The following is a 230686-nucleotide window of genomic DNA, read 5'->3' on the forward strand; positions in this document are numbered from 1 at the left end:
AAGCTGGGCTTTCGAGCCGGGGGACCGGCCCAGCCGCCTCGCCTGCGGACGATCGCGGCGCGGGACTTAGCCGCACTCACGCGGGAACTCACCGCAGCGAAGCGCCGGTTTACGCTCCCGACGGAGGCGCCGATGCTCAGCAGCAGCGTGTGTTAGGAAGCAGCGAAGTGGACCTTCGCCTTCCATTGCTCGGGCGTCATTAGGTAAGGCTCAAGTAGGCCGATCAATTTCGCGCTTGGCTTCGTTGTGGAGTAGAGCCCACTGATGCGCCAGGAATCGGTGGCCGTATATCCCATTGAGTCGGCAACCGCGACCGCCTCTCGCTGGGTCAGTGCGTAAGTCGCTAGGCATTCTGATGCCTGGATTCCCCAGACATACGCGTGGAGAAGGTTCGGGAACTTGTCGTACTTTCTATTAATCGAGAAGGAACGTGCGCTCACGGCCTTCATTTGGATGGGGACAGCCGTGAACGCTGTCACACCGTCTCCAGTGTCTACGTAAACGATGAGGTCGATTCCTCGATCGCGCAAAGGTGAGGCGACCTCGATGCCTGCCCGTAATAGTTCTGACGTGAGTTGACTACGTCCAACCAGTTCGATTGCCTGAGCGTCAATCACGTAGTTGCGAGAGTGAGGTGGTTTGCTTCCTAACTAGTTATTAACCAGCGACGTTATACTGCGAGATTGCGGCATTCACTGCAAGCCGCGGCTGCTAATTCTGCAATGCTTGGCGCCTCCCGCTGGATCAACTCGTTGAGGGTGCCGCACTTAGCGCTTGCTCATGTTGTCCTAGTCGTGCGCTCTGCTGCGAAATCCCTGCAGCCTATTGTCGCAACCCTGCTTCCGAGAAAGAAGCATGGCGCAGGGTGATCCCATCCCATCCCACCGCGAGCTCAATTCGGCTCGAGCAGTACCATGTGCCCGCATCTTCTTGCCGATGCTGTTGAGTAAAGCTGCGCCCAGCTTCATCAACAGCTTGACCGCCCGCTTCTCTGCCTCGTCAATCAGCGACTGCGGCGTTCGCGTACCGCCGCGCGGGTGGGGCCTTTCCGCGCAAGCTCTGGAGGGTGGGGCCGTTTGTGGGGCCGTTTCTCGCGGTAAATTGCGGCTCGAATGACGGGAAAGTCCGGCACCGACGCTCGGTTTCCCTCTAGAGTTCGGCAGTATGTCGTTAAAGGTTAGTGGTTGTTGCTGACTTCGGATCAGAAGGTTGGGGGTTCGAGCCCCTCCGGGCGCATTAGATAACGCATTGAACACGCGACGGTTGCCGGCCGTCGTTCTGCTCCTTCTCTTCGAGCGGGGGTCTCCCTGGCGGAAGCGGTACCTCTCCTCTCGTCAGAGGGTCCCGGATGCCTGCACTTATCGCGATGGTGCTGATTGCTAGTCGGGAGGACCGCCACTCCTGTTTGCCGTCCACACATAGCTGCCCGCGCCGCCCTGGCTAAACGTCCAGCGCATCGTACCGCCGACAACCAGCCCGGTATACCGCTGATCGCCTCCAGTGCGCCGGAAACTGATGGTCCCATTCACCATGCGAAGGTCGAGCATCGGCTCCCATCCAGTCTCGCGCAAATTGAATCGCCCTTCCTGCGCGCCGCTACGTTCTGCGATTTCCATGACGCCGGGCCATCCGTTGAAGGAGACGTTCCAAGTACCATTGATGCTCGCATTGGCCGACGAGGGGGCAGGTGGCGCGGTTGGGGGAATCGCCGGTGGGGTAGCGGGAGGAGATACCGCCCGGATCGGCACGGGTGGCGCGAAGGCGGTGATCACGGGTGCGGGCGCGTGTGCGACGTCTTTCGTGAACCTGTACGTATAGACGTACTCGGCGCGACGAATCCCCACCCCGTACGCCGCCGAGAAATACATGACGTCACCGGACGTTGCGGCGGGTGGTGTGTACGACTTGGTCGCCCCTTTGCTCCGCTCGCCAGCGTGCAGATCGAACGACGCCGCTGGTCCATACCAGACGTCGCTGCGCGATGGGACGTTGGCCCGCAACTCCGCGTTGCCGCCTACATAGAGCCCCCGCGGATCGTTGCTGCCCGCGTCTGAGGCGGTAATGCGAAACCCGATCTCCGTACCGGGGACCATCACGCGCGGCGGCGGCGTCCATTCGGCTTTCATGGCGATGATGACGGCGTAGACTTTGGGGTCGGGATGGCCGAACGTGCCCTGGCATTGGCCAGTCGAATCGCCGACTGCTTGTTCCAGTCACGTACCATATCGAGCGCCAGCTTCTCGAGCTTCGCTTCGTCGAGAATCTCGGCTGGAATCAGCTTGTTCTCCAGCACATCGGGGTTCGTGACGTCGGCGAGCTTGTGGGGACCAAACTCCATGAGCGCATTGAACTTCTGCACGTACTCGGCGAACCCGACGGCGATCCGATCGCGATAGCGCCGCGCCAGCTCCGGGTTCCTGGGCCTTGGCGACCAGAACAACGGATTCTCAGGGAGACTGCGCGCATCGCGCACCGCGATGCCGTCCGCGATGGACTTGTAGCGGGATATCAGGCTGGGACGTGCGGCACCGTACCTCTGTGATCGTCAGCAGCCAGAATCATGGAAACTCAATCGGGGTCACCCAAGTATGGCGCGTCTCCTCGCGCCACACAAATTCATGGCGCGTCCCATCTCCCCAAACTACCTTGTCAGCCCTGAGGACCTCCCATTCCAAGTGAGAACTCGTATGCGCCCTCTTCTTCGTTCTCTCCTCCTCTCACTCTCCATCATCGCCACCCCTGTCCTCGCCAGCGCGCAGATGGTCATCGCGGGACGCGTCACCGGTGACGGCGCCCGCGGACTCCCCGGCGCACAGATCCTCATCGAAGGCACCACACTCGGTACTGTCGCCGTCGAGAACGGCACCTACCGCCTGGTGATCGCTTCGCCAAGGCCCGGCATGGTGCTGCTCGTCCGCTCGCTCGGCTACAAGCCCGCGCGACAGACGCTCGCCCAGACAGCAGGGAGCATCAATCAGGATTTCCAGCTCACGCCCGACGTTCTCCGACTCAGCGAGGTGGTCGTGACCTCTTCCCGCGGCGAGACCGAGCGCAGCACGCTCGGAACGACGATCGCCACCGTGGGAGGCGACGAGATCTCGAAGACCAACGCGCTGCAGGTGGATGCCGCGCTCTCGGGCAAGGTGGCGGGCGCACTGGTGCAGCAGATGTCCGGACAACCGGGCGGTGGGACGAGCGTTCGCATTCGCGGTCTCTCGACGCTCAGCCGGAGCGCCGAGCCACTCTACATCGTGGACGGCGTGATCGTGGACAACGCCTCGACGCCGCTCATAGACCTGGGCGGCTACTCGTCCAACCGGCTGGCTGATCTCGATCCCAACGAGATCGATCACATCGAGATCGTGAAGGGCGCGGCCGCCGCGGCGCTCTACGGATCGCGCGCCAACGACGGCGTCGTCCAGATCTTCACCAAGCGTGGCCACCCTGGTGCGCTCCGCACATCATTCCGAACCACCTTCGAGAACGCCGGCCTCGAGCGACGCGTCGCGGTAAACCAGGCGCCGGTCAACGAAGCAGGCGTCGCGGTCACACGGCACGACTATCAGGACGATCTCTTCCGCACGGCGCCGAGGTTCTCCAACACGCTTTCACTTTCGGGGGGCGACGACCAGACCGCTTTCTTCCTCTCCGGCACGTCGGAGCAGCAGCAAGGGATCCTCAAGGGCACCGATTATCGCCGCCAGAACCTGCGCCTCAATCTGGACCGCACCCTCAACGACCGCCTCAAGGTCGCGGTCAGCACCGCCTACATAACGAGCAAGGCGAATGTCGCGCCAAACGGCGGACTGACGTTCAATCTCGGCCTGCTGACGAGCTTCCTGTTCATGCCCAACAGCTACAACCTCTACCCCGATCCGGTGACCGGCGCCTATCCCAACGGCTTCTCTCTCGCGAATCCGCTGGAGATGATCGCCAACTGGCACGCGCCACAAACCATCGACCGGTTCATCGGCGGACTCAACATTACGGCGTTTCCGATCGACCGGCTGACGATGTCGTATCGTCTCGGGTTCGACGGCTACACGGAGAACGCGCAGCTGTTCATTCCGCGTGGATCATCCGCGCCATCGGTGCCAACCGGTCTTTCCACGTCGGTGACCGATCGCGCCCGCCTCGTGAACTCGGACATCGATCTGAGCTACGTGATGAACCTGGGGTCGCTCAAGCTGACGCATGGCGCCGGAATGAACTGGCAGCGCCAGCAGGCGGACATCGTCACAGCGCGTGCGACTGATCTCGCGCTGCTCGCTCAGACCGTTCAGGGGAGCCAGCAGTTCGCCTCCGAGTTTCGTGACGACCGCCGCACCCTCGGATTCTACGGGCAGGAGCAGATCGGCGTCAGCGAGCGGCTGTTCCTCACCGGCTCGCTTCGCTCCGACGCGTCGTCGGCCTTCGGCTCCGACGTGCGACAGCAATGGTTCCCCAAGGTGGGAGCCGCGCTCAATCTTTCTGACTACGATTTCTGGAAGTCGTCCCTCTCGCGCCTGGCGAACACAGCGCGTCTCCGGGCTGCGTACGGCTATTCGGGTGGTCAGCCAGCGGGCAGCTTCGATCGCCTGTCGAATTACGTCTTCGAGCCCAACGGTACGCGCTCGGGGACGGTCAACAGCACGCAGCGGGGCAACCAGCAGCTGAAGCCCGAGCGCGCTCGCGAGCTCGAGCTCGGCACCGATCTCGAGGTACTGGGCGGCCGCGCCGGACTCGAGCTCACGTACTTCAACAAGAACGTGAGCGATCTCATCCTTCCCAAGAGCGTTGATCCTACCACCGGCTTCCTCCAGCAGCTCGCCAACGTCGGTGAGCTCGAGAACCACGGAATCGAAGCGCTCCTCCGCATGTTCATTCTCCGCGGCTCGACTCTGACCTGGAGCTCGACCGCCACCTACGCGACCAACAATCCCAAGGTGACGAAAGTCAGTGACGGCGGCGCGTTCTTCATTCCGGAGAGCTTCAACATCATTCGCGTCGCCGCCGGGGAAGCACCCGGTCACTTCTTCGGCACGACATACGTGCGCGATGCGCAGGGCAACATCCTCACCGCCGCCGGCGTTTCGATCAAGGACGCTTCCGGCAAGATCACCGGCATTCCGGCGATCGGGCCGCGGGTGGTCATCGGCAACCCGAACCCGAAGGCGTACTGGTCGCTCATCAACGACCTCGGCGTCGGCAAGTCGCTCTCGTTCCGCGCGCAGTTCGGCGGCGTGCAGGGCGGCCAGATATTCAATTTCGACCGCCGGCTCCTGGAGACGCCGGCTTTCGGAAGCGGCGCCGCATACGCCGACGAGCTGAACGGCGTAGTGCCGAAGGGATACTTCCAGGCGCGGCGCAGCATCTTCCAGGAGTACATCGAGAACGGAACCTGGGTAAAGCTGCGCGAGCTATCCGTCACCTATAGCCTTCCCGCCGGCCTGCTCGGTCGTCTGGGCTCGCGCGGTGCCGCGCTCACACTCGCAGGGCGCAATCTCAAGACCTGGACCGATTACACCGGCTGGGATCCGGAGACCAACGCTGGCGCACAACGGACTCTCGTTCGAGGCTTCAGCTTCGCGACCGTTCCCATCCCGCGCAGCGTAGCGCTCACCTTCACCACCAACTTCTAACCGGAGGGGACGCGAAATGAAATTCCATTCTCAGAATCGCCGCGTGACCCTCCGCCCGATTGCCGCGGCTCTCACCGCATTGTCGCTCGCCGCCTGCGAGCTCGACATCTCCAATCCGAACGCGGCAACCGAGCAGGGCGTTCTTATCTCGGTCGCCGGCCTCCGCGCTCTCGCCGTCGGAATGCAGGGACGGCTCGGCAACTCGATGGAGGAGAACATCTACGTTCCCGGCCTGATTTCCGGAGAGCTTGCCAATACGAGTGCCACGCAATCAACGCAGCGCGAATTCCAGAACTTTCCGACCGCCAGCGCCAATTCGGCGATCGAGGAGACGAACGTTGATCTGCTCGACATTTGGGCGAAGAACTACGGAGTCGTGAAGCCCGCCAACGACATCCTCGACAACATCGACAACCTCACGTTCGCTCCGGGAACGCGCGCCGGAATGGTCGGCCTTGCCAAGCTGTGCAAGGCAATGGCGTACGGATTCCTGATCGAAGCGTTCGAGAAGATATCGATAGACGGCGGCGCGACATTCGTCGATCGGCCCACCGCACTGACGGAGATCCTGTCGCTGCTGGCCAGCGCCAAGACCGATGTCACCGGGACGACGCTGACGACTGATTTCACCGGATCCATTCTCTCTCCCAACTTTGACCTCCTCAACACAATCCGCGCGATGCAGGCGCGTTATTCCCTGGCCGCAGGCAACTACGATGCGACCCTCGGCTTCGCCAACGAGGTTCCGGCCACGGCCAGCTCGGTCATCACGTTTGCCGGCGCCGACATCAATGCGCTCCGCGATCTGTTCCACGGCTCGAAATACTTCGGCGTCATCTCCACCTATAGAACGAACGCCGAGCCCGGCGACACGCGGGTGGACAAGTTCACCAGGACGACCGCGTTCGCGCCGCTCGGCGGAGCGTCGATGTTCGAGACGAACATCTACCTCACCGACGCGGATCCGATTCCCGTGTTCTCGCAGGACGAGCTGAGCCTCATTCGCGCCGAAGCGCTGGCAAGGCTCAACCGGCTGCCGGAGGCGATCGTGCAGATCAACGTCGTTCGCAACCGCGCGGGACTGCCGTCAAAGACCGCTGCCGGCCTTTCCACCCAGGCAGCGGTGCTCGAGGAGATCTTCACACAACGGACGTATTCGCTCTTCGCGATGGGACTGCGTTGGGCGGATGAGCGCCGTTTCGGGAAGATCGCGCTGGCAAAGGTGCGATATCTTCCTTATCCGTTCACAGTTCGCGCGACCAATCCCGGGACTCCGGCAAACCCCTAGCTCGCGCTTCACTCCTGATGCGGCGTACGCGGCACGCGGGATCCCGTCGCCGACCAACGCGGTCATCAGCCGGGCGGCGCGGGAAAAACACCGGGGTTGCTTATCACGGCGGCGTCCAGTGGGGCTGAGCGGTGAACAGCCCATCAACAAACCCGACCTTGTAGCCGAGGTACGCGCCGAAGGCGAGGCTCACGGCGCCGGACGCAACGCGAATGCCGCGCTGCAGGCCCACGAGCCTCGCTCCCACATAGATCGCGGGCGCGGCGATCGCCAGGGTTACCATGGCCATGCCGGCCATGGTTCCCAGCCCAAACACGCCGAGATAGAGCAGCGCCCACCGCGGGTCGTCAATGAGGGGGAGGATCAGCAGTGCTGCCGCGGCCGAGCCGGCCATGCCGTGTACGACGCCGACCAGAAACGGGCGGAGTTGCGGTACGGCGTCGGCAAGGGGGGCGTGACTTGTGAGATTGAGATAACCGAGGACCATCAGCATCAGCGCAACGCAGAACTCCATTGAGAGTCCGAGGCGCGGGGTGAACGCAAACTTGAAGAGAACTATCGCGCCCCCAACCACGAAGATCGTGAGGGTGTGTCCCAGCCCCCACATCACGCCGATCCGGCTCGAGCGCCAGGTCATTCGCTCACGGTTGACGATGGTGGTGACGGCCACGATGTGGTCCGCATCGGTGGCGTGGCGCATCCCGAGCAGAAGGCTGGCCACGAAGGCAATTGGGAGGCCGTGCATCGCTCAGTCCCCGCGAGCGAGAAGCGACGCGGCGACGGCCGCCTGGCCGAAGCTGATGGCGCCGTCGTTTGGCCCGAGCTGGCGCGGCACGAGCACGCACAGGCCGCGCGCCTCGAGGCGCCGGCGGACGCCGGAGAGGAGTCGCGCGTTCTGGAATGACCCTCCACCCAGCGCCACGATATCGATGCCGGCGCCGTCCGCCACGGCGACGGCGACCTCGGCAGCCGCACTTGCCACGCTCTCGTGGAAACGTGCCGCGAGCAAGCCAGCGTCAACGCCACGTTGGCGTTGCTCGCCGAGTGCGGCGAGCAGAGGAATGGGATCGAGCATGAGAGAGTCGCCGGTTTCGCGCACCGGAAACGTCAATGGTTCGGCCGGCTGCGCGCCGGCGAGTGATTCAAGTTCCATTGCCGCCTGTCCTTCGTAGCTGGCGCGCTGCCGGAGGCCGAGAATGGCGGATGCGGCATCGAAGAGCCGTCCCATCGATGACGCGAGCGGTGCGTTGAGCCGCCGCTCGATCTGGCGCCCGGCAGTGGCTCGGTGGTCGGGCTTGATGCCGCGGAACGCCAACTCGAACGCGTCGGCAACGCCGGGTTCCAATGACAAGTAGCCAAGCGCCACGCGCCACGGTTCGCGCGCCGCAAGGTCGCCGCCGGGGAGTGGCACATACCGCAAGTGCGCCGCGCGCCGGTATCCGTTGAGGTCGGCGACCAATGTCTCGGCGCCCCACACGTGTCCGTCGTCGCCGAGCCCCGTGCCGTCGAAAGCCAGCCCGACCACCGGCGTCGTGACCCCATGCTCGGCCGCCACCGCGGCGATGTGGGCGTGGTGATGCTGCACCGCGATGGTTCTCGACAGTCCGAGGTCCTCGGCCAGGCGGGTCGAGAAGTACCCGGGATGCAGGTCGCGCACGGCAACCTCCGGCGCGATGCGGAAGAGCTGCTCGTAGCGCGCGAGAGCGGCGCGGAAGTGCTCGAGACTCTCGATACTGTCGAGGTCGCCAATGTGAGGGCTCACATGGGCCGCGCTGCCGCGGACCAGCGTGAAGGTGTTCTTGAGGTGGGGCCCAACTGCCAGGAGCGGCCGGGGAGAAGGAACGGGAAGCCTCAGGGTGAGTGGCGCGTAGCCCCTGGCGCGGCGCAACAGCACCGGCACGCCGTCAACGACGCGGGCGACCGAGTCGTCAATGCGCGAGAGGATCTCCCGGTCGTGTAGCAGGAACAGGTCGGCGATGTCGCGCAGTCGGATTCGCGCCTCGGCGTTTCCGATGGCGATCGGCTCGTCGCTGAGGTTGCCGCTGGTCATCACGAGGGGCCGGCCGACGGCCTCGAGCAGCAGGTGGTGGAGCGGCGTGTACGCGATCATCACGCCCACGCGGTCGAGCTGGGGCGATACGGATGGCGCGAGGCGCGAGCGGGCAGCTCGCTCGAGGAGCACCACCGGGCGCTCCGGGCCGCCGAGGAGCCGGGCCTCCTGCGCGGAGACGGCGCCGAGGGCGCGGGCTTCGGCGATGGTCCGGACCATCACGGCGAAGGGTTTGGCATCGCGTTGCTTGCGTTCGCGGAGCCGGCGCACCGCGAAGTCGTCGGTTGCATCGCACGCGAGGTGGAATCCTCCAACGCCGCGAATCGCGATGATCCAGCCGATGCGCAACTGTGTGGCGGCGTCGCGGATGGCCGCGTCGCCCTCCAACAGTGCGATGCCGTCCGCACGAGCGAGCCACACGCGGGGCCCGCACTCGTGACAGGCCACGGTTTCCGCGTGATGGCGACGGTCGGCCGGCGTGCGATACTCGGTGTCACATTCGTCGCAACGCGGAAAGACCGCCATCGAGGTGCGTTCGCGGTCGTAGGGCAGCGAGCGGATGACCGTGTATCGCGGACCGCAATTCGTGCAGGTAATGAACGGGTGCCGAAAGCGGCGATCCGCGGTGTCGAACAGCTCCGCTTCACACTCCGCACATATCGCCAGATCCGGGGTGACCGGGCGGATGCCTTCCGCGTCGGCGCTCTCGACGATTCGGAAGTCGTGCGCGCCGGCCGGCTCCGCCGGGGCGAGCTCCAGGGAATTGATCCGCGCAACAGGCGGCGCCTCCGTTCGCAGCTCCTGCTGAAAGACGTCGAGCTCCTCCGATCCGCCCTCCACGTGAATCTCGACTGTTCCGGCGACGTTGCGCACCCAGCCGGCCAGCGCGTGGCGCGCGGCCAGGCGGTACACGAACGGGCGAAAGCCCACGCCCTGCACAACGCCCGTCACTCGCAGCAACCGCGCGGTGATCGTGGGCGCGGCCGTCATCCGGACGTGCTGACCGGGCGAGCGGAATCGCGCAGGAAGTCGAACCATTCGCCAAGCCCCTGTCCTGTCAGGGCCGACACGCGGAGTACTTCGAGCTCCGGGTTCACGGAAAGCGCGTTGGCGACGGCGCGATCCATGTCGAAGGGAACGTGCGGTAGCAGGTCGGTCTTGGTCATGACCACACGCCGCGCGTTCTCGAACATCTTCGGGTACTTGAGCGGCTTATCCTCGCCCTCGGTGACGGCGAACAGGACGATCATCTCCTTTTCGCCCAGGTCCCAGTTCGCCGGGCAGACGAGGTTGCCGACGTTCTCGATGAAGAGCAGCCGCGTCCGCTCGAGCTCGATCGCGTCGATGGCGGTGAGCACCTGCAGGGCGTCGAGGTGGCAGGCGCCACCGGTGACGACCGCGCTGACGAGGCGCGGGGTGTGCACGGCAAGCCGGTCGGCGTCGTTCTGCGTCTGCACGTCACCCGTGATGACGGCAATGTCCAGCTCCTCACCGAGGGCGCCGAGCGTGCGCTCGAGCAGCGTCGTCTTCCCCGCACCGGGCGACGAGACGAGGTTGATCGCCGTCACGCCATGTCCGGCGAGGCGCAAGCGCACCTCCGCCGCAATCTCGTTGTTGCGCGCCATCACACGCTCGCGAACTTCAATCGTCCGGACGGCCATCGTCGACCTCCAGGTATGCCACGCGCAGCACGTCGCCGGCGCAGCGGACGATGTGCGGCTTCGCTCCGGCGAAGGGCGGAGTGGCGAACACGGCTTCGAGGCAGAACTCGAGACTCGAGGGCTCGACGCCGGCGCTGTCGCCGACGTCGACGGCGACGGTCACGAGTTGCGGAGCCGCATCGCCCAGCTTCGCTTCGGCGATGCGGCCAATTTCCATCGCGAGGCTCATCTCATGCACGACGCCGCCGGCTCGCGCGGCTCGCAGCGATGCCCCCATTGCACCAGGCGGGCGATCACGACGCCGACCGCGGTCTCCACGGCGCGATCCACCGCCGGGCTGAGCTCGAGGCCCATTTGCACCGACTGGGGCTGCACGCCGATTGCGACCGTCTCCGCCGGAAGCTTGCCGCGCCACTCGGCGACCGCGAGGACGTCACGCAGGTCCACCTGATGCGGCGAAAGCTTTCGGGTGAGGTAGATCGGCAGCCGGTCGCGCTCGAGCACCACGACCTCACCGGGCGTGGCGCCGGCGGCGATGGCGTCAAGCAGCACCAGGCGTTCGGCGTCCTCGATGAGCGGGAGGAGGGACATTCCCCAGGTGCCACCGTCGGCCAGCTCGACGCCTTCCAGCGTCCACTCGTCGCGAAGGCGCGCGAGCGCCACGAGGCCGAAACCGTCATCGCCCATCAGCGGATTCCCAAGACCGATCACCGCGCTGCCGCTCATGCCTCCTTCTTCGGATTTGGGTGCTCGGGCGTCGGCCACTGATGCGCCGGCACCTGGTTGATGTCGTAGTCCTCGTAGGGCTCGTCGGTGGAGATGTAGCGGCCGCCGGTGATGATCGACGACACCCTGCCTACGCGCTCGACGTAGTCGGAGCGGATCGTGAAGTAGACGTGTATCACCACGTAGATGATGAAGGCCCAGGCGAGCACGTGATGAAGGAGCCGCACGCGCTGGAGCCCGCCGAGCAGCAGCGGCACCCATGCGAAGGCGCGGAAGATGATTCCGCCCGGATTCGATTGTCCGTACATGGTGCTCCCGGTCACGACCATCACAAGCGCCATGAAGTAGAGACCTGTGTACGCGTACTGCTGCAGGGGATCGTGCCCGACCAGGCTCGGCTGCTTGTCCGGACGGAAAGTCAGGTACGCGCCCGCCGTTCGCAACATGTTGTGGACGTTCTTCGGCGTCACGGGGAAGAGCGCCGGCAATCGCTCGAACTGGTTGCCGGCGAAGAGCCAGTAGACGCGCACGATGCCGGCCATGATGAGCACTGCCGCCGCCGTGAAGTGGATGAAGCGCACGCGGCCCATGAGGAAGTGGGCACTCGCCTCTCCCGAGGTCATGAAGTACGGGCGACCGATGTAGAACCCAGTAACGATCAGCACGACGACGCACGCTGCCGCGATCCAGTGGGTGGCACGAATCGGCGCGCTCCACAGATAAACCCAGGTGAAGTTGCCTCGCTCGCGGGAAAGGGGGCGCCCAAGGCCGAACAAATTGATGCGCCGCCGCCCCGTTGCTGCTCCTCCGGGGGCGGTCATTGCACCTTCACCTCCACGACCTCCCTGCCCTCGGCGTCGAGGACGTGGACGCCGCACGCCATGCACGGATCGAAGGAATGAATGGTCCGCAGGATCTCGAGCGGCCGTTCGGGGTCCACGAGCGGGTGGTTGTCCGCCAGCGACGCCTCATACGGACCGGCCTGTCCCTGCGCGTCACGCGGCGAGCAGTTCCATGTGGATGGCACGACGCATTGATAGCGCGCGATTTTACCGTCTGCGATTTGCACCCAGTGACCGAGTGCTCCGCGCGGTGCGTCGAGATAACCGTAGCCTTCGGCCTTCGCCGGCCACGACTTCGGCTCCCACTTCTCCTTCGTGAACGTGGCCGGGTCGCCGTCGCGAATGCGGCCGTTGAGCTCCGAGAGCCACTGTTCCATCTTGCGCGCGAGCAGAACCGTTTCAATGCCGCGCGCGGCGGTCCGTCCGAGTGTGGAGAAGAGAACCTCGGGACCGACCTTGAGCTTTCCGAGGGCCTCGAGGACGAGTTCGCGCACGTCGCGATGGCCGCTCGCGAACGCGACGAGCATCCGGGCAAGCGGCCCCACCTGCATCGCCCGCCCGTCGTACCGCGGCGACTTCATCCACGTGTACTTGGTCTCGTCCTGCAGGTATGTCCACGGCGGCTTGGGGCCGGTGTATTTCGGACTCGTTTCCCCTTCGTAGGGATGCAGCCCAACCGCGTCCCCCTTCTCATACTCGTACCAGGAGCTGTGGATGTACTCACGGATTTTCTGCGGGTCGTACTCGTGAACCCTGGTGAGATCCTTGTCGAGGATGATCCCGCGCGGAAAGTAGAGCGTGTCCAGGTCCCGCACGTCACCTTCGGGAAACTCCCCGCAGGCGAGGAAGTTGGGCGTGCCACCGCCAATCGCGCCCCATTCCTTGTAGAAGCCGGCGATGGCGACGAGGTCGGGCCAGTACACCTGCTCGACGAAGGCCCGCGCCCGCGTGATCATGCCGGTAAGGTCCGTGATGCGCTCGGCGTTGATGGTCGCCGGATGGTCCAGGTTGATCGCCGACGCCATGCCGCCCACCAGGAAGTTCGGATGCGGGTTCTTGCCGCCGAACACGGTGTGGAGGCGAATCACGTCGCGCTGCCAGTCGAGCGCCTCGAGGTAGTGCGACACCGCGAGCAGGTTGACCTCGGGTGGCAGCTTGTACGCTGGGTGGCCCCAGTAGCCGTTCGTGAAGATGCCGAGCTGGCCGGTGCCGACGAACTTCTTGAGGCGGACCTGCACGGCGCGCAGCTCCGCCTCTCCATTGTTGGGCCACGGCGACAGGGATTGCCCGATCTTCGCCGCGGCGGCAGGGTCGGCCGAGAGCGCGCTCACCACGTCCACCCAGTCGAGCGCGTGCAGGTGGTAGAAGTGGATGACGTGATCCTGGATGAACTGCATCCCGGTCACGAGGTTCCGGATGGTGTTCGCGTTCGCGGGGATCTTGATGTTCAGGGCGTCCTCCACGGCGCGGCAGCTCGCCACGGCGTGGACGGCGGTGCACACACCGCAAATCCGCTGGGTGAAGGCCCACGCGTCGCGCGGGTCGCGCCCCTGCATGATGATCTCGATACCGCGGAACTGCGTCGACGACGCCCACGCCTTGGCGATCTTCCCGTTCTCGGACTGCGCCTCGATGCGCAGGTGGCCCTCGATGCGGGTGATCGGATCAACGACAACCCTGGTTCTAGCCATCGTCATTCTCCGTTTCGGGTCCCGTCTCCGGCACCTGGTGGGTCGCCTTGCGGCGCCTGATCTGGGTGAACACAGTGGCGGCTGCGTGCGCCGCGACGCCGGCGGCCGCGCCAATGGCGAGCGCGGCGCCGATCGTGTCCACGCGCTGCTCGACCGGGAATCCACCCACATTCGGCAGCCGCCCGTAGAAGGGCGTCATCGTGTCCCAGAAGTTCGGCTCAGTGCAGCCGATGCAGGGATGGCCGGCGCCGATGGGCCAGTTCGTGCGTGTATTCCACTGGAAGATCGGGCACGGCGAGAACGTCGCCGGGCCTTTGCACCCCACGGAGTACAGGCACCATCCCTTGCGTGCGGAGTCGTCATCGAACGACTCGACGAATTGTCCGGCGTCGAAATGCGCGCGGCGCGAGCACTGGTCATGGATGCGCTCGCGGTAGGCGAAGAGGGGCCGCCCCTCGCGATCCACGGCCGGCAGGCGTCCGAACGTCAGGTAGTGCACGATGGTCGCGGTGATCACATCCCCGATGGGTGGACAGCCCGCGATGTTCACGATCGGCCGGTTCTTGATGATGTCACGCACGCCCACCGCGCCCGTGGGGTTGGGGCGCGCCGCCTGCACGCTCCCCCAGTGCGCGCACGCGCCGACGGCAAGGATCGCGGCGGCGCCCTCAGCCGCTTCCTTCACCAGATCCTCGGCGGTGCGCCCACCCACCACGGTGTAGATGCCGCCCTCCTTCGTGGGGATCGACCCGGTGACGACGAGGACGTACTTCCCCTTGTTGGCGGCCATCGCACTCTGCTTGGCCCGTTCGACTGCTGCACCCGCCCCTGCCATGAGCGTGTGATTGTAGTCGAGCGAGATGAGGTCGAGGAGAAGGTCGCCGATGGTCGGGTCGGCGGTGCGGAGCACGCTCTCGACACAGCCGGTGCACTCCTGCAACTGCAGCCAGATGACGCTCGGCCGCTTCACCGATTCGAGCGCCCTGGCGATGCGCGGGCCGGCGGCGATCCCGAGACCAAGTGCGACAGCGATCTCGCTGCAGAACTTCACAAAATCGCGGCGCGAGACACCGCGCGACTCGAAATGCTGGGCTAGGGTTTCACCTTCGGTCCAAGCGTACGCGGAGGGAGTCATCATCGGAACCTCGGGATGGCGTGAGTCATCCTACGACACGATGCGAGACGCGACTGTCAGGGAAAGGAGGAATGGCCGTACGGGTTATCCGCACACCGCGAATCGCCGTGAATCGCCGTGAATCGCCGTGAATCCGGAGTGGAATGTTCCCCTAGCAGATGCGGGGGAGCTGGTCCCCCGGCAGGAGGTCAACGATGCGTGTACCGCCGAGCGAGGTGCGCAGGGCCACCACCCCGGGGTGCCTGGTGATCACGCGGCCGATCTGGAGCGCCCCTGCGCCCAGTGGGTGCGAGCGCAGCGCCGCCAGCACACGCTCGGCGTCGCCGGCGGGGACGAAGGCGAGCAGGATGCCCTCGTTGGCTACATAAATGGGGTCGAGCCCGAGCACTTCGCACGCAGCGCGTACGTCGTCCGGCACGGGAAGCACGGTCTCGTCGATTTCGACACCGACCCCGGATGCTGCGGCGATCTCGTTCAGCGCGCTCGCCACGCCGCCGCGCGTTGGATCGCGCAGCACGTGCACGTCGACGCGCGCCATGCGCAGGCGCTCGACGAGGCCGACCAGGCAGGCACTGTCGCTGGTGATGGTCGTCTCGAACGCCAGCCCTTCACGCGTGGCCATGATCGCCATGCCATGGCGGCCGATGGCGCCGCTCACGATCACCACGTCGCCGGCCCGCGCGCGCTCCGGCGCCGGGCGGAATCGCGCGTCGGCCGCCCCGATGCCGGTGGTGTTGATGTAGAGACCATCGGCCTTTCCGCGCTCCACGACCTTCGTGTCACCGGCCACGACGGGCACGCCCGCCAGTCTCGCTGCATCCGCCATCGAGCGAACGATGCGGTCGAGGATGTCGAGAGGAAGCCCTTCCTCGAGCACGAAGCCAGCCGTCAGGCACACGGGCCGCGCCCCCATCATGGCGACGTCGTTCAGCGTGCCGTGAACGGCGAGCGACCCGATGTCGCCTCCCGGGAACTCCAGCGGACTCACGACGAACGTATCTGTCGAGACTACGACCTCGACTCCCGCGACATTCACCACCGCGCCGTCGCCGAGTTGCGCCAGAGCGTCGTTGGCGAGCGCTGGAAGGAAGCGCTGGCGAAGCAGCGCCGCGCTCATCTTCCCGCCGGAGCCGTGGCCCAGTTGCACGCGGTCGGAAGCATCGAGCGGCGCCGGGCAGGCGAGCGTGACCGAACCCACGGCCGTCACGACACCGCTCCTGCCGCCGCGGAGTCGCCGGACCCGCGGTACTTCGCGAGATGATAGTACGCCGCGCACGCACCCTCGGCGGATACCATGAGCGCACCAAGGGGGCGCTCGGGAGTGCAGCGGGTGCCGAACGCGGGGCATCGCGGCGGCTTGAGCTTTCCCGTGAGCACTTCGCCGGCGTGGCACTCGGCGGGTTCGTTCACGTGAACATCGCCCAGGCCGAACTTCAGCTCCGCGTCGAAGGCGGCGAACTCCGGCCGGAGCCGCAAGCCGCTCATCGGGATCTCGCCGATGCCGCGCCATTTCCGGTCGGCGAGCTCGAAGACTTCCTCCACGCGCATGCGGGCCGCCGGCGTTCCCTCACGCCGCACGGAGCGCACGTACTGGTTCTCCACGATGTGTCGGCCGGCCTCGAGCTGCTGCACCGCCATCAGCATCCCCTCGAGAATATCGAGCGGCTCGAACCCCGTGACGACGATCGGGACGCGATATCGCTTCGCGAGGGGCTCGTATTCCGTCCATCCCATCACCGCGCAGACGTGGCCGGCGGCGAGAAACCCCTGCACGCGGTTGTCCGGCGATTGCATGATCGCGCTGATCGCGGGCGGGACGGTGACGTGCGAGACGAGCACGGTGAAGTTCGGCACGCCAAGCTCGCGGGCCCGCCAGACGGCCATCGCGTTCGCGGGGGCCGTGGTCTCGAACCCGACGGCGAAGAAGACCACTTCGCGGTCCGGGTTGCGACGCGCGATCTCGAGCGCGTCGAGGGGCGAGTACACGACGCGCACGTTGCCGCCGCGCGCGCGAACCTGTTGCAGGTCGCAGTCGCTGCCCGGCACGCGCAGCATGTCACCGAACGACGTGAAGATCACTTCGGGACGCGCGGCAAGCATGAGCGCCTTGTCGATCTGCTCGAGCGGGGTCACGCACACCGGGCAACCGGGTCCGTGGATCATCTCGATCGCGCCCTCGAGCAGCTCGTCGAGCCCCTGCCGCACGATGGTATGCGTCTGGCCGCCGCACACTTCCATGAGCGTCCACGGGCGCGTGGCCGTGCGCTTGATTCGCTCGATCAGCGGGAGCGCGATCGTCGCGTCCCGGTACTCGGTGAGGTACTTCACGGTGCTCCGCCCGGTGCGGGCGCAGCGGATTGTCCGGCGAGCGCCGCATCGGCCACCTCGCCAATCCAGTCGAGCTCGTCGAGTCGGCTCATCTCACGGAGCACTTCGAAGGTGCGGCGCGCCTCGGATTCGTCGACCTTCGAGATCGCGAAGCCGACGTGCACGATCACGTAGTCCCCCACGGCGGCGTCGGCCTGCACGTACGACAGGCACACCTCGCGCCGGACGCCGCCGAAGTCCACCACGCCCATGGGGAATCCGCCGTCGTCACGAAGCTCGACAATCCTCCCGGGAATGCCCAGGCACATGGCGCGTCCTCCGCGTGATGATCATGCGAACCAGCTCGCGACGACCGATGTCCGGGCCCCGCGCCGACTGTCACGCACAACGATGGGAAGCGCCGCGAACGAATGCTTCCGGGATTTACCTGATTATCTGACGGGGATTTCCCGACACATGCCGCGATGATCCCCGGCGGCTCCACCGCGGGCCTGACCGTAGCGCTTAGCCTGCGGGTCGCGGGGCCGACGCCGCAACGAATATATAATTCTGTAAGATTCGTCAGGCGGGCTCGAACCCGGAGACACTCTTTGACTGACACCAGCCGCTCCGCGCTCGTTCGTCGCGGGCTCCTTCTCAACTATGCAACAATTGGCTACAACGTTGTCGAGGCGGTCGTGTCCGTCCTCGCAGGGTTCATCGCGGGCAGCGTCGCGCTTATCGCATTTGGCCTGGATAGCCTCGTCGAGGTGACGTCGAGCATCGCTGCTCAATGGCGATTGCGAGCCGATTTCGATTCGCAGCGGCGCGTTCGTGTGGAGCGAGCCGCACTGAGAACGATCGGAGCGAGCTTCCTGGTCCTCGCCGCATACGTCTTCGTCGGAAGCGTCATGGCATTGTACCAAAAGGACACCCCCGAGAAGAGTCCCATGGGAGTCGGGATTCTCACTCTTTCGGTCATCGTCATGCCCTGGCTTGCGAAACAGAGACGCCAGGTCGCCGTGCAGCTCGGTAGCAGGGCTCTCGAGGCGGATGCCAGGCAAACCTCATTGTGCGCGTACCTCTCCATGATCGCGCTCGCTGGCGTGGGGCTTACGGCGGTGTTCGGGTTGTGGTGGGCTGATTCGATCGCGGCGCTCGCAATGGTTCCAATCATCGCGATCGAGGGGTTGGAGGGAGTGCGCGGCGAGGATGCATGCGGAGATGACTGCAACTGATCGCGCGTCCGAAAGCGGGCGCGGGACGTGTCGCGAACACCAGGCCATCTCATCGAATCGCCGACTACGTCGGTGAATATGAGCATCCCGCGTATGGCATCCTGACGGTGTCGCAGGGGGACACCTCGCCCAAAGCCGTCGAATCCTTCCACCCTCGATCTCATGGACGGCACAGCCGGGGAAGGTCAAACGCCTTTCCGGGCAGCGGCCAGCATGAGGACCGCGAAAGCGCTGCTGGTCCCCGCAGGGGATGGCTGCCAACAGCTCGCGCCCTATCCTCTCTGCTTCGCTGTTGAAGCGGGGAATAATGCCGAGTTTCTCAGTGCGGATTCCGCTGCGGCGGCGGCGCGCCGCCCCGGGCCCTCTGGATCGCCGCAAGCGCGGCCTCCGCCTCGGCCATTCGCGGATCCAGCCGCAGCGCCGCACGGAACTCTGCTTCCGCCAAATCGAGCTGGCGGCGCTGCGCGAAGAACACGCCGAGCGCGATGCGATTGCCCGGCTGATCGGCGTTGTAGCGCTGGCTCGCGACGAACTCCGCGGCCGCGGCATCGAACGCGCGCCGCTGATCGGCGCTCTTCAGTGAATCGGTAATCGGCGCAAGCAGCCAGGCCGCGCCCTGGCGCACGGCGCGAGTGCTGTCGGCGAGCATCGGCACGCCGAGTGCAAGCCGCTGCGGGGCGCCGAAGCTCTCCGCGATCTGCAGCGCCGCGAGGCGAACGAGTGGCCGGCTGTCGTGCGCCCACACATTTGCCGCCTGGAGCGCGATTGAGCCCGGGCGCTCGGCGAGCCGGCCGAGTGCGGAGGCGCGCACGAACCATGGCTCGGTGGAGTCGTTGGCCACACGGGCGAGCGAGTCGGTCGCGCTCGAGTCGTCTCGATCGTCGGCCGCGAACGCGCCGGCGAAGCGCTGAAATCCCGGCAGCGGAGTCGGATACCAGACACGGATCTGCGCGGCGGCCCAGCGTGCGTCGCGATCCGTGTGGCACGCATTGCAGGCGTTCGGGACACCGATGGCCACCGTGAGATCCGGCCGCGGGATGCGGATGCTGTGATCATGACGCGGATCGACCTGCATGTACGTGGTCGCGGGCATGTGGCAGGACGTGCACGTCGCGCCGGGACCGACGGCGAGGTGATGATGGTGCGCGGTCGTGTCGTACTTCGCGGCGAGGTGGCACTGCGTGCAGACCTGATTGCCGGGGTTGCGCAATTTCGCTGTGTGCGGATCGTGACAATCAGAGCAGGTCACGCCGAATGCGTACATCTTGCTCTGCAGAAACGAGCCGTAGTTGAAGACCTCGCCCAGCTGCTGGCCGTCCGGATGGTACAGGCCGGAGAAGATGAGCGCCGGGATGTAGTAGTCGAGCAAGTGCGCGCCGGCCGTATAGCCATCGGCGATGTGCACGCGGCGGGCGTGACACTGGGCACACGTCTCGATCTCGTGATCGGTGCGACGCGACGCGCTGCGCCAGGGAATGCCCGACGTCGAATCGGTGGTCCAATGCGCGCCGCGACGCTCTGTGAGCCGCGCTTCGAGTCCATCGTCGTGCCAGACGATTGAGCGCAGCCAGGCGGGATAGCGCCCCCACGCCGCGTGCCGCGAGCCGGGACCATGACACGCTTCGCACGCCACGTTGACTTCGGCGAACGACGTGCGGAACTGATTGGTGCGCTCGTCGTAGCCTTTTCGGACAGCCGTCGAATGACAGTCGGCGCACATGTAATTCCAGTTGTATTGACGCCCCGTCCAGTGGAGCTCGTCCGGCGGTCCGGCGGCGCGACCAGGCGTAAGCGAGAACCAGCGTTGCCCGCCCTGGACGGCGGGGCGAGCGTCCCAGGCGACGGTGAGCGCCTGCACGCGTCCGCCGGTGAGCTCCACGAGGTACTGCTGGAGCGGATAGACGCCGAACGTCCAGCGGATCTCGTAATCATGCAGCGCGCCGTCTTCGCCGTCGGTGTTCACGAAGTAGCGATCGCCGCGGCGGAAGAACGTCGACGTGACGGCGCCGCTCGTGAAGCGCGTGCCGTCGAACCGGCCGAGCACCGCGCCCGGCTTGGCGTCCTGCATGGCGACGGCGTGCTGCGACGATTTCCAGGACGCGTACTCAGCGGCGTGGCACGAGGCGCACGCCGTGGCGCCGACGAACCCGGCGCGCGGCGCTCCAGCGGGCTGGGTTGCCTGTTGCCAATGCCGGCCGACGGCGAAGGCCGCAATCGCGATCGCGATCAGGACGACGCCGACTGCCGTGACGACCCGGAAGCGCATATTCGATGGCATCGCTGGCAAGTAACGGGAATCGGTATAATATGCAGGAGCGCGAGCTCACATGAACGTGCCTGTCATCACGCGGTTGGCCAGGCGCCGAGGCACATTCGGTTCACACCCCACACACCGGACCCCATGAATACCGCTTCGAAGGGCTTGCTCATCGGCGCACTGCTAGTGGCGGCGTGCGCGCCCCAGAAGCCTGGAACGCCGGGCCCGCGAATCGCGACACCACCGGAGGTCCGCGCGTTATGGGTCGTCCGCACCACGCTGGCCCATCCCGACAGCATCAGGTTGATGGTCGCGCGCGCTCACGAGAACGGATTCAACACGCTCATCGTGCAGGTGCGCGGTCGCGGAGATGCGTTCTACAATGCGCGCTGGGAACCGCGGGCCGAATCGATCGTCAAGCGCGCGAAGTTCGATCCCCTCGCGCTGACCATCAAGGAAGCTCATCGCCGTGGCATCGCCGTGCATGCCTGGTTGAACACGAATTTCCTTGCCAACATGGACAATCCGCCGACTGACCCGCGCCACATCTACAACATGCGGCCGGATCTTCTCGCGGTTCCGTACAAACTCGCGCGCGAGCTGTACTCTGTCGATCCGCGCGATTCGCTGTTCCGCGCGAAGATACTGGAGTACTCGAAGGGTGCGCGCGATCGCGTGGAAGGAGTTTACATGTCGCCGGCTGCGCCGGAAACGAAGGAGCACGTTTATTCGCTATGGATGGACGTTCTCGAGCATTACGACGTCGATGGGATCAACTTCGACTATGTTCGCTATCCTGCACCGGATTACGATTACTCGCGCATCTCGCTCTACCGATTCCGTCTGTGGCTGCTGCCGCAACTGAGGGACGACGAGCGCTCCCGATTTGCGGCGCTGGAATCTGACCCCCTCGTTTACGTGGACTCCTTTCCGTCGGGATACAACGACTTCCGCCGTGCGCAGGTCACCGAGCTCGTCGAGCGTATTTATTACGGCGTCAAGAAGCGCAATCCGAATGTGATCGTGTCCGCTGATGTATTCGCCAACGCGAAGGATGCATACGAGAATCGTTTTCAGGACTGGACGAGCTGGCTGCGCCGTGGTTTCCTGGACGTTGCCGCGCTGATGGCGTACTCACCCAACACGCAGATCTTTCGAGATCAGATCCGCGTCGCTGTGGAGGCCGGTGGGCGCGATCACGTATGGGCGGGCATTGCCGCTTATCGCCAGCCTGCCGACTCCGCAGTGGCGAAGATCCATGCTGCACGCGAGCTCGGAGCCAGGGGCATCGTGCTGTTCTCGTACAATTCAGCGGCCCGTAAGAGCGAGCTCAATCCTGACGCCGATTATCTGCAGCGTGTCATGAAGGCCGCCTTTCAGGAAGCGCAGATCACGGGGTTCCGCTGAACCTGCGCCCTCCCGCCGCTCACCCTTCACTTCGCCGGCGATAGTTCCGCCGCGAGCTGACTCACCAGCGACGCTTCCCTGCTCAGCGCGCTCGCGATCCGCGCAACCTCGCGGTCCACGTCACCCCACTGCCCCTGCTCGATCGCTTCGCGCACGGCGGGCATGGTCTTCACGCCGTATCCAGTATAGAAGCCGGGAGCGTAAAGAAGATGCCTGTACCAAGGCCTGCCCTTGAGACCGTCGTTGGATGTGAGTGCGCGCTCGGCCTGCACGAGCCGCTCGTTCACGGCCTTCAGCGACGCGGCACGTGCCGCACCTGATGCCTGCAAAGGAACCGAAGCCGCTGCTTTGTCGTATCGCGACGCCGCGCTGGCGAGTGAATCGAGCGCGTTGAGCAGAGGCGCGAAGTTGAATTGAGGCGGTGAACTGCGGCGCGCCGGCCCCACCATGGGCTCGCGCGGATCGCTCACCCGTGCATACACGCCAGCGTCAATCGAACGATTGTCGCCGGTGATCTGCTCGTTGCGCGTGTCACGCAGTCGCTGGAGCTCGGTCGCGTAGCCCCTGGCAGTCTCCGCCAGATTGGTGAACGAGAACGGCAGCAGATCCGCGTCAGCAAGGCGCATCACCGCCACACCGATCGTCTGCGCGAGCGCGCGGCCATACACGAACGACGTGTCACTGTAGTGCGTGTACCAGTAGAAGTCGTCGTAAATGGAATGATAGATCCCGCCCTCGTCCTCCCCACCGTAGCCGAGATTGAGCGCGGCGATTCCCAGGTGCTGGAGGAACGGCGAGTAATCGGAACCGGAGCCGAGCGCATCTATATGAAGATCGCCCTCCTTCCACGCATCCTTGCGCTCGTCGGCAGTGCCGGACCGAATCGCAGCGGCCTGACTCCGCTTCCACACACTGACGTGCGCCTCGGGATCGTCAATGTCCTTTTGCACGTCGTTGATGAACTTCTCCAGCGTGTGCGACCCGGCGACGTTGAGAAAGCCGCGGCCGTTGGTGTCACTATTGATGTACACCACGGCTTTCTTCGCCAGGTCATCAGCGTGAGTCTCGGCCCATTCGGTCGAGCCGAGGAGTCCGGGCTCTTCCCCATCCCACGCGGCGTAGACGATGGTGCGCTTCGGCTTCCATCCCTGCTTCACCAGCTCTCCGAGGGCGCGCGCCTCCTCCAGCTCGGCGACGAGCCCGGAGATCGGATCCTGGGCGCCATTCACCCAGGCGTCGTGATGATTGCCGCGGACGATCCACTGGTCGGCCTCGGTGGTGCCGGGCAGCTTGGCGATGACATTGTGGAGGGTGCGCATGTTCCAGTCGGACTTCACCTTGAGATGCACCATCGCCGGGCCGGGGCCGAAGCGGTATGTGAGCGGCAATCCGCCGCGCCATGCGGCGGGCACCACCGAGCCTTTCAGTGCAGCGAGCAGCGGCTGCGCATTTCCGTAGGAGATCGGCAGCGTCGGGATCTTCGTGATAGTCGGGACCTGGTCGAGCGGAAGCCGCTTCGCGTTTTTCGTCGCGCCGACGCCGGGCGTCATCGGATCGCCGGGATACGTGGGCATGTCGGCGACGGATCCGCGCTGCACACCCTGAGGCGGACGCATCGGACCATTGGGGAAGACATCTCCGCCCGCGTAGCCGTCGTTGGCCGGATCGGAGTAGATGATACAGCCGATCGCGCCATGCTCGGCCGCGACCTTCGGCTTGATGCCGCGCCATGAGCCGCCGTATTTCGCGATGACGATGGCGCCCTTCACCGATATGCCGCGGCGCTCGAGCTCGTCGTAGTCAGCCGGAACTCCGTAGTTGACGAAGACGAGCGGGCCGGTGACGTCGCCGTCGGCCGAGTAGGCCACGTATGGCGGGAGCTGCTCGTCCTTCTGGCCGGAGGTCGGGTCAACGTCTATGGCCGTCTCGTCGAGATTGGCGGTGAACTTCGTCGGCGCGACCATCTCGACAACGCGCTCTTTCGGCGTCGGGAAAAGCACGTCGAAGGTCTCGATCTCCGCCTGCCATCCGTAGGAACGGAACTGGTCGCGGATCCACTCCGCATTCTGCTTGCCGTACGCTGAGCCGACGTGATGCGGTCTGGCGGAGAGCAGCCGCATCGCCTCGCGCATCCGCGTCGGCTGCGGAATGGCCTTGAACTTCGCCTCCCACTCGAGCTGGGTCTTCGATGATTCCGGGGTGAAACCGCGAAGCACATCGTGGTCGGCGGGCAGTGGCGTGAGGGCGAGACCGCCTGCCGAGAGGAGCATGGTGAGGGCAACTGAGCGCATTAACGGAATCCGTGGGAAAGTGGGGGTGCCGATAGTCTACAGTCCTATACCGCGTCCGACAGAGAAGTGAAATTGAAGTCCCGCACCTTGATCGGCGGAACTACCACCGCGCCACCGGCTTCGGTACCGGCGAGACGGACCACCTGACCGATCGCCTCGAGGTTGTTGAGCATGAACAGCGGCGAATCGTTGAAGCGGAAGTTCTTGATCGCCCTGGAGATCTTCCCGTTCTCGATCAGGAACGTGCCGTCGCGCGTGAGTCCCGTGTAGAGAATCGTACGGGGATCCACTTCGCGAAGGTACCAGAGCCGCGTGACGAGGATGCCGCGCTGGGTGGACTTGATCATGTCGTCCAGCGACGTGGTGCCGCCGGTCATGATGAATGACGTCGGCGCGCCGGTCGCCTGCTTGCCCATCTTCTTCGCCCAGAAGCGCGAGTAGTACAGCTCCTTCAGCACGCCCTTGTCCACGAACACCTGCCTGCCGATCGGCAACCCGTCTCCGTCCCATGGCTGGGAGAGGACCATCGGATCGAACGGATCGGCAATTATGCTGATGCGCGGATCCACGATCTTTTCGCCGATCCTGTTGCCGCCGCCCTGCTTGCTGAACGGGCTCCGTCCCTCGTCCGCCGAGCGGGCGTCGGCGTAAGAACCGATGAGCTGCACCAGGTCACCGACGGCCTGCGGCTCGAGGATCGCCGTGTAACGGCCGGGCTCGATGGCGACCGGATTCCTCGAAAGGCGCGCCTTCTCGATCGCACGCGCGCTCACCGCGTTGACGTCGAGCTGCTTCCAGTCGGGCGCCTCCGCGCCTGCCCAGCCGGAGCCGGTACCATCGGTGGTGCGGACGGTCAGTGTGTAGTTCGCGTTGGTGCTCTTGTGGTACGCGAACAGCTTGCTGCTGTTGCCCAGCGCGCTGGTGCTCGTGTTCACCACCAGGTAGCCGGCGGCGGTGAGATCACCGGCTTTGCGCGCCGGCTCGAGCGCGGTCAATGCCGCCTGCGCGAGACTGGCCGCATCGAGAGACTCGGTGGACGCGAAATCCGCGTTCACCGTCCTGATGTTCTGCGGCCCGAGATTCGGCATCGCCTCGGGATCGTCTGGCGAAAGTCTTGCCAGCGCCTCGGACTGCTTCACCGCCGCCCGCAGCGCCTCGTCGGTCAGATTGTTCGTGACGACTGTTGCGCGCTTGGGCCCGAACGAGCTGGTAACGGCGACGTTGGCGTCGGCGATGCTGCCCGCGGTCGAGACCTGATTCGCGGCGAAGCGGATGTTGTTGGTGATACCGCTGGACACGTTCACACTGATCGAATCGGCGGACGACATCTTCACGACCCGCTCGATCAGCGCCTGCGACTCCTCGCGCGACAGGATGTCTCCCTCGGCCGCAACGATCGGGATCAATCGCTTCGGGGCTCTCATGCCTTCCTTCCGGTGTTGATGACGTTGATGTTGCGGAATCGCGCTGGCGGCGAGCCATGGCTGACGGCGTTGATCTGCGGCGGCTGTCCCTTGCCGTCGAAGAAGCTGCCGCCGAGCTGATAGCTCTTCTTTCCGCCGATCATGTCCATCGAGTTCCAGAAGTCGGGCGTGCGCATCTGGTACGCGACGTCCTTGAGCATGCCGACGATCTTGCCGCCCTTGATCTCGTGGAACACCTGTCCGCCGAACTGAGCGTTGTAGCGCTGCTGATCGATCGAGAACGATCCGTCTCCGATGATTGCGATGCCGCGGTCGGTCGCCGCGATCAGATCCTCGAAGCTCTGCTCCTTCTCGCCCGGGAGAAGCGAGACGTTCGGCATGCGCTGGAACTGGATGCTCGACCATGAATCGCCGTACGAGCATCCGTGTGAGCGCGTCGGCTCGCCCTTGGAGTCATACCACCACTTGAGCCAGTTCGCCTGCTCGCGGGTGGTCTGGTAGTCGTTGAATACTCCCTTCCTGACGATGAGGAAATCGTCCGGCCTCACTCCTTCGTCATCGTACCCGATCGTTGCGAGGCCGCCTTCCTGCGAGCGATCGCCCTGGATGTTCATGAACTCCGGGCCGTACCTGAGCTTGCCGAGCACCTTGTCAGGCGGCGCCAGGAAGCTCGTGCCCGCGTAGTTGGCTTCGTAGCCGTTGGCGCGGTCGAGCTCGGTGGGATGTCCGATTGACTCATGAATCGTGAGCCAGAGGTGCGACGGGTGCAGCACGAGGTCGTAGCGGCCGACGTCCACCGGCTTCGCCTTGAGCTTCTGCGACGCTTCCTCTCCCCACTTTGCCGCGTTGCCGACGAGATCCTCCGAGAGGATGTACTCGTATCCCCTGCCCATCGGGGCCGATACCGAGCCGCGGTTCTGGAAGTCGGACTGGTCCGGCGCGATCGCGGTGATCTGCATCGGAGCCCAGCTCTGGATGATCGTCTGCGTGATCACCGAGCCGTTGGTGTCGGCATAGTTGCGCTCGTTCTTCCGGAAGAACAGTCCGCTGAAGACGAACTTCACGTTCGTCGCCTTCATCGCGGCGGCGTTCGCCTTGAGAAGGAGATCGGCCTTCTGCTCGATGGGAATGGTCCACGGGTCAATCGTGTACGCGTTCTTCCACGAGACGTCCCTGAACGCCGGCGCCGGCGCGAGCTCGACGGCCTTGTCGCGTCCGATGCGCGTGGCCTTCGCCACGGCAACCGCTTTCTTCGCGGCGTTGGCGACGCCGTCCTTCGTCATAGTGCGCGTGGCGGCGAAGCCCCATGTGCCATCCACGAGAGCGCGAACGCCTGCACCCATCGATTCCGTATCCACGACGTTGGTGATCTGCTGCTCGCGCGTCTGGACGAAGTTCTGGAGATAGCGTCCGATTCTGACGTCAGCGTAGCTTGCGCCGGCCAGCTTCGCGGCGTTGAGCGCGTCCATCATCAGGTCGCGTGTCGCCGCATCCAGCACCGGCGTGTCGGGCGCTCTCGGAGCAAGCGGCACGAGGCCGTGCGCTTTTCTGAACGCCGCTTCGGCGGCGATGGCGCCTGCCACGAGCGTTCCCTGTTTCAGGAAGTCCCTGCGGTTTGTCATGACTGGGATAAGTTGGTGGGTCCCTGACGTGCTGATCGGATCTCAAGATGCACGATGTGACAGTGCTTCGTGAGTGCGGAAGGTGTAAGAAAGTTGTCTGGCGCGAGGGATCCGTTACAGACGGTTGACACGCCCCGCCACGGGCGGATTCACTCGGCCGCCGAGCGTGCCCGTGATGTGCTTCATCACCAGATCAACCGCCCGGGGCGCCTGATCGCCAGCTACACACGCCACTTTTGCTTCGGGAACGATGTAGCCGTCGCCACCCTCGCACGCCGGATAGACGTTGAACGAAAGCTTCACGGTGTCGTTCGGTCCGATAACCTTGCCGTCAGTCTTCGCGATGTCGCCAACGATACGCGAGCCCGAGGGACGCTTCGGATCCCACGAGTACCTGAGGCCCGACACCTGGAGATATCCTCCCTTCCCGACGACTCCCGCGGAAACGCCGCGCTCGAGCAGCACCCGCAGTCGCGCGCCGGTGATCGGGAATGTCAGGATCCGCGTTTCATCTGAAAACAGAAAGATGGATTCGATCTGATAGTTGGTGATCGGTCCGGCCGGAATCACGTCGTCAATCCGCATCGTTCCGGAATTCATGATTGCCGCGTCGGCGCCCGTTCCGAGGCGAATCGCGTCGGTGACCACGTCGCCGAGCGGCGATTCCTGCACGCGGTTGGCGGCGTCGCGGCCGTCGAGCGCGAACGTGCTTGTCGCAATCACGCGCTCCTGTCCGAGCCGCTTCACCAGGCTGTCCTGCCATGACGTCACTACCGCCTGCGTCTCGGGATCCATCGGCAGGTCGCGGTCAATCCTTATCAGGCGATCGCCCTGCACCCAGCCGCTCCGTCCGTGCGCCAGTGTGACGAGCTGGGCCGAGCGCGAGTTTGCGTCGGCCTTGAGCAGCCGTTTGCCGCGGACGATGATGCGATGCCACTCGTGCTCGTGTCCGCCGAGTATGAGATCGAGATCCGGTTCGCGCTCGAGCAGCGCGCTGTCGGCCTCGAGCGTCTGGTGCGTGAGCCCGTAGACGATCTGCGCTCCGGCAACCTTCAGCGCCGCGATCGCCGCATGCGCGGCGCTGTCGGCGTTCGAGCACTTCACGTATCGGCGGTAATCGCTGACCAGCGTCACGCCGAACACGCCCACTTTCACTCCGCTGATCGTGCTCGTGTCCCATCGCGAAACACCGGGGAACGGCTCACCGTTGGCCTGCATGCAGTTTGCCGACGTCCATTTGAAACGCGATGCGGCAACGCGCGCAACGAGCGTATCGCGATCCAGCTCGAACTCGTGATTGCCGAACGTGACGAGATCCACCTTCGCGGCATTGAGCTCATGCAGCATCTGCTCGCCGCGATACCACTTGCTCAAGAGGCTCGGCGACATGAAGTCGCCGGCGAGAACGAACGTCACCGGCCCCGTGCGGGCGAGAGAATCGCGGAGCCAGGCGACACGCGACAGTCCGGCCGAACCGTCGCGGAGGGTGTCTCCGAAATACACGTCGTTGATGAGGAGGAAGCGAAGCGGCGGCGTTGTCGCAGCCATTTCCGGAGCCGGAGGCGCGCCCGGAGGCGCGCCCGGAGCCGGCTGATTGACGGGAGCGCAGGCGGCGAGAAGAATTACCGGGACGAGAACGAGCGTGCGTCGAATCATGTGAGTGATTGTTTGTGGGGGTTGAGCGATCCTACCAGTTGCCCTGCTTCTTCATGTCGAGGCGGAGGGGATGCTTGCTCTGACCCTCGGCCACGATGTAGGGGATGTTCATCCGGTCACCGGAGATCGTGCCGACGATGGGCGGCACTTTCCGCCGCTGCTTCGTGGGCTCCGGCTGAAAGGTGATCTGGGTGCCCTTGACGGTGAACTTCCCCTTGTAGGTCTCGTTCAGCAGAGGACCGGGTCTCACCGCCGCTCTCGGTTTCACATGCTGGCGGTAATACTTGAACGAGGCGATGAAGCGGCCGTCGGGACGGAGGGTGATGAGCGCACGCTCGAGCTTGAACCAGTGCTCCCACCCGTCCTGGGAAGGAACGCGCTCGATGCGCGGCAACGGGTGCGCGTTGAGGAGCGTCCCGACGAAGAGTCCCGTGGGTGCGGCGCCAATGGCACTCGCGGCAGTCGGTGCAGCGAGCGCAACGAGGAACAGGAACGAGCGAAGGAGCATCATGATCAAGATAAGGCAGGTAACCGTTACCCGCTGCCCGCTGCCCGTTGCCCGCTGCCCGTTACCCGGGTAGCGGGTAGCGGATCTCCATCAGCTCCCGATCAGCGGATTGTTGTTCCTCTCTGCAGCCGGGAGCGGCAGACACACCTGATTCCCGTACGTCCCGCCGAAGTGATATGCCGTTCCCGCCGCCGGTGCCAGCGTGATGTTGTAGCGGATGACATCCCCGAGGTGATGGCTCTCGGCGAAGAGCTCACGCCGGCGCTGATCAATCAGCTCCGCCAGATACTGTGCCTGTGTCGTGCCGGCAAAAGACGTCTGGCCTCCGCGGGCGCGGGATGCGTTGAGGATCGGTAGCGCAGCGGCGAGGCTGTTCGCTCTGATCTCCGCCTCGGCGATGATGAGCTGCGCTTCCTCATAAGTGGCCAGCGGGAGCGGAGTCGCAGAACTCGCGTACTTGGTTTGATAGAAATGAACGATGCCGGTGGCGCTGGTGAGCGTCGTCGCCGTCACAGGCACGCGCGGATCGCCAAGGTTCCGGTAGAATGTCCCTACGGAGAAGTTGCGGTTGACGGCACTGTTCTCCATCGTGATGCGATTCTGCCGCCGCGTAGCGGCATCGGAAGCGCTGATGACTCGCAGATATCCGGAAGGCACCTGCTGGGCGTCCGCCCTGGCCCCGGCGTAGTCTCCCAGATTCAGCTTCGCCCGCGCGCGGCCAAGGTAGGCCATGTTGCGGATGCTCGCATTGTTCGAGGCCGCTGCGTTCGTAATGGCCTCGCCGAATCTCGCCACCGCCAGCTTGAAGACACTGTCACGCTGGATCTCGCCTCCATAGGTGAGAGTCTTGTCGATGTTGACGCTGGAGATCGCCATCGTGCAGAAGCCCTCTCCGAGCAGCACGTACGCGTAGCCCGCGTAAGCCGCGGCGATGGCCATGAGGTTCGTTCGGTCCGGCCTGCCAGCGCCGGCCGCGACCTCCGCGTCGCTCCAGGTCTTCAAAAGAGCGAGAAGGTTCTCGTTCGACTGACGCGCAGTCTGGAGGGGCGTGTAGACTCCCGTGCCAGTGCAGCTGTTCACGGCGTAGTCGGTATCGTCCTTCGTGGTGTTGCGGCGATCGTACGGCGTGCGGGATGCGGTCTGCTGCTCATAGATGAACTCCTCGCCGATGAGACCGCCCTGCCCCGTGTAGGAATTGAACGCGCATTCAAGGTCCCCGACGGCGCCATCGGAGAGAAGCTGGGCGTTGGCCGACACCTCCAGTTCCGCCGCCGGGATTCTGCTGGCCGGCTCGACCTGGAGTGGATTGTCGAAAACGTCGCACGCGGAGAGGAAGCCGGCGGCGCAGAACACAGCCGTCGCCAGCGTCCAGCGTGCCTTTCGGTTCAGTGAAGCCATGATTGTCGAGCTCCGAGTCGAAGGTTTGTAAGGCACGCGTTACCAGTCGAGGTTGATTCCGAACACCCACTGCGCGAGCTGCGGGTTCGTTGTCTGCTCGAACTGTCCGAAGCCTCCGCCGCGCGTACCGCCGAGGAAGAACGCCTCGGGCTCGAGGCCCGGGTAATCAGTCCACGTCTTGAGATTGCGGCCCGCGACGCTGATGACCGCGCGGTTGAATCGCACGAACCTGTTGCTGATCACCGGCAGCTGGTACGATAAACTCACCTCACGCAGCTTGGTGTAGCTGGAGTTGTTGATGTAGTAGTCCACCAGCGTGCCGTTGGACTGGAGGCCGGCGATCTTCTTCGGATCGAACTCGAGCGGATAGAAGTTCTCGCGGCAGCGGACGAAGATCGCGCAGCGCGATCGCATGTTGCCGTCCACTTTCATGAACCCGCCCTTGAAGTCCACCAGGCCGTAGAGGCGCAGGCTGCGGAAGAATGTCAGCGTGCTGCTCACCGATCCTTCTCTCGTCGGGAGCGAATGGCCGAGGTATACTTCGGGTGCGTCATCGCTCGTTCCGTAGCGCAGGTCGGGGCCGGCGCACACCATGGTGCCGCCCTTCGAGTCGTCGCAGATCGTCTGGCCGATGTCGTGCTGGCCGGTCGGCAGGAGCACCGAACTGATGACCTTCTGCTCGAAGTAAGCGCCGATCGGATAACCCACCTGATGGCGGATGAACGACCCGCCGACGACGAAATCGGGCGTTCCGGTCTGGCGCCGCAGCGCCAGAATGGACTCCGGCGTGCCCAGACTCTCCACCTCGCTGTCGTTGGTCGCGTAGCCGAAGGTCATGTTCCACTTGAATCGGTCGAACTGCACCGGCGTGGCGCGCACCATCAACTCGCCTCCCCAGTTGCGGATGGAGCCAGCGTTGAAGGGCTGGGTGTTCGGCAATCCGAGAGACGGGGCGATCTGCCGGTCGAGAATCGCGTCGGTCGTGTTCTTACGATACCACGTGAACTCGACGCCGAGGCGGTCGCTCAGCGCACCGAGGTCGAATCCGACCTCCAGCTCCTTGCTGCGCTCCGGTCCGAGATCGGCGTTGCCGAGGAACTGCGGAGTAACCGTTGCGACGTCGTTCGGTCCGCTGGCGCTCGCGTAGGTCTGAAGCGCCGAGTAGGTGATCGGTTGCTTGCCCGACTCTCCGTACGCGGTTCGCAGCTTCAGCGCGTTGATCCCGCCAAACTTCCAGAAGGGCTCTTCGCTGATCACCCAGCTTGCGCTGTACTTGGGATAATACACGCGGTCGAAGTTCTGTCCGAACGCGCTGTTGTCATCGGCCCTGACGGCGCCGGTGAGGAAGAGCCGGTCCCGCCACCCGAACTGTTCCTGGATATAGAATCCGAGTGTCGCGTCCTCCTCCACGTCGCCCGACGTCGTCCTGTTGGTCGTCGTGGCAGACAGGGCGGTGAGTCCGACCGTCGGGAAGATGTCACCCGACGATGCCTGGAACGCGGTGGTGGTGCGATAGTACTGGGCGCCGAACGACGTCGTTGACTTGAGCTCCGGCCGAAGGTTCACGTTGCCCGAGGCTGAGTAATCGACCGTGTAGTAGTTGATCTGACGGTTGTTGATCGAGCGGCCGCCGAGCGCGCCCGTTCCGAAGATCACGATGCTCAGTGAATCCTGAGTTCGCGGCGCGAGGAAGTTGTCGCTCTCATTAATGCGGTCGGTGCCGGCGCTGAGGCGATGAGTCAGCCAGCTGGTGAGCGAATGATTGAGCTGAACGCCACTCGTGAATCGATTGAGCCCCTGCCAGAACTGCACGAGGGTGTCGTACATGTACGGCAGCCCGGAGTTGAACCCGCGGCGCGGATTCTCGGCTCCGTTGGCGAGCGGCACGGCGTTCGCCGCGTTCGCCCAGATCGTGCCAAGGGTGCGTCCGCCGCAGCCGGCTTCGCACGGGAGATGTGTCTCTCCGTTCACGTAGCCGAGGTTCACGTTCATCGTGAAGCGGGAAGTCGGCACGACGGAGAGGTTGACCCTGCCGCTATATCGTTCCACCGTGCTCGTGGGCTCGATTCCCTTGCTGTCCTCGGCTCCGACGCCGGCGAAGTAGGTGAAGATGTTGGAGCCGCCGCTGGCGCTGAGGTCGTACTCGCGGATCGCGCCGTTCGTGAAGACAGGCGTGCCGCGCTCGTTTTCACGGTCGATGATGTCGATTGACAGCGTGTCCCGCACTCCAGCGGGAGCGCCCGGGCGCTGCGCCGTGTTGTAGTTCACCGGCCAGCGTCCTTCGGGATCCTGCAGATAGTTGGTGCCCAGGCGGGTGGCGAGACTCCAGCGCGGCGCACCCGTCGTTCCCTTCTTGGTGATGATCTGGATCACGCCGTTCGACGCCTCGGTGCCATACAGAGTGGCCGCGGCCGGTCCCTTGATCACCTCGATTGATTCGATGTCATCCGGATTGATGTCGTTGATGCGGGAGATCGAGGAGGATCCGAAGGACTGGTTCGTCGGCCCGCTCGAGGGAGCGTTCGACACGCGCACGCCGTCCACGTAGATGAGCGGCTCGTTGGAGAGCGACACGCTGGACGCGCCGCGGATGCGGATGCGCGCTCCGGCGCCGACGTTCCCTGTAGCGCTGTTGACGAAGACTCCCGGGGCGCGGCCGTTCAGGAGATTCTGGATGTTGTTGATCGGCGCGATCTCTTTCGTTTCGCGTGCGTTGATGATCGTCACGGCGTTGCCGATCTCGCGCTTGGCCTGCCCGCCGCTCGTTCCTGTCACGACGACCACGTCGAGGGCGACGGACTGCTCCGTCATGTCGATCCGGAGGTTGTTATCGCCGACGCGCACCGTGCGGGTATCCGGACGATAGCCGATGCGGCGCACCTCGACCGTCGCCTGGTTGCCGGAGGCACCGACGATCCGGAATCGTCCGCTGGCGTCGGTTGTCACGCCGAGATTCGACCCTTGGATGCGGACCTGTGCCCCGGCGAGCGGCTGGCCACCCGCGCCGAGGACGATGCCACCGACGACACCCTCCTGCTGCGCTTCGGCTGTCGGCGCTGCGATGACAGCCATGACGGCGAGAGAGAGAGTAGCGAGGGATAGTGCCCGAGGGAGGATTCGGGTAAATCCGTAACGGAACAATACGCGCTTCATTGTCACCCCACGTTGGTGGATTATCTGGCCCGGCTCCGGCGGAGGGAAGCAGCGGGTGGACAGGCTTCGCGGCCTATACTAGGGCGGCGATTGATTCTGAGCAAGGCGCGCTTCGGGGCGCGCTTCGGGGCGCCTCCTACCAGTCACCTGGCGGAATTATCGCGTCGGCTCCTTATGGTCCGGCTTGTTTGTGGCGAAAATGGTGGCACAGTGAGATTCAACCGAGTTCTCTTGATCGTGAATCCGGCGTCGCGCCGCGGCGGACGGGTCCTGGCGAAGGCCGAAGGGGCATTCGCGAAGGCCGGTGTGACCGCGGACGTGGTGATGACCGAAGCGCCGGGCCATGCCGCTCAGCTCGCTGCGCGTCTCGGGAGCTCGTACGACGCAGTATTCACACTCGGCGGCGACGGCACGGCGATCGAGGTGATCGGCGCGCTCGCTCATGCGGGGCCGCCGGTGGGGATTCTTCCCGGTGGAACCGGCAATGTCGTCGCGCGAACGCTGGGGACGCCGGCCAGCATCGGTCGCGCGGTGGCGAGTCTTCTCGATGGTGACGAGGCGCGAATAGATCTCGGTCTGTTGAGCACCGGGCAGCGCTTCGCCATCGGGATGGGAGTGGGCCTGGACGCGACGATGATCGCCCACGCGCCGGGTGCGTTGAAGCGCCGGATCGGATTTTTCGCGTACGTCGTGGGTGCGCTCAGGGCGTTCATACGGCTGGAGAAGTTCACCGTCCGGCTGACCGTGGATGGCGAGACGATGGAGATGCGGGCGTCCGCCGTGCTGATCGTGAATTTCGGCGCCGTGATGAACGACCTGCTGGCATTCGGTGATGGGATACAGCGGGACGACGGGTTGTTGGACGCGTGCGTCTATTCGCCGGGCAACGTCGTGGATGCAATGCGGATCCTGTGGAGGATGATGCGGAAGGATTTCAGGCCGGATCCGTGCGTGTACTATGGATCTGGCGCGAGTTTTCGGATCGAGACCGTCCCTCCGCGGCTCGGTCAGGCGGACGGGGAGCTGATCGGGAATTCGCCGTTTTCGGTGACCGTCGAGCCCCTTGCGGCGCGGGTGTTGGTGCCGAAGCGGTAGGCGGTTATGTTAAGCGTGGCGAGCATGTTAACGGCTCGCCATTGCTATCAATCGGGGCGTAGCGTAGCCCGGTAGCGCGCCTGCTTCGGGAGCAGGAGGTCGCTGGTTCAAATCCAGTCGCCCCGACTTATTAAGAAGCCGTTGGAAGTCAACTCAACAATCCCCCGCGAAGATAACGGAGCTGCGGCTACTTCATCGGCAGCATCACGTGTGCATACGGCGTCTCCGCCCACATGACATATGCTCCTTTTGAAGTTGGCTTCACCGGAAGTCCAGCAAGGCTACTCCGGTGCGGGTAGGCGATCATGATGTTGGCGAACACGTGATGCCAGTCGTTGTCCGGCTTCGGACCCTTTGCCGACGGTGTCGTGTTGCTCACCCACTGGTCGCCGGTCAGCATGTACGAGACTCCCATTGCCTTCAGCGCGGGCTGCTTACGCGCCCTCATGGCGGCCAGGAACTCGGCGAAATTCGCGTCCATACACATTGCGTTGTTCAGGACGTACTTGGACTTCGGGCTGTTCGGCATGCACGTCCAGCCGTTTGTTCCCTGCCGCAGAAGCGTCATTTTTCCGCTCGCGTCGGCCCGATCGATGATCGTTGCGTCCTTCGCAATCGATGCGGGAGCGGCAGCCATGGCGCTCGCAATCTTGGCAGCGTTTGTTGATTGAGCTCGCAGTGCGGAGGGACAAAGCGCCGCCAGCAATGTCGTTGCCAACGGAATGGAAAGGGCGTTGCGAACCATCGACACCTCCTTCGCGAATGGGCGGTAAAGTGAGAGCCGTATGCGCGTGGCAGCATCACGCGCTAAGAACGTCGCATCAATGCAGAGCGCGCGCTAGGAGGCGCTGTATGTCCATTCCGGAAGTCTGACTTCTGACGCTCACTTCGGGGTGCCCCGCCGCGCCCGCGGTGGCGAACCCGGACGAGGGACACGACCTGCATCAGCCGCAGCATATCCGGCTCCGGGACACCCAAATTGACCTGCTTCGGGAGCAGGAGGTCGCTGGTTCAAATCCAGTCGCCCCGACTATTGAGCTCAAGGCCCTGTCGCTATTTACGCGGTGGGGCCCTTTGCTGGCTGCAGCCCGTTTCCTCGTTCTTTACCCGTGTTGCGCGGGTTGCATCCGAACGCGGTATTACGGCCCACCTTGTGGCGGCCGGCGTTGGCGCGGCGGCTCGATCGTCATCGCGTCCGCCTGCACGGCTCCCGGCCTGACCTCGGTGTGCCGGACTCGGCCGCCGAGAAGTCCGGTGTAAATCATCGCCCCGCTGACCACCGCCGTTCCCACGAGCATCACTAGCGTCGCGCTGCCGGGTACCGGCCTCCGTCGCCAGCGCACGAGCGAACCAAGCGCGATGCCCGCGATCATCGAGATAGGGAACCGAGGGCCGCCCAGTTACGTGGCGCGTCGTCAACGCTCCGGAGAATCCACCAGCTGAGCACTACCATAAGGAGGAGCGCGGCTACGCCGTACCCCTGGCCGACCTGCACGGGCATGTGCAGGCGACGAACCGTCAGCGTCGTCACCGCCGCCCAGATCACCGGCCCGGAGATCGCGGAAAACCGGCCGACCATGCCGTACAGCCCATAGAACTCGCCAACGCGATCAGGAGGCGTGAGCCGGAGCATGAGTGGCCGGTCAGCGCTCCATACGCCACCAAGCGCGACGCCCGCCATCGCGGCAACCACCCAGAGTGTCGCGAGCGGCAGGCCGAGGAGCCCCATCGCGCTCGCAAGGCTGAACGTCACGATCCACAGATACAGCACGATGTCGAGCGTCCGCTTCGGTCCGATGCGGTCCACGATCCATCCCCATACGAATCCGCCGATGACTGCGAACGTGATCGCCGACATCATGATGAGCTGCGCGGTTTGTTCCGCTGCGTCCTTCGCCTGTCCGGCGTTGATCGCGACGTTCACGGCGTAGAGCGTCATGACGGAGATGACGGTGTTGATGGCGTCGGTGTAAAAGACGCGTCCCACGAGAAATCGCACGAGGCCGGGATAGCGCTCCCCTTCGCGCAGTGTGCGGATTGTCTGCTTCGTGCTCGATGCGATGATGCCGAGATCGAACACCTTGCCCGGATTCGGGTTGCCGCGTTCGCGCACGAACACGAAACACGGGATCGAGAACACGAGAAAGGCGAGCGCGATCAGCGTGAACAGCAGCGCTTTGTCGCTCGTTCCGAGCGTGAGTCCAATGCCGACGGCGATGTAGGAGCCAAGGTACCCGATGCCGACGCCAATCCCGCCGATCCGGCCGCGGTTCGCTTCCGTCGTGACTTCGACGAGCAGCGAATCATAGAACTGCAGGCCGGCCTGATACGCCGCATTCGCGATCACGAACGCGATGACGGTACCCGCGTAACCGGCGCGGCCAAGTAGCAGCGTGAACCCGACGCAAAGCACCGTGCTTACAATGAGAAAGGGCATCCGGCGGCGCGCCCGGTCGCTCATCGCGCCCAGCAGCGGGGATAAGATGAAAATGATCCCCATCGAAAACGCGGTGATCAGCGCGTAGACCGAATCCGCGCGCTCGGGCCCGACCTGGTCGCGGATCCAGAGCGAGAAGAAGAGGGACACGACCCCCATGGAGAAGATCGTGTTCGCGAGGTCGTAGAGCACCCACGATGCGATGGCGCGAAATGGTGCCGGACGTTCGAGCCCCGCGGGATGAGTCGCTTGCGTCGCACCCGCGGCGGCGCCGGCCGCGGGGACGGGACCAGCCGGCGAATTCATGCGCGCAACCATACGGACGGCCACCCACGCGCACAAGGACGAGGGGCTTAGTGGCTAATCGGCAGACGGCGCGCGCACGGAATCAACTCGACAGCGGATGTCTTTATTGCAAATGCTCAGGGTCGCTACATCGGCCACGTGTGTCACTACCGCGAGTGTCATCCGCGGCCGCTCTGCCGAGCACGACACTGCGGGGCGCTGACCCCGCGGTCGGGGGAATGGCGCCCCCGTATTGGGGAGGACGTCAGTGTTTGCCGAGCACAGTGAGGGACCCGCGCATGCCGAGCGCCTCATGTGGATCGCACACGAGCTCGTACGTCCCCTCGGTGAACCGCGAGTCTACCACGATGGTGTATGTCTGCCCCTTCGTGGTGAGATAGGGGCTGATGGCGGCGGCGCCGAGTTTCGCACCTTTCGGCTGCTTCTTGAAATGCACGTTGTGCATCGTCGCGGAGGCTTGTACGAACCGTAGCGTGTCGCCGCGGTGGGCCGTGAAATTCGCCGGCTCGAACGCGAACGGCATGGCGCCCGGTCGTTCGACAAACCTGACCACGATGACATGCGGCACCGGTGCGCCGGGTGCGACATTCTGCGCGCCGACCGGCAGCGCGAGGGCGAGGCCACTGGCGAGGCAGGCGCTGATTACGAAATGGATGCGAGAGATAGGTTCCTCCTCGAAACGCTTGATCGGCGAGACGCCTGATCGGTTGAAGGGAACGGACTTGGTCTCCCCCATGTGGAATGGAAGGTATGTCATGCCCACCACCTGTTCAATAGGCGTCGTCCTGAAGTTCGGTGCGGGAATCCACCACGGCAGGCGTTCCCCCGGTCCGGCAAACCTCTCGCGACGAATCTCCTGCTGCGCGCGCGCGGGTCACCTCCAGCGGTGCTGCTCCGCCGACCGCGGTTCCACCGGGAGGCCGTACTCCAGTGTCAGGTCGACGCGCACGGCGCCGTTGGCGGCAACTGAGACCACCTGATCCTGCGTCCGCAGTCGCCGATGCCAGGTGCGGAGGTGATAGGTACCGGGCGCCACGCCATCAAGCTTGAACCGGCCCTCGTCGTCCGTGACGGCGCGATACGGCGACGCCACCACGACGACATAGCCCACCATCTCCGGATGCACGTGACAGAAGATCACGTAGGCGCCTTCATCATCGAAGGTGAAGCTGCGCCGCTCACCCTGAGGGTACGTGCCGAGGTCGAAGCCGCCGCCGTGCCTGCTGGGGTGAAAGACGTTGTGCATCACGGGATCGCTGTTCGGGAAGGACACGGTCGACCCCGGGCTCACGGCGATGACGCGCGGCACGAACCGCAGGCCGCGTTGATCGATCTGGGCGCTTAGCGGTGCGATAGCCGGCACTCGGGCCGACGCGGCGCGAATCAGATAGACGACGACCCCACCCATTCCTGCGGCTGGAGCGGTGACCGTTCCGGAAACCATGCCGTCCTGCGCGGCCAGACGCGCGTGCGGGAGAAAGAGTGCGCCCGCGAGGACGACGCTCGCCATCAGGCGACTATTCATCAGACTCCTCCTTCGCGACCGCACCGTTGAGCTCCGCCAGCCACCGATGAAGCGTTCGCCGGCTGACGCCGGCCGCCACCGCCGCCCGTGACACGTTGCCGCCATTGACCTCGAGGAGCCGTCCCACGTAGGCGGCGCGGAAGTCGCGCAGTGCCTTGTCCTGGGCCTCCGAGTAAGAGAGCGGCCAGCTCGCGGGCTCGCCCTCGCGCAGCTTGACCCGTGGTTGGAGCGCGTCGTCGAGATCCTCCGGCGTGATCCGCCCATCGTTGTCCAACACGACGAGACGCTGCGCGGTGTTTCGCAGCTCTCGGACGTTGCCGGGCCACGGGTGCCGCTCGAGGATGGTCCACACCTCTGCCGTCACCTCGGGCGGCCAGCGGTGCGCGGTGCAGGCGAACTCCTCGAGGAAAGCGGTCATCAGGATACGCACGTCGCCGTGCCGCGCGCGCAAGGGTGGCAGGCTAAAATGGACGACGTTGAGCCGGTAGTACAGATCTTCCCGGAAACGGCCGGCGGCCACCGTCGCCTCGAGATCGTGATTTGTCGCTGCCACCACGCGGATGTCGAGGTTGATGAGCCGGGAGTCGCCGAGCCGGCGTATCTGTCGCTGCTCGAGCGCGCGCAGCAGCTTCGCCTGGAGACTGGTCCCGAGCTCGGCGATCTCGTCGAAAAAGACCGTACCGCCATTCGCCTTGGCGAGCAGTCCATCGGTGCGCTGAACGGCGCCCGTGAACGCGCCGCGCTCGTGGCCGAACAGCTCCGACTCCAGGAGCCCTTCCGGCATCGCCGCGCAGTCGACGGTGACGAACGGCTTGGCTTGGCGGAGCGAATGCGCGTGCATGAAGAGCGCCATGAGCTCCTTGCCGGTGCCGCTCTCGCCGGTGATGAGCACGTTCGCGTCTGTGGGCGCGACTTTCGCCGCCTGCTCGAGGAGCCGCTGCATGACCGCGCTCGAGCCGAGTATGCCGTCGCCGCCCTGGGCGAGCTCCACCTGCTGCCGCAGCGTGCGGTTCTCCACCGTCAGTCTGCGATAGCGCGCGGCGCGCTCGACGGCGACGAGAAGCTGGTCGGCGGTGAACGGCTTGGTGATGTAGTCAAACGCTCCCTCGCGGACCGCGGCCACTGCCGAGGGGACCGTGGCGAACGCCGTCATCAGGATCACGGGGCGCGTGCGGTCGTCGGCCACACCGGCCGCCAGGATGGTCAGCCCGTCGGCGCCGGGCATGCGCAGGTCGGTGATGATGACGTCCGGATCGACCTCCGTCGCCACCTGGCGGAAGCGCAGCGGCTCGGCGAGGGTCGTGCACCTGTAGCCCTCCCGGCTCAGGAGACGCTCGCAGTTCTCGAGCATCGCCTGTTCGTCGTCGATTACAAGTACGCGAGCTCGTTCCACGTTGCACCCATGGGTTGGAGGGGGATGGTGACGACGAACCGGCAGCCGCCGTCGGGCGGTGTGTCGACGGCGATGACGCCACCGTGGCGATCGACGATGCTGCGGCACACGGTGAGACCGAGGCCAGTGCCGTGCCCAGGTCCTTTCGTCGTGAAGAAGGGATCGAAGACGCGCTCGCGGAGCTCGGGAGCCAATCCGTGACCGGTATCTCGCACCTCAATCTCCACCGCTTCCCCGTCGGCGCTGCACCGGGTGGAGAGCGTCACGGTTCCGTCTGGCGGCGTAGCATCTGCCGCGTTGAGCAGCAGATTGACGATGACCGTTTCGATGGCCTTCTCGTACCCGATGACGTCGGGTACGCCGGGCTCGACATGGAGCTGCAGATGCAAACGGCGCATGGCCATTGTTCGGTTGAGGAGCGCCACGGTGCTTTCGGCAAGCGCGCCGAGCGCGACCGGCCCCGCTTCTCCGCGGTCGTCGCGCGCGAAGCGGAGCAGGCTCGTCGTCAGCTCTCGCAGCCGCGCCACGTGTTGCTGTAGCACGTCGAGGTCCGTAGCCAGCGGTGTGTCGCTCCACTTGTCCCGTACGTCGCGCTGCATGCACTCGATGCGGTTGCCGATGATGGCCAACGGGTTGTTGATCTCGTGCGCCAGCCCAGCCGCCATGACGCTGATGGCCGCCAGACGCTCGGAACGCCGCATCTGATCCTCGAGGCGGGACTGCAACCGGTTGTCGCGGACGATGAGGGAAGAGCCGAGCGCGCCACCGTCCACGCCGGCGATGAGCGTGGCCGTGAGACTGATCTGAATGGGCGTGCCGTCCTTGGCGAGCACTTCGGTGAGGAAGTTCACCACCGCGTGCTCCCGCTCCAGCTCGCGTCGCATCACCGCCTGCTCACGGCGGGCCCGCTCGCCGCTGGGACGGAGCACCGCGTTGATCTCCCGGCTGATGGCCTCCGACCCAGAGTAGCCGAGGAGCCGCTCGGCGCCGTCGTTCCAGATGGTGACGACGCCGGAGGGGTCGAGCCCAATGATGCCGTCGGCGGAATGCTTGAGAATGTCGGCCAACTCGGCATGGGTGTGCTCGAGCAGGCGCGTTCGCTCGGCGATGAGCGCTTCTCGCTGGGCGCGATGCCGCGCGACCTGCTCAGCCACCCGCGCGAAGTCATTCGCGAGATCCTCGAACTCGTCGTTCGTCTCGACGTTCGGCTGCCGCACCGGCTCGCCGCGGGCGAGCTGCCATGCGGCGTCGCGGATCCGGAAGATCGGTTTGGTGAACTCGTTCGCCGCGAGCATGGCGAGGCCGAGCACGAGCAGCGCCACCAAGCCGGCGGCGAGGAAAACAAGCAATACGAACGAGCGCGCTGGCGCCGCGACCGTGGCGATGGGCACCACGCGATAGAGCGAGAGTCTGGCCCCGGAGGGCGTGCCCAGCGAGAGAGGACGGAAACTGACCAGCTCCCGGTCGGGCGTCATCAACGTGCCCGCGCGCCCCGAGATGATGGCCGACGCGACGTCGTCCGGAAAGTCGCTGCGCACACTCAGCCGATCGTGCGCGGCCAGGAGGGTCGCCCAGTCGCGTTTGCGCAACGAGTGATAGAGAAAGTGTCCGTCGCCGTCGACGAGTCCGGTGATGCCGCCGAATCCCGCCGACGCATGATCGAGGTGCGAAAAGAGCGCCGAAGCGTACGCCTCGCCGACCACTGCGCCGCGGAATTCGCCGTTCGGCGCGTGCACGGGGAACAGGAGGGCTACGGCCGGCATCGGCTTCCGAAGCCCGGGTTCTTCGGGACCCGCCACCTCGATGGCGAAGAGCAGCCGCGTGTGCGGCCGCAGTGAGCTGGCGCGCCAGGCGTAGTACTCGCCCCCGTCCATCTCCTCGGCGTCCAGCGACGGACCCGACGCGCGAACGAGCAACCGGTAGCGGCCGTCGGCGTCGATGAGCTTCACCTGGTACAGCGTCGGCTCGGAGGCAAGGAGCGTCTTTACGACACGTTCGGCGTCCAGGCGCTCGCGCGGGGGGATGGCGCCGTCGTGGAGCAACGGCCCGAGCACGACGTTGGCGATGAGGTTCATGTGACCTTCCGCCGAGCTGAGAGAGAGCGCGGTCTCGGTCTCTGCCATCTCGAGGTCGTGCTCGAGCGTATTGCGCGCCGTGGCCTCGATCTGAAACACCGTCTCGCGAGCGCCGATGAACGACACGACGGCCAGCGGTCCAAGCGCCACGAGCGCGAATGCGATCGCGAGCTTGACGCGGATGCTCAACCGCGGAAACAGCTTGTTGACGTTGATCATCAACGGCCGTCGGTTGCAGCGGGGCGCGGTGCACACAGCATTTTAGGCACCAGCTCGGAAGGGGTTACTCGTCGGTACGTGGCGCGGTGGCGATTGGAAAGCCGGGAACACTGACATGATATCGGGTGAAGTGCCCTTCCGCGAGGACGGCGCATCACGCAGCGCGACGCGCCAGTCGTGACGCGGCAATCGTGATGGGCTGATCGCGACGCGGCGACGGTGCGCCACGCCCTGTCACAGTGCGTCACGAATTGTCCCAACGGCGAACGCAGCGCGGGCTTGACTGGGGACGCACGCTCAAGGTGCAACGCATTGTCCGGCCAGCGCTTACGCCATTGTGCGCCCGCCTGCCGGCTGACCTCGCACCGTGGCGCGGCACGTGCCTGTGTAGCGCTCAGCGGGGCCGCGCGTTCGCGTGACACCGCGGATCATCGTGGCTAACGGGGACGGAGGGGGGCGGGTGCCGGCACGACAGAACTCTGACGGAGGCGATCACATACCGATAACGATGCAGCGACGTGATTTCTTACGGGCCGGCTTGGTGGCGGCGGGCGGCGTGGTGGCTGGTGTGGGGGCCACGAGCTCGCTGAGGGCGGCCGATGTTGTGGACGGCGCGAAGGCGCCGGCGACGTTGACGCTCACCGCGGATGGAGAGTTGGTGGTGTCGTCGGCGCTGAGCGACGCTGGCACCAGGCCAACTTCCGACGAGGTGCGCCAAGGCGTGCCCGGACGCCGCTGGATGATGGTCATCGATCTCGCGGCATGCGACGGCTGCGGCAAGTGCACCAAGGCGTGCGCCAGGAGCCACTTCGTGCCGCCGGACCGGGAGTTCATGCGGGTGTTCTCGATGGAAGACCCATCGACCGCGGCGCCATACTGGTTCCCGCGGCCGTGCTTTCACTGCGACAACGCGCCCTGCACGCGCGTGTGTCCGGTTGGGGCCACGTTCAAGCGCCAGGACGGGATCGTGTTGATCGACAACGAGCGTTGCATCGGTTGCCGGTTCTGCATGGCCGCCTGCCCGTATTCGGTGCGCGCGTTCAACTGGAGCCGCCCCGACAATCCGCCGGCGGCCGTGGCGCGCGGTTACTCGCCGGAATGGGGGTATCCGCGGCGCGTCGGCACGGCCGAGAAGTGCGACTTCTGCGCCGACATGGCGCGCGAGGGCAAGCTCCCACATTGCGCCGCCCAGTGCCCCATGGATGCAATCTGGTTCGGCGATGAGAACGAGGACGCGGTGACGAACGGAAAGGGCGAGACGGTGAGGCTCTCCGCGCTGCTCCGCGATCGCGCGGCCTTCAGGTACATGGAGGAGCTCGGGACGAAGCCTCGCGTCCACTACCTGCCGGCGCACAACCGGCGCTACCCGGCGCCAGGTGAACCCGGCGCCAACACCGGTCACCAAACGAGAGGAGCCGAGCAGCCATGAACGCAATGCCCCTTTCCGATTTTCAGATTGAAACCGTCCCCTCGCTCGCACGTCCGGCGCGGCGCACGGTGACCGACGTCGAGCGGGATCTGCTGGCGACGCTCGATCCTTTGGGTGGCCGCGGCCGCCTCTGGATCGCGAGTCTGTTGGCCGTATGCGGCATCGCCTTCATCGCATGGATCCAACAGCTCCGCTACGGGCTGACCGTGACCTCGATGCGCAACTACGTGTCGTGGGGCGTGTACATGACGAACTTCGTGTTCTTCATCGGTATCAGCCACGCGGGCACGCTGATCTCGGCCATCCTGCGCGTTACGGACGCCGGTTGGCGGCGGCCCATCACGCGCATGGCCGAGGCGATCACCGTCATCGCGCTCCTCATCGGCGCGAGCAGCGTTGTGATCGACATGGGACGCCCCGACCGTCTTCTGAATCTGCTCATCCACGGCCGGCTACAGTCGCCGATCCTTTGGGACCTGGTGTCGGTCACGACGTACCTGACTGGGAGCTTCCTCTATCTGTACGTGGCGATGATTCCGGACATGCCGATGCTGGCAGAGCACGCTCGCGAGCGTGGTCGCTCTCCGAAGCTCGTGCGCCTGTACGAATTGCTGTCGCTCGGATTCAGGGAAACGCCTGCCCACCGGCGCCTTCTCGCGCGCGCCCTCGGCGCGATGGCCGTGATCATCATCCCGGTGGCTGTGTCGGTACACACCGTCGTGTCGTGGGTGTTCGGCATGACGCTGCGGCCAGGCTGGCACAGCACCATCTTCGGTCCCTACTTCGTGGTCGGGGCGATTTTCTCCGGCACGGCGGGGATCATCACGGCGATGATGATCTTCCGCCGCGCGTACCATCTCGAGCGCTATCTCCTGCCGGAGCATTTCCACAAGCTGGCGAAGATCCTGCTCGTCCTCTCGCTGCTCTACGCCTATTTCACGCTGAGTGAATACCTCACGGCGTGGTATGGCGGGCTCGAGTCAGATGCGCGGCTGCTCGATCTGCTCGCCGGCGGTACCGCCTTCGGCCGATCGTTCTGGCTCTGGGCAGCATTCGGCCTGTTCGTTCCGATCGGACTGCTGCTCTTCCCCAGCCGCCGTTCGCTGGGAGCGATCATGACCGCCTCGGTGCTCATCAACATTGGCATGTGGTGGAAGCGGTTTCTGATCGTCGTGCCGACGCTGGAGACGCCGTTCATCCCGGCGCAGGCGGCGGGGATCGCGCCGCGCTACTTCCCGAGTCTCGTGGAATGTCTGATCACGGCGGGAGCGTTCGCCGGCTTCCTGCTGCTCTTTACGCTGTTCTCGCGCCTGTTCCCGATCCTCTCGATCTGGGAGACCGTCGAGGATGCCGAGGAGGTGAAGCAGGCCACGGTTAGGACCGGCCACGCGCTCGCGGGAGCGGGACACGCACACGCACGCATGAGTCCGGCGACGCTCGGGATCGCATTGCTGCTCGCCGCCGGCGCTGCCGCGGCGGCACCCTGGTCGGCGGCGCACGCACAGACCGCGCAAGGCAAGGCGGTCATCGAATTGACGCGCACAACCGAGGGTGAAGAGGAGATGCTCGTGGCGAAGGTCACCGCCAACGGACTGCCGGTGAAAGGCGCCACGGTCGCCTTCTCGGTGAGGCGCACGTTTGGCTTGATGACACTCGGCGAGGATCAGACGCTGGACGACGGCACGGCGGCCGTGGCATTTCCCACAGCATTGCCGGGTGACGCCAAGGGCGAGCTGACGTTCCGTGTCGCGCTGCGATCGCCGCCGGAGCTGGACAGCTCGGCGGCTGACGTGAAGCTTGCCGGCGCGCCGGCCCGACCCTGGCCGTCCGTTCCGCCGCGCGCGCTCTGGTCGTCGCGCGTCCCATTGGCGATCCCGGCCACGTTCGCCTTCCTTGTGCTCTGCGTTTGGAGCACGTACGCGTTCGTCGTCAGACAACTGGCCGCGTTGCGCAAGCTGAAACAGGAGAGTTGAAAATGTCCCTGAAGCACAGAGTCGCTAATTCCGTCGTGCGTGCCCTCGCCATTTCCGCCGCACTCGCCCTGATATCGTTGATGGCTTCCACGCCGGCCCAGGCGCAGGGGTCAGGGAACGCGAAACCGTGGGTCGCGCCACAGCGCGCGAGCCAACGGGCGAACCCGCTCCCGCCGACGGCCGACGCCTTGAAACGCGGCCGCAATCTGTTCCACCGCGACTGCGAGCAGTGTCACGGGAAGGCCGGCCACGGCGACGGACCGCTGGCAGTCTCGCTGCTGCCGCGCCCCGCCGACCTCGCGCCGGCGCGCGTGCAGTCCCAATCCGATGGCGCGCTCTTCTGGAAAATGTCGACAGGCCGAGGCGTGATGCCGAAAGTCACGCTGAGCGAGAATGAGAGGTGGGCGTTGGTCAACTACCTTCGCACGCTGGCGGCACAACGGTAGGAAGGCGGGTCGCACAGGATTGCACGCAGACCCTTCACAATTCAGCTCAAAGGCATAATGACCGGCCACCGACTTGATCCATGCTGTTCCAGCAGTCATCGCCCAGTAGTCATCACCCACGGTGCGCCAGCAGGCGGCTCACCCTTCCCGGAGGATTTACGTATGCAGATACACTGTCTTGGCAACATTCTTCGCCGCCGGTGGATTCTCGCTCTGGTCGCGGCGGGCCTTACAATCATCCCCGCCAACAGCTACGCGTTTCCCGCATTCGCGCGCCAGACCGGACTGGCTTGCTCCTCGTGTCACTTCCAGAAATACCCCGCGCTCACCGCGTTCGGCCGGGCATTCAAGGCGAGCAGCTTTACCATGATGGGCGCTCAGGAGACGGTCAAGGGCGAGGGGCTGTCTCTGCCATCAGTTCTGAACGGCAGCATCTTCTTCAAGATCCGCTACCAGCAAACCAACGGCACCGAAGTTCCCGGGGAGCGCACGACCAACACCGGCGAGCTCCAGTTCCCTGACGAGTTTGCGCTGCTGCTGGGCGGGCGCGTGGGCGAACATGCCGGCTTCATGATCGAAGGCCAGCTGGCCGACGCCTCGGCGCCCTTTGTTGCCGGCTTCAAGATGCCCTTCACCTTCATGTTGGGTACCACCAGCATTCGGGCCGATGTTATTCCCTTCACCACCGACGCACTGGGCGTCGCCTACGGCTTCGAGCTGCTGAACACCGGCGCCGTGCGCAACGTCCGCGTCAACGAGAATCGCAACGCGATTTCGGCGCAGCAGTACATCGGGACCGCTACGGCGGCCGAGGGCATCGCCTTCGTGCTCGCCGACCCAATGTGGTTCGTCAACGTGACCAGGTGGTCGCCCAACCACTTCGCTGGCGCCGGAGGGGTGGCAAATGGCGCGCCCACCGCGACGTATCTGCGTGCGGCGTTCACGCCGACCGTGGGCCAGTGGGACCTGGGCATCGGGATTCAATCGTGGAGCGGTTCCGCAGGGACGGCCAATGAGGATGGAACGGGAGTTGACATCTTCGAAACCAGCGCCCTCGCGTTTGACGCTCAGGCTCAGGGCGCGGTCGGGGGACTGCCGCTGGGGGTCTATGTTACCCACGGCAAGTCCGACGCGAGCGCCCCGGGCGCAGACAAGAACCTGTTCAACTCGAGGACGAGAGACCGTTCCGCTTCGACGGTGACGGCCGAGCTAGGCGTCACGAAGAATCCCCACCTGACGGTGCTTGGCGCGTATCGCAACGCTGACAACGGTCGCGCCGAGGCGAACAGCACTGACAACGCATTCACCTTCGGCGTGAATTGGATGGTCGCGCAGAATGTCGGCCTGCACTGGATTTTCAACAAGTTCACCGGCAGTGCTTATGACGCAGGGCAAGGACCGATGAAGCCCGGCGGTAGCGGCAACATGTTGAACACGTTGATGCTCTCCGCAGGGTTCTGATCGACTTGGACAGATAACTGGGCTGGCCTTCCGACTCCCTACGGACCAGCTGTTCCGCATGGGGTCGGAGGGCGAGCGCCACCGGTCCGGCAGAATGTAGTAGTTGGTTAGTGTATTGCCCTGCTTCGGGAGCAGGAGGTCGCTGGTTCAAATCCAGTCGCCCCAGATTGCAGCTGAAGAGGAGAAACTATTTTCTCATGTAGCCCAATCAGATGCTCCGCTCTCTAAAGAACGAGCGTCGCGGCGCCGATGCAAGCAATTCGGATGATCATGGCGCTCTCTATTGAATCGTTAGTGTGTATGCTCCCACCGCCGTCGTCGGGACAGAGCGGGTGAAGATCGCGTAGTAGTTCGTCTGCGTGACAGTGAACGTGATCCGCGAATCCTTCGTTGTCGCATCTATGTTGTCGTTCTGCGCCATGACCAGTCCGTCGAGTCGAACGAGCTGCAGGAATGAATCCAGTGTGGTCGACGTCATGTTGATCGTGATCGACGTGCCGGCTTTCAGAAAGATGTAATAGCGGTCGGAATAGATTGGTGTCGCAGCTGCGTCGGCGAGATTGCAATCCGTCGTAGCGGTATTCTGCGTCGTCGTAATGTTCCTTACAACAAAGACCTGCTCGCAGTTGGCTACGTCGGCCGGGGCAGTCGTCGAAGTGATCGTGTAGTCTCCCACCACGAGCGAGTCGAATGTGTTCGGAGCCAGCAGATAGTTGCCCGCAGGCAGGAGCGCCTTGATGCCGGAGTTCGTCCCTGTCTCGAGTTCATCGTCGTTCTCGCCGATGGTCGTTCCATCGGGCATTGCCAGATGGAGGTACGTGTCGAAGCCTGCCGACTGGCGGAAAAAGTACGCTCCCGCCTGCGGAACGCTGGTGGTGAAGAAGTCGACGAAGCTGCGGTCCGGGAGCTGACAATCGCTCGACGAAAGCGTGCCGCTGCTGCTGGTCCCGAACGTGTGTGTCGACCGGACGGTGCAGAGGCTGGAGATGGCTCCGGCAGTGAACGTCACAGATGGAAGACCAGTAACCGTGGCAGACAACGAGTTCACCCCGGCTGAATTGCCAAGAGTCCAGCTGCCCACGGTAGCCACGCCGGCCGCATTTGTCACGGCCGTCGCACCGGTGATCGACCCGCCGCCAGACACGACCGCAAAGCTTACGGATATTCCGGACTTCGGGTTGCCGTAAGCGTCCTTTACGATGACAGACGGAGGAATCGGGACTGCGCTGCCAGCGGCGGCGGTCTGATTGTCGCCTCCATTTTTTGCGAGTGAAGCCGCAGCTCCCGCGGTGGATATCGCCGTGAAGGCAACGCTATCGAGTGTTCCGGAAGTTGCGTTGAGAACGTTCGCTCCTGCTACCGGGCCAAGCGTCCACGAGCCGACGGTCGCAATGCCGGAAGCGTTGGTGGTGACTATCGCTCCGGTAACTGATCCACCGCCGCTGACTACCGCGAAGGTCACGGATACGCCGGACTTCGGGTTGCCGTTAGCGTCCCTTACGATGACAGAGGCAGGAATCGGGACTGCACTTCCAACTGCAGCAGTCTGATTGTCGCCTGCATTCCTGGCGAGTGAAGCCGCAGCTCCCGCGGTGGATGTCGCCGCGAAGGCAACGCCATCGAGTGTTCCGGAGGTTGCTCGGAGGACGTTCTCTCCTGGCACCGGGCCAAGCGTCCACGAGCCGACGGTCGCAATGCCGGATGCATCGGTGGTGATCGTCGCTCCTGAAACCGATCCACCGCCGCTGGCTACCGCGAACGTTACCGTCGCGCCACCCATCGGTGACCCGTTCTGGTCTTTCACGATGACGGAGGGCGGCGGCGTGACGACCGCGCCTGCAACCCCGGTGACGGAGGTCGAGGAGTTCGCTGCAAGCGTCGTCGCAACCGAGACCGAGGGCTCCGTTGTTGACTCGCCTTTGCAGCTGATGCTGGCGACCAGGAGAAAAGCGGAGGCTAGCCGGGTCGCACGGACAGAAAGCATTCTCACGCGGTCCGCGATCGGTGCCTCTTCCTCATGACTCGAGCTGCGTATCCCGCGTTTGCCGTATGAACCGGCTCCTAACACAACGGCGAAAAGCAGAACAGTGGACGCTTCCCGACCCCACTCCTCGTGTCCCCGTCGGGCTCGGTCAATGCCAGCAGAACGGTGTTACTGAAGTCCGACCAGGCGGCCTGACCGTAGACGTTGTGGTACCGGACGCGTGCTCTTACCAGATCGCCGATCCTGAAGTCGACGAAAGGAGTCTGACTGGCGCCGGGACCGGCTACCAGCTCCGTCTTGTGATAGACGAAGGAATCCGACCCGGGCGCCTGCACCCAGAACTCCGCCTCGGCTCCCCACGCTGCGGTCGTGTTATTCCATCGAAGCTTTGCCTGTCCGTCCGCGGAACCCACGACCTTCAGGCCAGTCGGTATGTCAGTCAGGGGGTTCGCGTAGGTCTGACCTGCCGGCGTCAGGCTCCCATCCTCATTCGCCAGATAGTTAGCCTCGCCAGCCCACGATTCGTAGCTCCAGTAAACGGCCTCATTGATTCTAGGGTCCCTCATGAGGCGACCCATCGCCTGCTTCAAGTATTCCTGATACTGCGGCGCGGATATCTTCCAGCGGTGAAATGCCCATGCGCCGAGTACCATGTTCGCGCCGTGGGAGACGGACCAGGTCGCCAACTTGTCGACCCTCGACCACCAGCCGTCCACATCGCCAACGTCGAACGGCAGCCCGAAATCGTGGAACCGCCATTCGTCAACGGATGGCGCCGCTCCGAAACGCTGCACATACGCGCTGTAGAACTGATCGGCATAGCCGACCGAGTGCATGCGTACGCGGCATGGCTCTTCTACCGGCTCCGGGCAACAGCGGTCATTCGGCTCCGCAAAGCCGGCGGGAGAGAACCGTGCTGTTGGATCCGCGCCGCGCACTGTCGTGACGAAGTAGTGATAGATACCCGCGTACTCGTAGGCCGGGATGCAATACTGGTCAGGCTCATCGCCGTTGATATAGAGCCGGCCGGGGTTGGCCCTCGCGAAGTCCAGAACGGGCTGTTCGGGCCATAATCCGCCGAATTGCCGGTTTAGCCGAGTGTCGAGAGCGAAGTTTTGCGTCTGGATCGGACTGGAGCTGTAGTTCCGCGACCACGCGACAAAGAACTTGTTGAATGGGACGTTATCGGTCCGCGCGACACTCGGGAGCTTGGGGCCTGTGGGTTGGAGCTTGGGGCCTGTGGGTTGTTGATCGGCGCACCCGGACAGGATTACGCATAGGAGTGCTGCGGGGATCATCGCGGATCGAACGCATTTCGACCGCAATAACTTCGGGTGATGCATAGCTATCCTCTGAGTCTGCCATAGAAACGGCCGACCGTCACTGTAGTTCTTACGCTTGAGGTGAGTGCGCCCAAGCTAAGAGGGATTTTCGATCTTACAAGGCTGGATTACGACACGTATTTGTGCATCCGGTCAGGAAGAACGATCCAGCGTTCATGAATGCGCTTGAAGGGTTATCTGGGAATCGCCTGGCGCGCGAAATTCTGACAACGGCAGAGCTCGATTTGCGAATGTTCCAGCAGCTTTACTTTTAGTGATTCAGGATGTGTTCGATCGACCATACCGGTGCAAACTAGCTCGGGACATTGCTCAACGGTCGGATATGTCGAACCGAGCCCTTTACAGAAGATTGCGAGCTATCGGATGAAGAAGGGTCAAAGGAAATGTATCGCGCGGACATGGCTAACAGAGCTCTTACTCATCAGAAACGCGCAGCGGTGAGACTCAATCCCCGTCGATCCGAGTCGACGGCGGAACGTAGAACGGAAGCCGGGCCGCGTCTGTTGATAGTCAAACTTCGATCGCGGGTATGTCGTCCCAACCCAACGATCTCGTTGCGCGGTCTCGTGAGTGATGTACCGAAGCGGAAGATTAGCGGTATGAAGGAGAGCATATCGATAGAAGTGAGCGACGGCACGCAGATGGGCGCGTACGTTTCAAGACCGCCGGGTAATGACCCTCGCCCCGCCATGATGGTCTTTCAGGAAGCGTTGGGTGTGAACTCGCAGATCCGCGGAGTAGCTGACCGGTGGGCGGAGAAGGGATTCGTTGCGATCGGCCTGATCTATTTGATCGAGTGAGCCCCGGCTACGAAACCAGTGCGCTCGACATCGAGCAGATCATGCCTCTCGTTCGATGACGGATTGGCTGCCGACGCAACTGCAGCGCACGCATGGCTGACCGAGCAGTCCTTCGTCGACTCGTCGCGAATAGCCGCTGTGGGATTCTGTATGGGTGGCCGCGCCACATTCATTGCCAACAGCGAACTGCCACTCGCTGCGGCGATCTCGTATTACGGCGGCTCCATCGCGCCCGCGCTTCTGGACCGTGTGCCTCGACTCCATGCTCCGCATCTCTTTTTCTGGGGCGGGCAGGACAAAGGAATTCCTGCTGAGCAGCGACGCGCGGTGACGGACGCTCTTGAGGCTGCCGGAAAGCTTTTCGTCAGTGTCGAGTTCTCGGATGCTAATCACGCATTCTTCAACGAGCAGGTCTATCGGTACAATGAGGCAGCTGCCAGGCAATCGTGGGCCAGGTCACACGCGTTTCTGCTGAACATTTCTAGCACGGTGGCCGGGGAGACGCATAAAAAAGTGAACGCGAGGTTCCGGGGTGAGTTTGGGGGTGAGTTTCTTCCGGCAGAGTGCGGCATTGAAGTCGGGAAACTCCGGCACCGACGGCCGGTTTCCCTCCAAAGTCCGGCAGAATGTAGTAGTTGGTTAGTGTATTGACCTGCTTCGGGAGCAGGAGGTCGCTGGTTCAAATCCAGTCGCCCCGACTATGTAGATCGATGCCCTGCCGTTACTTCAAGTGACTGCGCGCGAACTGCGTGACCTGGTGAACGAACGCCTCGAGTCGTGTCCTGATGTTCGTGATGCGTTGGCCGTCGAAGTTGACGTCGAGCCACGGCAGTTGCCCGAAATCCCGCCGCATCCGCGCCGAAATGCCGCTCACCACGATGCCGGGCATGCAGGAGAAGGGCATCACGTTCACAATCCCGGAGACGCCGTGCTGCGCGTAGTCCACCACTTTGGCGACGGTGAGCAGCGTCTCCGTGCCAAGCAGTGGGTCGAAGTATGGGCGCGCCATCTCGAATAAGTCGCGCATCGGCGGATCGGCCGGGTGACGCAGCAGCTGTTGCAGCCGCGCGAACATCTGGCGCTCGACGCGCTCCTGGTAGGCGCTCAGCGCCTTGGTGCCAAGCAGGCCGACCCATGAGCCGAAGAGGACGTCGCGCTCCATCTTCGTCTCATCGGTGAAGTGCAACCACTCCGTGAGTGTGCCGGTGACGACCTCTGCACCCGCCGCCTCGAGTTGCAGGATGAAATCCTGATTGCTGTGGGAGTTCAGCATGACGTAGATCTCTCCGAGCATGGCCACCACCGGCCGCGGCGTCGAGCGGTCCACGTTGACTTTGGCGAAGTCGGTGGCGATGCGATCGAGCGCCTGCAAAAGCAGCTTGCCGCCTCCCCGCTTCACTGTCTCCTCGATCACCTCCAGCCCCCGCTGGTACGCCTCGTCGGTCGCTCCTTTGCGGAGTTCGTACGGCCGGAACTCATAGCGGAGCTTGAGCAGGAGGTCGACGGCGACGATTCCTTCCCATACCAGCAGACGCAACGCTTGTGGGTGTTTGCCAAAGCCGCGGTACGAATTCTCCGAAGTCGGCGAGAGGATCTCGACGTCAGCAAAGCCTTCACGATCGAGCAGCTCCCGCTGCAGGATGCGGTACTGCCCGAAACGACAGGGCCCGGGGCTGGCGGGGATGATGAGCGCCGAGTTCGCAGGATCGATCATCCCGTTGCGACAGGCACGGATGATATCTCCGGTGGCCAGGAAGCACGGAAGGCACTCGCGCCCTCCACAGAGATCGAGGCCGATGGCGAGGGTCTCGTCGTCCGGCGGAGGGAGTACCTCGCATGCGATGTCATGGTGGCGAAGCGCGCCGCGGATGGCCACGACGTGGTCCGACATGAAGGGCAGGTACACCGTTCGGTTCTCCGCTTCCCCTCGCATCACCGGCAGCTGGCCGCGAGTGGACACCGCGCTCATGCCATCCTCCGCAGGTTGAGACTGTCGAGAAAGGCCTCGCAGCGCGTGATCATTCCCGCGTCGCCGGTGTGGTCGTCGACTTCGAGCTCGAGGAACGGCTTGCTGCCCAACGTCTCGCGGAAGAACGAGATCAGGAAGGCGTCGGGTCCGCAGTTGAAGTTCGTCAGGTACACCGCCTGCAACCGCGGATCGTCGCGCACAATCGCACCTGCCCGTAGGATGTCCTGACCCGAGCGCCAGTACATGTCGTCGTACCGCTCCGGCACCGGCACCGATTCGATCGGCAGGAAGTCCATGGGGATGGGGAGTACGCCGAGGCGTCGCAACTTGTAGGGGAGGTCGAGGTTCGCCCCAGGATCGTTCGCGGTGTAGGGTCGTCCGACGACGACGACCGCCGGCATCTCGCTGTTGAGGGCGTCGAGCGCCTCGCGGCCGCGAGTGCGGATCGCGACGGTGAAGCGCCGCAGCGCGTCCCATCCCGCCCGCACCGCGTCATCGGCTACCGCCTTCGATGCGCCGGTCAGCGCGTGCGCGAGCGCGCGCAACTGGCCCCGGGCGGCGCGTGCGTTCGCCAGGTGCAATGCCAGATTCACGACGCGCGGCCCGTTGGGGCCTTCCGGCATGTTGGCCATCAGCAGGTGCGGCGTCGCCGAGATCAGTGGGCAGTAGTGATTGTGCGGCTGCCCCGGCGCGGCATTTTCCCGCGTCATCAGGCTGGGCAGGAAGAGCACATCGATATCGCGAGCCGTCACGTCGAGGAGGTGCCCGAAGGCCAGCTTCACCGGGAAGCACGACTCGGCCACGGCACTCTTCTGCGTGAGCTTGACCAGCTCGGGATTCGTTGGTGCGGACAACACGACATCGCACCCCAGCCGTTCCAGGAAACCGCGCCAGAACGGGAAGAAGTCGAAGAACGTGAGGTTGCGCATGACACCGACGCGCAGCTTTCCGGGCGCGCGATCACGAGGCGGCGGTTCCGTCCAGCCATCCAGCAGCAGGCGCTCCCGCTCCGCAAAGAGGTCGGGAATCTCGCGCCACGACGTGCTTATGCCGCGCCCGGCCTCCTCGAACTTGTCGCACCGCGCTCCGTAGAAGAACGGCGTCTCCCCCTCGATGACGACCTTGTGCACTTCACACAGATTCGGGCACGCCCTGCACTCGAAGACGGAGCTCTCGTATCGCCGCTGCGAGAGGTCGAAGCCGCGGAATCGTGTCGGTGCGACATCGACGCTCTGGCGTCGCTCCATCTCCTCGCGCGCGAGGATCGCCACGCCGATGGCGCCGGTGACGTCGTGGTTTGGTGGCACCGTGATCGCGCGCCGCGTGATTGACGAGAACGCCGAGACCACCGCCGCATTCGAGGCGACGCCACCCTGGAGGAACACCCGCGACCCGATCGGCCGTCCGTTGACGACGCGATTCAGGTAGTTCTCAACGATGGAGTAGGCCAGGCCCGCGGTGAGATCCGGGACGCGCGCGCCCTGCTGCTGGTGGTGCACGATATCCGATTCCATGAAGACCGTGCACCGCTCGCCCAGCGCGGCGGGACACGGCGAAGAGAACGCAAGTTCACTGAACTGCTCCTCGATCCGGATCTTGAGGCGGTCGGCCTGCTCCTGCAGGAAGCTCCCGGTGCCGGCAGCGCAGGCGTTATTCATCGTGAAGTCAGTCACCGCCCCGTTGTGCAGCCGGATGAACTTGCTGTCCTGTCCGCCGATCTCGAAGACGGTGTCGACGCCCGGATCGATCGAGACGGCCGCGCATGCCTGGGCCGTGATCTCGTTGCGCACGACGTCAGCGCCGATGAAGTCGCCGGTGAGGTATCGTCCCGATCCGGTGGCGCCCACGCCACGCACGTTGACCCGTGCCTCGGCGTCGGCCGCGACGAGGCGGAGTCCCTCGCGCACCGCCTCGAGCGGTCGGCCGGCAGTCATGAGGTAACGGCGCGCCAGCACGCGATTCCTGGCGTCGATGAGGACCACGTTGGTACTGACGGATCCGACGTCGGCGCCGAGCCAGGCGTCGAGCTTCTCGCCCGGTGGCAGCGAAGCGACATCCAGGTGCGAGCCGTCGCCGCTGGACGGGCGAACGAGGACCGGCAGGCTGGCCCGGTCTGACGATCCGGCTCGCATCGCCTCCTGCAGTCGATCAAACCCGACGAATGGCCGCGTCGCAGCACCCCGCTCGGCTTCGTCCATCGCAACGTAGGCGGCGCCGAGGGCGGCCATGATCGTGTGGTGCTCGGGAACGATGATCGACCCCTCGGGGACGCCGAGCACCGTTTCGAAGGCCCGCTTCACGGCCGCGTTGTAGGCGACGCCACCCTGGAAGAGAATCGGGGCGACGAATCGCTTGCCTTTGCCGATGACGGTGGTGAAGTTGCGCGCCATCGCGAGACAGACGCCCATGAGGATGTCCGACATCGGCGTCCCCACCTGCTGCAGGTGGATCATGTCGGACTTGGCGAAGACGGTGCACCGGCCGGCGATGCGCGCGGGGCTCCGGCTCTCCATGGCGATGCGGGCGAACTCGCCGTCGATGGCGATGCCGAGTCGCTCGGCCTGCTGGTCGAGGAAAGCCCCTGTCCCCGCGGCACAGAGGGCGTTCATCGAGAAGTCCTCGAGCATCATCTGGCGGCTTCCCTCATCCCAACGCAGGGAGAGAAGCTTCGAGTCCTGCCCGCCGATCTCGATGATGGTTTGCGCTTCGGGGTGAAATTCCCCAACGGCACGGGTCTGCGCGACCAGCTCGTTCACGTGCACACCGCCAATGACGTCGGCGATCGGACCACCTCCCGAACCGGAGAGGCCGATCATGCGCACGCCTGAAGGGTCGACGTCCTTTCCGATCTCCGCGAGAGTCTGGAGCAGCGCCCCGCGAGGGCGGCCGGACGACCGCACGTATCGCCAGCCGAGCAACCTCCGGCTCCTGTCAAGCGCCACGACCTTCACCGTCGTGGATCCGACGTCAATGCCAAGACAGACCGCTTCCATTCGACTCCTGCCAGGTATGGCGGACGCATTCCGGAGGTCTTCGAATAGTCGAAGCGGCTCCCCGGGGCAATACGGCATTCTGCCTTTAAGAAGGTCGGTGCCCTCTTCAGTTGCGGCCATACGTCATGTGACGTAGGCGTGCGGGACAACCGCGCTCGCCTTCCTCAGGCGCCGGCAGTCGGCGCGGCGGTGGCGCTTGCGGGCCGGTCCGGCGCTGCTGCCGCCATGAAAATAATACAGAGCATGGGGATGCCGGGCGGCCGCGCACTCGCCGCGAAGGGGAGCGGCGCAAAAGCGGCTGCGGCTCCCCCCGCCGCCCCCGCCGCCAACGTCTGGGTCAACTACGATTTCGTGCCCGGCGAGAAGGTGATCTTCTACTCTGATTTCACCGACGATCAAGTTGGCAACTTCCCGGAGCGGCTGCAGTTCGTAGAGGGGAACATGGAAGTCACCGAGCTTGGCGGCCGGCGAGCTTTGCGGGCAACCAGCCAGAGCAAGCTCACCATACCTCTGCCCGAAGTCCTGCCCCAACGCTTCACCATCGAGATCGACGTCATCAACCGCCCATCGGTTGACGGAGCGGATTTTCATATTAGTGGCCTCGTCGGCCCCACGGATAACGCCGGAACTTCCATAATTGGCTGGGGGAGCGATGGCGTTGCGCTGCTCGGCGGGGGCGGAGGCGAGGTCAAGCTTACCAAAAACGATGCGAACCGGCTCCGGTACCGCGGCAAACCGGCACAACTCCGGATCCTCGGCGACGGGAAATACATCAAGGTGTATCTCGACGAGAAGCGCATGGCAAACGTTCCCAACGCCAACTTCGCGCGGTCAAAGGTGCTGCATCTGATCATCGACGCGGGGAGCGATGAGAACCCGGCCTACATCGGGCGTATCCGCGTCGCCGAAAGGAGTAAGTCCCTCTACGATGATCTTGCGGCGAAAGGTCGTGTCGCAACTCAGGGCCTTCTCTTCGATACCGGGAGCGACCGGCTGCGCCCGGAGTCAACACCGACACTGAAGCAGATTGCGGCAATGCTCGAGCAGCATCCCGAGTTGCGACTGCGGATCGAGGGGCACACCGACAACGTCGGTGCGAAGGACGCCAATCGGAAGTTGAGCGACAAGCGCGCAGCGGCTGTGAAGACGGTGCTGGTTGGGGACTACTACCACGTGAACGCGGGGCGGCTCGAGTCGAAGGGGTTCGGCGACACCAAGCCGGCGGGGACGAACGCCACGCCCGAAGGACGCTCCAACAACTCGCGGGTGGAGCTGGTGAAGATGTAAGCTCGAAGTGACTCGCGTGGAAGGCGCGCTCGGCGTACGTCCACGCGTTCATCTGCTGCTGCCCGGTACCCGCGGTGCCGGAGTCTACCGAACCTTCGAAACCTTCCCTGCCTCCTACCGATAGAGGGTCGGCGTCCGACGATCACAACTCTCTTCATCGACTGGATTTATTCGACTGAAGCCGACGCCGGTGCCGCTTAGCGGTTCCTTCGTCTGGTAGTGAATCGGCCGGGATCAGCCCGCGGAAAGTCCAGCATCACCGGCCTCCAGGTCTTCGGATCGCTGATCATCCCGTTCGCGTCGCTCACTACCTCCATGTGGACCGGAGTCACTCGTATCAGCAGGTAGTCGTCACCGTGGTTCCGATCGCGGTAAAACCCCGCCCATTCCTCCTTCCAGTGTTTCTCCTTCTGGGCGGGGTCCGAGACGAGCACAGCCCGGCCGTCGAGTGAGACATAGCCGGGGTTCCCCGACTCGAACCACAACAAGGTCACGCGGCCGTCGCGCCTGAGCTGGCTCACCTTGCGAGTGAGCGCGTTGGTGGCAACCCAGACAGTGAACGAGGAATCCGGCGCGAATGGGTCCACGATCCTCGCCTGCGGCTCACCCTTTTCCCCCAATGTCACGAAGGTACCGAACCGCGCCTTCTGAATTATCGATCTTGCCGCGGCAAGAATCTCTTCGCGAGTCGGCGGCGCCTTCTGCTGAACCTGAGCCGCAGTGACATGCGGAATGCAAACAAGACCTAAAAGCGCTGCAGTGACTGAAGGCCCTCTCCACCACCTCTCTCCCGGAAGGAAAGCCCGAAAATGAAGTATCTTGGTAAAGAGACTCAAATGAGGAACAGCCTGCATGCCAACACAGATCACGGAGAACACTGAATCGCTCGTCGCGCTGGAGGAACAGTGGGGCGCGCACAACTACCATCCGCTCGACATCGTCGTCGAGCGCGGCGAAGGTCCATGGCTCTTCGACGTCGACGGCAAACGTTACCTGGATTGCCTGAGCGCGTATTCGGCGGTCAATCAGGGACACTGCCATCCCCGCATTCTCGAAACGATGCGCGCGCAGGCGGAACGCGTCACTCTCACATCGCGCGCGTTCCGGAACGATCAGCTGCCGCTGTTCTGCGAGGAGCTTGCGCAGTTCTGCGGGATGGACTCCGTCCTGCCGATGAACACCGGGGCGGAAGCGGTCGAGACAGCGATCAAAGCCGCACGCCGCTGGGGCTATCGCACGAAGCAGATTCCGCAGGATCAGGCGCAGATAATCGTCTGCGCGAACAACTTCCACGGCCGAACGACTACCATCATCGGATTCTCGTCGGAGAAGAGCTATCAGGACGGCTTCGGCCCGTTCACTCCCGGGTTTGTCACGGTGCCGTTCGGCGACATCGCCGCAATGGAAGCAGCCGTCAATCCGAACACCTGTGCGATTCTCATCGAGCCGATCCAGTGCGAAGCCGGAATTCTCGTTCCGCCGGACGGATATCTCCGGGCCGTGTCCGATCTCTGCAAGCGCCACGACATTCTCTTCCTCGCAGACGAGATACAGACCGGCCTCGGACGCACGGGCAAGCCGTTCGCCTGCGATCACGAGTCGGTCAAACCCGACGCGTACATCCTCGGCAAGGCTCTGTCCGGTGGATTCTATCCCGTCTCTGCATTCGTGACACGGCGCGAAGTGATGGACGTGTTCGACCCGGGAAGTCACGGAAGCACCTATGGCGGCAATCCGCTGGGATGCGCAGTTGCGCGGACGGCACTCGACGTGATCAGAGAAGAAAAGCTCGCCGAGCGCTCCGCGGAGCTCGGCGAATGGTTCATACGAGAGCTTCAGACGATCGAGCACCCGAATATTCGCGAGATTCGAGGGCGCGGGCTTCTCGTCGGTGTCGAGCTCACCGTGTCCGCGCGACCTTTCTGCGAAGCACTCATGGAGCGCGGGTTGCTGTGCAAGGAGACCCATGACTTCGTCGTCCGGATCACGCCCCCGCTGGTCGTAACCCGGGAAGATCTGGAGTGGGCGGTGCAGCGAATCCGCGAGACATTCGCTGCGATGGACTAGTGTACTGCAATGCGAGTCAGACCTCTATCTTCCCCGTTTCAAGCTTACCTGGAAGCGTGAGCTCAACCCGGACCTCACCAACGAGCGTGGGGATCGGAATCATTTCGGCGCCTCCGGCGATCAGGGTTGACCGGCCGTTCCTGTTCGTGATCCGGGAACGTTTTTCAGGCACGATCCTGTTCATGGGAAAGATCGTGAAGCTACCCGCTTAGGACGGCGCACCCGGACCGGCACATGCGCGGCCACCAGCACTCGCACCCGTGGAGATTGCCAGGGTCTGATGCGATTCCAGTGTTCCCTACCTCGTGGATATCGAAAGCCCCTGCGACAACCAGCCGCAAGGGCTTTCCATTACCCTCGATTGTGACTGCTACTTCGGGAGCACTATGATCTTCCCGGTTACTGCGCTCCCCGCCGTGATGGTCACGCCACCCGCGAGAAGAGCCGGCTTGTAAACCGACGCAGCGGGAGGCGTCGCGCGGACGACGTACGTCCCCGGAGGCAGGAAAGCCAGCGTGAAGTTGCCGCTCGCATCGGTGACACCGGTGCTCACGATGTTGTTGCTGTTCGTGTCGGTCAGCGTGGTCCCATTCTTCAGAACCTCGACCGTCGCACCCGCGATCACGGTGCCGGTGGTGTTGTCACCGCGTACGGTTCCGGCGACGCTCCCCGTGCTCTGCTGCGAGACCGCGTGAATCACCGGCTTGAAGAGAAGTCCGTTCTGCGAGATGGAATTCCCCCGCATGACGAAGCTGCGGCCAACGTCGAAGTCAATCAGCATGTTCGTGCTGCCGGGCCCGACGACGACCGGATTGTCGAGGATGATCTTGATTCCGTTCTTTCCCGCCGACGGCCACTTCACATCAGGCTTCGTCCCATCGTTCAGCGTCACGCTCGACTTGTCAGTGTCGAGGATCAGCCTGAAGCCGCGATAGTTTCCATTCGGCAGCGTAGCCGAGCCGAGGTTGGCGGTCTGCCCCTTTGTGAGACTGAGCAGGTTGATCGCCGAGTTCGGCGACACCAGGGTCTTCCAGCCAGCGGAATCGCTACTTGCCGCTTCGGCAGAATCCACGTCGGCGATCTTGCCGTCGATTCTCAAGATGAAAACGTCGACGCTCTTGACCTCGCTGAACGGAAAAGGCGCGTCGGTCAGCATGATATTGAGCTGTCCGGAATCGCTGGCGGTCCCTGAATCAGAGCAGGCCAGCACAGCCCCGGCGGCGAGCGCCGTGGCGGTAAGTAGTCCAAGTCGTGTGTGCATAAGCGGTTACCTCACAAAAACGCTTCGGAAGCAGGTGTGTTTCTCTGGTTAATAAACAGCAGATTCCAGGCCACCACCCCCGCTTTTTGCCCCTCACGCACTGACCGGCGGACGGCGTCCACTCCACGGGCGCGCCGCTTCCAGCTGCCCGGCAAGTTGGAAGAGCGTCGCCTCGTCGCCGTAGCGACCAGCCACCTGCACTCCGATCGGGAGGTTGCTCGAGTTCCAGTAAAGCGGCACAGACATCGCCGGCTGGCCCGTGACGTTGAACAACGGCGTGTAAGGGATGACATCGAAGATCTTGCCCGCCGCCTTATCGAGCGCACCGAGCAGCCGAAGCGCCGTACCCGCGCGCAGCCGGCCCAGCACTCGCAGCAAGGTCCGCTCGCTCGCGGGCGGCTGCCGCGCGCCAATCTTGAACGGCGGCTCCGCCATGGTCGGAGTCAGCAACACGTCCACTGTCTCGAAGAACCGCCCCACTCCACGCCCGGCCGTGCGCAGGTAATGCTCGGCCAGCACGAACTCGCCGGCCGACAGCTTGCCGCCGATGAGGTGCAAGCCCCATGTCGTGAACTCGACGTCGGCTGGAGTGGCAGCGTGTCCCACGAGTCGCTTCGCTTCAATGAGATCTGCGTGCACCTCGCCGCAGACTATCGTGAGGAACGCGCGATTGAATGCGTCGCGATCGAGAACTGGACAAGCTTCGACGACTTCATGGCCGAGTGACTCCATGAGACGCACTGCATCGTCGAGCGCGGCGATGCAGTCGGGATGGACGCTGTGTCCGAGCAGCGGCTTGCTCGTGAAGGCAACGCGAAGCCGGCGGGGAGCCGTGTGCACCTCGTCGAGGTATGGGCGCGCTGGGGGAACCGGCCAGTATGGAGCGCCGGCATCGGGGCCCGAGATTGCGTCGAGCATCGCCGCGCTGTCGCGCACCGAGCGGGTGAGGCAATGCTCCACAGCCGCGCCCTGCCACACTTCTCCGTTCACCGGACCCGCCGGCGTGCGTCCCCGCGTCGGTTTCATTCCGAAGATGCCGCAGCATGACGCCGGCATGCGAATGGATCCTCCGCCGTCTCCGCCGCTGGCCCATGGCACCATTCCGCTCGCTACCGCCGCAGCCGATCCGCCCGACGATCCACCGGTGGTGCGCGTCAGGTCCCACGGATTGTGCGCGGGGCCGAGCAGCTCCGACTCGGTGAACGGGGTGAGCCCGAATTCCGGCGTGTTGGTTTTTCCGACGACGATGACGCCGGCCGCGCGGTAGCGGGTAACGATCTCGGTGTCGTGCGGTGGAATCCACCCCTTGTAGAGCCGGCTTCCGCTGGTCACCGGCTCGCCCGCGTACCACGAGAGAAGATCCTTCAGCAGAAACGGCACGCCCTTGAACGGGCCGTCCGGCAGCGGGCCGTCGGCCTGCTCGAGAGCGGCATCGTACATCTTGTGCACGACCGCATTGAGCTTCGGATTGAGCGCCTCGATGCGCTCGATGGTCGCCGCTACGAGCTCCCGCGGTGAAACCTGACGGGTGCGCACCAGCTCGGCGAGCGAGACCGCATCGTGCGACGAGAAGTCGTTCATCGGGATGTTGGGTGGAAGTGTTTCAGGCGCCGCCCGGCGGGCCCGGTACCTGCCATGAGCCGGTCAGGTCAATGGACCAGTCGTCGGGAGTCTCTTCCTCCGACCGATGGGGACGATACATGATCACCTTGGCGCGCTCGAGGGTGATCATCCCTCCCGTGATCATGCCGTCGAGCTCCGGCAGAATCGCTCTTATTCTGTCCTCGGTCTCGACGCACTCGATGACCATGGGAAGATCCTGAGACAGGCGAAAGACATTGGCGCGATGAATCCGCGAGCTCGCACCGAAGCCCATTATGCCGCGGAATACCGTGGCCCCCGCGTATCCGCGTTTTCGCAGCAGCCCCACGATTTCCTGGTGCAGCGGGTTCCCATCATGCCGGTCGCGTTCACCGATGTGAATCCGCATGAGCACCCGCTCGCCTTTGAAGCCGTGCATGACGTCTCCTCGTGCCGGTCGCGCAACGGGAATCTACATCAGGTCACGCATCCCGGCCCGCATCGCTCTCGCCCGCGGCGCCGCCGGGTCGAGGAATTCGTTACGGCCTGACTAGCGCGGCACGTTGTACTTCCGCGCGAGCGCGTCGGCTTGGCTCACGCGGCCCGTCGCGCGCAGAAGCTCTCCGTAATCCTTCACGGTTGCGGCCAGGTTGGGATCGCCCGGCCTCAGTGCGGCTTCGCGTATGCCAAGCGCGCGCTTGTAGGCGGCCTCCGATTCCGCCACTCTGCCCTCGTCGCGCAGCAGCCCGGCGAGTCCATTCAACGTCACCGCGATACTCGGGTTGCCGCGCGAGAGTCGCGCTTCCTTGATCGTCAATGCGCGCCGAAACAGCGGCTCGGCTTCGCCATATCTGCGAAGCTTCCAGAACGCCTCCGCGACATTGTTCAGAATTGCCGCCATGTTGGGATGCATGGGATCCAGGGTACGCTCGAAGATCGCGCGCGTGCGCTCGTATAAAGCAAGCGCATCGGCGTAGCGTCCCTCCGTCCAGTACACCGCGCCGAGATTGCTCAGCACGGAGGCAAGTTCGGGATGCTCCGGGCCAAGCCGACGCTCCTGTATCGCAAGGCCTCGGTGCATGTACTGTTCTGCTTCGGGAAGACGGTGAAGCGCCCAGTAGACGATGCCAAGGCCGACGAGATCCCGCGCCAGCATCGGGTCATCCGCGGCGAGACTCTTTTCATCAATTGCCAGCGCCCGCTTGTACAGCGTCTCGGCTTCGGCGCTGCGGCCCTGCGTGAAGCGGAGCCCGGCGAGGCCCGCAACGACGCGCGCAACCCGGGGATCGTTCGGCCCGAATGTCTTTTCTCTTATCGCCAGCGCGCGATTGTAATGGCCTTCCGCGAGCGCCGCATCGCCGTGACTCGATATCGCGTCACCGAGTGCGAGTTCGGTCTCCGCGACCGCGGGATCGTTGGGGCCGACTGTGCGCTCGCGCGTCCTGAGTGCGCGCTCGAGCTGCGCGCGCGCCTTGTCGTAAAGGCCAAGCGATGCGTAGGCCGTGCCGATCGTCTGCATCATGCGGCTTTGCAGCTGCGGCTGCTGAGCGAGATCGAGCAGCGACCGCTCCGCGCCGCGATCGAGCAGCTCGCGCGCGGTGATTGCGTTGCCGCGGGCCTCGCTCGGATCGGAGACGCGGAACAGGTCAACGAGAAAGTCGCTCACCTGCTGCGCGGCAGCCGCTTCACCAGCGGCGAGGCGCTCTGCGCGAGTGGCGCGAATCAGTCCGGCGGAAGCCATGATCACTCCCACGATGAGAGCGAGCGCCGTGACTGAACCTGCTGCGACCCCACCGCGATGACGTCGCACGAACTTCTGGAGGCGATAGAGAGTCGTCGGCGGGCGCGCGATGACGGGCTCGTGATCGAGGAAGCGCTGAATGTCCGCGGCAAGGCCGATCGCGGTGTCGTATCTGCGTGAGCGCTCCGGCTCGAGCGCCTTCATGACGATCCAGTCGAGATCGCCTTTCAGATCGCGCCTGAGGTGCTCGGGATCGGTCCGCCGCGCTTCCGCGATGCCGACCTTGTTGTCGCCGAGCGCGGTGAATCGCACGCTTGGCAGCGGCGCATGGGTGTTGCCCAATGCGAGGCGATAGATGAACGCGTGCATCGCGAGACCGGACGGATCCACCGGAAGGCTGCCGACCAGAAGAACATACAGAATCACACCGAGCGAGTAGATGTCGGTGCGTGTGTCCACGTCTATGCCCGATGACTCCGCCTGTTCCGGACTCATGTACGCGGCCGTTCCAAGCGGATGGCCGACGTTGGTGACGAGAGTCTTGTCGGTGAGACGAAGGCCAAGTGCCTTGGCGATGCCGAAGTCAATGATTTTCGGAAGCGGCTTGCCGTCCTGCTCGGTGACGAGGATGTTCGATGGCTTGATGTCGCGATGGATGACGCCCTTCTGGTGGGCGTGCTGTACTGCTTCGCACACAGAGATGAACAGCTCGAGTCGTTCTATCGTGGAGAGGCGGCGCGAATCGCAGTAGTCCGTCAGCGCGAGACCCTTGACCAGCTCCATCGCGAAGAACGGCTCGCCCGCCGGCGTTTCGCCAGCCTGAAGGACTTTCGCGATACCAGCGTGGTCCATGAGGGCGAGCGCCTGCCGCTCGGCCTCGAAGCGAACCTTCACCTCGCGCGAGCTGAGCTCGGCGCGCACGATCTTGAGCGCGACGTGGCGGCGGACAGGACCGGTGTCTGCCGCCTCGTAAACCACTCCCATCCCGCCCTCGCCGAGCAGGCGGATGATCCGGTACGGCCCGATCTGCTGCGGATGCTCGGAACTGTGCCCGGGCATGTCCTGGTCAATGTCAGAAAGCAAAGCTAGCCTCCCGCCCGCGGTGATCCGGCGTAGCGCTGTCCGCTCCGCTCTTCTATTGCGTGCCGCCCTTAATGATGATCATGTCGGGATCTATGACGACCGTGTCGGCAATACCGCCGGCGCGGGTGCAGATGCCGGTCACGGAATACTTGAACGGAGGCTTCCCGCCCTGATTGGCCTTCATCCCCTTCGCGTGCGGCTGCTTATCGTGGCCTCCGCTATACGGCGGCTGAGTCATGAACGGCCACGCCGACTGCTTCTTGTTGATCGTGATGCTGGAAATAGCAGGATCGGAGGCCAGGTTCCAGGTTATCTCGTCCCCCTCGCGGAGTGACGCTCTCCAGGGCGACAGCGAGAACTGAACTCCGTCGCCGGTACAAGTGATCGAAACGTCTACCAGCAAATTCGTATTAGTGTCGCGTGCGAGGTCCTTGTTGCATGCAGCGGCAGCAAGGGCGGCAATGGTAATGCAGGCGACCACGGTGATCGGGCGCATTTGCGACTCCGTAAGGGGGATGACAACAGTGCGGGAGCCTGTGTGAGGGCGCAAGACTGACCTCACACAGACTGACCTCACACCGGGTGACCTCACACCAGGGCGGCCGCCAGTTTCGCAAGGCGGCAATCCTTGTCGGCATCTTCGCCCGGCAATAGCTTGCCGGGTACCCGATTCGATACGGACCGTCGCGGATAGCCGCGCCAGCGTCATGCTGCCGGTAACCTGAACATTATCCGGCGATTTCTGCTGCCGATCGCGATGTCCGCATGTGTGATCGGGCTCATCGGCGTCTCCCGGCCCATCGTGGATGCGCGCGGAGGGGCGCCGCCCGCAGGCGTTTCCTTCGAGCTGCCGACGGCTTACGTCGCGACTTCGCCCGTATCGCGCACGCTCGACGCGCTGAGCCTGCTCTCGGTTTCGCAATCCAACGCCGTGTTCGTTTCGGTCATAGCGCTTTTCGTCGCGTGGGCGATTCTCGCGGGGAGGAGAAGCGACGGACGATCGGGATGGAAGCACTGGGCGGCTCGATTCGCCGGACTGGTCGTCGCCGTCGTCATCGTCGAGGCGGTGGTCGCGCTCGCTCCGCGTCCCATGGCGCGCGTCGAAGCGGGAGACCCGAACGTCGTCAGGATCGATTTTCACAGCCACACCGGTGTATCGCACGACGTTCGAAAGAGATTCACTGCGGAAGACAACCGCGAGTGGCATCGCTCGGGCGGGTTCGATGTCGCCTACATCTCCGACCATGTCACGTTCGGCGGGGTCGTAGCGGCGAGACCGCTCAACCCGCGGCACGCGGGAGACGGGACGTCGTTGCTGAGCGCGGTCGAAGGACGCTACCACAAGATCATGTCGGTGATGCTCGGGCTTACGGAAGCCGATACAGCGCTGCTCAATAAGCGCGGCAACCTGCTGCCGGGTACTCCGGCTTCGGGACGCAGCCCGGTCACGATCGTGACGATTCCCCACAGACATCTCGATTCGGTCACCGTGCAGAGCCTCGACAGCCTTCCGCATTTCGTCGCCATCGAGCTGGTTGACGCGGCGCCTCGTGGTCTGGGACAACTCGACCGCGAGGAGGCGAGAATCAGGCGCATCGCGTCGGAGCTGCGCTTTACTCTCGTCGCGGCGTCGAACAACCACGGGTTCGGCCGCGCAGTGGCCGCATGGAACCTGATGACGATTCCCGGCTGGAGAGATCTGTCGCCGGACTCAGTGGGCCGGCTGATCGAGGCACCGTTGCGCGACCGCCAGCTGGATGCGGTGACGATCGTGAAGCGCGCGAGGCCCTCGACCCACGACGCGACGCTCGCGTTCACCTTGCCCATCATGGCCCATCAGATCGTCGGCAGCCTCACTGCCGCGGAGCGCGCTGCCTGGCTGGTGTGGATCTGGGGAACTGCGGCGATTGTCATGTACATGCGCAGGCGTCGCGCGGCGCGCGCGATCAGCTCTTGATGCCGCAGCGCCTCATCACCCTCCTCGCGGCCGACGAAGACGGAAACAATGCAGCCGCGCGCCGCGCGAACGGACGCGCCCTTCCGCACTGACCGCGGTTCGCATAAATGTCGGCGACGCGCTGGTTGATGCGATAGCTGCCGGGATCCCACATCGCGCCGGCGACCCAACGCGCGGTACGCCCGCCGGTGCCGACAGTGGACATTGCGATAGCCTGAGTAGTGCTCCGGGCCACCGAGCCCACAGTCACGAGAATTGCTCCGGCCGCGACGAGAAGCCATACAGAACGTGAGGCTTCCAGCGTACGGCCCCTTGCTCGCGCTCCCGCTCGCGCTCGCGCTCCCGCTGCCGCTGCCGCGCCAAGTATCAGCCACGCGAGGAACGCCGGAGCGGCGAGCAGAAGCACCGCATCGAACGCGCTTACGACCACCGTGGTGACGATCGTCCCCGCCAGCGCGAGCTTCATCAATACCGCGTTGGCGTCCGGAAGGTCGCGCCATCGTCGGAGCGCTCCAACAAATAGAGTCGCGAAGACGCCGCCGAGCGCGAGAACCGCGACGATGCCGCGCTCTGATATGAATGCCACCCAGTCGCTGCTGGGCCACGGATTCGCGGTCATTCCATTGTCGGCCAGAGAGCGATCGCCGCCGGGTGCGAAGCGCACGTATCTCACCGGCCAGTTGCCCGGCCCGACCCCGAACACCGGATTGTCGGCGGCCATGCGGAGCGAGTTGCGGTATTGCGCCACCCTGCCCCGCCCGCTGCCGCTGCCGTAGTCCACCACCTTCCGCGCTGAATCGAGGTACGGCGAGTCGCTGGTCCAGTTGAGATCGTTCGGCAAGACTACCGCGAGCGCTCCGCCAATGACGGCGGTGAGAAGAAACCGCGCCAGGCGCCCGCCGACGCGCTGCTTCTCCCAGTATTTGCGCGACACGACAAGCGGTATCACGAGAACCGCGATGCATGCGGCGACCGCGAGCCACGCCGCCCTCGAGCGCGACAGCACCAGCGTGGCCGAGAGCACAGCGCCCGCGAGCGACCATACGAGCGCTTCGAGCGCGCGCTTCGCGGTGACCGCACACCACACCGTCACCGGCAATCCGATCGCGACGATGTGGGCGATGAAGTTGCGGTTGCCGAGCGTGCCGCCGGGAGCGCGAGCGAGCGTGAAGTACTCCGTCTCGAAGCCGTACGCCTGCGCGAGAGACGTGATGGCGACGACGACTGTGGCGAGCGACGCGGCGACGAGGAGCGCGCGCTGCGATCCCGCCGCTCCCGCCGCTCCCGCCGCTCCCGCTCTCCGCGCGCCCCAGAAGATGACGGCGCTCGAGACACTGAGGGCGAGCGCGCGCTGGGCCAGCCAGTGATTGGTGGCGAACAGGGCCGAAGCCGCGGTCCAGATGACGAACAGCGCGAGCAGCGCATCCGTAATGTCCACGGTCAGTGCGCGCCGCCGGATGACGAGCGACGCCGCGACCAGGAACGCCGCGGCGTGCAGCACGAGCTCCTTCGGCACGAAGTACCGGTCGAGCTCGAAGACCTTGAAGGAGAGCACGGCGAGCATCACCGCCATCACTCCTGCCTGAAGAACCAACCTCTCGAGCCGCTCTGCCATGACACAAGTATGCGGCGTGCGCGCCGCTACTTCACCCTCCTGCCCGGAATGTTCGCGCCTCCCTGATGCAGCACGAGTGAGCTCACCGCTCCACTCGCATCCCTGACGAACGTGATCTGCGCATCTACCGCCTTTGGGACGTTTCGAGCGGAATCTTCGGCTCGAGCAGATGAAAACCGATGTCATCGGGATTGCGGGTCGAGTTCGACAGGACGATCACGCCGCGGTGTCGCAGCTCGTCCATCCCGATGAACGCTCTGAAGCCGCCCGTGCCACCATTATGCCATGTGATGGGGCTTCCGAAGAGATTCAGGATGTGCCACCCGAGGCCGATCGAATTGCCCGGCCGGTCCGCATCGCGGCTGCGCGCGCGCGCCTGAGCGAGCACGTCGCCGAGCGGGGATTGCGCCGAATCGAGGTTTGCCGCGAGGAACTTGAGCATGTCGTTGGCGGTGGAGCGAAGTGCGCCCGCGCCCGCGAGCGTCGGCAGATCCCAGAGGTGTCTGGGCGTGCCCTCGGCGTCGAAACCCTGGGCCATTCTCGACTTCATTGGCGGTGTCAACTCTATCCTCGTGTCGTGCATCCCCAGCGGATCAAGTATGCGCTCCCTGAGCAGTGTTTCGTAGCTTTCCCCCGCGCGCAGCGCCAAAATGTGTCCGAGTAGTCCGACGCCGAGGTTGGAGTATTCGTAGCGTGATCCGATGTCGCGTTGGAGCGTGTAGTTGGACAGGAACTGATACAGCTGGCTGACCGAGTAGTCGGCGTACGGGTTTGCCAGATCAGCGGGCTTGAAGTTGTCGGGCAGTCTGGGCAGGCCGGACGTCTGGGTCGCGAGATCGAGAAGCGTTATCTGCCGCCCGTTGCGCGAGGGAGTCCGTACCGATCCGGGCAGATATCTGGAGATCGGGTCGTCCAGACGCACTTCGCCGCGCGCGACCATTTCAGCGAGCAGCGTACCTGTGAAGACTTTGGTGATGGAACCAATCTCGAATACAATGTTTCCGTCGAGTGGAAGTCCCGCCACTCCCGACACGCCGGCGGTGTTGATTCTCGGGGCCTTTCCGCGCTCCAGTACCGCGACGACGAATCCCATTCCGCGCCTGGAGGCAAGGCGTTCGGCGAGAATGGAGCGCACGGCAGAGTCAGGCGCGAAGCTCTCCTGCGTGGCCGCGCGCCCGGCCGGGAGGAGTAAGAGCGCGAGTGGAATTGCCCAGCGAAATCTTTTCATCAACGTCGGAATCGAGGGTGACTCAGTCTGCGGCTCACCAGATGGGATCTGCGGCGAGCACCTCATCCACCGCGTCCCTGGTGATCGGGGCGGAAAAGAGATACCCCTGCCCCTGCTCGCAGTTCAGCGAGCGCAACTCGTCGCCGGCGAAGTGGCCGAGGTTGTCGTTGACGTCCTTGAACCGATCGAGATCGAGAAAGAGGACGGCGAACAGGTCATCCGGGTGTCGCGCGGAGCGGCGCATCGCGTGGCGCAACCGCTCGGTGAAGAGCGACCTGTTCGGGAGGCCCGTGAGCGCGTCGTGCAGCGTGCTGTAGAGCAGGTGCTCCTGCGTCTGCCTCTTGAGCGACAGATCGCTTCGCAACTCGAGCTCGGTGATCAGGATGGAAGCGACGTCCATCAGGCAATTGATCTCGGTAAGCAACCACGCGTGCGGCGCGGTGTCCATGACGCAAACCGTGCCGATCACCTGTCCGTCGGTCGTGATGACGGGCGCGACGGCGTAAGCCACCCCATCGGGGGTCGGCGCGGGCGCGCCTTCCGCGAGATCTGCCGGTCAAACCGAGGCTGCTCTTGACGACGTGGCGGTCGTCGTCGAGGAGCGAGACGATGGCGACCGGCGCTCGAAGTGCGCCCGCGGCGAGACGTGCGATCCTGTCGAACGACTCCTCGGAGAGGGTGTCGTACGGGGTCGCCGGCCTTGCCGGGGCTCGGCCCGCACGGTCTTCCATCAGGCCGGGCTTGCCGTCGAGAGCGGTTCTCGCACCATGCCCACCTTCAGGCATGGGTGGTCGGACTCTGCATAGAGTAGCGGGTCTGATGAAGGGTCACGCCGGAGAAGGGGCGCCGGCAGAGGCCGGCACTCGGGCGGGGCCAGGAGGCCGCTAATGTAGTCTTGGGCACCTGTTTCTCAAAGATAAACAAATGGCCAGGACCCTCAGAGCAGCCCTTTGATCCAGCCTCCGTCCACCGCGATGGACGTGCCCGTTATGTAGCTGGCGCGCTCCGAGGCCAGAAATGCGGCAAGAGCGGCAAACTCGCGAGGCTCGCCAAGCCTGCCCATCGGGATCTCCGCTTCCCACCTCGCAATCGCGGCATCGCGGGAGATCCCTTCGCGTTGTGCCGTCGCATCGGAAAGCTGCTCGACTCGTTCGGTTCGAGTGTAGCCCGGCAGGATGTTATTGACTGTTATCCCGAAAGGCGCGACTTCATTAGAAAGAGTTTTTGCGAATCCCGTTACAGCCGCCCTGAGGCTGTTGGACAGCATCAGCCCATCCACCGGCTGCTTCACGGTAATTGACGTGACGTTGATCACGCGTCCCCAGCGGCGCTCTTTCATTCCCGGAAGAACCGCGGTGGTGAGATTGATCACGCTCATCAGGGTGAGATCGACCGCCTGCTGCCACATGCCGGGTGTAAGCGACTCGAACTTTCCGCTTGGCGGCCCGCCCGCGTTGGTGACGAGGACATCGACCCTGCCAAAGCGATCCAGTGCTGCTTCAGTGATGCGCTCGACGTCGCCGGGCTTAGAGATGTCACCCGCGACGGCGAGAACGTCTGCGCCAGTCGCTTCGCGAATGGATGACGCCGTCGCATCGAGAGATTGTTGTCCCCGCGCGCAGATCACGACCGCTGCGCCCTCGGCGGCGAGCTCTTCGGCGATCGCGCGCCCGAGCCCTTTGCTCGCCGCGGCGACGAGGGCGATTTTCCCGCGAAGACCAAGATCCACGCTAACGCCTCAGGTAATCATCGGACTTGTCGAGCCAGTCCTGGCGAGGCGGGCTGAATACGTCAACGTCGAGTGTGTCCTCGAGGGCCTCGGCGCGATGCGGAAGATTGGACGGGAGGTGGAGGACCTCGCCCGCACTGACCGTTACCTCGACGTTCTGCTCTTCGCCGAGGGTGAAGAGGAGAGCGCCCTCGAGGATGTAGGTGAGCTGCTCGTTCTCGTGCGAGTGCTTCGGCACGATGCATCCTTTCTTGAGATAGACGTGCGCAAGCATCATGCGGTCGCCGGTGATGAGGCGGCGATCGAGCATGTCGCTCACTTTCTCTTTCGGGATGTCGTCCCAGCGGTAGTGGGTGGCGCCAGCGCCTGAGGTTTGTGGGATCATCGAGGGGAATCGTCGGTTGGGCTGAAGGTACGAAAAAGGCCGGTCCGTCGCCGGACCGGCCTTTTCCATTCGCGCTGCGGTCAGTAGTTCGTGAACAGAAGGTTGTTCTTCGTGGTCTTCGAGTTTTTCACGATGCCTTGAGTCGCGTTCGCGGAGAGTGCGCTGGCAACGGTCGCGGGGCTCGCCGTCGGATAGCTCTGGAGATACAATGCTACCACGCCGGCTACGTGCGGCGTCGCCATGGAGGTGCCGCTTATCGTGTTGGTCGCAGTGGTGCTGGTGTACCAGGCAGACGTGATGCCGAGGCCGGGCGCAAAAATATCCACGCAATTGCCGTAGTTCGACCACGACGTCTTGGTGTCAGTCTTGTCCGTCGCGCCGACAGTAATGGCCTCGAGCACGCGAGCCGGCGAATAGTTGCAGGCGTCCTGCGCGCGGCCGCCCTGATTTCCATTGCCGGCGGCAACGGCGGTTGTCACGCCGCTGGTGATCATCCCCCTCACAGCGTCGTCAACTGACGTGTTCGCCCCTCCGCCAAGCGACATGTTGGCGACTGCAGGCGTGGCGTGGTTCGCAGCCACCCAATCCATTCCAGCGATTACGCCACTCCAGGTTCCGGATCCGCCGCAGTCCAGGACCCGCACCGCCTTGAGGGTCACGCTTTTGGCTACTCCGTACGTCACACCCCCAACTGTACCGGAGACATGCGTACCATGCCCGTTACAATCGTCGGCGGATCCGCCGTCCACAGCGTCAAAGCCAGAGGATGCGCGAGTTCCGAATTCGCTGTGATCGAACCGAATTCCTGTGTCAATGATATAGGCGGTCACTCCGGATCCAGTATTGGTGTACGTGTAGCTTGTACTGAGAGGCAGTGCTCGCTGATCGATACGGTCTATTCCCCACGTAGCGCCCAACTGGATAGTACTGGCGCGCGCGATTCCGTCCTGCTCCACTCGCTGCACACGTGCGTCACGCAGGAGACCATCTCGCGCGGCTTCCGACATCGATCCAGCAAAGCCATTGAGTACGGTCGTGTAGACGAAATCCGGCTTGACACCGTGCGCCGCCGCAATGGCCGCAGGGCGTTCGCCCGCGCGCAGAGTTACGATGAATCGTCCGGGAATGACGTCCGCATTTTCCGACGCTGCGCTCACCGCGAGTTGTGGGGCAATGCCTGGGTTTGTGGGATTCGAGGTGTCCGAGCAGGCAACGACGGACGCACTCGCTGCGAGCAGCAGGGCAATCTTCTTCATCAGCGCACTCCTTAAAGAGAAAAGGCAGCCGGCACTGCCGTACTAACCGGAAAAATCACGAAATCTTGAAACACTGTGATTGCCCGCGCAGGAATCGGATGTCATGGACGCGGTCGTGCGACGCTGGTAGAAACTACGTTTGTTTCCTTTTTCGGCAAGAGGATCCTGCAAAGGGGGGACAGGATCGGTCGAACCGGGAGTATGAGTTTAATTGCATCCGGCTCCGCCGGCCAGCCCGAATCTCGTCGCCTGAATCTCGTCGCCAACTCGCCGCAAGTCCTGCGCCGAATGTTTCCGAAGCAGGCGCCGGCCGACCGCTGGCCAGCGCGCGGGTCTATTTCCAAACCTCCTCGTACGCACCCGCTTCGGTCAACGAGCCAAGGTGCTCGGGCTTTATCGGCTCGAGCCTGACTCTCTTTCCCTCGAGCGTCACCGGCCTCACGTCCATTCGTTATTTCGCCGGAGTCGGTGGCACGGCCGGATGAACGAGATGGAACCCGGTCGCACGCTGATACGCGCTGGCCACCGCGAGCAGCTTCGCCTCCTCGAAAAGTCCGCCGAGAAACGTCAGCGACACCGGCGTGCCATCGGTCCGAAATCCGTTGGGAAGAATCACGGCGGGATGACCGGTGAGATTTGTCGCCACGAGCTGCGGCAGATTCGCCGCGCTCGTCGGCGTGACAATAACGTCCACCTTCTTCATTAGATCGTCCCACGCCGCGATGGCCGTGCTTCGCAGACGATTGGCATTGATGTAGTCCGCCGCCGGAATGAACCGCGCGGTGCGAAAAGTGTTCGCCCAGTCGCCCCGGCCCTGCTGCACGAGCTCCGCATCGCGATTCGACCGCGTGAGATCGTCGAACGCCGCGGCTGCCTCGGCAGTCAGAATGAATCGCATCGCGTCGTACGGCAGATCGGGGATCTCGATGGGAATGAGATTCACGCCCATTCCACGCAGCACCTCAAGCGCGGCATCGTCCCACTTCTTCGACGCGTGCAGCGTGCGCTTCTCGTCCTTCGGATCCGTCACCGGAAGATCGAACGCGCTCTTCACGTACCCGATGCGAAGGTTCCTCGGTGACACCGTCGCGTCCCAGTTGTACGCCGCGGGGATCACGCTGTTGTCCTTTCCATCCGGGCCCTGAATGGCGTCGAGCACCAGCGCGCAATCCTCCACACTGCGACAGATCGGTCCCAGCTTGTCCATGCTCCACGAGAGCGCCATCGCGCCGGTCTTCGGCACTCGCCCGTAAGTCGGCCTCAGGCCGGTCGTTCCACAGACGGTCGAAGGAGAGGAGATGGATCCCAGCGTCTCGCTTCCAATCGCGAAGCCAACGAGTCCTGCCGCCGTCGCCGATGCGGGACCAGCGGAAGATCCGCTCGAGCCCTGTTCCACCTTCCACGGATTCCGCGTCTTCCCGCCGAACCACGTGTCGCCCTGAGCGAGCTCGCCGAGCGTAAGCTTGGCGACGAGAACGGCGCCGGCGGCGTCGAGTCGCTGAACGACGGTCGCATCCTCGTCGATCACCTGGTCGCGGTACGGCCCCGCGCCCCATGTCGTCTTGTATCCCCTGACCGCGAGGAGGTCCTTGGCGCCCCACGGAATTCCGTGCAGCGGCCCGCGGTATTTCCCGCGCGCGATCTCCGCATCCGCGGCGCGCGCCTGCGCGAGAGCGCGATCCTCGGTAAGAGTTATTACGCACTTCAGCACAGGATCGTAACGCTTGAGCCGGTCGAGATAGAGCTGAGTCAGCCGCGTGGAAGTGATCCTGCCGCGGCGGATCAGCTCGGAAAGCTCGGTGACTGGGAGAAACGCCAGCTCATCGTCAGCCGGGACGACTTTCACCGGTACGCGGCTCCGCACCATCGGGCGCTTCGGTCCGCGCGCGATCTCCCTGCCCGGCGGAACGGGATCGAAGACAAGCGCGGGAGCGACGGAGTTCGGGATCGACACCTTGTGCAGTGCCTGGATCCTTGTCTCTTGCGTCTTCAGCCCATCCACCATCATCGCGCGCTCGGCGTCGTCGAACTTCAGGCCGGCCATTTCTTCGGCGGCGGCGATCGTCGCGGCGGTGATTTCCATCCCCTCGGCGACCTTCGCCCAGAGCACGCCGGGAAGAAGGGTCGAGCTGAGCCCGATTCCGGCGAAATACGCCATGAAGGCTCGGCGGTCGTGAACTTCGTTGATCAACGCGGTCTCCCTTTGCGGATCGGCATGTCGCGGGGCCGCGCGGAGCACGGCCGGTGCGGCACAAAACAATCGGCACGGAGGCCGTTACGCCATAGCGCTACTGCACGCAGGCGCTCTGCGGGTCGGACTTCCGGTGGTCCACCACCAGGCGGTGGTCGAGGTTGGCGACGGCCTGCGCGACGTCGGCGATGAGGCTCGCTGTTCTCGCGAGGTGCGAGTAGTCAATGTACTGCGGCTCGTCGGTGACCTGATGATAGTCAGAGTGGTCGCCGGAACTCACGAACGCAATCGGGATTCCGTATCGCGCGTACTCATAGTGGTCGCTGCGGCAGTAGTACTGCTCCGGGTGACCGTTCGCATCGTATGCGTAGTCGAGATTGAAGTCGTGGCGGCCGCTCGTGTTCACCTTCTCGATGATGTCGCCGAGCTCGGTGGAGAGCCGGCGCGACCCTATGACCTGCAGATAGCCCGGACCGCCGCCCGGAGTATCTTTCGCCTGTCCGCGCCCGATCATGTCAATGTTGAGCTGTGCGACGATGGAGTCGCGCGGCACGGTCGGGTGATCGGTGAAGTATTCGGAACCGTACAGCCCCGATTCCTCGGCCGTATGCCAGACGAATAGAAGCGACCGCTCCGGCTTGATCTTCGCACCGGCGAATTTCTCGGCGATCTCGAGCACTCCGACGGTTCCGGAGCCGTCATCGTCGGCGCCGTTGTCTATGGAATCCGGGCGCGCCGGACGCAGCCGGCGCAGGCTGTCCACGTTGACGTTGATGGACGCACGCTCCTTGGCGGTGAGCCCGGCGCCGGGAAGACTCGGCATCCGACCGGTCCTCGCCACGTAGATGCGCTGCGCGGCTCCGTTGTACGTGCGCAGCGAGTCGTGGTCCATCGGCCCGTCGCGCCGGAATCCGAGATGATCGCTGTGGGCGCCGATGGCGACGTACTCGCCGCGCAGCTTCGGATCGCTACCCGGAAGAATCGCGACTACGTTGCGGGCCGGAGTGTCGGTGATCGTGTAGTGGATCTCACCGTGCAACGTGCGTCCGACCGTGCCCGGCCGCGCATTCACCAGCGGCACGCCGAGGAACGCGGTGACCGACGCTACCGGGACGATGATCGTGAGCGGAAGTCGCACCGTGTCCTCTGCGCCCTTCATTTCCTGCGAGGAGCCAAGAATGAAGCGCCGAATCTGCTGGAGCTGCTGCTCGGGGCGGGCAACGATGAACGCGACCGCGTTCGGATACCGGCTCACGGCCAGGCCAACGAATCCCGAGATTATGACGACCTTTCCCATCGTCTTCTCGGCGGGAATGAGGGTCGCCGGATCGCTCGCATCACCGGCGAAGATTACCTGCGCGCCATTGACCGGCCTGGGCATGCCGGCTGAACGAATCGGGAAATAATCACGGCCTGCGACGAGGGCTACGGAGTCTGCCGAGAGCTTCGACGTCATGTCGAGCGAGAGATCGTACAGCGGCACCGCCTGGAAGAAAGTGCCGTTGTCGCCCGCGGGAACGAGACCCATCCGGCGCACTTCGCGCTCGATGTAGGATGTTCCGCGCCGGTCCCCTTCGCTCCCGGCGCGACGACCCATCACCGAGTCGTCGGCGAAGATGTAGATGCGTGTCATCGCGTCCCCGGGAGTGATCGCCGTCTGCGTCGGCTTCCCGGTGTGCTTGAGCGGCAACGAAGCCGGCGCCTGTGCAGTCGCGGGATTATCGAGCGCAAGTGATCCGGCGAGGACCAGCGTAATGAGCGTGGCAGGTCTGCTCATTTCTGTGTCCGGCTGAAAGCGTCGGCTCCATCGAACTGCTGAAGCTTCTCGACGTGCATCCATGTGTGGGCTTCGCCGAGGCGCGTCAGCAGGGCGAGGATTTCGGAGTTGGAGACAGTGTCGTTGCGGTCTTTCTTCATGAACCTGCAGCGGTACTGATCCACGAGCGTAACCGACCGCTCGTTCAGCGGGAACACCGTGTTGCCGCGATTGCCGATCATCTGAAGACCGAGCGTCGTTCCGACGCAGATCTCGGTGAGCGCTTCGGCAAGGTCGGCCGGCTGGAGATCGCTCTCGATGAACACGTCAACACCGGTGACACGGCGAGTCGTGACCGGGACCGTCGCTACCCGGGTGGAGGCGGGCGGGATCCGTACGGCGCGGAAATCCTTTGCCGCGGCAGTGCCCGACACGCGGCCGAGGTTGGCTATGATGGCGTCGGTCAGCTCGGTCGTGGACGAGGGTTTGTGCGTTCCGGCCATGTCGCCGCTTCGCATTCCGCTCTCGAGCGTGACGAGCACCGCCTGTTCGATGTCGTGCGCCGCCGCACCCTCGCCGATGTGGCGGAGCATCATCGCGGCGCTGAGAATGACCGCCGTCGGATTGGCGATGTTCTTCCCGGCGATGTCCGGCGCCGAGCCGTGGACCGCTTCGAAGATGGCGGCGCCGCTGCCGATGTTGGCGGACGGTGCGAAGCCGAGTCCGCCGGTGAGCCCCGAGGTCAGATCGCTCAGGATGTCGCCGTTCATGTTCGTCGTGACGATCACGTCGAACTGTTCGGGACGCATCGCGAGCTGGTGAGCACAATTGTCTATGAGAATGTGCTTCGACTCGATCTGCGGATAGCGCGGCGCGATTTCCTCGAAGGTGTGCTGGAGCATTCCTTCAGTGAGCTTCAGGATGTTGGCCTTGGTCGCGCAGTGGACGCGTTTTCTCTGCGCCGCCACCGCAAACTCGAACGCCAGCTCGATGATCTTCTCGCATCCGGTACGGGAGATGATCTTGAGCGCCTGGGCGACGCCCGGCGTCTGCATGTACTCGATGCCGGTGTACAGGTCCTCGACGTTCTCGCGGACGATGACGATGTCGAGCTTGCGGCCGGTGAACGGCGTCGTGACGCCGGGCAGCTCGCGCACGGGGCGAAGGTTGCCGAAAGTCTCGAACAGCGTGCGGAGCGTCACGTTCGCGCTCTTGTTGCCGTGTCCGATCGGGGTCTCGAGCGGACCCTTAAGGACGACTTTGGTCCGTTCGATGGATTCGATCGTTTCGGGAGGGACGCCGGACTCGATGCCGCGGGCGAAAACGCTCGCGCCGGCGGGGTGGATTTCGGCTTCAATCCTGACTCCGGTGGCGTCGACGACCTTCAACGCCGCGGCTATGACTTCGGGCCCGATTCCATCGCCCGGGATGACCGTGATTTTCTTCTTGTCGAATAGCATGGTGTCAACTTAAACGTGTTGCGCGACGTGCCAAACCCGCGTCAGGAGGCCCGGGACGCCTCAATCATTCATACGGCGACGGATGGCTTCGCGTTGACCCTGCCGGAGCCGCGGGTTACTATGCTGAGGGCCGTTTCTCCTGCGGAAAGACGGCCTTTCGCGCGCGTAGCTCAGTTGGATAGAGCGTCGGCCTCCGGAGCCGAAGGTCGTGGGTTCGAGTCCCGCCGCGCGCATAATTCACTCAAAGCCCTGCGGCTGGCCGAGTGACTGCATGTCTGTCAACAGAGAGATGAAGAGCGGACTTGCCGTACGCTCCTGGCAAGGCCTCGCTCTTGGAGCCGTACTGGTCTTCGCGCTCGCGGGTTGTGATTCAGGATCCCCAACCGAACCTGAGATCGCTTTCAGCCTCACACCTGAGGCGCCGACAGTCTTTACCGGAAGCAGCATCCGGCTTTCTCCCTCGGCGCTCGCCAACAATGCGGTTCCAGCCGAGCCGCTCAAATGGTCAACCTCCGACGCCGCGACAGTTTCCGTAGACGCGAACGGAGTCGTCAGAGGAATGAAGCCCGGCTCAGCGACAATTCGAGCCATCTCGTCCGAGGGCGACGCAGAAACGCTGGTGACCGTCATCAACGGGGGCGGCACGATCCGCACGGGCGTGTTCAACACCTGCGGGATTACAACCACGGACGGGCTCTACTGCTGGGGCGACAATTCGCTCGGGCAGGCAGGAATTGGATCACGCGAATCTCCTCTGACCACACCCCGCAAGGTGGCAGGCGGCCTCACGTTTTCATCTGTAACGCTGGGCTGGGAGCACGCCTGCGGAATGACCGCGACCGGCCCGTATTGCTGGGGATACGCGGGCAACGGACAGATCGGCGACGGAAGCAGGTTCACCGACAGGTCCACGCCGACGAAGGTCCCCGGCGGGGAGATTTTTTCGCGGATTGAAGCCAGCGGAACTGTCACCAACCTCGCGTCGGAATGCTCCGACCAGATATGTGCCGGTCACACGTGCGCACTCACACCGGCAGGAGCGATGTATTGCTGGGGAGACGGTGCGCTCTCCCCGACTCCGTTGCAGGTGGACGCGCGATTCCTTACGCTGTCGCTCGGCTACGACTACACCTGCGGAATTGATCTCGCCCACGTCGCATTTTGCTGGGGCGGGGCTGCGTACCGGCAGTCGAGTGGCCAGATCACGAATCAGAACGCTCTGCCGGAATTGCCGATAAGACAGTTCTTCCAGTCTATCAGCGCGTCGTCCGACCACACGTGCGCCGTCAGCATTGACGGCGACGTCTACTGCTGGGGAGCGAACACAAACGGCCAGCTTGGCGCGACGTCGGATGATCAGTGCTACACGAGATTCGTATGGACGCCCTGCCGCTCGAGTCCAGTACGCGTCCCGTCCGACTTCAAGTTCCTTTCCGTTTCGGTCGGAGCTGCAAGTCCCCTGCGAGTGGATCTTTCCCCGAAGTCTCACACCTGCGGCGTGACCACTACCCTTCAGATCGTGTGCTGGGGATCCAATCTCTCGGGAGAATTGGGGAATGGATCGACGCTGGACGCGCAATCGCCGACGCCAATATCGAGCAGTATGAAGTTCAGATCTGTCGCGACTGGCTGGGGTCACACATGCGCCGTTTCACTCGATGGTGCGGCGTACTGCTGGGGTCTCAATCACAGAGGGCAGCTGGGAGATGGAACAGTCATCAAGTCCGCAGTTCCCGTTCGAGCGGGCGGAACTCTGGTGTTCAAATGAAGGCGCGCGCACTGCGCTCTCGCGGCACGATCACGCTGGTCACGGCATTTCTGCTCGGCGGCGCGGTCAATTGCAGTGAAACGACATCTCCGTCGCTTCCCAACCCGCCTGACAACGTGTCCGTTGCCCTTGCCTCGAAGGGACAGATCGAAGTCAAATGGGCCGCGCGGCCGAAGGCGGAACAAATCGTTTCGTACGGCGTCTATCGCGACGGATTGAAGATCGGCGATTCTCAGACACTCTCCTTTGTGGACTCGACTGCGCCTCAGTCCGCGACGCACGTCTACAACGTCTCATCGCAGTCGGCGGCAGGGGTTGTCTCCGAGCTTTCCGTGGCCGCGTCAATATTCGCGCCTGATGCCACACCTCCCCGAGTCTTATCAGCGACCCCAGTGGACGGTGCAGTCAACGTAAGCGCTACTCCGTTGGTGCAGGTCACGTTCAGCGAGCCGATGGATTCAGCCTCGATCACGTCCTCCACTGTCACGATGAAGGATGCAGCTTCTGGCGCGGTCCTGCCGGGCATCGTCTCCTACGCCCGAAATACGCGCATCGCGACGTGGAGCGCCTCTCCACCGCTGCCTTCGGAGCGCAGAGTAATCACGACCGTGACAACGGGCGTGAAGGATGTCGCCGGCAACCCACTTGCCGCCGCGCACAGTTTCGCGTTCACCGTAAGGGAGACCGTACCTCCTGTGGTTCTGGAGTTCACGCCTCCGAACGGCGCCACGATTCCCATGGGGACTTTTCCGACCGTGCGCTTCAGCGAGCGCATGGGGGATCTGACAGGGTTGAGGTGGATCGACTCGACATCTCAGTCGGTCCTCACGACAGCGCTTCTGGCCGACACGATTACGAATGTCGTCACTGTCCGTCCGGCCTCGCGGGTCAGATCGCTGGTTCCGTATACGATCTCGATCGACGAGCGGGCGCTGGACCGTGCCGGAAACCCGACTACCTCAATAATGAAATTCACTTTCCGGTACGGAGAGTGGAGTCTACCGAATATCGTGTCGCGTTTTCCCGCAAACGGCGCCACTGGTGTCCCGGTCTCAGTCGTGATGAGCGTTGAGCTCGATGCGCCTATACTGCCCGTGAACGACTATGAACCCAGGTTCAACATCCGGCAGACGGGCTCAAGCACGACGCTGCCCTCGTTTATGGTGTTCCGGACCTTCGACAACCAGTATACTCTGACCCCCACCCCCGCTCTTCAGCCGAATACCGACTACACCGTCGTCTTCTACCATTTCTTCACCGACTCGAAAGGGGAGAGACATGAGGCGGAGAGTGTCTGGAGCTTCCGGACAGGAAATTGAAGAAGCGGATTGGACACGCGCGTATTGAAGGAGTAGTCTGAACCGGACTCAACATCCCAGTCAAATGCGAGCACTGCGTCGTATCTCGACAATTGTCGTTCTTGCCGTCGCGTCGACCCCGGTTCGGGCGCAGCAGCCTTCTATCTCGTGGGTTCTTGCTCCTGCCGGAGTGCTCGACGGGGTGTCCCCAACTCCCCACCGCGGCTGGATAGTAGCGGTATCGGGCGATTCAATAACCTACGCCGGGCCGCCGGATGCTTCGCGCGTCCCGCAAAACGCGCGTCGCATTGAGCTGCCGGGCACGACGCTGCTGCCCGGCCTGATAGACGCGCACGTGCATTTCTTCCTCCATCCCTACAACGAGACTCCATGGGATGATCAGGTTCTGAAGGAACCGCTTGCATTGCGCGTCGCCCGCGCCACAGCTCATGCCCGCAACACACTCATGGCGGGATTCACGACTGTACGCGACCTCGGGACCGAAGGCGCGAGCTACGCCGACGCCGGTCTCAGGCAGGCGATCGCGAACGGGATCATTCCCGGGCCGCGTCTGCTGATAGCGTCGAAAGCGATCGTAGCGACGGGCTCCTACGCGCCGTCGAGAACAGCGTATTCCTATGACACCCCGCTCGGCGCCGATGAAGCGGACGGGCCGGCTCTCCAGCGCGTGATCAGGGAGCAGATCGGACATGGCGCGGACTGGGTGAAACTGTACGGCGATTACCGATGGGGCCCGAACGGTGAGGCGCGCCCGACGTTCTCGCTCGACGAGATGAGGCTCGCTGCGGCGACCGCGCATGATTCCGGGCGCGAGCTGGCGGTTCATGCATCGACCGCCGAAGGGATGCGCCGGGCGGTGATCGCCGGCGCCAGGACGATTGAGCACGGCGATGAGGGCACGCCGGAAGTGTTCGCGATGATGACGAAGGCGGGGACGGCCTACTGCCCGACGCTCACGGCGACGGAAGCAGTCCAATCATACAGAGGCTGGCGCAAGGGAGTGGATCCCGTCCCCGATGCTGTCACGCGCAAGCACAAATCCTTCACCGCCGCGCTCGCTTCGGGGGTGACGATCTGCACCGGCAGCGACGCCGGTGTCTTCACGCACGGCGATAACGCGCGCGAGCTCGAGCTCATGGCGGAGTACGGGATGAAAGCGTCCGACGTCATTCGCTCGGCGACATCGGTCACGGCGAAAGTGCTCGGCATGCACGGCATGATCGGCCGAATCGCGCCGGGCCTCCGCGCGGACATCATCGCGGTCGCCGGCGACCCCATCGCAAGCATCTCGTCCCTGCGCCAGGTGCGGTTCGTGATGAAGGACGGGGCGATCTACCGGAACGATTCCGGAGACCAGCACTGACAGCGCTAGTAGAAGAAGAACGACCCGCTGGCGCCGTCAAACCGGGGATTCACGACGTTGTTGAAGATGGATCCGAACGTGTATGTGAGACTGACGCCGGCGTAGTACCTGTAGGACGTGGCCAACTGTTGTCTCTGAAGCAGGATCTCCTCGTCGGTCGCTCCGCTCTTGGGCAGGTAGAGCTGATCGCGCACGAACGACACGCTTCCGTAGAGATTCACGCTGAACCCCTTGAACAGCCGCGCGTTCAGGCTGTTGAAGAGCACCAGCCGCCGCTTGCTGAAGTCATCGAGAAAATTCGCGCCCTCGATGGATCCGCTTACCGAGCCCCACGGCTGGGTCATGCTGATTGACGCAACCAGCGACTGATCGGGGCGGACCTCCGACACCTTGTCGAATATGGTGGTGTCGCGATACCGGTACGAGCTCACTCCGGCGGAATATTGGAGAGTGAGCGAGCGGCGGGTGGATTCGGAGTACGGAAAGAAGTTGTACTCGATCGCGGGGGCCACCCGGGTCGCCAGCTTCTGATTGAGATAGGTGGACGACGTCAGCGACGCCCGCTGTCCCGCCGACCAATGGTCAGTCAGCGCCTTCACGATCAGCTCGCTCGCGCCGTACGACCGCGAGTAACTCGTGAACTTCTCGCCCTCGCTGAACGTGAAGCTGCTCTCGTTGTAATTGCCACTGACGCTGGTGTTGACCTTCCACTCCTTCGTCAGGCGATTGGCGGAAAGCGAGCCATTGACGCTAATGAAGCGTTGCGAGCTCTCTCCGCTGAAGTTGCCACCGGCGCGGGTCCTGAACACCCAGTAGTTCCAGCGATCCTTCGACGAAGGGGCTGCGGCTGCGGCGTCCGCGGCCGGCTTCACGTACGAGATCTCCAGTCGGTCCGCGGCGCTCGTGTGCGCGACGTAGCGCACCAGGCCCATCTTGAGAATGCGCGCGATTCCCTTCCGACGATCATCGCTCGTCGCGGAATTCGCCGAGACATACCGAAGTGTGTCCGACGCCCCCGCCAGCTCCTTCAACCCGATGAAGTTGAAGGTATACTCCGTTCCGCCGCCGCCCGTGTCCTGTGTGGTCACCAGGACGTGCAGCAACGCGTCCTTGCGATCGCGCACGTAGTCCACGAACGGAACCTCGGTGCGGAAATAATCGAAGTCGCAGCCATTCGCCTGGCAGTCGAGGAACACTCTTATCGGGGATTCCTGCTTCTGGCGCTGAGCGCCAGCCGACTCGGCGCCCATGACGCTCCCCGTCAGCATGGCCAGTATAAGCCAGTTTCTCACGTGTTTCACGGGGTCGAAGTTACAAGGAAGCGCAACGGATGCCACCTGATATTGTGGCAGTCTCCGCGAGAGCTAGCTTTCGCCCATGGCGCGAACCCTCCGCTGGCGAGAGCTCAAGACCGGATTGATCGCGTTCGCGGTGATCGCCGCGCTCGCGCTGTCCGTCCTCATGTTCGCGCGCGTCGGCGCACTGCATGGAGATACGAGCAACATCTTCGTGCTGACGGACGACGCATCGGGCATCCTCAACGGAACCGAAGTCTGGCTCTCCGGCGAGAAGATCGGACTCGTGAAGGACGTGCATTTCAGACCCGTCACCACCGATACGCTGCGGCGGCTGGCGATCCACACGGAGGTGATGTCCGACCGACTCCACCTGATCCGAAGGGACGCCTACGCGGACATCCGTCCCGGCGGCAACCTCATCGGCAGCCCCGTGGTATTCATAGCGTCAGGCACATCGGCGGCGCCCGCTCTCAGGAACGGCGACACTCTCGTCACCAGGTCCACTGGAGCAATGAAGCCGGTCAGCGACCGCGTCGCCGCGCTGGTCCGCCGGCTTGGCGCGCTCACCGATACGGGGGCGCGGGTCGTGACGCTCCTCAACTCCCAGGCCGGAGAAGTCGGCTCGATAACGCGCGCCGGGATTCCGAAGATCGCCGGGGTGACGGCGAGCATATCCGGCATCATGACCAAGGCCACCAGCGGCGAAGGTACGCTCGGTCTCGCGGCACGCGGCGACATCGCCGCCCGCCTTGCCCGTATCACATCGGCGAAAGACTCGATCATGCTTCTGCTTTCGTCGGGGAACGGCAACGTGGGAAGATTTCGCCGGGATTCCACCCTTTTTTCTGCAATCGGGCGGGTTCGTGATGATATTGATTCGCTCAGGGCTTCCTATGCCGGAGCCGGCGGCATCACCCATGCAAGGTCGGACACGGCGCTGGCGGCGGAGATTGCCAGGGTCCGGGCGGAGCTGACGGCACTGATGGCCGACATCAAAAAGCACCGTGTGCGATATCTCAATTTCTGATGCTTGACCGCTTTTCCGTGCGCCGTTAGGTTCGCCTCATCGGCCACGGCCGCTCCGCCCAGAAGACATTCGACTACACTCGGGCCCGTGCCCGGCGATTCAACGCACTTCCCCCCGCTACCGACACGCCGGATCTCCGGCATCGCTCATTCCCGCCAGGACACTTCGTTCCGCATCGCGCGTTCATCGTGGACATCGCAGAGCTAAAGCGCAAAACAGTGACTGAGCTTCAGGACATGGCCGAGGGATTGAAGATCCCCGACACGGCCGTTGCCGCGAAGCCCGAGCTGATCTTCAGGATCGAGCAGAACCTGCTCGACTCCGACATCGCGCTGCATGGCGAAGGAGTGCTGGAGATCCTCCCCGAAGGTTACGGTTTCCTGCGCAGTCAGGACTACAGCTATCTCGCCGGACCCGACGACATCTACGTCTCGCCATCGCAGATCAAGCGGTTCGGCCTTCTCACCGGCGACCTGGTGCGCGGACAGGTTCGGCCGCCCAAGGCGTGGGAGCGGTATCTCGCGCTGCTCAAGATCGAGAGCGTGAGCGGCGAGGACCCGGAAGCGATCAAGACCCGCATTCCATTCGACAGTCTCCGCCCGCGCTATCCGGACACGCGGCTGCGCCTCGAGTCAAAGGACGGCGATTTATCCATGCGGGTCGTGGATATCTTCGCGCCGATCGGCAAGGGACAGCGTGGCCTGATCGTCTCGCCACCGCGCGCCGGCAAGACGATCCTCCTCGAGAAGATCGCCAACTCGATCGCCGAGAATCATCCGGAAGTCACGACGATCATACTGCTGATAGACGAGCGGCCGGAAGAAGTGACGGAGATGATCAGGAGCGCGACGCGCGCGGAAGTGATCAGCTCGACGTTTGACGAAGGCGCGGCGCGGCACGTCCTTGTCGCCGACATGGTTCTGGAGAAGGCAAAGCGGCTCGTCGAGAGTGGAAAGGACGTCGTCATTCTGCTCGATTCGCTCACCCGGTTCGCTCGCGCACACAACACCGTGGCACCGCAGTCGGGCAAGATCCTGTCGGGAGGCGTGGACGCAGCGGGCCTTCACTTGCCGAAGCGATTCTTCGGCAGCGCGCGGAAGATTGACGGAGGCGGCTCGCTCACGATCATCGCCACCGCGCTCACCGAGACGGGCTCGCGAATGGACGACGTGATCTTCGAGGAGTTCAAGGGGACGGGCAACATGGAGCTCGTGCTCGACAGGAAGATCGCCGACCGACGCGTTTTTCCGGCGATTGACATACTCAAGTCCGGAACGAGAAAGGAAGAGCTGCTTCTCTCGCAGGCGGAGATCAACCGGGTTTTCCTGCTGCGACAATTCCTTGCCGACATGCCGGAAGCGGAAGCAGTGGAGTTTCTTCTCCGGCAGATGAAAAAGTCGAAGAACAACACCGAGTTCTTCCAGCAGATGGCGCAGGGCGGAGCGTGAATCCGGCGCTGGCCCGTTTTCTCTCGGTGGATTACGGCGAGAAACGCGTCGGACTGGCAATCAGCGACGATCTCGGAATGATCGCTTCGCCCGCCGGGTTCATCGGGCGGCGGGCGGGCAAGCGCGCTCCCATCGCCGAGATCATCCGCCGTGCCAACGCACTCGAGGCGCGCGGATTCGTGGTCGGGCTCCCGCTTGACGGCGAGGGGAATGAGACGCCATGGACAGCCGAAGTGCGAAGGGTCGGCGCGGAACTGGAGAAACGTACCGGGCTGCCTGTCCGATTCGTGGACGAGAGATACACCACCGCGGCCTCGCTCCGCACGATTCGGGAGATGGACGGATCCACGCGCGGCCGGAAGGGCGACGTTGACTCGATGGCCGCCGCCATTATTCTGCAGCGCGTGCTCAACGTCACGACGTGATCCACCGCATCGTACCCGGTGCACTCGCGCTTGCATTGCTCGCGTGTGTTCCCACCCCGCATGGCGCACCCATCCGTGTGATCGTGCCGAAGGGAGCGAGCTTCGCGACCGCCACGGATTCGCTGCATCGCGCGGGTCTCGTCGGGCCGTCGTTCTTCTTCCGGCTGTACGCGCGCGTAAAGCAGGCCGACCGCAACATCAAGCCGGGGACATATCTGCTGAAGCGTGGAACACCGTGGCCGGACATCGTCGGGGCGCTGAATGGCGGGCACGGGCTCGTGAACACGATCACGATTCCCGAGGGGTTCGGGCTCATTCAGATCGTGCCTCTGCTGGCTTCGACGCTGCACGTCCCCATGGATTCCGTGAACGCCGCGGTCAGAGACACGCTCGTGCTTGCGCGCGTCGGCGCACCGGGGAAGACTCTCGAGGGATATCTCTTCCCCGACACGTATGCCTTCCCCGTCGGCACCACCGCGAGGGTGGCGGTGCTGGAAGTTGTTAAGCGGTTCGAGAGGGAGTGGAAGCCCGAGTGGACCACGCGTCTCGCGCAGCTGTCGCTCACGCGGGACCAGGTCGTGACGGTCGCTTCGATCGTCGAAAGAGAGGCGAAGAAGGAGGAAGAGCGCCCGGTCATCGCCGGTGTGTACATGAACCGCCTCCGCGCGAACATGTTGCTGCAGGCGGACCCAACAGTGCAGTATGCGCTCGGCAGGCACACACCGCGACTGCTGAACAAGGATCTCGAAGTGGACTCGCCGTACAACACGTACAAGTATCCGGGTCTTCCGCCGGGTCCCATCGCGTCGCCCGGTGGACCGAGTCTCGTCGCGGCTCTGTTTCCGGCGAACGTTCCATATCTGTATTTCGTCGCGGCGCCCGATGGCCACCACGAATTCCGGAAAACGCTCGCAGAACATGAGGCGGCGGTGAAAGCCGTGCGGGGCGCGGCGGGCAGATGATGGATCCGCGCATCGTTCGCCTGATTGCGATCACCGACAACGTTCGCGATGGACAGAACGGCCTCATCACGCGCGCCGCTGCCGCAGTGCGCGGCGGAGCAACATGCATTCAGCTCCGTCTCAAGGATGTCGCACCCCGTGATCTCGTCGGCCTCGCGCGCGAACTGGTGAAGTCCGTGGGCGCGCCGGTAATCATCAACGACCGCGCCGACGTCGCGATCGCCGCCGGGGCAGCCGGTGTGCACCTCGGCGCCGACGATGTTCCCGTTCGCGCCGTGCGCGCGTTCGCTCCGCCCGGTTTCATCGTCGGAGCGTCCGTGGGATGCGACAAAGAGGTGCCGAACGCGGTGGGCGCGGATTATGTGGGGATCGGACCGGTATTCGGCACCGGCTCGAAGAGCGATGCGGGCAAGACGATTGGAGTTGAGGAGTTCGCGCGGCTTGCGGCGCTGGTGGGTTTGCCCGCTGTCGCAATCGGCGGTGTAGATGCGGCGAATGCGCGGCTCGTGATGGATGCGGGCGCCGCGGGGGTGGCGGCGATTGCTGCGGTCTTCGGGGTCAGCGATCCGATGCTTGCCGCACAGGAGCTGATCACGGTGATCGGGGGCTGTGATACTGAGATTGGCGGCTAGCGGCGCGCCGGACCTGCGCTCCGCCACCGGAAATTGATATCAGGTGCGTTCCCCGAGCGCCGACCGGCACGGCGCTTGCCGCCGGCCTTTCGCGGTGCATGAGACTTTCGCATGGACTCCTCGACCGCCTCCACCACCGGCGGGCTGAGGAACAGGTCCACGAGGTCGGGATCGAATTGTTTGCCCCGTCCCGCGCCGATTATCTCGAGTCCCATGCTGCGCGAGAGCGCGCGGCTGTACGGCCGGGCATGCGTCACAGCATCGAACGTGTCGGCGATGGCGACGACTCGTGCCGCGAGCGGGATTCTGCAGCCGCGCAGTCCGCGGGGATATCCGTTGCCATCCCACCGCTCGTGGTGCGCCAGCACGCCCTCCGGCAGATCCGGATAGAATCCCGCCAGGGGAGCGAGCACCTCGGCGCCGCGACGTGGATGAGTCATCACCGCCTTCCTCTCCTTCGGCGTCAGCGCCGTCGTCTCGTCGACGATGTCCGACAGCGCGCCGTCAATCTTGCCGATATCGTGGAACAGCGCGACGCGCTCGATACTGTTCTGCTCGCGCTCATCGAGATCGGCGGCGTCGGCGAGGATCAGCGCATAATCCGCGACTCTGCGCACGTGGGCACCGGTAACCGCGTTATTGGCGTCTATCGCGTCAAGCAATGTCTCGAGCGCGGCGGCGCCGAGCCGCTCGACCCGGTTGAGGGCGCGGCGCTCGCGGGCATAGAGAGCGCCGGCAGCGGCGCCCACCAGAAAAGGAGCGTAACGGAGCATGTGGACCAATGAGGCAAGAAGCGTACGTGATCCGGATGACTCCCGGAACCCCGGCTCGGCGCGGTTAGATTCACTTCATGCGAAACGCGGCGAGGGTCACGACGAAAGGGCTGCGTCGATGGGAATCGGGCCACCCGTGGATCTACCGCAGCGACGTGGCAGAGCGTCCGGATTCCGACGCGGGCGTCGTACTGGTGAGAGACAGCAGGAACAGGCCGCTTGGCTGGGCACTATGGAGCCCGCGCTCGGAGATCTCGCTCCGATTCATCGAATCCAATACCGACATCGAGATAACGGGCGAGTGGTGGCGCGACCGCATCGAGCGCGCCGCGAGCAGACGCGTGGGGCTCGACACCGTGACCAACGCATATCGCGTCGTGCATGGCGAAGCCGATGGCCTGCCGTCGCTGGTGGTAGACCGGTACGACCGATGGGCGGTGGTGCAGCTGATGAGCGCCGGGCTCGAGGCGTTCAGGGCGGAAATCGTGGATGCAATTCTTCACGTCACGCGCGTGGACGGCATACTCGCCCGCAACGATGCTGCGCTGAGGGGAAAGGAAGGGCTTGCGCGAGAGACGGTTCTCCTGCACGGCGACGTTCCGCGCGAGATCGAAGTGGACGAATACGGTGTGCGATACGCGGCCGCGCCGTGGACGGGGCAGAAGACGGGCGCATTCCTCGACCAGAGAGAGAACCGGCGTCTCGCCGGAGAAGTCGCGCGCGGAATGGCGCTTGACTGCTTCAGCTACCACGGATCGTTCGCTCTGCATCTTGCCCGCAACGCCGACCACGTGACCGCGCTCGATTCATCGAGCCAGGCAATCGAGCGCGCGAAGCAGAATGCGGCACTCAACGGAATCGAGAACATAGACTTCGTGGAGACCGACGCCTTCGATTTCCTGAAGGAGAAGGAAGACGACGACGCGCGGTTCGATACGATCGTCCTCGACCCGCCGGCGTTCGCCAAGACGCGGAGCTCGATCCCCGCCGCGCTCCGTGGCTACAAGGACATCAACATGCGCGCGATGCGACTGCTCTCGTCAGGTGGAATGCTGTTCACCGCGAGCTGCAGCTTTCACATCGGCAAGGCGCTCTTCCTCGAGATGCTCGAATCCGCGGCGGCCGACAGCGGGCGCAGGATCGCGCTGCGGGAGATGCGCGGCCAGCCATCGGACCATCCGGAGGTGCTGACGATCCCGGAGACCGGCTACATCAAGGGCGCGCTGCTTCAGGCACTCGACTGACAGCAGGTCCGGCGTCACGATCGCTGGCACTTCGGACAGTAGCAGGTTGACCGCCCAGCCTGCGGAATGCGCCTGATCTTCGTGCCGCATCTGGAGCAGGCCTCGTCTTCGCGGTCGTAAACCTGGAAGCGGCCGCGATTTTCGGTGTCGGTGTAACGGCCTGGCGGCCGCTGCTCAGGGCGAAGCACTGAATGAATCGCCTCGGCGAGCCGTTCGAGACGCGCGGGACTGATTGTGTTCGCGACAGCACGCGGACTGATCCGCGCGCGCCACAGCGCTTCGGCGGCGTAGATGTTCCCGAGACCCGCAATCACCTTCTGATCCATCAGCGTTGGCTTGATGGGACCGCGCCGCGAGGCCAGCGCTCGCCGCAGATGCGCCCCGTCGAGTGACGGATCGTTCGCCTCCGCGCCGAGCGGCGGCAGAGGATTCTGGCCCTTCGGATGCAGCGACAATGCCGAGAGCGCGCGGCTGTCGTGGAGCTCGACTCGAGTTCCATCGGTCAGATCGATCGCCGCGCGGGTGAATCTGTCGAGCGGCTCATCGGACCGGCTCAGCAGCCAGTCGCCATTCATCCTGAAGTGCGCGTGAAGGATCGAGCCGTTCGCGAGATGAATGAGCTGATGCTTTCCCCGGCGCTCGACTCGTACGATGCGCTGCTGACGCAATCGTCGCGCGGTCGCGTCGGAGAACTGTCGCTTGAGCGCGGGATGCAGCGCGATCGCCTTCGCGATTGTCTTGCCTTCGACGGCTGTTCGCAGTCGCTGCATCGCTTCTTCGACTTCAGGTAGCTCGGGCATTTCCCTCTGATTGCAGTTGAAGAAAACTCTTGCGCGGAGCGCGTGTTTCTCTAGCTTCCTCGCACGCGTCCGGAGCACGTATCACCTCCGTCCCGAACTGATGGACCAATCGGCACCACGATCGCTCAAGCACGAATACGATCTGTTCGTGGAAAACGAGATCGAGGCTTACAAGGACTCTGTCTCGCGCACGGCACTCCTCAAAATTGGCGATGAAGCCGTCGCGTCGCTGGAATCACAGCCGCAGTTCGCGATGAACGAGCTGCTGCTGTGCGACGAAGTGGACCGCATTATTCGCAAGCGTCGCCGGATTCCGACCTACGCCACGTGGCGCAAGAAGGAGCTCAGGCGGCTCAAGGAGCAGGAAGAGTTCCGCCGCCCTGAGCGGTGGGGAGTTCGAGCCGACAGCGCGCTCGCGCGTGAGGTTCATCTTCCGGCCGAGTCGCGCGTCCTCGTCGCCGGGCCGGCCGCTGCCAACACCGCCCTTTACCTCGCCGCGCAGGGTTGCTCAGTCACGGCGATTGACTCCGCGGACACTGCGGCGGAAGTCTCGTTGAAGCCCGAAGAGGCGGCCATGCTCTCCGGCCGGGTGGACACTCTACCCGTTGGCCTGAAGGAGTGGGCGCCGGATCAACTCCTCAACGCTGTCGTTTGCACCCCCGCTGCGTTTGCCGGGCTGACCGCGGCCGAGCGTTCGCGCGTAATCGAGGTTCTTCAAAGCGCCACCCGTGATGGCGGAGTGCATCTGGTTGATACCATCATCGCCAGCCAGACCGAGCCCTCGCTCTCGGAGCTGCGCCGGAGCTACAAGGGCTGGACGATCTCGGTCCTCGACGACGGCAATACCTCCCGAAGCTTCGTCGCCCGCAAGGCAGTCGCCTGAGCCGCGTGTCGTTTTAACACAGGTTGTCCACTTTCTGTGTGTCGAATTACGACAGAAAGGGACCACCTGCCCGCCCCGTTGGATCATAAAGCATGAAATATCAACGACTTGGAATATCCGACACTTCTGGCACCAGGAGTGCCTTTGGGAGGTGTGCCGAGCGTATGCTTCGGCTCGCAACCTGTGAGAGGAACATGAAGAAAGTTCGTGAAGTCCCCGAGTCGGAGGAGCCTCTCGGGATCATCATATCGCGCGGGGACCGGACAGAGGAGCGTCCGATCATCGCGGAGTATATCTGGGGACCGGCGCCGGAGCCGGTCGCTGACGCAGCAACAAAGGTGGCTTGCCTGCGGCTACCCGTTACCCGTTACCCGTTACCCGTTACCCGAAGCTGATCCCTCCCTTCTCTTCTATATAGTAGAATAGGCAATAGTAGAATAGGCAGAGCGACCCCAAAGCCCGACCAACTCCCGGACGGTACGGGCCTTGCCCCTTCCCCGCGATGTGGAAGAGTCATTCGCCGATTGGGAAGGCGAGCGCCAGAGCCTCATGGGGCGAAAGATCTCCGAGCTCGGACTGTCCATCAGCGGCAGCCGGGTCGAGCGGATGGTAGATCAGCTCTATGACGAGCTCGAGTCGCGAGGTCTCAGATTCCGGCCTCCGGTATACCTCAGCGACCAATGGGGCTGCCCCGACGGCACTCCTCTCATCGGCGTTCCCTTCTATCTCGCCGACCCGCGTCTCGAGCGCATCGAGGACGATTTCGCCGAAGGGATCGAATCGGACCAGGAGTCCATGCGATTCCTCAGGCATGAAGCCGGTCACGCATTCAATTACGCGTACCGTCTCTACGACCGGTCCGACTGGCGGAAGACGTTCGGCCCATACTCCCGTCGTTACCGCGAGCGCTACCGCGCCGATCCGTTCTCTCACGATTACGTCCGCCACATACTCGGCTGGTACGCGCAAAAGCATCCCGACGAGGATTTCGCCGAATCGTTCGCGGTGTGGCTGACTCCGGATCTCGACTGGCGCAAAGCGTACGCTGGTTGGCCCGCGCTCGCCAAGCTCGAGTACGTGGATCGCGTGATGAGTGAAGTCGCCGGCGAGAGCCCGGAGATTCCGGTGCCCACCGAGGACGACCTTCCGGTGGATGCGATGCGATACTCGCTCGAGGATCACTACCGCCATTCAACCGTCGCGATCCCGATCTCCGACTCGGCCATCTTCGACGGCGATCTGAAGAATATTTTCGCAGCCGCTGAGGAATCACGCGACGGACAGCGGGCGCCGGACTTTCTCTTGGCGCACCGGCGCGAGATAGTGGGACGCATCGCGTACTGGACGGGCGAGAGCGCGTCGGCGGTTCGCCAGTTCGTGGATTTCCTCCGCACGCGCGCGGCCCTGCTTGACCTTCGGGTGCGTGGTTTCGAGGCATCCACGCTCATCGAGCTCACGGCGTTTGGCACCGCCGTGATGATGAACTACCGCCACACGAGCTCCGTCTCCAGGCGACACAAGGGAAGCCGATGAACGTCGTGCTGCTGCATACGAAGGATGCTCTCGAGCCGCCAGTGGACCCGGTGCTCGAACAACTGGAGGAAGCGCTGCGGGCCGGTGGACACGAATGCCGGCGATTGTCGGTGGACGACAAGGTCGAGCCGCTGGTGGCGGCACTCACGAGCGACCGGCCCGATCTCGTATTCAACATCGCCGAGTCTTTCGCGGGAAAAAGCGCGCTCGAGTCGAACGTTGCGGCGCTGCTCAATCTTCTCGACCTGCGGTACACTGGATCGAGCCCGGCGGGATTGATCATGGCGGGCGACAAGACACTCACCAAGAAGGTTCTCACTTTTCATGGCATTCTCACTGCACGGTTCGCCACCGTTTTCCGCGGTGCGGTGGATTGGGCGGGTGACATCAGCTTTCCGCTGATCCTCAAGCCGCCGCAGGAGGACGCGTCGCTCGGCATCACGCAGAAGTCCATCGTCAACGACGTACAGGAGCTGCTCAAGACGATCAGCTCGCTTCAGGAGGAATACAAGGGCCCGGTGCTGGCCGAAGAGTTCATTGACGGGCGCGAGTTCTACGTGGGCTTGCTCGGGAACAGCGATGTGAAAGCGCTGCCGATCATGGAGCTCGATTTCTCGGGTTATCCGAAAGGACGGCCGAAGATCGCGAGCTGGGAGGCCAAGTGGGGCGATGACGGCGACGAGAAGGGAGCGGAGTTCGAAGGGACCAGGGCGGTCTTTCCGACGGACCTCAGCGCGGATCTCGCGGAGCGGATACAGAAGGTCGCGGTGGGCTCATTCCAGGCGCTGCGGCTCCGCGATTATGCCCGCGTGGACCTGCGCGTGAACGACAAGGAAGAGATCTACGTGATAGAGGTGAATCCCAACTGCTATCTGGAGCAGCACGCGGAGTTTACCACCGCGGCAGCAAAGGATGAAATGGAGTTTCCGGCTCTGATCCATCGGATAGTGGAGCTGGCGAGCGCGCGCTACTCCCGGTGACGACGCCGTGTCGGTGCTGGTGACAGGCGACAAAAAAGCCGGCTCACGGGCCGGCTTTCTTGCAATTCAGTGCTGCCAGTCACTACACTGGCAGACTGCTACTAGCGGCGCTTCTTCGCTGCTTTTTTCTTGGCGCCGCCCTTCTTCGCGGCCTTCTTCGCGCCGCCCTTCTTCGCGGCCTTGCGACCGCCCTTCTTGGCTGCCTTGCGTGCTTTCTTTGCTGCCATTTGACTCTCCGTGTGGAGTTAAACTCTCGCCGCGCCCCCGGTGGAACCGGCGATTCTGCAAAGCGTCCGGACCGGCACGCCTGGTTATGAAAGCACAATGCATGCAATGCTTTCGTAACCTTGCGCGAATATAGAAGCAACCGAAATTGTGCGCAATGAGTTTTTGCAAATGCGTTCTCTTCCATCCTTCCCGCATCGGTGTCAGCTTACGAGCGCGTTCACGCGCCGAACGGTCGCAGCTGACGCGCCACAATAACCTGGAGCATCGGTTTCAGTGAAAGCACTGGTGAAGGAATCCGCGGGGCCCGGCTTCGTGATGCGCGACGTGCCCGAGCCGCGAATAAGAGACGATGAAGTTCTAATTCGCGTTCGCCGCGCCGGAGTGTGCGGCACCGACGTGCACATCTACGACTGGGACGACTGGGCGAAGGGACGCTGCAAGCCGCCGTTCGTCGTCGGACACGAATTCGCTGGAGACGTAGTCGCGGTGGGACGTCTCGTGACCGACGTGAACGAGGGCGACCGCGTGACCGCCGAGGGCCACATCGTGGATGGCCGCTGTCTTCTGTGCCGCACGGGCAACGCTCACGTATGCCCGCACACGAAGATCATCGGCGTGGATCGCGACGGCTGCTTCGCCGAGTACATCGCGATGCCCGCCACAAACGTATGGCACCTCGATGACGCCATCAGTTACGACATCGGCGGCATCCACGATCCCATGGGCAACGCGTTCCACACTGCACTGACCGCGGATATCCCAGGCGCAACGGTGCTCATCACCGGATGTGGCCCGATCGGCATTTTCGCGGTGGGAATCTGCCGCGCGGCCGGCGCGTCCCGCGTGATAGCTTCCGACGTAAACCCGAAGCGGCTCGAGCTGGCGAAGGCGATGGGCGCGCACGATGTCGTCACGCCGCAACAGGCGGAGGCGGTGGTGAAGGCCCACACCGACGGGCTTGGCGTTGATGTCGTGCTCGAGATGTCCGGCGCGCCCGCGGCGATACATCAGGCGCTTGCGCTGGTGCGCGTCGGCGGCCGGGTGCAGATGCTCGGAATACCGTCGAAGCCGATCGAGCTGGACCTGCCGAAGGAAGTGATCTTCAAAGGCATCACTATCTACGGAGTGGTCGGTCGCCGCATGTACGACACATGGCATCAGATGACCCGCTTCCTGCGCGCCGGCGAGTTCGACCCGGCACCGGTGATCACGCACCGGTTCCCGATGTCCGAGGCAGACGCCGCCATCCAGGCGATCAAGTCGGGCGACGCGGGCAAGGTCATCTTCGAAATCGCATAAGGGGAAAGTCGTGGCACTGAACAGAAGATTCGACGACGAGCTGAAGGCGGGCATCGGGCAGCTCAAGACCGACCGCGTGTACAAGCGCCTCAACTATCTCGATTCGCCGCAGTCCGCCCGCGTGAAGATGGAAGGACACGGAGAAGTCCTCATCTTCTCGTCGAACAATTATCTGGGTCTCTGTGACGAGCCGTCGGTGATACGGGCGGGGGTCGAAGGACTCGAGCGTTACGGCGCCGGCACTGGAAGCGTGCGCTTCATCTGCGGGACGTTCACGATTCACCGCGAACTGGAGAGTGCGATCGCCGCTCTCGTCGGCACCGAGGCGTCGCTTTCATACGTCTCGGCGTGGAACGCCAACGAAGGCCTTACCGCGTCAATTGTCGAGCAGGGTGACTTCGTCGTCTCCGACGCGCTGAACCACGCGTCCATCATTGACTCGCTCCGTCTCGCCAAGGCCATCACCAGGTGCACGACGGGAGTCTATGCGCACTCGGACATGGCCGACCTCACCGCAAAGCTGGAGAGCGCGCGCGACGCCAGGCGGCGAGTCGTATGGACCGACGGCGTGTTCTCGATGGAGGGGAGCATTGCGAACCTTCCGGATATTCTGGAGATCGCGCGCAAGCACGACGCGATCGTGGTGATGGACGACTCGCACGCGACGGGCGTGCTTGGCAAGCACGGGCGCGGCACGGCCGAGCATTACGGAGTGGTGGGCGAGGTGGATGTGATCACGTCAACGCTTGGCAAGGCGTTGGGCGGAGCTGCCGGTGGATTCGTGGCGGGACCGGCGTCGCTCTGCGACATGCTGACGCAAAGGTCGCGACCACAATTGTTTTCCAATGCGCTCCCGCCGACCGTCGCGGCAAGTGCGCTCGCGTCCATCGAGTTCCTGAACGCGCACCCCCAGCGCGTAAGGAAACTCAGGGAGAACACCAACTACTTCCGCGAGCAGATCACGGAAGCGGGGTTCAAACCTCTGCCCGGGGAGACCCCGATCATTCCCATAATCGTCGGAGAGACGGCCACCGCCATCCGCATGAGTGACATGTTGCTGGAGGAAGGCGTCTTTGTTACGGGATTCGGGTTTCCGGTGGTCCCGCACGGCCAGGCGCGCGTCCGTTGCCAGCTGAGTGCGGCCCATTCGAGCGACGACATTGACGAGGCGATTGCCGCGTTCAGGAGCGTCGGAGGGAAGCTCGGAATAATCTGAGAATCGTGTGACTCTCCCCGGTCGCACCAACGGCCGGCGGAGTCAAGATTCGCCGGCAGGGGCATCGTTAGAATGCGAAAGACGAGACTGTTCACTGCCGGCCTTCTGTGCGCGGCGCTCGTTCCGGCGACCGCATCCGCTCAGCGAGCTCGCGAGTTCGAAGATTCCTGGTTCTGGGGCGTGAAGGGCGGCGTCTCCACATTCTCGCCGGCATTCGGCGGGAATGAGACAGCGGCGACCTACGGCGCGGAATGGCTCATCACGCGCACGCACGGCGCGCTGTACGTGTCGCTCGACGAGTCGAACCTGTCGGCGCGCTCGGGGGTGTTCGATCCGTCCGCCGACGGAAGCTTCCGCGAGGTGCAGGTGGACAAGCTGCGCCGCATCGGCTTCGCGGCTCTCGCGTTCCCGAAGAGATTCGGAATCGTGCGCCCGTACGCCGGACTCGGCCTTACGATCAACGTCGTCGGCGACGCTGTGCCGCTTGCGACCGCCAGCGAGCAGAGCATTGACGACGCCGTGTACGATCGTATTGACCAGCGCCGCAGCCAGTCCGCATTCCTCGGAATGGCAGGGGCGCAGGCGCAGTTCCACCGCGCTGCCGTCTTCGTACAGGCATCGGTGGTGCCGAGCAACTCACGCTTCCTGCTCAACAACAGCTCGCTCGGATTCTTCGAAGCCGGCGTGCGCTACAACTTCAGCGGGGCCCGCGAAGGAATCCGTTGATCGTCTGGTCGAGGGCGCTGAGTCACGCGGCCTCCGACCGGCGCGAGCTCTGCTTCGAGACGCCGGAGACCCACGCGTTGTCCCGCAGGAAGTAACGCAGCGGCCAGTCTGCCGCTTTGGTGATTCCGATCCTCGGCGTCGTCTCGATTTGATCCGCCACGACGCCGCGGCCCTCGCGCAGCACCAATGAGTCGCGCTGAAGAGACAATCCATTCATGCTGCCGTTGATGCCGAGCGCGGCGCAGAGTTTTCCCGGGCCGTTGGTGAGATTCACGCCGTGCACGCGCGGGCCGCGGCGCTGGTGCATCAGCTCCAATCCGGTCACCGGCTCCAGCGCGCGGACAAGGACGGCGCTCGGCAGGCCCTCGGCACGGGTGACGGCATTGAAGCACCAGTGCACGCCGTAGATGAAATACACGTAAGCGAGTCCCGGGCGGCCGTAGAGGGGCTCTGTGCGCCCCGTGAGGCCGGCGGCGGCGTGACAGGCGGGATCGTGCTCGCCTACGTACGCCTCGGTCTCGACGATGATGCCGCTCGCCGTGCCATCGGGCGTGCGGCACTCGAGGATCATGCCGAGCATCTCGCGCGCGACGATCTCGGTTTCACGATCGTAGAATGCCCGCGGAAGTATGCGACCCATGGGAATCGAGAAAACCCCGCGCGGGATTCGCGCGGGGTTTCTCCATTCTGCTGCTAGGTATCCGAAGAGCCCGCGGCCGACTTCGCCGCGGTCTTCTTGCGTGCGGTGCGCGCGCGCTTTACGGGGGCGGCAGCTTCGCCGCTGGTCTTCGTGTGCCCCGCTGTCGCCTTCGCGGACGGCTGCTTCGCCGCTGCTGCCTTCTTCGCAGCGCCTGCGCGCTTGCGAACGGGACGGCCGGTTTTCGCCGTTGATGGCGTCGAAGCCTCTTCGACGATCGCGACTGCTTCGGCGTCCGCTGCAGGCTTGGCCGTGTTGGTCGGAGCGGCAGTCGGAGCGGGCGCTGATGGAGCGACGACCCTCGGACCGACTACACCGACATCGAGCAGATTCGCCGGAGGGCCCGCCTTGGCACCCATCAGTCCGCGACCGCTTCCACGAGCACCCATTCCGCGAGGAGCAGGAACGAAGGGTTTCGGCGCCGGAGCGTTGGCGGTTGCCGCCGCCTCGAGTTGTAGCTCGACGGTCGGTGCGGCAACCGACGCGGCAACTTCGTAGTCGGCGCCTCTGCGGCGGAGATCCACCACATCGGCGTCATGCGCATCGTGAAGAATGCGCAGGAAGTTGCGCTCGCTCAGGCTTTCGCTGTCGCGACCGAGAAGCGATCTCGCCGCGCTGCGAACCTTCGCCGCTGGTGCGACCTTGTCGCCGGTTGCCGCCGAAGCGACGGCGCGGCGCACGAGATCGAACGCCTCATCGCGCGTAAGACGAAGACCGCTGGCACCGATCCCATCGGCAGCGACGGCTGGCGCCGCACGCCTGGCTGCCGGCTGCGGAGCAGGCGCGGCCGTACGCAACTTGGGCTCGGCTGCCGCGACGGTCTCCTGCGGAGCTGCCGGAGCCGCGGCCGCATCGGGTTTCGTCTCCCGCGATCCGCGATCCTCACGACCGCGTCCGCGTCCACCACGACGCCCGCGACGGGCACGATCCTGATCATCGCCTTCCTCGGCGGCGGGAGCGGCAGCAGCCACTCCCGATGCTGCAGGCGCGGCGGGAGTGCCCTGTCCGGCCGGAAGACCACTTGAGCCGGCACGCGGAACGTCAACCTCGAGCTGTCCATTCTCGAGCTTGGTGACCGTGAGGAGTCCACGCTTCGCCGCCTCGGAGACAAACAGGGAAAACTTTGCCTTGCCGACGTTCTTCTCGTCGAACGAGCTGTCTATTTGCTGCATCACCTGCTTGAGGCGATCGGCGCGCATGACGTCGCCGTTGCGCTTCATGCGCTGAACGGCTTCGCTGACGAGCTCCCAGGGATCGTGCTTGACCACTTCCTCCTCGCCCGACCTCACGAGTCCGGCCAGCGCGGTGTACGAGTAGTACTCATCGCAGTTCATCACCAGCAGATCGCTCGACGACTCGCGGATGCCGACGCCGATGACGTACTTGCCGTATTCCTTGAGCTTGATGACGAGGCTCGAGAAGTCGGAGTCGCCGGAGAGAAGGATGAATGTCCCGATCTCGGGGCGGACGAAGACGAGCTCGAGGGCGTCTATGGCGAGACGGATGTCCGTGGCGTTCTTCTTCGCCGAGCCGTACGCCGGGGCCATGATCATGTCTATGGAGGACTCGGCGAGCGGCACGATGTATTGCGGATATCGGCGCCAGTCCGCGTACGCCCGCTGGACGGAGACCTTGCCCTTGATGATGTCCGAGGCGAGGAGATTCTTCAGCTCCGTCTGGAGGTCGGAGCGGATTCCCATCGTTACGTTATCGAAGTCGATGAGAAGCGCGGCGTTGGGCGCGTGGTGAATCTGTTGGGTTACCTGGTGCGTTCCTGAAACTGACTGGGATACTGCCTGAGGCCCGCGATGAATCGGGGCGATCGGACGGCGCGGCCCAGGCGGCGCGATCCGGGAAGGACGAAATGACATTAATTGTGGTCTGGTGGTACGCGGTCGAGAGCCACACGTCAGTGCGGTGTTTTTTCACGAGCCGGATGTGATCCCGCGACATCGTGCCGCGGGGCACGCGTCTTCAGGTCCAGGCAGGGACGGCGGCGTCATTCATCGCTCGCCATCCCCCGAATCCTCGAAGTCGCGCTAACCCTTGTAATTTATAGCTGAATCCCGATGAAGCAACTCCGGTACCGTACGCGACTCATCGTCATCCTGTCGCTTTTTGCGATCGTGCCCGCCGCCCTGCTCACGATTCTATGGAGTGGAACGGTGAGCAGCGCGATCTCCCTGGTCGGCGGGCGCGGGGCATGGGAAAGCGTCGCGGCAAGCGGGCAGCGGGCGATCGCGGCGGTGCGCACGGCGCCGCTGACGCCTGCGCAACGTCAGCTCGTGGACGTTCATCAGCGTGAGCTGAACGCGTCGCTGGAGCAAGCCCGCCGGTACAGCTTCCTCGCGGGACGGTCGGTGAGAATAGTAGTGGTCATCGGTCTCATCGCGCTTGTTGCCTTCGGATTCGCGGCGACTCGCGCGGCCGGCCACCTGAGTCGGCAGATGGGCCGCCCATTGGATGAGATCGTGGGATGGACAGCCCGCATCGGTCGAGGCGAGCCGCTCCCCCCGCGAGAGGCGAAAGTGGCGCGCGGCGCTCCCGAGTTCGCGACGCTTCGCGAGCGCATGCGCGACATGTCCGCGGCGATCGATGCCGGCCGGAAGCGCGCTGCGGAGGCGGAGCGACTCAAGGCGTATCGCGAAAGCGCGCGGCGCGTCGCGCACGAACTCAAGAATCTGCTCACTCCGATCCGGTTCGCTATGGACCGACTGCGCCGCGATGCGCCGTCGGAGTTGCACGAGACCGTGGAGGTGCTCGCCATCGAATCGAAGCGACTCGAGCGCATCGCGCGCGCGTTCGCCGAGTTCGGAAGACTTCCAGACGGCCCGTCGGCGGAAGTGGATATCGCCGAGCTGGTGCGGTACTCCGCTGCGTCGGCCGTCCCTCCGGGGATCGACGTGGAGGTGAACGCCGACGACAACCTGCCGCGCGTGATGGGACATCACGACGCTCTCGCCGCGGCGCTTTCCAATGTGATTCTCAATGCAGTGGACACGTGCGACGGAAGTGGACGCATCGTCGTCGGTGCGACGAATGCCATGCTTGACGGAAGGCCGGCGGTGCGGATCGAGGTGAGCGACGACGGTGCCGGCATCGCGCCCGATGACCTCGAGCGCATATGGGACCCCTACGTGACGCACAAGCCGGGTGGCACGGGCCTGGGGCTCGCGATTGCGCGACAGGCCGTCCTCGCCCATGATGGAACCGTCGAGGCCTCGAGTACGTTGGGAGAGGGTACGCGGATACGATTCATCCTTCCAGCGATGGCCGGATCAGACAACGGGAGTTCGCAAAATGGGTCCTGAGATCCTCGTTCCTCTTGGTGGCATGACGATGGTGGTTGCGATCGTCGTCGGGCGTCCGATGGTGATGGCCTGGGCGAAGAAGATCGAGAACGAATCCAGGCGCCCGCCATTGCCGCCGGAGGTTCTCACCCGCCTCGAGCGCATGGAGCAATCCATAGACGCGATCGCCGTCGAGGTCGAGCGCATCTCCGAGGGCCAGAGGTTCACGACGAAGCTCCTGTCCGAAGTGCACGACGCGCCCGCCGCGTTGCCGGCGAAGGCATCGTCTTCGAGTCCGGCGACGCCGTAGCGTGGCGACCGTCCTGATCGTTGACGACGAGCCCAATATCCGTCGCATGGTCGGGGCGCTACTCACGGCCGAAGGATACGAGGTTCGCGAAGCGGCAAGCGGCGCGCAGGGGATCGCGAAGGCGGAGGAAGATGAGCCGGACGCGGTACTGCTCGATCTGATGATGCCGGGCGAGATGGACGGAATGGCGACGCTGACAAAGCTTCGCATCGCGCACCCTGACCTCGCCGTGATCATGATGAGCGGACGCGCGGGACTGAGCGATGCGGTGAACGCGACCAAGCTCGGCGCCGTGAACTTTCTCGAGAAGCCGCTCACTCCTGAAGGAGTGTTGTTCGCCATCGGCTCCGCGCTCGAGCTTCGTCAATCCCGACGCGTCGCGCGCGAGCTGCGCGAGGAGCTCGGTCTCGCCGGCGACATGGTCGGCAACAGTCCGCAGATGAACGCCGTGCGCGAGCTGATCGAGCGCGTCGCAGCGAGTGACGCGCGGGTGCTGATCACCGGCGAATCGGGCACCGGGAAGGAGCTGGTGGCGAGCGCGATTCACGACGCGAGCACCCGGCGCGACAAGCCGTTCGTAAGAGTCAACTGCGCGGCGATCCCGCGCGATCTCGTGGAGAGCGAGATGTTCGGCCACGAGCGTGGCGCTTTCACGGGGGCGACCCAGGCGAGGATAGGACGATTCGAGCTGGCCCACATGGGGACGCTCTTTCTCGACGAGATCGGGGATCTCAGTCTCGATGCGCAAGCCAAGCTGCTGCGCGCGATCGAGGCGAAGGAGATCCTCCGCGTGGGCGGAAGCCGCAGCATCCGCGTGGACGTCAGAATCATCGCGGCGACGAACCATGACCTGGCGCGCGCGGTGCGCGAGGGCGCGTTTCGCGAAGATCTGTTCTTCCGGATCAACGTGATTCCGATCGCGCTGCCGCCGCTCCGCGACCGTGAGGGCGACGTCGCCCAGCTCGTGCGCCACTTCTCTCTGCTCCACTTCAAGCGCACGGGACAGATTCCGCCGACATGGACTCAGGGCGCCATGGAGGTCATGGAGCGACACACATGGCCGGGCAACGTGCGCGAGCTGGCCAACATCGTGGAGCGCATCGCGATCGTGAGTCCCGCCGCAGACGTCACCGCGGCCTCCGTCGGCGCGATCCTGAATCCCGCCGACGCCCGCCTCGCCAGATCGCTGCAAACTGTCGTGGAGTCCGTGCATGCGGGGACGGAGACCGGCAGCCTCAGCGATTTCCTCGATGATTTCGAGAGACGCCTGATCGAGCAGGCCCTTGCCGCTGCCGACGGCAACATTGCCGAAGCGGCGAGGTCACTGAGGACCGATCGCCCGAACCTGTATCGGCGGATGAAGAGGCTCGGTATTGGCGGCACGCACGCGATGAATCAGTGATGACGACTGGAAGACGTATTTCGCATGTTCTCGCCGCACTGCTGATCGGTGCCGGCACGGCGACGGCGCAGCAAGCCGAGACGCCGCCGGACTCGACGGTTGATCTTGGCTCCCTTCTCTCCGGGCCGGACCGTGGCGGACTTACCGTAACTTCGGGCAGGACCTACAATCGCGTCGAGGGAATGCCGATACTCATCGGTCCCACCTACCGCAACCGGTTGGGACCGGCGACGCTCTCCATCGCCGCGCTGGGAATCATCCGCACCGCGAACCGGCTGCATTGGGATGCGGAGAACATCGGACACCGCTTGTCGGCCGATGTCCGCGTCGGACGCCGGCGCGGCTACTCGGCCGGCGCTGAATCGTTCGATCTCGTCTCCAAGATCGAGCCGTGGCAGCTCAGCGAGCCGGACGCGGCGCTGGCGTCGTTCTTCTCCAAGCGCGACTACTTCGACTACTTCGGGCGACATGGGGGGCGCATCTACGCGTCGGTGTTTGCCGATGCGAACGCGGCGGTGACGGCGGGATACAGCAGCGAGCGATGGAGCTCGAGGCGCGAGCGGGACGTGTTCACTCTCTTCCGCGGCGACGACGCATGGCGCATCAATCCGCGGATCAACGATGCTATGGTGCACGTCGCCGACCTGAGCCTTGAACTCGACACGCGCAACAGCAAGCGCAATCCGTGGGCGGGGTGGTTCGTGAGCGCGCAGTACGAGCATGGCGCGGGCAATTTCGCGACGGCAGGCACGCGTCTCGAAGCATCGGTCGCACCGGGATTCAGGCGGCTCGAATACGGCCGGGCGTTTCTGGATCTGCGGCGGTACAATCGCATCTCGCCCAGGCGACAGCTCAACACGCGCCTCGTGCTCGGCGGATGGCTGCACGGAGATCCGCTCCCTCTCGAGCGAAGATTCTCTGTCGGCGGCATTGGCAATCTCCCCGGATTCGATTTCCGACGACTCGGAATCGGCACCGACGTCGGGCAATGCTCACCGGACTCGGGGCCGCTGCCCGGTCGCCCGGCGGAATGCGAGCGCGCAGCACTGGCGCAGATCGAGTACAGGCACGAGCTCGTCTCCGAGCTGTTCGACGTGTTTAACCGGAACGGTATCCGCGTTCGCGGCGCCGTGTTCCGCGTGAAGCCGGCGGCGGTCGCATTCGCGGATGCGGGCCGCGGATGGCTCGTCGGTCCGCGGCGGGGAACGCTGCAATACCCGTCCGGCTCGGTTCCAGGCTTCGACACGTTCAGAACTGACGTCGGTCTCGGCCTCGATCTCGGTATCGCGGGGATCTACGTGGCGAAGGCAGTCTCGGAATCGAAGGAGCCGGCGAACTTCTTCATCCGCATCCGCAACCAATTCTAGACGGTGAACCGGTCGCTCGGCGGCGTCCTGGTCGCCGCCCTCATTTTCGCGGGACAGCTCGGCGCACAGAAGCCGCAGCTGTCCATCGTCCTGCCGGAGCGGTCGCTATTGGCGGCCGAGCCGCCGGCGATTCGCTCCGCATCGCTGATCACCGACGGCGCCATGCTGGATCTCCTGCGCAATGGGTTTCCCGCGAAGCTCCACTACCGCGTGGAGCGGTGGACGACGGGCGGATGGTTCGACGACATCGCGGCGGCGTCGGAGTGGAATGTCGTGGTTCGCTACGACGCGCTCGGCAAAGTGTATCAGGTGTATCGCGTCGTGCAGAGGGCGACGGTGACGCTTGGCAGCTTCACCGACATTCAGGAAGCCGACGCCGCACTCGGCGCAGCTTTTCCAATTCCTGTCTCGTTGCCGAAGAAAGGTCAGAAGAGCTATTACACTCTCACTCTCGACATCGAGTCTCTGTCGCTCACGGAGCTCGATGAGGTCGAGCGATGGCTGCGTGGCGAGCTCAAGCCCGCGGTACGCGGAAAGAAAAATCCGGGCACCGCTGTCGGTCGCGGCGTCCGGACTGTCATGGTGCGACTGCTGGGAGGAGAGAAGCGGCGTTACGAGACGAGATCGGGGACGTTTCGGCCGTGATGTGAATGCGCGTGAAGCGCATGGCCGTGAACGAGCTGCCCGTTCTGCGGATGCCGGTGCTCCAGATCCTCGAGGTGATGCAGCGTCCCCTCGCCGTAGAACAGCTTGATGTACCGCGCCTGAGTCGGAGTGAGACGGCGCACCGCCCACGACAGATGCACGAAGTGCGGCTCGACTGGCGCGTGTATCGGGTGCATCCCGATCTCGCTCGGCAGACTGTTCGCCTTGCGCGTGTTGCACGGGCTGCACGCGGTGACGACGTTGGTCCACTCATTCGTCCCGCCGCGTGACATCGGAATGAGATGGTCGCGCGTCAGCGATTCGCGGAGCTTGAGCTCGATCTGGAGACGTCCGCAGTACTGGCAGCGGTAGCGATCGCGCGCAAAGAGGAAGGTGTTGGTCACCTGGCGGCGGAAGCGGCGCGGCACGTGGATGAAGCGCGTGAGGCGGATGACTGCGGGGCGCGGCAAGGTCAGCCGCTCGGAGCGAACCACGCGGTCGGCGTCGGCCTCGACTATCTCGGCCTTGCCGTCAATAACCAGCCTCAACGCTCGTCTGAGCGGCACCATCGTGAGCGGCTCGAACGAAGCGTTCAGTGCAAGACATCCTACGATCAAGCACCCCTCCGTAACTGCTCTTACTGCGACGCTACAATATACAACTGGTAACGCTCAAACACCCGCAAGTCCTGGAGGCCTATAAGGGCTGGGTCCTTATTCAAACTCCAGCATGCGCACCGCTGGGGACCAGCGTCCGCCAGCCGTAGCGATCCGGCAGCCGCCCCTCGGCGATCCCCATGTACTGCTCCTGAATCGCCAGCGTGATCGGACCGGGCTTGCCCGCTCCAACCGGTATCCGGTCAACCGACCTGATCGGCGTTATCTCGGCTGCCGTCCCGGAGAAGAACAGCTCATCCGCGATGTACAGCATCTCGCGCGGCATCACCTGCTCGGCGACTTCGTAGCCGAGGTCGAGTGCGATGCGCATGACCGAGTCGCGCGTGATGCCGTTCAGGATTCCCGCCGATACAGGCGGCGTGAACAGCTTGCCGTCGCGGACGAGAAACAGATTCTCGCCGCTGCCCTCGGATACCTGCCCGGATGAATCGAGCATGATTCCCTCGGAATAACCGTCGAGCTTCGCCTCCATCCTGGACAGCTGCGAATTGAGGTAGTTCCCTCCCGCCTTCGCCATCGTCGGAAAGGTGCTCGGGGCCGCGCGACGCCACGTGGACACGCACACGTCCACTCCCTGGGCGAGCGACTCGTGTCCGAGATAAGTGCCCCACGTCCACGGAATGATGAACACTTCGAGCGGACACTTGGTCGGCAGCACGCCCATCTGCTCGCCGGTCCTGATGACGATCGGGCGAAGGTAGCAGTGCGGCAGCTCGTTCTCGGCGACGGTATCAACGCATGCCTGCACGAGTGTCTCCTGCGAGTGCTCCAGCGGCATGCGATAGATGCGGCAGGAATCGGCGAGCCGGCGCATGTGGTCGCCCAGCCGGAAGATCGCCGGGCCTTCGGGCGTGGCGTAGCAGCGGATGCCCTCGAAGACACTCGAGCCGTAATGGACGACGTGACTTATCACGTGAATTGTCGCGTCTTCCCAGCTGACGAACTTTCCGTCGCGCCAGATCCTGTGGTGGTTGTCAGCCCGCTCCATTTTTCTCCTTGAGTGCCCGGTGATGAGAAAAGCTATTCACGCGACGGGGGAGAACGCTACCGATGGGCGCGCTATCGCCGCGGCTGCGCGCGGTGTCGAGCCGGAAGCGGCCACGCAGTGAATCGCCTGGCAACGCCTTTCGCGGCACGGGCGCGGCGCCGGGGATGACGCGGCTGCCGCCGGTTACAGGAGGCGGCGGCACATAGCTCGGCGGCGGCCCTCCGATTCCCAGCGTGTCGTAACCAGGCGTCGTGTAGCCGAGGTGCTTGTCGCATTCGCGCGTCGGTTCAGTACCCGGCACGTAGAACTCGGTCCGAATGAGATCGCGGGGGCAGTACGGAGTCTGAAGCAATCCGGTACTGACGTCTATCTCACGAGTGATGATGGACGCCGGCCTCGGCCAGTCGGGCGGAGCGGGCTTTCTCCTGTACACCTCCGTCATGAACTGCGTCCATGCCGGCGCGGCGAGACGTCCGCCCTGCGCGTCGTTCATGATCTTGCGCGGCCTGTCGAATCCCATCCACACGCCGGCGACGAGATCCGCCGTGTAACCGATGAACCAGACGTTCGTGCCGTCGTTCGTCGTGCCGGTCTTTCCGCCCGCGGGCAGATGAAAACCAGCCCCCCAGACGCTCCCCGACGCCGTGCCGCGCCTGATGACGTCCTTCATCATGTCCACCATGATCCACGATTCCTCCGGCGAAAGGACCGTGGTGCGCGACGGCGTCTGCTGCCACAGCACTTCCTGTCTCGCGTTCTCCACGCGGAGAATCGCGTTCGGACCGGCGCGGATCCCGAGATTGGCAAAGGGAGCGAACGCGGCGATCATCTCCAGCGGATAGACGTCCGCCGAGCCGATGAAGATGGACGGATATGGCGGGATCGGCGTAGTGATGCCGAAATTCCGCGCCTCGTTGATGACGGTGTTCTCGCCGAGCTCCATGCCGAGCTGGATGGCGACGATGTTGCGCGACTCGTAGAGTCCGCGACGCATCGGCATGGGGCCGAGGAATTTCCCGTCGTAGTTCCTCGGAGTCCACGGGGTGCCGGTTCCCTGCTCCACCGAGATCGCCGTGTCCGCGAGGATGTACGAAGGAGGCCGGCCATTCTGAACGCCGGCAGCGTACACTATCGGCTTGAAGGAAGAGCCGGGCTGCCGAAGCGCCTGCGTGGCGCGATTGAATTTTGAGTCATAGAAGTCGCGTCCCCCGACCATCGCGCGCACGGCGCCGTTCCGCGGATCCAGAGCGACGAACGCGCCCTGGAGATACGGAGAGTTCTGCCCCGGCTCGGTGCCGGCGATACTGCGCGCGTTGTAGTGCTCGTAAGTCTCGCCGTTGAATTTTCCGAACCGTCCGCTCTCGATGCGCCTGAGCTGCCTTTCCACCGCGCGCTCGGCGGCGAGCTGCATGTCCAGGTCGAGCGTGGTGTAGACGCGGAGGCCCTGTTCGTAAAGTTGTCTTCCGAACTGGGCATCGAGCTGCTGTCTGATCCACTCGACGAAGTACGGCGCGGTGTCGCCCGCGTCGGTCTTGCTCGCAAGCTGAAGCGGGAACGCCTTCGCCCCGCTCGCATCGGCGTCGCTGATCGCGCCGTTGCGACGCATCAGCTCGATCACCGTGTTGCGGCGCTGAATGGCACGATCGGGATGGCGCTTTGGGTTGTACCGCTCCGGCGCTTTCGGCAGCGCCGCCAGCGTCGCCGCTTCCGCGATGTTCAGGTCGCGAACCGATTTTCCGAAGTAGCGCTCCGATGCCGTCTCGACGCCATACGCACCGTTGCCGAGGTTGATCTGGTTGAGATACAGCTCGAGGATCTTCTTCTTGTCGAACTTGTCCTCGATCTCGCGGGCAACCTTCCCTTCCTTGATCTTGCGGACGAGGGTTTTCTCGCGGCTGATTCGCTCGGGGAACACGTTGCGCGCAAGCTGCATCGTGATCGTGGAGAAACCCTCGTCCCAGCTTCGCGAGAGAATGTCGCGGGCGAGCGCTCCGAAGACGCGGCGCCAGTCAATGCCGGAGTGAGAGTAGAACCGCTTGTCCTCGGTGATGACGAAGGCCTGCTGCACGGTAAGCGGGATCTCGTCGAGTCTGACGAGAGTGCGGCGTTCGAGCCCGAGCTCGGCGATGAACCGCCCGTCGGCAGCGTAGAGCTTGGATGTCTGGCGCGGTGTGTAGTCGTTCAGCGCTTCGACGGGCGGGCATTGTCCACCGCGGCAGACGAGGGCCCACGCCCCGTACCCCAGACCGAGTCCGAAGGCGGCGCCGAATATGACGAAGAGAAGCAGCGCCCTGACGAGAGTGGGGTGCTCGCGGCGGAATCTTGCGAAGCGATTTGCCATTCGGGCTGAAAGGTAATGCGGGTAACGTGACACCGGCCACGGTGCGGCCTATCTTGGGGCATGACGCAACCTGCCCCGCTGCTCGACGAGCTCGTCTGGCGTGGACTCCTCCATCAGAACACGGAAGGCCTCGCCGAGGCTCTCGCGGCGCGCTCCCTCTCGGCGTACTGCGGCTTCGATCCCACGGCGTCGAGCATGCACGTCGGCAATCTCGTCCCGGTGATGGGATTGATGCACCTTCAGCGCGCGGGTCACAGGCCGTACGCGGTGGTCGGTGGTGGGACAGGTCTCATCGGTGATCCCAGCGGCAAGACGGCGGAGCGTCAGCTCAACTCGCTCCAGCTGGTCGAGGAGAACTCGCGCGGTCTCCGTGCGCAGCTCGAACATTTCCTCGAGTTTACCGGCCCGAACGCCGCGCAGATGCGCAACAACGCGGACTGGCTGCTCCCGCTCGGCGCAATCGAGTTCATGAGAGACGTCGGGAAGCACTTCACCGTCAACTACATGATCGCGAAGGAGTCGGTGCAGCAGCGCATAGAGTCGGGTATCTCGTACACCGAATTCTCGTACATGCTCCTCCAGGCCTACGATTACCGCGAGCTTTTCCGCCGCGAAGGCGTAACGCTTCAGGTCGGCGGGAGCGATCAGTGGGGAAACATCACCGCCGGTCTCGAGCTCATCCGCCGGACCGAGGGCGGCGAGGCGCACGCGCTCACGTTTCCGCTCGTCACCAATGCATCGGGGACGAAATTCGGGAAGACTGAGAGCGGCAACGTGTGGCTCGACGCGGAGCGTACGTCTCCGTATCGCTTCTACCAGTTCTGGATGAACGTTGACGACCGCGACGCCGGCCGCTACCTGCGCTTCTTCACTTTGCTGTCTCGACAGGCAATCGAGGAGCTCGACAGGGAGATCGCCGAGTGTCCGCAGGAGCGCGCGGCGCAGCAGGCGCTGGCGCGCGAGGTCACGACGCGGGTTCACGGCGCCGACGCGGCAAACGTCGCGGAGGATGTGTCGCGCCTGCTCTTTGCGAAGGGAGACCCCGCATCGCTGTCGCGTGATGCGCTCGAGGCATTGAGTCGCGAGGTCCCTTTCGTCGAAATGCGAGAGCTGACTGGCGTGGTTGATGGACTGGTCGAGCTCAAGCTTGTCGCGTCGAAGGGTGCGGCGAGACGCCTCGTCGAGCAGGGCGGCGCTTCAGTCAACGGGCGGCGTATCGCAGCCGGAGACACGCCCGGAGAGCCGCTCGCTGGAGGATACTACCTGTTCAGGAAAGGCGCCCGCGACTACGGGCTGATACGGACTAAACCGTGACCCGCTACCCGTTACCCGCTGCCGGCGAATCGAAAGATGCGCCCGTTCTCGGAGATGATGAGCATCTCGCCGGCGCTGTCTTCACCGAACGACACGACGTGCCCGATGTCGTCCATCTTCCATTCGCGCCTGTCGGTCACCGCTCCGTTCTGGAAGCGGAAGCTGCGCAGCCATCCCGCGCAGTAATCCGAGTAAAAGTAGTGGCCGGTGATTGAAGGAATGCGCCGCCCCCGATAAACGAATCCGCCGGTGATGGAGCACGCGCCGCCAGCATGACGGTAGGTCACTTGCGGGATCTCGAGTCCGCTGCGGTTGCAGCTCGCGCGGCCGTAGCACTGATCGCCTTCCATGATGTTCCAGCCGTAGTCGAGACCCGCCTTGTTCGACCGCTCGATGTGAATCTCCTCGATCGCGTTCTGTCCTACGTCGGCGATGTAGAGAAGACCCGCCGGACGATCGAATGCAAAGCGCCACGGGTTCCGCAATCCGATCGCCCAGATCTCCGGCTTGCCCCCTGATCCGTTGGCATAGGGATTGTCGGCCGGAATCGTGTACGGATCGGCGCCGCTGACGTTGATGCGGAGCATCTTTCCGAGGAGCGCCTGCCTGTTCTGCCCATTGCCGTGCGGATCGCCGCCGGATCCGCCGTCGCCGGTTCCGATCCACAGCATGCCGTCGGGGCCGAACATCGCCAGGCCGCCATTGTGATTCGAGTACGGCTGGTCAATTCCGAGAACGAGCTTCGCCGATGATGCATCGGCGAGATCGGGATTGGAGCTGACCTTGTACCGCTCGACGCGCGTGTCGCCCTGCCGGTCGGTGTAATTCACGTAGAACCACCCGTTGCGCGCGTAATCGGGATGAAACGCCACGCTCAGCAGGCCCTGCTCTCCGCCGCTCCGTACGCGCTCGACCATGTCGAGGAATGGCTGCGCGACGATAGCGCCGTTCTTCACGATGCGAATCCTTCCGGCCTGCTCGACGACGAACAGCCTGGCGTCGCCGGGCGGCGACGTGAGGTGCACCGGGCTTCGGAACCTGTCGCCGACCTGCTCCAACCGGATCGCGCCCGCCGCCGGCGCGACGGGCGTCGCATCAGCGACTGATGCGTCACCGCGACGGGCGGTTCTCGCCTGAGTATCCGTGCACCCGATCAGCGCGATCGCACCGGCGAGAAGCGCGGACCTCACGATTCCTTCCGCGGAGCGCGGCGGTACTCCCGGGGATCGAGAGCGTCCCGCAAGGCATCGCCAAGCAGGTTGAACCCGAGCACCGCCGCGCCGATCGCCATTCCGGGGAACACCGAAGTCCAGGGCGCTCTGCGCAGCTGATCCAGGTCTCTCCCGTCCGCGATCATTGATCCCCAGCTCGGCGTCGGTGGAGGAACGCCCAGCCCGAGAAACGACAACGCCGCTTCAGCCATTATCGCGCCGGCCACACCGAGCGTCGCCGCGATCACGACGGGCGCGATGACATTTGGCAGGACATGCTGGAGCATCACGCGAATGTCCTTCGCGCCGAGCGCGCGAATCGCCTGCACATACTCGAGCTGCCGTACGACGAGCACCTGCCCGCGCACCAGGCGCGCCATTCCCGCCCATCCGACGACACCGATTGTCGCGAATACCACTAGCATCGAGGGCTCGAACGCAGCGACCATCGCAATGAGGAGAAGCAGCGTGGGGAATGCGAGCGTCACGTCGGCCAGACGCATCACCACTTCGTCCACCCAGCGCCCGTAGTAACCCGCGAGCAATCCGAGCGTGACGCCAAGGAGCAGCGCGATGCCCTGGGAAATCAGGCCGACGGTGAGCGAGACTCGCGCGCCGAACACGAGCCGCGACCAGATGTCGCGCCCCTGGATGTCGGTGCCGAGCCAGTGCGCAGTCGACGGTCTCTGGAGATAGTTGGTGAGATCTATCTTCAGCGGGTCGTGCATCGCGATCAGCGGGGCGGCGATGGCGGCGAGCGACATGATGACGACCACCGCGATCCCGAACCGGGCGCGGTTGTCGTTGAGAAGCCGGCGTCGCTGTGCGGGATCTAGCATGGCAACGTCACTTCGACGGGGTCCACAGCGATGGATCGCGAAGCGCGGGATCGCGAAGCTCGACCGGCGTGCCCGGCGGCTGCCTCCGCCACCGGCGATGCTGCCAGAAATACTGTTCCGGATATTGGCGCACCCATTTCTCGAGAATCGCGCTGTACCGCTCGACCATCGCGTCTACGTCCTTTTCCCTGTCGCCGGTTCGCTCCGCCTCGACGGGCTCGAATACGATCCTGAACCTGCCGTCAGGCAGCCGGAGCATATCCATGAAAACGACCGGTGAATCGAAACGCAAAGCGAATACCGCAAATCCGCGCGGGGTCTTTGCCGGCCGCCCGAAGAAAGGCACGAAGGACGACGCCAGCCCCATCACTCCCTGGTCGGAAAGGAAGGCGACGAAACGCCCTTCACGCATCGCCTTCATCGTGCGCCTGACGGCCACCGAGTCGTGCATCACGGTGAGACCCAGCCGCGCGCGGTTGGCATTCAGGTAATCCTCGAACAACCTGTTGCCCATTCCGCGGACGACGACCTCCGGCGGGACTCCGCGTGCCGCGAGAAATGCGCCGAGCACTTCCCAGTTACCGTGATGCGCGGCAACACCGATCGTTCCGCGGCCCGCTGACGTCGCCGCAACGATGTGCTCCCATCCCTCGACGCTCTCGACCATCTCGAGGATTCGCTCCGGACCGAGATTGCCGAGCAGCGCGGCTTCCACCGAGGTACGGCCCAGATGCCGGTACGATGCCCTCGCGATCTTTTGCACCCCTGCATGATCCAGCTCGGGGAACGCGGCCGCGATCTGGCGCTCGACCACGTCGCGCCTGATGCCGAGTGGACGATATCCCATCTCACCCAGCCGCTCCCCGATCGTGCACGCAGTTTCCCAGCTCAGCCTTCCGAGCCCCGCGATCAGTGCGCGCATGGAGTAGTACTCGGCGCGGTGCGCCAGAGTCGGCGGTTTTTTCCGCCGCGTCTCGTGGTCGCTCAACGCGCGCTCCCGCGGCCGACGACCGAGAGAGTGAACTCGCGCGTGTCGGAGGCGACTCTGTCCCAGTTGTAATGCGATTCGACCGCGCGCCGTCCGGCCGCCGCGAAGCTCGCAGTCCGGGAGGGATCGCGCAGAAATCCGCCGATGGCGCCGGCGATTGCCGCCACGTCGAGCGGCGGAACGACAACCCCCGTCTCGCCGTCACGCACCGCCGATCTCACGCCGCCTGAATCGCCCGCCACGACTGGCAGTCCTGACGATGATGCCTCGAGAAACGAGATACCGAACCCCTCAACGTTGATGTCGTTGTCCACTCTCGACGCGCCCAGGTATATGGTGGACGTCGCGTATGCGTCGGGAAGATCGGACTCCGGAAGCGCTCCCGCGAACACAACGCGATCCGCCACGCCAAGCTCGGCAGCGAGCGCGCGGAGGCGTTGCTCGTCATGACCTTCCCCGACGAGAATGTAGCGCAGGAGCGGGAACTCATCCTTCAGCGCGGCCATCGCGCGGATGCCCGTGTCCTGACCCTTGTGCGGCACCAGACGCGCCACCGTCAGCAGCAGCGGCACGTCGCCAACTCCCCAACGCTCACGCAGCGCGCCGGTGTCGCGATCCGGCGCGAACATCTTCGGGTCGGTGCCAAGATCGAGCGCGGCGACGGGCGGCATGTCTCTGACACTGACCTGCCGCATCACTTCGCCGGCGAGCTCGGCCACCCACTTCGATGTCGCCGCGATTCCCGCGGCCTGTCCCAATATTCTCCGTGCGGTGAATCGTTTGAGCGGACTCGCCGCCACCTTCCTCTGCTCGCGGAGAAGATCGCCGCCGTTCACGTATATGATGTACGGGAGAGCTAGTCGCATGCTCGCCCACGACACCGCGTATCCGACCGGCCTGATGTTGCCGCAATGCAGCACATTCACTTTGTCCCTGCCGAAGCCGGTAAGCCAGCGCGCCCATTTCATCTGATTAGCGAACCGGTTGGCCTCGCGACAATGAAAGGGCTGGCGGTAAATGTTGTACGGCTCGCCGCGGTCGAACGCGCTATCGCCGTCAACACGAACGGCGGACACCTCCATCGCGTTATCGGCGTCGCCGAACCGGCGGCACAGCTCGACGTGCCGGCGCGCCATTCCCCCTCTGTCCGGCCCGTAATCCTGCGTGACGAAGAGATGTTTCACCCAGTCGCCAGCGGATTCACGAAAGGACGATTCTCCAGAATGTTCGCGATGCGCTGATCGTACGTGTGATGCGCGCGCACGAATCTCTCGCCGGCGATGCGGATCTCCTCTCTCTCGCCAGGCGCGGAGAGATAACGCGAGCACTGCGCGATGCACGACTCAGTGTCGTCGTAGAACGCGCAATGCTCGCCGTCGCACAGCATCGCCGCGACTCCCGGAGATCGCTCGGCGAGATGGAATCCGCCTGCGAGCATCACCATCCACGTCCGATCCGATGTGTAAGAGACGCCTCCCGCTGCGCGCGCGGGATTTATTCCCAGTGTGATGCCCGAGCTCGAGCATACCGCGGCGAACTCATTCCCCTCTACGGAGCGTCCGCTCCAGCTCAGGCGATCGCGCCACTCCTCCCATCCCGGACCCCATACGCGCAGATCGTGATGCGCGGCGACGGCGATGAGTCGCTTCGCCCGTTCCCGATCGTACCCCGTACCGATGAACGCCACATCGGATCCGAATCTCTCCTCGGGCGCGACCGGCTTGATGCCCGCATCCCCCGCCGCGGGCAGGAACATCGCCGGCAGACCGTTGGCGCGCCATTCGTCCTCGAAACCGGTCACGAAGAACGTGCGTGACAACTTTCCCACCTCCGCGATGTGACCGATGTCCGGACGGTCGAGATCCCTGTACCACTGCGGATCGTGATACCACATCGCGTTCGCCTTGCCGGCGATGATATGGGAGACGGTCTCCGGGTCGAGCGCGAGACACTTCGAGAGAAAAACGAAGTCGGGCTCGAATCGCTCGGCCTGGTACCTCGCCCACAGCTGCGTGAGGCGCCATCCGATGAGACGCTTCATGCGCCTGTCGTCTATCAGCAACGTCGTGTGGCCCGCGCGGCGAAGCGCGCGCTCGACCGCCGCCTCCATCCGCCACGCGTTGTCGCTCCCGATGAGCAGGATTCGCATCTGCTCAGCGACCGCTGGAGCGACCGCTGGGAGTCCGCCTGCCAAGCGCCCACAACCGCGCGTATTTCGCGAAAACGCTCGTCGCCGCCATGCACGCCAGCACTGCACCGGCTGCGCCATCCATCCATCCGCCGCGCAGGAGATACATGGTGAGGAAACGAAGCGGCGGACGCACTACGACCGTCGCCGCCCCGACGCGCATGCCGCGCTCGAACCGGTCCTCAGCCCACCACCGGCTGTACCTTCCAAGCTTCTCGAAATAGCTCTCCATCGAAGCGTACGGCTCGTGAGTCAGCGGCGTAGACAGCTCTCCCACTGATTCGCCCGCCTCGACATGCTCGTGCACGCGGCTCGCGTTATAGCGAAGTGTCGAGCGGAACAGCCGCACGGGACGATCGCTCTGCCACCCGCCATGCCGGACCTCGCCACCGAGAAACAGGTTCCGTCGCGGAACCCTGAACGCATTGTGCGACGGATTCGCGATCACCCCATCAATCTCCGTCGCCAGTTCCGCCGATCCGCGCTCGTCTGCATCCACCACCAGGATCCATCCGCAGCCGGCTCGCTCGATCGCAGCGTTCCGCTGCAGCCCGATCGTCACGAAGGGATTCTCGATCACCGTCGCGCCGGCATCCGCCGCAAGCTTCGCAGTTCCGTCGGTGGAACCGTCCTCGACGACGATGATCTCGCGTGCCCACCGCGCACTCTCGATGCACGCGATGATGTTGGCTGCCTCGTTGCGGGCCGCGATTACGACGGATACCGCTACCGCCCCGCCCGCACTCACCCCTTGCGCCGGGAGCGTCGGGCCGCGATGCCGAGCGCGGCGTCGAATCCTTCGATCATCGCCTGCTCGGGGAAGTCGCGCGCGACGCGCACGCGTGCCGCCGCGCCCATCGCCTTCCGCTGCTCTTCACTGGCGAGCAGCGTCACCACGCTTGCAGCCGTCATCGCTGCATCGTCGGCGGGCACCAGGATACCGGTGATCTGGTTCGCCACATAGGTCTCGGCGACGCTTTCCTCGGCCGCGATGACGGGAACTCCGAGCGCCATCAGATCGAGGATCCCGTACGCGGCGGTGTCGCCTTCCGCGACGACCCAGCCCAGCTCGGCGTCCCGCATCAGCGTGAGATGGTCGTCACGCTCGCCGAGGAAGCTCACGAGATGCATGACGTCGAGCGCAGCGGCCTGCATGCGCAGATCCTCGCTGTCGGAGCCCGCGCCGAAGATGATCAGACGCAGGTACGGATGTCGCGGCGCAAGCATCGAGACCGTGCGGACGGCGGTCGCAGCGCGGCCGCGCGAAGTGGCATCGTACACGCAGATGATGTACCGGATCTCGTCGGGCCGCGGCTCCTGCGGCGCGATCGGGATGTCGGGATACCGCGACGCATCCACGCCAAGCCGTGCGACCGACGTGCGGGCGCCGCTCGGGAGCGGGGAGCGCTTCGCGTCGGCATCGCCGGCGAAGAGCCAGGTCGTCTTCGTGAGCCAGTTGGCGATCTTCCCGTAGAAGCCCAGGTGCAGCGCGCGGCCGGCCGGTGTCCGGCGCACGATCGTTCCGCTTCTTCCCAGCCAGCACGCGGTCGAGGCGATCAGATGCTCGCGCTCGGTATGCACGAATACGACGTCCGTGTCCCATCTGCGAAAGAGATGGCGGAGACGCCACGCGCACGCGAGCCAGTTGCCATCGCAGGAGAAGGGAGTGACCTCGAACGGAGCGACGTCGCGCGGAGCCACTGGGTCGTCGCCGCCGAGCTTCTGCGCGACACTCGCCATCCGCGACACGGACTGCTCGACGTTGCTGTGCGGCTCGGCGAGGAAGGTGACGTTGTAGCCGCGGGCCGCGAGGCCGCGCGCGGCTACCGCAAATGCGCGGGCGGTGCCCGACCATTCTCTCTCGCAATGCAGGAAAAGAATCCGCACCTATACCGCCGATGAGACCATTGAATCGCTTGTTGTTGCCGTGTTTCCGAATTGCAGCGAGTACAGCCGATGGTACGCGCCCCCCGCCGCAAGAAGCGCGGCGTGCGTTCCGCGCTCGACGATTTCTCCCCGGTCCAGCACCAGAATCTGGTCGGCATGCACGATCGTGGAGAGCCGGTGAGCGATCACGAACACCGTTCTGCCCTCCAGAAGCCTGTCCACCGCCTCCTGCACCAGCCGCTCGGACTCCGTATCGAGAGCCGAAGTGGCCTCGTCCAGAATGAGGATCGGTGGATCCCTGAGCAAGGCTCGTGCAATCGCCAGTCGCTGCCTCTGTCCGCCGGACAACCGGGTGCCCCTTTCTCCCAGAATCGTGCCATATCCGTCAGGCAGCTCGGCGATGAAGGCATGGGCGTTGGCGGCGCGCGCCGCTGCCTCGACCTGAGCATCCGTGTATTTCCGCTCCGCCCCGTAGGCGATGTTGTTCCGCACCGAGTCGTTGAACAGGACTGTGTCCTGGCTCACGATGCCGGTCAGAGATCGCAGCGCGGGCAGCGTCAGGTCCCGCGTATCTATCCCGTCAATGGTGATGCGCCCCGACGCCACTTCGTAGAATCGCGGAATGAGATCCACCAACGTGGACTTCCCCGCTCCGCTCGCACCCACGAGCGCGACGACTTCGCCTTTGCGCGCACTGAACGAGATGTTGGAGAGAACGGGCGCTTCGCCGTAGGCGAACGACACGTTCTCGAAGCGGATCTCGTCGCCGAAAGTCGCGGTCTCGCGTGTGCCGGTGTCCGTCTGCGCTTCCGACGGCGCGTCGAGAATCTCGAACAGCCGCTCGGCCGCCGCGAACGACGACTGGGCGGTGGTTGGAAGCTGTGAGAGCTGCTTGATCGGCTGAAGCATGCGCAGCGCGTACAACAGAAACGCGATCAGATCCGCGCCCGACATCTGCCGGTCAACGAGCACCTCGCGCGCACCGAGCCAGAGAAGCGCCGTCGCAACCGATATGCCGATGACTTCGGTGACGGGGCCGGCAAGCTGCGACAGGCGCGTCAGTCGCACCGTGAGCTGCGCGTAGCGATCGCTCGCCTCCGCGAACCGCGCCTGCTCCACCCGCTCGGCGCCGAACGACTTCACGAGACGGATGCCGCTCACCGTTTCCTGAACGACGCTGGTCATCTCGCCGTGCTGGTTTCCTTTTCTGCGATTTCCCTTTCGCAGCTTGCGCAGCAGCGGAGAGAGAGTGCCGCCCAGGACAGGAACGATGATCAGCGCCATCAGCGTCATCTTCCACGAGATCAGGAAGAGGAAGGCGAAGTAGCTGGCAACGAGCGCGCTGTTCTGAAGCCCGGACGTCACCAGCTGCGTCAGCACGAGCCGCGTCTCGGCCGTGTCGGTGATGACGCGAGAGAGAATCTGCCCCGTCCTGGTGCGCTGGAAGAATCCGAGCGGCAGGTGCGCGATGTGGCTGTACACCGCCGTGCGCAGGTCGCGCGTGACATACTCCTGCAGGCTGGCGCCGAGCTGACCGGCGACCCAAGCGAGGAAGTTCTTCACCAGGATCAGCGCGATGACGATCAGGATGACGTTTCTGAGCGATCCCATCTTGTCGGCGGGATCGAGCATCACGCCGACAGTCGCGCCGAGCAGTCCCGACAGCTTGTTGCCGCCGACCGAGATCGGCGGCTGATCGAATAGTGTGTTGAGGAACGGGATCAGCAGCGCGAGCGAGAACGCGTCGAGCACCGCCGAGCCGATGTTGGCGGCGACCGCGCCCACCATCCGCCACCGGTGCGGCCGAACGAACGGTAGCAGCCGCCCGTAGACGGACACCTACCCTCTCGGCGTCAGCAGAGCGAGGGGCAGAATCACTTCCTCGGGCGTGACGCCACCGTGGAGAAACGACCCGCGATAGCGGCTCTGGTACTCACGCAGCTTTGTCGGATATACGAAGAAGCAGTCGTTCGTGGCGAGGAGCGTGTTGCCACCGGCGCCGCGCCGCGGCAGGCGGAGGTCGTCCTCGTTGGTGAACATCAGCGCCTGCTCCGGGCGCTCGGCGCGAAGATCTTCACCGAACTTGTAGCGGAGGTTCGCGGTCGCGTCGCGCTTGGCGAAGACCGTCGCCGGCGTGTTGCAGTGGATCGAGCCGTGATCGGTCGTGAGAAGAACGGAGATCTTTCTGCGCGACGCCTCCCTGAGAACGCTGAGCAGCGCCGAGCGTTGGAACCACTGCCGCGTGATCTGCCGGAGGGCGATCTCGTCACGCGCGACCTCGTAGAGGATCTGCGATTCGCTGCGCCCGTGCGTGAGCAGGTCAACGAAGTTGAACACGAAGGCGCTTACGCCCTCACTGCCGATTGCCGTTCCGAGGTGTCGCTCGAGCTCGTCGGAGTTGGCGGCTGTCGAGATCTTCTGATAGCGGACTGGTGTCGGGCCGTTCAGCTCTCCGAGGTGCATCTCGAGCAGCTCGCGCTCGTGTGCGTTCAGCGATTCGTCCTCGCGATCGGCATTCCCCCACCAGTCCGGCAGCCGTGCGGCGATCTCGCCGGGGAAGAGCCCGCTGAACAGCGAGTTGCGCGAGTACGGCGTCGCGGTGGGCAGAACGGCGAAGTAGTGAGTCGTCTCGACGTCGAAGAACGGTGCGAGCAGGGGCTCGAGCACTCGCCACTGGTCGAGGCGCAGGCAGTCCACGACGACGAACACCGCCGCCCGGTCCCTCTGGAGAATCGGCAGCAGGAACTCGCTTACGACGTCAATTGAGAGCGGGGGCCTGTTGCCTTCGAGGTTGCGGAGCCACGCAGGATATTCCGTCTTCATGTACGCGGCGAACTCGCGGTGCATGTCGGGATAGAGCCCACGGAGCGAGTCGTACAGTCCTGTCTCGCCGGCTGCGGCGAGCTCGACGTCCCACCTCATCAGCTCGTCGTACCGGTCTATCCATCCGCGCCAGTCGAGATTGCGGTCGCGCTCGAGCTCGATCGCGCGGAACCGCTCGACAAACCGGCGGGCGATTGCCTGCTGACGGATCCGCGGACCCTCGAGAATCTGCGTAACGATACTCAGCACCTGCCGCGGGTTGATCGGCTTGACGAGGTAGTCGCGGATGTTGGCGCCGATGGCTTCCTTGAGAGTCGCGTCCTCCTCGCTCTTGGTCACCATCACGACCGGCAGGTTGGGGGCTATCTCACGGACGTCACGATAGGTCTCCAGCCCTCGCTTGCCGGGCATCTGCTCGTCGAGGAGCATGATGTCGAAGGGTCTCCGGCGGAGCATCTCGATCGCGTCGTCGGCGTTGCTGGCCCATTCGACTTCGTAGCCCTTGGAGCGCAGAAAGATGCGGTGGGATTCGAGAAGCTCGCCTTCGTCGTCAACCCAGAGGATGGATTTGGGGGCCTGTGCCATTGGTTTTGTGAATGTAGCCGGGTGCCTCTGGTATGCCTAGATTGCGAGGGTGATCGGCCTCCGACCTCCGTTCGCTATCGCTACACCAACCTTCCGGTTCCGTGCCCTCGCATCGCATGCCGGCAGGGCGGCCCTCGGCGGCGACCGCGAAGTCGCGCTCGCGTGCTTCGCCGCGGCCCGGCTGGGCGCGGGAATGCTGCCGCCATTCATGCTCGCCCCCGGTGACGCCGCGGCGCGCGCGATGAGCACCAGGAACTGGCTCGCGTCGCTGGCCCTTCCCGGCCCGGCACGTGCGGCGCTCAACGCCACCATAGATGCGATGGCGAGCGGCAACCGGAAAGCGTCCGGTCATGCGCTCACCGGCCTTTTGACCGTCGTGGCGCCGCAGCTCGACCAGTTGTCGGCGACGGAGTTGCGGGAGCTGGCCGACGAGCTGTCGGACGGAGTTCGGCAGGTCTAACAGCTCTATATTTCAACCGAACCTCAGTACCGAGCAAAATGGCCGGCCATAGCAAGTGGAAGCAGATCAAGCACTACAAGGCAGCCGCTGACGCCAAACGCGGCGCGCATTTCACCAAGCTCATCCGCGAGATCACGATGGCGGCCAAGCTCGGCGGTGGCGATTCCGCCGGAAATCCGCGCCTCCGCACCGCCATCGAGACCGCGCGCGCCGCGTCCATGCCTAAGGAGAACATCGAGCGCGCGGTCAAGAAAGGCACCGGCGAGCTCGAGGGCGTCGAGTACCAGGAGATCACTTACGAGGGATACGGACCGGGCGGCATCGCCATCCTCATCTTCGCGATGACGGACAATCCCAATCGCACCGTAGCGGAAGTCCGGCACAAGCTCTCGCGCGGCGGCGGCAACCTCGGCGCTGCCAACTCGGTGTCGTGGATGTTCGAGCGAAAGGGACAGCTCTACCTCGACTCGACGAAGTACCCGGAAGACGATGCCCTCGAGGCGGCGCTCGACGCCGGCGCCGAGGATTTCAAGGCGGAAGACGAGCGCTACGAGATCACAACCGATCCCGCCAGCATGCACGCCGTGCGCAGCGCGCTTGAGGCGAAGGGATACGAAATCGCCGAGGCCGAGATCGCGTCGGTGCCGAAGAATCTCGTTAGCGTAAGCGGGAAGACGGCCGAGTCGCTGGTGAGGCTGCTCGAGGAGCTCGAGGAGCTGGACGACGTTCAGAAGGTCGCGGCGAACTGCGACGTGGAGATGGACGAGGTTCAGTGAGCACGACATGATCGTGCTGGGCATAGACCCCGGCACCGCCGTCACCGGGTACGGCGTGGTGGAGGGCGAGCGGATGACACCGCCCCGCCTCGTGGAGTGCGGAATCATCCGGACGCGTCCGCGCGAGTCGCTCGCTTCGAGACTTCAGGAGATCCACTCCGGCATCACCGAGCTCATTCAGCGCCATCGGCCTGACGCCATGGCGATCGAGGACGTCTTCTACGCGCGAAACGTGCGCACCACCATTGTACTCGGCCACGCTCGCGGAGTGATCCTGCTCGCCGCCGCGAACGCGAAGCTCGAGATCGCCGAATATCCTCCGGCCGAGATAAAGAAGGCAGTAACCGGAACGGGCGCCGCGACCAAGGAGCAGGTTCAGTTCATGGTGATGCGACTACTGCGCCTGAAGACTTCGCCGCAGCCGGCCGATGCGTCGGACGGCGTCGCCGCGGCGCTTGCCTACCTGATGAGCGCGGGCGTCCCATCCATGGATCGCGAGATCGCCATTCCTCTTCGCAGATGATTTCACACCTCACGGGCACGCTCACATCGAAGGACGTCGACCGGGTGGATGTGATGACCGCCGGGGGCGTGGGATACGAGCTGCTGATACCGCTCGGCGTCTTCGAGACTCTTCCGAAGCAGGGCGAGAAGATCTCGCTGCACACGTATCTCGTCGTGAAGGAAGACGGTTGGCAGCTCTTCGGATTCTCGTCGGTGTTTGAGCGCCGGCTTTTTCAGAAGCTTCTAACCGCGAATGGCGTTGGGCCCGCTCTCGCGCTCGGTCTCATGTCGGCGCTCTCGCCGCAGCGACTGGTGCGGGCGATCCAGGAGAAGGACATCCCGACGCTGCAGCGCGTTCCTCGTGTCGGGCGAAAGAAGGCGGAGCGGTTGATACTCGATCTCGCCGACAAGCTCGATTCGATCGGAGGCGAAGTGCCGGGCGCGCCGCGCGTTGCGGCAGGTGCTTCGGAGGACGCCCTTCGCGCGCTCGTGTCGCTCGGCTACACCAACGCCGATGCCGAGCGCGGCGTGAGAGCGGCTCTCGATGCTGGCGGAGGGGGATTGTCCGCGGCGGAGCTGATCAGGGCCGCACTGGCGAAGCTCGGCGGAAGATAGTAGCCGGACGCTTCATTCACTCCAGTCTTCCACGCTGAGACCTGGCACTCGCAGGAATTCGCGGGTGTTGTGTGTGACGAGAATCGCTCCCTCCGCCAGGGCATGTGCCGCGATCAGCATGTCCATCTGCCCGATGATCTCGCCCCTACGCTCCAGAACGCTGCGAACGAACCCGTACGAGATCGCCGCATTGCTCCCGAACTCGACTGGACGAACGAGAGTCAGCAGATCCTGAATCCTGCGGATCTCGTCCTGCGGATCACCGCTTTTCGCCGCACCATGATACAGCTCCGCGGCAGTGATCGAAGAAATGGCCAGGTCCTCTATGGGACTCGCGCGTAACCGTTCTGCCGCGCGAGGCAGCCGCTTTCTCAGGATCGAAATACAGGTGCTGCTATCGATCAGAAACACCGAAGAACTCCCTGATCTCGGGCCGCATCGGCTCGGGTGGGTCCCGGGGGATATCGGGAAAATCCGGCGCCGACCCCATGAGCGCGATGAGCCTTTCGATGCGGTCGTCCACCGGCGTCAGAATCACCCGGTTGCCTTCCTTGTGTGCGTACACGTGAGTACCCTCGAAGCGGAATTCCTTCGGCAGCCGCACCGCCTGGCTGCGTCCATTCATGAATAGCGATGCCTCCTTCAATCCCGATTGTGACTCGGGCGTCGCCGCGTCACGTCTCGCTTTCGGCGAAGCAGCCTTTGCACGAACCCCAGTCGGCTTCTGCCCCTTTCGCGACTTCTTTTCCATCAGTCCCTGCCGTTCGGTGATATATCTCACAATATAGACCGTTAATGGGCCTCGCGCAAGTTCCTTGACTGTAAGCCGGAGGGTATGTTCTGCGGCATCCATTCCCGACACACATGATCGCAACTGCTCAACGCGCCTCCACGTTCCAGGAATCCGTCATCCGCGAGATGACCCGCGTCGCCAACGCGCACGGGGCGATCAACCTCGCGCAGGGGTTTCCCGACTTCCCGATGCCCGAGCCGATGAAGGACGCGGCGTGCGCGGCGATCCATGGTGACATCAACCAGTACGCCATCACATGGGGAACGCCGGCACTGCGGCTGGCGATCGCCGAGAAGTACCGGCGGTGGTACAAGATGGACGTGGATCCGGATCGCGAGATCACCGTGACCTGCGGCGCGACGGAAGCGATGGCGGCAGTGTTCCTCGCGCTGATCAATCCGGGCGACGAAGTGATCATCTTCGAGCCGTTCTACGAGAATTACGGACCCGACGCGATCCTCGCCGGAGCGAAGCCGGTTTTCGTTCCGCTCGAAGGGCTCGAGTGGAAGCTCGATCCCGAGAAGCTTCGCGCGGCGTTCAACGACAGGACGCGCGCGATCGTCGTGAACACTCCGCATAATCCAACGGGCCGCGTGTTCACTCGCGACGAGATCTCGCTCATCGCCGAGCTCTGCCAGAAGCACGATGTGATCGCGATAACCGACGAGATCTACGAGCACATCCGCTATGCCGGCGGGCACCACGTGCTGGCGACGTGGCCGGGAATGCGAGAGCGCACGGTCACGATATCGGGCCTCTCGAAGACATTCAGCTGCACGGGATGGCGGCTTGGTTACGCCGTCGCGCCCGCGGAAATGACATCGCCGATCCGGAAGGTGCACGACTTCCTTACCGTCGGCGCACCGGCTCCGCTCCAGGCGGCGGGTGCGATCGGGATGGCGTTCGGCGCCGAGTACTACAACCAGATCGCGCTCGAGTATCGTGGGCGTCGCGACGTGATGGTGAACGCGTTGACCGAGGCGGGCTTTAGATTCTCGGCGCCGGAGGGCGCGTATTACATCCTCGCCGACTTCACGGGGATCAGCGATCTGCGCGGGATCGAGTTCGCGATGTGGCTGGCGAAGGAAGTGGGTGTGGCAACGGTTCCCGGGACGAGTTTTTATCACGATCCCGGGCTCGGTGAAACCGTAACGCGCTTCGCCTTCTGCAAGAAACCTGAAACTCTCGCGCGAGCAACTGAACGGCTGCTGTCGTTAGCTGCTCGGGTATAACGAGCCTCCGCGCCCGATTTTCCCTCTTCAAAATCCGAACTTCCTATATTATAGTCTATAGACTATAATATCCTCGCTATTTTATAGGCTATAGCCTATTATTGAGAGATCAAATAATAGTCTATAGGCTATATATTTGCGGCACTCCGACCACAGCTCATTCCACCAAATACCATGAGAAAGGAACTTCGAAAACTCCGCGTGGAACAATTGGACGGGTTATTTGGCGAGGTACGCAGAGCCTTGGCTGCGTTCAAAATTCCTCGGAAAGGGTGGATTCGGGAGGTCCGCCAGTCGCTAGGCATGACAACCGAGCAACTGGCGAAACGACTGACTGTCTCTCAGCCGACGGCTTTCGGGCTGGAAAAGAGCGAGCAGGATGGAACGATCACGCTCCGCTCGCTCGAAAGGGCCGCCAGGGCATTGAACTGCGAGTTGGTGTACATGCTTCTGCCGAGAGCGAGTCTGCAACAGACATTCAGGCTACAAGCAGAAGACTACGTAATAAACCGCTTGAAAAGGGTGGCGCATACGATGTCGCTTGAGGAACAGGGCGTCTCACAAAGTCATATGCAGCGACAACTGAGCGAGATGACCGAACAAATCATCTCGAATCCTCCTCGAAACCTCTGGGCCTGAGCGTGGTGCCTCCGGTACCAGAGGGGACAACACCGCTTGATCCAGATGAGGCGGCAGATCTGATTCCGGATCACCTCATGACGACTGCGGATTTAAATGACTGGGAGGCAACGAACATAGTCCACGCCCAGGAGTGGGCGTTGGGAAGAAAACATCCGGACGTCGCTACCGAACATTTTGTGAAGTCGCTGCACCTTCGAATGTTCGATGAGACCTGGACGTGGGCAGGGAAGTACCGAGTATCCGAAAAATCAATCGGCTCGTCACCGCAGCTCATCGCGCCCCAGGTTCGCGATGCGTGCGCAAACGCTGCCTTCTGGGTTAAACAGCGCATTTTCGAGCCTACAGAGCTTGCTGTCCGATTTCATCACAGAATGGTCGCGGTTCATCCATTCCCGAACGGGAACGGTCGGCACGCGCGATTGCTGGCAGATGCACTCCTTTACTCGCTCGGAGTCGACCTTCTGACCTGGGGCAGCCAAGGTCTGCAGGCCACAGGCGAAGTGAGGCGAACCTATATCGACGCGCTCAGGTCGGCAGATAACGGTGACTTGTCGGGATTGATGCGACTCGCACGCGCATGATAGGATGCGGCGGAGCGGCTGACTCGGATCGCGGCGAGCGTGCAAGTTACTTCGCTGCGAGTTTAGCGAGCGTGGCCATCGGCAGGAACAGCTGGCCTTGCTCGTCACGCGCGAGTCGGGCGAGCAGGGTCGCAGAAAGCACCGGGTAGCGCAAAAGTCGCGCACGTTTCCTGTCGGTGTCCGGAATCCGATTTAACGGAATCGAGGTTGCGGCGACGGTGTAATACCCGATGACCCCGCGTGACTCCGCCTGGACGAGGACGTGAGTGGCTGACAGGCGGGATCGCATGTCCCTCAGGGCGCGCTCGCGAAGAAATCGCGCGAGCGACGGCTTTTCGCATGAGAAGCCGTCTCGGTCGTGCTGCTCCGTGAGCCGCTCGAAGCGATATAGCGGCGAGCGCGGTTTCAGGACTGGCTCATCGCCTTGTCGTACGCCTTCCAGGCCCGCTTCAGCCGCTCGCTGGGCGCAGGTGGATTGAGCAACGCGTCGAGCATCGCGAGCTGGTCACGTCGCGAGTAGCGCAGCGTGCGCACCTGCTCGAGTGACCGTTTGGATGCGCGCCGAAGCACCTTGAGGACGTATTCGCTGGGCTTCATGCCGTGCAGCTCCGCCGCGCGCGCCACGAGCTGCTTGTCATCCGGGGTGAGACGAAGCTCCAGCCGGTCAGAGCGGGTTCCTTTCCGCGCCGGCGCCGAAGCGGTTCCATGTGAAAGCGCTGGACGATCGGGCGGATCTCGAGATCAGGTTCCCGCGAGTCGAAGGCTACACCCAGGCGGTGAAGAGTCGGGTCACGGTGAACTGGCAGAAGGTCCCGCGTCTCGTCCTCGAGCCGGGCAGGTATCCGACGCTGGTGGACATGGCGGGCGTCTCGGTTGATTCGACGGGCAATTTCACGCCGGCGCTTCCCGGAAAGATGCACGAGATCACGATGAAGCCATTCTTCGAGGGGATGCGCGTGCAGCGCGGCGTCTTCCAGATGGCGTCAGCTCTGACGAAAAACTATCTGGCACAGCGCGACACGACTGTGCCGGCGCATATGCTCTTCCCGCAGCTCGAGGCGATCTGCCGGAGATTCGTGAACGAGCTCGTCGTCGCGCCTCCCGGCTCGGAACGCGTGCACGTGTTCCAGGCTCCGTACTACACATGGGCTGTCGAGATACTGCTCCAGCAGATCCAGCCCGACGTCTCGGCTGGTGAGAGCGCGGAGCTTCCGCGCCTCGAGGCGCTGCGCCCGGAAGGATCCACAGCCGACGTGGATTTCTGGACGAGCAAGAACGTGCGGGCAACACAGCGCAGTCACGTCAACTACATCGTCGGTGATTCCGGATGGGAAGCGCAGGCCGCCCACAAGTTCGACCACCACGACCGAGTCACCGCATTCGTCAAGAACGCCGGGCTCGGCTTCACCATCCCGTACATGCACGACGGGGAAATGCACGACTTTGTGCCCGACTTCATCGTGCGGCTCCGCGCAAACGATGGCGATGAGCCGGTCAATCTGATTCTCGAGACTAAGGGCTACGATCCGCTGCGTGATGTGAAGTCATCGGCCGCTGAGCGGTGGATCAACGCCGTCAATGCCGACGCACGATTCGGAAGCTGGCGATTCAGAATGGCGAACAGTGTCGCCGATGTGAGCTACATCCTCGACGAGAACGCGCTCGGCGCCTCAGGCCAGGTCTTTCAGTTGAACAATTCGTAGTCCCTTGATGCCTGGAAGCCTTCTGTCGTTTGTCACGAAGGCCGTGCAACGCGAAGCCAGTGCTGCGGCAATCTGCAATGCATCTGGAGTCCTGAGTCTGTAGACTGCCCGAAGCTGCGCAGCCGCCCGCAGGATCGGTCGATCGACTTCGACGAAAGAGAGACCGCGACTGCGGGTCAACAGAGCCTCGTACCGTTCCGAGATCGCGAGGTCACCGCTTCGATATGGAACTACGAGTACTTCGAGCAACGTGATTGATGAGGTGACCAGCGTTCGCTCTCCCATCGCCGCAGAGGCGAAGAGCGGCCGAACGACCGGAAGCCAAGCCGGATCTCTCTCCATGAAGTAGATGAAGATCGAAGTATCGAGCGCCACCGGTCCGTCTCCGAGCGCGCTCTTCAATCCCACGAGTCTCGCTCCTCATTTACGTACTTCGCGGCATCAATACCCTTCCAGAGCTCCTTGCCCAATCCCTCGAGCTCGAGAATCGAGAGCTCCTCCTGCTCGATTACCGATTCCGACAGGATTCGCGTGACCTCCTGCGACAAGGAACGATTCTGCCTCTTCGCGCGCGCCTTCAGCTTTCGATAGAGCGAGTCGGGTAAATTCTTTATGTTGAGCGTGGCCACGGGTTCCTCCATTATTCCTCCAATTTGGAGGATAACCGCTCGCACGTCAACGTCCGCAGTTCTTCCGACCCCCAACGTTTCGGGATATATTTGGTCAATGACCCGCGCCGAGATCACCACTCCCGAAATCCTCTCCGACGAGTCAGTCGTCGAGCTCTCACTCCGGCCCCAGCGGCTCGCCGAGTTCATCGGCCAGCCCAAGGTGAAGGAGAGCATGCGCATCTACATAGATGCCGCTATCTCACGCCGCGAACCGCTCGACCACACTCTCTTCTTCGGGCCCGCCGGACTCGGCAAGACCACCCTCGCCGAGCTCATCGCACGCGAGATGGGAGTCAACATCCGCACGACGTCGGGGCCGGCGCTGGAGAAGCCGGGCGACCTCGTCGGCACGCTCACCAATCTCCGTGAAGGCGACATCCTCTTCATTGACGAGTTCCATCGCCTGCGGCCGGTGATCGAGGAGTTCCTCTATCCGGCGATGGAAGACTTTCGCATAGACATCCGCCTGTCCGAAGGACCCAAGGCACAGACGATCACGATGCCGATCGAGAAATTCACTCTCGTCGGAGCCACGACGCGCCTCGGCATGCTCACTCCGCCGATGCGCGCGCGCTTCGGCATCGAGCAGCGGCTCAACTTCTATCCGGCGAGCGACCTCGAGACGATCGTCCGCCGCACCGCGGAAGTGCTCAAGGTGGAGATTGATGACGGCGGCGCCGAGGAGATCGCCTGCCGCTCACGCGGAACTCCTCGGGTCGCTAATCGCCTGCTCCGCCGCATCCGCGATTACGCACAGGTGAAATCGAGCGGGAAGATTTCGCGCGACATCGCCAAGGACGCGCTCCAGCTCCTCGACGTGGACCAGTTCGGGCTCGACGACATGGACTCGCGAATCCTCAAGACAATCATCGAGAAGTTCGATGGCGGGCCGGTGGGGGTCAAAACCATCGCCGCCGCAGTCGGCGAGGACGAAGGAACGATCGAGGAGGTCTACGAGCCGTTCCTGGTGCAGCAGGGATTTCTCCAGCGGACACCGCGCGGACGCATGGCGACGGCAAACGCGTACCGGCACTTCGGGTTTACCCTGCCCCCGAACGGGCCGACTCAACAATCGTCGCTCTTCTGAAAGCTCGCGATCCATTGAATTTCGACGGCACCCTCACAAGCCATTACGACTTCGACCTTCCGCCCGGCCGCATCGCGCAGACTCCGGCCGAGCGCCGCGACGAGAGCCGGCTCATGGTCGTGCGTCGCGAGACTGGTGAGATCGAGCACGGCACCTTTTGCGATATCGCCGGTCTGATTCCGGCCGGCGACGCAATCGTCCTCAATACCACCCGCGTCTTCCGCGCGCGCCTTCTCGGCACCCGTGACTCCGGCGCCCCCGCGGAGCTGCTGCTCCTCAAGCCACTCGGCGACAACCGGTACGAGGCGATGGTGCACCCCGGCGGAAAGCTCAAGGCAGGGCGCATCGTGCACGTCAGTCCCGATCTCGAAGCGGAGATAGTCGAGACGACCGAGCGGCGCACGCGCGTCGTGCATCTTCGGTCGCCCCTTCCCATCGAGGAAGCGATCGAACGGTACGGACATGTTCCGCTTCCGCCCTACATCAGGCGGAGCGACGAGGCAGCCGACGCCGAGCGATACCAGACGGTCTATGCGCGCGAATCCGGATCGGTCGCGGCGCCGACCGCAGGGCTGCACTTCACCCCCGAGCTTCTCGCCACGCTGGCGTCAAAGGGTGTCTCGCGCGCCGATGTGGTGCTGCATGTCGGCGCCGGCACGTTCAAGCCGGTCGAGGTGGCTGATCCCGCCGATCACGTGATGCACGAGGAGTCGTACTGGCTCCCGGCTGAGGCCGCGGCAATTCTCAACGCCACACGTGCAAACGGGGGAGCCATCTGGGCGACGGGCACGACATCGGTCCGCACACTCGAAAGCGCGGTGCGTCCCGACGGGACGTTCATCGAGAAAGCCGGCGACACAAGGATCTTCATCCGGCCGCCGTACGTCTTCAAGGCGGTGGACCACCTCATCACCAATTTCCACCTTCCACACTCGACCTTGCTGATGCTCGTGGCCGCCTTTGCCGGATACGACCTCATCAGGCGCGCCTATCGCGAAGCGATCGCGAATGAGTACCGCTTCTACTCATACGGCGACGCGATGGCGATCATTTAGGGAGATGAGCTTCTCTTTCTCGCTTCAATCCCGGGCCGGCTCCGCGCGAGCCGGCGTTTTCATGACTCCCCATGGCCCGGTGGAGACGCCGGCGTTCTTGCCGGTCGGCACTCTCGCCACGGTGAAGTCGCTCGACCCCGACGACCTCACCGCGATGGGCGCGACGATGATCCTGTCGAACGCGTATCATCTGCACCTCCGGCCCGGCGACGATATCGTGCGCGACATGGGTGGCCTTCACCGCTTCATGCACTGGAACGGCCCGATCCTCACGGACTCCGGCGGATTCCAGGTCTTTTCGCTGGCAGGGCTGCGCAAGGTCGCCGAAGAAGGGGTCGAGTTTCAGAGCCACATTGACGGATCGCGCCGATTCTTCTCGCCCGAGAGCGTGATGCGCATCGAGCGCAACCTCGGCGCCGACGTCATCATGCAGTTCGATCACGTCATCCCCGGACAGTCAGAAGAGCTGCCCGCGCGTGACGCCAGCGAGCGGAGCGTGCGGTGGCTGGCGCGATGCCTGGCGGAGTTTGAAAAGCTCGACGCGGAAGACGAGATTACCCGCGGATCGCAGGCCTTGTTTCCCATCGTCCAGGGCGGCATTCACGCTCATCTCCGGCGGGAAGCGGCCACCGCGATCACGTCCATGCACGACTGGGCCGGGTTCGGGATCGGCGGCCTCTCGGTCGGCGAATCCAAGCCGGCGATGTATGAGATGCTCGAAGTCGTGAACGACGCGCTCAACACGGAACGCCCGCGCTACCTGATGGGCGTGGGATTCCCCGAGGACATCATCGAGGGAATAAGGCGCGGCGTGGACCTGTTCGACTGCGTCGCTCCGACCCGCATGGGCCGGAACGGCACCGCTTTCACCCCGGACGGCCGCATCAACATCAAGCGCTCCGAGTTCAGGACTGATCCGCGACCGCTCGATCCGTCGTGCGATTGCGCGGCGTGTGCACGGTTCTCGCGCGCTTATATTCGGCATCTCTTCGTCAGCGACGAGATTCTCGGCCTCCGCCTGCTCTCGCTGCACAATGTACATTTCCTTCTCTCGCTGGCGCGCACGGCGAGGCAAGCGATAACGACAGATTCGATCGACGCGTGGAGCACCGAGTGGCTCGCGCGATACCATTCCCGCAACAGCTCTTCCCCATGACACAGATATTCCCCACGCTCGCTCTTCTTCAGGCCCCGTCGAGCACTCTGCTCGGGCCGATTTTCATGTATGGCGCGATCTTCGCCATCTTCTACTTCATTCTGATCCGCCCCGGACAGAAGCAGAGGAAGGCGCAGGAAGCGCTCATCCGTCAGGTGAAGCGCGGCGACGAGATCGTTACCACGGGCGGCATCATCGGAGAGGTCATTCACATCAAGGAGACCACGACCGGGGCCGGCGCCGCCGTTCCGAACGAGGACCGGATCACCATCAAGAGCGGCGAATCGCGGCTCGTGATCGAGCGCGGCCGCATAGCGCGCGTGATCCGTGGCTCCGGCGCACCGGTGGCCGAGGGGTGAAGATCCTCGACATCCGGGTCCTCGGCGACCCGGCGCTCCGCAAGGCGACCACTCCGGTCGAGGAGATCACCGACGACATCCGCACGCTCGTCTCGGAAATGTTCGACACGATGTACGCGGCGGAGGGCATCGGCCTCGCCGCGCCGCAGGTCGGGCGCACCGAGCGCATCACCGTGATGGACGTCGAGGGAGCCAGGTTCGCCCTTATCAATCCCGAGATCATCGGGCGCGAGGGATCGGTGCGCGGCGAGGAAGGATGTCTCTCGATTCCCGAGATCTTCGGCGACGTCACGCGCTCCACGCGCGTGATCGTCAAGGCCCTGAATGAGAAGGGCGAGCTGACCGAAGTCGAAGGGACCGAGCTGCTCGCGCGCTGCATGCAGCACGAGATAGACCACCTCGACGGAAAGCTCTTCATTGACTACCTGAGCGTGCTCAAGCGCCGCTCGGCGATGGCGAAGTGGGAGGAGATCAAGGACGATTATCCCGGCTTCATCAGAAAGGTCGCCCTCGAGAAGCACGGCCCGCACCACAGCGAGGGAGAGCTCTAGATGCGCGTCCTCTTCTGGGGGACGCCAGAGTTTGCCACGGCACCATTGCGGGCGCTGATCGGCGAGGGATTCGAAGTCGTCGGAGTGGTGACGCAGCCGGACAAGCCGACGGGGCGATCGCGCAAGCTCACCGCGCCTCCGGTGAAAGAGATCGCCGCGGAGGAGAGGGTCCCCTGCTTTCAGCCGGCCACGCCGAAGGACCCTGAGCTCTTCGAGATGATCGAGGCGATGACCCCGGACATTTCCATCGTCGTCGCATACGGCCACATCATGCCGAAGCGGATCATTGACCTGCCGCGCATGGGCACACTCAATATTCACGCGTCGCTGCTGCCGCTGCTGCGGGGAGCGGCGCCGATTCAGGCCGCCATACGCCACGGCTTTTCGCAGACGGGCGTGACGATCATGCGGATGGTCCCGGCTCTCGATGCCGGGCCGATCATTCTGACCGCCACCGCGCCGATTGCCAGCGACGAGACTTACGGCGAGCTCCAGAACAGGCTCTCCGAACTCGGCGCGCTGACGCTGATCGAGGCGCTCGCTCTCATCTCCGTCGGAGGTGCGCGTGAAACCCCGCAGGACGAATCGCTCGCGACGTACGCACCCAAGGTCACCCGTCGCGACGCACTCGTTGACTGGACACTCGGCATGGACGAAGTCTGCCGCGCGGTGCGCGCGTACGATCCGAAGCCGGGAGCGTTCAGCACGCTGAATGGTGTGGACGTGAAGCTGTTCGGCGCGCGAAAGGTGGCCAGGGAACGCGTGGAGCACGGCAATGCACCGCCAGGCACGGTGATCGCGATTCACGAAGGGCTCATCGTCTCGGCGAGTGACGGCGCAGTGTGCATCAGCGACGTGCAGCCAGCGGGCAAGAGCAGGATGAAGGCCGCGGAATGGGCGCGCGGGCGCGGTGCCACTTTCGGTGACCGGTTCGGCGTGTGACGCCGCAGGCTTTTCCGGTGGTTCACGCCGTCACCGACAGCGGCGCTGTATTGCACGGCAATTTTCTCGAACGCGCGTCTGGGATCATGAGGGCCCTCGGTCCTCGCGGCGCCCTGCACCTGAGATCTTCTCGCGCGTCAGCAAAGCAGCTCCACGAGCTGGCGACACTGCTTTCGCTGGTGCAGAAGAGCACCGGTTGCTGGCTGATCGTGAACGACAGGGTGGACATCGCCGCCGCCGTCGGCGCGCGGGGCGCGCAACTGGCGTCGCATTCGCTGGCCATCGCCGAGGCGCGGATTGTCGCGCCTGACCTGCCGCTGGGCGCGAGCATTCACAGTGTGGCGGAGGCATTGAAGGCGGAATCCGAGGGCGCTTCCTGGTGCGTCGCGGGAACGGTATTCGAGACGCCGAGCCACGTCGGCCGCGCGCCGGCACGAATCGAGTTCATCGAGCAGGTCGCCGCCGCGGTGAAGATCCCGATCATCGCGATCGGTGGGATCACGCCGGAGGATGTCGCGGCTCTGAGGCGCGCTGGCGCGTACGGCGTGGCCACCATCCGCGGCGCCGACTGGGATCGCGGACACGGGGCCTCCGCGGACGAGGACAAACTCATGAGGACACGGCTTCCGGTGACCACCGACGCCGGCTTTGCCGAACCGGTCACCCGCTATATTTCAGCCTATGATTCAGAGTCCGGGAGCGACCGGGATGATCACCCTGACGGTGAACGGGTCACCCCGGGAGCTGGCGCGGAATAGCACCATCGCGGGCCTCCTCGGCTCGCTCGGAATCGACCCCCGGCTCGTGGTCGTCGAGCACAACCGCGCGATCGTGCGCGACCGCGAAGCCTACGGCTCACTGAATCTCGACAACGGAGACGTGGTGGAGATCGTCCACTTCGTCGGCGGGGGCTGAGATGGGAATCGCAATCGAGAGTACGCTCGACACGGCGCCGTTGATCATCGGCGGGCGCGAATTCCGCTCGCGACTGATGGTCGGGACGGGCAAGTATGCGTCGAACGCCGACATGATCCGCGCGATCGAGGCATCCGGCGCCGAGGTCGTGACCGTCGCGGTGCGCCGCGTGGATCTGAGCCGGGCGAACGAGGAGGGGATACTTCATCACCTCGACCCCGGGCAGTTCTTCCTTCTGGCGAACACCGCGGGCTGTTACAGCGCCGACGAAGCGATCCGGTATGCGCGACTCGCTCGCGCGGCGGGATTCAACGAGTGGGTGAAGCTCGAGGTAATAGGCGACCAGGAGACTCTTCTGCCGGACACCACCGGACTTCTCGAGGCGACGCGCACGCTCGCTGCCGAGGGGTTCAAGGTGATGGCCTACACGAACGACGATCTGATCTCGGCGCTGCGTCTCGAGGAAGCGGGCGCGGTGGCGGTGATGCCGCTCGCGTCGCCGATCGGATCGGGGCTCGGGATGCTGAACCCGTACGCCATTCGCACCATCAAGCAGCGGCTCGGCGTACCAGTGATCGTGGACGCGGGCGTGGGTACTGCGTCTGACGCCTGCATCGTGATGGAGCAGGGTGTGGACGGAATCCTGATGAACACGGGAATTGCCGCCGCGTCCGATCCACTGCGCATGGCGACGGCGATGCGGCACGCGGTCGAGGCGGGCCGGCTCGCGTATCTCGCCGGTAGAATGCCGCGGCGCGAAGTCGCGGTTCCATCATCTCCGCTTACGGGCATGCTCGACGGATGAGTCAGCAGGGCGGTGGTCTTCAGGTTGCGGTCGGCGGCGTGACGACGCCGCGGGTGGTGGCGGCAGGCATCTGCGCCGATCTCAGATCGGGAGAGATGCTCGACAGCTCTTTCGAGCGCCGTGCCTCCGGGCTCGATGGGCGCGACCGCCGCTGGCTGCGCGAGCTCGTGTATGGAATGCTGCGGGCGCGCGGCGCGACAGACGCAATCCTCGAGGAGCGCGTGCGCGGCGGGCTGAGTCGCGTTGACGCGGATCTGGTGGATCTGATGCGCCTCGGCGTTTACCAGCTGCTGCACATGGGAAGCGTACCCGCGTATGCGGCGATCGCGCAGACCGTCGAGCTCGCGAAGGTGAGACACGGCATCGGCGCCAGCAAGCTGATGAACGCGGTGCTGCGCCGCGTTGACAGGGAGAGCGCCGATCTTTCTGTTCCGCTGCCTGCCGATCCGCTCGAGGCGATGGCGGTGAAGTACTCGCATCCGGGATGGCTCGTTGCGCGTTGGCTGTCGCGGTGGGGAGAGGAGAGTACGGCGGTTCTTCTGATGAAGAACAACTCCGAAGCGCCGGTGGTGATTCGTCCGTTCGGAATCGTGCGCGAGCAGCTCGAGGCGATGCTCGAGGCTTCGGGAGTGGATGTCGAGGACGCGCCACTGGCGCGCGAGAGCATTCAGATCTCGGGAGGCATCTCGCTCACCGAGCTCGGAGCGTTCAAGCAGGGATTGTTTTTCGTTCAGGATCCCGGCTCGACGCTGGTGACACAGTACGCGGCGATTCCGCAGGGCGCGGTCGTCGCCGATCTGTGCGCGGCGCCGGGTGGCAAGGCGCTCGAGCTGAGCCGCACCGCGAGCGTCGTGCTGGCATTGGATCGATCGCCGCAGCGGCTCGTTCGCCTGCTGGAGAATCGGGCGCGGCTGGAGGTGAGCAATCTCTACGTTGCGGCGGGCGATGCGCGCTTTCCGGCAATTCGCGAAGCCGATGCAGTGCTGATAGACGTGCCATGCACGGGTACGGGGACGTTCAGGCGTCATCCCGATGCGCGCTGGCGTCTCAAGGCCTCCGACCTGTCGGCGATGGCGGCGCTCCAGGCGAGCATTCTTCGCGCGGCCGCGAGCGTGGTGAAGCCGGGCGGGCTGCTCATCTACAGCACATGCTCGCTCGAGCCCGAGGAGAACGACGCGCAGGTGGAGGAATTTCTCGCGCGGAATCCGGAGTGGACGCTCGAGCCGCCGCCGCAGGGAGTGGTGCCGGCTGAGACGATTGACCGTGGATATCTCCGAGTTCTTCCGCAGGTGCACGGCAGCGACGGAGCTTTCGCGGCCCGGCTCCGAAGGAGCCAGTAGGTGAATGCCCGCGCGCTGCCGAAGCGCGCGTTCCCATATCTGATCGTGGCAGTAGGCGGATTCCTCATCGCCTACGTTCTGCTTTTCCTGTTTGCGTTTCCAGCCGACGTTCTGCCGGACGACGGGCGCATTCCGCGAGTGGTGGGGATGAGCTTCAACGATGCGGCGGCGGCACTCGATAAGGCGGGGTTCCATGCTCTCAGGGGACAGACTCGCTTTCACAAGACGACTCCCGAAGGCGTGGTGCTCGAGCAGGATCCGCCGGCGGGAAGCGTTCAGAAGCGCGGTGCCGAAGTCACCATCGCGGTGAGCGGCGGACAGGCGACGGCCGCCGTTCCCGAAGTGCGCGGCTCGACACAGCAGCAGGCGCAGATCGCGATCGAGACTGCCGGCTTCCAGTTCGGCAGCATCTCGCAGCAGACCAGTGGTCAGCCGCGCGGAGCGGTGATAGCGACCGATCCCGCCGCCGGCACGACGCTCGCGCTACCGGCGACGGTCAGCATCACGCTCAGCCAGGGCCCTTCGAGCGTGCAGATTCCCGACCTCACGGGACGCACGCTAGCCGACGCGCGCTCGACCCTCGAGCAGCTCGGACTGCACCTCGGCGCGACGACACGCGACACGAGCTCGTTCATGCCCGAGAACACGGTTCTTGGCCAGGCGCCGCCGCCGGGATCGGCCGTGTCCGCGGGAGCGAGCGTGAATCTGCGGATATCGCTCTTCCCTCCCCCGCCGCGCCTGTCGCCGGTGGACACGCTCCCTTCACTCGACTCGCTTCACCTCGCGCCCGGGGGCGCACGATGAAAGCACGCATCGCTCCATCCATTCTCAGCGCGGACTTCGGCCGACTCACTGAAGAGATCGCGATGTGCGAAGCAGGGGGTGCCGACCTCATCCATCTCGATGTGATGGACGGGCACTTCGTGCCGAACATCACTTTCGGAGAGAAGATGATCGCGACGGCGCGCAAGGCGACATCGCTTCCCCTCGATGTGCACATGATGGTGCACGAGCCGGAGCGGTATTTCGACGCCTTCGCCGCGGCGGGTGCGACCGGAATGACGATTCACGTGGAGGCCGCGCCGCATCTCCAGCGCCAGCTCTCCCGCATTCGCGAGCTGGGCTGCGCCGCCGGCGCCGCCTTGAATCCCGGTACGTCGCTGATCTCGGTGCGCGAAGCGATCGCCGACCTCGATCTGCTGCTCGTGATGACCGTGAATCCCGGATTCGGCGGACAGGAGTTCATTCCCGGATCGGTGGACAAGGTGGGACGCGCGCGGCTGCTGCTCGACGAGCTGCGGAGCAATGCGGCGCTCGAGGTGGACGGTGGCATTTCGCGCGAGACCATTCACAGCGTATGGCGCGCCGGTGCAGACACGTTCGTCGCGGGAAACGCAGTGTTCACTGCGCCTGATCCGAAAGTGGAGATCAGGAAATTGCGCATGCTCTGCCTCGAGACCGCATGACGGCGCGGAGACAGCTCGCGGTAGTGATGGTCGCGGTCGGCGTGGTGATCGCCGTCATCGTCGGCGGGAGGATGCTGCTCAAGAACGAGCTGATGCCGGTCGGAGTAGGGGTTGACGCACCCGATTTCACCGCCATGACGATTGACGACAAGCCGCGGCCAAAGACGCTCGCCGACTACAAGGGCAACGTCGTCATGATCAACATCTGGGCGACGTGGTGCACACCCTGTCGCATCGAGATGCCGAGCATCGAGCAGCTTCACCAGGCCTACGCCGCGAAAGGGCTGAAGATCGTCGCGGTGAGCGTGGACAATCCCGGCACTGAGCCCCAGATCCGCAGCTTCGTGAAGCAATTCAACCTCTCGTTCGAGGTCCTCCACGATCCCGGCGGCCAGGCGGGCAGGATCAGCCGCGACTATCAGACGACCGTGTATCCGAAGACAGTCATCATCGGCCGCGACGGGATCATCAGGAAGATGCTGCTCGGTAGACACGACTGGAACTCCGCCGAGAACCGCGCGCTGATTGACCGCCTCCTCGCGGACACGGTGGATTAAGCGGTGGCGAGGATACTCGGCATCGAGACATCCTGCGATGAGACGTCGGCATCGGTTCTGGAAGGAACTGGTGACGACGTCGCGCTCGAGTCGCTGGTGATTCTTTCGCAGGACGTGCACAGGGTTTTCGGTGGTGTGGTGCCGGAGATCGCGTCGCGGGCCCATCTCACGAGCATCGTTCCCGTCGTATCGAAAGCGCTGAGTGACGCTGGCGCGGACATCGGCGACCTCGACGCAATCGCGGTGACGTCCGCGCCCGGACTCATCGGCGCGCTTCTGGTGGGCGTGTGCTACGCCAAGTCGCTGGCATTTGCGCGTGGCATTCCGGTGATAGGCGTGCATCACATGGAAGGACATCTCTTCGCGACGGCGCTCGAGCACCGCAATGCTGTGCCGCCGTTTACGGGCCTTCTCGTGTCGGGCGGACACACGCTGCTGCTCGACGTGGAGGAATGGGGACGCTACCGGCTGCTCGGCGCAACGCGCGACGACGCGGCCGGCGAGGCGTTCGACAAGGTGGCGAAGCTGCTGGGCCTTCCGTATCCGGGCGGGCGGCACGTTGAGGCGCTGGCGAATGAGGGCGATCCGTCGCGCTTCCGGTTCAGCAGGCCGATGGTTCGCCGCAAGGATACGCCGGACGATCCGGACTTCTACCAGTTCTCGTTCAGCGGCCTCAAGACCGGCGTGCTGAACGCGGTCCGCGCAAGCGAAGACATCGAGCGCGATAAACGCGACATCGCGCGCGGATTCCAGGATGCCCTGATCGGCTCGCTGGTGGAGAAGACGTTCCGCGCGGCAGAAGCGTTCGGGCGGAAACGAATCGTGCTCGGGGGAGGTGTGGCATGCAACTCGACGCTGGCCACGGCGATGAGCGAGCGGACGAGCGCGATTGGTGCTACTGTATTCGCGCCGGCGCCGCGTCTGGCGACCGACAACGCCGCGATGATCGCTCGTGCCGGGCTCTTTCATTTCGAGCGTGGCGAACGGTCGGAGCTGGACCTGAATGCTTACGCGAGCCAGCCGATTCCCGGCCTGGTTGCGGCCTGACTTTCTCAATCCGATGCCATACATCTTCGCGCAGATAGTTCACCACCCGGTCTCGTACAAGCTCGGACCGCTCCAGTTCACCGGCTTCGGATTCGCGATGCTGATGACGTTCGTCATCGGGCAGATAGTCCTGCAGAAGGAGATGGAGCGCAGAGGGCAGGATCCCTCGCCTGCCGGCGACATGATCTTCGCCGCAGTCGTCGGCGGTCTCCTCGGCGCCAAGCTCTACTACGCGATCCTGATGGGCGACGCGGGCTCGATCTTCAGCCGCGCCGGATTCGTGTTCTGGGGCGGACTCATGGGCGGAATCATTGCCGTCACGGCGGTGGTGAAGTGGAAGAAGCTGAGCGTCGCGCGCGTGAGCGATTCGGCCGCGCTGGCTCTTTCCGCGGGGTATGCCATCGGACGAACCGGATGCTGGGCCGTTGGCGACGATTACGGCCGGCCGTGGAACGGCCCCTGGGCGGTGATGTTCCCCGAGGGCGCTCCGGCGTCCACGGTGGCCAACATGACCAGCATGTTCGGCGTGAAGTTTCCGCCGGGGACTTCACCGACAGAAGTGGTCGCGGTGCATCCGACTCAGCTCTACGAAGTGCTGATGGGAACGGTCATGTTCCTCATCCTGCTGCGCTTTCGCACGCACAAGCACGGCGACGGCTGGATGTTCGGATTCTACTGCCTGCTCGCGGGTATCGAGCGTTTCATCGTCGAGTTCTTCCGCGCAAAGGACGACCGGTTCTTCGTCGGCGGACTCACGATGGCGCAGGTCATCGCGATCGTCTTCGCGCTCTTCGGAGCGATCTGGATGTCCATGCGATGGAACCCGTCGCAGAATGGTGCAACTCCGGCGGGCCGCCGCGCTGCATAGTCACGCGCGGTGCGGGCTGACCTCCGTACCCGGCGCTGCGTCCGAGGTGGGCTGATGGAGCTGATCGTACGCCTTCCCCGCCACTATCACGTGTCGCAAGACACCGTCGAAGAGCTCGAGACGGCAATCCTTTCCGACGAGCGCGTGGTCCCCGCGCAGATCAATCCAGCCGTCGAATCGGTATTGGATGGCGCCGTGCGCCTGCTGCGCCGGGCCGGCGTGGATGCCGGCGCGATGCTGCGGGTGAGCAGCCGCTCGGCGACATCGGAGAGACCGGAGCGCGATTACTTCGCAGTAATGATGGGACTCGACGCGGTGACGAGTGCGCCGTGGTTTGTCCGACGCGCGCGCAGGAGCATCTACCTGTTCGATGCATGGCCAGGCCGCTACGCGGACATCACGAAGTACACCGAGTCGTGGGGCATTCAGTACGCTTTCGTCTCGTCTTCACAGGCGGCGGCGCGGCTCGGTGAGATCAGCGAGCGGTGCACATTCATCTGGGTTCCCGAGGGAGTGGATCCGTCACGCTACCAGCAGCGGAGCTGGATCGAGAAGGACATAGACGTTCTGCAGCTGGGCAGGAAGTACGACGCGCATCACGCGGCGATCGCGCAGCCGCTCGAGAATTCCGGACATACGTACCTGTACGAGAGGCAGAAGGGCGGGATCGTCTTCCCAACACGCGCCGATTTCGTCGCCGGCCTCGCGCGGTCGCGAATTTCGATCTGTGTCCCGTCGAGCATGACTCACCCGGAACGAGCCGGCGACGTCGAGACGATGACGATCCGGTACCTTCAGTCAATAGTGTCGAAGTGTCTCGTCCTCGGCCACGCGCCCGCCGAGATGATCGAGTTGTTCGGGTACAATCCGGTGATCGAGACAGACATGCACGATCCCGTCGGCCAGGTCCTGCACATCCTCGATAACTACGAGGACTACCTGCCGCTGATCGAGAAGAACTTCGATGCCGTCATCGGCCACCATACATGGAGATCACGGTGGGAGCGCATGGCCGTCGTTCTGTTTTCCGATGTCAGCCGGCCGCGCGCGCCTCGCTCGACGGCATGAACGTCTTCACGATCATGAACAGGAAGAGCGCGATCAGAATCGCCTGAGCGACGACGGTCTCCATGCTCGGGAAGATTCCCATCGAAGGCACGCTGGGCATGCTCCTGAGGACCGTGATGCCGATGAGGTTCCCTTCCTGCAGCTCGCGAATTCCCTTCCCGGCGAAGACGAAAGCCATGTAGTACAGCAGCACGCTCGTCACGGTGAAAAAGGGCCGCATCGGAATCTTCACACCGAAGCGATAGAAGAGCGTGAAGATCACCGCCAGCAGCGCGAACCCGACGACGATGCCGAGCGACAGCGGCAGCGCGATGTTTCCTTCGCTGAACAGCGCCTGGTAGAACAGCGCCGTCTCAGCGCCCTCACGGAAAACCGCGAGGAAAGCGACGATCGCGAGCGCCTTCCCGCCGCCGTGATCGAGGGCCGTGCTGACCTTTTCGCGGATGAACTTCTGCCACTTCGCGGCCTCGACTTTCGAGATGAGCCAGTAGCTCACCGAGAAGAGGACAGCGACGGCGACGAGCATCGTGGCGCCCTCGACGATCTCGCGGCTGGCCGGGAGATGCTTGAAGAAGGTCTGAAGGATGACCGCCATCGCAGCGCTCGCGAGAAGGCCGAGCCCGACGCCCATCCAGATGGAGCGGAGGCGGTCGCGGTTGCCGGTCTTGATGAGGAACGCAACGAGGGCGCCGATGACGAGGATCGCCTCGAATCCTTCGCGCACAATGATGAGGAGCGACTGAAAGAAGGCGCCCCATCCGCTGCCTGTCGGGCGCGTCAGCTCGACGACACGCGGAAGATCGAGCGCGATGGCATCGCGTGACCGCTGAGCGACGCCGAGATCCGATCCGCGGAGCGCGCCCTTGAAGTCGGCGAAGTGGCGCTCCATGGAAGCGACAAGCCCCGGCTGCCGGGCGCGGGCAGGCGTTTCCAGCGGCTCGAACGCGATGTAGGCGTCGAATGCCCTGTCACCCGCTTCGACCGTCCGGCCGGACTTCGCGAAATCGAGCGCGCTGTCGAGCAGGGCGAGCACCGAGCGCGCCGCCACGGCGCCGGGAGCGGCGCTGGCGTCCGCAACAGCCGCCGGGAGCTCCATCTTCACGCCGCGCATCGTGTAGATGTAGTTCACGACGTTCCAGCGGTCCTGCGGAGAGAGAGCACTGAAGGATGCCATCGGAGTTCCGCGCACTCCGACCGATACGACGTTATACGCCAGCGTAGGTGTGAGAGCCGGGGTCAGCTTCGCCGATCCGATCCCGGCAACGGGGACAGGAGAAGCCGCTGCGGCCGGGCCGTTCCCGAGGCCGAGGGCGCCGTGACAGGATGAGCAGCTCTGCGTGAAAACGACATGCCCGCGCGCCGTATCGAGCGGAGCGCTCGGCAGATCGAGAGCGCCGGCGGCACCGAGGGCGCCATTGAAACGCGCATGGATCAACCGGATGTCTGCCGGCGCCACGCGGCTCTTCACGGCCTGGATCAGCGTATCGAGCACCGCCTGCGTAAGCGGTGCATTGTAGCCCTTGAGACGCTGAGCGACCCTCCGGGCATCCTCGAGGAATTCCGTGGTCTCGGCGTACTCGTCCTGCGAAATAAGCTTTCCCTTGCCGTCTACGGCCTTGCCATACTCTTCAACGGCAACACTTACGATGCTGGAGAGGCGTTTCGCTGAGTTTTCCTGTGCGCCTCCGACCGAGGAGAGTACGGTCAGAAGGAGGACGGTAAGCCGACCGATAGCGAGACCTGATTTCATTGCCGAGTAAATCTATCAGGATACGTACTTGGGGCAATCCGGGGGCGGGGGCCAAACCTGCTCAGGCGCTCCCGGAGTACCGGTACTCTCCGGCGAGCTCACGGGCAGAGAGCGCGGCGCGGTTGGCGGTGCGCGCCTCGTAGCGCGCCATGAACGCGGGCAGACGCTCCGGAGTGAAGCCGCTGCGCTCGAGGCCAAGCGATGCGATGGCCTGCTCGATGGATTCGGGCGGGCCTTCGACCTCGACCAGCGGATCCATTCGTGGATACTCCTCGAACCTCACGACCGCGCCGCCAAGGGAATACTGCCAGATGCGACGCTCGATCTCGCGGATGACGATGAATCCGAGATTTTCCAGGATCTTCGCGAGCGCGTCTGGATCGCCGGCACTGGTCGAGATTTCCTCCCGCACCTTGTAACCGGTTTCGTACTGTGTGGGGCCCTTCCAGTCGAGCTGACCTTCCCTCGCGCCGTCCCGCTCGTAGATGCGCAGTCTCAGCACGTGATCCAGCATGAGCATCTCACCGGCGGCGTCCCCATACCGGAGATCGATCAGAGTGCCTTCGTAGACGAGCGTGCCACCGGCCTGCTCGACCCTGGCGCGGCGCGCGGCGATGTCATCCACCACGCTCTTGAGCTCGACCTCACGCATTCATGATCCGTTGCATCACGGCATGGGTGTCGGCGAGCGTCTCGAAGACGGCATAGGGATCGTGCTCCTGCAACTGCGCAACGGTGTATCGGCCGGTGGCGACTCCGATGGCGCGCGCGCCGATTGATTCGCCGCACCGGATGTCAGCAGGAGTATCGCCAATGACGATCAGGCGATTGCCTTCGACATGCCTTCCGAGAACCTCGCGCGCGCGGCGCTGCGCGACGGCGGGAAGCTCGGGCCGTTGCTCATGATCGGATCCGAACGCATTCACCTTGAACCGCGAGATGTCGATTCCCGCGGCGCCGAGCTTGGCGCGCGCGCCGTCGGCGATGTTGCCGGTGAGGAGGCCGAGCACGATGGAGCCTTCGCGCTCGAGCTCGTCGAGCAGCTCACGAACTCCGGCGAAGACGTGCACCGTCCGTCCGGGCGACGCGAGCTCATCGTGCAATCCGGCGAGATACGCGGCGAGCAGCTCGCTCATCTGCGCATCTATCTCCTCATCGGTCAGACCCTCGAGCTTCATCAGCTCGCGAACGATCTGGCGGTCGGTCTTCCCATCGTAGTGGTAGTCGGCGTTCCCCGCAGATCCGAAGACATGCGTGAGCGCGCGCACCATCGCGATGCGGCCCACTCCACCGCTCTGGAGAATGGTTCCGTCAATGTCGAAAAGGACGACTCTCATGTGCGTGTCAGGAAAAGGCCGGTCATGATGGTTCCCGTTCCTACACCCTGCCACACAGTCGGTGCCTCGCTGAGGAAGATCCACGCGACCGCAATGGCTATCACCGGTTGAAGGTTGGCGTAGACGGCGGTGCGCGTCGGGCCGAGGATGCGGAGCCCGCGATACCAGAACAGATATGCGACTCCCATCGAGATGACGCTGGCGTAGAACACTGCGCCCCACGCGGCGAATCCGACATGTGACCAGTCGGTCGTCGCGAGAGCCGGCGTCGTCAGAACGATCATCGGGACCGAGCCGCCAAGCATCGTGAATGCGGAAAGGTGGATCGCGTCCATGCGCCGCGCATACGGCTGGAGAAGTACGGTGAAGGCCGTCCAGCAGAGAGTTCCGCCGAAGACGAGGAGGGTGCCGGGCAGCGTGGAGTTGCCCTGACCCGATCGCGCACTGCCGAGCACTACGAGCACGACGCCGGCGAGAGAAAGGGCGATCCCCGCGATCACGCGCCGGTTCACCCGCTCGACGCCGCCCACGCGGCTCACGATGGCGATCAAGGCCGGAGTAGCGGCGACGATCAGCGCGGCATTGCCGACCCGTGTGCGCGAGAGCCCCTCGACAAAGAAGATCTGATAGAGCCCGTTGCCGAGCATGCCGAGCAGCATGAGCGCGAAGATATCCTTGCGCTTCGGAAATTTCGCGCTGCGCGCAGATGCGAATCCGACAAGGACGACAGCCGCGAGCATTACCCTGAGCCCGGCGAACGCGAGCGGGCTCATGACCTCGGTACCGAACTTCACCACGCTGAAATTGACGCCCCAGATGAGAGTCATGAGAAGGAGAAGCGCGTCGGTCTTGCCGAATCCGGCGTCTGTCTGGCTCTGCGTCATCGGGTGTAAACTAGCTAGTCGCGGCTCGCTCCTGCTACTTTCTGCCGATGCACATTTCGTTTGCCGTGTTCGCCGATGGAGCGAATCTCTCGCAGGAAGGAAAGCTCAACGTGCTGGGTGTGTTCGACGCTCTCGCAGTGGCCGGCTTTCCGTCGCTTCATCCGCGCACGCACTTCGTCGTCCGCCTCAAGGGCGGCGCCGAGGATACCGGCGCGCACCGGCTGACGTTCAACTGGGTCAATCCCTCTGGCGAGGTCCTCTGGTCCTCGGACGGCGAGCTCAACGTGGCTCCCGGACCCAATCCGGCGTTCGAGATGGACCTCCCGATCATCGCCGTCATAGACCTTCCCCTCAACATGCCGGGACTCTACACGATGCAGGTCTCGCTCGATGGGGGTCTGACCGCCGAGGTGCGTCTCCATGTCGGCAGCAATGCGCAGGTCGTGATGCCGCCGCCAACGGGGATGTTCAGCTAGCTGAGATCGCGGGCAAGAATCCTTCTCGCAAAGCGGAAGTTCGCCAGCAGCGTCCGCACGTACTCGTCGGGCCTGTCGAACGACTCCAGACAGTGCCCGCCGCGGCCGAGCGCCAGATGCACAATGCGGTGCGGAACGATGGACAGAGCCACGTGCGTGATGTGCCCGTCTTCGCGATCGGAAAAAAAGAGAAGGTCCGCCGGCTGAATTCGCTCGAGCCCCCCCTCGACATGGACGCCCTGCGTCGCCTGCTGCGACGCATCGCGAAGGAGCCGGATTCCGTGCAGCGCGAATACGGTCTGCACCATCCCGGAGCAGTCGGCGCCCCACGGAGTGATGCCGCCCCACTGGTAGTACGTACCCTGGAACAGTCCCGTCGCCGACGCCACGATCGCGTCGGCTTCCGCGGGAAAGATCTCCCGTCGGCGTGTCAGATCGAGTGCACGGCCGGCGACGCACCACCCGTTCTTCACGATTCCACCGAGCGGCAGATCGATCGTCACACCTTGCGAGTCGCGCATGCTGCATCCCATCGAGATCTCGCCTTCCGTGTCCCAGCCCCACTGGTCGGTGCCGGGCCCGTCGGCGGGCTCGCAGAAGCCTTCGTGGAGCCATCCCTCGTAACCGTCGGCGCCGCGCACTCGCAGATACCGGCCCTCGGTACCGCGCACCTCGGCGCAATGTCCATAGAGGATCTGCGTCTCCTGACTCGCCGGCGCTCGCGGCTCGCGCTGAACCGGGGCGATGGGGGTTCGGGCGCGGATGTATCGTGGGCTCAATGCTCGGGCCAGTCCATGAGCGGGATCTCGCGCGGTGGCGTGGCCGGCGGCTCCGCGGCTTTCCCCTCGGAGCATTTACGGCATTGCATCACGCCGCGAAAGCTGCAGATGACGCAGATGAAAGTCCCGCACTCGCTGCACGGGTACCCCTCCGACGCGCGCTCCTCGTTTCCGCAGGAGCGGCAGATCATCGCGTCCTTCTCGCGAAGATCGGCCATCGCTAGAACCTCCACGTCCGGAAGAAGTCGAATCCGAGCTGCCGCGGAGTCTGCTGCTGAATCTGCGGCGCGTTGCGCGCGCAGGTGACGTCGCTCGATCCCGGCTCGATACCCGCCTGCGCCGTATAGATCGAGTTGAACCTGTACTCCAGCTTGAGGCCGAAGTTGTCCTTGAAGTTGTTAGCGTTCACGAAGCAGAGACCGGTGCTGAGACCGAGGAACCAGTTGCTGCCGATCTGCTTGCCGACGATGGCCCTCGAGTTCAGAAGACTGTAGAGATAGGGATCGGCCGTCTGCGCCGCCCGCGTATCGTTGATCCGTCCGGTCTGGATTTCCACGATGTCCACCAGATTCCTCGGAATCGCGCTCGTCAGCAGGTTGCCGCCATACCTCAGGGCAAACGATGCCAGCTGCGACCTGTACAGTCCCTGCGAGTTGTCGAGCGCGAACCCCGGCTCGCCGGTTATTAGATAGCTCAGAAGATCCGATTGCGACAGCGGCAGGTTGTCGGGATTGTCGAGCACGAGCGTTGGCCTGGCAAGAGTGCCGCCGATGTTCACACGGACCCGGATGTCGCGAAGATTGGCGCTGCGCTGGTTGGGCTGCCGGACGGTATGGATGGCGCGGATGTCGAGCGTCGGATTGAGATCCGGCGTGCCGAAGAACCTCAGGCTTCCGCTCTCGACGTCGAACGTCGGCTGGACGAAAGGATCTACGAGCGTCAGCCGGTATGTTCCGCGCACCGCGTTCAGCGTGCCCTCGAGCGCAAGCTGCGACCGCTCGCCCGTTTGCGGGCTTCGCCCCAGCGTCACGTTGAGCGAGCCGCCAAGCTTCACGTTGGCTTCCGACGAGCGCAGCCAGACCGCGTCGCCGATGTTCACCGCGACATTCTCCAGCGTGAGATTCCGCGCGAATTCGCTCGGCGTCTCCGGCAGCAGCTTCCGGTCGCGGGCGAGCAATGTATCGACGATCCCGGCGAATTCGGGGTCACTCAGATCCACGATCTGCTTCGTGAGCAGCTCGGGGATGTAGATCGTCCCCCGGTCCACGAGCACCGCTCCCGTCACCCGCGCCCGCCTGTACGGGCCACTAAGCGTGAGATCCTCGTCGGTCGAGATGTCCAGCGAGGCGAGTCCGGGCTTCTCGACGATGTGGAAGTTCCTGGCCTGGGCGCGGAGCGCGAACACGGGATTCGTGTACTCCTGCAGACTCACGAATCCCTGCACGCCGAGCGTGCCCCGGCGCACCCGGTTCGTCTCCGCCGACATCCGCTGAATGAAAACCGTGTCGCGCTCGAGCAGCACGTCGGCGTTCACCCTGTCGAGCGTGAGCCCGACGTTGGTGAGCGTGGCCGATCCGTTCTTGATACGGAACTGGCCATCTATGACGGGCTGTTTCACCGTGCCGCGCACGTCCACGTTGGCGACGAGAGATCCGTGTGCCTGCTGGAATCCGGGAACGAACGCCTCGAACACGCCGAGGTCAACGCTGTCGGTCCTCAGGTTGCCCCGCACCGAATCGCCGGTGAGACGAACGTCGCGGATCGCCAACCGGGCCGTGCTGGAGTATCGCAGGATGAGCGAATCGAGCGATCCTCCTCCCGGCAGGAGCGTCACGTGCGCCGGCGCTTCCATCCGGTAGTTGCTGCCGCTCGATACAGTGACGACGCCGCTGTCCACCACCACCAGCGTCGTATCTCCCGCTCGGCGGGCCGACCCTCCGATAGTCGAGACGACGCCGCCCTCGCTGGTGAGCCGCGCATTGAACGCACCGCTCGTGGCAGATTTGAGTTCGCCCGTCGCGCTCAACGACGTGAAGCCGAACGCGCCCGCGCGGATGGTGTCGGCGTTGAACGAGATCTGACCCGTCGGCCGATCGGGAAGCCCGCCGAGGGAGAATTTGCCGGTGATGTGCTCGACGCTCCGTCCCTGGACGGACAGCTCGCGTCCGCTCATCGTCCCGTCGAGCGCGAGGAGATCCTTCGTGCCGCGCAGCTCTCCGGTGACGCGGAGCGCGCCGCGCAGCGAATCGCCCGAGATGGCGGTGTTGCGGCCGATGTAGCGCTTTAGGTCCGCCAGTGAATCAACCGACAGATTGAACGAAAGCCGCCCTTCCATGCCGGGGATGAGCCCGACCGTGCCCGATGCGGAGGCATGCGCGACATCGCCCTGCACGACCAGCGTGTCCACGTGCGCGATGCCGTTGTCCAGCCGCACGCTTGCCCGGGACGACCCGATGTTGAGCTTCTCGACGGTTCCTTTCACCGATCCGCCGATCGTGCCGGTGCCGACGACGAGTGAATCACCGACGAAGTCAATCGAGTAGTTCCCGGCGAGCGTCGTGCGCGGCGCCTTCGGATTCTGGAGAAGCGCGCGAAGGTCGAGATTGGCGACGGTGCCCGTTCCGTGAGCGCCGTACGTCGGGAGGTTGCTGTCCACGGTTCCCGCGTACACGATGACTCCACCCGCTCCCGACAGCGTCGTCTCCACCTGGAGATTGACCGGCTCGCCGCGCATGCGTATGGGGCCGGTGTAGTCGCCGCGCAGCGGAATGTCAGGATATGACCGCGCCAGCGTCGTCATGGAAAGCGGCGCTCCCTGAAGATCAAGATCGTACGACATGAACGTGGCGTGCGACGTCATGCGGCCGCTGCCGGTGATCCGGGAGATCGGCAGACTGCCATCGTGATGCACCAGGTCCGCCTGCGAGAAGCGAACGTCGAGCCAGAGAGAATCGAGACGCGTCGTTCCGGAGACGGTCCCCTTGAGAGCCGGGAAGAGCGGGTTGAGATACTGGAGCGTGCGCAGATCCAGCGTCTCGATGTTCACATCGAAGCCGTGGAACACAGTGAACGCCGGCTGGAAGATGTCGAGCTCGCCGCGAGCCGAGCCGCGCGAGATCGCTCCCGGCACGTTCGCGTCGGAGAAAGTGAACTTCGTCTCGTCCACCTTGAACCTGTTGAGCGGACCGCCGGAAGCGTGAACGTATCCGGTGAGCTGGCCACGCCATGGGTACGGGAACGGCTTCCCGTTGAATATGCGGATGAGCGTGAAGTCCAGCGGCGCGCCCACGAGGCTCACGTCCTTCAACACCAGCATCGGACCGCCGACTCCGTAGGTCATGTCGCCCGTGAGACGCGACTGGGTGGTGCGCACATCCATGTTCTTCACCGCGTAGTCCATGATGCGCGGATGCCTGACGTTGTTGATGTACAGATCGAGCCGGCCGCCCCCGGTCGTCGGCAACGTCGGATAGACCCACGCGATGTCGCTCATTGAAACGGAATCGCCGACTACGTGAATGTCATAGCGCAGCGGAAGGTTGCTGCCCCAGACGAGCTTTCCCGAGGGAATGCGGCCCTTCGACGCGGCCAGATCGAACCCCGGAGACTGTATCCAGATGGAATCACCGACATGCCGCACGTCGGCCGCTATTCGCCTCACGCTGAGCGGCGGATCCGACGAGTCGAAGCTCCCCCGCGTGACGTGGAACAGGCGCCCGGAACTGTCGGGATCGGCAATGCGCGCATAGCCGAGGCTCGCCTGGAATTTCGTGAAACGGTAGATGTGCGCGAACCCTTCGCTCGTTCGGCGAATCTCACCCCGCCACTGATTGCCCGGAGTCTCGCGCGTGAACGCGCCGAGGGCGCGCGTGATCGCGCTGTCGCGCTTGTATCCGCGCAACGAGTCGGCTGGATGCCATCTCATGCCGACGATGATGTTGGCGTCGTGGATATCCGCCGAATCCATCACGACGAAATCGCCGAACGCGCGCGCCGCGCCGTGCGGCTTCTGCGGACCCGACGGAAATATCCGCTGGTAATTCCACTTCCCGTCCTCGTGCTCCTGGAGGCGCACGACGGGGTGATCAATGTCGAGGTGGCTGAGAAGAATGCGCCGGTCGAACAGGTCCCGCATGTCATACCTGACGCGCACTCTGCCCGTCGCGAGCAGGAGTGAATCCTGCTCGTCGCGGATCTCCAGCGAGTCTATCGTCACGCCGTTGAACAGCCCGCCGCTGATCCGCCCGACGAAGAATTTTCCGCGAACTTTCCCGGAGACCCACGACTGCACGTACTTCCGCACCTGCCCCTGACCGTATCCCGTCTGAGTGACGGACACGACGAGGCTGGCCATCACGACGATGATGACGATGAGACCGATCGCGCTCCAGAAGACGATGCGCCGGCGCCGTGACATGCCGCTAGAACGCCTGTCCGATGGCGAGACTGAATGTCAGCCGACTGACGATGCTGCCGCTGGTGCGCGGCGTGAACGTCGCGGGACAGCGTCCCTCGGTCTGTTTCAGTCCCCCCTCGGTCATGTGGACGGGGAGCAGATTTCCCGGACTCACGCATGGCAGCGAGCCGGCCGGAGTTCCCAGCTCGTCCGTCGCCGATCCGCCTGGCACCTCGTAGTAGAGAGGTCCCGACGGGCGGCGATAAGGATTGTAGCCCATCACCACCCGCACCGGACCGACAGGAGAGAAGGCGGTGAGCTGAATGCCTGGCGTTACCTTCACCGAGAAATTCTGAAAGCTCCCGCTGCGGCCCCGGTTCCACACGTCGCCTGCGTCTGTAAACAGCGTCCACTGCAGAAACTCCGGCAGGAACGGGCTCGGCATCCGCAGCTCGAGGTTGCTTACGAGGAGCGAGTTTCCACCGACGGGCACGGCGCGGCGAAAGCGCCGGGCGCTCGTGGTGTCTCTGAAGACGGAATCTGGAAGCCCGGACTGAGCGGGCGGTATCAGATTGTACGATTCGGCGATGTATATCGCCGATCCCAGTTCGTTCTGCGAGAATCCGCGCACGCTCGCCGGGCCGCCGCCGTAGAGTCGCTCCTGCGGCGGAATGAAGCCGGTCGTCGTGCCAAAGCTGCGGCCGAACACTGCCCCGCCTCGCACGCGAAACGCGAGCACCGCGCCTCCGGGCACGCCCCAGTAGTGCGATCGCTCCCCTACGAGCTTGTTGAACCGCAGCGCGGTATCGGACAGAATGACCGGCGATGCATGCCGTATTTCCAGTCGCCACTGGAATCCACGCGAGGGTGAAATGAAGTTGTTCGACCTGTCACGCGAGATCACGGCACTCGCCACCGCAAGTCGCTGAGTCTGTTGCACGCGCCGGCGATCCTCGCGATCGCACAGATTGAAAACGGCGCAGAACAGGGCCGGCTGTGCCTCGGTGCGGCCGAGATCGAGAGAGTACGCAAACGTCATTGGGAGATCCTGCCAGCGGCGCCACTCCACCGACGCCACTCCTCCGATGCTCGTCGTCCGGAGATACGCGTTGTACTCCGATACCCGCTCGCTGAATACGGTGATCGTCGGCAGGAGGCGAAGCCGCGAAAATACCGGCGGCCTGAGCGTGGCGCCGACGTAGTAGTTGAGCGTACGGCTGAACGGATCGTTCTTCGCTTGCGGGCAGAGGTTCTTCAGTCCCGAAATCGGATCTCCGATCCCGATCTTGGAAAGCCGCGTCGTGAGATCGAGGCGCCGCGCCCTTCGCAGAAAGTTGTAGTTCGACAGCTCGCCGGTGAGACGGAAGCAGTCGAGGGTTCCGTATCCCGCGCCCAGCCTCGCCGACCGTGTCGTGTTCTCCGCCAGCAGCGCCTGGATGTCCACGATGGAATCCGTGGGGCTGGTCGCAGTGTCGGGGACAAGCGATACGTGCTGGTACGCTTCGGTACGATATAGCGTGCGCTGCGCATCGAGCAGCTCGTCCTCGCGATACACGCGCCCGGAGTCGAGCCCGACGATGCGGCGCACGACCTTGTCGGGTATCTGCTGCGGCCTGGACTCCAACGGAACGACCTTGATGTCCACATGCCCGAGGCGCGTGAAGGGTCCGGTCGAAACGCTGATAGTGTCGAACGCGAGACGCCGCTCCTCGTCCACCTCGAACGTATTGCTCACCTCGGCGCGCGGGTATCCGCTGTTTCGAAGTCGTCGCGCGATAGAGTCGCGGGCGGCATCGAGGTTCACGCGATCGAATCGCTGCCCGGCCCGGATGGGCAGGCCGCGTGTTATCGCGAGCCGGTTGCGCACGGAGTCGAGCCCTTCGATCACGAGTGATTCGAGCTGTGTCGGAAGCCCCTCGTGAATGAGGAGGCTCACTCCCACGCCGCCGCGCTCGGCGACGATGGCCGTATCTACAGTCGCGTCTGGAAAGCCGTGCCGCCGATAGAAGATTACGAGCCGCGCTCTGTCCTTCGGCAGCTCGTTGCGGTCGAGGCAGTGGCGGGCGGTGAGTGGAAGACGGAGAACCGTGCGCGCGAACGGCGAGGGAGTCGTGACGATGATCTTCGACAGGTCTGCGTCACTGAACGCTGCGTTGCCGGTGAACGAGAGGCGCCTTACCTCCTGATCGCCGGCATCACAGTTGATTTCCTGCCCCGAAGCGGTTCTCGCGAAGATGGTGACGAGTGCGGCGCAGCCGGATATCAGGAAGACACGCGCATACCCGCGCTGCATCACCCGCCGCGCTTTCGATCCCACGGCCCGGCCGGCCCGCTCTTCCTGTCGGGCAGTGGCGGCTGGCGGACTACCGCGGGGGACGGAACCAGTGGCGTTCGCTGGATTAAGAGTTGCACTAGATAGAATCCAGCCAGACCGGCCGCCACCCCAACCCCGATTGCGGGCAGGAGATCAGCGGCTCCGAGTTGGCGCCTATAATAATAGTCTTCGCTCATTGTTTGACGCCTTCTCGAGGGCCCGATAAGTTCTCGCGTCAGCCCCCTCAATGTCAACGGTACAATCATGCGCATCCCGCGAACACTTCTTGTAACTCTTTTTGCGGTAATGGCATGCACGGGTGGCGAAACATCGTCCACGCGTCGCACGCTCATTGACTCGCGCGACACGTATGATCCGCGCTCGCTCGATCCCGCCCTCTCCACCGACGTTCCCACCGGCAGAGCGGTCGGGTATGTCTTCGACGGCCTCGTCCGATTCACTCCGGACGCCCAGGTGGTCCCGGGGCTCGCTCGCTCGTGGGATATTTCCACGGATGGAATGACCTATACGTTTCACCTCAGAACAGGCGTAAAGTTCCACGACGGCCGCCCGTTCTCGGCGCGAAACGTCATCTACAGCTTTCAACGCGTACTCGACCCGAAGACAAAGGGCGGACGCGGGTGGCCGCTCTATCCGATAGATGGCGCCAAGGCATACGCCGATGGAAAGGGACGAAGCATCGCCGGGCTCACCGCGCGCGACGACAGCACCATCGTCATCCGGCTGAGCGAGCCCTTCGCGATCTTCCCGAAGCTCCTCGCCATGCCCGTCGCGGCGATCGTTCCCGACTCCGTTCCATCCAACTTCGGCGAGCATCCCATTGGAACGGGCCCGTGGAAGTTCGTGGAGTGGAAGCACGACGACTACCTGAAGTTCGCGGCGAACCCGGACTACTTCGACGGACCGCCGAAGGCGGACAGTCTGATGGCGCGCATCGTTCCCGAGCCGAGCACCGCGGTGGCCGAGTTCGAGAGCGGCAACGTGGACGTGCTGTACGTGCCGGAAGGCGAGACGCAGAACTGGGAGCAGACCGACGAGAAGAAAGCGATGCTCGAATCGGCGCCCGCTCTTCGTGTTTTCTACATCGCCATCAACACGACGCGAGGGCCGCTGGCGGATAAGCGCGTTCGCCAGGCTTTGAATTACGCGACCGATGCGAAGGGCATTCTCGATGGAATCGTGAGCGGGCGCGGAAATCTTGCGGCCGGCGTGATTCCGCCTGCTCTTCCGGGAGGGGACTCGACGCGCAAGGGATACACTCGCGACGTCGCCAAGGCGAAGCAGCTTCTTGCCGAAGCGGGCTTCCCGAACGGAATCGACATCGAGCTATGGTCATCCCAGACGCCTCCCTTCCCCCGCATCGCGCAGGCCGTGCAGGCGAATCTCAAGGAAACCGGAGTGCGCGTGACACTGGTGCAGCGAGACGCTTCGTCGATGCGAGAGGCGGCGCGTGCCGGCAAGACGGACATGGCGCTCAAGGACTGGTTCGCCGATTATCCCGACGCGGAGAACTTCCTTTATCCGCTGCTGCACAGCGCGAACAAGGGCGTGGGCGGGAACGTGTCCTTCTACTCGAACCCCGGGTACGACAAGCTCGTGAGCGAAGCGCGCCGCGAGCAGGATGAGGCGAAGCGCACGGCGTTGTACAGCCAGGCCGACGAGATCGAGTATCAGGACGCGCCGATGATCTATCTCTTCTTCTACAGGGAGCTGTACGCCATCCAGCCCTGGATAAGGAACTTCAAGGTGCCGACGATCTTCACCGGCCAGCGCTGGACCGACGTGACGATCCAGTTCCAGCGATAGCCGCGATCACGTGATCGCCTTCATCGTCCGCCGGCTGATGCTCTCCATCCCGACGCTCATCGGCGTGATGGTCGTGGTGTTCCTGCTTCTCTACGTCGCTCCGGGCGATCCTGTGCAGGACATGGTGGGCGAGCGCGCCGACGCCGAGACGATCGCGCGTCTTCGTAAGGAGCTGCATCTGGATGAGCCCCTCCCGAAGCAGTTCGTCCTCTACGCCGGTGGTGTTCTCAGGGGCGACCTCGGCAACTCCTATATCACCCAGCGCCCGATCATCCGCGACATCAGGGAGCGATTCCCGAAGACGTTGCTTCTCGCGGGATCGGCGATGCTTCTCGCGTCGGTGCTCGGCATAACGATCGGAGTTTTCAGCGCAAGAAATCCCGGCGGGTGGTTCGACCGGCTCGGGCTCGGGCTCGCTTATCTCGGAATATCGTTTCCCGTCTACTGGGTCGGCCTGATCCTGATCCTCGTTTTTGCCGTCACGCTGAAATGGCTGCCGCCATCGGGGTACGGCGGCGTGAAGTATCTGATACTTCCGGCATTCGCGCTCGGCTCACGCTCGATCGCGTTTCTTGCGCGCGTCACGCGGTCTTCGATGCTGGAGGTTCTCGGCGGAGATTTCGTACGCACCGCCCGCGCGAAGGGACTGCGTGAGCGAGCCGTGATCGGCCGGCATGCGCTGCGCAACGCATTGATCCCGATCATCACCGTGCTCGGCCTCGACTTCGGGTATTACCTCACAGGCTCGATTCTCACCGAAACGATCTTCTCGTGGCCGGGGATCGGGCGGTACGTCGTGAACGCGATCGCGCGGCGGGATCTGCCGGCGATCAATGGATCGGTGCTGTTCCTTTCGGTTGTGTTCGTGCTGGTGAATCTCATCACCGATCTCGCGTACGCCAAGGCTGACCCTCGCGTCGCGTACAGCTAGGCAAACAACGGAAATTCAGTCGTCCTTCTGCCCAAACACAGCCAGATTCGACGAGTGCCCCGGATTCACCTTCTTGTCCGGGTATATCCAGTGAAATGCCTGATTGACCGCAGTAGCTGCTTCAGCAAAGCCCGTAGCTATAAGCTTGAGCTTCCCGGGGTATGACGTGATGTCGCCCGCGGCGTAGATGCCCGGCCGGCCGGTCTCCATCATCGAGTTCACGAGGATCTCGTTCTTCTCGAGAGCGAGCCCCCATGAGGCGAGCGGCCCGATGTCGCTGATGAAACCAAGCATCGGAAGAACTACGTCCGCTTCGACACTCTTGGTCTCCTTGGTCTTCACGTCGCGGATGACAATACCGGACAGCTTCTCACCCTCCGACAAGACGTCATGCAGCTCGTGGAAAGGCAGCAGCACAGTCTTCCCCGCCTCCACCGCCGCCTGAACCTCGGCCACTGTCGCGCCATGCGCGCGGTACTTGTCGCTGCGGTGGACCAGCGTCACTGCCGCGGCCTTGTCGCGGAGCTGGTGGCACCAATCGAACGCCGAGTCGCCGCCGCCGATGATCACGATCTTCTGGCCGCGGAATTTCTCCGGATCCACCACGTTGTCGAAAATCCCGCGCCCATACCACGCCTCCGCGCACTGCTGCGGCAGGCGGCGCGGGGAAAACGCGCCGATTCCCGCGGCGATGAGAACCGAGCGCGTGGAAAACCGGTCCGTATCGGTGACGAGGACGAAATGGCCGTCCTCCTCCTCGAGTCCGATGACATGCTGGCCGAGGAAGGATGGAAAGTTGAACTGCCCGGCCTGGTCGGCGAGGTCGCGCACCAGATCCTTCGCCAGGACCTTGGTGAATCCCGCAACGTCGAAGATGTACTTCTCGGGGTAGAGCGCCGTGAGCTGCCCGCCAAGCTGGGGGAGGGTGTCCACAATGCGGGCCGTGGCGCCGCGCATACCCGCATAAAAGGAGGCGAAAAGTCCGGTCGGACCGCCTCCGATGATCGTGATGTCCGTTATCTCGTGCATCGGCCGGAATATAGCGAGATTTGGATATATGAAGATCTACACAAAGACCGGCGACGCTGGTCAGACCGGCTTGTTCGGCGGGGGTCGCGTATCGAAGGATGACCCCCGCGTCGAGGCCTACGGAGACGTGGACGAGCTCAACGCGACGCTGGGCCTCGCGCGCGCCGTCGAGATGATGCCCCGCATTGACGAAGTTCTCGTCCCTGTCCAGCGCGATCTCTTCAGCATCGGCGCGCTGCTTGCCACGCCGGACCTGGAAAAGATGCACGACCATCTCGCCAAGGCGCAGATAGACGAGGCCCGGATCAGCGAGCTCGAGCACGCGATAGATGAGTGCGATCGGGAGCTCGAGCCACTCCGCGCGTTCATCGTTCCTGGCGGCACTCCCAAGGCTGCCGCGCTGCATGTCGCGCGGACCGTCTGCCGCCGCGCCGAGCGAAGGGTGATCAGCCTGCAGAAAGAGGTGGAGATTCCGCAGATCGTCGTTGTCTACCTCAATCGACTGTCCGATCTGCTCTTCACGCTGGCCCGCTTGGCGAACACGCGCGCGGGTGCCGGTGAAGTGACCTGGTAGCGCGAAAGAGAGCCGACTGGCGAATGGCTGGAAGGATTGCCGCCAATCTCCCCTACGAGATCCGGATCGAGGCTGGCTCGCTCCGGGACGTCGGCGCTTTCGCGCGCGCGGCGGCGCCGGCGCACCGGTACGCCATCATCACCGACTCGCACGTCGGACCGCTATATGGTAGCGCGGCGGCCGAGTCGCTCGGGGTGGAAGCGGCGGATGTGGTCGTCATTCCGGCGGGCGAATCCAGCAAGACTCGCGGGAGCTGGGGCTGGATAACCGACCAGCTGATCGAGCGCGGCTTCGGGCGCGACTCGGCAGTGATCGCCTTGGGCGGCGGAGTGATCGGCGACCTCGCGGGATTCGTGGCGGCGACGTATATGCGGGGCATCCCGATCGTCCATGTTCCGACCACGCTGCTCGCGATGATTGACTCCTCGATCGGCGGAAAAACGGGGGTGGATACGCAGGCGGGAAAGAACATGGTGGGGTCTTTCCATCCTCCCGCGGGAGTTCTTATTGACCCGCAACTCCTTGCCACGCTTCCACTTAGAGAACTGAGAACAGGACTTGCCGAGGCGCTCAAGCATGGCGCGATCGCGGATCGGGGTTACTTTGATTCAGTGGTTCGCGCTATTCCCCGGGTGCTTTACGGACGGGGAGAAGCGGGTGATTCGCTCGCCGGGGTCATCGTCGGTAGTATCGAGATCAAGGCGAGCATCGTCGTCAGTGACGAGCACGAAGGCGGCGTCCGGAAGATTCTCAATTTCGGCCACACCATCGGGCACGCTGTCGAGATGCTGAGTGGTTACTCGCTGGCGCACGGTGAGGCAGTCGCGATTGGGATGACGCTCGAAGGCAGGATAGCCGAGCGTATCGGGATCGCGAAGGAGGGTACCGCGAGTGAGATCCGTGACGCTCTCGCGGCAGCTGGGCTTCCGGTCATCCTGCCCGAAGGGATGGGCGCCGACCGGATTCTGGAGGTGATGCGGGCCGACAAGAAGGTGCGCGCGGGATCGGTGCAGTATGCACTGCCCCGGGCGATTGGTGAGATGGCGGGCTCCGATTCCAATTGGACCGTATCTGTTGATGACGCAATCGTTCGGGAGGTGCTGACATGAAGCGTGGCGATCTGATCAGTCTGGGCGCCGCTGTCGTCATTGCCATCATTTTCATCGGAACGGGCGCCGCGCGCCTGCCGCTTGGAAAGGCCGCGTACGCCCATGCGCCGGTGCTGGTGTATGCGGAGCCGCTGCTCGATCCCCTGGTCGTCACGGCGAAGAAGATCGTCAAGGACGCAGGACAGTTCCGTCGCGCCACCGCGGGTGAGGCGCTCAGGATGCGCGCCGCCGGCATCATTCCCGATCCGCGCCGCTTCGCCCGCGCACAGCCCGGCGAGGAGGTTCCCATCTCCATCACGCAGTACTGTCTCAAGGGCACCACCCGCCGCGGACGGTTCGTGCGGCCGGGAATCGTCGCCGCCGACCCGCGCATCTTCCCTCTCGCCCGTTATGTCGAGGTGTTCATGGGGAAGAAGTACCTGGGGCGTTATCTCGTGGACGACACCGGTGGGAACGTCATCGGCGCCACGCTCGATGTCTGGACTCCTTCATGCCGTCAGGCGACCCGATTCGGCCGGCAGCGTGGAAAAGCAGTCCTGGTCGCGCGCGAGGAAGAGCACATCTTTTCCACGAGGCTCGTCGAGCTTGACATGATTCCGGACCTGGCGGCCATCGCCGACCTGTTCGAAGGCATCGAGAAGAAAGAGCCTTAGGATCGGTGGCCCTCTAATTGCCTTGTTGCCGGTTAACCGATAACGAGGCTTCGCCATGTCGTCGTTCAGCATCTACCTGATCGGATTCATAGTTCTCATCATCGGCCTGGCTGTGGCCGCAGTGCTCCTTGGAGCGCCGACGCAGTGGATCGTAGTGGGCGTGATCGTCCTCATCGGTATCGGGATTCTTACCGGAACGAGCCGAACGAAAACCAAAGACCCGCCGTCAAATACGTAGAAAAGGCGGCAGCATCACAAATCGTTCTGGCATGAAACGTGGCTGTTGACCCAACCAGACCCCGTGGTTATCCTGCGCCCCATCAGGTTATTGCGAGCCAATGATGCGCTTGCGCAAACAACCCAACCGGGGCTTGAATGCAGACTTCGACCGAGAGCAAGTCTAAAGGCTTTTTCCGTTCGTCCCCCTCCACCGCATTCGACCAATACCTCCAGGACATCCAGAAGCTTCCCCTGATCACCGACGCTGAAGAAGAGCGAAGGCTGGCACGACGTGCCCAGGCAGGGGATGAGAAGGCGGCAGAACGACTCGTCACCGCCAACCTCCGATTCGTCATCTCGTACGTGAAGAAGTACCAGGGCCATGGCCTCGATCTCTCCGAGCTCGTCGCCATCGGCAACGAAGGACTCCTCAAGGCGGTCCGGAAGTTTGATCCCGAGCAGGGCGTGAAGTTCATCTCGTACGCGGTGTGGTGGGTCCGCCAGGCAGTCCTCAAGGCGCTCGCCGAACAGACAAGATCAGTACGAATCCCGCTCAACCAGAACTCCCAGCTCATCAAGCTGGCCCGCGCTCAGACAGTTCTCTCTCAGGTTCTCAAGCGCGACCCCACAGATCACGAAATCGGACGCCTCCTCGAGGAGACTCCTGAGGCGGTAAGGTCGGCCAAGCAGATGTCAGCCACCGAAATCTCCCTCGACGCACCCATTGATCGCTCCGACCGCGAAGCCTGCACACTTGGCGAGCGATTCGCGGGGGTGAACGGAGACGAGATCGAGGAAGTCACCGACTTCCATCTGATGAAGGAGTTCATTGACAAGGTGTTCCGGAAATACCTGACGCCGAGAGAGCGGAAAATCCTGCACCTGTACTACGGGCTGGAGCAGGGCTCCGATGCCATGACGCTGGAGAAGATCGGCGCGCTGATGGGAGTGACGCGGGAGCGCATCCGTCAGATCCGCGAGCGCGCGTTCGAGAAGCTTCGCGAATCTCCGGACGGTTCCGCGCTTTCGGGGTTCTGGAAGACGACCGACTAGGAATTTTTACGCAGGTGACGAACGCTCAGCGCATCCCGGCGTTCGTCAACCCGGACTCAGGCACCGCGAAGGGGGCCCGTGACGCATTGGAGCGCACGGGCCTTTTCGATATCCACGAGGTTCCGCCCGCAGAGCTCGAGAAGAGAATTCGGGAGACGGTCGCCGCGAAGCCCGCCCGGATTCTCATCGCCGGCGGAGACGGAACCATTCGCACGGCGGCCGAGGCCGTCGCCGGAACGGGGGTCGAGCTCGCCGTTCTTCCGTCGGGCACGCTGAATCACTTCGCCAAGGACCACGGGTTGCCGACCGATCTCGACGAGGCGGCGCAGGTTGCGGCCGGATCGTTCGTCGCATCGGTGGACGCAGGCCGAGTCGGCGACAGTCTCTTCCATGGCACGAGCTCGATCGGGGCGTACGTCATCTTCATGCGTGTGCGCGACCGGCTCGAGCCCACGTTCGGGTACAGACTCTCGAGCTTTGTGGCGGTCATCTGGACGTTCATGCGGATGCCGACCGCCGTGGTGGAGCTGGAGATAGATGGAAAGGCCCAGGCGTATCGGACGCCTCTCGTATTCATCGGCGTAGGTGAGCGGGAGCTTCAGCTCCCGACGCTTGGCGGGCGCGTCGAGGGTGGCAAGCGGGGGTTGCACGTGCTGGTGGTTCGAGGACGGCGCAGGGCCCGCCTTCTGCTGCTCGCGCTGGATTCTGCCACGCGCGGGGTGAGGCGGGCATCGCGGACGCCGGAGCTCGACGCATTCATGGTGGAGCGATGCACCATCACCATGAAGCGGAAAAGCACGCGTGTCTCCTTCGACGGCGAAGCCAGGTACATGGAGACACCGCTGGAGTATCGGCTGGAGCGGGATATACTCCGTGTAGTGATGCGCGAGACTCCGAAAGAAGACGGGGGCCCGGCGTCTTCCTCACAGGTGTAGATGACCGACAACACGGCACTCGCTGAACAACTCGAGCAGATCGTCGGCGAGCGCTTCTTGCTGAGGCGCAAGAGCGATCTGCTAGTCTACAACTCCGACGGCCTGCCGGGATACCGGCGCATGCCGCGCCTGGCTGTCTTTCCGGGCAACCGCGACGAGGCGATCCGCGTCGTGCGTACACTTGCCGAGCATGGAGCGCCTTACGTGCCGCGAGGCGCGGGGACCGGCCTCTCAGGCGGCGCGCTCGCCGACGACATCGTCCTCCTCGGCATGCATCGCCTCAAACGCGTGATCTCGATAGACAGGGAGAACCTTCGCGCCGTCGTCGAGCCGGGAGTGGTGAATCTCACGCTCAATCGCACCGTCGCCCCGCTCGGGCTCATCTACGCGCCAGATCCTTCGAGCGAAGCGGCGTGCACGATCGGCGGAAATGTCGCGGAGAACGCGGGCGGGCCGCACTGCCTCAAGTACGGCGTGACGCTCAATCACATTCTGTCCATCACCGCGATCCTGCCTGACGGCGAGATCGTCACGCTCGGCAATCCCGAAGGCGAGACCGCCGGCTACGATCTGCGCGGGGCGTTCATTGGCAGCGAGGGCTGCTTTGGCGTCGCGCTCGACGTGACGGCGAGACTCACGAGGAAGCCCGCGGCGATCCGCACGATGCTCGCGGACTTCACGTCGGTGGACGACGCCGCGCGCGTCGCGTCCGCGATCATCGCGTCGGGCATCGTGCCCGCCGCGCTCGAGTTCATGGACGCGCCGACCATCCAGGTAGTCGAATCCTCTGTCTACGCCGCGGGCTATCCGGCGGACGCAGCTGCCGTACTGCTGATCGAGGTAGATGGAATCGCCGAAGGCGTGGACGCCGACCGCGACACGGTGCGCGAGATCTGTCTTTCAGGCGGCGCGCGCACAGTGAAAGTCGCGCAGAACGACGCCGAGCGCACGCGGCTGTGGCAGGGGAGAAAGAAGGCATTCGGCGCGATGGGACGAATGGCTCCGCACCTGGTCGTACAGGACGCGGTGATCCCCCGCACGCGGCTCGCCGAGGTGCTCGCGAAGATTCGCGAAATCGCGGAGGCCAACAGGGTCGTCGTGTGCAACGTCTTCCACGCTGGAGACGGGAACCTGCACCCCAACATTCCGTACAACGCCGACAACCCCGAAGAAGCCGGGCGCGTGCACCGCGCGATGGGCGAGATCATGCGGGCATGCGTTGCGGCGGGGGGAAGCATCACCGGGGAGCACGGCGTGGGACTGGACAAGATCGGATACATCGAGCTCATCTTCTCGCCGGACTCACTTGGCGCGATGTGCCGCCTGCGTGAAGTCTTCGATCCGCAGCGCAGATCCAATCCCGGCAAGGTCGTCCCGATTCATTCCTGCCAGGAATGGCGGGCCACTCCAGCGCGCCGGGCGTCCGAACATGTGCCCGGCGCTGGAGTGGCATCGTGACCGCAGCTGCGGCGGCATCGCATCCAGTGCGTGACATGGTGATGGATGCGGCGGGGTCGGGCACTCCGCTGCGCATCGCCGGCCGCTCGCACTGGATGGACGCCGGGCGCCCGGTCGCCGCATCGCGCATCGCTTCGCTCGCCGCGCACTCGGGCGTGGTGGACTACGTGCCGGGAGATCTCACGATCACCGTTCGGTCAGGGACAACGCTTCGCGAGATCGAACAGATCACCGGCGCGGAGGGACAGTGGCTTCCGCTCGATCCGCACGGAAGCGCGGATGGAACGATCGGGGCGACAATTGCCACCGGCTCGTTCGGCCCGCTTGCCCACGGATTCGGGCGCGCGCGCGACCTCATGCTCGGCGTTGAGTTCGTGACTGGCGACGGGAAGATCGTGCGCGGTGGCGGGCGGGTGGTGAAGAACGTGGCCGGCTTCGACCTCGTCCGCCTGGCGACGGGATCGTGGGGGACGCTCGGCGTCATCAGCGAAGCAACTCTGCGTCTCTATTCCCTGCCCGCGCGGCCCGCGACTCTATCTCTCTCCGTTCCCGATGGAGCGAACGCGCTGGCGCAGCGGATCACTTCGATCCTCTCGACCCCGGCAACGCCTTTTGCGGTGGAGATGGTGGATGCCGAGCTCGCCGGGCGAATCGGGCTTCCGCGACGTCCGCAGATCCTGATCGAGCTGGGCGGCAATCACGCGGCCGTCGAGGCGCAGCGGCACGCGTTGTCGCAACTCGGCGGAGCGCACGATGTCGGACCCGAAGTGTGGAAGCAATTCCGCGACATTGAAGACGTCCCGCCCTCGGCGAACGGGAGCAGGCCGCCTGTGGTTCTGCGCATCTCCGCGCTTCCCACGCGAATCGCCGAGCTGTGGATGAGCACGCACAACGCGATCGGGCACATGGACGGCGCGATGATGCACGCCAGCGCCGGACTCGGCATCGTGCGGTGCATCCTGCCGGCGGGTACGCCACTCGAGACCATTCAGCCGCTGACCTCCGCCGCTGCCGGCGCGACGATAGTGTTCGAGCGTCTTCCGTCGCACATGTGGCCGACGCTTTCACCGAGCGTGATCGCCGATCGCCTGTCGCAGGGAATGAGCAGGTCGTTCGACCCGCACAATATCCTCAACGCCGGCATCATGGGGCCGGTGCATTGAGCGGCTCCTTGTCCGTCACTGAAGAAGATTCGACTCCCGCGGACGCGATACCCGCGTGCGCGCTCCCGAACACGCCGCTTGCGGCCGCGCTTCCGGGGATCAACGCGTGCGTTCACTGTGGCTTCTGCCTGCAGGCGTGTCCGACGTATCTCACGCTCGAGGACGAGAACGAGAGCCCGCGGGGCCGTATTTTCCTCATGCGATCGCTGCTCGAGGGGACAGTTTCGCCGCACGACGCGTCCGTTCACGCGCATATTGACCGGTGCCTGGGATGCAGAGCGTGCGAGCCCGCCTGTCCTTCCGGAGTTCCGTATGGTCAGCTCCTGGAGGCGGCGCGGGCGACGCTGAGAGAAGCGCGGAGGCTGCCATTCGTCGCGCGGCTCATACTCTTCGTCTTCGTGCATCCGCTGCTGCTCAAGGCGGCGATGTTCGGATCACGGCTGCTTGCCGCCTCTCCCATCCCGACGATTCTCGCGCGCACGAGCGGGCGGATGGGCTTCGGCATGGCGATGCTCGCGTCGGCGGGATCACCTCTCGAGCGCGACCCGTATCCCGCGCCGAACACCGGCGATCGCGGCACGACCGGCGTGCTCCTCGGCTGCGTGATGGAGGGGTTGTTCACGGAGACCAACCGCGCCACTGAGCGGGTGCTGAGGCGCAATGGGTATCGCACTGTGGATGTGCCGGGACAGGGATGCTGTGGCGCACTGCACGCTCACGCCGGTGATCTCGAGGCGGCTCGTGCGCTTGCGCGAAGAAACATCGCGGCGTTCGAGAAGTCTCCGTCGGAGCATATCGCGGTGAACGCCGCCGGCTGCGGCGCGATGATGAAGGAGTACGGCCATCTTCTGCACGACGATCCGGAGTGGAGCGAGCGAGCGGCGGCGATGAGCGCGCAAGTTCGCGACGTGAGCGAGCTGCTCGCCGCGGCCGGTCCGCTACCGGGCAGCCGGCTGCCGCTTCGTGTCACGTACGACGCACCCTGCCACCTCGTGCACGCGCAGCGCGTCGTGACCGAGCCGCTCGCCGTGCTCGGCGCCATTCCCGGACTCGAGCTGGTTCCGCTTCGCGACTCGGAGAACTGTTGCGGTAGCGCCGGGATCTACAACCTCATCGAGCCTGAGACTTCAGACGCCGTGCTGACGCCGAAGCTCGCCAACATCGCTGACACGGGCGCGTCGTTCGTGGCCACGGGAAATCCGGGTTGCCTGATGCAGATCGGGGCGGGTCTCATGCGCAGCGGATCGAAGGCGCGCGCGATTCATCCGGTGGATCTGCTCGACGCCTCCTACGCCGGCGGCCAGCAGTAGCATTCACTGGAAGCCCCGGTTTAATTGCAGATATGTCCGATGCGAGCGAATACGCGGCACTGTGCTCCGGCGCTTTGCTGGTCGATCGCAGCGACCGCGTCCGCATAAGGTTTGGCGGTCAGCGTGCGGCGGAGCTTCTCACCGGGCTCGTGACCAACGACGTTCTGTCCCTCGTGGCCGGCCACGGCCAGTATGCCGCCGCGCTCACGCCAAAGGGCAAGATCGCCGCAGACGTCCGCATCTTCGCCGACGACGAGGGGCTTCTCACCGACACGTCGGCGCGCGCTTCGACCGGCTGGCGCGACATCGTGACGAAGTACATCAACCCGCGCATCGCACCGTATCGTGACGTTACCGCGGAGACCCTCGACATCGGTGTGTTCGGCCCGAAGTCCAGGCGTGTCGTCGCGATCGCGACGGGCGCCGACGAAGCGGCGCTCGAGGCGTTGCATCCTTATGCGCATGTCACCGTGGATTTGCCCGGTGGCAAGGCCAAGGTGATAAGGGTCGCTGAGATAGACGCGGAGGGCTACGAGATCATCGGGCCTGCCGCGAGCGAGCAGCCGCTTCGCGAGAAGCTCTTTTCAGCGGGCGCGATACCGGGCTCGGCGCAGGCGTGGGATATCGCGCGCATCGAAGCGGGCCGCCCGGAGTGGGGGATAGACATGAACGACGCGACTATCCCTCAGGAGGCGAACTTCGACGCACTTGGCGCGATCTCGTACACGAAGGGGTGCTACACCGGACAGGAGACCGTCGCTCGCGTGCATTTCCGCGGGCATGTCAACCGTTTCCTGCGGCGGCTGCATTTCGTGAGCGCGGCGATTCCGCCTACCAACGCGGAGCTGGTGGACGACGCCGGAAATGTGGTGGGGGACGTGCGGAGCGTGGCGATGTCGCCGCGTCACGGAGGCGTCGCGCTGGCGATGGTCAGGCGCGAAGTCGCGCCGGGTACGACGCTGCATGCACGGTGGGACGGTGGCGAATGCACCGTGCAGATTGCCGCACAAGAGAAAGACGCGACTGGTTAGTCGCGCCTTTCTCCTTTACGACTCGAAGAAGCTTACTTCTTGGTCGTGTCGGCTTTGGTGGTCGTATCCATCATAGCCGTCGAGTCCATCATCTTCATGCCAGTATCCATGGCGGCCGGAGCCGGGGCCATGGCGGCGCCGGTATCAACCGGAGCTTCATCCTTCTTGGTGCAGGCGACAAGAGCGAGAACAGCGGCGACGAGGGCGAGGCGCTTCATGTGTAAATCTCCAATAGAGAGGGGCCAACGTGATTAAACGCCGGTCCGTGCATGCTGTCGCGATGCTCGTTGATGGCGCGGCCAAAAAGTTACCGTGTACTGCGTGAGTGTCAAGAGGAACAGGCTAGCGGAGTGAGAGAGTTTCCGGCCCCCGCACTCGCGGCCGGCCGAGGGGTACCCGGCCCAATAGTAGGCCCTACCCCCGGGCGCTAGATTAACCCGTTCCTCTACGTGGCAGTCGGGAGAACAAATTGTCGTCGCAATTCCCGGAAACATTTGGAGCCCTGAAGCGGTCCCCCTGGGGCAACCCCGATCGCTCTCTCCGTTCGGTCAAGGACGAGGTGAGAGCCAATCTCCTCACCAGAATCGCGAGGGGCGGGCCCCTTTTCGAGGGCGTCGTCGGCTACGAAGACACGGTCATGCCGCAGATCGTGAACGCCCTTCTGTCGCGCCATAATCTCATCCTTCTCGGTCTCCGCGGGCAGGCCAAATCGCGTATCCTTCGAGCTCTCACGACACTGCTCGACGACGCGATTCCGATCGTCGCCGGCAGTGAGGTGAACGACAATCCGTTCGCCCCGATCTCGAAGTACGCGCGCAACATGCTCGAGGAGTGCGGCGATGCGACACCGATCGCGTGGATCGGGCGCGACAGCCGGTTCGTCGAAAAGCTCGCGACTCCTGACGTGACGGTCGCCGACATAATCGGCGACGTGGACCCGATCAAGGCGGCGCGTGGCGGGCATATTCTGTCGGACGAGCTGACTATCCACTACGGCATGCTCCCTCGCGCCAACCGCGGAATCTTCGCGCTCAACGAGTTGCCGGACCTCGCCGGCAAGGTGCAGGTGAGCCTCTTCAACATCATGCAGGAAGGCGACGTCCAGATCAAAGGCTATCCGGTTCGCCTCGCTCTCGACGTGCTGCTTTGCTTCACGGCGAATCCCGAGGACTACACGGCGCGCGGCAAGATCATCACCCCGCTCAAGGACCGCATTGGGAGTGAGATCCAGACCCACTATCCCGAGTCGGTGGAAACCGGAATGGAGATCACCAGCCAGGAGGCGTGGACGAACCGCGGTGGACGGCCGGTGCGGGTTCCGGGTTTCATCGCCGAGGTGGTGGAGAGAATTGCGTTCGAGGCGCGCGAAGACAAGCGGATAGACAAGCGCTCGGGCGTATCGCAGCGAATGCCCATCGCGGTGATGGAGAATATCGTTTCCAACGCGGAGCGCCGCGCGCTCGTCACCGGCGAGGACGAGATCGTGCCGCGGATCGGCGACATCTACGCCGCGCTGCCGGCTATCACTGGAAAGATCGAGCTCGAGTACGAGGGCGAGCTCGTCGGCGGCCGCAACATCGCGCGCGAGCTGATCCGCCGCGCAGCCGATGCCACTTTCTACGGGCGCACCGGCGGAGTCAACGCCGATGAGGTCATCATGTGGTTCGATGGCGGTGGCGCGCTGCAGGTGAATGACGACGTCACCGCCGACGCCGCCGTGGACGGGTTCCGCACGGTTCCCAGTCTTCTCGGACTCGTGGACATGACGGCCCTCGCGGAGAAGAGCGACATCCCGGTGGTCGCGGCGGCATGCGAGCTGATCCTCGAATCGCTTGTCGCGCGAAGAAAAATCTCGCGCAACGATGCGGGATTGTACGGACGGTCGCACGAAGAGAAGCGCCGCCGCCCATACCAGGACTGAATGCCGATCGTCACCATCTCCCGTCTTTACGGGTCGGGCGGGTCGGAGGTCGCTGCCCGCGTAGCGAAGGAGCTGGGGTGGTCGCTTCTCGACAACGCGGTTGTAGACGCAGTCGCGGCGCGACTGGGAATCACGCCGTCCGAAGTGGCGGCGCGTGAAGAACGACTGCCATCGCTCGTCGAGCGGCTGGTTGACACGATGGCCCTCGGCTCACAGGAGTGGCTGTCGCCGCTGTCCGCCGCCAGGCGGCCGCCAACGGACGAGCAGCTGGTGGACATGACGCGCCACATCGTGGAGGAAGCGATCGCGCGCGGCCCGCTCGTCGTCGTCGGCCGCGGAGCGCAGGCGATGCTCGCCGAGCGCACCGACGCCCTGCACGTCTTCTGCTACGCGCCGAGGTCGGCGCTGATCGCGCGGTCAATGATGCGCGACGGGATCGACGAAGCTGCGGCCGCAAAGCTCGTTGATGAGACAAACACGCATCGCGAACAGTGGGTGCGCAAACACTGGAATCGCGCGTGGCGCGACCATGCCAACTACCACCTGTCGGTCAACACAGAGTGGCTCGGCATCGCCGGCGCGGCCGATGTCATAGTTCGCACCGCTTCGGCGAGGTTCCAGCTTTAGTTCCGCGCCTGGCCTGCCACTATGACGGAAGGTTCGTCAGGTTGAATCGAAGTCAGTCCCGCGGATTTGTAGCCCAGACCGTCGCTTCGGTGATGAACCCACGGTCGGACATCTCGAGCATCGAGCAGATCGTGTGCGCGATGTCCTCGCCCTCGAGCTTCGTGGGATTCGTCGCGCGCGGGGGGCGGGCGGCTGCGAAGAAGTTCGTCTGCACTTCGCTCGGATTCACCTGCATCACGCGGATGTTGTACTTCCGCAGCTCGGCGCGCCAGCACTCGGTCATCCCGCTGACGGCGAACTTGGTCGCGACGTAGGTCGTTCCTCTGGCTGAGCCCTTCTGCCCCGACGTCGAGGCGATGTTGACGATATTGCCGGTGTTCCGCGACACGAAGTGCTTCGCCGATTCGCGCGCAACCAGCATGGCGCCGAGCACGTTGGTCTCCCACACGCGGCGGAAATCGTGCGCGGTGGTTTCGACCAGCGGAGCCCAGTATCCGAAGCCGGCGTTGTTGACGAGGACGTTGTAGCCGCCCAGCTCCGAGACCACGCGCTCGACCATCCGTGTCACGTCTTCTTCCCTGGAAACATCGGCGACTATGCCCAGGGCACCCAGCTCCGCCGCGGCTTCATCGAGCGCATCAGCCTTCCGCCCGCAGATCGCAACCGCAGCGCCGCGATCTCTCAGAAGCTGTGCTGTCGCGTAGCCGATGCCCGAACTACCTCCGGTAACGAGCACCTTCGCAGTCTTGAGATCCATCCTGCCTCCTGTGGGTGAGCCGTCCGCGGGTTATCCGCCGAGGATCCTCCGGGCGGCTTCGAGAAAGCCGTTCACGTCCTCCTCCGTGGTGTCGAAGGAGGTCACGAATCGTGCCTCGGACGTCGCCTCGTCCCAGATGTGGAAGAAGCAGACATCCTGGAGCGCCGCGACATGCTCGTGCGGAACGACGGCGAACACCTCGTTCGCCTGCACCAGCTGCGTCACGCGACATCCGTGCATTCCGGCCAGGCCGCGGCCGAGCAGCGCGGCCATGCGATTCGCGTGCGTGGCGCTGCGGAGCCACAGACGATCGGTGAGGAGTGCGTCGAACTGCGCGGCGACGAACCGCATCTTCGACGACAGCTGCATTCCCTGCATCCGGCGATACGCGAAGTTGCGCGCCAGCTCGGGGTCGAAGAAGACGACCGCTTCGCCGGCGATCATCCCGTTCTTCGTGCCGCCGAACGACAGCACGTCAACGCCCGCATCGCCCGATATCGCGCGCAATGAAGTACCGAGAGTCGCCGCCGCGTTCGCGAGGCGCGCTCCGTCCATGTGCAGTCGAAGGCCGTGCTCATGGACGAACGCTGCGATCACCTCGACCTCGCTCGGAGCATAAATCGTCCCGTACTCGGTGGCCTGCGAGATGGACACGGCGCTCGGCTGTACGTGATGGTCATTACCGAAGTCGTGGAGATGCCGCGCGATTCCGTCGCGATCGATCTTTCCATCGGTGGTCGGCACCGGCGACAGCTTGCACCCGACTTGCTTTTCGGGGGCGCCGCACTCCGAGGTGTAGATGTGAGCCGACTCGGCGCAGATGACGGTATTGAACGGCAGCGCGAGCGTCTGGAGACTGAGCACATTGGCGGCGGTGCCGCTGAAGACGAAGAAGATCTGCGCGCTGTCGCCGAACTCCTCTCTCAGCTTTGCGGTCGTCGCGGCGGTGTACGGGTCGTGTCCGTATGACGGGACATGGCCGGAGTTGACCGCGGTGACGGCGGCGAGGACCTCGGGATGAACGCCGGACCAGTTGTCCGAGGCGAGATGGCGACGAATACCGCCAGACCGTTTGACCGATTGTCTCACCGTCGCCTCGGGGCGCACTGCTTATCGCTTCTCAATCCGCAAGGGCCGATCATTTTTGCCAGGCAAGTGGGACCGCTTTTTCAAGACGGTGGTTCTCTGACCAACCATAAACGGAAACAGCTTCTGGACCGGGAAATATAGCGGAGAACAGTACTGCGATATTCTGCGCCCTATCGGAGGGACGAGTGCACCGTTTTCACTGACAACCACCTGAGTAGTGCCTCCCACATCAAACAGTTTCGCGATGCGACTTGTTGACATTCCGAGGTAATCCCGGCTGCCTGGCTTCGAGTAGCGCCAATCTACCAGTACCAAATGGCCGCCTGGCTTCGTAACTCGAAGCATTTCGAGGGCGATGCTCCCCGCTACACGCTCGTCAGTAAGCTGCACGAACATCGTCGATTCGAACACGATGTCGAAGCTGCCTGATGCGAAGCTCATTCGATCTGCGGTTTCGCATCGCAGATCGATACCCGGAAGGTCCATCCTGCCTTGGTGGATACGTGCGGAGTTGATATCCACCCCTGTCAGGTTGGCTGCGCGAAACCCGAGTTTCAGAAAGGTCAGCAAGCTGGTCCCGCCCCCGCAGCCTACATCGAGAACTCGTGCAGATTCACGATCGACTGGTATCCGCCGCAACGCTCGCGTGTTCGCAACGTCGAAAGCGATAGACTGAAACAAAACTTCCGGATTCGTCAGAAGGTCGTTTCTATCGCGTCCCAGTTTTGAGTAGTAGTACTCGGCGTACCATGCTTGTGTCTCTTCCTCCGATGCGCGGAGGTCGGGTCGGGTCGGGTCGGGTCGGGTCGGGACATGATGTGGGCCCTTGCCCCGGGTCAAGGCCGCCCGGGAAATTGGGGTAATATCGGCACCTTGCAGGCGTTCGCCGAACGTGGCAAGCAATCGACGCCGGCCATGCCGATCGGATTGGATGCTCAGGAGCGAATACCGGGCCAGATTGTTCGAAGCAAATCCGGCGATTGCGCATGAGCCGTTGATGTCACACGGCCTGACAGCCGATCACGTGGATCTTCCTGTGAGCAGCGAGGCAGAAAATATCGGGCGGCGCCGGATTCCTATTGCGCCTTCGCGACCTCCGCCGCGAGCTCGGTGTACGCGTTCTCGTTCAGCGCTCCGAACCTGAGATTGCGCCAGAGGATGCGGCCGTCCTTCCCGATGACGAACACGGTGCGGCTCGACCAGGCCCTGCCGGGATTCCACGATCCGTACTGCTTCGCGACGGTGAGCTGAGGATCCGAGCCCAATGCAAACGGAAATTTCATTTCCTGCGCCCACGACACGTGGCTGGCGATGCTGTCCACCGAAATGGGAAGCACCACGACGTTCGAGCCGAACAACTTCGTGTACTCGTCCCTGAACTTGGTCAGCTCGGCGGTGCACCCCGAAGTGCGATCGCCGGGATAGAATGCCAGCACGACGACCTTGCCGCGAAACTTGCTGAGCGTCACCGGCTTCGCGCGCACTCCGGCCGAGCCGGCCCATTCAATCGTGAAGTCAGGCGCGACGCGTCCGATCTCGATCTCGGCCGGTGGCGGGGACGCAACGGGAGCGGCCGCCGGAGCCGGCGCTGCAGCCGGGGCGGGCGCGGCTTGCGCGCCGGCCGTGCCGGCGGCGATGATCGTGGCGGCAATGACGGCCACGCCTGGCCTCAGGCGTTGAATGCTGGACATGATGGCTCCTGTCGCTGAATGACAGTGAGAGGCTTCGCGAGAATCAATCCAATGTAATTCCCGGACCAGGCTGCCGCCGCCAACCATCTCTTCTATGCGGATGCGGTGGGGACGCCGGGAACGGACATGACGTTCTTCGACTGGACCATGCCTCGCGAAAAACGCGGAACGAACAGCATCACGCGTACATGCCTCCCGAAAGACTCAACTCGTTCGGCATGCCCCACAGCGGGGAGAATCTCAAGCCGATAGACTGAGCCCGGTTTTTCGCGAGGTACGGTATTTCAGCGCTGTCATGTGCCGCTTTGCGCAGACACCGCACCATGCATCAGGGCTTCCTGCGCACCCAGCGTGCCGCCCCGGCGCTGCACATAGGCGCCATCGGCGCCGAGCTCCCAGGCCGTCGCATCGTTGATGTAAAGATCGAGAATCCGATCGAGCTCCTCCTGTTGCTTCGTCTCCACGACCCGAACGAGAAGCTCCACTCGCCGGCGAAGATTGCGGTGCCGAAGGTCGGCTGACCCCACGAAGTAGATCGGCGAGCCGCCGTTCTCGAATCGGTAGATCCGGGAATGCTCGAGGAAACGGCCGACGACCGACGACACCCGCACCCGGTCGGATCGCCCCGGTACTCCCGGGCGAAGTGTGCATATCCCGCGGCACGCCAGCTCCACAATGGCACCATCGGCGGACGCGCGAAGCAATGCGCGCACGACCGCCGCGTCGGACAACCCGTTAAGCTTCGCGGTGATCCTCGCCGGTCTTCCCGCGCGCGCGTGCGCCGCTTCGCGGTCAATCAGCGCGACGATGCTGTCCGGCATCTGATGCGGCGCCACCAGCGATCCGCGCGACAGGCCCATTGGAGGAAGCGAGCCGCCGGTGAGCGCATTGAACAGATCGGCGACGTCCGCCGTCAGCTCGTCGCGCGAGGAGAAAAGACTCAGATCGGTGTACTCCATGCCCGACCGGCTGTTGTAATTGCCGGTACCGACGTGGACGTAACTGCGCAGTTTTCCATTCTCGCGCCGCACTACCAGCAGGGCCTTCGCGTGGTTCTTGTATCCCACCAGGCCGGAGATTACATGACCGCCCGCCTTCTCCAGCTTCCGCGCCCACCGCACGTTGTGACCCTCGTCGAATCTCGCCTTCAGCTCCACGAACGCGACCACCTTCTTGCCATTACGCGCGGCGTCAATCAGCGCATCCACGACCGGCGATGAATTGCCGATCCGGTAGAGCGTGATCTTGATCGTCGTCACCTCCGGGTCTTCCGACGCCTCGCGGAGGAAGCGAACGACGGTACCGTCGAACGAATCGAACGGATGATGGAACAGCATGTCGCTTTCGCGAAGCGCATCGAGCAGCGATTGGCCCTCGGGCAGCGGCTCCGCCGGCTGGAATGGCGGATAGCGCAGCGTCGGATTGTCGGGAAGCTCGAGGTCAGAGAGGCATCGCAGGTCGAGGAGCCCGTCTATCTCGTGGATGTCGCTGGCATCGAGCTCGACTGACGCCCCCGGATCCTCCCGGCGCAGGTTGCCGAGCAGAAGATCGCGAACGAATCCGGGCATCTCCCGCTCCACTTCCACGCGCACGGCGGGATTGCTCGACCGCCGCTCAGTCGCGTCGGCTACGGCATCTATCAGATCCTCAGCGCTTTCCTCGTCGAGCGAAAGCTCGCCGCCGCGTGTCACACGAAACACGTACACTCCCTCGATGCCGCCCGCGGGATAGAGGAGGTCGATGTTGGAGCGGACAACCTCCTCGATCGCGATGTAGTCGCCGCTGCTCCCCGGCACCGGCAGGAACCGCGGACTGTCGGCCGGCAGCTCGAGCTCGGCGAGGTGCAGCCGATGCGTGACATTGTCCCGCTGAACGACCGCGAGCGCGAGGGTCAGGTGCGGCAGGTGCGGCAGCGGATGGCCGGGACTCAGTGTCATGGCCATCGGCGTCAGGCCAGGATGGATCTCCTCGCGGCATTCCTCGCGCAGCGAGGCGCGCTGCGCGGCATCGAGAGACTTCCAGCGCACCACCCGTACTCCGAACGGCTCGAGCTCCCGCAGGCAGGCCTCGGCACACCGCGCCTGACGTTCCGCGAGGTTCGACATGCGCTCGGCAATGAGCCGAAGCTGCTCCGTCCGGCTCAAGCCGTCGTCGCATTGCTCCTCGCTCTGCTCGCGGGCCGCTCTCCGTAATCCGGCGATGCGGATCATGAAGAACTCGTCAATGTTGGAGCTCACGATGGACAGGAAGCGGAGCCGCTCACGCAGTGGCGTGTCGGCGCTCTCGGCGAGCGCGAGCACACGGCCCTGGAAATCGAGCAGGCCAATCTCCGGATTCAGGAACTCCACCGGGTTGCCCGGACTTCGCGGGCCCGCGTGGACGCCCGACGCTTCCTCCGGCGAGCGGTCGTTGTCGTCCACCCCCCCGCCCTGCTTCCATCGCAGCATCAGCTCGGCGCGGTCGCGAGAATCGCCGCTCTCGCGACGGAGCTGCTGCGTTTGCTCGAGCGCGGTGGCGAGCCGCTCGGTCGTCGCCCCATCGCCGCGTCGCGCGTGCACGCACATCTGATACATCGTACCCGACGCGCCGTTGCGCCGGATTACCGACCGATCGTAGTGGATCTCCACGCGTGGCCGGCGCAGCCAGTCGAAATCGGCGATGCGCGTGATGCGCTCTGTCTCGATGTCGAGGCGCACGACGAGCAGCGCCGGATCTATGAGCGCGCTGAGTCTTCGGCCGGCCGCCGTGGCCTCGGCAACGGCACCTCCGGCTTCCGCCGAACGTACCGCCGAATCGAATCGCACTTCGGAAGGCGATCCCGCGGAGCCGATCCGCACGGAAAGGATTCGCGTGTCATCCGAGCGGAGCCGGAACCGGCAGGTGATGTTGCGCCGGCGAAGCGTATCGTGCGACGTGTCGAGGTAGAGATCGCGATGCTGCGACCGTCTCGCATCGCCCGCCACCATGCCCAGCGGCAGCGGAGACGCGACGAGCTCGTCGAGATGGCGAGCCGAGCGGACCTCGTACCGGAAGGTGGGGAGCGGACGCTTCATGTGAACTGCGGGGAAATCAACTTGTCTTCACGCAGGCTTCAGCGATTTCTCGTTTCGCGCGACGGGAATCGTTGACGATGCGGAAAAAATCATCGTAGTACTTGAGCGTCTCCTCGACCGTTTTCTGTTTGATCAGCTTTCCGATCGAATCGCGATACAGCCCATAGACGGCGTCCTTCTGTTCGTTGAACTTCGCGATGGCCTTTGCCCATGCCTCCGGTTCGACGCAATAGCCCCTGAAGAGCCGGTCGCGGACGCGCTGCACCGAGAGCTTCGGGTCAACCGTCGCGTACGGCGCGTTGATCACGCCCGAGAAATCGAAGTCGTAGGGAATCGGAATGATGTCGCCGGCCGGCTGACTCACGAGCTCGACGTTGTGGAGCCCGGCAATCGAGAAGTCGGTGTTCCCGATGAAGTACTGGAAGATTCCGATGAGCGCGTCGTGATAAGGCTCGAGATCGCTGGCCTTCGCGCCCTTGTCCTCGACGCGCGGTCCGCCCATTCTCGCGGCGAGCATCTCCGGCTCCTCGAGAAGAATCGCGGCCCGCCTGGCGATGACCTTTCCGCTGGCGCTGTCGGTGTACGTAACCTGCAGAAGCCGCGCGCGGTAGCCGAAGGGAGTGAGAAGGTTGTAGATGCGGTAGAGCTGCAGCTCCTGGATGATGAACTGCTCGTAGTCGTCGGTGTTGCGGCAGTAGTTGACGAGCTTGGGCTTGTCGAGGCCCTGGAACATCGTCCCCTTCGCGGAGTCGGCCTTGAAGTTGACGCGGAGGGGCGGGAACTCGCAGTTCTTCAGTCTCCATATTCCGCGGGTTCTCAGCTCCGTGGGGAGCGAGACGACTTTCCCTGATGCGTCGGTGAAGGAGATCCTGGCCGGACGCCACGGAGCCTTGTCGCCCTTGTCGCCGCGGATGCGCTTCACGTTGGTGGTCAGCGTGACCGGCAGCGGCTCGGCGGCGAAGAAGAATGCCTCCGTTTCTTTCGAGTGCCTGATCGCCTTTTCCACGGCCGCTTTCAGTTGCTCCTCGGTCTTCGGCTCCTTCTTCTTCGCCTGCGCGACGATCTCTCCGCCCGGCATCGCGAGCGCAAACGTCAGGGCAATCGCTCCCGCAACCGGAGCCCACCTGCCTGCGATCTTCATGTCCATGGCTGCCTCCTATCTGATCTGCGCGTCAACGAGGGCTGTCCCGCCGGCGGTGTGCGCGAGCGAGAGAATCTCGTCAGGCAGCGTCGCCTTCTTGGGCTGCACGAAATAATCGATGGTGGCGACCCCCGCATCGTCAGTCTTTGTCGTCCCCGCACGCCACTCCTTTGCGTATTCACCGAGAACGAGCTCGAAGCTTCGGCGCGTCTGGTCCGGGTCGCGAGTGCGCAGTCGGATACAGATCTCGTGGGGCGTTCCGCTGTCCGTCTTGGATCCGTCGTCGTGCGCCCGCTTGAGAGCGCGCTGTGCCAGCCCTTCGAGCTGTTCACGGCTCATGTTCCGAAGCACCTCGTTGTCTATCTGCGCGACGAAGGTGCCGGTCCTTGCGAGCTGCCTGGCGCGCTTCAGGCGACGTGCGGCGATGCTTCCCTCGAGCTCGACCGGGGAGTTGCCGAAGTCAGTGTACCAGAGCGCGAGCACCGTCACGTTGAAGAGGAGCGACAGTGAGAGCGCGACGGGTATGTCCACGGCCGCCGCGAGCCCGACGCCGGTGGCGAGGAACACGTATACCGCGTCCTTGCTGTCCTCGAGCGTATTCCGGAAGCGCACGGCCGCAACGATCCCGGCAAGACTGAATGCGAGCGCCAGGCTGTGTTTCACGAGCACCACGACGCCAGAGACCACGAGTGGGAGGATTATCAGCATCTGAACGACGGACTGCTGATAACCGCGCTTCGCCCTCGTAAGCTGATAGACCCACGCCACCGGCAGGGATAGCAGGACGGCGCCAGCCATCGCCGCGATGAAAGTGACCGTCAGGCCGAGCTGATCGGGAGCAACCGCAAGCGGTGCGCGATTCGCAGCGACCAGAGCCGGACCCACTCCGAGGATCGGCTCGATGGCGTAGCTGGCCAGGCTCGGAAAGATATTCGCCTCGCGCCGCACGAGAGCGCCCACCGCGATCAGAACGACGTAATAGACGGCGACCTTCACCAGAACACGTGTCGCCGGAGACGAAAAAATTCCCGGTCTCCTATCGGCCATCCTGAATGGCTCCTGGAAAGGTTACGTAATAATCGTGTCCGTTTGCGCCCCACGCCATAGTTGCCGTGGTTCCGCCCCGCTCCCAGATTCTCCGAATGCGCAGACTAGCCCAGGGATTGCTCGGAGTGGTGCTGGCCGCGACGTGCGCCCTGGCGCAGTCGCCGGCTCCTCAGGGGAGGGCGGCGGCGGCCCGTCCGACGCTCGTGCTGATGATCACCATAGACGGATTTCGCGCCGGCAATCTCGAGCGCTTCGGACCTCAGCTCAGCGGCGGCCTCGCGAGGCTGATGAGTGGCGGAGCCTGGTTCACCAACGCTCACCAGGACTACGCAATAACCGAGACCGCGCCGGGGCACGCCAGCCTGTTGTCGGGACGGTTCCCCAGATCCACTGGCATCGCAGCGAATCGGGTCGGGGTCGCCGACCCCGCCGCACCACTTCTCGGCTTTTCCGGCGGCCTGGGCGCTTCCCCCGCGAGATTTCAGGGGACTGAGCTCTTCGATTGGCTGCACAGCGCCGATGCCCGCTCGCGCGCCCTGTCCGTGTCGAGCAAGGACCGCGGTGCGATACTGCCCATCGGCCGCGCGAAGCAGCAGGTGTACTGGTATCCCGGCGATGGTGATTTCACCACCAGCAGCTACTACGCCGATTCCCTTCCCGCCTGGGTGAACAGATTCAACGAACGGATGCTTCCGCAAACCTACGCGAGCAAGAACTGGATGCCTCTACTGCCCGACTCGGCGTATCACGAGCGGGACAGCGTGAGCATCGAGGGCGGAGGCAATGACTTCGTATTTCCGCATCCGATACCCGCCGACCCGCAGAGTGCTGCAAACTGGGTGCGGGCGACCCCCTTCATTGACGAGCTCACCGTCGCCTTCGCTCTCGACGGAGTGAACGCGCTGAATCTTGGAGCGGGTCCCCAAACGGATCTGCTGGCGGTGTCGCTCTCCGCCACCGACGCGGTCAACCACCGCCTCGGCCCCGACTCCAGGGAGGCCCACGATCAGGTGCTACGCAACGACCGGGTCATCGGGATTCTGCTCGACTCACTGTTCCGGATGCGCAACCCGTCCCGTGTGGTAGTCGTGCTCAGCGCGGACCACGGATTCACGTCCATCCCCGAGCTGGTTCCCGCCGACGTGAAGCCTCATCCCACCCGCGCTTCGCTCGACTTTGCGCTCGAGATCGCCCGCAACAAGATGCGAGAGATGAAAGTTGATACGGGTGCGATAGACGTTGATCAGCAGATCGTGCTTCTGGATCGTGAAGCGTTCAAGCGCGCGCGAGTGGATCCGGACCCGGTGATCAAGGCGTTTGAGGCGGCCGCCTTGCAGACTCCAGGCATCAAGCGCATAGACCGCTTCCGCGATCTCATCGGCGCCGACACGCTGCGCGATCCGATCGCGCGCAGATGGAGTCACCAGTTCCCGGCGGGCAGCAACGTCGAGCTGGTGGCAACGCTTACGCCGGGCAGCCTCTGGGGACCGGCGCCCCTCGCGTCGCACGGCTCGCCATACGACATAGACAGCCACGTACCCATCATTTTTTACGGAACCGGCATAAGACCGGGCCGCTATGGGGAGTTCGCGCGGACGGTGGACATTGCACCGACTCTGGCGCGCATCACCGGCGTAACGCCTTCCGAGAAGCTGGACGGAGCTCCGCTCACGCGCGCGCTGAAGTAGGCCGCCGCTACCTCCGCATCATTTGGCGGTCCATTTGAGAGTCTTGTCTATTGTGCCCACCGTCACCGAGTGATACGTCGGGCGTGCGCGGCCATAAATGCTCATCGCCATCGCTTTGCCCCAATCGGTCTTCGCCAGGTCGGCGTAGAGAGGTGCGACAAGCTTCCGCCGGCCCTGTGACGTCAGATACTTCTCGAGCGCCGGGAACGCAGGCTGGTACCTGTTGGCGATCGCGATTCTCAGCCACGCGAACATGATCTCGCTGTTGCCGCTCGACGACAGCTTGAACGCGCCGTCCAGCTCGGCGAGCCGCCTCGCGGGAATCGTGTCGGGAAGGGCGCGCAGGAAATGCAGCCATTCCTGCGTTGACCACTTGCCCGTCTGAATCGCCGAGGCGGGACCGCCCGCCTTCCACACGTCCACCTGCTTCTCGACGGCGGCGAACGCCTCGGATCTCACCGGCGGAATGTTCGTCGGAACGCCAGGGTCGAAGACCCATGCCTGCACGTTCACACGCTGCGCTTCGTCCGGTGATAGCAGCTTCTGCCTCATGAACGCCAGCATCCGCTCGGCGCTCATCGGCTGGAATGCGAAGTGATCGAAGTAATCGCGCAGGAATACGTCGAGTCGCTCCCGGCCAACTACCGACTCGACGGTCTGAAGAAACGCCGATCCCTTCTCGTAGGCGATGTCAGTCGTCCCAGCGTCCGGGTCGCGAGCCGTGAGATCCAGATGAAGGCGTGTGTCGGGGCTCTGCGGTCCTCCTGCTTCCTTGATCGCCTCGTCGAGGTCCTGGCGTCCGAGCTGGCGCAGCATGTCGGCGTACGGCTTGCCGCGGAGCTCTTCCATGATGCGCGACTCGATGTACGTCGTGAATCCCTCGTTGAGCCAGAAGTCGTCCCACGTCGCGTTCGTGACGAGGTTGCCCGACCATGAGTGCGCCAGCTCGTGCGCCACCAGGCTGACCAGCGAGCGGTCACCCGCCAGCACGGTAGGTGTCGCGAACGTCAGCATCGGATTCTCCATTCCCCCGTACGGGAACGACGGCGGAAGGACGAGGATGTCGTAGCGCCCCCAGCGATACGGGCCATACAGCTTCCCGGCGGCGGCGACCATCTTGTCCACCTCCGCGAATTCATTCGCGGCGCGGTCCACTACCGACGGCTCCGCGTAGATACCGGTGGTCTTTCCAATCGGACGGAATGCAATGTCGCCGACCGCGAGCGCAATCAGATACGGCGGAATCGGGTACGGCATCCGGAAGCGGAAAACGGTCCGGCCCTCTGCGTCCTTCTCGCCTTCGATCCCCTCGTGGTTGGCGCCCATCACCGCCCGCATTCCCGCGGGAACATGGACCGTCGCGTCGTAAGTCTGGCGTATGCCCGGCCCGTCCTGCGTCGGAATCCACGTGCGTGTGAGGATCGCCTCTCCCTGCGTGAACAGGAACGGAACCTTGCCGCCCGCCGTTTGTGCGGGAGAAAGCCACTGCACCGCCGCGGCGGCTGGCGACGTCTGGTACTCGACCACGATCGTGTCGCCACTCGCCGGCAGCGCGATGGCCAGCGGCGCGCCCATGTATGAGTTCCCCGCGCCGAGGTTGAAGCCGAGGGCCCCGCCTTTCGCGTCGGTCACGCTCTTGATGTCGAGATCTCGCGTGTCGAGGATGATGCTGTCCGCGCTCTGGCTGCGTTGGATCGTGAGGCGCGCCGTCCCGCTGATCCGCTTCGTCGCAAAATCCGGCGCCAGATCGAGCGAGACGTTCGTGACGCGAGCTTTTTCGGGCTGCGCATACGAATGGGAATCGTGAGGTAGCGCGGGTAGTGCAGTATCACCGGTGGCGGCCGGCTTCTCGGCAGTCGTGCATGCCGTGGAGATAATGATGAGAATCGAGGCGGTGAGGGCCGTCAGTGATCGTTTCATTGTTGACGATGTGAGATGTTGTCGCGCGACCGAGCGACGAATGGATTTTACCGTCATGTGGCCGGTCTGTTCAGCCGTACGTGACGGCTACATCCGTGCCATGTCGAGCACGAGGGCGACCGCGAAGCCATCGTATCCCTTCACGCCGACGGTCTGCAGCACCGTGGCGGTGACGCGGCGATCGCGCGACATCATTTCGTTCAGCCGGCGCACTCCCTGAACGCTTGCATCCTCGCTCGCCGCATCTATGACCGCACCCTCGCGCACTACGTTGTCCACGATGATCATCGTGCCCGGTTTCGACATCTTCACGGCCCACTCGAAGTATGTCGGAATGCTCGGCTTGTCCGCGTCAATGAAAACGAAGTCGAACGGCCCGTAGCCCTCGGCGGCGAGTCGGGGCAGAATATCGAGCGCGTTGCCTGTTCGCGTCTCGATGCGATCACTCAATCCGGCCCTCACGAAATTCGCCTTCGCAACTTCGGCGTGTTTCGGATCGATCTCCAGCGTGACGACCCGCCCTCCCTGCGGCACGGCGCGCGCCAGCCAGATCGTGCTGTATCCGCCGAGCGTTCCGACCTCGAGGATCGTTCGCGCTCCCTGCCCGCGCGCGAGGATGTTCATCAGCTTGCCCTGAGCCGCGGAGACCTGGATCGCCGGGAGGCCGGCGGCATCGCTCGCCGCCAGGGCGGCATCGAGCGCCGCGTCCGCGGGGATGAGCGCGTCCGTGATGTAATCGTCAACTGAAGTCCACAGTTCCTGTGTCATTGCCTTGTCCTGTGTTCCGAATCTCTGACGTGCCTGGTCCCTTTCAGGCGACCGCCACCGAGCTCCGGGGGATCACCAGCTCCCACCCGGAATCGAACACCAGCTCGATTCCATCGCCCGCCGTTCGCATCCGCACCACCCTGGCACCAATCAGACCACAAAGCGCATCACACGATCCGGGATCCGGGTACCGATAACGCTGAGCACCCGAGACGATCATCGGATTTCCTCCGACGGCGACGCGCACTCCGTTGAAGTCGAGCTCCGTCGCGCGCGGCAAGAACTTCAGCGACGCCAGCGAGCGGCCGGAGAGGTCCGGAAACGACGCGGCGGTGGATGTCATCAGTTGCAGTCGCGGGGGTCCGCCAACCTGCGGCAGCAACGCCGGCAAGCTGACATCTGCCCGCGTTTCTTCGATCGGCGGTTCGAGCGAGGCGTTCCTCTTCAATCGCTCACTCCGCCGATACCGGTGGAACTGCTCCCACATCACGCCCACGGCGAATCCAACGCCAAGACCGGCGATGCCCGTGAACAATCCCGCGGCGACAACTATCCCAGAGAAATACCACAGGCCGCGCGCGAACGAGCCGTTCTCGAGCTGCCCGGCAAGCAGCCCCCACGCGAATGGCGCCGAACCGATGAACCCGACGAGAAAGCCGATATACGCGGCGAGATCCTTGATCGCCGTGCGGCGAAGCTGGTAGAACTCGGAGAGAATGCGAGCTCCCGCGTTGAGCATGGGTATTTCCTGAATGTAGCGACCGCCACGGGAGTGAGGAGAAGGTGGCTCGCAAAGAGACACTCCTCCCTGCCCGCCGGGGGCCTCCGCTGGCGTCGCACCGCGCCACTTTGCACATTGAACCGGGCGTAACTTCCTGAAGTTTTCTCGCGCCCCGGATGTCTACGGTCTCACCCATCCGGGAAAGGTCCGACCCAACAACGAGGACCACTTCCTTATCTGCGCGCTCCAGAAGCGAATGCAGATCTACCATACGAGCCTGCCTGATCAGTCCATCCTCACGAGCGCCGAGCGGCTGGCGTTTCTTGCTCTCGTCGCCGATGGCGTGGGCGGAGCGAAGGCCGGTGAAGAGGCGAGCCGCGTCACTCTCGAGTACGTCGCGCGCTACGTCAGCGAGTCACTCGACTGCTACTACACGAACGATCCGGGCGATGACTCGCGTTTCATCCATGAGCTGGAGGAGTCGGAATGTGGCCCAACGCGTATCTGCTGCAGGTGGGCGACAGTCGCTACTATCAGCTGCGCGACGGCGAGCTGATCCAGATATCGCGCGATCAGACAATGGCCGAAGAGTTCGTCAAGCAGGGAGTCTTCGATCGCGAGGACGCGGCGTTCAAGAAGTGGACGAACGTTCTCTCGAGCGCCATTGGCGGTCCCGACGCCGCACCGAGCGTGACGAAAGTGCCGCAGTCATGGAGTAGTATCGGACTCATGTGCAGCGACGGCCTGACGCGTCACGTATCGGACGATCGCATCCGCGAAGTGCTGCAGAACATCAGGTCGGCGAAGGAGGGCTGCGAGATACTTCTTCAGGACGCCCTCGACGCCGGAGGCGAAGACAACATCACCGTCCTCATCGGCCGTGCGATTCCGCACGAGGAGAAGTAGCGCCGCAAGGGCGTTCTCGGCCACCGACATGAGCGACATCCGCTCTGACGTCGAGTTTTCCAAGAGCGATGTCCTCGTACGACATCACCCTGACAACCTCTTCGTCGCTGAGTGGACCGGGGTCGCTCAATGGACGATGAACACCGGCTGCATCCACGCCACCGCACCGCCGGAATCGGTGATTCGCGGACGAACGTATGTCTCGCTTCCGGTCAGATGATACGTCGCGGGATTGTCGCCCGTCTTCTTCAACACCACGCCACCCTGCCCGATGAACTCGGTCGTGAACTTGAAGTCCCCTCGGCGGCGGATGTGAATCGTCATGTCCTGCGGAGTGACCGAGACCGAGTCGAGCTCCACCCCGCTGCTCGCGTAGAAGCGTCCCGCCTCCATCTGGGTCATGATCTCGCGCCCATCGAGCCTCGACGCACGAACGGATACCCATCCGCGCCCAGGATTCGCACGGTCGGGGGCGAACTCTCCCTGGAAGTGGTGCGCGTCGTCCACCGCAATGCCGTAGATGCGCTTCCCGGCGCTCAAGAGGTAATCCCAGACGGCTTCCATTCCAGGTGAGTCTCCGCCTCCCTCGTTGTGCACGAGAGGATGACCGTTATGTATCTCGATCAGCTTGTCGTTCTTCACCCGCGACAGAACGTCCTGGCTGATCGCCCATCCGAAGTTTGGATGGTTGATATGCGGCACGCCTTCTACCTCCCGCACCGCGTCGACGTTCTTCTGCACCGTCCCCAGCAGCGTGCTGTCAGTGCGCGGCTCGATCACGTGCGGGATGTTGAGTCCGTTGACGTGAACGGGCTTCAAGCCGAATCTCGTGGTCAGCTCTTCGCCGGGAATGAGCAGAAAGCTCGAGTCCATCAGGTACGAGAGCTTCGCCGGGTTCACCCAGACGTTGTGATCGGAGAGCACGAGAAAGTTGTAGCCGCGGCTTTTGTACCACATCGCAACGAGCTCAGGAGGCGAGTCTCCGTCGCTCTCGAGCGTGTGGGTGTGCGTGTTGCCTTTGAGCCATCGGCCCGAGCTGAAATCGACTGCCTCGAAGTGAGGCATTGCCGCTTCGCTCTTCGGTGCATCGGCCGCGGTCGAGAACAAGCCAGCGTGTCCCGCGAATCCGGTGAGGCTTCGCTTCTTCGGATTGAACGTCGTTTTTGCGAGGGCGAGCGGCTTGTACAACTTCTGATCGACGAGCTGATCGAGCGGCTGGCCACTCACCTTTTCGACGATGTAGCCGAGGATCATGAACCCGAGATCGCTGTAGTGCCGGCCTTCGCCGACTCCCCAGCCGAGGGGCATGTCGCGAATCGCGGCGTAAGTCTGTGCGCTGTTGGAGGCCTGGTAGTAAAGAGGCTGCCACTGCACGAGACCCGACGAATGCTGTAGAAGGTGCCGAACGGTGATGCTGTCGAGATGCGGTCCGCGGAAGTCGGGGAGGTAGCGATACACCGGCGCGTCGAGGACCACCTGACCGCGGTCCACGAGCATCATCGTGGCGAAAGTCGTAGCCATGACTTTGGTCACTGAGGCGAGGTCGAAGATCGTATTCGTCTGCATCGGGCGCGGAGGAGCGATACGATGCATCGCGTAGTCGTTGAGCTCCGCGTACCCGAACGCGCGCTCGTGGATGACCTTGCCGTTCCTCGCCACGAGCAGCACCGCTCCCGGTGTGAGCGTGCCGACGCCCGCGTCGATGAGAGAATCCGCGATGGTGATCCCGCGGCGCAGTCCGGATTGTGCCAAAGGTGTTGACGCGACCTGACCGGCCGCGCATCCGATCAGCGCGGCGGCGAGCGATGCTTGTAAGAAAGGAACCGGGCGGTGGCGGATCACTTCGAGTGTTCGTGCGGTTTCGTGAGCTCGTCCATGGTTCGCGTGCTGCCTGGCGTTCCCGGCCTCCGGTACTCCGGAGGCAGCTCCCAGGGATAGTACGGCGCCGGATCCTTCGCCGGTACGGCGTACTGGTTTCTCAACGCGGCGAGCTTCTTCTCGAGATCCTTTCGCACTCCCGCATACGATGCGTCGGCGTAAACGCTTTTCATCTCCTCCGGATCACGCTCGAGATCGAACAGCTCCCACTCACCGATTTCGTAGTAGTAAATGAGCTTGTATCGCGACGTGCGAACTCCATACTGCCGCCGCACGGCGTGCCAGCCGGGATACTCGAAGTACTGGTAGTAGATCGCGTCGCGCCAGTTGGCGGGAGTTTTTCCCCGCAGCAGCGGGACGATGCTCGCTCCCTGCATCGGCGCGGGTACGCGAACTCCCGCCATCTCGAGGAACGTCTCGGCGAAATCGAGATTCATCACGAGGTCCTTGTTGCGCGAGCCCGGCTCGACTACGCCTGGCCATCTCACGATCAGCGGAGCGCGGAGCGACTCCTCGTACATCCAGCGCTTGTCGAACCAGCCGTGATCTCCGAGGAAGAAGCCCTGATCGGAGGCGTAGACCACGACCGTGCTTTTCGAAAGGCCCGACTTGTCCAGCTCGGCGAGCACTCGTCCCACCTGCGCGTCGAGAGCCTGTACGACCCGCATGTAATCGGCGATGAACCTCTGATACTTCCACTTCGCGAGGGCTTCACCCTCGAGGCCGGCCGCACGCAGCTTCGCGTTCTCCGGCTCGTATGCCGCACGCCACACCGCGAGCTGCTCTGACGTGAGATTGTTCGGCTCCTCGACCTTGAGGTCCCGCGGTACCATGTCGAGCGCGATCTTCATCTCCGGATCGCGCGACGGGGAGGCGCGCCCCGCGCCAGTATCCCAGAAGGTGCCCGGCATCTCGAATGTGGTGTCGCGGTACAGCGAGAGCTGGTCCGCCCCCGGATCCCACCACCGGTGCGGCGCGTTGAAGTTGAGCATCAGGAGAAATGGCTTCTTCGCATCCCGATCCTCGTGAAGCCACCGCATTGCGCGGCCGGTCACGACATCGAGCGTGTAGCCTGTGTAGCGAACGCTGTCGTCACCATTGTGGAGCACCGGGTTGTAGTAGGGACCCTGCCCCGCGAGGATCTCGTACCTGTCGAATCCCTCGGGCTCCGACCTCAGGTGCCACTTTCCAAACAGCGCAGTCTGGTATCCGGCGGCCTGCATCAGTTTCGGAAAAGTCAACGTCGTCGGATGTAATGCTTCCGTGTTCGTCATCACACCATTGAGATGACCGTACTGTCCGGTGAGCACTGTCGCGCGCGCGGGGCCGCAGATGGAATTCGTGACGAACGAGTTGACGAACAGCATGCCGTCGCCCGCGAGACGGTCGAGATTCCGCGTCGGGGGCAGCTTGATCCCGTACTTGAGCGACGTCTGATACGCAGAGATAGCGTGCGCGGCGTGATCGTCGGAGAAGAGGAAGACAACATTGGGGCGCTCCGCCGCGGCGGCCACGATAGGCACGGATTGGCGGGCAGGGCCCGAGCACGCGAGGACCGTGCAGGCCAGCAGAGTCGTGATGGATATCGAGCGGATCATGCGGTCTCCCCGATGGGTATTGTCTCTTTCCGACGGGAAAGGTGCCGATGTGCGCGGCACGCATCCAGAGCAGCCCCGCCCGCTCCACGCGTTGACTGTCCGCCGCACTCGGCCGAGATTGACGATGACCTCACACAGCACCTCATGAATACGCCCATTACACGCAGGGAGCTCATCAGCAGGGCCGCTACCGTCGCGGCGGCGCTCGCGATGCCCATGCCGCTGTTCGCCGAGGACGCACCGGCCGACACGGATGAGTCGCGGCTCCGTGCGTGGTCGGCTGCGCTCCGCAGCCAGGGAATGGACCGGCGTTCACTCCCACTCGGGCCGAGAGCCATACTCGTCGGCGAGCTGGCCATCGGAACGCAGTACGTCCCGAACACGCTCGAGGCCTACATCAAGGCGGGCGGTGATCCATCCGGCCTGGAGCCGCTCACTCTCTCGCTGACTCAGTTCGACTGCGTCACGCTGGTCGAGGGATGCCTCGCAGTCGCGCGCGCGTCAGACGATGGCGTGAAGCCGTCGTGGTCGCGATTCGCCCGCGAGGTGGAGCGGATGCGCTATCGCGATGGAAAGCGAAAAGGCTACGCGTCGCGTCTGCATTACTTCAGCGAATGGATCTCCGACGGCGCGCGTCGCGGTCTCGTCCGCGATCTCGGCGAAGAGTTGGGAGGCGTCGAAGACCCGCGTCCGCTGCGGTTCATGACCGAGCACCGCGCGAGCTACCCGGCGCTGGCCAACGACGGGGTGTTCGCCGAGATCGGCAAGATGGAGCGGCGCCTCGATTCGCATCGTCGCTACGTCGTTCCGACCGACCGGATCAAAGGCGTTGCCGACCGGATCCAGACAGGAGACGTGCTGGCGTTCGCGACGGCGACACCGGGTATTGACGTCTCGCATGCAGCGTTCGCCTATCGGGGCACCGATGGAGTGCTGCGCGTGCTTCACGCGCCTCTCTCGGGAGGAGCCGTGGAAATCACGCGCACGACGCTTCCCGAATACGTGGCGAGGATTCGCCGGTCCACCGGCATCCTCATCGCGCGCCCGCTATCGGGTTGATCGTGATCGCCGGCCCCGCGCTCAAGCCACTCTGAGTGCGCGCCCGCTCCCCTTCGCATTTCGTTGTCCGTCGCGGAGCGTCACCGTTCCATTCACGATCACCATCGAGATACCGACCGGATACTGGAAGGGCGCATCGAACGTGGCGGTATCGGCCACGCGCGATGGATCGAACACGACGATATCCGCCGCCAATCCCTCGGCGAGCCGACCCCGGTCCGCGAGTCTCACTCGCGACGCGGGCAGGGACGTCATCTTCCGAATCGCCTGCGGGAGCGACAGCACCTTTCGCTCTCGCACATAGCGGCCGAGAACCCGCGGGAAGCTCCCCGCTCCGCGCGGGTGCGGACTTCCGCGTCTCGTCGGACCGTCTATCGCAAAGCCGCCGCCATCCGTGCACACCATCCCCATTGGGTGCGACAGAATGCGCTCGAGATTCTGCTCGCTCATAGCGTAGCCGAGCATTCCGACGTCACCCCTGCTCTGCCGCAGCAATCCAACCGTGACCTCGTAAGGATCTCCGCCGCGCGCCTTCGCGTAGGCGCCCAGCCGCTTCCCCTCGGCGTCACGATCCTCGACCGCGCTCACGCCGGAGAGCTGCACATTGTCCCATCCGCCGATGAGGTCCACCTTGGCGAGCATCTCGCTCCTGATCCGCGGCGCCACCGTCGCATCCGACAACCGCGCGAGGAACGCGTCAATGCCGCCATCCCTGCTCCACACCGGGAACAGGTTCGTCAGTCCAGTCGCATACGCGACATACGGATAGCGGTCGAATGCGATATCGGTCCGTAAAGAGCGCGCCGCTTCGATCAGGAGGAAAACCTTGTCGAGCTTCGCCCAGTTCCTCGGGCCCTGCGTCTTGAGATGCGAGATCTGGAGGGGGCACCCGGCTCCGCGCGCGACGGCAATGGATTCGTCTATCGCGTCGATCAGGCGGTCGTCCTCATTGCGCATGTGCGTCGCGTAGGGCAGGCGCCGCGCCGCCAAAGGCCTGCACAGCGCGATGAGCTCGTCGCGTGACGCGAACGCGCCAGGCGTGTACTCGAGGCCCGACGACGCGCCGCACGCACCTTCGCTCAGCGCGCGCTCGACCATCGCCGTCATTCGCTGTATCTCTTCGGTAGTCGCCGGCCTGTCCTTGTCGCCGATGACGGCTTCGCGCACCGACCCGAGTCCCACCATCGAAGCGACGTTTGGTCCGGGCCGGAGTTGATCGAGCGAGTTGAACAGCGACGCGAATGTGCTCTCCTCCGATCCGGACGCGCGCGAGCTTCCATCCGCCCCGACGACGATGGTCGTGATCCCCTGGCGAATTACCGATTCGACACGCGGGTCTTCGGTGATGTTGCCGTCACCGTGAGAGTGTATGTCAACGAACCCCGGGGTCACGGCGAGACCTCGGGCGTCGATCTCCTCCCGGCCCCGGCCGGCGCCTTTCGGCAACAATCCGGAGATCTGCGCCCCGCCAATCGCCACGTCCCAATCACGCCCCTCCGCACCGGTCCCTTCGAACACAGTCCCGCCACGGATGATGATGTCGTGGTCGGCGCGGCCGGTGAGAACCGCGGGAGCGCCGGCGATCGCGAGGAGCGATGTCCCTGCGTCGGCGAGGAATGATCTGCGAGTCGTCATGCCGCAGAAGATGGCTGCCGCACGCCGCGAGTCAATTCGCGCGAGCGTCTCGCCGCACCGGGTTTACCTTCGCGCGGCGTCCCGCTCTCCGAGCGCGACCCTCTTCGCGAGATACAATGCGTTCTCCGTCGCCGCGCCGCGGATCGTGTTGTCGAACACGCACCACACTCTGCCTCCGGCGTGGGCGTGCGCGCGCAGGCGGAATGCGAGGCCGTTCAGATACGAAGTGGTATACGAGGAGTAGTAGATCTGGGGCGAGCCGTGCAATCGGAAATAGACCTTCCCGGCAAGCCCGCCGGGCTCCGCCGCCGCCGGTAGTATCGCCGGGTCAGCGGCAACACGTCCCACCTGGAAGTCCTTCAACAGCTTGCCCGCGGCGGGAACGAACCAGCTCGGATGGCGCGGCTCGATGAAGACATCGCCGCTGTGCCTGCTCCTCAGCGACTCCAGAAACTTCGTCGCAATCTCGAAATCCAGCTCCGCGCTCGGCGGAAGTTGCACGAGAAGGCACCCCAATCGGGCGCCGAGCCCGCTCACCTCGTCGAGGAACTGCGCCAGCAGGTCGTCCGCGTCCGCGAGACGCTTCGCGTGCGTAATGATCTTCGGCATCTTGACCGAGAACCGAAACGGTTCGGGCACGCTTGCCGCCCACCGCTCGTACGTGGAGGTGCGATGGGGCCTGTGGAACGAGGAGTTGATCTCCACCGAACGAAAAACCGAGGCGTACCGCTCGAGGTTGGTCCCATCGGCCGGAAAGGCGGTGATCGCGGCGCGTGGAAGACTCCATCCTGCACACCCGATGTACAGATTCCGGGGCGCCGTATGGCCCGACAGATCCGTCAGCTTCCAGCTTCCCGTCGCGGTGATCGCCTGGCGATCGGAAAATACGGCGCCCATGACAAAGGGACGACTTGCCCACCCCTATGGTAAGACGGCCGGCCGGAAGGTCATTGCAAAAAAGTATCAACCTTCAGCAAGAGCGTCGCCAGAACGGAGCAGCTGTGGCCCGCTCTTCACTGGTCCGCCCCTCTCCAGCAGCCGGTCAACGCCTGACGGTCAACGCCTGACGGTCAAGCGCCGGACCCTGAGTCGTTTGTTACGGATTGCCGTCTGGCGCGTCAGGATATATGCGAATCTCCCTCGGCCTCAGTGCGATCGCGACAGTCCTCCTCACCGCCTGCGCCGCTCCGGCGAAGGTGGACAAGCCACGCGAGCAGATGACCCAGAGGGAGCGCGATAGCACCGTGGCCGCGTCTGGACTGCCTGGCTCGGGCGTCGTGAGGAAGGCATTGAGCATGTCGGACGCCGAGACGAAGCGCGCCGCGCTCTACGATTCAGCCGGTCAATAGACCGCCTCCACAAAAGCGACGCGAGGCCGTTATCTTGCGGTTGAATGCGCCGTCGTCGGGGATCTGCTGCCTCAGCGCAACACCAAATCCATGCGGCTAGTGCCGAGCGACTGCCCACGATGCTAAGCTTCGCTGGTACCCCGCCCGGCTGGCCGCCGCATATTGATTACCCCGCGCCACTACTATAAAAGGAAAGGAGTCCCGAGCCATGGCAATCTGGAAGGAACAGACCACTCCCACTAAGGAGCCGCCCCCCATAACCCAGCCGTCCGCCCCGCAGAGCAACAACATCGCCCCGGTCCGTACTCCGAGCTATGACACACCGTCGTCGCGCTCTTCGCAAACGGACGCCAAGGAGACGCTCATCGCTGCGAACCTCTCAATCGAAGGGAAGATCCAGGGCTCGGGCCACGTGCGCGTCGCTGGACAGTTCAAGGGTGACGTGAACGTCGAGGGGAATCTCACGATCGAGCAGGGCGCCAAGGTCATTGGCGGCGTTCGCGCGAACACGGTCACCATCGCCGGCGAGCTCGAAGGAAACGTTGATGCGGCTTCACGTGTCGAGCTTCTCGCCTCGGGCGTGCTGAACGGCGACCTCAAGGCCGGATCGCTGACCGTCGCCGCGGGCTCGCGGATGCGCGGCAACGCGGAGTTCGGCTGGGAGGATGGACAGGGCAAACCTGCACGGGCGAGAACGGAGTCAGGCTCGGCTGCATGAGCAATGGCGCGCAGGGAACCGCGGGAAAGACGCGCACCTGCCCGCACTGCAAAGCGACCATTCTCCAGAGCGCGACGGTATGTCCGATCTGCCGGAAGAGCCTCCGATGGGACCTGCATACCGCAAAGCACAAGGCGCCCGGGTTCTCGGCCCTGACGGTGGAGGGAAATATCCGGCATCCGGAGAACGAGCCGGCGTGGGAATACTCGATGCTGCTCTCGATCCGCAACGAGAAGGGTGAGGAGATCACCCGCCAGATGATCGGAGTGGGGACGCTGAGCCCGGACGAGCAGAGAACATTCACGCTCTCCGTCGAGGTGTCGAAACCTGATTCGGGGCTGCCGAAGCTGCGCTGATCGAGCGAGCGCGCCCGTCAGTCACCAGAGGGGAAGCCCGGCGCCTGCTCCTGCGGCTGGGGTTGCACCGGCCTGATCTTCGGCGCCTGGCCGAAGTTGTACTGGAACATCAGGAACGCCGCGCGAACCCCGAGCTCGCCCGCGTAGTCGGCCGTCCCGCACATCCTTGCGCCACTTCGAAAGCATGAAGGGATGAATCGTCAGCGCAGCAGCCACGGTCTTCATTTGCAATCCCGGCTGCTGACTGAGTCGCACAGCAGTCAGCTTGAACTCGTCGCTGTACTTCCGCACCGCTCGTGGCCCTGCTCGTGGCATGATTGACACTCCACGGTGGTTAGGTGGAAGTGTCTACAAAAGTGGTGCAAGAACCCTCTACGCTGGCATCCGCTGGTTTGGCGGATTCGAGGAAGCGTCTCGTTCGTCGATCCCGGAAGGGTCACTCCGCGATCAGGATGCGAGCGAACTGGCGCAAGCGAACTGGATGTACGAACTGGATGTAGGCTCGATTTTCCCCGGCAACGGCGGTATTATCGAATGTTCCGTCACATACCGGAGGACATTTGTGAGATATGCAGCGGTTGCAGCATTCGCGATGCTGATCACAGCATGCGAACGGCCGAACACATCGGCGACTGCCGGCGACACGATGAAAGCCGCAGACACGGGGACGATCGCCAGCACCGATGGTGCAACGCCCGCGGCCTCGAGCGACGAGGCCAAGATCGCCGAGGCGATGAGCGCCGCCCCGGATTTGATCTCGAAGACGGCGACGATCATGGACTGGCCCGCGACCGAAGGCGGACAGCCGCGGCAGCTACGGGCTGGGACGTCCGGCTGGGTGTGCTATCCCAGCTCGCCGAATCCGAAGGGCGCAGTTGGCCAGGATCCGATGTGCCTCGACCCGGTGTTCCAGGAGTGGGCCGGAGCGTGGATGTCGAAGACGCCGCCGAAGATCACCGGCGTCGGATTCGCCTACATGCTCAAGGGCGACCGCGGCGTAAGCAACACCGACCCGTTCGCAACTGACTCGACGGCAACCAACAACTGGGTACGCGCCACAGCGCACCTGATGGTCGTCGCGCCCGCGGCGACGCTCGCCTCGGTGAGCGCGACCCCGGGTGGAAGCCCATGGGTTATGTGGAAGGGAACGCCGTACGCGCACGTGATGATGCCGGTGAACTGAAGCACCGCTCTCACCACTTCAACACAGCGCTTCCCCAGAGAAAGCCGGATCCGAACGCGGTGATCGCCACCAGGTCACCGCGCCGGAGTCGGCCAGCCCTGACGCACTCGTCGAGCGCGATGGGAATCGTCGCCGCCGTCGTGTTTCCGAAGCGGTCGATGTTGTTGTAGACCTGATCGTCGCGCAGGCCGAGTTTGCGTTGGACCATCTCGGAGATCCTGAGGTTCGCCTGGTGTGGAATCAGCAGCGTGATATCCGAGACGCTCACTCCGGCTTTCGCCAGCGCGGCCTCGACTGATTCGGGCATGCGCACAATCGCGTGGCGGAATACTTCCCTGCCTTCCATGTGCGCGTACACCTTGTCGTCGAGGTGAGCCGCCTGGTTTCGCGGATGGTAGATCGCACCCGGTGAATCCACCCACAGCTTCTCGGCGAACGATCCGTCGGAGTGGAGGTCCCACGCCAGCACGCGCGATCCGTCGGGATCGTCGTCGGCTTCAACGAGGACCGCTCCCGCCCCGTCGGCGAAGATCACAGCCGTATCGCGCCCGCGGGTGGAGACGTCCATGCCGGTGCTCTGCACTTCCGCGCCAACGACGAGAATGCGCCGGTACATGCCGGCGCGAACGTAGGCGTCGGCAATCGACATCGAGTAGACGAAACCCGAGCACTGCGTCCGGATGTCGATCGCCGGAATCTCACCGACGCCGAGGTCGCGCTGCAGAAAGACTCCGTTGCCGGGAGCGAAGTGATCGGGCGAGACAGTGGCGTAGAGAATCAGTTCGACGTCGTTCGCGCTCAAACCAGCCGCCGCGATCGCCCGCTCTGCGGCAATTTTCGCCAGCGCGGTGCCGCTCTCACCCTCGACGATCCAGTGGCGCTGCCTGATTCCCGTGCGCTGGATTATCCACTCGTCGGAGGTGTCCATGATTCTTGCAAGATCGTCATTGGTGACGACCCGATCCGGCACTGCGTGCCCGGTTCCGACTATGCGACTCCCCGGCATGTCCTCAGCCTCCGCGCTGATGTCGCTGGTGGGACATGGGAATTTCAATGGCCCTCCGGGAACCATAAGGGCGTGTAGCGGCGGCCGGCAAGGACACCGAGGAACCTCTCCGGCCTCGGCGGGGGTCCCGGTTGGGGGAAAGGACGCTGGCTTGGTCCCGCCGCAGGAGGAAATCGTCCCGCCCGCCGCAACGCTGGCGACGGCCTACTGGTAGTTCTGCGCCAGCCTTCTTCCGTAGTAGAGTCCAACGCCGGTGCCGACCATGCCGAGGACAAATGACCCCATGAAGCCCCATGGCGTGCCGAGCCACCACCCGGCGTAGCTGCCGATCATCGTGCTGGCGAATGTGAAGAGCTTGCTCATACTGTCATGACTGTCAGGGCCGCTCGAGGTTACCGGGTAATCGAGCTCGGGGAAGTTCTTCCGAACGACGCGCACATCAGCCATACTCGGTGCGCGACCGCCGGATTACACTGTCGGCTATTCCGTACACACATCAGGAGAAAGAATGCGCCTCCGCCCGATACTGCATGCCGCCATGGTTCTCGGCGTCAGCACCGCCCTTCTCGCGTTCACCAGCGACCGGCGGCCCATCACTGACCGGGACATCTGGCTGTTCACGTGGATCGGAGATCCGCAGCTCGCGCCCGATGGATCGCGCGTCGCGTTCGCGAAAGTTGTCGCGGACCAGAAGCATGCTGGATACGAGACATCGCTCTGGATGGTGCCGGCGAAAGGCGAAAGCACGATGCAGCGCCTGACGTCCGGCACGCGCGACTCGCAGCCGCGCTGGTCACTCGACGGGACGCGGATCGCGTTCGTTCGGTCCATCGAAAAGGACGGGAAGCCGCAGCCGCCGCAGATCTACGTTCTCTCGATGTCGGGGGGCGAACCGGTGAGGATCACGGATCTGCCCAAGGGCGCGGGCGATCCGCACTGGTCGCCTGACGGAAGGCGTATCGCTTTCACGTCCAACACCTCGCCCGAAGACATTGCAGCGAAGAACCGGAAGCCGGGCGAGGATACGACGGACGCGTCGCGCGAGACCGATGTCAAATACATCACGCGCGCTGTCTATCGCTTCAACGGCGCCGGTTATCTCGACACTTCCCGCCCGTCGCACATCTGGGTCGCCTCGTTGCCGGCGGCGCCCGACGAGGCAGTCGTTCCAAAGCAGCTGACTACCGGAAAGTTCGACGAAGACGAGTTCTTCTGGTCGAAGGATGGCCGCGATATCGTGTTCAGCACGACAAGAGTGGCCGAGCCGTACTATGAGCTGCCGCACACCGACATCTATCGCGTTTCAGCGGATGGAGGCCAGCCGCAGCTGGTGAACGCGGTGAAGATCGGCGTGTCGCAGATGTCGCCGAGCCCCGATGGAAAGCGCATCGCATTCAGGTCGAACGCCAACGAGCCGGTTCGATCGTACGCCCAGCCCGACCTCTATGTGCTCGATCTGACGCCGGGCGCGCAGCCGAAGAATCTCTCCGCGGATTTTGACTTCGACGTCGGGGACGGGGTCGGCGGCGACAACACTCCGCCGCGCGCAGGGGGCGGAACGCAACCGTATTGGTCGGCGGACGGAAGCAGCATCGTGGATGTCGTGGCCGCGACCGGCCGCGCAAACCTGATGCGCTTTCCGGTCAATGGAGGAAAGCCGCTCGAGCTGACGAAAGGCGATCAGGCGGTCCAGAGATTCAGCTATTCCGCAGACGGCAGCGTTGCGCTGCTCGTGTCCACGCCGGTGAACATCGGCGATCTCTTTGTCGTCGGCGCGAACGGCGGCGATCAGAAGCGTCTCACGGACATCAACCGCAAGCTCTTCTCGCAACTCAACCTCACGCCGCCGGAAGAGATCTGGTACACGAGCTTCGACGGGCAGAGGATCCAGGCGTGGGTTCAGAAACCACCCGATTTCGACAAGTCGAAGAAGTATCCGCTCATCCTCAACATTCACGGCGGACCGCACACCGCATATGGATGGGTGTTCGATCACGAGTTCCAGTGGATGGCGGCGAAGGGCTACGTCGTGCTGTATCCGAATCCGCGCGGAAGCACGAGCTACGGCCAGGATTTCGGCAACGTCATTCAGTACAAGTATCCCGGCGACGACTACAAGGATCTGATGGCGGGAGTGGACGAGCTGATCAAGCGCGGCTACATAGACGAGACGCGACTGGGTGTCACTGGAGGGAGTGGTGGCGGCGTGCTCACCAACTGGACGGTGACGCAGACCAATCGCTTCAAGGCCGCCGTGTCGCAGCGCGACATCTCGAACTGGGCGTCGTGGTGGTATTCGGCGGATTTCTGGCTCTACTATCCGCAGTGGTTCCGCAAGGCGCCGTTCGAGGATCCCAGGGAGTACGCGGACCGGTCGGCCATCACGTACGTGGACCGCATCCACACGCCGATGGCGTTCATCCTCGGCGATGCGGACCTGCGGACTCCCACGCAGACCGGGGGCGAAGAGCTCTTCCGCGCTCTCAAGTATCTGAAGCGGCCGACCGCGATGGTGCGGTTCCCGGGCGAGTCACACGAGCTGTCACGCGGCGGACAGCCGTGGCACCGGGTGGAACGCCTCCAGGCCATCGTGGGCTGGTTCGACAAGTACCTGCTCGGGAAGGATGTCGCTATCTACCGGGATGTGGCGCCGGCCCCGTCTGGCGCGCCCTGAGCTGAGGTGGTGATCAGGCCGCGGGGGGCGGCGGCGATGATTCGACTGTCGCCTCCGGCTTTTGCCGCCGCTCCCACATGCGGCCAATGAACGCGGACAGGACGACAGTTGCGCCGATGCGGAGCGGCTGTGTGATCTTGGTGACGATGTAGGCCGCTGTCCACGCGCCCGCCTTGCCCGCGACTCCCGCGGGGGCCCAGCCGAGCTCGATCGCGAACCACGCGCCGACGAAAACGGCGAAGAAGAGCGCAAGGTAGATGACGACGGCAATCACGCCGTATTCCGCGAGGATATTCGAGAGCGTCTTGCGCATCTGTGCGGCTGCGAGAGGAGAGTGGAACGCGAACCGAAAACTAGCGGATGTGCGGGAGTATGACGGTGATCCGCCGATCGCTACCAGCCGGCGCCGATGCCGACGAGATCGAGCGGATTCACGGTTATCGCGCCGTAACGCGCGCTCCAGTGGAGATGCGGCCCCGTGACGCGTCCAGTCGCGCCGACGAATCCGATCTCCTGTCCGCGAGACACCGTGTCGCCCGTCGCGACGAGCGCCTTGCTCAGGTGGAAGTATCCGGTGACTACACCGCCACCGTGGTCTATGTAGATAAGGTTGCCGGCGAGAAAGAACTGATCCGCCAGCGCGACGACGCCTTTGTTCGCGGCGCGCACAGGGGCGCCGATGCCGCCGGCGAAATCCACGCCCAGGTGCCGGCTGGACAACGCGCCGTTGAACATTCGTCCTGATCCAAACCGGCTCGTTACGGCGGATGCGCGAGGACGAAGAAATGGCTCCGTCCACGTCGGCGGAATGTCGTGCGCCCGTCGCCCGATCTCGCGCGCGCGGGCGTTCTCGTTGTCAATCCGTGCCTGTGTGGCGGAATCGAGAGGTCGCGTGAAGCGGGGCGCGACGGCAAGCGCGCGTCTCCGTCCGGTGACCTTCGGCGGACGCGGAAGTGTAACCGCGACGCGAGATGTATCGGTCGCGCCCGAGGCACGCTCGGCGAACACCTGTGCGGCGACGCTGTCCGTGGCGTCCACTGAGATAGCGCCGATGGACCGCCAGATTCCGCCGGTGAATTTGCGGAAGTGAAGCGGCTCGCCAGACATCGTGCCCAACACGGCGACGATCGAATCCGATCTTGCGAACCCGGCATGGAGCGTCAGCCGAACGATGGATCCAAGAGCCGGTCGAGCGGGCGCAACCGTCAGCCGCCGGGCCTGCGCGCCGGCCGTAGCGAAAGCGCAGGTCAGCGCGGCCAGCGCGCAGGCCTCTCGCGCGATGCGGGCCCGCGAAAACCGGATGAGCTTCAGCTCGCCTTCAGGTACGCCGCGCCGGCGTTGACCGCGGCGGATTCGAGGAAAGAACGTCGGCTCTGGCTCATTGTCGGGTCACTCGCGAGGAGGAGTCTGAAAGCAGTCGTGGCACAACAAAATATGGCGTTGGACACCCCATCACGCGTGCCACGAATCCTTCGCGCCACTGGAAGCCCAGGCCACCGGTGGAACCGTCCCTGACTACGGAGTGAACTTCGTGGGGGCGGTCAAGCGAATTACCTCACTTCAAGAGTGAATGGCTGAAACTCCTTCAGCTTTTTCGAGACGAAGAGACCCATCCCGCAATCGCGGAAACCAGCGGCTTTCAGCCGGCGGCGATAGCTCGCCGTTGTCCTGAAGAAACCTTCCATGTCGCTGGCGTCTTCGTCTATGTCGTCTTCGCGCGTGATGACATGGAGATACAGCACGCCGCGGCATTTCTTCGCCAGGCGCCGGATGGCCCGGTCCAGATGAGCGTCGGCAATGTACCGCAGTACGTCGCGGCACACCACGAGATCGGATTCCCTCCCCGATAGGTCCTGGATCGCGGCATGCCCGTGCCCGTAGAGATCGCAGGCAGCCCTGCTCGCGTCGAAGGTCTCGATGCGCTTGCATTCCGGGTATTGCCTGGCGAATTCCTTCGCCCACCAGCCGGTGCCGGCGCCGACGTCAGAGAAGCGCTTCACATCGAGTCCGATGTGGCGGCAGAATGCGATGACGAACGCGACCTCGCGCCGTTGCGAAGCCGCCTCTACGACGGCCGTGCGGGAATTCACGTAGTAACGCCGGTAATACTCGGCGTCAAAGCGTTTCGTGGATGTCATTCAGTTGCGGCAGGCTCTTCCACCTTGCGCCCCGCGTCCCGTCGGTGCAGCGTGATCCGCACTTTCTTCTCTCATTGATGATTCGACATCCTGCCAGAAACTGCGGCTATCTTGCTCTCGCGGCAATCGCCGCGGCCTGTTCCGGCTCGGGCGGCGACATCACCGGCCCCCCTCCGCCGGTGATTCAGCCCGACACAGCCGCGCCCGCCGTCCAGCGCGAGATGCGCGGAATGTGGATCGCCACGGTTGCCAATATTGACTGGCCAAGCAGGACGACGCTCAGCGCGGACCAGCAGAAGGCGGAGCTGGTGGACATCCTGACGCGCGCCGCCGCGACTGGCATCAACACCGTCGTATTCCACGTTCGGCCCGCAGGCGATGCGGTTTACGAATCCTCGCTGGAGCCGTGGGCATCGCTGCTCAGCGGAGCACAGGGAACGAATCCCGGCTACGATCCGCTCGCTTTCGCGATAGACGAGGCGCACAAGCGGGGCATGGAGCTGCACGCGTGGATCAACCCGTTCCGCGCGGGCAATACCTCGGACACGGTGAAGATGGTGGCGCCCCACCTGTTCAGAACGCGTCGCGATCTCATTCGCGTTTACGGATCCAACATCTGGATGGACCCCGGCGAGCCCGACGTGCAGGACCACTCGATGCGCGTGATCACCGACATCGTGCGCCGGTATGACATAGATGGCATCCACGCCGACGATTACTTCTATCCATATGTCGTGAGCGACAACGCCGGCAAGGCGATTCCCTTCCCCGACGACGATACGTGGTCGAAGTACGGCACCGGACTTCCGCGCGACGACTGGCGGCGTGCGAACATTGATCGCTTCGTCGAGCGGATGTATCGCGAAGTTCATGCGATCAAGCCGACGATCAAGGTCGGCATCTCGCCGTTCGGGATCTGGCGCCCGGGATTCCCGGCCGGAGTGAGCGGTCTCGATGCCTATGGGACGATCTACGCCGATTCGCGGAAGTGGCTCCAGCAGGGGTGGGTGGATTACCTCGCGCCGCAGCTCTACTGGGCCATCTCCGCGCCGCAGCAAAGCTATATCGCCCTGCTGGATTGGTGGCTCGCACAGAACACGGCTGGCCGGCATGTGTGGCCGGGACTCGCCGTCTATCGCGTGAACGATGGGACATCGAGCGCATTCTCGATGCAGGAGATACCCGAACAGATAAAACAGACTCGCGCCCGGCCAAACAGCTCGGGGAACCTGCTGTACAACACGACGTGGACGCTGACGCGGAACGGGGGTGTGCTTGCGGGCACTCTCGCCGGAGATCTCTACAAGACCGCGGCGCTTGTGCCGGCAGTGCCCTGGCTCGATGCGACGCCGCCCGGCGCGCCCGCCCTCGCGCTCTCGGGAACGACGCTCCAGATCACCCCCGCCGCTGGAGAGACCGCGCGCTGGTGGATGACGCGCACGCATTCCCCGAGCGGTTGGATGGCGCGGGTGCTCTTCGGCACTACGCGCTCGCTGGTGGCGGATGCTTCGACCGACCGTGCGCTCGTGCAGGCCGTGGATCAGGCGGGCAATCTCAGCTCAGCGGCCGAGTGGCGCCGCTGAGCCCCCGCTTCTTGCCGCCTTCGATCCCAGCGCACAAGCGAAGTTTTCAATTGTCTGATTCCGGGGAATTGACGGGGCAGGGCCGATATGATGGAGTAAAACCTAGTGTCGCTTGAAGTACTGTACCGCCCGCTCGTGCTTCTCCGCGGCCGCGCGTGAGCTGAACGTCCCGAGGTTGCGCCGCTTGCCCGTCTTCGGGTTTTTCTTTCGCGAATAGAGCCGGTACCGTCCGTCCTTGAGCTTGCGAATCATCATGCCTCCTTGTCGCAACTCTCCAGGCATTCTGGAAGGATCGTACCAGCGCGGCGACTGCTTGGGTGGAGGCCAGGCGTCATCGTGGACGGATGCCGTACCGCGAGAGAATCTCCTTCACCCGGTCGATCGGGATCGCCTCGACCGTCCCACCTTTGCCGCTTACGGTCGTGGCGCGGAACAGAGAGTTATAGATGGCCTCCTCGGTGGACTCGATGACGGCCTCGTACAGGCCCGAGAGCTCTTCCGTGTTTCCAATCTCCGTCGTCGTCAGGCGGGCGGCATCGCGCTTCCGCCTCACCCCGGCCGCAGTCGAGAACGCGATCACGTAATCACCCGATCCATTGCCCGCGACCGAGCCCGTGCGCGCAAGTCCCATGAGCGCGCGCGATGCGAGGCGCTCGAGATTGCGATCGGAGAGCGGTGCGTCAGTGGCGACGACGATCATGATGGACCCGTCGCCTTTCTCGCGCAGCGCGCGGGCGAACTTGTGGCTCCCCATCTCGCGCCCCACGGGTGCGCCCATGACCTGAAGCACGCCGCCGAAGTTCGTTTGCACCAGAACTCCGACAGTCCAGCCGCCAAGCGAAGCGGGCACGTGGCGCGACGACGTGCCGATGCCGCCTTTCCATTCGAAAAGGCGCGTGCCTGTTCCAGCGCCGACGCTTCCCTCCTCGACCGGGCCACTCCGTGCCGACTCGAGCGCCTGTCTCACATGCGCCGCGGTTATCGGACGCGACCTGATGGCAATGTTGAGCTCGTATCCATCGTTCGTCTCGCCGACGACAGGATTGATGGAGCGCACATTCTGCATGCCATCCTGACCGAGCATCCACTCGACCATCGCATCGCCCGCCTTCCATACGCAGAGCGTGCATGTCAGCAGGACCGGAGTCTCGAGCTCGCCCAGCTCGTTTACCTGAGTGGAGCCGAGCAGCTTGCCAAATCCGTTGCCGACGACGATCGCTGCCGGCACTCGCTCGAGGAAGAGATTTCCGGCGTGCGGCCGGACAGCCGTAATTCCGGTGCGCACCGAATCGCCTTCGATCACTGTCACCTGTCCGACGAGCACTCCGGAGACGTCGGTGATCGCATTCAGCGGCCCCGTTGCGAAAACGCCCGGTGCCACTCCCAAGTCGCGCGCGCGTGGACGCACCTGTGCTTCGACGGCGCCTGACGCGAGAGCGACCACCGCGGCCGTAGCCGCCACCGCTGCACAAGAAATTTTCTTCAGTCCGGCTCCAGCCGCGCATCCGGCGCGAGATAGTTGACCACGTAATCCCGCACCGCGGCTGGGAGTGGCGTCACCGGAGCCTCGTACCCCGTCGCCCGCAATCTCCCGATGCTCGCCCTGGTGTGATACTGGTACTTCGCCCGGATCGCCTCGGGAATGTCCACGAAATCCACCGCGCGCTCACGCCCCATGGCGGCGAATATCGCGTCCACCAGCGCAAGCCAGGTGTTCGCCTCGCCGCTGCCGATGTTGTACAACCCCGCCGCCGAGGACGACATCGCCAGATGCAACGACATGGCCACCGCATCCTTCACGTAAAGGAAATCGCGCTGCTGCTCGCCGTCGCGATACTCGGGCCTGTGACTGCGGAACAGCTGCACGCGCCCGGTGTCCACGATCTGCCCGTATGCCTTGTGCACCAGCGAGCGCATGTCGCCTTTGTGTGCTTCGTTCGGACCGAAGACGTTGAAGTACTTGAGCCCGACGATTCGCGGCAGCATCCCGGCGCGCGCCGCGTACTGATCGAACAGGTGCTTCGAGTATCCGTACATGTTCAGCGGGCGCAGGCGCGACAGCGCCACCGCCGAATCGTCAATGTCGTCCATCCCCGCCGAGCCATCGCCGTAGGTCGCCGCGCTGGACGCGTAAGCGAATCGCGCGCCCTTCTCCACCGCCCAGTGCGCAAGCCGCTTCGTGAACTCGAAGTTGTTGTGAACCAGATACGTGGCGTCGCGCTCCGTAGTCGCCGAGCAGGCGCCGAGATGCAGCACAAGGTCGAAGCTTCCGAGTGCGCCGTTTTCGAGTCGCGGAAACAGGTCGTCCGCTTCGAGATAGTCCTCGAATCGCAGCGGCACGAGGTTGCGCCACTTCTCATCGCTTCCCAGGCGGTCCACCACCACGACGCGCTCGACACCGTGCCGGTTGAGCGCCCACACCAGCGCGCTGCCGATGAACCCGGCACCCCCGGTAACGAGGACGCGGGACGGACGCGCCGCGAGTTGCGGTAGTGAATCGCTCATCTACCCGACGGCTGGATGAGGCGAATGTTTGAAGCGCGCATTGTTTCTCCAGATGCCCGGACGACCGGGCGTTGAGCGATATTGTTGGCGGTCAGGCAGCCCGCGGCCCTTAACTAAAGGCCGAAACGTCCGAGTATCAATCGAGAACCTGGGAACGACAGCATGCGCGTTGCGATCGTTGGGGGGCCCGGAGTCGGCAAGAGCACGCTCGTTCGCCAGCTCGGCGACCTCTATCACCACGGGTCGTACGGAGAGGGCGAGAAAGGCGTGTGGGATCAGCACGTTCTCGAGGACATCGGGGCTGGGCTCAATCCGATTGGCGTCACGGCGTACTTCGGCGAGCTGTACGACGCCAACTACCGCGACGCGGAAGAGCATGACCGACCCGATCGCGTCATCTTCATCGAGGGTGCGCGCATCACTCTCGAGGCGCACATCGTTGAATATCCGGAGGAATACCACGCCGGGCTTCGCGACGTTCTCGCGATCGGCGACGAGTGGAAACCGGACCGCGTGATCGTCCTGACGTCGAGCAGCGACACGGTCGAGAAGCACATCCGCCTGCGGCGACGCGCGCACGAACAGGTCGAGAACATGGTACGGCGATTCCGTTTGATAGACAGCGAATTCCGCCGCCTCGCGCCCCAATATCCCGACACCATAGTGCTGGACCGCGATGGGATTGAATTCCACGAGCGCGAGGGTCTGTCCTCAGTCATCAAAGCGGCGGGTCTCCCGCCGTTTCAGACCATCCCTTACAGGCAAATGGAAAGCTACGCGGCGGAATTCCGCGACTAGCGAAGGCAGTCAACGCGTCCCGGTAGCGACCAGTTCACGGACCATCACGCGATCCGTCTGTATGTCCTCGCCGAGAAGAAATGACTGTGCGCCGACGTCACGAAAACCGATCTTGTCGTAGAATCGCCGCGCGCGCGAATTGTGCTCCCAGACGCTGAGACAGAGCGTGCGTCCCCCCCGCGCGCGCGCTTCTTCATCGCACGCGTCCATCAGCGGCTGCGCAATTCCGAACCCGTGCCACGGCTTGTCTATGTAGAAGCGGAACAGCTCGATCGGTGCGTCGAACTCCCTGCACGACCCAGACTCGCAGTCCCCCAGCATCGCAAAGCCGGCGGCCTGCCCATCAACCTCGGCGACCAGATACGTCTTCGACTCACTGTTCAGCTCACGCCGCTGAATGTCGGGCGCGTACATCCTCGCTACGTGCAGCGCGATGTTTTCCGGCGTGTTCTGCGGGCCGAACGTGTCTATGAAGATCTTCCGCGCGAGATCCGCCAGCAGCTCGGCGTCGGCGGCAGTCGCCCGGCGGATGCTGACCTTCAGTGGCCGGAGTGCGGGTGTCGGCTCGCGCCCGTCTGTTCCATCGTCAATGCGTGGCTGCATGGGGCAAAGTCGCTACTTTGAACGGATGTCAAAGCTATCACCATACAGGTCGCTTCCTCCAGAGCGGCGCCTGGCGCTCGTCATGCACGCCATGAAGGCCAGCAAGGAAGGACGGGACCAGTTCATCCAGCGGCTGGTGGCGCGCGGGGGCGGCTTCCGCGCCGTAACCCTCAGGACCTGGCCCGTCGAACGCGTCGCGAAGGAAATCGTGCGGATGAAGGCGGAGAGCTCCGACGACGAGCTGGACCTGCTTCAGCTCTTGTACGTGGACCTCGAGCCGGGCATTCAGATCAACTTTCTCGATGCCGCAGGTGTGCAGCACGAAGGCGGCAAGATGGCCGAGTCATTGGAGCCGCCTTATGCCGATGCTGAGTCGGTGCGCCGGGGAGCGGCCGCCGTGCAGGAAACACACGGTTCCGACGGCGTTCAGTACCTGCGCACGATTGCGAGATACAGTCCCGACGGCTGGCCCGGAATAGACGCATTGGTAGCAAAGCTGAGTCCGGACATCCTCTAACCACCCTGTCAGATGCACATCGGATCTCTCTCCCGCCTGCTCGTTCTTCTCGCCAGCGGCACCCTTGTCGCCGCCCCTGCGACGCTTCATGCGCAGCAAACGCTGACAGCCGCCGATTACGACCGCGCAGCGAAGATGCTTTCCTTCAACGTGAACCCGCTGGTCATCGGTGGCACTGTGTCGGCGACCTGGCTTCCCGACGACCGTTTCTACTATAGAGACGTCACTGCGACGGGCGCGGATTGGGTGATCGTGAATCCGGCGAAGAAGTCGCGCGCACCGCTCTTCAGGGCGCCCGAGGTTGCGCAGGCGCTCACTCGCGCCGGCGCGGGGACGATCGATCCACGCAACATCCCCGCGCAGCGCGCCGAGCTCTCAGCCGACGGCCTCCGCGTCACGCTCGTGATCGGCACCAGACGTTGGAGTTGCGATGTAAGCGGTGGAAGTTGCAACGCCGTCGATTCATCGGCGCAGCAGACCGGCGGACGCGCGAGTCCCGCGACACCTCCCGTCGTCCTTTCTCCGGATGGAAAGCGCGCCGCCTTTATCCGCGACTGGAACCTCTGGGTGCGGGACGTCGCCACTGGTCGCGAAACTCAGCTCACCACGGACGGTGTGAAGAACTTCGGATACGCGACGGACAACGCGGGCTGGGTCCACAGCGATCGGGCGATCCTGCTCTGGTCGCCGGACTCGAAGAAGATCGCGACGCAGCAGCAGGACGAGCGGAATGTCGGTGACATGTTCCTTCTGGACACGCGCGTCGGACATCAGCGACTGTCCACGTGGAAGGGCCCGCTTCCGGGCGACAGCGTGGTGGCGATGATTCATCGCGTTATCATTGACATGGGTGCGCGCACCATCGTCCGTCTCCAGACTCCACCCGACTTCCACCGCGCGATGCTCGGCGACGATCTGGACATGGGCGACCTCGTCTGGAGTCCCGATGCGTCTCGTCTCGCGTATGTCAGCACGTCGCGCGATCACAAGCGCGCCACGGTGAAGCTGGCCGATGCCGCGACGGGAACGGTACGCACCATCTTCGAGGAGACCTCGCCGACGCAATTCGAGTCGGTGGCGGGATGGCGCGTGATCTGGCCATTGAATGAAATTGTCTGGTCGTCCGAGCGCGACGACTGGGCGCAGCTTTACCTGTACGATCTGACCACGGGGAAGCTGAAGCAGAAGATCACGACGGGTGCCGGTCCGGTACAGTCAATCAAGCATGTGGACGAGAAGCGTCGCACCCTGCTTGTCGAAGGGCTCGGGCGCATTCCAGGCGAAGACCCGCACTTCCGCCACTATTACCGGGTGGAACTGAACGGTCGTGGCTGGACCGCGATCACGCCGGAAAGCGGCGACCATTCGATCCAGGTATCGCCCACCGGGCGGTACTTCATTGACAGCTGGTCGAAGCCGGACGTCCCTCCCACGGTGGTGCTTCGCGACAAGAATGGCCGCTCACTGATGGCACTCGGGAAGGCCGATATCTCCCAGCTCCTTGCCGCCGGATGGAAGCCGCCGATCCCCATCGTCACAAGGGCGCGCGACGGCAAGACGGATCTTTACGGCCTGATGTTCCGCCCCACCAATTTCGACTCCACGAAGAGGTACCCGATCATCAACAATGCGTATCCGGGTCCTCAGTCTGGCAGCGTCGGCTCGCGCAGCTTCAGCGCAGCGCGAGGCGACCGCCAGGCGCTTGCCGAGCTCGGGTTCGTGGTGATCGCGGTGGATGGCATGGGAACGCCGAATCGTTCCAAGAGCTTTCACGATGCGTACTACGGAGCGATGGGGCGCGACAACACGCTGCCAGATCAGGTTGCCGCAATGAAGGAGCTGGCCTCACGCTACCCGTGGATAGACGTCGAGCGCGCGGGAATGTACGGACACTCGGGCGGCGGATTCATCACCGCCGACGCGATGTTCCGTTATCCGGACTTCTTCAAGGTGGGGATCGCCGAGTCGGGAAATCACGACCAGCGGAACTACGAGGACGACTGGGGTGAGCGCTATCAGGGATTGCTGGTGAAGAGCGGCAACGCACCGGACAACTATGACGTCGAGGCAAACCAGAACATCGCGAAGAATCTGAAGGGTCACCTGCTTCTCGCGCACGGAACGATGGACGACAACGTCCCCCCCTCGAACACCGACCTCGTCGTGGACGCGTTGATCAAGGCCAACAAGGATTTCGATCTGCTGATGATTCCGAACGCGAGACACGGCTACGCTGCGGCGAGCAACTACATGACGCGGCGACGGTGGGATTATTTCGTGCGGTACCTGTTGAATGCCGATCCGCCGAAAGAGTATGAGATCGTCGTGCCGGCGGCTCCCTCGAGCATTACCTATCCGCCACGCACGGGTGCTGGAACCGGCGGGGGCAGCTCTTCAGCGAATTTCCACGGTTGCGGCCCCGCGCGCGTAAGCGGCTGGTTCTCCAGCCGCGCACGCACCATCGCGATCGGCATCGGCCCACCCTGAAGCACAGCGTCGTGGAACGCGCGATCGGTCATCTTCCCCGAGTCCACCAGCTCCCTGTGGAGCGCGCGAAGCTCGAGCCCGCCGATCATGTACGCCATCTGATAGAGCGGGGAGTAGTCGCCGCTGAACGAGCGTCTCACCTCGCCTTCCGCGTTCGCCCGCTCGAAGTTGACGGTGTCAACGAGAAACTGAACCGCCTTGTCGGGCGTCATCTTCCCGAGATGGAAGTTGAGCGAGAAGATGATTCGCGCGCTCCGGTGCATCCTCCAGAAAAGCGCACCGATGCGATCCTCGGGTGTGACCTGGAATCCGTGATCCCAGAGAAACATTTCCCAGTAAAGCGACTGGCCTTCACTCCAGAACGGCGTACCGAACAGCCGGCGGTGTGAGTTGTACCGGGCAGACATGAAACCCTGGAGATGATGTCCGGGATTCAGCTCGTGGAAGACGGTGGCGTGTGAGAAGTGCGGATTGTTGCCGCGCAGGCTCATCAGCTTTTCCTCTTCCGTCATATCTGCCGTGGGATACGACACGATGATGGACTCGCCGCCGAGGAAGAAAGGAGCGACCCGCTGGCGCTCTGGACTCATCATCTCCATGCGCCAGTCGTCGCGCGCGAGCTGCGGAATCGTCACCCAGTCGTGCTGGTCGAAGAACGCTTCGGCCTGTCGCGCCAGATCGCGGATGAGATCGGGCTGCTTCCCCGGCTCGACGTACGTGTTCTTCACCTTCTCCATCGCCGCTTTCCAGTTGTCGCCGAATCCCATTTCCCGCGACGCCTTCTTCATCTCGCTCAGACTGAACGCGTACTCACGCCCGGCGATCGCGATCAGCTCTTCCGGAGTGTACGGAATCATCTCGTGGACGAGATCCTCCTCGAGCCCTTTCCGCCCGATCGGATCGCCGATGATCGGGCCGTTGTTCGCCGACGACTGGCCCTCTCCCGGCTTGAAACCCACCACCCGCTCGCGCAGGATGCGCGCGTAACGGGTCAAGGATTCATCGAGGCGCTTGTACGGGTCCTTCATCCACCACGTGAACAACGGATCGTATCCATCGTAGTACTGATACCAGTTCTTCACGACCGACCGGATCTCATCAATGTCATTCGCGCCGCGATTGGCGACTGTCTTCGAGACTTTGGGCGCGGACGGCAGGGGGCGAGCTTTACCGCCTGCCGATGAATCCGGGCGTGCCGGCGTCGCTTCGAACAATGCGCGCAGGCTGTCCACCTGCCGGGCGACGGCCGCGAGCGTGCTGGACGCCGCGCGAGGGTTCACCGTCGCGAGATCCCGGCGCGCATCCTGAAGCGCGAGCAGCGTGTCGCCGAAGGGGACCAACGCCGCCGTCTCGGATCTCAGTCTGTCCTGCCGGTCCATGAGATCGAGCTCATGCTTCACGTAATTGGCCAGCAGCACGTAGTCAGTCTTGCCTTCCTGACTCAGCTTGTCAAAGTCCAGCTCTGCGACGCGCCCGCTCCACGCAGTGTAGAAGTCGCGCATCCTCCACCGCTGGCTCGGTGAATCAGTGGCGTCATACCGGCGGCTCATAGCTGAGAGATCGCGCGAGAACCGGTCTACGACGTTGGCGAGCTCGCTCGACGGCTGACCGACGAGTGCCGTGAGCGCAGGAACCGACCGGAGGGAATCGAAGCGGCTCGACGCGGCGGTCTGGGCGTTCGCGTTGGCGGTGGAGATCAGAAGAACAGCGAAGAAGGCGACGGAGCGGGTCATGTGCTGACGGTCTGATGTGGTTGTGGCACAGCCGGGCGGATCTATTCGTGCCGGCGAATATGGATCGTCGGTGCGGCGCCGTCTACGCCGCCGTCTACGCCGCCGTCATCAGCCAGCGCCGGCTGGTGACCTCGGCGCTCTGAACGCCCGGGCGGCAACTACGCCCCCGATGAATCCGCCGAGGTGCGCCTGCCAGCTGATACCGACTTGTCCAGGCATCACGCCGAATAAGAGCCCGCCCCACATGACCGTGACCAGAACGCTCAGCAGAATGCTGCCCACACTGCGCGCGTACCACCCGCTGAGCATCAGGAATCCGAAATAGCCGAAGATCACGCCGCTCGCACCGATGTGGACCGATCCGGGGGCGCCGATCAGCCATGCCATCATTCCCGATCCGATCATCGCTACAAGCGAAACGACCGTGAAGTGCCTGGAGTCGCGCAGCATCACCAGCCAGCCAAGTATCACGAACGGGATGCTGTTGGCGACGAGATGGTTCAGGCTGCCGTGAAGGAACGGCGCGAAGAGGATGCCGCGGAGGCCGATTGCCGTACGCGGAATGACGCCGAGCGAGAGCAGGGCGCCGCCAGACAGCCAGCTCGCGATGAAGATCACCCACATCGCGGCGAGCGCTCCGCCCAGCACCGTCGCCTGCGCCTTGAGCGTGCCGGATACGCTCCTCGTCACCGTGGTCGTCAGCATGTCATCGCCCTCCTCCTCCTCCGCCCCCGCCACCCCCGCCCGATGACCCGCCACCACCGGACCCCGAGCCGCTTCCGGGCGGGCTCGACGCCGAGGAGATCGTCGAGTTCAGCCCGGAGCTGACAGCACTTGTGAATTCCCCGAGATTCGTGATGGGACCGCGTCCGATGTACCAGCCCATGTTGTTCGCTGCAGCCGCGGCGGCAGCGGCGCCTGCGGCGATCGTGAATTTCTCCGTCCACGCGTCCTCCACACCGAGTGCGACAGCGAACGGCAGCATCGCCTCATACCGCTTCGCATCGAGCGGCGGCTCGTCCGGACCACGCATGCTCTTCAGCTCGTCCCGCTCCGCCACGCTCATGTAAAGTTTCAGCCCTTCGATCTCGTCGAGCAGTGCGCGGCCTTCGGGCGTTGGCGCGCGTATGAGCCACGCGAAGGCGACGACCGCGACGAGCATCAACACGAGCACGGCGATGATTGCCGGAATGCCGAACCCGCCCGATGTCACGAAGGCGATGACTCCCGTGAGTACGGCGATTAGAACGGCCATCGCCACCTTCTTTCCGTTGCGTTTGAAGTAGCGGGGCTGGAATTCCTGATTCAGGATTTCTTGATGCCCTTCGCGGGCGGCAGAAACCGTGGAAGCGTTCGTGTTCTTCAAGACCAGCGTGCCCGTACCGTCCTGGAAGAGCATGTCGAGCAGCATCTGCTGCCCGAGCGACACCGGCGCCGGCGCCGGTGACGACGTGCTGGTACGCTCGAGCTGCCATTCGTCCTTGAAGATCCGTTCGTTCTGATGAATACGCAGCCGGCCGGCGACGGCGAGCGCGAGAACGTCGGCGGTGAAGCAGCGCAAGTCGTATCCCATGCGCTGGAGAAAACGAAGTCCCGCCGGAGTCTGTCCATCGCGTGGCTCGTAGCGAGCGATGATGGTTCCGCTCTGCGGATCCCGGCCGACGCGTCGCCATTCGCGCAGCATGAACAGCAGCATGACGACCAGGCCAGCCAGCGCCACCAGCACGCCGCGATTGTCAGCGAGGAACAATCTGGCGCGTTCCGCCTCGGTCGGCTGGTGTATCAGGCCCTTGGGAAACGTCAGTACGACCGTGAATCCTTCGTGAGCACCCAGCGGTTGAGTGAGGCGATAACGCCCGACGCCGGGCGCGTGCAGCTCCGCGACGTACGCGTTTCCTTTCGCTCCCTGCGGACCGGTGTAACCCTCCGCATGCATTAGATCGAGCGGCACAGGTGAAGGCAGTCGCACCTCGACCGTGCCCTTCTCGACCGGAAAGACCCAGCCCGTGCCAATCGCATTCCAGTAAAGCTCGTCGTGATCGGCGAAGAAGCCGAGCTGCCGCGTGGTGCGGTAGCGCAGCGTATAGGTGTATTCGGCCGGAACGGGCAGAAAGCTGTCGTTGCCTGTGTTGATGCGGATTCCGTTGCTCATCCGCTCGGTGAACCACGGCTCCATGACGTCGTTGCGCTCGACGAAGAGAACCTGGAGATCCACTCTGACGCGATTGCCGAAGCGATCGGTGTAGCGGGTCGGAAAATCGCGATAGATTCCGCGACGGATCTGCTGGCCCTCGGCCCGCACCGCTATGCGCTCGGTAACGTCGAGGCGGCCGTCGGTGCGGATCTCGATCTGCGTGTCGTAGGAGAGGATGCGCTCCTGCGCGGCGATCCGAGTAGCCGCACAAAGCAGCGCGAGCACGAGCGCGATGCGTCTCATGACGGCAATTCTACCTTCACCACAGCGCGGTCCTCGTCGTCGGCGTGGAAGAACTCGCTCTCGGTGAAGCCAGCCGCGTGCGCTACGAGCATGTCCGGAAAGCGCTGAATCGCCGTATTGAAGTCGCGCACCGCGCCGTTGTAGAAGCGTCGTGCGTATTGGAGGTTGTCCTCGACTTCGACGAGATCGCGCTGCAACTGAAGGAAGCTCTCGTTGGCCTTGAGATCCGGGTAGGCTTCCTTGAGGGCGAAAAGCTGGGTCAGCGCCTGTTCCAGGGCGGCTTCGGTCTCGCCGAGCTTTGCCGGACTCGTGATGGCGACAGCCTGCGCGCGCAGCTCGGTGACGGCAGTGAGCACGCCGCGCTCATGCCCCGCGTATCCTTTCACCGCGGCGACGAGCTGAGGAACCAGGTCGTGCCGCCGCTTGAGCTGCACGTCGATGTCGGCCCATGCGGTGCGTACCTGATTCCTCAGCCGTACGAGCCGGTTGAACGAAATCGCGGCCCAGATCACGGCCGCAACTCCCATCAGGATCAGAATGGTGCCCAAGATCGTCTCCCGGTGCTTTTGCCTGGCGAATCCCTATGAAAAAATGAAACACAGATGCACAGATGGCCACAGATGACACCGTGTGCATCTGTGTTTCAACGCACCACTCTTGCGCAGCCGCGCGTGATGCCGCCGATTTTAATCTCATGCCAACAAACCTTTCTCGCGCCTTTGCAGTGTTCGCTCTCGTGTTTGCTCCGGCGACCGCAGAAGCGCAGCGACAGACTCCGTTCACAATAGAACAGATCAAGAGCTACCCGTTTCCCAACGAGCTCACGGCGGCTTCGTCAGGAAGCAGGATTGCCTGGGCGTTCAACGAACGAGGACTTCGCAATCTATGGGCCGCAGAAGGTCCGGAATGGAAGGCACGGCAGCTCACGGGCTATCGCGTTGACGACGGCCAGGAGCTGACGAGCATCTCGATCAGTGCGGACGGGAAGTACGTGATCTACGTGCGCGGCGGCGAGCACTCCGCCAACTGGCAGGGATCGCCGCCAAATCCGACATCGAATCCCACAGCCCCCAAAATTCAGATCTGGAGCCTGTCGTTCGCGTGTCCGTCGCCCGGCACTGGGTGCGAGCCGAAGATGCTGGCCGACGGAGACGATCCCGAGCTTTCTCCACGCAGCGATCGGCTGGCGTTCATCAAGGACCGCCAGATCTGGACAGTCCCCGTTGACGGCTCCTCAGCGGCAAAGAAACTGTTCTCGGCGAACGGAGATCTCGGCAATCCGCAGTGGTCACCAGATGGCACCCGGCTGGCTTTCGTTTCCAGCCGCGGGGATCACGCATTTGTCGGCGTGTTCACGAATGATTCAACACCGATCCTGTGGATCGCGCCGACTACCTCTCGCGATGCTTCACCGCGCTGGTCGCCCGACGGGACACGCATCGCATTCGTGCGCTCGCCGGGAAGCGGCGGCGCTCCTGATTCCATTCTCGTCCGTCCACGCCGGCACTGGGCGATCTGGACCGCCGACGCGAAGACGGGAGAAGGCAAGCTGCTCTGGGACGCGCCTGACAAGTCGTACCCGTCAACGCAGGGCGGCACCAATCTGCACTGGGCCGCGAACGGACGGATCGTTTTTCTCTCCAACGCTGATGGTCAGGCGCACCTGTACTCGGTCGGAGAGAACGGCGGCGCACCGCTGCTGCTGACGCCGGGCAATTACATGGCGGAGTACATCACGCTGAGTCCCGACCGGCGGTTCCTGTTGTTTGCCGGAAATGCGGGCAGTGATGCGAACGACATGGATCGCCGTCACATCGTGAAAGTTCCCGTGGATCGCGCGGAGCCGAAGGTGATGACGCCGGGTGCCGGACTCGAGTGGACGCCATTCGTGACCGCTGACGGCAAATCCATCGCTTTCATCGGCGCGACTGCGCAACGGCCGCCGCTCCCGGCGGTCATGCCGGTGGATGGAGGCAAGCCGGTGTGGATCGGCGCCGACCGCATTCCAGCGGACTTCCCCACGCGGCTCGTCACTCCCACCAGAGTCGTGATCAAGTCACCCGACGGATTGGAGGTGCACTCTCAGCTGTTCAACGCAGGCGGAGCGACTGGCCGCAAGCCAGCGATCGTCTACGTGCATGGCGGCCCGCCCCGACAGATGCTGCTCGGCTGGAACTACTCCGACTATTACTCGAACGCCTACGCGCTCAATCAGTATCTGGCGAGTCACGGATTCGTCGTCCTCTCGGTGAATTATCGCCTTGGCATCGGTTACGGACGCGATTTTCAGCAGGCGAAGCAGGCCGGCTCGCAGGGTGCGTCAGAGTACACTGACGTACGTGCAGCCGCCGAGTGGCTGCGAGAGCAGCCGTTCGTGGATCCGAATCGCGTCGGGATCTATGGAGGGTCGTACGGCGGCTTTCTCACCGCGATGGCGCTCGCGCGCAACTCCGATCTGTTCGCCGCGGGAGTGGACATGCATGGAGTGCACGACTGGACCACCGAGCGCGCGCGGGGATTGATGAATCGCGATCGCCACGAGGAGGCGCCTGACCTCTCGCGCGCGCTGGAGATCGCGTGGACATCGTCGCCGGTGTCCTCGATGAAGACATGGAAGTCGCCCGTGCTTCTCATTCATGGCGACGACGACCGTAACGTCCGCTTCAGTCAGACGGTGGATCTCGCTCGCCGTCTCCTGGCGCAGGGCGTTCCGTTCGAAGAGCTGGTCATTCCAGACGACACGCACCACTTCATGCGGCATGCGAACTGGGTGCGCGTGGATGCGGCAACGGCGAAATTCTTCGAGCGGAAATTCGTGCCCGGCAATGCGTCCGGCCGCGCGACAGGGGCGAGCCGCTAAACCGTATTCGCTAGTGGCACTTGCCCGCACCTCGATCCCAGACCCGCCCGCTGGTATCAAGGAAAGCGTGCCGATACTCGCCGTCTCCCAGCTTCAGCTTCAGGACACCGAAGTATCCGTGCACCCGCGCAGCGGAGTTGGGGGCGGGCGGGTCACTCACACCCCGCAGTACGGAACCGCCGGTACCGGCTACGATCTCCACTATGCCCTTGACCGAGTCGGCGGCACCCAGCGGTGTCTGCGGGAGGAAGCGTTCGTAATGGTGTTCGTGTCCGTTCAGGACGATATCGACTCCGGCTTCATATAGGACGTGCCACACACTCTCCATCTCGATCGACGGGCCGTGGGGGCCCGAGGTGAAAAGCGGATGGTGAAAGCTGGCTAGCGTGCATGGCTTGCCATGATCCCGAAGGTCGGCGCGCAACCACTCTTCCTGAGCGATTGCCTCGCGCGACGACCTACGGTTCACGACCAGCTCGCTGTTCAGTGAGATGACATGCCATTTGCCGATGTCAAAGCTGTAATAGCCCTTTCCCGCGGGCCCCGCCCTGTCACCGAAATAACTGTAGTATCCTGCGCCGCTGCTGTTCTCGAAATCGTGGTTTCCCGGCGAAGGGCGGAGGGCGTCCATTATCCGCCTGGAGCCCCAGGAGGGCGCGAAGCAGCGCGCGAAAATATTGTTCGATCCCCTCGCCCCCGATGGATATGCGTTGTCCCCCATCGTTACGACGACGGTTGGGAGGTTCGCGACGCTGTCCGCTCTCAGCACGCTGTCCACGATCGCCGCTGTCGCCTCGTCTCCGCTCGGGCCGCACATCGCTATGTCCCCTGCCGCGAGCAGCACCACGGCGCCGCTCATCGCAACCTCCGCGAGGGAAGCACCTACGGGTGGCAATGGCGTCGGCCGGTCAGCGGTATTACAGGTGGCCGCGAGCATGGTCAACGCCACGAGCCACACCGATCGTCGAGCGAGCGACGCGATCAGAAAGCAAACCCGAGATTCACCATCGTCCGCCGGTTGGCGCGATCCGTGAACAGAACATTCACGTTCAGGCCGGGATTGATTGCGCCAACCCAGAACCCCGCACCGTTCGCCCTGTGCCAACCGCCCGGTGAATCGCCGTCCACATAGACCCGGCCGGCATCCATGAAGCCGAGCACTCCAACGTCGAGCGGAAGAATTAACGGGAATTTCGCGATGGGAACACGAAGCTCGGTGGTACCGTAGACGGACGCGTCACCCGCGTAGCGCTGACGATGCTCCGTACGGAAAGAGCTGCCTCCACCGAGAAACGCCGCGTCGAAATACGGAAAGTCGCCGAACAGCTTCTTGCCGCCCGCGCGCAATGCAAGCACGGGACTCGTGGCCACGGGAAGTGTGAGATAGGAAACGGCAACCGCCTCGATTGCCTGATACGCGCTCGCCACATCCCAAATTGCCGGATATGCGCTCCCGGCTACATCAAGCACGGAGCGATTTCTTATGGTGGCTCGCGCCTCTCGCGTATCGTAGTGCAGCTTGAGCTGTGCTCCCACCTGGCCGAAGCGCGTGAATCCGTACGGCCTCTCATCTGATATGAAACGCTGGCGCGTGCTATCGGTGGTCGCATAGCGAATGACCGGACCGAGTGAGATGTCGCTCTCTGGCGCGAAAGACAATCCAACCGCCGGGCGGAACTGCCACTGGGTCTGCCTTACATCATAGAACCTGCTTTCGATGTAGGGAACGTCGTTGCCGAAGCCGCGAAACTGAATGACATCGAGCTGCGACATGCCGGCGGCCCCGGCCAGGTGAACATCGGAGCTCTCGAACCGCTTGTCCGCGTCCGTGCGGACCTGGAATCCATGGGTTGCGGTGGACCAGGCAGCGTCTGCCTTCACCATGTTCGAGTACGGAACGCGCCGAAAACCGTATGCGTAGCGGGCGACGCCGACTCGCGGAACGAGTCCGAGTCCGTGCCCGGTCTTGATACCGGCAAGCGGCTCGATTGAGCTGCCGTGATCCTTCATCGGCGGCATGGACGTGCCGAAAGCGTGCACCCACGGCCGACGATTGAAGTAGTGATTCAGCGCGGTCGCTTCATCCTTGCCCTCGTCCACCGTATCGCGGGCATACTTCACCTTCTGCGTGCTCCCTGCGTCATAGAGACGCGTCGGATTTTTCTCGCCCCCGACCGTGGACATGTCCACGAATGAATTGTCGCCGTTGCCGCCGATGATGCGCACCTTGATAGTGCGCGGAACATTTCCGGTGACGATCGCCGAGTCGTTGCCGTCGTGAAGGTAGACCCGAATCTCACTGGTCTCGCGCGGATCGAAGCGGCGATGGAAATACGGAGATTTGCCCCCTGACTGCATGCTGACATCTACAGCACCGTCGGCGGAGCGAACGACAGTGGCCTTCTCGGCCGAATCGGTGCCGTGGATGTCGGCTACCGACCAGAGCTGCCGATAATAGAGCCCGGCCGCCTCGGGCAGCTTGTCGCGGCGTGCATGGAGGATCTGGGCGATGCGGCCCGACGACGCGGCGTACTCCGCCGGCATCGCGCCAACCGCCTTGTCTATCACTGCGTCGTCAATCGTCCGCACCGGACCGGCGACGACGGCATCCCACGTTGTCCTGTCGAGGCTGCCGAGAAGCCGGCGGTCGAAGTCTGTCGCGTTCTGGAACAGAGCCGTCGCATCAGGATACACGTCGCGGAATGTGACGAGACTCGGCGCCGCGAAGCGCGCGGCGTTCAGCAGCAATCCTTCATACGAGACGAATACCTTGTCGCGATCGCGCGTAATCGGCTCCCACGGCGCATCGGAGCCTTTCCGAAGACGGGCCCATTTCCACTGGCCGGGGTGCCGGTCGTTGTCGCCGAGCAGTATATCAACCAGTCGTGCGCGGAGAAATGCGCGAGCATCTACCTGATTCTGCGGGTCCTCGTTGATCTTCTTCAGCAGCTCGTCGCTGTCAATAATTTCAGCGGCGCCCGCAAATCCGCGCACGTCTTTGGGTACCGTCGGATATTCCTCGATGGTGCCCAGCATGCCGGCGAAGTCCTTCCGGAACTCGCCTAGCCGGGGGTCGTCGGGCATGACAACGAGCATCGGCCTGGGATGGAGGATGCCGACTGCGTCGAGAATCGGAGCGGCGCCCACCGGAGCCGCTGGATGCGAGGCGCTGCCCTGGTCGTGGAAGATTTTCGCGATGAGGGCCGTCCGGCGACGCGCCGGCACCTTTTCCCAGCAACAGCCGCTGGGTATCGGGAAAAAAATACGACACGATAAGCAGAACCGCCGCGAGGATCGCATAGTAGGCGAGGAGGCGCCGCAGGGGGCGGTCGGAACCGAGCGTCATTGCATCGATGAGCCAGCCAATGGGGTGCATGCTTCGCTCCAGTGCAAGTTGAAAGCCGGATTGCCCTGTCGTTTATGCTGGTGTCACATGTGGCGTCGGCGAAGTGTCAACCGGGGCTTCAACCTCCAGCTTCACCCGCGGATCGGGAGCGATCGAGCATCACCCCCGCGCCGACGAGGATCGCGCCGATCACCACGGCACTGAGTCCGAGCGTACCGGCTGGACCGAATCCGGGGCGCGCTCCGTTTCGGATGGCGAGGAGAGCGATCACGAGCACTACCCCTCCAAAGGAAAGACAAATGGTTCCTACAGCCGCCAGACTCGTGGCCAACCTTGAATGCATCGCTCCGCCATGGTTCTCGGCCTGACTGATTATCAGGTCGCTGGTATAGTGCTCCGGAAACGCGGCTCCAGCAAGCCAGAAGCAAATTGCTCCTCAATCCGAGTAGGGATAGTCCGGATCGGCCAGCTTCGCGGCGAGCGCTGTTGCGTCAGGACCAGCGATCTCGCTTGCCAGCTTGAGAAGCATGCCGCTGAGATGGTCTCCATACCTCAGAATGGCAACCGCGCGCGATTTCCGCGCGAGCAGAAAGGCAAGAAAAGGCTTGTCGGACTTGTCAATGTTGCACGCCGGACACGCGAGCACGAGGTTGTCGCGCCGGTCGTAGGCGGTCTTGCCCTTCCGCGGAGTTACGTGGTCGAGCGTGATGCGATCGCGCCGGATCTTTCGCTCACAGTAAGCGCAGACCGGGCCGTGTTTCACGAGAAGCCACTCTCGCGTTTCCATGTAGGCATTGCGCGATGTAGGCTGCGATGTGTGTTCCTGCTGTTTTCGGGCTGGGCCGGCGCGGCGGCGGCGGGACGATCCAGTTTGCTTCCGCTTCATTGCTGTCGCCCGAGCATCGGATCGGCGCGGATTACGAGAGTGCTCATGTAGCGATTCCCGTCCACCACGAGCGTCAGCCGATACGTGCCCGGCCCGACAGTCATGCCGCGCAGCTCGTTGGCGAGCGGCCCTCCCGCATCCAGCAGTACCTGAATCGCCTCTCGGCGCTGTGCGTCCGTCGTCGCGGCCTGATACCGCGCGTATGCCTGCTGGTAGCTCGACTGCTCCTCACCGCCGGCGCGAATGAGCTGCTCGAAACGCTGCGCGATCGTCTGACGCTGCGCATCGGTCAGCGCAGCCGTGACGAACCGGAGGTCCCACTTGTAGCGATTGATCCCTGTGCTGCGCGGCAGCGTCACGGTCCGCGTGACTCCACGGCCGTTGGAAATCTCGAGCGTGGGATCGGCGGCCGGAGCGCTCCTGATGTAGTACGCGATGAGCGCACTGTGAGTGAGACCCGCGCGCGGAAGTGTGCCGCTCGGCGCCACCGATGGCGGGTTCTCGCCCGCGAACCAGAAATGGCCGCGCTGTCCGCCGCGGCTCACGCTCTCCCAGAGCGTCGTGACACGTTGCTCGAAGAGATGCGCCGGCGCCGCGATCACCGCTGGCGTCATCTGCTGGAGCGGCGTGATGTCATCCGCGATGAAGATGCTGCGTCCATGGGTTCCGGCGACGAGATCGTTGTCACGCGGATGGATTACCAGATCCTGTGTGGCGACCGTCGGCATGCCGTTCATGAAACGTGTCCAGTGCTTTCCGCCATCGAGCGATGCATAAACAGCGAACTCGGTCCCCGCAAAGAGAAGATTCGGATTGCGCAGGTCCTCGCGCACGACATGCACGGCCTGGCCATCGGGAATGTTCGCCGAGATGCTCGTCCATGTCTTTCCGTAATCCGCCGTCTTGAAGATCCATGGCGTGAGCCGCTCGCTGCGGTGGCCGTCGAACACCGCGTACGCCGTCGCCGGATCGAAATGCGACGCTTCTATGCGGTCCACCCAGATGCCGGCCGGGACACTCCGCACCGCGGCGCGCACGTTCGTCCACCGGATTCCACCGTCGCGCGTTACCTGAACGTTTCCGTCATCGGTTCCGACCCAGATCACATCCCTGGCGATCGGTGACTGTGAGACCGATGTGATCGTACCGTGAGTCTCGGCGCCCGTGTTCTCGCGCGTGATGCCGCCATGCTGAATGCGAGTCTTCGCTGAATCGTTCGTCGAGAGATCAGGACTGATGATGCGCCAGCTCTCTCCGCGGTCGGTGGTGCGGAAGAGATGGTTGCCGCCGAGGAAGAGCGTGGCTGGATCGTGCGGCGACATGACCAGCGGCGCCGACCAGTTGAAGCGGAACATCCCCGTGCCGCGTGCGTTCGGGCCGAGGGTTTCCGCATAGTTCACGACGTTCGCCTGAGTGGGACGTGCGTTCGTGATCGCGCGCGTTTCGGCGTTGTAGCGCCGGAAGCTTCCCCCTTCCGCTTCTGTGTAGACGCGACGCCAGTCGGTTGGATCTATCTGAATGTCCTGGCCGTCACCCCAATGCACCTTCCACGCGTTGTCGTTCAGAATGCCGCGCACGTCGCGGGTGAAGCTCGGCCCGGCGAATGTGCCGTTGTCCTGGAGACCGCCGTACACGTAGTACGGATCACGCATGTCCAGACCGAGACGATAGTACTGCCCGATGGCGAAGTTGTCGAACAACGTGAAGCTGCGACCGTGATCGTGCGTGAGCGATGATCCCTTGTCGGCGCCGATGTAGTAGCGGTTGGCGTTCTTCGGATCAAGCCATATCGCGTGGAAGTCGCCGTGAATCTCCTCGTCGGCACTGCCGTTGCGGAAAGTCTTTCCGCCGTCATCAGACACCATGAACCGGGTCGTCAGGACGTAGACACGCTTGTCGTCCAGCGGGTTGATGCGGATCTGGCTGTAGTAGAACGGACGGTTGTTGTACGTGTTGAGGTATTTCCAGGAATTGCCGCCGTCCTCGGAGCGGTAGATGCCTGAGCCGGGTCGCGCGAGATCGTTGGTCTGTTCCGCCTCGACGATCGCCATCAGGATCTGCGGGTTCTGCCGCGAGATCGTGAGTCCGATGCGCCCTGTCAGGCCAGGCGGCAATCCAACGGTGAGCTTCTTCCACGTCGCGCCGCCATCGGTGGACTTGAAGATGCCGCCACTCGGCCCGCCGCTCGTGAAAGTCCAGGGCTTGCGAAGGCGATCATAGAAGGCGGTGTACAGAACGTCGGGATTGGATGGATCCATCACCAGGTCAATCGCACCCGCGCGTCCGTCGGCGGGGAGACCGCCGCCGAGCCTGGTCCAGGTGATGCCGCCGTCGGTCGTCTTGAAGATGCCGCGGTCGCCGGTGTATCCCCACAGGTGACCGATCGCGGCCACGTAAACGATGTCGGCCTGATTCGGATGCGTGACGACGCGCGCGATCTGGTGGGTCGAGCGCAGCCCCATGTTCCGGAACGTGCGGCCTCCGTCGGCGGACTTGTAGATCCCGTCGCCCCACGCAACGCTGTTGCGATTGTTCGCTTCACCCGTGCCGACCCATACGATCTCCGGGTTCGGCTGAAAGAGCGCGATGTCCCCGATGGATGCCGACGCGTAATTGTCGAAGATCGGTTGCCAGGTAGTCCCCGCATTCACCGACTTGAAAATGCCGCCGGACGCCGACGCGACGTACACCGTTGTGAAGCTCGTGTCCACCGCTTCGATGTCCACCACTCGGCCGCCCATGCTCGCGGGCCCGATGTTCCGCCAACGGAAACTGGAGAGCAGCGCGGAGTCAGTTGGCTGTGCGGCGAGCGGAGTCGCCGCGATAGTGACAAGAAGCACGAATGGTGCGAAGCAAATGGTGCGGAAGGTGGAGTGATGCATGCTCGGACTGTCTCCGGGAGCTGGTGAATTGGGGAGCCGCGTCAATATGTGAGTGACTAGGCGCGCACGGCTACGACCGCTGTCCCATAGCAGAGAACTTCCGTCACGCCGGACATGACCTCGGTGGCATCATAATGAATTGCGACAACGGCATTCGCGCCCAGCTCCTGGGCGTGCCTCAGCATCAGCTCGAAGGCCTCCGCCCGCGTCTTCTCACACAACTCGGTGAGCAGCGTGATATTGCCGCCGATGAGTGTCTGTAGCGATGCCCCGACTGTGCCCAGAATGGAGCGGGATCGCACTGTGACGCCCCTGACCACGCCGAGCGTCTGGGTGGCACGATAGCCCTCCAGAGTCATCGCGGTCGTCGTCATGTCGTGCGCTATTGGTCGCATGCCCATTTCTGTTCTCCGGGTCTCAGGCCTCGATTTGACGGCGCGTCGGGTGCGGCATATCCTCCGCTGAACACGAAGGAACGCAAAAGGAGAGCGAGATGCAAGCAGAGGTTCGGCACGTGCTCCGCCCGGGTAACGGGTAGCGCGTAACCCTTACCAGTGCCCCCATCCGGTCCCATACTCCCGGCCACTCATCGCATTTCCTCTCCAAACCGTCTCATGCAGCTATCACGTCTTCTCGCACTGCTCGCGCTAGTCAGCGCCTGCACCACCTCTCCATCGAGTGACATCGCGTCCACTACGGAAGCGCCGCGGCTTCCCACTGGCGTGCGCCTCGATCCCGCGGGCAAGATCGCCGATGTGGGGTCGTTGCCTCTCGCACTCGTTCCTTCTCCCGACGGGCGCCGCATCGTGCTGCTGCTCAATGGATACAGGGACCAGGGAGTGCAGATCGTTGACCGGGCCACCGGACAGGTCACGCAGACGCTCGTACAACCCGCTGCATTCCTTGGGCTCGCGTTCAGCCCCGATGGCAAGCGGCTGTACGCTTCAGGTGGTGACGAAGACGTAGTGTACGCCTACGACTGGGCAAATGGCGCTGCTACACCGGCCGACACGTTCGTCCTCGCGAAAAAAGAAAAAGGAAAGTCAGGAACGAAATATCCCGGAGGCATCGGCATGTCGCCCAACGGGAAAACGATGTACGTGGCGGAGAATCTCGCGGACTCGCTGGTGGTGGTGGACATTGCGACCGGGAGGGTGACGCAGCGGTTCGCGACCGAGCGGTATCCGTACGGCGTGGCTGTGGCGCCGGATGGAACTGTCTATGTGTCGGCGTGGGGTGGTTCCACGGTCTCGGTGTTCACCCCTTCGGGTGAAACCGTTGTTAGCGCCGGCCGCATCACGGTGGGACGCCATCCTTCGGCGCTGCTGCTGAATCACGATGGCTCGCGGCTGTTCGCGGCATCGGGAAGTACCGACCGCATTGCTGTAGTGGATACGCGCGAGCGCAAAGTCATCATGCAGCTCATGGATGCACCGCCCGCCGGACCGAGCGAAGGAAGCACGCCGAACGCGCTGGCATTGTCGCCTGACGGCCACCGGCTGTTCGTCGCCGAAGGCGACAACAACGCCGTCGGCGTGTTCGATCTTTCGCCCGCAATCTCTGGAGTCCCCACTGCGACAGGCAATAACCGACTGGCCGGGCGAATTCCGGCTGGCTGGTATCCCGCCGCGCTGATGGCTACGCGCGATTCACTGTTCGTCGCGAACGCCAAGGGGCGCGGCACGGGCCCGAATCCTGGTGGACCGGACCCGCTCAATGGACGTAGCACCAACCCTCGTCTCTACACGCTCGGCCAGCTTTCGGGAACGGTGATGATGATAGACGCCGCCCGCGCCACTTCCGCCGAGCTGGCGCAGTACTCGGCGCGAGTCGAGCGCGCGAACGGCTGGAATGTCGCACGGCCGGGCGCAAGCTATCCGCCGATCGAGCATGTCATCTATGTCATCAAGGAGAATCGCACCTACGATCAGGTATTGGGCGACCTGCGCCAGGCGGACGGCGATACCTCGCTGCTCTTCTTCCCACGACCGGTGTCGCCGAATCATCACGCGCTCGCCGAGCGGTTCGGCATCTTCGACCGGTTTTTCGTGAACGCGGAGGTGAGTCCGGACGGGCACAACTGGTCCACCGCCGCGTATGCGTCCGACTATCTGCAGAAGACCGTTCCGTCGAATTACTCGAGACGTGGACGGAGTTACGATTACGAGGGGACCAATCGCGGAAAGATTCCTGACGATGATGTGGCGGAGCCGGGGTCCGGTTATCTGTGGAATCTCGCGCAGAAGTCAGGGATCACCTTCCGGAACTACGGCGAGTTCGTGATTCCGCTCGACTTCCTGCCGGATGGCTCGAGGCCTCCGGGATATCGCGCCAACAAGCCATACCTGGCCGCCAACACCAATCAGGATTATCCCGGCTTCAGCATGGAGATCCCCGACCAGAAGCGGGCGGATATATGGATCGCCGAGCTGCAGAAGTTCGAGCGCGATGGCAAGATGCCGGCGCTCGAGATCATACGGCTGCCGAACGACCATACGTCGGGTGCCTCGGCTGGCAAGCCGACGCCGAGGGCGTTCATGGCGGATAATGATCTCGCGCTGGGGCGGATGATCGAAGCGTTGTCGAAGACCCAGTTCTGGAAGAGCACGGCCGTGTTCGTGCTCGAGGACGATGCGCAGAACGGTTCGGATCACGTGGATTCGCACAGGTCGCCGATGCTCGTGATATCGCCGTGGTCGCGCGGTGGGGTCGTGCACCGATTCATCAACACGACCGATGTGATCGCGACGATCGAGGAGCTGTTGAAGCTCGGGACGATGTCGCAGTTCGATCACTTCGGCCGCCCGTTGAGAGATATCTGGGCATCGAAGCCCGACGTCACGCCCTATGTGGCGCTCGTGCCGGCGGTGTCGCTCGACGAGCGGAATCCGAGAGTCGGAATCGGCGCGGAAGAATCGAAGAAGCTCGCGCTTGAGAAGGAAGACATCGCGGACGAGGAGCTGTTCAATCGAATCCTGTGGCGCGCGATCAAGGGCGACGCGCGCTCATGGCCCGGAACCAAGAGAATGTCCGCGCGGGAGATGATGGTCAGTCCTGCTCGATAGGTCCCCGGTCCGCGTGTCATCAGCGCCTTCAGTCATGGAGTCCACTGCATCGCGCACCGCCGCAAGCGCGCTGCAGCGCGGCTCGAATGCCTGCGCTACGTCGTCTGCGTGAACGTGTTGCAGCGTGGCCATTCCATCTTCGGGGAGGGCAACCTTGTCGCCGCGCGCGAGCCGCTCGAACACGGTCACGTCGAGATTCCCCGCGGGGTTGATCGGTGGCCAGCCTCTGCCGGTGATATGGCCGGGATGCAGCACCGACGCGGGAAAGCCGGCGCGAGCCTCGTCGAGCAGGAACCGCTCGATCTGCGCCTTTCGAATGCCGTATTCACCGAACGGCTTGCGCGGAGCGGTCTCGTCATACGGACGCGACTGCGGCACACCGTGCACCCACAACGTTCCGCAATGAATGAAGAGCTTCACTCGATTCCGCAGCGCATCCACGATGTGTGTCGCTGAGCCGAGATCGAAACAGGTCAAATCCACGACCACGTCGGGCTCGAGAGAAGCCATGGCCTTTCCGAACGACCCGTTCCGCTCCGCTTCGACACGATCCATCACAACAAGGCGAGTGGATTGCCACGCAGGGGATTCGTGGTAAGGCTGCCGCAAGCCACGACTGACTCCCACGACCTCATGCCCCGCCGCTACGAGCCGCGGTACAAGGTAGGTGCCGATGTGACCTGTAGCGCCAACGATCAGGATGCGCATCGCAACACTGCGGCATCCCGCTTCATCGGTGGTGCTCTGCGATGTTCACCGCGATCGTCCGCCACTTGCCCTGATTGAACCTCATGACGCTCAATGCGCACCGTGTCGCGTGGCCCGCCAGAATCGCCAGCCAGATATCTATCGGATCCAGCGTGCTCACTCTCCTGATCACGAAACACGCACCGAGTGGCACGATGATCTGCGAGACGATGGAGATGTAGAACGGGCTCCTGGTGTCCCCGGTTCCCTGCAGCCCGCCGGTGTACGCGAGCGCGACGGAGACGAGCAGTCCCGAAACGCTCAGCACGTGCAGCAGGCTTACGGCGATTTCCACCACGCCCGGCTGATTCATCCCGAATATCTCGAGCAGTTGGCGCGGCAGGAACAGGAAGAAGAGGCCGATGAACGCGGCGCCGGTGAACGCGATTCGCGCGGCGACGTGAACGCCTTCCCTGGCACGCTCGGGATTCCGGGCGCCGAGGTTCTGCCCGGCGACGGCGGATGCGGCGCCGAGCAGTCCGACGGAGGTCCACGTGATCAGCGAGAAGAGCTGCGAGTACGACACGGCGAACGCCGCTTGCGCCTCGGCGCTTTGCGCCAGTGAGCCGACGAACGACAGCATCAGGAGACCGCCGATGTTCATCGCGATTCCCTGAAGTCCCGTCGGCAGGCCGAACTTGAACAGCGACTTGATGATCCCCCAATCCGGCCCGAACCCGTGCTTGCGCGGAAATGAAACCACCCATCCTCCGCTCCACAGTTTCCAGAGCGAGTACACGCCGAGGATGTTGGACGCAAGCACGGTCCCCATCGCTGCGCCGGCGGTGCCGTACGCGGGGATCGGACCGAGCCCGCGAATGAGCACGATATTGAACGCGATGTTCATCAGCGTCATCACGATTCCCATCATCATGGGAGTTCGCGCGTCACCGGCTGAGCGGAGTGCGCCGCTGAGCATGAAGAAGACGAGCATGCCGCTCGAGAAGACGAGCATGATGCGCAGGAACGGGAGCGCTTGCGCCTGAACTTCTGGCGCAGCGTTGACCAGTCGAAGGAGCGTCGGAGCAGCGAAATAGCCGACGGGTGCGAGGACGCCGACCGAGATCGCGGTCGCAGTGAGGAATGCCTGATAGACC

At 63.9% G+C, this 230686-nt stretch carries 205 protein-coding genes, 4 tRNA genes and 2 pseudogenes (1 of these 211 cut by a window edge); 92 read left to right on the plus strand and 119 right to left on the minus strand.

Going from position 1 to position 230686, the window contains the following annotated elements:
- Nucleotides 1-152: 152 nt before the first annotated feature.
- The 3 genes from Q7S20_04800 to Q7S20_04810 all read right to left on the minus strand — a co-directional run bounded on the left by Q7S20_04800 (nt 153) and on the right by Q7S20_04810 (nt 2440).
- Complete coding sequence (locus Q7S20_04800; GenBank protein ID MDO8501141.1) at nt 153-479, minus strand: hypothetical protein; 327 nt, start codon at nt 477-479, stop codon at nt 153-155.
- A gap of 900 nt (nt 480-1379) precedes the next feature.
- Nucleotides 1380-2126 (minus strand): hypothetical protein, encoded by a 747-nt coding sequence (locus Q7S20_04805; protein ID MDO8501142.1) that lies wholly within the window; start codon nt 2124-2126, stop codon nt 1380-1382.
- The gene (locus tag Q7S20_04810) at nt 2123-2440 is read right to left on the minus strand and encodes a hypothetical protein (protein ID MDO8501143.1); all 318 of its coding nucleotides are present in this window, start codon (nt 2438-2440) and stop codon (nt 2123-2125) included. Before Q7S20_04810 ends, Q7S20_04805 begins: the two co-directional genes overlap by 4 nt.
- A gap of 247 nt (nt 2441-2687) precedes the next feature.
- Between Q7S20_04810 and Q7S20_04815 the strand changes: the two genes are divergently transcribed.
- Both Q7S20_04815 and Q7S20_04820 read left to right on the plus strand, forming a co-directional pair.
- Nucleotides 2688-5621, plus strand: coding sequence for a TonB-dependent receptor (locus Q7S20_04815; GenBank protein MDO8501144.1), 2934 nt, complete (start codon nt 2688-2690; stop codon nt 5619-5621).
- Nucleotides 5622-5637: 16 nt separating this feature from the next.
- Nucleotides 5638-6909: a RagB/SusD family nutrient uptake outer membrane protein gene (locus Q7S20_04820; protein MDO8501145.1), complete on the plus strand. Its 1272-nt coding sequence runs from the start codon at nt 5638-5640 to the stop codon at nt 6907-6909.
- A gap of 103 nt (nt 6910-7012) precedes the next feature.
- On the opposite strand, the gene Q7S20_04825 is transcribed toward Q7S20_04820, so the two are convergent.
- From Q7S20_04825 to Q7S20_04875, 11 genes are all read right to left on the minus strand, one after another.
- Complete coding sequence (locus Q7S20_04825; protein MDO8501146.1) at nt 7013-7654, minus strand: hypothetical protein; 642 nt, start codon at nt 7652-7654, stop codon at nt 7013-7015.
- A 3-nt stretch (nt 7655-7657) separates the two neighbouring features.
- Nucleotides 7658-9997 (minus strand): carbamoyltransferase HypF, encoded by a 2340-nt coding sequence (gene hypF, locus Q7S20_04830; protein ID MDO8501147.1) that lies wholly within the window; start codon nt 9995-9997, stop codon nt 7658-7660.
- Entirely contained in the window at nt 9946-10620 is a 675-nt protein-coding gene (hypB, locus tag Q7S20_04835; GenBank protein ID MDO8501148.1) for a hydrogenase nickel incorporation protein HypB, read from the minus strand. The genes hypF and hypB overlap by 52 nt, the downstream gene beginning before the upstream one ends.
- Entirely contained in the window at nt 10601-10849 is a 249-nt protein-coding gene (locus tag Q7S20_04840; protein MDO8501149.1) for a hypothetical protein, read from the minus strand. Before Q7S20_04840 ends, hypB begins: the two co-directional genes overlap by 20 nt.
- Nucleotides 10846-11346 (minus strand): HyaD/HybD family hydrogenase maturation endopeptidase, encoded by a 501-nt coding sequence (locus tag Q7S20_04845; GenBank protein ID MDO8501150.1) that lies wholly within the window; start codon nt 11344-11346, stop codon nt 10846-10848. The genes Q7S20_04840 and Q7S20_04845 overlap by 4 nt, the downstream gene beginning before the upstream one ends.
- On the minus strand, nt 11343-12167 hold the full coding sequence (cybH, locus tag Q7S20_04850; protein MDO8501151.1) for a Ni/Fe-hydrogenase, b-type cytochrome subunit: 825 nt from the start codon (nt 12165-12167) through the stop codon (nt 11343-11345). The genes Q7S20_04845 and cybH overlap by 4 nt, the downstream gene beginning before the upstream one ends.
- Nucleotides 12164-13879, minus strand: coding sequence for a nickel-dependent hydrogenase large subunit (locus tag Q7S20_04855; GenBank protein ID MDO8501152.1), 1716 nt, complete (start codon nt 13877-13879; stop codon nt 12164-12166). The genes cybH and Q7S20_04855 overlap by 4 nt, the downstream gene beginning before the upstream one ends.
- Nucleotides 13872-15017 carry a hydrogenase small subunit gene (locus Q7S20_04860; GenBank protein MDO8501153.1) on the minus strand — a complete coding sequence of 382 codons (1146 nt, stop codon included), beginning with the start codon at nt 15015-15017 and terminating at the stop codon, nt 13872-13874. The genes Q7S20_04855 and Q7S20_04860 overlap by 8 nt, the downstream gene beginning before the upstream one ends.
- Nucleotides 15018-15165: 148 nt before the next feature.
- Complete coding sequence (hypE, locus tag Q7S20_04865; protein ID MDO8501154.1) at nt 15166-16221, minus strand: hydrogenase expression/formation protein HypE; 1056 nt, start codon at nt 16219-16221, stop codon at nt 15166-15168.
- On the minus strand, nt 16218-17342 hold the full coding sequence (gene hypD, locus Q7S20_04870; protein MDO8501155.1) for a hydrogenase formation protein HypD: 1125 nt from the start codon (nt 17340-17342) through the stop codon (nt 16218-16220). Before hypD ends, hypE begins: the two co-directional genes overlap by 4 nt.
- Nucleotides 17339-17650 carry a HypC/HybG/HupF family hydrogenase formation chaperone gene (locus tag Q7S20_04875; protein MDO8501156.1) on the minus strand — a complete coding sequence of 104 codons (312 nt, stop codon included), beginning with the start codon at nt 17648-17650 and terminating at the stop codon, nt 17339-17341. Before Q7S20_04875 ends, hypD begins: the two co-directional genes overlap by 4 nt.
- A 282-nt stretch (nt 17651-17932) precedes the next feature.
- Between Q7S20_04875 and Q7S20_04880 the strand changes: the two genes are divergently transcribed.
- Complete coding sequence (locus tag Q7S20_04880) at nt 17933-18559, plus strand: cation transporter (protein MDO8501157.1); 627 nt, start codon at nt 17933-17935, stop codon at nt 18557-18559.
- A gap of 319 nt (nt 18560-18878) precedes the next feature.
- On the opposite strand, the gene Q7S20_04885 is transcribed toward Q7S20_04880, so the two are convergent.
- Nucleotides 18879-20837: a multiheme c-type cytochrome gene (locus Q7S20_04885; GenBank protein ID MDO8501158.1), complete on the minus strand. Its 1959-nt coding sequence runs from the start codon at nt 20835-20837 to the stop codon at nt 18879-18881.
- A 123-nt stretch (nt 20838-20960) separates the two neighbouring features.
- On the opposite strand from Q7S20_04885, the gene Q7S20_04890 reads away from it, so the two are divergent.
- The gene (locus Q7S20_04890) at nt 20961-22223 is read left to right on the plus strand and encodes a family 10 glycosylhydrolase (GenBank protein ID MDO8501159.1); all 1263 of its coding nucleotides are present in this window, start codon (nt 20961-20963) and stop codon (nt 22221-22223) included.
- Nucleotides 22224-22249: 26 nt separating this feature from the next.
- On the opposite strand, the gene Q7S20_04895 is transcribed toward Q7S20_04890, so the two are convergent.
- The 7 genes from Q7S20_04895 to Q7S20_04925 form a co-directional block, all read right to left on the minus strand.
- The gene (locus Q7S20_04895; GenBank protein MDO8501160.1) at nt 22250-24514 is read right to left on the minus strand and encodes a transferrin receptor-like dimerization domain-containing protein; all 2265 of its coding nucleotides are present in this window, start codon (nt 24512-24514) and stop codon (nt 22250-22252) included.
- 44 nt (nt 24515-24558) lie between these two features.
- Nucleotides 24559-25938: a TldD/PmbA family protein gene (locus tag Q7S20_04900; GenBank protein ID MDO8501161.1), complete on the minus strand. Its 1380-nt coding sequence runs from the start codon at nt 25936-25938 to the stop codon at nt 24559-24561.
- Nucleotides 25935-27560 carry a TldD/PmbA family protein gene (locus Q7S20_04905; GenBank protein ID MDO8501162.1) on the minus strand — a complete coding sequence of 542 codons (1626 nt, stop codon included), beginning with the start codon at nt 27558-27560 and terminating at the stop codon, nt 25935-25937. The genes Q7S20_04900 and Q7S20_04905 overlap by 4 nt, the downstream gene beginning before the upstream one ends.
- A gap of 114 nt (nt 27561-27674) precedes the next feature.
- Nucleotides 27675-29216, minus strand: a complete 1542-nt coding sequence (locus Q7S20_04910; GenBank protein MDO8501163.1) for a bifunctional metallophosphatase/5'-nucleotidase — start codon at nt 29214-29216, stop codon at nt 27675-27677.
- Between the two features lie 31 nt (nt 29217-29247).
- A complete protein-coding gene (locus Q7S20_04915; protein MDO8501164.1) occupies nt 29248-29727 on the minus strand; it encodes a hypothetical protein in 480 nt (159 codons plus the stop codon).
- An 87-nt stretch (nt 29728-29814) separates the two neighbouring features.
- Nucleotides 29815-31122, minus strand: coding sequence for a RagB/SusD family nutrient uptake outer membrane protein (locus Q7S20_04920; GenBank protein MDO8501165.1), 1308 nt, complete (start codon nt 31120-31122; stop codon nt 29815-29817).
- A gap of 39 nt (nt 31123-31161) precedes the next feature.
- Nucleotides 31162-34194, minus strand: a complete 3033-nt coding sequence (locus Q7S20_04925; GenBank protein MDO8501166.1) for a SusC/RagA family TonB-linked outer membrane protein — start codon at nt 34192-34194, stop codon at nt 31162-31164.
- A 291-nt stretch (nt 34195-34485) separates the two neighbouring features.
- Between Q7S20_04925 and Q7S20_04930 the strand changes: the two genes are divergently transcribed.
- Complete coding sequence (locus tag Q7S20_04930; GenBank protein ID MDO8501167.1) at nt 34486-35370, plus strand: diacylglycerol kinase family lipid kinase; 885 nt, start codon at nt 34486-34488, stop codon at nt 35368-35370.
- A 52-nt stretch (nt 35371-35422) separates the two neighbouring features.
- A tRNA-Pro gene (locus tag Q7S20_04935) sits at nt 35423-35496 on the plus strand.
- A 61-nt stretch (nt 35497-35557) separates the two neighbouring features.
- Here the strand turns inward: Q7S20_04935 and Q7S20_04940 are convergent.
- Nucleotides 35558-36007, minus strand: coding sequence for a hypothetical protein (locus Q7S20_04940; GenBank protein MDO8501168.1), 450 nt, complete (start codon nt 36005-36007; stop codon nt 35558-35560).
- A gap of 273 nt (nt 36008-36280) precedes the next feature.
- Between Q7S20_04940 and Q7S20_04945 the strand changes: the two genes are divergently transcribed.
- Nucleotides 36281-36400, plus strand: a tRNA-OTHER gene (locus tag Q7S20_04945).
- A gap of 109 nt (nt 36401-36509) precedes the next feature.
- On the opposite strand, the gene Q7S20_04950 is transcribed toward Q7S20_04945, so the two are convergent.
- From Q7S20_04950 to Q7S20_04975, 6 genes are all read right to left on the minus strand, one after another.
- A complete protein-coding gene (locus Q7S20_04950) occupies nt 36510-36743 on the minus strand; it encodes a hypothetical protein (protein MDO8501169.1) in 234 nt (77 codons plus the stop codon).
- Nucleotides 36740-38113, minus strand: a complete 1374-nt coding sequence (locus Q7S20_04955; protein ID MDO8501170.1) for an MFS transporter — start codon at nt 38111-38113, stop codon at nt 36740-36742. Before Q7S20_04955 ends, Q7S20_04950 begins: the two co-directional genes overlap by 4 nt.
- A gap of 244 nt (nt 38114-38357) precedes the next feature.
- Nucleotides 38358-38870, minus strand: coding sequence for a plastocyanin/azurin family copper-binding protein (locus Q7S20_04960; protein ID MDO8501171.1), 513 nt, complete (start codon nt 38868-38870; stop codon nt 38358-38360).
- Nucleotides 38871-38987: 117 nt separating this feature from the next.
- Nucleotides 38988-39638: a carboxypeptidase regulatory-like domain-containing protein gene (locus Q7S20_04965; GenBank protein MDO8501172.1), complete on the minus strand. Its 651-nt coding sequence runs from the start codon at nt 39636-39638 to the stop codon at nt 38988-38990.
- Nucleotides 39631-41031, minus strand: a complete 1401-nt coding sequence (locus tag Q7S20_04970; GenBank protein MDO8501173.1) for a sigma-54 dependent transcriptional regulator — start codon at nt 41029-41031, stop codon at nt 39631-39633. Before Q7S20_04970 ends, Q7S20_04965 begins: the two co-directional genes overlap by 8 nt.
- Nucleotides 41007-43325, minus strand: a complete 2319-nt coding sequence (locus Q7S20_04975) for an ATP-binding protein (GenBank protein ID MDO8501174.1) — start codon at nt 43323-43325, stop codon at nt 41007-41009. Before Q7S20_04975 ends, Q7S20_04970 begins: the two co-directional genes overlap by 25 nt.
- A 508-nt stretch (nt 43326-43833) precedes the next feature.
- Here Q7S20_04975 and Q7S20_04980 point away from each other — a divergent pair.
- From Q7S20_04980 to Q7S20_04995, 4 genes are read left to right on the plus strand one after another with little or no spacing between them, the layout of a single operon-like run.
- Nucleotides 43834-44754, plus strand: coding sequence for a 4Fe-4S dicluster domain-containing protein (locus Q7S20_04980; protein ID MDO8501175.1), 921 nt, complete (start codon nt 43834-43836; stop codon nt 44752-44754).
- On the plus strand, nt 44751-46727 hold the full coding sequence (gene nrfD, locus Q7S20_04985; protein MDO8501176.1) for an NrfD/PsrC family molybdoenzyme membrane anchor subunit: 1977 nt from the start codon (nt 44751-44753) through the stop codon (nt 46725-46727). The genes Q7S20_04980 and nrfD overlap by 4 nt, the downstream gene beginning before the upstream one ends.
- Nucleotides 46728-46729: 2 nt before the next feature.
- Nucleotides 46730-47173, plus strand: coding sequence for a c-type cytochrome (locus Q7S20_04990; protein ID MDO8501177.1), 444 nt, complete (start codon nt 46730-46732; stop codon nt 47171-47173).
- Nucleotides 47174-47230: 57 nt separating this feature from the next.
- Nucleotides 47231-48634, plus strand: a complete 1404-nt coding sequence (locus Q7S20_04995) for a hypothetical protein (protein ID MDO8501178.1) — start codon at nt 47231-47233, stop codon at nt 48632-48634.
- A 280-nt stretch (nt 48635-48914) separates the two neighbouring features.
- Here Q7S20_04995 and Q7S20_05000 read toward each other — a convergent pair whose 3' ends face one another.
- Both Q7S20_05000 and Q7S20_05005 read right to left on the minus strand, forming a co-directional pair.
- A complete protein-coding gene (locus Q7S20_05000) occupies nt 48915-50618 on the minus strand; it encodes a pre-peptidase C-terminal domain-containing protein (protein ID MDO8501179.1) in 1704 nt (567 codons plus the stop codon).
- A 77-nt stretch (nt 50619-50695) separates the two neighbouring features.
- On the minus strand, nt 50696-51916 hold the full coding sequence (locus tag Q7S20_05005) for a hypothetical protein (GenBank protein MDO8501180.1): 1221 nt from the start codon (nt 51914-51916) through the stop codon (nt 50696-50698).
- Between the two features lie 686 nt (nt 51917-52602).
- Here Q7S20_05005 and Q7S20_05010 point away from each other — a divergent pair.
- A pseudogene (locus Q7S20_05010) lies at nt 52603-53412 on the plus strand (dienelactone hydrolase family protein).
- Nucleotides 53384-53459 (plus strand) — tRNA-Leu (locus Q7S20_05015). The pseudogene Q7S20_05010 and the gene Q7S20_05015 overlap by 29 nt, the downstream one beginning before the upstream one ends.
- Nucleotides 53460-53482: 23 nt before the next feature.
- Here the strand turns inward: Q7S20_05015 and Q7S20_05020 are convergent.
- Both Q7S20_05020 and Q7S20_05025 read right to left on the minus strand, forming a co-directional pair.
- The gene (locus tag Q7S20_05020; GenBank protein ID MDO8501181.1) at nt 53483-54730 is read right to left on the minus strand and encodes a hypothetical protein; all 1248 of its coding nucleotides are present in this window, start codon (nt 54728-54730) and stop codon (nt 53483-53485) included.
- Nucleotides 54727-57723, minus strand: coding sequence for an acyl-CoA dehydratase activase (locus tag Q7S20_05025; GenBank protein ID MDO8501182.1), 2997 nt, complete (start codon nt 57721-57723; stop codon nt 54727-54729). The genes Q7S20_05020 and Q7S20_05025 overlap by 4 nt, the downstream gene beginning before the upstream one ends.
- A gap of 225 nt (nt 57724-57948) precedes the next feature.
- Between Q7S20_05025 and Q7S20_05030 the strand changes: the two genes are divergently transcribed.
- Nucleotides 57949-59010 (plus strand): OmpA family protein, encoded by a 1062-nt coding sequence (locus tag Q7S20_05030; protein ID MDO8501183.1) that lies wholly within the window; start codon nt 57949-57951, stop codon nt 59008-59010.
- 197 nt (nt 59011-59207) lie between these two features.
- On the opposite strand, the gene Q7S20_05035 is transcribed toward Q7S20_05030, so the two are convergent.
- Nucleotides 59208-59846 (minus strand): pyridoxamine 5'-phosphate oxidase family protein, encoded by a 639-nt coding sequence (locus Q7S20_05035; GenBank protein ID MDO8501184.1) that lies wholly within the window; start codon nt 59844-59846, stop codon nt 59208-59210.
- A gap of 16 nt (nt 59847-59862) precedes the next feature.
- Between Q7S20_05035 and rocD the strand changes: the two genes are divergently transcribed.
- The gene (rocD, locus tag Q7S20_05040) at nt 59863-61077 is read left to right on the plus strand and encodes an ornithine--oxo-acid transaminase (protein ID MDO8501185.1); all 1215 of its coding nucleotides are present in this window, start codon (nt 59863-59865) and stop codon (nt 61075-61077) included.
- 16 nt (nt 61078-61093) lie between these two features.
- Here rocD and Q7S20_05045 read toward each other — a convergent pair whose 3' ends face one another.
- The 6 genes from Q7S20_05045 to Q7S20_05070 all read right to left on the minus strand — a co-directional run bounded on the left by Q7S20_05045 (nt 61094) and on the right by Q7S20_05070 (nt 67239).
- Entirely contained in the window at nt 61094-61261 is a 168-nt protein-coding gene (locus Q7S20_05045) for a hypothetical protein (protein ID MDO8501186.1), read from the minus strand.
- Between the two features lie 186 nt (nt 61262-61447).
- Complete coding sequence (locus Q7S20_05050; GenBank protein ID MDO8501187.1) at nt 61448-62338, minus strand: DUF4382 domain-containing protein; 891 nt, start codon at nt 62336-62338, stop codon at nt 61448-61450.
- A 93-nt stretch (nt 62339-62431) separates the two neighbouring features.
- Complete coding sequence (locus Q7S20_05055) at nt 62432-63919, minus strand: amidase (protein MDO8501188.1); 1488 nt, start codon at nt 63917-63919, stop codon at nt 62432-62434.
- A gap of 22 nt (nt 63920-63941) precedes the next feature.
- The gene (locus Q7S20_05060; GenBank protein ID MDO8501189.1) at nt 63942-64358 is read right to left on the minus strand and encodes a DUF190 domain-containing protein; all 417 of its coding nucleotides are present in this window, start codon (nt 64356-64358) and stop codon (nt 63942-63944) included.
- Nucleotides 64359-64469: 111 nt separating this feature from the next.
- Nucleotides 64470-66743: a serine/threonine-protein kinase gene (locus Q7S20_05065; GenBank protein MDO8501190.1), complete on the minus strand. Its 2274-nt coding sequence runs from the start codon at nt 66741-66743 to the stop codon at nt 64470-64472.
- Between the two features lie 52 nt (nt 66744-66795).
- Nucleotides 66796-67239, minus strand: a complete 444-nt coding sequence (locus tag Q7S20_05070) for a hypothetical protein (GenBank protein MDO8501191.1) — start codon at nt 67237-67239, stop codon at nt 66796-66798.
- Between the two features lie 261 nt (nt 67240-67500).
- On the opposite strand from Q7S20_05070, the gene Q7S20_05075 reads away from it, so the two are divergent.
- Nucleotides 67501-68700 carry a hypothetical protein gene (locus tag Q7S20_05075; protein ID MDO8501192.1) on the plus strand — a complete coding sequence of 400 codons (1200 nt, stop codon included), beginning with the start codon at nt 67501-67503 and terminating at the stop codon, nt 68698-68700.
- Here Q7S20_05075 and Q7S20_05080 read toward each other — a convergent pair.
- The 9 genes from Q7S20_05080 to Q7S20_05120 all read right to left on the minus strand — a co-directional run bounded on the left by Q7S20_05080 (nt 68690) and on the right by Q7S20_05120 (nt 80320).
- Nucleotides 68690-70315, minus strand: coding sequence for an O-antigen ligase family protein (locus Q7S20_05080; GenBank protein MDO8501193.1), 1626 nt, complete (start codon nt 70313-70315; stop codon nt 68690-68692). The genes Q7S20_05075 and Q7S20_05080 overlap by 11 nt on opposite strands.
- Nucleotides 70316-70439: 124 nt before the next feature.
- The gene (locus Q7S20_05085) at nt 70440-71543 is read right to left on the minus strand and encodes a serine hydrolase domain-containing protein (GenBank protein MDO8501194.1); all 1104 of its coding nucleotides are present in this window, start codon (nt 71541-71543) and stop codon (nt 70440-70442) included.
- Between the two features lie 34 nt (nt 71544-71577).
- Entirely contained in the window at nt 71578-72054 is a 477-nt protein-coding gene (locus Q7S20_05090) for a diguanylate cyclase (protein MDO8501195.1), read from the minus strand.
- Nucleotides 72055-72480: 426 nt separating this feature from the next.
- Nucleotides 72481-73272, minus strand: a complete 792-nt coding sequence (locus tag Q7S20_05095; protein MDO8501196.1) for an SDR family oxidoreductase — start codon at nt 73270-73272, stop codon at nt 72481-72483.
- Nucleotide 73273: 1 nt separating this feature from the next.
- A complete protein-coding gene (locus tag Q7S20_05100) occupies nt 73274-73657 on the minus strand; it encodes a cupin domain-containing protein (protein MDO8501197.1) in 384 nt (127 codons plus the stop codon).
- 80 nt (nt 73658-73737) lie between these two features.
- Nucleotides 73738-74913, minus strand: coding sequence for a S8 family serine peptidase (locus tag Q7S20_05105; GenBank protein MDO8501198.1), 1176 nt, complete (start codon nt 74911-74913; stop codon nt 73738-73740).
- A gap of 451 nt (nt 74914-75364) precedes the next feature.
- Nucleotides 75365-77104: an amidase gene (locus Q7S20_05110; protein ID MDO8501199.1), complete on the minus strand. Its 1740-nt coding sequence runs from the start codon at nt 77102-77104 to the stop codon at nt 75365-75367.
- A 97-nt stretch (nt 77105-77201) separates the two neighbouring features.
- Nucleotides 77202-78881 (minus strand): M20/M25/M40 family metallo-hydrolase, encoded by a 1680-nt coding sequence (locus tag Q7S20_05115; GenBank protein ID MDO8501200.1) that lies wholly within the window; start codon nt 78879-78881, stop codon nt 77202-77204.
- Nucleotides 78878-80320: an NADP-dependent isocitrate dehydrogenase gene (locus Q7S20_05120; protein ID MDO8501201.1), complete on the minus strand. Its 1443-nt coding sequence runs from the start codon at nt 80318-80320 to the stop codon at nt 78878-78880. The genes Q7S20_05115 and Q7S20_05120 overlap by 4 nt, the downstream gene beginning before the upstream one ends.
- A gap of 159 nt (nt 80321-80479) precedes the next feature.
- Here Q7S20_05120 and Q7S20_05125 point away from each other — a divergent pair.
- The 4 genes from Q7S20_05125 to Q7S20_05140 all read left to right on the plus strand — a co-directional run bounded on the left by Q7S20_05125 (nt 80480) and on the right by Q7S20_05140 (nt 84770).
- A tRNA-Arg gene (locus Q7S20_05125) sits at nt 80480-80553 on the plus strand.
- Nucleotides 80554-80591: 38 nt separating this feature from the next.
- Nucleotides 80592-82088: an Ig-like domain-containing protein gene (locus tag Q7S20_05130; protein MDO8501202.1), complete on the plus strand. Its 1497-nt coding sequence runs from the start codon at nt 80592-80594 to the stop codon at nt 82086-82088.
- Nucleotides 82085-83407 (plus strand): Ig-like domain-containing protein, encoded by a 1323-nt coding sequence (locus tag Q7S20_05135; protein ID MDO8501203.1) that lies wholly within the window; start codon nt 82085-82087, stop codon nt 83405-83407. The genes Q7S20_05130 and Q7S20_05135 overlap by 4 nt, the downstream gene beginning before the upstream one ends.
- Before the next feature lie 64 nt (nt 83408-83471).
- Nucleotides 83472-84770 (plus strand): amidohydrolase family protein, encoded by a 1299-nt coding sequence (locus Q7S20_05140; GenBank protein ID MDO8501204.1) that lies wholly within the window; start codon nt 83472-83474, stop codon nt 84768-84770.
- 5 nt (nt 84771-84775) lie between these two features.
- On the opposite strand, the gene Q7S20_05145 is transcribed toward Q7S20_05140, so the two are convergent.
- On the minus strand, nt 84776-86062 hold the full coding sequence (locus Q7S20_05145) for a hypothetical protein (GenBank protein ID MDO8501205.1): 1287 nt from the start codon (nt 86060-86062) through the stop codon (nt 84776-84778).
- A gap of 85 nt (nt 86063-86147) precedes the next feature.
- On the opposite strand from Q7S20_05145, the gene Q7S20_05150 reads away from it, so the two are divergent.
- The 5 genes from Q7S20_05150 to thiE all read left to right on the plus strand — a co-directional run bounded on the left by Q7S20_05150 (nt 86148) and on the right by thiE (nt 90562).
- Complete coding sequence (locus tag Q7S20_05150; GenBank protein ID MDO8501206.1) at nt 86148-87095, plus strand: MlaD family protein; 948 nt, start codon at nt 86148-86150, stop codon at nt 87093-87095.
- A 188-nt stretch (nt 87096-87283) separates the two neighbouring features.
- The gene (gene rho / locus Q7S20_05155) at nt 87284-88543 is read left to right on the plus strand and encodes a transcription termination factor Rho (protein ID MDO8501207.1); all 1260 of its coding nucleotides are present in this window, start codon (nt 87284-87286) and stop codon (nt 88541-88543) included.
- Nucleotides 88540-88968, plus strand: coding sequence for a Holliday junction resolvase RuvX (gene ruvX / locus Q7S20_05160; GenBank protein ID MDO8501208.1), 429 nt, complete (start codon nt 88540-88542; stop codon nt 88966-88968). The genes rho and ruvX overlap by 4 nt, the downstream gene beginning before the upstream one ends.
- On the plus strand, nt 88965-89930 hold the full coding sequence (gene mltG, locus Q7S20_05165) for an endolytic transglycosylase MltG (GenBank protein MDO8501209.1): 966 nt from the start codon (nt 88965-88967) through the stop codon (nt 89928-89930). Before ruvX ends, mltG begins: the two co-directional genes overlap by 4 nt.
- Nucleotides 89927-90562: a thiamine phosphate synthase gene (thiE, locus tag Q7S20_05170; protein MDO8501210.1), complete on the plus strand. Its 636-nt coding sequence runs from the start codon at nt 89927-89929 to the stop codon at nt 90560-90562. The genes mltG and thiE overlap by 4 nt, the downstream gene beginning before the upstream one ends.
- Here thiE and Q7S20_05175 read toward each other — a convergent pair.
- Entirely contained in the window at nt 90559-91335 is a 777-nt protein-coding gene (locus Q7S20_05175; GenBank protein ID MDO8501211.1) for an HD domain-containing phosphohydrolase, read from the minus strand. The genes thiE and Q7S20_05175 overlap by 4 nt on opposite strands.
- A gap of 77 nt (nt 91336-91412) precedes the next feature.
- Here Q7S20_05175 and Q7S20_05180 point away from each other — a divergent pair, with 77 nt between their 5' ends.
- Nucleotides 91413-92579: a class I SAM-dependent rRNA methyltransferase gene (locus Q7S20_05180; protein ID MDO8501212.1), complete on the plus strand. Its 1167-nt coding sequence runs from the start codon at nt 91413-91415 to the stop codon at nt 92577-92579.
- 14 nt (nt 92580-92593) lie between these two features.
- Here Q7S20_05180 and mutM read toward each other — a convergent pair whose 3' ends face one another.
- The gene (gene mutM / locus Q7S20_05185; protein MDO8501213.1) at nt 92594-93379 is read right to left on the minus strand and encodes a bifunctional DNA-formamidopyrimidine glycosylase/DNA-(apurinic or apyrimidinic site) lyase; all 786 of its coding nucleotides are present in this window, start codon (nt 93377-93379) and stop codon (nt 92594-92596) included.
- 100 nt (nt 93380-93479) lie between these two features.
- Between mutM and Q7S20_05190 the strand changes: the two genes are divergently transcribed.
- The 3 genes from Q7S20_05190 to Q7S20_05200 all read left to right on the plus strand — a co-directional run bounded on the left by Q7S20_05190 (nt 93480) and on the right by Q7S20_05200 (nt 96775).
- Nucleotides 93480-94262 carry a hypothetical protein gene (locus tag Q7S20_05190; protein MDO8501214.1) on the plus strand — a complete coding sequence of 261 codons (783 nt, stop codon included), beginning with the start codon at nt 93480-93482 and terminating at the stop codon, nt 94260-94262.
- A gap of 486 nt (nt 94263-94748) precedes the next feature.
- Nucleotides 94749-95795 carry a hypothetical protein gene (locus Q7S20_05195; GenBank protein MDO8501215.1) on the plus strand — a complete coding sequence of 349 codons (1047 nt, stop codon included), beginning with the start codon at nt 94749-94751 and terminating at the stop codon, nt 95793-95795.
- Nucleotides 95792-96775: an ATP-grasp domain-containing protein gene (locus Q7S20_05200; GenBank protein ID MDO8501216.1), complete on the plus strand. Its 984-nt coding sequence runs from the start codon at nt 95792-95794 to the stop codon at nt 96773-96775. Before Q7S20_05195 ends, Q7S20_05200 begins: the two co-directional genes overlap by 4 nt.
- Before the next feature lie 101 nt (nt 96776-96876).
- On the opposite strand, the gene Q7S20_05205 is transcribed toward Q7S20_05200, so the two are convergent.
- Entirely contained in the window at nt 96877-97002 is a 126-nt protein-coding gene (locus Q7S20_05205; GenBank protein MDO8501217.1) for a hypothetical protein, read from the minus strand.
- A 274-nt stretch (nt 97003-97276) separates the two neighbouring features.
- On the opposite strand from Q7S20_05205, the gene tdh reads away from it, so the two are divergent.
- The 3 genes from tdh to Q7S20_05220 all read left to right on the plus strand — a co-directional run bounded on the left by tdh (nt 97277) and on the right by Q7S20_05220 (nt 100244).
- The gene (gene tdh, locus Q7S20_05210; protein ID MDO8501218.1) at nt 97277-98302 is read left to right on the plus strand and encodes an L-threonine 3-dehydrogenase; all 1026 of its coding nucleotides are present in this window, start codon (nt 97277-97279) and stop codon (nt 98300-98302) included.
- A gap of 10 nt (nt 98303-98312) precedes the next feature.
- Nucleotides 98313-99518: a glycine C-acetyltransferase gene (locus tag Q7S20_05215; protein MDO8501219.1), complete on the plus strand. Its 1206-nt coding sequence runs from the start codon at nt 98313-98315 to the stop codon at nt 99516-99518.
- 72 nt (nt 99519-99590) lie between these two features.
- Nucleotides 99591-100244, plus strand: a complete 654-nt coding sequence (locus Q7S20_05220; protein ID MDO8501220.1) for a hypothetical protein — start codon at nt 99591-99593, stop codon at nt 100242-100244.
- A gap of 22 nt (nt 100245-100266) precedes the next feature.
- Here the strand turns inward: Q7S20_05220 and Q7S20_05225 are convergent, their stop codons facing one another.
- Nucleotides 100267-100884 (minus strand): DNA-3-methyladenine glycosylase, encoded by a 618-nt coding sequence (locus Q7S20_05225; protein MDO8501221.1) that lies wholly within the window; start codon nt 100882-100884, stop codon nt 100267-100269.
- A gap of 53 nt (nt 100885-100937) precedes the next feature.
- Entirely contained in the window at nt 100938-102812 is a 1875-nt protein-coding gene (locus Q7S20_05230) for an NYN domain-containing protein (GenBank protein ID MDO8501222.1), read from the minus strand.
- A 198-nt stretch (nt 102813-103010) separates the two neighbouring features.
- Between Q7S20_05230 and Q7S20_05235 the strand changes: the two genes are divergently transcribed.
- The 5 genes from Q7S20_05235 to Q7S20_05255 are packed head-to-tail and all read left to right on the plus strand — an operon-like array spanning nt 103011 to nt 107955.
- On the plus strand, nt 103011-104252 hold the full coding sequence (locus tag Q7S20_05235) for a HAMP domain-containing sensor histidine kinase (GenBank protein ID MDO8501223.1): 1242 nt from the start codon (nt 103011-103013) through the stop codon (nt 104250-104252).
- Complete coding sequence (locus tag Q7S20_05240; protein ID MDO8501224.1) at nt 104242-104541, plus strand: hypothetical protein; 300 nt, start codon at nt 104242-104244, stop codon at nt 104539-104541. The genes Q7S20_05235 and Q7S20_05240 overlap by 11 nt, the downstream gene beginning before the upstream one ends.
- Nucleotide 104542: 1 nt before the next feature.
- Nucleotides 104543-105943 (plus strand): sigma-54 dependent transcriptional regulator, encoded by a 1401-nt coding sequence (locus tag Q7S20_05245; protein MDO8501225.1) that lies wholly within the window; start codon nt 104543-104545, stop codon nt 105941-105943.
- Nucleotides 105943-107310, plus strand: coding sequence for a BamA/TamA family outer membrane protein (locus tag Q7S20_05250; protein MDO8501226.1), 1368 nt, complete (start codon nt 105943-105945; stop codon nt 107308-107310). Before Q7S20_05245 ends, Q7S20_05250 begins: the two co-directional genes overlap by 1 nt.
- A gap of 3 nt (nt 107311-107313) precedes the next feature.
- The gene (locus tag Q7S20_05255; protein ID MDO8501227.1) at nt 107314-107955 is read left to right on the plus strand and encodes a hypothetical protein; all 642 of its coding nucleotides are present in this window, start codon (nt 107314-107316) and stop codon (nt 107953-107955) included.
- Here Q7S20_05255 and Q7S20_05260 read toward each other — a convergent pair.
- The 3 genes from Q7S20_05260 to Q7S20_05270 all read right to left on the minus strand — a co-directional run bounded on the left by Q7S20_05260 (nt 107922) and on the right by Q7S20_05270 (nt 111961).
- Nucleotides 107922-108572 (minus strand): HNH endonuclease, encoded by a 651-nt coding sequence (locus Q7S20_05260; protein ID MDO8501228.1) that lies wholly within the window; start codon nt 108570-108572, stop codon nt 107922-107924. The genes Q7S20_05255 and Q7S20_05260 overlap by 34 nt on opposite strands.
- Nucleotides 108573-108672: 100 nt before the next feature.
- Complete coding sequence (locus Q7S20_05265) at nt 108673-109620, minus strand: branched-chain amino acid transaminase (GenBank protein MDO8501229.1); 948 nt, start codon at nt 109618-109620, stop codon at nt 108673-108675.
- Entirely contained in the window at nt 109607-111961 is a 2355-nt protein-coding gene (locus tag Q7S20_05270; GenBank protein MDO8501230.1) for a PBP1A family penicillin-binding protein, read from the minus strand. The genes Q7S20_05265 and Q7S20_05270 overlap by 14 nt, the downstream gene beginning before the upstream one ends.
- A 60-nt stretch (nt 111962-112021) precedes the next feature.
- Between Q7S20_05270 and tyrS the strand changes: the two genes are divergently transcribed.
- On the plus strand, nt 112022-113275 hold the full coding sequence (tyrS, locus tag Q7S20_05275; GenBank protein ID MDO8501231.1) for a tyrosine--tRNA ligase: 1254 nt from the start codon (nt 112022-112024) through the stop codon (nt 113273-113275).
- 11 nt (nt 113276-113286) lie between these two features.
- On the opposite strand, the gene Q7S20_05280 is transcribed toward tyrS, so the two are convergent.
- The 9 genes from Q7S20_05280 to Q7S20_05320 are packed head-to-tail and all read right to left on the minus strand — an operon-like array spanning nt 113287 to nt 123796.
- Nucleotides 113287-114465 carry a PQQ-dependent sugar dehydrogenase gene (locus Q7S20_05280; protein MDO8501232.1) on the minus strand — a complete coding sequence of 393 codons (1179 nt, stop codon included), beginning with the start codon at nt 114463-114465 and terminating at the stop codon, nt 113287-113289.
- Nucleotides 114462-115325, minus strand: a complete 864-nt coding sequence (locus Q7S20_05285; protein ID MDO8501233.1) for an ABC transporter permease — start codon at nt 115323-115325, stop codon at nt 114462-114464. The genes Q7S20_05280 and Q7S20_05285 overlap by 4 nt, the downstream gene beginning before the upstream one ends.
- A 7-nt stretch (nt 115326-115332) precedes the next feature.
- Nucleotides 115333-116313 (minus strand): lysophospholipid acyltransferase family protein, encoded by a 981-nt coding sequence (locus Q7S20_05290; GenBank protein MDO8501234.1) that lies wholly within the window; start codon nt 116311-116313, stop codon nt 115333-115335.
- Entirely contained in the window at nt 116310-117497 is a 1188-nt protein-coding gene (locus Q7S20_05295; protein ID MDO8501235.1) for a glycosyltransferase family 4 protein, read from the minus strand. The genes Q7S20_05290 and Q7S20_05295 overlap by 4 nt, the downstream gene beginning before the upstream one ends.
- Nucleotides 117494-118462 (minus strand): glycosyltransferase, encoded by a 969-nt coding sequence (locus Q7S20_05300; protein MDO8501236.1) that lies wholly within the window; start codon nt 118460-118462, stop codon nt 117494-117496. Before Q7S20_05300 ends, Q7S20_05295 begins: the two co-directional genes overlap by 4 nt.
- A gap of 4 nt (nt 118463-118466) precedes the next feature.
- Nucleotides 118467-119249 carry a glycosyltransferase family 2 protein gene (locus tag Q7S20_05305; GenBank protein MDO8501237.1) on the minus strand — a complete coding sequence of 261 codons (783 nt, stop codon included), beginning with the start codon at nt 119247-119249 and terminating at the stop codon, nt 118467-118469.
- Nucleotides 119246-120388, minus strand: a complete 1143-nt coding sequence (locus Q7S20_05310; GenBank protein MDO8501238.1) for a glycosyltransferase family 4 protein — start codon at nt 120386-120388, stop codon at nt 119246-119248. The genes Q7S20_05305 and Q7S20_05310 overlap by 4 nt, the downstream gene beginning before the upstream one ends.
- Nucleotides 120389-122227, minus strand: a complete 1839-nt coding sequence (locus Q7S20_05315; protein ID MDO8501239.1) for an ABC transporter transmembrane domain-containing protein — start codon at nt 122225-122227, stop codon at nt 120389-120391.
- Nucleotides 122228-123796 carry a response regulator gene (locus Q7S20_05320; protein MDO8501240.1) on the minus strand — a complete coding sequence of 523 codons (1569 nt, stop codon included), beginning with the start codon at nt 123794-123796 and terminating at the stop codon, nt 122228-122230.
- 49 nt (nt 123797-123845) lie between these two features.
- On the opposite strand from Q7S20_05320, the gene Q7S20_05325 reads away from it, so the two are divergent.
- From Q7S20_05325 to ruvA, 4 genes are read left to right on the plus strand one after another with little or no spacing between them, the layout of a single operon-like run.
- Nucleotides 123846-124256, plus strand: coding sequence for a hypothetical protein (locus Q7S20_05325; GenBank protein MDO8501241.1), 411 nt, complete (start codon nt 123846-123848; stop codon nt 124254-124256).
- Between the two features lie 38 nt (nt 124257-124294).
- Nucleotides 124295-125032 carry a YebC/PmpR family DNA-binding transcriptional regulator gene (locus tag Q7S20_05330; protein MDO8501242.1) on the plus strand — a complete coding sequence of 246 codons (738 nt, stop codon included), beginning with the start codon at nt 124295-124297 and terminating at the stop codon, nt 125030-125032.
- 7 nt (nt 125033-125039) lie between these two features.
- Entirely contained in the window at nt 125040-125555 is a 516-nt protein-coding gene (gene ruvC / locus Q7S20_05335) for a crossover junction endodeoxyribonuclease RuvC (GenBank protein ID MDO8501243.1), read from the plus strand.
- A complete protein-coding gene (ruvA, locus tag Q7S20_05340; GenBank protein ID MDO8501244.1) occupies nt 125552-126151 on the plus strand; it encodes a Holliday junction branch migration protein RuvA in 600 nt (199 codons plus the stop codon). The genes ruvC and ruvA overlap by 4 nt, the downstream gene beginning before the upstream one ends.
- 12 nt (nt 126152-126163) lie before the next feature.
- Here ruvA and Q7S20_05345 read toward each other — a convergent pair whose 3' ends face one another.
- Both Q7S20_05345 and vapB read right to left on the minus strand, forming a co-directional pair.
- Nucleotides 126164-126562 carry a type II toxin-antitoxin system VapC family toxin gene (locus tag Q7S20_05345; GenBank protein ID MDO8501245.1) on the minus strand — a complete coding sequence of 133 codons (399 nt, stop codon included), beginning with the start codon at nt 126560-126562 and terminating at the stop codon, nt 126164-126166.
- Nucleotides 126546-126932, minus strand: a complete 387-nt coding sequence (gene vapB / locus Q7S20_05350; protein ID MDO8501246.1) for a type II toxin-antitoxin system VapB family antitoxin — start codon at nt 126930-126932, stop codon at nt 126546-126548. Before vapB ends, Q7S20_05345 begins: the two co-directional genes overlap by 17 nt.
- An 83-nt stretch (nt 126933-127015) precedes the next feature.
- On the opposite strand from vapB, the gene Q7S20_05355 reads away from it, so the two are divergent.
- The 3 genes from Q7S20_05355 (at nt 127016) to Q7S20_05365 (ending at nt 129399) form a co-directional block, all read left to right on the plus strand.
- Nucleotides 127016-128176 (plus strand): aminotransferase class I/II-fold pyridoxal phosphate-dependent enzyme, encoded by a 1161-nt coding sequence (locus Q7S20_05355; protein MDO8501247.1) that lies wholly within the window; start codon nt 127016-127018, stop codon nt 128174-128176.
- Nucleotides 128177-128350: 174 nt separating this feature from the next.
- Entirely contained in the window at nt 128351-128815 is a 465-nt protein-coding gene (locus Q7S20_05360; protein MDO8501248.1) for a mobile mystery protein A, read from the plus strand.
- A 5-nt stretch (nt 128816-128820) separates the two neighbouring features.
- Nucleotides 128821-129399, plus strand: coding sequence for a mobile mystery protein B (locus tag Q7S20_05365; protein MDO8501249.1), 579 nt, complete (start codon nt 128821-128823; stop codon nt 129397-129399).
- Between the two features lie 46 nt (nt 129400-129445).
- Here Q7S20_05365 and Q7S20_05370 read toward each other — a convergent pair whose 3' ends face one another.
- Nucleotides 129446-129688, minus strand: a complete 243-nt coding sequence (locus tag Q7S20_05370) for a hypothetical protein (GenBank protein MDO8501250.1) — start codon at nt 129686-129688, stop codon at nt 129446-129448.
- A gap of 116 nt (nt 129689-129804) precedes the next feature.
- Nucleotides 129805-130059 carry a DUF1778 domain-containing protein gene (locus Q7S20_05375; protein ID MDO8501251.1) on the minus strand — a complete coding sequence of 85 codons (255 nt, stop codon included), beginning with the start codon at nt 130057-130059 and terminating at the stop codon, nt 129805-129807.
- A 47-nt stretch (nt 130060-130106) separates the two neighbouring features.
- Here Q7S20_05375 and Q7S20_05380 point away from each other — a divergent pair, with 47 nt between their 5' ends.
- On the plus strand, nt 130107-131102 hold the full coding sequence (locus Q7S20_05380) for a hypothetical protein (protein MDO8501252.1): 996 nt from the start codon (nt 130107-130109) through the stop codon (nt 131100-131102).
- Here Q7S20_05380 and Q7S20_05385 read toward each other — a convergent pair.
- Together Q7S20_05385 and Q7S20_05390 are read right to left on the minus strand one after the other, a co-directional pair.
- Nucleotides 131070-131477, minus strand: a complete 408-nt coding sequence (locus tag Q7S20_05385) for a type II toxin-antitoxin system VapC family toxin (protein ID MDO8501253.1) — start codon at nt 131475-131477, stop codon at nt 131070-131072. The genes Q7S20_05380 and Q7S20_05385 overlap by 33 nt on opposite strands.
- A gap of 23 nt (nt 131478-131500) precedes the next feature.
- A complete protein-coding gene (locus Q7S20_05390) occupies nt 131501-131743 on the minus strand; it encodes a hypothetical protein (protein MDO8501254.1) in 243 nt (80 codons plus the stop codon).
- 85 nt (nt 131744-131828) lie between these two features.
- On the opposite strand from Q7S20_05390, the gene ruvB reads away from it, so the two are divergent.
- From ruvB to Q7S20_05470, 16 genes are read left to right on the plus strand one after another with little or no spacing between them, the layout of a single operon-like run.
- Complete coding sequence (gene ruvB, locus Q7S20_05395; GenBank protein ID MDO8501255.1) at nt 131829-132860, plus strand: Holliday junction branch migration DNA helicase RuvB; 1032 nt, start codon at nt 131829-131831, stop codon at nt 132858-132860.
- Nucleotides 132861-132874: 14 nt separating this feature from the next.
- The gene (gene queA / locus Q7S20_05400; GenBank protein ID MDO8501256.1) at nt 132875-133915 is read left to right on the plus strand and encodes a tRNA preQ1(34) S-adenosylmethionine ribosyltransferase-isomerase QueA; all 1041 of its coding nucleotides are present in this window, start codon (nt 132875-132877) and stop codon (nt 133913-133915) included.
- Nucleotides 133916-133919: 4 nt separating this feature from the next.
- Nucleotides 133920-135071 carry a tRNA guanosine(34) transglycosylase Tgt gene (tgt, locus tag Q7S20_05405; protein ID MDO8501257.1) on the plus strand — a complete coding sequence of 384 codons (1152 nt, stop codon included), beginning with the start codon at nt 133920-133922 and terminating at the stop codon, nt 135069-135071.
- Entirely contained in the window at nt 135068-135430 is a 363-nt protein-coding gene (gene yajC / locus Q7S20_05410; protein MDO8501258.1) for a preprotein translocase subunit YajC, read from the plus strand. The genes tgt and yajC overlap by 4 nt, the downstream gene beginning before the upstream one ends.
- Nucleotides 135427-135981, plus strand: coding sequence for a peptide deformylase (def, locus tag Q7S20_05415; GenBank protein ID MDO8501259.1), 555 nt, complete (start codon nt 135427-135429; stop codon nt 135979-135981). Before yajC ends, def begins: the two co-directional genes overlap by 4 nt.
- On the plus strand, nt 135982-136923 hold the full coding sequence (gene fmt, locus Q7S20_05420; GenBank protein MDO8501260.1) for a methionyl-tRNA formyltransferase: 942 nt from the start codon (nt 135982-135984) through the stop codon (nt 136921-136923). It abuts the gene before it with no gap.
- The gene (locus tag Q7S20_05425; protein ID MDO8501261.1) at nt 136920-137681 is read left to right on the plus strand and encodes a thiamine phosphate synthase; all 762 of its coding nucleotides are present in this window, start codon (nt 136920-136922) and stop codon (nt 137679-137681) included. The genes fmt and Q7S20_05425 overlap by 4 nt, the downstream gene beginning before the upstream one ends.
- On the plus strand, nt 137632-137838 hold the full coding sequence (gene thiS / locus Q7S20_05430; protein MDO8501262.1) for a sulfur carrier protein ThiS: 207 nt from the start codon (nt 137632-137634) through the stop codon (nt 137836-137838). The genes Q7S20_05425 and thiS overlap by 50 nt, the downstream gene beginning before the upstream one ends.
- Before the next feature lies 1 nt (nt 137839).
- Nucleotides 137840-138643 (plus strand): thiazole synthase, encoded by an 804-nt coding sequence (locus Q7S20_05435; protein ID MDO8501263.1) that lies wholly within the window; start codon nt 137840-137842, stop codon nt 138641-138643.
- On the plus strand, nt 138640-139983 hold the full coding sequence (rsmB, locus tag Q7S20_05440; GenBank protein ID MDO8501264.1) for a 16S rRNA (cytosine(967)-C(5))-methyltransferase RsmB: 1344 nt from the start codon (nt 138640-138642) through the stop codon (nt 139981-139983). Before Q7S20_05435 ends, rsmB begins: the two co-directional genes overlap by 4 nt.
- Nucleotides 139984-140787: a PASTA domain-containing protein gene (locus tag Q7S20_05445; GenBank protein ID MDO8501265.1), complete on the plus strand. Its 804-nt coding sequence runs from the start codon at nt 139984-139986 to the stop codon at nt 140785-140787.
- Nucleotides 140784-141449 (plus strand): ribulose-phosphate 3-epimerase, encoded by a 666-nt coding sequence (gene rpe, locus Q7S20_05450; protein ID MDO8501266.1) that lies wholly within the window; start codon nt 140784-140786, stop codon nt 141447-141449. Before Q7S20_05445 ends, rpe begins: the two co-directional genes overlap by 4 nt.
- Complete coding sequence (locus Q7S20_05455) at nt 141446-142006, plus strand: TlpA disulfide reductase family protein (protein MDO8501267.1); 561 nt, start codon at nt 141446-141448, stop codon at nt 142004-142006. The genes rpe and Q7S20_05455 overlap by 4 nt, the downstream gene beginning before the upstream one ends.
- Before the next feature lie 3 nt (nt 142007-142009).
- Complete coding sequence (gene tsaD, locus Q7S20_05460; GenBank protein ID MDO8501268.1) at nt 142010-143053, plus strand: tRNA (adenosine(37)-N6)-threonylcarbamoyltransferase complex transferase subunit TsaD; 1044 nt, start codon at nt 142010-142012, stop codon at nt 143051-143053.
- Nucleotides 143054-143066: 13 nt separating this feature from the next.
- Nucleotides 143067-143921 (plus strand): prolipoprotein diacylglyceryl transferase, encoded by an 855-nt coding sequence (locus tag Q7S20_05465; GenBank protein MDO8501269.1) that lies wholly within the window; start codon nt 143067-143069, stop codon nt 143919-143921.
- A 54-nt stretch (nt 143922-143975) separates the two neighbouring features.
- The gene (locus Q7S20_05470; GenBank protein ID MDO8501270.1) at nt 143976-144989 is read left to right on the plus strand and encodes a hypothetical protein; all 1014 of its coding nucleotides are present in this window, start codon (nt 143976-143978) and stop codon (nt 144987-144989) included.
- Here the strand turns inward: Q7S20_05470 and Q7S20_05475 are convergent.
- From Q7S20_05475 to Q7S20_05490, 4 genes are all read right to left on the minus strand, one after another.
- Nucleotides 144955-146739 carry an FTR1 family protein gene (locus Q7S20_05475; protein ID MDO8501271.1) on the minus strand — a complete coding sequence of 595 codons (1785 nt, stop codon included), beginning with the start codon at nt 146737-146739 and terminating at the stop codon, nt 144955-144957. The two genes, Q7S20_05470 and Q7S20_05475, sit on opposite strands and share 35 nt — an antisense overlap.
- 61 nt (nt 146740-146800) lie before the next feature.
- Complete coding sequence (locus tag Q7S20_05480) at nt 146801-147391, minus strand: class IV adenylate cyclase (GenBank protein ID MDO8501272.1); 591 nt, start codon at nt 147389-147391, stop codon at nt 146801-146803.
- The gene (locus Q7S20_05485) at nt 147384-148076 is read right to left on the minus strand and encodes an HAD hydrolase-like protein (GenBank protein MDO8501273.1); all 693 of its coding nucleotides are present in this window, start codon (nt 148074-148076) and stop codon (nt 147384-147386) included. Before Q7S20_05485 ends, Q7S20_05480 begins: the two co-directional genes overlap by 8 nt.
- Nucleotides 148073-148960 (minus strand): DMT family transporter, encoded by an 888-nt coding sequence (locus tag Q7S20_05490; protein MDO8501274.1) that lies wholly within the window; start codon nt 148958-148960, stop codon nt 148073-148075. Before Q7S20_05490 ends, Q7S20_05485 begins: the two co-directional genes overlap by 4 nt.
- A 47-nt stretch (nt 148961-149007) precedes the next feature.
- On the opposite strand from Q7S20_05490, the gene Q7S20_05495 reads away from it, so the two are divergent.
- A complete protein-coding gene (locus Q7S20_05495; GenBank protein ID MDO8501275.1) occupies nt 149008-149436 on the plus strand; it encodes a hypothetical protein in 429 nt (142 codons plus the stop codon).
- On the opposite strand, the gene Q7S20_05500 is transcribed toward Q7S20_05495, so the two are convergent.
- Genes Q7S20_05500 through Q7S20_05515 form a run of 4 tightly spaced genes read right to left on the minus strand, consistent with a single transcriptional unit; the run spans nt 149433 to nt 156928 of the window.
- On the minus strand, nt 149433-150215 hold the full coding sequence (locus Q7S20_05500) for an NlpC/P60 family protein (protein ID MDO8501276.1): 783 nt from the start codon (nt 150213-150215) through the stop codon (nt 149433-149435). The two genes, Q7S20_05495 and Q7S20_05500, sit on opposite strands and share 4 nt — an antisense overlap.
- Entirely contained in the window at nt 150212-150433 is a 222-nt protein-coding gene (locus tag Q7S20_05505; protein ID MDO8501277.1) for a hypothetical protein, read from the minus strand. The genes Q7S20_05500 and Q7S20_05505 overlap by 4 nt, the downstream gene beginning before the upstream one ends.
- Before the next feature lie 2 nt (nt 150434-150435).
- Nucleotides 150436-154632: a translocation/assembly module TamB gene (locus tag Q7S20_05510; protein MDO8501278.1), complete on the minus strand. Its 4197-nt coding sequence runs from the start codon at nt 154630-154632 to the stop codon at nt 150436-150438.
- Nucleotides 154633-154636: 4 nt separating this feature from the next.
- The gene (locus Q7S20_05515; protein ID MDO8501279.1) at nt 154637-156928 is read right to left on the minus strand and encodes a BamA/TamA family outer membrane protein; all 2292 of its coding nucleotides are present in this window, start codon (nt 156926-156928) and stop codon (nt 154637-154639) included.
- 303 nt (nt 156929-157231) lie between these two features.
- Between Q7S20_05515 and Q7S20_05520 the strand changes: the two genes are divergently transcribed.
- Together Q7S20_05520 and Q7S20_05525 are read left to right on the plus strand one after the other, a co-directional pair.
- Nucleotides 157232-158752, plus strand: a complete 1521-nt coding sequence (locus tag Q7S20_05520; GenBank protein MDO8501280.1) for an ABC transporter substrate-binding protein — start codon at nt 157232-157234, stop codon at nt 158750-158752.
- Nucleotides 158753-158762: 10 nt separating this feature from the next.
- Nucleotides 158763-159683, plus strand: a complete 921-nt coding sequence (locus tag Q7S20_05525; GenBank protein ID MDO8501281.1) for an ABC transporter permease — start codon at nt 158763-158765, stop codon at nt 159681-159683.
- Between the two features lie 15 nt (nt 159684-159698).
- On the opposite strand, the gene Q7S20_05530 is transcribed toward Q7S20_05525, so the two are convergent.
- Nucleotides 159699-160712, minus strand: a complete 1014-nt coding sequence (locus Q7S20_05530; GenBank protein MDO8501282.1) for an NAD(P)/FAD-dependent oxidoreductase — start codon at nt 160710-160712, stop codon at nt 159699-159701.
- A 28-nt stretch (nt 160713-160740) separates the two neighbouring features.
- Between Q7S20_05530 and Q7S20_05535 the strand changes: the two genes are divergently transcribed.
- From Q7S20_05535 to Q7S20_05580, 10 genes are all read left to right on the plus strand, one after another.
- Nucleotides 160741-161286 carry a cob(I)yrinic acid a,c-diamide adenosyltransferase gene (locus Q7S20_05535; GenBank protein MDO8501283.1) on the plus strand — a complete coding sequence of 182 codons (546 nt, stop codon included), beginning with the start codon at nt 160741-160743 and terminating at the stop codon, nt 161284-161286.
- A 23-nt stretch (nt 161287-161309) separates the two neighbouring features.
- Complete coding sequence (gene aroB / locus Q7S20_05540; protein ID MDO8501284.1) at nt 161310-162395, plus strand: 3-dehydroquinate synthase; 1086 nt, start codon at nt 161310-161312, stop codon at nt 162393-162395.
- Nucleotides 162392-163048 (plus strand): 3D domain-containing protein, encoded by a 657-nt coding sequence (locus tag Q7S20_05545; protein ID MDO8501285.1) that lies wholly within the window; start codon nt 162392-162394, stop codon nt 163046-163048. Before aroB ends, Q7S20_05545 begins: the two co-directional genes overlap by 4 nt.
- A gap of 55 nt (nt 163049-163103) precedes the next feature.
- Nucleotides 163104-163286, plus strand: a complete 183-nt coding sequence (locus Q7S20_05550; GenBank protein ID MDO8501286.1) for a hypothetical protein — start codon at nt 163104-163106, stop codon at nt 163284-163286.
- A gap of 137 nt (nt 163287-163423) precedes the next feature.
- Complete coding sequence (locus Q7S20_05555; GenBank protein MDO8501287.1) at nt 163424-164320, plus strand: RNA polymerase sigma factor RpoD/SigA; 897 nt, start codon at nt 163424-163426, stop codon at nt 164318-164320.
- A 14-nt stretch (nt 164321-164334) separates the two neighbouring features.
- Nucleotides 164335-165255 carry a diacylglycerol kinase family protein gene (locus Q7S20_05560; GenBank protein MDO8501288.1) on the plus strand — a complete coding sequence of 307 codons (921 nt, stop codon included), beginning with the start codon at nt 164335-164337 and terminating at the stop codon, nt 165253-165255.
- Nucleotides 165256-166713: an FAD-linked oxidase C-terminal domain-containing protein gene (locus Q7S20_05565; GenBank protein MDO8501289.1), complete on the plus strand. Its 1458-nt coding sequence runs from the start codon at nt 165256-165258 to the stop codon at nt 166711-166713. It begins immediately after the preceding gene.
- Complete coding sequence (locus tag Q7S20_05570) at nt 166710-167876, plus strand: FAD-binding protein (protein MDO8501290.1); 1167 nt, start codon at nt 166710-166712, stop codon at nt 167874-167876. The genes Q7S20_05565 and Q7S20_05570 overlap by 4 nt, the downstream gene beginning before the upstream one ends.
- Nucleotides 167877-167884: 8 nt before the next feature.
- Nucleotides 167885-169186, plus strand: a complete 1302-nt coding sequence (locus Q7S20_05575) for a heterodisulfide reductase-related iron-sulfur binding cluster (GenBank protein ID MDO8501291.1) — start codon at nt 167885-167887, stop codon at nt 169184-169186.
- A gap of 32 nt (nt 169187-169218) precedes the next feature.
- The gene (locus Q7S20_05580; protein MDO8501292.1) at nt 169219-170217 is read left to right on the plus strand and encodes a glycine cleavage T C-terminal barrel domain-containing protein; all 999 of its coding nucleotides are present in this window, start codon (nt 169219-169221) and stop codon (nt 170215-170217) included.
- A 32-nt stretch (nt 170218-170249) separates the two neighbouring features.
- Here Q7S20_05580 and Q7S20_05585 read toward each other — a convergent pair whose 3' ends face one another.
- Nucleotides 170250-170435: a hypothetical protein gene (locus Q7S20_05585; protein MDO8501293.1), complete on the minus strand. Its 186-nt coding sequence runs from the start codon at nt 170433-170435 to the stop codon at nt 170250-170252.
- 251 nt (nt 170436-170686) lie between these two features.
- On the opposite strand from Q7S20_05585, the gene Q7S20_05590 reads away from it, so the two are divergent.
- Together Q7S20_05590 and Q7S20_05595 are read left to right on the plus strand one after the other, a co-directional pair.
- Nucleotides 170687-172138 carry a sigma 54-interacting transcriptional regulator gene (locus tag Q7S20_05590; protein MDO8501294.1) on the plus strand — a complete coding sequence of 484 codons (1452 nt, stop codon included), beginning with the start codon at nt 170687-170689 and terminating at the stop codon, nt 172136-172138.
- On the plus strand, nt 172139-172765 hold the full coding sequence (locus Q7S20_05595; protein ID MDO8501295.1) for a cytidylate kinase-like family protein: 627 nt from the start codon (nt 172139-172141) through the stop codon (nt 172763-172765).
- A 52-nt stretch (nt 172766-172817) separates the two neighbouring features.
- Here the strand turns inward: Q7S20_05595 and Q7S20_05600 are convergent, their stop codons facing one another.
- The 7 genes from Q7S20_05600 to Q7S20_05630 all read right to left on the minus strand — a co-directional run bounded on the left by Q7S20_05600 (nt 172818) and on the right by Q7S20_05630 (nt 181543).
- Nucleotides 172818-173522 carry an SDR family oxidoreductase gene (locus Q7S20_05600; GenBank protein MDO8501296.1) on the minus strand — a complete coding sequence of 235 codons (705 nt, stop codon included), beginning with the start codon at nt 173520-173522 and terminating at the stop codon, nt 172818-172820.
- Between the two features lie 30 nt (nt 173523-173552).
- Complete coding sequence (locus Q7S20_05605) at nt 173553-174611, minus strand: low specificity L-threonine aldolase (GenBank protein ID MDO8501297.1); 1059 nt, start codon at nt 174609-174611, stop codon at nt 173553-173555.
- Nucleotides 174612-174632: 21 nt separating this feature from the next.
- Complete coding sequence (locus Q7S20_05610; protein MDO8501298.1) at nt 174633-175514, minus strand: class I SAM-dependent methyltransferase; 882 nt, start codon at nt 175512-175514, stop codon at nt 174633-174635.
- 173 nt (nt 175515-175687) lie between these two features.
- Nucleotides 175688-176302 carry a peroxiredoxin gene (locus Q7S20_05615; protein ID MDO8501299.1) on the minus strand — a complete coding sequence of 205 codons (615 nt, stop codon included), beginning with the start codon at nt 176300-176302 and terminating at the stop codon, nt 175688-175690.
- A gap of 293 nt (nt 176303-176595) precedes the next feature.
- The gene (ppk1, locus tag Q7S20_05620) at nt 176596-179355 is read right to left on the minus strand and encodes a polyphosphate kinase 1 (protein MDO8501300.1); all 2760 of its coding nucleotides are present in this window, start codon (nt 179353-179355) and stop codon (nt 176596-176598) included.
- A gap of 16 nt (nt 179356-179371) precedes the next feature.
- Complete coding sequence (locus Q7S20_05625) at nt 179372-180502, minus strand: hypothetical protein (protein MDO8501301.1); 1131 nt, start codon at nt 180500-180502, stop codon at nt 179372-179374.
- 9 nt (nt 180503-180511) lie between these two features.
- Entirely contained in the window at nt 180512-181543 is a 1032-nt protein-coding gene (locus Q7S20_05630; protein MDO8501302.1) for a DUF4956 domain-containing protein, read from the minus strand.
- 95 nt (nt 181544-181638) lie between these two features.
- Between Q7S20_05630 and Q7S20_05635 the strand changes: the two genes are divergently transcribed.
- Complete coding sequence (locus tag Q7S20_05635; protein ID MDO8501303.1) at nt 181639-183231, plus strand: alkaline phosphatase family protein; 1593 nt, start codon at nt 181639-181641, stop codon at nt 183229-183231.
- Nucleotides 183232-183249: 18 nt separating this feature from the next.
- On the opposite strand, the gene Q7S20_05640 is transcribed toward Q7S20_05635, so the two are convergent.
- From Q7S20_05640 to Q7S20_05650, 3 genes are all read right to left on the minus strand, one after another.
- The gene (locus Q7S20_05640) at nt 183250-185151 is read right to left on the minus strand and encodes a M1 family metallopeptidase (protein MDO8501304.1); all 1902 of its coding nucleotides are present in this window, start codon (nt 185149-185151) and stop codon (nt 183250-183252) included.
- A gap of 87 nt (nt 185152-185238) precedes the next feature.
- Nucleotides 185239-185919: an O-methyltransferase gene (locus tag Q7S20_05645; GenBank protein MDO8501305.1), complete on the minus strand. Its 681-nt coding sequence runs from the start codon at nt 185917-185919 to the stop codon at nt 185239-185241.
- 43 nt (nt 185920-185962) lie between these two features.
- Entirely contained in the window at nt 185963-186658 is a 696-nt protein-coding gene (locus Q7S20_05650) for a hypothetical protein (protein ID MDO8501306.1), read from the minus strand.
- Between the two features lie 238 nt (nt 186659-186896).
- On the opposite strand from Q7S20_05650, the gene Q7S20_05655 reads away from it, so the two are divergent.
- Complete coding sequence (locus Q7S20_05655) at nt 186897-187196, plus strand: hypothetical protein (protein ID MDO8501307.1); 300 nt, start codon at nt 186897-186899, stop codon at nt 187194-187196.
- A complete protein-coding gene (locus tag Q7S20_05660; GenBank protein MDO8501308.1) occupies nt 187127-187546 on the plus strand; it encodes a hypothetical protein in 420 nt (139 codons plus the stop codon). Before Q7S20_05655 ends, Q7S20_05660 begins: the two co-directional genes overlap by 70 nt.
- Before the next feature lie 126 nt (nt 187547-187672).
- On the opposite strand, the gene Q7S20_05665 is transcribed toward Q7S20_05660, so the two are convergent.
- Nucleotides 187673-189388: a serine hydrolase gene (locus Q7S20_05665; protein MDO8501309.1), complete on the minus strand. Its 1716-nt coding sequence runs from the start codon at nt 189386-189388 to the stop codon at nt 187673-187675.
- The gene (locus tag Q7S20_05670; protein ID MDO8501310.1) at nt 189385-191022 is read right to left on the minus strand and encodes a sulfatase; all 1638 of its coding nucleotides are present in this window, start codon (nt 191020-191022) and stop codon (nt 189385-189387) included. The genes Q7S20_05665 and Q7S20_05670 overlap by 4 nt, the downstream gene beginning before the upstream one ends.
- A gap of 144 nt (nt 191023-191166) precedes the next feature.
- Between Q7S20_05670 and Q7S20_05675 the strand changes: the two genes are divergently transcribed.
- The gene (locus tag Q7S20_05675; protein ID MDO8501311.1) at nt 191167-192081 is read left to right on the plus strand and encodes a DUF1460 domain-containing protein; all 915 of its coding nucleotides are present in this window, start codon (nt 191167-191169) and stop codon (nt 192079-192081) included.
- Nucleotides 192082-192102: 21 nt separating this feature from the next.
- On the opposite strand, the gene Q7S20_05680 is transcribed toward Q7S20_05675, so the two are convergent.
- Both Q7S20_05680 and Q7S20_05685 read right to left on the minus strand, forming a co-directional pair.
- Complete coding sequence (locus tag Q7S20_05680; protein MDO8501312.1) at nt 192103-193716, minus strand: D-aminoacylase; 1614 nt, start codon at nt 193714-193716, stop codon at nt 192103-192105.
- A 63-nt stretch (nt 193717-193779) separates the two neighbouring features.
- A complete protein-coding gene (locus Q7S20_05685; GenBank protein ID MDO8501313.1) occupies nt 193780-194613 on the minus strand; it encodes a DUF72 domain-containing protein in 834 nt (277 codons plus the stop codon).
- A 230-nt stretch (nt 194614-194843) separates the two neighbouring features.
- Between Q7S20_05685 and Q7S20_05690 the strand changes: the two genes are divergently transcribed.
- From Q7S20_05690 to Q7S20_05700, 3 genes are all read left to right on the plus strand, one after another.
- Nucleotides 194844-195065: a hypothetical protein gene (locus tag Q7S20_05690; GenBank protein ID MDO8501314.1), complete on the plus strand. Its 222-nt coding sequence runs from the start codon at nt 194844-194846 to the stop codon at nt 195063-195065.
- A gap of 208 nt (nt 195066-195273) precedes the next feature.
- Nucleotides 195274-195783: a polymer-forming cytoskeletal protein gene (locus Q7S20_05695; protein ID MDO8501315.1), complete on the plus strand. Its 510-nt coding sequence runs from the start codon at nt 195274-195276 to the stop codon at nt 195781-195783.
- Complete coding sequence (locus Q7S20_05700; GenBank protein MDO8501316.1) at nt 195780-196139, plus strand: hypothetical protein; 360 nt, start codon at nt 195780-195782, stop codon at nt 196137-196139. The genes Q7S20_05695 and Q7S20_05700 overlap by 4 nt, the downstream gene beginning before the upstream one ends.
- A gap of 17 nt (nt 196140-196156) precedes the next feature.
- Here the strand turns inward: Q7S20_05700 and Q7S20_05705 are convergent, their stop codons facing one another.
- The gene (locus tag Q7S20_05705; protein MDO8501317.1) at nt 196157-196303 is read right to left on the minus strand and encodes a hypothetical protein; all 147 of its coding nucleotides are present in this window, start codon (nt 196301-196303) and stop codon (nt 196157-196159) included.
- A 398-nt stretch (nt 196304-196701) separates the two neighbouring features.
- Between Q7S20_05705 and Q7S20_05710 the strand changes: the two genes are divergently transcribed.
- Complete coding sequence (locus Q7S20_05710; protein MDO8501318.1) at nt 196702-197322, plus strand: hypothetical protein; 621 nt, start codon at nt 196702-196704, stop codon at nt 197320-197322.
- A gap of 10 nt (nt 197323-197332) precedes the next feature.
- Here Q7S20_05710 and Q7S20_05715 read toward each other — a convergent pair whose 3' ends face one another.
- Nucleotides 197333-198376 (minus strand): beta-ketoacyl-ACP synthase III, encoded by a 1044-nt coding sequence (locus Q7S20_05715; protein MDO8501319.1) that lies wholly within the window; start codon nt 198374-198376, stop codon nt 197333-197335.
- A gap of 156 nt (nt 198377-198532) precedes the next feature.
- Nucleotides 198533-198691 carry a hypothetical protein gene (locus tag Q7S20_05720; protein MDO8501320.1) on the minus strand — a complete coding sequence of 53 codons (159 nt, stop codon included), beginning with the start codon at nt 198689-198691 and terminating at the stop codon, nt 198533-198535.
- A gap of 145 nt (nt 198692-198836) precedes the next feature.
- Between Q7S20_05720 and Q7S20_05725 the strand changes: the two genes are divergently transcribed.
- Nucleotides 198837-201002, plus strand: a complete 2166-nt coding sequence (locus Q7S20_05725; protein MDO8501321.1) for a S9 family peptidase — start codon at nt 198837-198839, stop codon at nt 201000-201002.
- A 13-nt stretch (nt 201003-201015) separates the two neighbouring features.
- Here the strand turns inward: Q7S20_05725 and Q7S20_05730 are convergent, their stop codons facing one another.
- From Q7S20_05730 to Q7S20_05740, 3 genes are all read right to left on the minus strand, one after another.
- Nucleotides 201016-201315, minus strand: a complete 300-nt coding sequence (locus tag Q7S20_05730) for a hypothetical protein (GenBank protein ID MDO8501322.1) — start codon at nt 201313-201315, stop codon at nt 201016-201018.
- Nucleotides 201316-201395: 80 nt separating this feature from the next.
- A complete protein-coding gene (locus Q7S20_05735; protein ID MDO8501323.1) occupies nt 201396-202109 on the minus strand; it encodes a M23 family metallopeptidase in 714 nt (237 codons plus the stop codon).
- A 443-nt stretch (nt 202110-202552) separates the two neighbouring features.
- The gene (locus Q7S20_05740; protein ID MDO8501324.1) at nt 202553-203140 is read right to left on the minus strand and encodes a methyltransferase domain-containing protein; all 588 of its coding nucleotides are present in this window, start codon (nt 203138-203140) and stop codon (nt 202553-202555) included.
- 77 nt (nt 203141-203217) lie between these two features.
- Between Q7S20_05740 and Q7S20_05745 the strand changes: the two genes are divergently transcribed.
- Nucleotides 203218-204723, plus strand: coding sequence for a family 10 glycosylhydrolase (locus tag Q7S20_05745; protein ID MDO8501325.1), 1506 nt, complete (start codon nt 203218-203220; stop codon nt 204721-204723).
- Nucleotides 204724-204825: 102 nt separating this feature from the next.
- Here the strand turns inward: Q7S20_05745 and Q7S20_05750 are convergent, their stop codons facing one another.
- The 3 genes from Q7S20_05750 to rfaD form a co-directional block, all read right to left on the minus strand.
- Entirely contained in the window at nt 204826-204978 is a 153-nt protein-coding gene (locus tag Q7S20_05750; protein ID MDO8501326.1) for a hypothetical protein, read from the minus strand.
- Between the two features lie 76 nt (nt 204979-205054).
- Nucleotides 205055-206185 (minus strand): P1 family peptidase, encoded by a 1131-nt coding sequence (locus Q7S20_05755; protein MDO8501327.1) that lies wholly within the window; start codon nt 206183-206185, stop codon nt 205055-205057.
- Nucleotides 206186-206205: 20 nt separating this feature from the next.
- Nucleotides 206206-207228: an ADP-glyceromanno-heptose 6-epimerase gene (gene rfaD / locus Q7S20_05760; protein MDO8501328.1), complete on the minus strand. Its 1023-nt coding sequence runs from the start codon at nt 207226-207228 to the stop codon at nt 206206-206208.
- 162 nt (nt 207229-207390) lie between these two features.
- Here rfaD and Q7S20_05765 point away from each other — a divergent pair, with 162 nt between their 5' ends.
- Complete coding sequence (locus tag Q7S20_05765; protein ID MDO8501329.1) at nt 207391-208026, plus strand: hypothetical protein; 636 nt, start codon at nt 207391-207393, stop codon at nt 208024-208026.
- Between the two features lie 9 nt (nt 208027-208035).
- On the opposite strand, the gene Q7S20_05770 is transcribed toward Q7S20_05765, so the two are convergent.
- Nucleotides 208036-208629, minus strand: a complete 594-nt coding sequence (locus Q7S20_05770) for a GNAT family N-acetyltransferase (GenBank protein ID MDO8501330.1) — start codon at nt 208627-208629, stop codon at nt 208036-208038.
- A 25-nt stretch (nt 208630-208654) separates the two neighbouring features.
- Here Q7S20_05770 and Q7S20_05775 point away from each other — a divergent pair, with 25 nt between their 5' ends.
- Both Q7S20_05775 and Q7S20_05780 read left to right on the plus strand, forming a co-directional pair.
- Nucleotides 208655-209146: a hypothetical protein gene (locus tag Q7S20_05775; protein ID MDO8501331.1), complete on the plus strand. Its 492-nt coding sequence runs from the start codon at nt 208655-208657 to the stop codon at nt 209144-209146.
- A 12-nt stretch (nt 209147-209158) separates the two neighbouring features.
- Nucleotides 209159-211633, plus strand: a complete 2475-nt coding sequence (locus Q7S20_05780) for a DPP IV N-terminal domain-containing protein (GenBank protein MDO8501332.1) — start codon at nt 209159-209161, stop codon at nt 211631-211633.
- 20 nt (nt 211634-211653) lie between these two features.
- Here the strand turns inward: Q7S20_05780 and Q7S20_05785 are convergent.
- From Q7S20_05785 to Q7S20_05800, 4 genes and pseudogenes are all read right to left on the minus strand, one after another.
- Nucleotides 211654-213135 (minus strand): annotated as a pseudogene (locus Q7S20_05785) (DUF885 family protein).
- A 339-nt stretch (nt 213136-213474) separates the two neighbouring features.
- A complete protein-coding gene (locus tag Q7S20_05790) occupies nt 213475-214071 on the minus strand; it encodes a rhomboid family intramembrane serine protease (GenBank protein MDO8501333.1) in 597 nt (198 codons plus the stop codon).
- 1 nt (nt 214072) lies between these two features.
- Nucleotides 214073-215803: a DUF2207 domain-containing protein gene (locus Q7S20_05795; GenBank protein MDO8501334.1), complete on the minus strand. Its 1731-nt coding sequence runs from the start codon at nt 215801-215803 to the stop codon at nt 214073-214075.
- Nucleotides 215800-216351 carry a LemA family protein gene (locus Q7S20_05800; protein MDO8501335.1) on the minus strand — a complete coding sequence of 184 codons (552 nt, stop codon included), beginning with the start codon at nt 216349-216351 and terminating at the stop codon, nt 215800-215802. The genes Q7S20_05795 and Q7S20_05800 overlap by 4 nt, the downstream gene beginning before the upstream one ends.
- Before the next feature lie 176 nt (nt 216352-216527).
- Between Q7S20_05800 and Q7S20_05805 the strand changes: the two genes are divergently transcribed.
- Entirely contained in the window at nt 216528-218663 is a 2136-nt protein-coding gene (locus tag Q7S20_05805; protein MDO8501336.1) for a prolyl oligopeptidase family serine peptidase, read from the plus strand.
- Between the two features lie 10 nt (nt 218664-218673).
- On the opposite strand, the gene Q7S20_05810 is transcribed toward Q7S20_05805, so the two are convergent.
- From Q7S20_05810 to Q7S20_05835, 6 genes are all read right to left on the minus strand, one after another.
- Nucleotides 218674-219522, minus strand: a complete 849-nt coding sequence (locus Q7S20_05810; GenBank protein MDO8501337.1) for a metallophosphoesterase — start codon at nt 219520-219522, stop codon at nt 218674-218676.
- 122 nt (nt 219523-219644) lie between these two features.
- A complete protein-coding gene (locus Q7S20_05815; protein MDO8501338.1) occupies nt 219645-221888 on the minus strand; it encodes a hypothetical protein in 2244 nt (747 codons plus the stop codon).
- A 239-nt stretch (nt 221889-222127) separates the two neighbouring features.
- Entirely contained in the window at nt 222128-222286 is a 159-nt protein-coding gene (locus tag Q7S20_05820; GenBank protein MDO8501339.1) for a hypothetical protein, read from the minus strand.
- Between the two features lie 159 nt (nt 222287-222445).
- Nucleotides 222446-222895: an HNH endonuclease signature motif containing protein gene (locus Q7S20_05825; protein ID MDO8501340.1), complete on the minus strand. Its 450-nt coding sequence runs from the start codon at nt 222893-222895 to the stop codon at nt 222446-222448.
- Nucleotides 222892-225777 carry a hypothetical protein gene (locus Q7S20_05830; protein MDO8501341.1) on the minus strand — a complete coding sequence of 962 codons (2886 nt, stop codon included), beginning with the start codon at nt 225775-225777 and terminating at the stop codon, nt 222892-222894. The genes Q7S20_05825 and Q7S20_05830 overlap by 4 nt, the downstream gene beginning before the upstream one ends.
- 56 nt (nt 225778-225833) lie before the next feature.
- Complete coding sequence (locus Q7S20_05835; GenBank protein ID MDO8501342.1) at nt 225834-226178, minus strand: YbjQ family protein; 345 nt, start codon at nt 226176-226178, stop codon at nt 225834-225836.
- Nucleotides 226179-226331: 153 nt separating this feature from the next.
- On the opposite strand from Q7S20_05835, the gene Q7S20_05840 reads away from it, so the two are divergent.
- On the plus strand, nt 226332-228842 hold the full coding sequence (locus Q7S20_05840; GenBank protein ID MDO8501343.1) for an SMP-30/gluconolactonase/LRE family protein: 2511 nt from the start codon (nt 226332-226334) through the stop codon (nt 228840-228842).
- Here the strand turns inward: Q7S20_05840 and Q7S20_05845 are convergent.
- A complete protein-coding gene (locus Q7S20_05845) occupies nt 228783-229550 on the minus strand; it encodes an NAD-dependent epimerase/dehydratase family protein (protein ID MDO8501344.1) in 768 nt (255 codons plus the stop codon). The genes Q7S20_05840 and Q7S20_05845 overlap by 60 nt on opposite strands.
- A 22-nt stretch (nt 229551-229572) precedes the next feature.
- On the minus strand, nt 229573-230686 hold the 3' portion of the coding sequence (locus Q7S20_05850; protein ID MDO8501345.1) for an MATE family efflux transporter. Its footprint extends 368 nt past the window's final position; only the last 1114 of its 1482 coding nucleotides appear in the window; its start codon lies off the right edge, out of view; it ends in the stop codon at nt 229573-229575.

It is taken from the genome of Gemmatimonadaceae bacterium, from assembly GCA_030647905.1.
Lineage (GTDB): Bacteria > Gemmatimonadota > Gemmatimonadetes > Gemmatimonadales > Gemmatimonadaceae > UBA4720.

What these genes read in the sequence shown, in the direction of transcription:
- rsmB (MDO8501264.1), top strand. Translation starts at nt 138,640, where the DNA reads ATGAGTCAGCAGGGCGGTGGTCTTCAGGTTGCGGTCGGCGGCGTGACG.
- Q7S20_05510 (MDO8501278.1), bottom strand. Translation starts at nt 154,632, where the DNA reads ATGTCACGGCGCCGGCGCATCGTCTTCTGGAGCGCGATCGGTCTCATC.
- Q7S20_04940 (MDO8501168.1), bottom strand. Translation starts at nt 36,007, where the DNA reads ATGGCTGCCGCTCCCGCATCGATTGCGAAGGACGCAACGATCATCGAT.
- Q7S20_05205 (MDO8501217.1), bottom strand. Translation starts at nt 97,002, where the DNA reads ATGGCAGCAAAGAAAGCACGCAAGGCAGCCAAGAAGGGCGGTCGCAAG.
- Q7S20_05150 (MDO8501206.1), top strand. Translation starts at nt 86,148, where the DNA reads ATGGCGCGAACCCTCCGCTGGCGAGAGCTCAAGACCGGATTGATCGCG.
- Q7S20_05700 (MDO8501316.1), top strand. Translation starts at nt 195,780, where the DNA reads ATGAGCAATGGCGCGCAGGGAACCGCGGGAAAGACGCGCACCTGCCCG.
- Q7S20_05360 (MDO8501248.1), top strand. Translation starts at nt 128,351, where the DNA reads ATGAGAAAGGAACTTCGAAAACTCCGCGTGGAACAATTGGACGGGTTA.
- Q7S20_05330 (MDO8501242.1), top strand. Translation starts at nt 124,295, where the DNA reads ATGGCCGGCCATAGCAAGTGGAAGCAGATCAAGCACTACAAGGCAGCC.
- Q7S20_05250 (MDO8501226.1), top strand. Translation starts at nt 105,943, where the DNA reads ATGACGACTGGAAGACGTATTTCGCATGTTCTCGCCGCACTGCTGATC.
- Q7S20_05240 (MDO8501224.1), top strand. Translation starts at nt 104,242, where the DNA reads ATGGGTCCTGAGATCCTCGTTCCTCTTGGTGGCATGACGATGGTGGTT.
- Q7S20_04980 (MDO8501175.1), top strand. Translation starts at nt 43,834, where the DNA reads ATGCAGCGACGTGATTTCTTACGGGCCGGCTTGGTGGCGGCGGGCGGC.
- Q7S20_04975 (MDO8501174.1), bottom strand. Translation starts at nt 43,325, where the DNA reads ATGATCAACGTCAACAAGCTGTTTCCGCGGTTGAGCATCCGCGTCAAG.
- Q7S20_04995 (MDO8501178.1), top strand. Translation starts at nt 47,231, where the DNA reads ATGACCGGCCACCGACTTGATCCATGCTGTTCCAGCAGTCATCGCCCA.
- Q7S20_05060 (MDO8501189.1), bottom strand. Translation starts at nt 64,358, where the DNA reads ATGCACGGCTTCAAAGGCGAGCGGGTGCTCATGCGGATTCACATCGGT.
- Q7S20_05745 (MDO8501325.1), top strand. Translation starts at nt 203,218, where the DNA reads ATGATTCGACATCCTGCCAGAAACTGCGGCTATCTTGCTCTCGCGGCA.
- Q7S20_05105 (MDO8501198.1), bottom strand. Translation starts at nt 74,913, where the DNA reads ATGAAGAAGATTGCCCTGCTGCTCGCAGCGAGTGCGTCCGTCGTTGCC.
- Q7S20_05615 (MDO8501299.1), bottom strand. Translation starts at nt 176,302, where the DNA reads ATGTCCAGCATTCAACGCCTGAGGCCAGGCGTGGCCGTCATTGCCGCC.
- Q7S20_04960 (MDO8501171.1), bottom strand. Translation starts at nt 38,870, where the DNA reads ATGACATACCTTCCATTCCACATGGGGGAGACCAAGTCCGTTCCCTTC.
- hypB (MDO8501148.1), bottom strand. Translation starts at nt 10,620, where the DNA reads ATGGCCGTCCGGACGATTGAAGTTCGCGAGCGTGTGATGGCGCGCAAC.
- Q7S20_04920 (MDO8501165.1), bottom strand. Translation starts at nt 31,122, where the DNA reads ATGGCTTCACTGAACCGAAAGGCACGCTGGACGCTGGCGACGGCTGTG.
- Q7S20_05370 (MDO8501250.1), bottom strand. Translation starts at nt 129,688, where the DNA reads ATGCGATCCCGCCTGTCAGCCACTCACGTCCTCGTCCAGGCGGAGTCA.
- Q7S20_05200 (MDO8501216.1), top strand. Translation starts at nt 95,792, where the DNA reads ATGAACGTCGTGCTGCTGCATACGAAGGATGCTCTCGAGCCGCCAGTG.
- Q7S20_05725 (MDO8501321.1), top strand. Translation starts at nt 198,837, where the DNA reads ATGCGCCTCCGCCCGATACTGCATGCCGCCATGGTTCTCGGCGTCAGC.
- Q7S20_05645 (MDO8501305.1), bottom strand. Translation starts at nt 185,919, where the DNA reads ATGACACAGGAACTGTGGACTTCAGTTGACGATTACATCACGGACGCG.
- ruvC (MDO8501243.1), top strand. Translation starts at nt 125,040, where the DNA reads ATGATCGTGCTGGGCATAGACCCCGGCACCGCCGTCACCGGGTACGGC.
- Q7S20_05390 (MDO8501254.1), bottom strand. Translation starts at nt 131,743, where the DNA reads ATGGAGGAACCCGTGGCCACGCTCAACATAAAGAATTTACCCGACTCG.
- Q7S20_05660 (MDO8501308.1), top strand. Translation starts at nt 187,127, where the DNA reads ATGTGGCCCAACGCGTATCTGCTGCAGGTGGGCGACAGTCGCTACTAT.
- Q7S20_05670 (MDO8501310.1), bottom strand. Translation starts at nt 191,022, where the DNA reads ATGATCCGCTCGATATCCATCACGACTCTGCTGGCCTGCACGGTCCTC.
- Q7S20_04805 (MDO8501142.1), bottom strand. Translation starts at nt 2,126, where the DNA reads ATGAAAGCCGAATGGACGCCGCCGCCGCGCGTGATGGTCCCCGGTACG.
- cybH (MDO8501151.1), bottom strand. Translation starts at nt 12,167, where the DNA reads ATGACCGCCCCCGGAGGAGCAGCAACGGGGCGGCGGCGCATCAATTTG.
- Q7S20_04845 (MDO8501150.1), bottom strand. Translation starts at nt 11,346, where the DNA reads ATGAGCGGCAGCGCGGTGATCGGTCTTGGGAATCCGCTGATGGGCGAT.
- Q7S20_05750 (MDO8501326.1), bottom strand. Translation starts at nt 204,978, where the DNA reads ATGATGATTCGCAAGCTCAAGGACGGACGGTACCGGCTCTATTCGCGA.
- Q7S20_05655 (MDO8501307.1), top strand. Translation starts at nt 186,897, where the DNA reads ATGCAGATCTACCATACGAGCCTGCCTGATCAGTCCATCCTCACGAGC.
- Q7S20_05300 (MDO8501236.1), bottom strand. Translation starts at nt 118,462, where the DNA reads ATGCGAATCCTGCTCATCGGGAGCGACAACGCGTGGCGGATGGAGGCG.
- Q7S20_04900 (MDO8501161.1), bottom strand. Translation starts at nt 25,938, where the DNA reads ATGAGAGCCCCGAAGCGATTGATCCCGATCGTTGCGGCCGAGGGAGAC.
- rfaD (MDO8501328.1), bottom strand. Translation starts at nt 207,228, where the DNA reads ATGAGCGATTCACTACCGCAACTCGCGGCGCGTCCGTCCCGCGTCCTC.
- Q7S20_04875 (MDO8501156.1), bottom strand. Translation starts at nt 17,650, where the DNA reads ATGTGCCTGGGCATTCCCGGGAGGATTGTCGAGCTTCGTGACGACGGC.
- Q7S20_05355 (MDO8501247.1), top strand. Translation starts at nt 127,016, where the DNA reads ATGATCGCAACTGCTCAACGCGCCTCCACGTTCCAGGAATCCGTCATC.
- Q7S20_05775 (MDO8501331.1), top strand. Translation starts at nt 208,655, where the DNA reads ATGTCAAAGCTATCACCATACAGGTCGCTTCCTCCAGAGCGGCGCCTG.
- Q7S20_05565 (MDO8501289.1), top strand. Translation starts at nt 165,256, where the DNA reads ATGACCGACAACACGGCACTCGCTGAACAACTCGAGCAGATCGTCGGC.
- Q7S20_05640 (MDO8501304.1), bottom strand. Translation starts at nt 185,151, where the DNA reads ATGAAACGATCACTGACGGCCCTCACCGCCTCGATTCTCATCATTATC.
- Q7S20_05455 (MDO8501267.1), top strand. Translation starts at nt 141,446, where the DNA reads ATGACGGCGCGGAGACAGCTCGCGGTAGTGATGGTCGCGGTCGGCGTG.
- Q7S20_05490 (MDO8501274.1), bottom strand. Translation starts at nt 148,960, where the DNA reads ATGACGCAGAGCCAGACAGACGCCGGATTCGGCAAGACCGACGCGCTT.
- Q7S20_05810 (MDO8501337.1), bottom strand. Translation starts at nt 219,522, where the DNA reads ATGAGCGGCGCCGTGGTGCTGCTCGCGGCAGGGGACATAGCGATGTGC.
- Q7S20_04815 (MDO8501144.1), top strand. Translation starts at nt 2,688, where the DNA reads ATGCGCCCTCTTCTTCGTTCTCTCCTCCTCTCACTCTCCATCATCGCC.
- tgt (MDO8501257.1), top strand. Translation starts at nt 133,920, where the DNA reads ATGAGCTTCTCTTTCTCGCTTCAATCCCGGGCCGGCTCCGCGCGAGCC.
- ruvA (MDO8501244.1), top strand. Translation starts at nt 125,552, where the DNA reads ATGATTTCACACCTCACGGGCACGCTCACATCGAAGGACGTCGACCGG.
- yajC (MDO8501258.1), top strand. Translation starts at nt 135,068, where the DNA reads ATGACACAGATATTCCCCACGCTCGCTCTTCTTCAGGCCCCGTCGAGC.
- Q7S20_05690 (MDO8501314.1), top strand. Translation starts at nt 194,844, where the DNA reads ATGCGAATCTCCCTCGGCCTCAGTGCGATCGCGACAGTCCTCCTCACC.
- Q7S20_05625 (MDO8501301.1), bottom strand. Translation starts at nt 180,502, where the DNA reads ATGGACATGAAGATCGCAGGCAGGTGGGCTCCGGTTGCGGGAGCGATT.
- Q7S20_04825 (MDO8501146.1), bottom strand. Translation starts at nt 7,654, where the DNA reads ATGCACGGCCTCCCAATTGCCTTCGTGGCCAGCCTTCTGCTCGGGATG.
- Q7S20_05045 (MDO8501186.1), bottom strand. Translation starts at nt 61,261, where the DNA reads ATGAACAGGATCGTGCCTGAAAAACGTTCCCGGATCACGAACAGGAAC.
- Q7S20_05080 (MDO8501193.1), bottom strand. Translation starts at nt 70,315, where the DNA reads ATGGCAGAGCGGCTCGAGAGGTTGGTTCTTCAGGCAGGAGTGATGGCG.
- Q7S20_05695 (MDO8501315.1), top strand. Translation starts at nt 195,274, where the DNA reads ATGGCAATCTGGAAGGAACAGACCACTCCCACTAAGGAGCCGCCCCCC.
- Q7S20_05680 (MDO8501312.1), bottom strand. Translation starts at nt 193,716, where the DNA reads ATGACGACTCGCAGATCATTCCTCGCCGACGCAGGGACATCGCTCCTC.
- Q7S20_05435 (MDO8501263.1), top strand. Translation starts at nt 137,840, where the DNA reads ATGGGAATCGCAATCGAGAGTACGCTCGACACGGCGCCGTTGATCATC.
- nrfD (MDO8501176.1), top strand. Translation starts at nt 44,751, where the DNA reads ATGAACGCAATGCCCCTTTCCGATTTTCAGATTGAAACCGTCCCCTCG.
- Q7S20_05000 (MDO8501179.1), bottom strand. Translation starts at nt 50,618, where the DNA reads ATGCTTTCTGTCCGTGCGACCCGGCTAGCCTCCGCTTTTCTCCTGGTC.
- Q7S20_05220 (MDO8501220.1), top strand. Translation starts at nt 99,591, where the DNA reads ATGCGAAAGACGAGACTGTTCACTGCCGGCCTTCTGTGCGCGGCGCTC.
- Q7S20_04955 (MDO8501170.1), bottom strand. Translation starts at nt 38,113, where the DNA reads ATGAATTCGCCGGCTGGTCCCGTCCCCGCGGCCGGCGCCGCCGCGGGT.
- Q7S20_04990 (MDO8501177.1), top strand. Translation starts at nt 46,730, where the DNA reads ATGTCCCTGAAGCACAGAGTCGCTAATTCCGTCGTGCGTGCCCTCGCC.
- aroB (MDO8501284.1), top strand. Translation starts at nt 161,310, where the DNA reads ATGGCTGGAAGGATTGCCGCCAATCTCCCCTACGAGATCCGGATCGAG.
- Q7S20_05085 (MDO8501194.1), bottom strand. Translation starts at nt 71,543, where the DNA reads ATGAAAAGATTTCGCTGGGCAATTCCACTCGCGCTCTTACTCCTCCCG.
- Q7S20_05505 (MDO8501277.1), bottom strand. Translation starts at nt 150,433, where the DNA reads ATGGCCGATCTTCGCGAGAAGGACGCGATGATCTGCCGCTCCTGCGGA.
- Q7S20_05685 (MDO8501313.1), bottom strand. Translation starts at nt 194,613, where the DNA reads ATGGGCGCCGTATTTTCCGATCGCCAGGCGATCACCGCGACGGGAAGC.
- Q7S20_05265 (MDO8501229.1), bottom strand. Translation starts at nt 109,620, where the DNA reads ATGGAGCGGGCTGACAACCACCACAGGATCTGGCGCGACGGAAAGTTC.
- Q7S20_05520 (MDO8501280.1), top strand. Translation starts at nt 157,232, where the DNA reads ATGGCATGCACGGGTGGCGAAACATCGTCCACGCGTCGCACGCTCATT.
- Q7S20_04820 (MDO8501145.1), top strand. Translation starts at nt 5,638, where the DNA reads ATGAAATTCCATTCTCAGAATCGCCGCGTGACCCTCCGCCCGATTGCC.
- Q7S20_05795 (MDO8501334.1), bottom strand. Translation starts at nt 215,803, where the DNA reads ATGAGACGCATCGCGCTCGTGCTCGCGCTGCTTTGTGCGGCTACTCGG.
- Q7S20_04860 (MDO8501153.1), bottom strand. Translation starts at nt 15,017, where the DNA reads ATGATGACTCCCTCCGCGTACGCTTGGACCGAAGGTGAAACCCTAGCC.
- Q7S20_05120 (MDO8501201.1), bottom strand. Translation starts at nt 80,320, where the DNA reads ATGCTATTCGACAAGAAGAAAATCACGGTCATCCCGGGCGATGGAATC.
- Q7S20_05780 (MDO8501332.1), top strand. Translation starts at nt 209,159, where the DNA reads ATGCACATCGGATCTCTCTCCCGCCTGCTCGTTCTTCTCGCCAGCGGC.
- Q7S20_04840 (MDO8501149.1), bottom strand. Translation starts at nt 10,849, where the DNA reads ATGAGCCTCGCGATGGAAATTGGCCGCATCGCCGAAGCGAAGCTGGGC.
- Q7S20_05730 (MDO8501322.1), bottom strand. Translation starts at nt 201,315, where the DNA reads ATGCGCAAGACGCTCTCGAATATCCTCGCGGAATACGGCGTGATTGCC.
- Q7S20_05555 (MDO8501287.1), top strand. Translation starts at nt 163,424, where the DNA reads ATGCAGACTTCGACCGAGAGCAAGTCTAAAGGCTTTTTCCGTTCGTCC.
- Q7S20_05140 (MDO8501204.1), top strand. Translation starts at nt 83,472, where the DNA reads ATGCGAGCACTGCGTCGTATCTCGACAATTGTCGTTCTTGCCGTCGCG.
- Q7S20_05030 (MDO8501183.1), top strand. Translation starts at nt 57,949, where the DNA reads ATGAAAATAATACAGAGCATGGGGATGCCGGGCGGCCGCGCACTCGCC.
- Q7S20_05825 (MDO8501340.1), bottom strand. Translation starts at nt 222,895, where the DNA reads ATGAAGCGGAAGCAAACTGGATCGTCCCGCCGCCGCCGCGCCGGCCCA.
- mutM (MDO8501213.1), bottom strand. Translation starts at nt 93,379, where the DNA reads ATGCCCGAGCTACCTGAAGTCGAAGAAGCGATGCAGCGACTGCGAACA.
- Q7S20_05270 (MDO8501230.1), bottom strand. Translation starts at nt 111,961, where the DNA reads ATGGCAAATCGCTTCGCAAGATTCCGCCGCGAGCACCCCACTCTCGTC.
- Q7S20_04890 (MDO8501159.1), top strand. Translation starts at nt 20,961, where the DNA reads ATGAATACCGCTTCGAAGGGCTTGCTCATCGGCGCACTGCTAGTGGCG.
- Q7S20_05740 (MDO8501324.1), bottom strand. Translation starts at nt 203,140, where the DNA reads ATGACATCCACGAAACGCTTTGACGCCGAGTATTACCGGCGTTACTAC.
- Q7S20_05230 (MDO8501222.1), bottom strand. Translation starts at nt 102,812, where the DNA reads ATGTCATTTCGTCCTTCCCGGATCGCGCCGCCTGGGCCGCGCCGTCCG.
- Q7S20_05005 (MDO8501180.1), bottom strand. Translation starts at nt 51,916, where the DNA reads ATGATCCCCGCAGCACTCCTATGCGTAATCCTGTCCGGGTGCGCCGAT.
- Q7S20_05705 (MDO8501317.1), bottom strand. Translation starts at nt 196,303, where the DNA reads ATGTGCGGGACGGCCGACTACGCGGGCGAGCTCGGGGTTCGCGCGGCG.
- Q7S20_05720 (MDO8501320.1), bottom strand. Translation starts at nt 198,691, where the DNA reads ATGAGCAAGCTCTTCACATTCGCCAGCACGATGATCGGCAGCTACGCC.
- Q7S20_05595 (MDO8501295.1), top strand. Translation starts at nt 172,139, where the DNA reads ATGCCGATCGTCACCATCTCCCGTCTTTACGGGTCGGGCGGGTCGGAG.
- rocD (MDO8501185.1), top strand. Translation starts at nt 59,863, where the DNA reads ATGCCAACACAGATCACGGAGAACACTGAATCGCTCGTCGCGCTGGAG.
- Q7S20_05480 (MDO8501272.1), bottom strand. Translation starts at nt 147,391, where the DNA reads ATGCGTGAGGTCGAGCTCAAGAGCGTGGTGGATGACATCGCCGCGCGC.
- hypF (MDO8501147.1), bottom strand. Translation starts at nt 9,997, where the DNA reads ATGGTTCGACTTCCTGCGCGATTCCGCTCGCCCGGTCAGCACGTCCGG.
- Q7S20_05050 (MDO8501187.1), bottom strand. Translation starts at nt 62,338, where the DNA reads ATGCACACACGACTTGGACTACTTACCGCCACGGCGCTCGCCGCCGGG.
- ruvB (MDO8501255.1), top strand. Translation starts at nt 131,829, where the DNA reads ATGACCCGCGCCGAGATCACCACTCCCGAAATCCTCTCCGACGAGTCA.
- Q7S20_05180 (MDO8501212.1), top strand. Translation starts at nt 91,413, where the DNA reads ATGCGAAACGCGGCGAGGGTCACGACGAAAGGGCTGCGTCGATGGGAA.
- Q7S20_04895 (MDO8501160.1), bottom strand. Translation starts at nt 24,514, where the DNA reads ATGCGCTCAGTTGCCCTCACCATGCTCCTCTCGGCAGGCGGTCTCGCC.
- Q7S20_04950 (MDO8501169.1), bottom strand. Translation starts at nt 36,743, where the DNA reads ATGATCGCGGGCATCGCGCTTGGTTCGCTCGTGCGCTGGCGACGGAGG.
- Q7S20_05320 (MDO8501240.1), bottom strand. Translation starts at nt 123,796, where the DNA reads ATGGCACAGGCCCCCAAATCCATCCTCTGGGTTGACGACGAAGGCGAG.
- fmt (MDO8501260.1), top strand. Translation starts at nt 135,982, where the DNA reads ATGCGCGTCCTCTTCTGGGGGACGCCAGAGTTTGCCACGGCACCATTG.
- Q7S20_05190 (MDO8501214.1), top strand. Translation starts at nt 93,480, where the DNA reads ATGGACCAATCGGCACCACGATCGCTCAAGCACGAATACGATCTGTTC.
- Q7S20_04885 (MDO8501158.1), bottom strand. Translation starts at nt 20,837, where the DNA reads ATGCCATCGAATATGCGCTTCCGGGTCGTCACGGCAGTCGGCGTCGTC.
- Q7S20_05100 (MDO8501197.1), bottom strand. Translation starts at nt 73,657, where the DNA reads ATGATCCCACAAACCTCAGGCGCTGGCGCCACCCACTACCGCTGGGAC.
- ppk1 (MDO8501300.1), bottom strand. Translation starts at nt 179,355, where the DNA reads ATGAAGCGTCCGCTCCCCACCTTCCGGTACGAGGTCCGCTCGGCTCGC.
- Q7S20_05675 (MDO8501311.1), top strand. Translation starts at nt 191,167, where the DNA reads ATGAATACGCCCATTACACGCAGGGAGCTCATCAGCAGGGCCGCTACC.
- thiS (MDO8501262.1), top strand. Translation starts at nt 137,632, where the DNA reads ATGATCACCCTGACGGTGAACGGGTCACCCCGGGAGCTGGCGCGGAAT.
- rpe (MDO8501266.1), top strand. Translation starts at nt 140,784, where the DNA reads ATGAAAGCACGCATCGCTCCATCCATTCTCAGCGCGGACTTCGGCCGA.
- Q7S20_05020 (MDO8501181.1), bottom strand. Translation starts at nt 54,730, where the DNA reads ATGAGCGCGGTGTCCACTCGCGGCCAGCTGCCGGTGATGCGAGGGGAA.
- thiE (MDO8501210.1), top strand. Translation starts at nt 89,927, where the DNA reads ATGATGGATCCGCGCATCGTTCGCCTGATTGCGATCACCGACAACGTT.
- Q7S20_05285 (MDO8501233.1), bottom strand. Translation starts at nt 115,325, where the DNA reads ATGCTAGATCCCGCACAGCGACGCCGGCTTCTCAACGACAACCGCGCC.
- Q7S20_05835 (MDO8501342.1), bottom strand. Translation starts at nt 226,178, where the DNA reads ATGGGCATGCGACCAATAGCGCACGACATGACGACGACCGCGATGACT.
- Q7S20_05530 (MDO8501282.1), bottom strand. Translation starts at nt 160,712, where the DNA reads ATGCACGAGATAACGGACATCACGATCATCGGAGGCGGTCCGACCGGA.
- Q7S20_04925 (MDO8501166.1), bottom strand. Translation starts at nt 34,194, where the DNA reads ATGGCTGTCATCGCAGCGCCGACAGCCGAAGCGCAGCAGGAGGGTGTC.
- Q7S20_05550 (MDO8501286.1), top strand. Translation starts at nt 163,104, where the DNA reads ATGTCGTCGTTCAGCATCTACCTGATCGGATTCATAGTTCTCATCATC.
- Q7S20_05465 (MDO8501269.1), top strand. Translation starts at nt 143,067, where the DNA reads ATGCCATACATCTTCGCGCAGATAGTTCACCACCCGGTCTCGTACAAG.
- Q7S20_05535 (MDO8501283.1), top strand. Translation starts at nt 160,741, where the DNA reads ATGAAGATCTACACAAAGACCGGCGACGCTGGTCAGACCGGCTTGTTC.
- Q7S20_05770 (MDO8501330.1), bottom strand. Translation starts at nt 208,629, where the DNA reads ATGCAGCCACGCATTGACGATGGAACAGACGGGCGCGAGCCGACACCC.
- Q7S20_05225 (MDO8501221.1), bottom strand. Translation starts at nt 100,884, where the DNA reads ATGGGTCGCATACTTCCGCGGGCATTCTACGATCGTGAAACCGAGATC.
- Q7S20_05475 (MDO8501271.1), bottom strand. Translation starts at nt 146,739, where the DNA reads ATGAAATCAGGTCTCGCTATCGGTCGGCTTACCGTCCTCCTTCTGACC.
- Q7S20_05115 (MDO8501200.1), bottom strand. Translation starts at nt 78,881, where the DNA reads ATGAGCAGACCTGCCACGCTCATTACGCTGGTCCTCGCCGGATCACTT.
- Q7S20_05585 (MDO8501293.1), bottom strand. Translation starts at nt 170,435, where the DNA reads ATGAAGCGCCTCGCCCTCGTCGCCGCTGTTCTCGCTCTTGTCGCCTGC.
- Q7S20_05070 (MDO8501191.1), bottom strand. Translation starts at nt 67,239, where the DNA reads ATGCGCCCGATCACCGTGGTCGCCTGCATTACCATTGCCGCCCTTGCT.
- Q7S20_05055 (MDO8501188.1), bottom strand. Translation starts at nt 63,919, where the DNA reads ATGAACGACTTCTCGTCGCACGATGCGGTCTCGCTCGCCGAGCTGGTG.
- Q7S20_05600 (MDO8501296.1), bottom strand. Translation starts at nt 173,522, where the DNA reads ATGGATCTCAAGACTGCGAAGGTGCTCGTTACCGGAGGTAGTTCGGGC.
- Q7S20_05630 (MDO8501302.1), bottom strand. Translation starts at nt 181,543, where the DNA reads ATGGCCGATAGGAGACCGGGAATTTTTTCGTCTCCGGCGACACGTGTT.
- Q7S20_05470 (MDO8501270.1), top strand. Translation starts at nt 143,976, where the DNA reads ATGGAGCTGATCGTACGCCTTCCCCGCCACTATCACGTGTCGCAAGAC.
- Q7S20_04965 (MDO8501172.1), bottom strand. Translation starts at nt 39,638, where the DNA reads ATGAATAGTCGCCTGATGGCGAGCGTCGTCCTCGCGGGCGCACTCTTT.
- Q7S20_04905 (MDO8501162.1), bottom strand. Translation starts at nt 27,560, where the DNA reads ATGACAAACCGCAGGGACTTCCTGAAACAGGGAACGCTCGTGGCAGGC.
- Q7S20_05235 (MDO8501223.1), top strand. Translation starts at nt 103,011, where the DNA reads ATGAAGCAACTCCGGTACCGTACGCGACTCATCGTCATCCTGTCGCTT.
- Q7S20_04910 (MDO8501163.1), bottom strand. Translation starts at nt 29,216, where the DNA reads ATGATTCGACGCACGCTCGTTCTCGTCCCGGTAATTCTTCTCGCCGCC.
- Q7S20_05845 (MDO8501344.1), bottom strand. Translation starts at nt 229,550, where the DNA reads ATGCGCATCCTGATCGTTGGCGCTACAGGTCACATCGGCACCTACCTT.
- Q7S20_04915 (MDO8501164.1), bottom strand. Translation starts at nt 29,727, where the DNA reads ATGATGCTCCTTCGCTCGTTCCTGTTCCTCGTTGCGCTCGCTGCACCG.
- Q7S20_05485 (MDO8501273.1), bottom strand. Translation starts at nt 148,076, where the DNA reads ATGAGAGTCGTCCTTTTCGACATTGACGGAACCATTCTCCAGAGCGGT.
- Q7S20_05830 (MDO8501341.1), bottom strand. Translation starts at nt 225,777, where the DNA reads ATGCATCACTCCACCTTCCGCACCATTTGCTTCGCACCATTCGTGCTT.
- Q7S20_05765 (MDO8501329.1), top strand. Translation starts at nt 207,391, where the DNA reads ATGCGCGTTGCGATCGTTGGGGGGCCCGGAGTCGGCAAGAGCACGCTC.
- tyrS (MDO8501231.1), top strand. Translation starts at nt 112,022, where the DNA reads ATGACGCAACCTGCCCCGCTGCTCGACGAGCTCGTCTGGCGTGGACTC.
- Q7S20_05580 (MDO8501292.1), top strand. Translation starts at nt 169,219, where the DNA reads ATGTCCGATGCGAGCGAATACGCGGCACTGTGCTCCGGCGCTTTGCTG.
- Q7S20_05130 (MDO8501202.1), top strand. Translation starts at nt 80,592, where the DNA reads ATGTCTGTCAACAGAGAGATGAAGAGCGGACTTGCCGTACGCTCCTGG.
- Q7S20_05635 (MDO8501303.1), top strand. Translation starts at nt 181,639, where the DNA reads ATGCGCAGACTAGCCCAGGGATTGCTCGGAGTGGTGCTGGCCGCGACG.
- Q7S20_05495 (MDO8501275.1), top strand. Translation starts at nt 149,008, where the DNA reads ATGCACATTTCGTTTGCCGTGTTCGCCGATGGAGCGAATCTCTCGCAG.
- Q7S20_04855 (MDO8501152.1), bottom strand. Translation starts at nt 13,879, where the DNA reads ATGGCTAGAACCAGGGTTGTCGTTGATCCGATCACCCGCATCGAGGGC.
- Q7S20_05175 (MDO8501211.1), bottom strand. Translation starts at nt 91,335, where the DNA reads ATGCTCCGTTACGCTCCTTTTCTGGTGGGCGCCGCTGCCGGCGCTCTC.
- Q7S20_05075 (MDO8501192.1), top strand. Translation starts at nt 67,501, where the DNA reads ATGTCCGCATGTGTGATCGGGCTCATCGGCGTCTCCCGGCCCATCGTG.
- Q7S20_05025 (MDO8501182.1), bottom strand. Translation starts at nt 57,723, where the DNA reads ATGGAAGCGGTCTGTCTTGGCATTGACGTCGGATCCACGACGGTGAAG.
- Q7S20_05790 (MDO8501333.1), bottom strand. Translation starts at nt 214,071, where the DNA reads ATGCTGACGACCACGGTGACGAGGAGCGTATCCGGCACGCTCAAGGCG.
- Q7S20_05650 (MDO8501306.1), bottom strand. Translation starts at nt 186,658, where the DNA reads ATGCTCAACGCGGGAGCTCGCATTCTCTCCGAGTTCTACCAGCTTCGC.
- Q7S20_05135 (MDO8501203.1), top strand. Translation starts at nt 82,085, where the DNA reads ATGAAGGCGCGCGCACTGCGCTCTCGCGGCACGATCACGCTGGTCACG.
- Q7S20_05545 (MDO8501285.1), top strand. Translation starts at nt 162,392, where the DNA reads ATGAAGCGTGGCGATCTGATCAGTCTGGGCGCCGCTGTCGTCATTGCC.
- Q7S20_05735 (MDO8501323.1), bottom strand. Translation starts at nt 202,109, where the DNA reads ATGTCTGGCGAGCCGCTTCACTTCCGCAAATTCACCGGCGGAATCTGG.